Annotated in this window: 224 protein-coding genes and 2 pseudogenes (2 of these 226 cut by a window edge); 141 read left to right on the top strand and 85 right to left on the bottom strand. The window is 71.5% G+C overall.

Annotated features, from left to right (window positions below):
- Positions 1 to 195: the 3' end of an ABC transporter ATP-binding protein gene (locus ACR3IO_RS06940; protein ID WP_434070441.1), read on the top strand. Its footprint begins 501 nt before the window's first position; 195 of the gene's 696 nt are visible here — the last part of the coding sequence; its start codon lies off the left edge, out of view; it ends in the stop codon at positions 193 to 195.
- 81 nt (positions 196 to 276) lie between these two features.
- On the opposite strand, the gene ACR3IO_RS06935 is transcribed toward ACR3IO_RS06940, so the two are convergent.
- Positions 277 to 963, bottom strand: a complete 687-nt coding sequence (locus ACR3IO_RS06935) for a DNA alkylation repair protein (protein WP_434070440.1) — start codon at positions 961 to 963, stop codon at positions 277 to 279.
- 148 nt (positions 964 to 1111) lie between these two features.
- Between ACR3IO_RS06935 and ACR3IO_RS06930 the strand changes: the two genes are divergently transcribed.
- From ACR3IO_RS06930 to ACR3IO_RS06905, 6 genes and pseudogenes are all read left to right on the top strand, one after another.
- Positions 1112 to 2398, top strand: a complete 1287-nt coding sequence (locus ACR3IO_RS06930; RefSeq protein ID WP_434070439.1) for an MFS transporter — start codon at positions 1112 to 1114, stop codon at positions 2396 to 2398.
- Positions 2399 to 3032: 634 nt separating this feature from the next.
- Complete coding sequence (locus ACR3IO_RS06925) at positions 3033 to 3677, top strand: LacI family DNA-binding transcriptional regulator (protein ID WP_434070438.1); 645 nt, start codon at positions 3033 to 3035, stop codon at positions 3675 to 3677.
- A gap of 900 nt (positions 3678 to 4577) precedes the next feature.
- Positions 4578 to 5151: pseudogene (locus ACR3IO_RS06920) on the top strand (class II aldolase/adducin family protein); the annotation flags it as partial.
- Positions 5148 to 6758, top strand: coding sequence for a xylulokinase (locus ACR3IO_RS06915; protein WP_434070437.1), 1611 nt, complete (start codon positions 5148 to 5150; stop codon positions 6756 to 6758). The pseudogene ACR3IO_RS06920 and the gene ACR3IO_RS06915, both read left to right, overlap by 4 nt.
- Positions 6759 to 6853: 95 nt before the next feature.
- The gene (araA, locus tag ACR3IO_RS06910; protein WP_434070436.1) at positions 6854 to 8377 is read left to right on the top strand and encodes an L-arabinose isomerase; all 1524 of its coding nucleotides are present in this window, start codon (positions 6854 to 6856) and stop codon (positions 8375 to 8377) included.
- Positions 8378 to 9292, top strand: a complete 915-nt coding sequence (locus ACR3IO_RS06905) for an aldose 1-epimerase family protein (protein ID WP_434070435.1) — start codon at positions 8378 to 8380, stop codon at positions 9290 to 9292.
- A gap of 84 nt (positions 9293 to 9376) precedes the next feature.
- On the opposite strand, the gene ACR3IO_RS06900 is transcribed toward ACR3IO_RS06905, so the two are convergent.
- Complete coding sequence (locus tag ACR3IO_RS06900; protein ID WP_434070434.1) at positions 9377 to 10369, bottom strand: LLM class flavin-dependent oxidoreductase; 993 nt, start codon at positions 10367 to 10369, stop codon at positions 9377 to 9379.
- A gap of 109 nt (positions 10370 to 10478) precedes the next feature.
- Between ACR3IO_RS06900 and ACR3IO_RS06895 the strand changes: the two genes are divergently transcribed.
- Together ACR3IO_RS06895 and prpB are read left to right on the top strand one after the other, a co-directional pair.
- Entirely contained in the window at positions 10479 to 11138 is a 660-nt protein-coding gene (locus ACR3IO_RS06895; RefSeq protein WP_434070433.1) for a pentapeptide repeat-containing protein, read from the top strand.
- A gap of 118 nt (positions 11139 to 11256) precedes the next feature.
- Positions 11257 to 12156 carry a methylisocitrate lyase gene (gene prpB / locus ACR3IO_RS06890; protein ID WP_434070432.1) on the top strand — a complete coding sequence of 300 codons (900 nt, stop codon included), beginning with the start codon at positions 11257 to 11259 and terminating at the stop codon, positions 12154 to 12156.
- Positions 12157 to 12166: 10 nt separating this feature from the next.
- Here the strand turns inward: prpB and ACR3IO_RS06885 are convergent, their stop codons facing one another.
- Positions 12167 to 12565, bottom strand: a complete 399-nt coding sequence (locus tag ACR3IO_RS06885; RefSeq protein ID WP_434070431.1) for a hypothetical protein — start codon at positions 12563 to 12565, stop codon at positions 12167 to 12169.
- A 135-nt stretch (positions 12566 to 12700) separates the two neighbouring features.
- Between ACR3IO_RS06885 and ACR3IO_RS06880 the strand changes: the two genes are divergently transcribed.
- Positions 12701 to 12910: a three-helix bundle dimerization domain-containing protein gene (locus ACR3IO_RS06880; protein ID WP_434070430.1), complete on the top strand. Its 210-nt coding sequence runs from the start codon at positions 12701 to 12703 to the stop codon at positions 12908 to 12910.
- A gap of 54 nt (positions 12911 to 12964) precedes the next feature.
- Here ACR3IO_RS06880 and ACR3IO_RS06875 read toward each other — a convergent pair whose 3' ends face one another.
- The 3 genes from ACR3IO_RS06875 to ACR3IO_RS06865 all read right to left on the bottom strand — a co-directional run bounded on the left by ACR3IO_RS06875 (position 12965) and on the right by ACR3IO_RS06865 (position 15574).
- Positions 12965 to 13633, bottom strand: coding sequence for a GAP family protein (locus ACR3IO_RS06875; protein WP_434070429.1), 669 nt, complete (start codon positions 13631 to 13633; stop codon positions 12965 to 12967).
- Between the two features lie 18 nt (positions 13634 to 13651).
- Positions 13652 to 14896 carry an AI-2E family transporter gene (locus ACR3IO_RS06870; protein WP_434070428.1) on the bottom strand — a complete coding sequence of 415 codons (1245 nt, stop codon included), beginning with the start codon at positions 14894 to 14896 and terminating at the stop codon, positions 13652 to 13654.
- Between the two features lie 108 nt (positions 14897 to 15004).
- Positions 15005 to 15574, bottom strand: coding sequence for an NADPH-dependent F420 reductase (locus tag ACR3IO_RS06865; protein ID WP_434070427.1), 570 nt, complete (start codon positions 15572 to 15574; stop codon positions 15005 to 15007).
- Positions 15575 to 15688: 114 nt separating this feature from the next.
- Here ACR3IO_RS06865 and ACR3IO_RS06860 point away from each other — a divergent pair, with 114 nt between their 5' ends.
- Positions 15689 to 16210 carry a MarR family winged helix-turn-helix transcriptional regulator gene (locus tag ACR3IO_RS06860; RefSeq protein WP_434070426.1) on the top strand — a complete coding sequence of 174 codons (522 nt, stop codon included), beginning with the start codon at positions 15689 to 15691 and terminating at the stop codon, positions 16208 to 16210.
- 45 nt (positions 16211 to 16255) lie between these two features.
- Here the strand turns inward: ACR3IO_RS06860 and ACR3IO_RS06855 are convergent, their stop codons facing one another.
- The gene (locus ACR3IO_RS06855) at positions 16256 to 16717 is read right to left on the bottom strand and encodes a hypothetical protein (RefSeq protein WP_434070425.1); all 462 of its coding nucleotides are present in this window, start codon (positions 16715 to 16717) and stop codon (positions 16256 to 16258) included.
- 94 nt (positions 16718 to 16811) lie between these two features.
- On the opposite strand from ACR3IO_RS06855, the gene ACR3IO_RS06850 reads away from it, so the two are divergent.
- From ACR3IO_RS06850 to ACR3IO_RS06830, 5 genes are all read left to right on the top strand, one after another.
- Positions 16812 to 18038, top strand: a complete 1227-nt coding sequence (locus ACR3IO_RS06850) for a glycosyltransferase (RefSeq protein ID WP_434070424.1) — start codon at positions 16812 to 16814, stop codon at positions 18036 to 18038.
- Positions 18039 to 18148: 110 nt separating this feature from the next.
- Positions 18149 to 19426 (top strand): flavin-dependent oxidoreductase, encoded by a 1278-nt coding sequence (locus tag ACR3IO_RS06845; protein ID WP_434070423.1) that lies wholly within the window; start codon positions 18149 to 18151, stop codon positions 19424 to 19426.
- A complete protein-coding gene (locus tag ACR3IO_RS06840) occupies positions 19423 to 20022 on the top strand; it encodes a MarR family winged helix-turn-helix transcriptional regulator (RefSeq protein WP_434070422.1) in 600 nt (199 codons plus the stop codon). Before ACR3IO_RS06845 ends, ACR3IO_RS06840 begins: the two co-directional genes overlap by 4 nt.
- Positions 20019 to 21713 carry a CocE/NonD family hydrolase gene (locus tag ACR3IO_RS06835; RefSeq protein ID WP_434070421.1) on the top strand — a complete coding sequence of 565 codons (1695 nt, stop codon included), beginning with the start codon at positions 20019 to 20021 and terminating at the stop codon, positions 21711 to 21713. Before ACR3IO_RS06840 ends, ACR3IO_RS06835 begins: the two co-directional genes overlap by 4 nt.
- Positions 21710 to 22258: a DUF3237 domain-containing protein gene (locus ACR3IO_RS06830; protein WP_434070420.1), complete on the top strand. Its 549-nt coding sequence runs from the start codon at positions 21710 to 21712 to the stop codon at positions 22256 to 22258. Before ACR3IO_RS06835 ends, ACR3IO_RS06830 begins: the two co-directional genes overlap by 4 nt.
- On the opposite strand, the gene rox is transcribed toward ACR3IO_RS06830, so the two are convergent.
- Together rox and ACR3IO_RS06820 are read right to left on the bottom strand one after the other, a co-directional pair.
- Positions 22243 to 23679 carry a rifampin monooxygenase gene (gene rox / locus ACR3IO_RS06825; protein ID WP_434070419.1) on the bottom strand — a complete coding sequence of 479 codons (1437 nt, stop codon included), beginning with the start codon at positions 23677 to 23679 and terminating at the stop codon, positions 22243 to 22245. The genes ACR3IO_RS06830 and rox overlap by 16 nt on opposite strands.
- A gap of 25 nt (positions 23680 to 23704) precedes the next feature.
- Entirely contained in the window at positions 23705 to 24310 is a 606-nt protein-coding gene (locus ACR3IO_RS06820; protein WP_434070418.1) for a TetR/AcrR family transcriptional regulator, read from the bottom strand.
- A gap of 209 nt (positions 24311 to 24519) precedes the next feature.
- On the opposite strand from ACR3IO_RS06820, the gene ACR3IO_RS06815 reads away from it, so the two are divergent.
- From ACR3IO_RS06815 to ACR3IO_RS06805, 3 genes are all read left to right on the top strand, one after another.
- Positions 24520 to 25521: an SDR family NAD(P)-dependent oxidoreductase gene (locus ACR3IO_RS06815; RefSeq protein ID WP_434070417.1), complete on the top strand. Its 1002-nt coding sequence runs from the start codon at positions 24520 to 24522 to the stop codon at positions 25519 to 25521.
- Between the two features lie 86 nt (positions 25522 to 25607).
- Entirely contained in the window at positions 25608 to 26111 is a 504-nt protein-coding gene (locus ACR3IO_RS06810; RefSeq protein WP_434070416.1) for a MarR family winged helix-turn-helix transcriptional regulator, read from the top strand.
- 122 nt (positions 26112 to 26233) lie between these two features.
- The gene (locus ACR3IO_RS06805) at positions 26234 to 26707 is read left to right on the top strand and encodes a dehydrogenase (protein WP_434070415.1); all 474 of its coding nucleotides are present in this window, start codon (positions 26234 to 26236) and stop codon (positions 26705 to 26707) included.
- A gap of 135 nt (positions 26708 to 26842) precedes the next feature.
- Here the strand turns inward: ACR3IO_RS06805 and ectB are convergent, their stop codons facing one another.
- The 5 genes from ectB to ACR3IO_RS06780 form a co-directional block, all read right to left on the bottom strand.
- Positions 26843 to 28120 carry a diaminobutyrate--2-oxoglutarate transaminase gene (ectB, locus tag ACR3IO_RS06800; protein ID WP_434070414.1) on the bottom strand — a complete coding sequence of 426 codons (1278 nt, stop codon included), beginning with the start codon at positions 28118 to 28120 and terminating at the stop codon, positions 26843 to 26845.
- Between the two features lie 85 nt (positions 28121 to 28205).
- Positions 28206 to 28667 carry a Fe-S cluster assembly sulfur transfer protein SufU gene (gene sufU / locus ACR3IO_RS06795; RefSeq protein ID WP_434070413.1) on the bottom strand — a complete coding sequence of 154 codons (462 nt, stop codon included), beginning with the start codon at positions 28665 to 28667 and terminating at the stop codon, positions 28206 to 28208.
- Positions 28664 to 29944 carry a SufS family cysteine desulfurase gene (locus tag ACR3IO_RS06790; RefSeq protein ID WP_434070576.1) on the bottom strand — a complete coding sequence of 427 codons (1281 nt, stop codon included), beginning with the start codon at positions 29942 to 29944 and terminating at the stop codon, positions 28664 to 28666. Before ACR3IO_RS06790 ends, sufU begins: the two co-directional genes overlap by 4 nt.
- 127 nt (positions 29945 to 30071) lie before the next feature.
- Positions 30072 to 30890: an SGNH/GDSL hydrolase family protein gene (locus tag ACR3IO_RS06785; RefSeq protein WP_434070412.1), complete on the bottom strand. Its 819-nt coding sequence runs from the start codon at positions 30888 to 30890 to the stop codon at positions 30072 to 30074.
- Positions 30891 to 30901: 11 nt separating this feature from the next.
- Positions 30902 to 31855: a hypothetical protein gene (locus ACR3IO_RS06780; protein ID WP_434070411.1), complete on the bottom strand. Its 954-nt coding sequence runs from the start codon at positions 31853 to 31855 to the stop codon at positions 30902 to 30904.
- Between the two features lie 62 nt (positions 31856 to 31917).
- Between ACR3IO_RS06780 and ACR3IO_RS06775 the strand changes: the two genes are divergently transcribed.
- Positions 31918 to 32436: a GNAT family N-acetyltransferase gene (locus ACR3IO_RS06775; protein ID WP_434070410.1), complete on the top strand. Its 519-nt coding sequence runs from the start codon at positions 31918 to 31920 to the stop codon at positions 32434 to 32436.
- Here the strand turns inward: ACR3IO_RS06775 and ACR3IO_RS06770 are convergent.
- Genes ACR3IO_RS06770 through ACR3IO_RS06760 form a run of 3 tightly spaced genes read right to left on the bottom strand, consistent with a single transcriptional unit; the run spans position 32411 to position 33765 of the window.
- Positions 32411 to 32986: a GNAT family N-acetyltransferase gene (locus ACR3IO_RS06770; RefSeq protein WP_434070409.1), complete on the bottom strand. Its 576-nt coding sequence runs from the start codon at positions 32984 to 32986 to the stop codon at positions 32411 to 32413. The genes ACR3IO_RS06775 and ACR3IO_RS06770 overlap by 26 nt on opposite strands.
- Positions 32987 to 33032: 46 nt before the next feature.
- Positions 33033 to 33323: a DUF4287 domain-containing protein gene (locus ACR3IO_RS06765; protein ID WP_434070408.1), complete on the bottom strand. Its 291-nt coding sequence runs from the start codon at positions 33321 to 33323 to the stop codon at positions 33033 to 33035.
- 40 nt (positions 33324 to 33363) lie between these two features.
- On the bottom strand, positions 33364 to 33765 hold the full coding sequence (locus ACR3IO_RS06760; protein ID WP_434070407.1) for a cupin domain-containing protein: 402 nt from the start codon (positions 33763 to 33765) through the stop codon (positions 33364 to 33366).
- A gap of 77 nt (positions 33766 to 33842) precedes the next feature.
- On the opposite strand from ACR3IO_RS06760, the gene ACR3IO_RS06755 reads away from it, so the two are divergent.
- Together ACR3IO_RS06755 and ACR3IO_RS06750 are read left to right on the top strand one after the other, a co-directional pair.
- Positions 33843 to 34832 carry a DUF5937 family protein gene (locus ACR3IO_RS06755; protein ID WP_434070406.1) on the top strand — a complete coding sequence of 330 codons (990 nt, stop codon included), beginning with the start codon at positions 33843 to 33845 and terminating at the stop codon, positions 34830 to 34832.
- 227 nt (positions 34833 to 35059) lie between these two features.
- A complete protein-coding gene (locus ACR3IO_RS06750; RefSeq protein WP_434070405.1) occupies positions 35060 to 37108 on the top strand; it encodes a right-handed parallel beta-helix repeat-containing protein in 2049 nt (682 codons plus the stop codon).
- A gap of 68 nt (positions 37109 to 37176) precedes the next feature.
- Here the strand turns inward: ACR3IO_RS06750 and ACR3IO_RS06745 are convergent, their stop codons facing one another.
- The gene (locus ACR3IO_RS06745; RefSeq protein WP_434070404.1) at positions 37177 to 37929 is read right to left on the bottom strand and encodes a FadR/GntR family transcriptional regulator; all 753 of its coding nucleotides are present in this window, start codon (positions 37927 to 37929) and stop codon (positions 37177 to 37179) included.
- Between the two features lie 137 nt (positions 37930 to 38066).
- On the opposite strand from ACR3IO_RS06745, the gene ACR3IO_RS06740 reads away from it, so the two are divergent.
- From ACR3IO_RS06740 to ACR3IO_RS06690, 11 genes are all read left to right on the top strand, one after another.
- Positions 38067 to 39437 (top strand): ABC transporter substrate-binding protein, encoded by a 1371-nt coding sequence (locus ACR3IO_RS06740; protein WP_434070403.1) that lies wholly within the window; start codon positions 38067 to 38069, stop codon positions 39435 to 39437.
- A gap of 1 nt (position 39438) precedes the next feature.
- A complete protein-coding gene (locus tag ACR3IO_RS06735) occupies positions 39439 to 40383 on the top strand; it encodes a carbohydrate ABC transporter permease (RefSeq protein WP_434070402.1) in 945 nt (314 codons plus the stop codon).
- A 1-nt stretch (position 40384) separates the two neighbouring features.
- Complete coding sequence (locus ACR3IO_RS06730) at positions 40385 to 41311, top strand: carbohydrate ABC transporter permease (protein WP_434070401.1); 927 nt, start codon at positions 40385 to 40387, stop codon at positions 41309 to 41311.
- Between the two features lie 13 nt (positions 41312 to 41324).
- Positions 41325 to 42476 (top strand): mandelate racemase/muconate lactonizing enzyme family protein, encoded by a 1152-nt coding sequence (locus ACR3IO_RS06725; protein WP_434070400.1) that lies wholly within the window; start codon positions 41325 to 41327, stop codon positions 42474 to 42476.
- A 17-nt stretch (positions 42477 to 42493) separates the two neighbouring features.
- Positions 42494 to 43456: an MBL fold metallo-hydrolase gene (locus ACR3IO_RS06720; protein WP_434070399.1), complete on the top strand. Its 963-nt coding sequence runs from the start codon at positions 42494 to 42496 to the stop codon at positions 43454 to 43456.
- Positions 43453 to 44526 carry a Gfo/Idh/MocA family protein gene (locus ACR3IO_RS06715; RefSeq protein ID WP_434070398.1) on the top strand — a complete coding sequence of 358 codons (1074 nt, stop codon included), beginning with the start codon at positions 43453 to 43455 and terminating at the stop codon, positions 44524 to 44526. The genes ACR3IO_RS06720 and ACR3IO_RS06715 overlap by 4 nt, the downstream gene beginning before the upstream one ends.
- Positions 44523 to 45746, top strand: a complete 1224-nt coding sequence (locus ACR3IO_RS06710) for a CaiB/BaiF CoA transferase family protein (protein WP_434070397.1) — start codon at positions 44523 to 44525, stop codon at positions 45744 to 45746. The genes ACR3IO_RS06715 and ACR3IO_RS06710 overlap by 4 nt, the downstream gene beginning before the upstream one ends.
- On the top strand, positions 45746 to 46903 hold the full coding sequence (locus ACR3IO_RS06705; protein ID WP_434070396.1) for a hypothetical protein: 1158 nt from the start codon (positions 45746 to 45748) through the stop codon (positions 46901 to 46903). Before ACR3IO_RS06710 ends, ACR3IO_RS06705 begins: the two co-directional genes overlap by 1 nt.
- A complete protein-coding gene (locus tag ACR3IO_RS06700) occupies positions 46900 to 47694 on the top strand; it encodes an enoyl-CoA hydratase/isomerase family protein (RefSeq protein ID WP_434070395.1) in 795 nt (264 codons plus the stop codon). Before ACR3IO_RS06705 ends, ACR3IO_RS06700 begins: the two co-directional genes overlap by 4 nt.
- An 85-nt stretch (positions 47695 to 47779) precedes the next feature.
- Positions 47780 to 48988 carry a fumarylacetoacetate hydrolase family protein gene (locus ACR3IO_RS06695; RefSeq protein ID WP_434070394.1) on the top strand — a complete coding sequence of 403 codons (1209 nt, stop codon included), beginning with the start codon at positions 47780 to 47782 and terminating at the stop codon, positions 48986 to 48988.
- A 14-nt stretch (positions 48989 to 49002) separates the two neighbouring features.
- A complete protein-coding gene (locus ACR3IO_RS06690) occupies positions 49003 to 50505 on the top strand; it encodes an aldehyde dehydrogenase (NADP(+)) (protein WP_434070393.1) in 1503 nt (500 codons plus the stop codon).
- A gap of 388 nt (positions 50506 to 50893) precedes the next feature.
- Here ACR3IO_RS06690 and ACR3IO_RS06685 read toward each other — a convergent pair whose 3' ends face one another.
- Together ACR3IO_RS06685 and ACR3IO_RS06680 are read right to left on the bottom strand one after the other, a co-directional pair.
- Complete coding sequence (locus ACR3IO_RS06685) at positions 50894 to 51652, bottom strand: SDR family oxidoreductase (protein WP_434070392.1); 759 nt, start codon at positions 51650 to 51652, stop codon at positions 50894 to 50896.
- Positions 51649 to 52701 carry a zinc-dependent alcohol dehydrogenase gene (locus ACR3IO_RS06680; protein ID WP_434070391.1) on the bottom strand — a complete coding sequence of 351 codons (1053 nt, stop codon included), beginning with the start codon at positions 52699 to 52701 and terminating at the stop codon, positions 51649 to 51651. The genes ACR3IO_RS06685 and ACR3IO_RS06680 overlap by 4 nt, the downstream gene beginning before the upstream one ends.
- Positions 52702 to 52838: 137 nt before the next feature.
- On the opposite strand from ACR3IO_RS06680, the gene ACR3IO_RS06675 reads away from it, so the two are divergent.
- On the top strand, positions 52839 to 53813 hold the full coding sequence (locus ACR3IO_RS06675) for an aldo/keto reductase (protein ID WP_434070390.1): 975 nt from the start codon (positions 52839 to 52841) through the stop codon (positions 53811 to 53813).
- Between the two features lie 4 nt (positions 53814 to 53817).
- Here the strand turns inward: ACR3IO_RS06675 and ACR3IO_RS06670 are convergent, their stop codons facing one another.
- The gene (locus tag ACR3IO_RS06670; protein WP_434070389.1) at positions 53818 to 54594 is read right to left on the bottom strand and encodes a FadR/GntR family transcriptional regulator; all 777 of its coding nucleotides are present in this window, start codon (positions 54592 to 54594) and stop codon (positions 53818 to 53820) included.
- Between the two features lie 65 nt (positions 54595 to 54659).
- Here ACR3IO_RS06670 and ACR3IO_RS06665 point away from each other — a divergent pair, with 65 nt between their 5' ends.
- Genes ACR3IO_RS06665 through ACR3IO_RS06645 form a run of 5 tightly spaced genes read left to right on the top strand, consistent with a single transcriptional unit; the run spans position 54660 to position 58300 of the window.
- Positions 54660 to 55526, top strand: a complete 867-nt coding sequence (locus ACR3IO_RS06665; RefSeq protein ID WP_434070388.1) for an amidohydrolase family protein — start codon at positions 54660 to 54662, stop codon at positions 55524 to 55526.
- The gene (locus tag ACR3IO_RS06660) at positions 55519 to 56373 is read left to right on the top strand and encodes a fumarylacetoacetate hydrolase family protein (RefSeq protein ID WP_434070387.1); all 855 of its coding nucleotides are present in this window, start codon (positions 55519 to 55521) and stop codon (positions 56371 to 56373) included. Before ACR3IO_RS06665 ends, ACR3IO_RS06660 begins: the two co-directional genes overlap by 8 nt.
- A complete protein-coding gene (locus tag ACR3IO_RS06655) occupies positions 56370 to 57134 on the top strand; it encodes an SDR family NAD(P)-dependent oxidoreductase (RefSeq protein WP_434070386.1) in 765 nt (254 codons plus the stop codon). Before ACR3IO_RS06660 ends, ACR3IO_RS06655 begins: the two co-directional genes overlap by 4 nt.
- The gene (locus tag ACR3IO_RS06650; protein WP_434070385.1) at positions 57131 to 57454 is read left to right on the top strand and encodes an L-rhamnose mutarotase; all 324 of its coding nucleotides are present in this window, start codon (positions 57131 to 57133) and stop codon (positions 57452 to 57454) included. The genes ACR3IO_RS06655 and ACR3IO_RS06650 overlap by 4 nt, the downstream gene beginning before the upstream one ends.
- 48 nt (positions 57455 to 57502) lie before the next feature.
- Positions 57503 to 58300: an alpha/beta fold hydrolase gene (locus tag ACR3IO_RS06645; RefSeq protein ID WP_434070384.1), complete on the top strand. Its 798-nt coding sequence runs from the start codon at positions 57503 to 57505 to the stop codon at positions 58298 to 58300.
- Between the two features lie 12 nt (positions 58301 to 58312).
- Here the strand turns inward: ACR3IO_RS06645 and ACR3IO_RS06640 are convergent, their stop codons facing one another.
- From ACR3IO_RS06640 to ACR3IO_RS06625, 4 genes and pseudogenes are all read right to left on the bottom strand, one after another.
- Positions 58313 to 59422 (bottom strand): DNA glycosylase AlkZ-like family protein, encoded by a 1110-nt coding sequence (locus tag ACR3IO_RS06640; RefSeq protein ID WP_434070383.1) that lies wholly within the window; start codon positions 59420 to 59422, stop codon positions 58313 to 58315.
- Positions 59423 to 59459: 37 nt separating this feature from the next.
- Positions 59460 to 60824 carry an FAD-binding oxidoreductase gene (locus ACR3IO_RS06635; protein ID WP_434070382.1) on the bottom strand — a complete coding sequence of 455 codons (1365 nt, stop codon included), beginning with the start codon at positions 60822 to 60824 and terminating at the stop codon, positions 59460 to 59462.
- A gap of 145 nt (positions 60825 to 60969) precedes the next feature.
- On the bottom strand, positions 60970 to 63534 hold the full coding sequence (locus tag ACR3IO_RS06630; RefSeq protein ID WP_434070381.1) for a glycosyl hydrolase family 95 catalytic domain-containing protein: 2565 nt from the start codon (positions 63532 to 63534) through the stop codon (positions 60970 to 60972).
- Positions 63535 to 63542: 8 nt separating this feature from the next.
- Positions 63543 to 64166, bottom strand: a pseudogene (locus ACR3IO_RS06625) (glycoside hydrolase N-terminal domain-containing protein); the annotation flags it as partial.
- 117 nt (positions 64167 to 64283) lie between these two features.
- On the opposite strand from ACR3IO_RS06625, the gene ACR3IO_RS06620 reads away from it, so the two are divergent.
- The 13 genes from ACR3IO_RS06620 to ACR3IO_RS06560 all read left to right on the top strand — a co-directional run bounded on the left by ACR3IO_RS06620 (position 64284) and on the right by ACR3IO_RS06560 (position 80213).
- Positions 64284 to 66038, top strand: a complete 1755-nt coding sequence (locus ACR3IO_RS06620; protein ID WP_434070380.1) for an ABC-F family ATP-binding cassette domain-containing protein — start codon at positions 64284 to 64286, stop codon at positions 66036 to 66038.
- Between the two features lie 118 nt (positions 66039 to 66156).
- Positions 66157 to 66864 (top strand): 4a-hydroxytetrahydrobiopterin dehydratase, encoded by a 708-nt coding sequence (locus ACR3IO_RS06615; RefSeq protein ID WP_434070379.1) that lies wholly within the window; start codon positions 66157 to 66159, stop codon positions 66862 to 66864.
- A 149-nt stretch (positions 66865 to 67013) separates the two neighbouring features.
- A complete protein-coding gene (locus ACR3IO_RS06610; protein ID WP_434070378.1) occupies positions 67014 to 70748 on the top strand; it encodes a hypothetical protein in 3735 nt (1244 codons plus the stop codon).
- A gap of 43 nt (positions 70749 to 70791) precedes the next feature.
- Positions 70792 to 71004 carry a hypothetical protein gene (locus tag ACR3IO_RS06605; RefSeq protein WP_434070377.1) on the top strand — a complete coding sequence of 71 codons (213 nt, stop codon included), beginning with the start codon at positions 70792 to 70794 and terminating at the stop codon, positions 71002 to 71004.
- 49 nt (positions 71005 to 71053) lie between these two features.
- Positions 71054 to 73810, top strand: a complete 2757-nt coding sequence (locus tag ACR3IO_RS06600; RefSeq protein WP_434070575.1) for an AAA family ATPase — start codon at positions 71054 to 71056, stop codon at positions 73808 to 73810.
- Positions 73811 to 73923: 113 nt separating this feature from the next.
- On the top strand, positions 73924 to 74748 hold the full coding sequence (locus ACR3IO_RS06595) for an alpha/beta fold hydrolase (protein WP_434070376.1): 825 nt from the start codon (positions 73924 to 73926) through the stop codon (positions 74746 to 74748).
- A 65-nt stretch (positions 74749 to 74813) separates the two neighbouring features.
- A complete protein-coding gene (locus ACR3IO_RS06590; protein WP_434070375.1) occupies positions 74814 to 75653 on the top strand; it encodes an alpha/beta hydrolase in 840 nt (279 codons plus the stop codon).
- Between the two features lie 49 nt (positions 75654 to 75702).
- Complete coding sequence (locus ACR3IO_RS06585) at positions 75703 to 76500, top strand: MBL fold metallo-hydrolase (protein WP_434070374.1); 798 nt, start codon at positions 75703 to 75705, stop codon at positions 76498 to 76500.
- A gap of 94 nt (positions 76501 to 76594) precedes the next feature.
- On the top strand, positions 76595 to 77071 hold the full coding sequence (locus ACR3IO_RS06580; protein WP_434070373.1) for a GNAT family N-acetyltransferase: 477 nt from the start codon (positions 76595 to 76597) through the stop codon (positions 77069 to 77071).
- Positions 77072 to 77235: 164 nt separating this feature from the next.
- Positions 77236 to 78129 (top strand): hypothetical protein, encoded by an 894-nt coding sequence (locus tag ACR3IO_RS06575; RefSeq protein ID WP_434070372.1) that lies wholly within the window; start codon positions 77236 to 77238, stop codon positions 78127 to 78129.
- Between the two features lie 106 nt (positions 78130 to 78235).
- Positions 78236 to 78784, top strand: coding sequence for a dihydrofolate reductase family protein (locus tag ACR3IO_RS06570; protein ID WP_434070371.1), 549 nt, complete (start codon positions 78236 to 78238; stop codon positions 78782 to 78784).
- 29 nt (positions 78785 to 78813) lie between these two features.
- On the top strand, positions 78814 to 79479 hold the full coding sequence (locus tag ACR3IO_RS06565) for a helix-turn-helix domain-containing protein (protein WP_434070574.1): 666 nt from the start codon (positions 78814 to 78816) through the stop codon (positions 79477 to 79479).
- Positions 79480 to 79481: 2 nt separating this feature from the next.
- Positions 79482 to 80213, top strand: coding sequence for an SRPBCC family protein (locus ACR3IO_RS06560; RefSeq protein ID WP_434070370.1), 732 nt, complete (start codon positions 79482 to 79484; stop codon positions 80211 to 80213).
- Positions 80214 to 80403: 190 nt separating this feature from the next.
- On the opposite strand, the gene ACR3IO_RS06555 is transcribed toward ACR3IO_RS06560, so the two are convergent.
- Positions 80404 to 81546, bottom strand: coding sequence for an epoxide hydrolase family protein (locus tag ACR3IO_RS06555; RefSeq protein ID WP_434070369.1), 1143 nt, complete (start codon positions 81544 to 81546; stop codon positions 80404 to 80406).
- Between the two features lie 67 nt (positions 81547 to 81613).
- On the opposite strand from ACR3IO_RS06555, the gene ACR3IO_RS06550 reads away from it, so the two are divergent.
- A complete protein-coding gene (locus ACR3IO_RS06550) occupies positions 81614 to 82567 on the top strand; it encodes a helix-turn-helix transcriptional regulator (RefSeq protein ID WP_434070368.1) in 954 nt (317 codons plus the stop codon).
- A 161-nt stretch (positions 82568 to 82728) separates the two neighbouring features.
- On the opposite strand, the gene ACR3IO_RS06545 is transcribed toward ACR3IO_RS06550, so the two are convergent.
- Positions 82729 to 83301, bottom strand: coding sequence for a TetR/AcrR family transcriptional regulator (locus tag ACR3IO_RS06545; protein ID WP_434070367.1), 573 nt, complete (start codon positions 83299 to 83301; stop codon positions 82729 to 82731).
- Positions 83302 to 83567: 266 nt separating this feature from the next.
- Between ACR3IO_RS06545 and ACR3IO_RS06540 the strand changes: the two genes are divergently transcribed.
- The 7 genes from ACR3IO_RS06540 (at position 83568) to ACR3IO_RS06510 (ending at position 92416) form a co-directional block, all read left to right on the top strand.
- Positions 83568 to 85259, top strand: a complete 1692-nt coding sequence (locus ACR3IO_RS06540; protein WP_434070366.1) for a CocE/NonD family hydrolase — start codon at positions 83568 to 83570, stop codon at positions 85257 to 85259.
- Positions 85252 to 85707 carry a DUF3237 domain-containing protein gene (locus ACR3IO_RS06535; protein ID WP_434070365.1) on the top strand — a complete coding sequence of 152 codons (456 nt, stop codon included), beginning with the start codon at positions 85252 to 85254 and terminating at the stop codon, positions 85705 to 85707. Before ACR3IO_RS06540 ends, ACR3IO_RS06535 begins: the two co-directional genes overlap by 8 nt.
- Positions 85708 to 85803: 96 nt before the next feature.
- Positions 85804 to 87441 (top strand): ABC transporter substrate-binding protein, encoded by a 1638-nt coding sequence (locus ACR3IO_RS06530; RefSeq protein WP_434070364.1) that lies wholly within the window; start codon positions 85804 to 85806, stop codon positions 87439 to 87441.
- Between the two features lie 34 nt (positions 87442 to 87475).
- Positions 87476 to 88435, top strand: a complete 960-nt coding sequence (locus ACR3IO_RS06525) for an ABC transporter permease (RefSeq protein WP_434070363.1) — start codon at positions 87476 to 87478, stop codon at positions 88433 to 88435.
- Positions 88432 to 89295 carry an ABC transporter permease gene (locus ACR3IO_RS06520; protein WP_434070362.1) on the top strand — a complete coding sequence of 288 codons (864 nt, stop codon included), beginning with the start codon at positions 88432 to 88434 and terminating at the stop codon, positions 89293 to 89295. Before ACR3IO_RS06525 ends, ACR3IO_RS06520 begins: the two co-directional genes overlap by 4 nt.
- The gene (nikE, locus tag ACR3IO_RS06515) at positions 89292 to 90992 is read left to right on the top strand and encodes a nickel ABC transporter ATP-binding protein NikE (protein ID WP_434070361.1); all 1701 of its coding nucleotides are present in this window, start codon (positions 89292 to 89294) and stop codon (positions 90990 to 90992) included. The genes ACR3IO_RS06520 and nikE overlap by 4 nt, the downstream gene beginning before the upstream one ends.
- Positions 90989 to 92416 (top strand): amidase, encoded by a 1428-nt coding sequence (locus tag ACR3IO_RS06510; RefSeq protein ID WP_434070360.1) that lies wholly within the window; start codon positions 90989 to 90991, stop codon positions 92414 to 92416. The genes nikE and ACR3IO_RS06510 overlap by 4 nt, the downstream gene beginning before the upstream one ends.
- Positions 92417 to 92553: 137 nt before the next feature.
- Here the strand turns inward: ACR3IO_RS06510 and ACR3IO_RS06505 are convergent, their stop codons facing one another.
- Positions 92554 to 93591, bottom strand: a complete 1038-nt coding sequence (locus ACR3IO_RS06505; RefSeq protein ID WP_434070359.1) for a LacI family DNA-binding transcriptional regulator — start codon at positions 93589 to 93591, stop codon at positions 92554 to 92556.
- 111 nt (positions 93592 to 93702) lie between these two features.
- Here ACR3IO_RS06505 and ACR3IO_RS06500 point away from each other — a divergent pair, with 111 nt between their 5' ends.
- From ACR3IO_RS06500 to ACR3IO_RS06480, 5 genes are all read left to right on the top strand, one after another.
- Positions 93703 to 94668, top strand: a complete 966-nt coding sequence (locus ACR3IO_RS06500; protein WP_434070358.1) for a carbohydrate ABC transporter permease — start codon at positions 93703 to 93705, stop codon at positions 94666 to 94668.
- A 137-nt stretch (positions 94669 to 94805) separates the two neighbouring features.
- Positions 94806 to 95615 carry a carbohydrate ABC transporter permease gene (locus tag ACR3IO_RS06495; protein WP_434070573.1) on the top strand — a complete coding sequence of 270 codons (810 nt, stop codon included), beginning with the start codon at positions 94806 to 94808 and terminating at the stop codon, positions 95613 to 95615.
- Between the two features lie 121 nt (positions 95616 to 95736).
- Positions 95737 to 97080: an ABC transporter substrate-binding protein gene (locus ACR3IO_RS06490; protein WP_434070357.1), complete on the top strand. Its 1344-nt coding sequence runs from the start codon at positions 95737 to 95739 to the stop codon at positions 97078 to 97080.
- 133 nt (positions 97081 to 97213) lie between these two features.
- On the top strand, positions 97214 to 99013 hold the full coding sequence (locus tag ACR3IO_RS06485) for a glycoside hydrolase family 35 protein (protein ID WP_434070356.1): 1800 nt from the start codon (positions 97214 to 97216) through the stop codon (positions 99011 to 99013).
- 215 nt (positions 99014 to 99228) lie between these two features.
- Positions 99229 to 99627: a PPOX class F420-dependent oxidoreductase gene (locus ACR3IO_RS06480; RefSeq protein WP_434070355.1), complete on the top strand. Its 399-nt coding sequence runs from the start codon at positions 99229 to 99231 to the stop codon at positions 99625 to 99627.
- 175 nt (positions 99628 to 99802) lie between these two features.
- Here the strand turns inward: ACR3IO_RS06480 and ACR3IO_RS06475 are convergent, their stop codons facing one another.
- Positions 99803 to 100270 carry a VOC family protein gene (locus ACR3IO_RS06475; RefSeq protein ID WP_434070354.1) on the bottom strand — a complete coding sequence of 156 codons (468 nt, stop codon included), beginning with the start codon at positions 100268 to 100270 and terminating at the stop codon, positions 99803 to 99805.
- A gap of 131 nt (positions 100271 to 100401) precedes the next feature.
- Here ACR3IO_RS06475 and ACR3IO_RS06470 point away from each other — a divergent pair, with 131 nt between their 5' ends.
- The 5 genes from ACR3IO_RS06470 to ACR3IO_RS06450 all read left to right on the top strand — a co-directional run bounded on the left by ACR3IO_RS06470 (position 100402) and on the right by ACR3IO_RS06450 (position 105519).
- Positions 100402 to 101043 (top strand): GyrI-like domain-containing protein, encoded by a 642-nt coding sequence (locus ACR3IO_RS06470; RefSeq protein WP_434070353.1) that lies wholly within the window; start codon positions 100402 to 100404, stop codon positions 101041 to 101043.
- Positions 101044 to 101160: 117 nt separating this feature from the next.
- Positions 101161 to 101631: an SRPBCC domain-containing protein gene (locus ACR3IO_RS06465; protein WP_434070352.1), complete on the top strand. Its 471-nt coding sequence runs from the start codon at positions 101161 to 101163 to the stop codon at positions 101629 to 101631.
- Entirely contained in the window at positions 101628 to 101945 is a 318-nt protein-coding gene (locus ACR3IO_RS06460) for an ArsR/SmtB family transcription factor (protein ID WP_434070351.1), read from the top strand. Before ACR3IO_RS06465 ends, ACR3IO_RS06460 begins: the two co-directional genes overlap by 4 nt.
- A gap of 81 nt (positions 101946 to 102026) precedes the next feature.
- Positions 102027 to 102482 carry a hypothetical protein gene (locus tag ACR3IO_RS06455; protein WP_434070350.1) on the top strand — a complete coding sequence of 152 codons (456 nt, stop codon included), beginning with the start codon at positions 102027 to 102029 and terminating at the stop codon, positions 102480 to 102482.
- Between the two features lie 187 nt (positions 102483 to 102669).
- The gene (locus ACR3IO_RS06450; protein ID WP_434070349.1) at positions 102670 to 105519 is read left to right on the top strand and encodes a lamin tail domain-containing protein; all 2850 of its coding nucleotides are present in this window, start codon (positions 102670 to 102672) and stop codon (positions 105517 to 105519) included.
- An 82-nt stretch (positions 105520 to 105601) separates the two neighbouring features.
- Here the strand turns inward: ACR3IO_RS06450 and ACR3IO_RS06445 are convergent, their stop codons facing one another.
- Positions 105602 to 106189, bottom strand: a complete 588-nt coding sequence (locus ACR3IO_RS06445) for a hypothetical protein (protein WP_434070348.1) — start codon at positions 106187 to 106189, stop codon at positions 105602 to 105604.
- A 141-nt stretch (positions 106190 to 106330) separates the two neighbouring features.
- Here ACR3IO_RS06445 and ACR3IO_RS06440 point away from each other — a divergent pair, with 141 nt between their 5' ends.
- From ACR3IO_RS06440 to ACR3IO_RS06410, 7 genes are all read left to right on the top strand, one after another.
- A complete protein-coding gene (locus ACR3IO_RS06440) occupies positions 106331 to 106927 on the top strand; it encodes a TetR/AcrR family transcriptional regulator (protein WP_434070347.1) in 597 nt (198 codons plus the stop codon).
- Positions 106924 to 108255, top strand: a complete 1332-nt coding sequence (locus ACR3IO_RS06435; RefSeq protein ID WP_434070346.1) for a cytosine permease — start codon at positions 106924 to 106926, stop codon at positions 108253 to 108255. Before ACR3IO_RS06440 ends, ACR3IO_RS06435 begins: the two co-directional genes overlap by 4 nt.
- Positions 108252 to 109424 carry a DUF917 domain-containing protein gene (locus ACR3IO_RS06430; RefSeq protein ID WP_434070345.1) on the top strand — a complete coding sequence of 391 codons (1173 nt, stop codon included), beginning with the start codon at positions 108252 to 108254 and terminating at the stop codon, positions 109422 to 109424. The genes ACR3IO_RS06435 and ACR3IO_RS06430 overlap by 4 nt, the downstream gene beginning before the upstream one ends.
- The gene (locus ACR3IO_RS06425) at positions 109424 to 110980 is read left to right on the top strand and encodes a hydantoinase/oxoprolinase N-terminal domain-containing protein (RefSeq protein ID WP_434070344.1); all 1557 of its coding nucleotides are present in this window, start codon (positions 109424 to 109426) and stop codon (positions 110978 to 110980) included. Before ACR3IO_RS06430 ends, ACR3IO_RS06425 begins: the two co-directional genes overlap by 1 nt.
- A gap of 145 nt (positions 110981 to 111125) precedes the next feature.
- Positions 111126 to 111638 (top strand): NUDIX hydrolase, encoded by a 513-nt coding sequence (locus tag ACR3IO_RS06420; RefSeq protein WP_434070343.1) that lies wholly within the window; start codon positions 111126 to 111128, stop codon positions 111636 to 111638.
- On the top strand, positions 111635 to 112606 hold the full coding sequence (locus tag ACR3IO_RS06415; RefSeq protein ID WP_434070342.1) for an ABC transporter ATP-binding protein: 972 nt from the start codon (positions 111635 to 111637) through the stop codon (positions 112604 to 112606). The genes ACR3IO_RS06420 and ACR3IO_RS06415 overlap by 4 nt, the downstream gene beginning before the upstream one ends.
- Positions 112603 to 113385: a hypothetical protein gene (locus tag ACR3IO_RS06410; protein WP_434070341.1), complete on the top strand. Its 783-nt coding sequence runs from the start codon at positions 112603 to 112605 to the stop codon at positions 113383 to 113385. Before ACR3IO_RS06415 ends, ACR3IO_RS06410 begins: the two co-directional genes overlap by 4 nt.
- A gap of 47 nt (positions 113386 to 113432) precedes the next feature.
- Here ACR3IO_RS06410 and ACR3IO_RS06405 read toward each other — a convergent pair whose 3' ends face one another.
- On the bottom strand, positions 113433 to 113816 hold the full coding sequence (locus tag ACR3IO_RS06405; RefSeq protein WP_434070340.1) for a YciI family protein: 384 nt from the start codon (positions 113814 to 113816) through the stop codon (positions 113433 to 113435).
- A gap of 79 nt (positions 113817 to 113895) precedes the next feature.
- On the bottom strand, positions 113896 to 114348 hold the full coding sequence (locus tag ACR3IO_RS06400; RefSeq protein WP_434070339.1) for an Lrp/AsnC family transcriptional regulator: 453 nt from the start codon (positions 114346 to 114348) through the stop codon (positions 113896 to 113898).
- 98 nt (positions 114349 to 114446) lie between these two features.
- Here ACR3IO_RS06400 and ACR3IO_RS06395 point away from each other — a divergent pair, with 98 nt between their 5' ends.
- Positions 114447 to 115121, top strand: a complete 675-nt coding sequence (locus ACR3IO_RS06395; RefSeq protein WP_434070338.1) for a LysE family translocator — start codon at positions 114447 to 114449, stop codon at positions 115119 to 115121.
- An 83-nt stretch (positions 115122 to 115204) separates the two neighbouring features.
- Here ACR3IO_RS06395 and ACR3IO_RS06390 read toward each other — a convergent pair whose 3' ends face one another.
- Positions 115205 to 116239, bottom strand: a complete 1035-nt coding sequence (locus tag ACR3IO_RS06390; RefSeq protein WP_434070337.1) for an NADPH:quinone reductase — start codon at positions 116237 to 116239, stop codon at positions 115205 to 115207.
- A 144-nt stretch (positions 116240 to 116383) separates the two neighbouring features.
- On the opposite strand from ACR3IO_RS06390, the gene ACR3IO_RS06385 reads away from it, so the two are divergent.
- Both ACR3IO_RS06385 and ACR3IO_RS06380 read left to right on the top strand, forming a co-directional pair.
- On the top strand, positions 116384 to 116980 hold the full coding sequence (locus tag ACR3IO_RS06385; RefSeq protein ID WP_434070336.1) for a carboxymuconolactone decarboxylase family protein: 597 nt from the start codon (positions 116384 to 116386) through the stop codon (positions 116978 to 116980).
- A complete protein-coding gene (locus ACR3IO_RS06380; RefSeq protein ID WP_434070335.1) occupies positions 116977 to 117852 on the top strand; it encodes an RNA polymerase sigma-70 factor in 876 nt (291 codons plus the stop codon). The genes ACR3IO_RS06385 and ACR3IO_RS06380 overlap by 4 nt, the downstream gene beginning before the upstream one ends.
- Positions 117853 to 117862: 10 nt before the next feature.
- Here the strand turns inward: ACR3IO_RS06380 and ACR3IO_RS06375 are convergent, their stop codons facing one another.
- Positions 117863 to 118834 carry a GNAT family N-acetyltransferase gene (locus ACR3IO_RS06375; RefSeq protein ID WP_434070334.1) on the bottom strand — a complete coding sequence of 324 codons (972 nt, stop codon included), beginning with the start codon at positions 118832 to 118834 and terminating at the stop codon, positions 117863 to 117865.
- A gap of 226 nt (positions 118835 to 119060) precedes the next feature.
- On the opposite strand from ACR3IO_RS06375, the gene ACR3IO_RS06370 reads away from it, so the two are divergent.
- From ACR3IO_RS06370 to ACR3IO_RS06360, 3 genes are read left to right on the top strand one after another with little or no spacing between them, the layout of a single operon-like run.
- Positions 119061 to 119357 (top strand): BatC protein, encoded by a 297-nt coding sequence (locus ACR3IO_RS06370; RefSeq protein WP_434070333.1) that lies wholly within the window; start codon positions 119061 to 119063, stop codon positions 119355 to 119357.
- Positions 119357 to 120595, top strand: coding sequence for a cupin domain-containing protein (locus tag ACR3IO_RS06365; protein ID WP_434070332.1), 1239 nt, complete (start codon positions 119357 to 119359; stop codon positions 120593 to 120595). The genes ACR3IO_RS06370 and ACR3IO_RS06365 overlap by 1 nt, the downstream gene beginning before the upstream one ends.
- Positions 120592 to 121536: a sucrase ferredoxin gene (locus ACR3IO_RS06360; RefSeq protein ID WP_434070331.1), complete on the top strand. Its 945-nt coding sequence runs from the start codon at positions 120592 to 120594 to the stop codon at positions 121534 to 121536. Before ACR3IO_RS06365 ends, ACR3IO_RS06360 begins: the two co-directional genes overlap by 4 nt.
- Before the next feature lie 53 nt (positions 121537 to 121589).
- On the opposite strand, the gene ACR3IO_RS06355 is transcribed toward ACR3IO_RS06360, so the two are convergent.
- Positions 121590 to 122201, bottom strand: a complete 612-nt coding sequence (locus ACR3IO_RS06355; protein ID WP_434070330.1) for a hypothetical protein — start codon at positions 122199 to 122201, stop codon at positions 121590 to 121592.
- Positions 122202 to 122345: 144 nt separating this feature from the next.
- On the opposite strand from ACR3IO_RS06355, the gene ACR3IO_RS06350 reads away from it, so the two are divergent.
- Together ACR3IO_RS06350 and ACR3IO_RS06345 are read left to right on the top strand one after the other, a co-directional pair.
- Complete coding sequence (locus tag ACR3IO_RS06350; RefSeq protein ID WP_434070329.1) at positions 122346 to 123716, top strand: NAD(P)/FAD-dependent oxidoreductase; 1371 nt, start codon at positions 122346 to 122348, stop codon at positions 123714 to 123716.
- A gap of 64 nt (positions 123717 to 123780) precedes the next feature.
- The gene (locus ACR3IO_RS06345) at positions 123781 to 126201 is read left to right on the top strand and encodes an HAD-IC family P-type ATPase (protein ID WP_434070328.1); all 2421 of its coding nucleotides are present in this window, start codon (positions 123781 to 123783) and stop codon (positions 126199 to 126201) included.
- On the opposite strand, the gene ACR3IO_RS06340 is transcribed toward ACR3IO_RS06345, so the two are convergent.
- Positions 126134 to 126607: a DUF7144 family membrane protein gene (locus tag ACR3IO_RS06340; RefSeq protein ID WP_434070327.1), complete on the bottom strand. Its 474-nt coding sequence runs from the start codon at positions 126605 to 126607 to the stop codon at positions 126134 to 126136. The genes ACR3IO_RS06345 and ACR3IO_RS06340 overlap by 68 nt on opposite strands.
- Positions 126608 to 126713: 106 nt before the next feature.
- Between ACR3IO_RS06340 and ACR3IO_RS06335 the strand changes: the two genes are divergently transcribed.
- A complete protein-coding gene (locus ACR3IO_RS06335) occupies positions 126714 to 127187 on the top strand; it encodes a cupin domain-containing protein (RefSeq protein WP_434070326.1) in 474 nt (157 codons plus the stop codon).
- An 8-nt stretch (positions 127188 to 127195) separates the two neighbouring features.
- On the opposite strand, the gene ACR3IO_RS06330 is transcribed toward ACR3IO_RS06335, so the two are convergent.
- The 6 genes from ACR3IO_RS06330 to ACR3IO_RS06305 form a co-directional block, all read right to left on the bottom strand.
- A complete protein-coding gene (locus ACR3IO_RS06330; protein WP_434070325.1) occupies positions 127196 to 127681 on the bottom strand; it encodes a nitroreductase family deazaflavin-dependent oxidoreductase in 486 nt (161 codons plus the stop codon).
- Between the two features lie 150 nt (positions 127682 to 127831).
- Positions 127832 to 128566, bottom strand: a complete 735-nt coding sequence (locus ACR3IO_RS06325) for a hypothetical protein (RefSeq protein ID WP_434070324.1) — start codon at positions 128564 to 128566, stop codon at positions 127832 to 127834.
- A gap of 145 nt (positions 128567 to 128711) precedes the next feature.
- The gene (locus ACR3IO_RS06320; protein WP_434070323.1) at positions 128712 to 129233 is read right to left on the bottom strand and encodes an ASCH domain-containing protein; all 522 of its coding nucleotides are present in this window, start codon (positions 129231 to 129233) and stop codon (positions 128712 to 128714) included.
- 69 nt (positions 129234 to 129302) lie between these two features.
- The gene (locus tag ACR3IO_RS06315; protein ID WP_434070322.1) at positions 129303 to 129809 is read right to left on the bottom strand and encodes a hypothetical protein; all 507 of its coding nucleotides are present in this window, start codon (positions 129807 to 129809) and stop codon (positions 129303 to 129305) included.
- Between the two features lie 79 nt (positions 129810 to 129888).
- Positions 129889 to 130200, bottom strand: a complete 312-nt coding sequence (locus ACR3IO_RS06310) for a hypothetical protein (RefSeq protein WP_434070321.1) — start codon at positions 130198 to 130200, stop codon at positions 129889 to 129891.
- Positions 130201 to 130329: 129 nt separating this feature from the next.
- Positions 130330 to 130752, bottom strand: coding sequence for an acyl-CoA thioesterase (locus tag ACR3IO_RS06305; protein ID WP_434070320.1), 423 nt, complete (start codon positions 130750 to 130752; stop codon positions 130330 to 130332).
- A 108-nt stretch (positions 130753 to 130860) separates the two neighbouring features.
- On the opposite strand from ACR3IO_RS06305, the gene ACR3IO_RS06300 reads away from it, so the two are divergent.
- The 5 genes from ACR3IO_RS06300 to budA all read left to right on the top strand — a co-directional run bounded on the left by ACR3IO_RS06300 (position 130861) and on the right by budA (position 135287).
- The gene (locus ACR3IO_RS06300; protein ID WP_434070319.1) at positions 130861 to 131928 is read left to right on the top strand and encodes a winged helix DNA-binding domain-containing protein; all 1068 of its coding nucleotides are present in this window, start codon (positions 130861 to 130863) and stop codon (positions 131926 to 131928) included.
- A gap of 114 nt (positions 131929 to 132042) precedes the next feature.
- Positions 132043 to 132585 (top strand): dihydrofolate reductase family protein, encoded by a 543-nt coding sequence (locus ACR3IO_RS06295; RefSeq protein WP_434070318.1) that lies wholly within the window; start codon positions 132043 to 132045, stop codon positions 132583 to 132585.
- Positions 132586 to 132852: 267 nt separating this feature from the next.
- Complete coding sequence (locus ACR3IO_RS06290) at positions 132853 to 133506, top strand: DUF6357 family protein (protein WP_434070317.1); 654 nt, start codon at positions 132853 to 132855, stop codon at positions 133504 to 133506.
- Between the two features lie 95 nt (positions 133507 to 133601).
- Positions 133602 to 134495 (top strand): TerC family protein, encoded by an 894-nt coding sequence (locus tag ACR3IO_RS06285; RefSeq protein ID WP_434070316.1) that lies wholly within the window; start codon positions 133602 to 133604, stop codon positions 134493 to 134495.
- 54 nt (positions 134496 to 134549) lie between these two features.
- Positions 134550 to 135287: an acetolactate decarboxylase gene (gene budA, locus ACR3IO_RS06280; RefSeq protein ID WP_434070572.1), complete on the top strand. Its 738-nt coding sequence runs from the start codon at positions 134550 to 134552 to the stop codon at positions 135285 to 135287.
- Positions 135288 to 135407: 120 nt separating this feature from the next.
- Here the strand turns inward: budA and ACR3IO_RS06275 are convergent, their stop codons facing one another.
- Complete coding sequence (locus ACR3IO_RS06275; protein ID WP_434070315.1) at positions 135408 to 136064, bottom strand: CatA-like O-acetyltransferase; 657 nt, start codon at positions 136062 to 136064, stop codon at positions 135408 to 135410.
- Between the two features lie 159 nt (positions 136065 to 136223).
- Here ACR3IO_RS06275 and ACR3IO_RS06270 point away from each other — a divergent pair, with 159 nt between their 5' ends.
- Positions 136224 to 136703 carry a hypothetical protein gene (locus ACR3IO_RS06270; protein WP_434070314.1) on the top strand — a complete coding sequence of 160 codons (480 nt, stop codon included), beginning with the start codon at positions 136224 to 136226 and terminating at the stop codon, positions 136701 to 136703.
- 25 nt (positions 136704 to 136728) lie between these two features.
- Here the strand turns inward: ACR3IO_RS06270 and ACR3IO_RS06265 are convergent, their stop codons facing one another.
- From ACR3IO_RS06265 to ACR3IO_RS06255, 3 genes are all read right to left on the bottom strand, one after another.
- Positions 136729 to 137100 (bottom strand): hypothetical protein, encoded by a 372-nt coding sequence (locus tag ACR3IO_RS06265; protein WP_434070313.1) that lies wholly within the window; start codon positions 137098 to 137100, stop codon positions 136729 to 136731.
- Positions 137101 to 137158: 58 nt separating this feature from the next.
- Complete coding sequence (locus ACR3IO_RS06260; protein ID WP_434070312.1) at positions 137159 to 137734, bottom strand: dienelactone hydrolase family protein; 576 nt, start codon at positions 137732 to 137734, stop codon at positions 137159 to 137161.
- An 86-nt stretch (positions 137735 to 137820) separates the two neighbouring features.
- Positions 137821 to 138585 carry a MarR family transcriptional regulator gene (locus ACR3IO_RS06255; protein ID WP_434070311.1) on the bottom strand — a complete coding sequence of 255 codons (765 nt, stop codon included), beginning with the start codon at positions 138583 to 138585 and terminating at the stop codon, positions 137821 to 137823.
- A gap of 230 nt (positions 138586 to 138815) precedes the next feature.
- Here ACR3IO_RS06255 and ACR3IO_RS06250 point away from each other — a divergent pair, with 230 nt between their 5' ends.
- Positions 138816 to 139487: a DUF4097 family beta strand repeat-containing protein gene (locus tag ACR3IO_RS06250; RefSeq protein WP_434070310.1), complete on the top strand. Its 672-nt coding sequence runs from the start codon at positions 138816 to 138818 to the stop codon at positions 139485 to 139487.
- Positions 139488 to 139573: 86 nt separating this feature from the next.
- Here the strand turns inward: ACR3IO_RS06250 and ACR3IO_RS06245 are convergent, their stop codons facing one another.
- The 4 genes from ACR3IO_RS06245 to ACR3IO_RS06230 form a co-directional block, all read right to left on the bottom strand.
- Entirely contained in the window at positions 139574 to 140386 is an 813-nt protein-coding gene (locus tag ACR3IO_RS06245) for a PepSY domain-containing protein (protein WP_434070309.1), read from the bottom strand.
- 89 nt (positions 140387 to 140475) lie between these two features.
- Positions 140476 to 141801 (bottom strand): sensor histidine kinase, encoded by a 1326-nt coding sequence (locus tag ACR3IO_RS06240; protein WP_434070308.1) that lies wholly within the window; start codon positions 141799 to 141801, stop codon positions 140476 to 140478.
- On the bottom strand, positions 141794 to 142471 hold the full coding sequence (locus ACR3IO_RS06235; RefSeq protein ID WP_434070307.1) for a response regulator transcription factor: 678 nt from the start codon (positions 142469 to 142471) through the stop codon (positions 141794 to 141796). The genes ACR3IO_RS06240 and ACR3IO_RS06235 overlap by 8 nt, the downstream gene beginning before the upstream one ends.
- Positions 142472 to 142584: 113 nt before the next feature.
- A complete protein-coding gene (locus tag ACR3IO_RS06230) occupies positions 142585 to 143532 on the bottom strand; it encodes an aldo/keto reductase (protein ID WP_434070306.1) in 948 nt (315 codons plus the stop codon).
- A 54-nt stretch (positions 143533 to 143586) separates the two neighbouring features.
- Here ACR3IO_RS06230 and ACR3IO_RS06225 point away from each other — a divergent pair, with 54 nt between their 5' ends.
- Entirely contained in the window at positions 143587 to 143997 is a 411-nt protein-coding gene (locus ACR3IO_RS06225; protein WP_434070305.1) for a MerR family transcriptional regulator, read from the top strand.
- Positions 143998 to 144006: 9 nt separating this feature from the next.
- Complete coding sequence (locus tag ACR3IO_RS06220; RefSeq protein WP_434070304.1) at positions 144007 to 144693, top strand: SGNH/GDSL hydrolase family protein; 687 nt, start codon at positions 144007 to 144009, stop codon at positions 144691 to 144693.
- Positions 144694 to 144707: 14 nt separating this feature from the next.
- Here the strand turns inward: ACR3IO_RS06220 and ACR3IO_RS06215 are convergent, their stop codons facing one another.
- Positions 144708 to 145148: a VOC family protein gene (locus ACR3IO_RS06215; RefSeq protein WP_434070303.1), complete on the bottom strand. Its 441-nt coding sequence runs from the start codon at positions 145146 to 145148 to the stop codon at positions 144708 to 144710.
- An 83-nt stretch (positions 145149 to 145231) separates the two neighbouring features.
- Positions 145232 to 145636, bottom strand: coding sequence for a hypothetical protein (locus ACR3IO_RS06210; RefSeq protein ID WP_434070302.1), 405 nt, complete (start codon positions 145634 to 145636; stop codon positions 145232 to 145234).
- A gap of 185 nt (positions 145637 to 145821) precedes the next feature.
- Here ACR3IO_RS06210 and ACR3IO_RS06205 point away from each other — a divergent pair, with 185 nt between their 5' ends.
- Positions 145822 to 146172 (top strand): metallopeptidase family protein, encoded by a 351-nt coding sequence (locus ACR3IO_RS06205; protein ID WP_434070301.1) that lies wholly within the window; start codon positions 145822 to 145824, stop codon positions 146170 to 146172.
- Positions 146173 to 146230: 58 nt separating this feature from the next.
- On the opposite strand, the gene ACR3IO_RS06200 is transcribed toward ACR3IO_RS06205, so the two are convergent.
- Both ACR3IO_RS06200 and ACR3IO_RS06195 read right to left on the bottom strand, forming a co-directional pair.
- On the bottom strand, positions 146231 to 147439 hold the full coding sequence (locus tag ACR3IO_RS06200) for a serine hydrolase domain-containing protein (RefSeq protein ID WP_434070300.1): 1209 nt from the start codon (positions 147437 to 147439) through the stop codon (positions 146231 to 146233).
- A 219-nt stretch (positions 147440 to 147658) separates the two neighbouring features.
- Positions 147659 to 148255, bottom strand: a complete 597-nt coding sequence (locus ACR3IO_RS06195; RefSeq protein ID WP_434070299.1) for a TetR/AcrR family transcriptional regulator — start codon at positions 148253 to 148255, stop codon at positions 147659 to 147661.
- A gap of 141 nt (positions 148256 to 148396) precedes the next feature.
- On the opposite strand from ACR3IO_RS06195, the gene ACR3IO_RS06190 reads away from it, so the two are divergent.
- Positions 148397 to 148774 (top strand): DUF1048 domain-containing protein, encoded by a 378-nt coding sequence (locus ACR3IO_RS06190; protein ID WP_434070298.1) that lies wholly within the window; start codon positions 148397 to 148399, stop codon positions 148772 to 148774.
- Here the strand turns inward: ACR3IO_RS06190 and ACR3IO_RS06185 are convergent.
- Entirely contained in the window at positions 148771 to 149703 is a 933-nt protein-coding gene (locus tag ACR3IO_RS06185) for an EamA family transporter (RefSeq protein WP_434070297.1), read from the bottom strand. The genes ACR3IO_RS06190 and ACR3IO_RS06185 overlap by 4 nt on opposite strands.
- A gap of 73 nt (positions 149704 to 149776) precedes the next feature.
- Between ACR3IO_RS06185 and ACR3IO_RS06180 the strand changes: the two genes are divergently transcribed.
- From ACR3IO_RS06180 to ACR3IO_RS06170, 3 genes are all read left to right on the top strand, one after another.
- Complete coding sequence (locus tag ACR3IO_RS06180; protein ID WP_434070296.1) at positions 149777 to 150715, top strand: LysR family transcriptional regulator; 939 nt, start codon at positions 149777 to 149779, stop codon at positions 150713 to 150715.
- Positions 150716 to 150799: 84 nt separating this feature from the next.
- Entirely contained in the window at positions 150800 to 151162 is a 363-nt protein-coding gene (locus tag ACR3IO_RS06175; protein ID WP_434070295.1) for a hypothetical protein, read from the top strand.
- A gap of 319 nt (positions 151163 to 151481) precedes the next feature.
- Positions 151482 to 153209 carry a beta-N-acetylhexosaminidase gene (locus ACR3IO_RS06170; protein ID WP_434070294.1) on the top strand — a complete coding sequence of 576 codons (1728 nt, stop codon included), beginning with the start codon at positions 151482 to 151484 and terminating at the stop codon, positions 153207 to 153209.
- A 117-nt stretch (positions 153210 to 153326) separates the two neighbouring features.
- On the opposite strand, the gene ACR3IO_RS06165 is transcribed toward ACR3IO_RS06170, so the two are convergent.
- Complete coding sequence (locus ACR3IO_RS06165) at positions 153327 to 153893, bottom strand: XRE family transcriptional regulator (protein ID WP_434070293.1); 567 nt, start codon at positions 153891 to 153893, stop codon at positions 153327 to 153329.
- A 69-nt stretch (positions 153894 to 153962) separates the two neighbouring features.
- Here ACR3IO_RS06165 and ACR3IO_RS06160 point away from each other — a divergent pair, with 69 nt between their 5' ends.
- A complete protein-coding gene (locus ACR3IO_RS06160) occupies positions 153963 to 154928 on the top strand; it encodes an NAD(P)/FAD-dependent oxidoreductase (RefSeq protein WP_434070292.1) in 966 nt (321 codons plus the stop codon).
- A gap of 39 nt (positions 154929 to 154967) precedes the next feature.
- On the opposite strand, the gene ACR3IO_RS06155 is transcribed toward ACR3IO_RS06160, so the two are convergent.
- The 5 genes from ACR3IO_RS06155 to ACR3IO_RS06135 all read right to left on the bottom strand — a co-directional run bounded on the left by ACR3IO_RS06155 (position 154968) and on the right by ACR3IO_RS06135 (position 159041).
- Complete coding sequence (locus ACR3IO_RS06155; protein ID WP_434070291.1) at positions 154968 to 155363, bottom strand: hypothetical protein; 396 nt, start codon at positions 155361 to 155363, stop codon at positions 154968 to 154970.
- Between the two features lie 174 nt (positions 155364 to 155537).
- Positions 155538 to 156131, bottom strand: a complete 594-nt coding sequence (locus ACR3IO_RS06150) for an HAD family hydrolase (protein WP_434070290.1) — start codon at positions 156129 to 156131, stop codon at positions 155538 to 155540.
- Complete coding sequence (locus tag ACR3IO_RS06145; RefSeq protein ID WP_434070289.1) at positions 156131 to 156721, bottom strand: hypothetical protein; 591 nt, start codon at positions 156719 to 156721, stop codon at positions 156131 to 156133. The genes ACR3IO_RS06150 and ACR3IO_RS06145 overlap by 1 nt, the downstream gene beginning before the upstream one ends.
- A gap of 61 nt (positions 156722 to 156782) precedes the next feature.
- Positions 156783 to 157991 (bottom strand): serine hydrolase domain-containing protein, encoded by a 1209-nt coding sequence (locus ACR3IO_RS06140; protein WP_434070288.1) that lies wholly within the window; start codon positions 157989 to 157991, stop codon positions 156783 to 156785.
- 186 nt (positions 157992 to 158177) lie between these two features.
- Positions 158178 to 159041 (bottom strand): sigma-70 family RNA polymerase sigma factor, encoded by an 864-nt coding sequence (locus tag ACR3IO_RS06135; protein ID WP_434070287.1) that lies wholly within the window; start codon positions 159039 to 159041, stop codon positions 158178 to 158180.
- Between the two features lie 94 nt (positions 159042 to 159135).
- Here ACR3IO_RS06135 and ACR3IO_RS06130 point away from each other — a divergent pair, with 94 nt between their 5' ends.
- Positions 159136 to 159558 carry a nitroreductase family deazaflavin-dependent oxidoreductase gene (locus tag ACR3IO_RS06130; RefSeq protein WP_434070286.1) on the top strand — a complete coding sequence of 141 codons (423 nt, stop codon included), beginning with the start codon at positions 159136 to 159138 and terminating at the stop codon, positions 159556 to 159558.
- Positions 159559 to 159734: 176 nt separating this feature from the next.
- Positions 159735 to 160895, top strand: a complete 1161-nt coding sequence (locus ACR3IO_RS06125; RefSeq protein WP_434070285.1) for a N(5)-(carboxyethyl)ornithine synthase — start codon at positions 159735 to 159737, stop codon at positions 160893 to 160895.
- A 45-nt stretch (positions 160896 to 160940) separates the two neighbouring features.
- Here the strand turns inward: ACR3IO_RS06125 and ACR3IO_RS06120 are convergent, their stop codons facing one another.
- From ACR3IO_RS06120 to ACR3IO_RS06110, 3 genes are all read right to left on the bottom strand, one after another.
- Complete coding sequence (locus tag ACR3IO_RS06120; protein WP_434070284.1) at positions 160941 to 161123, bottom strand: hypothetical protein; 183 nt, start codon at positions 161121 to 161123, stop codon at positions 160941 to 160943.
- Between the two features lie 8 nt (positions 161124 to 161131).
- Positions 161132 to 162037 (bottom strand): ETEC_3214 domain-containing protein, encoded by a 906-nt coding sequence (locus ACR3IO_RS06115; RefSeq protein WP_434070283.1) that lies wholly within the window; start codon positions 162035 to 162037, stop codon positions 161132 to 161134.
- A gap of 211 nt (positions 162038 to 162248) precedes the next feature.
- On the bottom strand, positions 162249 to 163148 hold the full coding sequence (locus ACR3IO_RS06110; RefSeq protein ID WP_434070282.1) for an SDR family oxidoreductase: 900 nt from the start codon (positions 163146 to 163148) through the stop codon (positions 162249 to 162251).
- A 258-nt stretch (positions 163149 to 163406) separates the two neighbouring features.
- Here ACR3IO_RS06110 and ACR3IO_RS06105 point away from each other — a divergent pair, with 258 nt between their 5' ends.
- The 7 genes from ACR3IO_RS06105 (at position 163407) to ACR3IO_RS06075 (ending at position 171719) form a co-directional block, all read left to right on the top strand.
- Positions 163407 to 164945 carry a family 43 glycosylhydrolase gene (locus ACR3IO_RS06105; protein WP_434070281.1) on the top strand — a complete coding sequence of 513 codons (1539 nt, stop codon included), beginning with the start codon at positions 163407 to 163409 and terminating at the stop codon, positions 164943 to 164945.
- Positions 164946 to 164998: 53 nt separating this feature from the next.
- Positions 164999 to 166345 carry an ABC transporter substrate-binding protein gene (locus ACR3IO_RS06100; RefSeq protein ID WP_434070280.1) on the top strand — a complete coding sequence of 449 codons (1347 nt, stop codon included), beginning with the start codon at positions 164999 to 165001 and terminating at the stop codon, positions 166343 to 166345.
- A 70-nt stretch (positions 166346 to 166415) separates the two neighbouring features.
- Complete coding sequence (locus tag ACR3IO_RS06095) at positions 166416 to 167297, top strand: carbohydrate ABC transporter permease (protein ID WP_434070571.1); 882 nt, start codon at positions 166416 to 166418, stop codon at positions 167295 to 167297.
- Positions 167294 to 168235, top strand: a complete 942-nt coding sequence (locus tag ACR3IO_RS06090; protein ID WP_434070279.1) for a carbohydrate ABC transporter permease — start codon at positions 167294 to 167296, stop codon at positions 168233 to 168235. Before ACR3IO_RS06095 ends, ACR3IO_RS06090 begins: the two co-directional genes overlap by 4 nt.
- A complete protein-coding gene (locus ACR3IO_RS06085; RefSeq protein WP_434070278.1) occupies positions 168232 to 169251 on the top strand; it encodes a LacI family DNA-binding transcriptional regulator in 1020 nt (339 codons plus the stop codon). Before ACR3IO_RS06090 ends, ACR3IO_RS06085 begins: the two co-directional genes overlap by 4 nt.
- Positions 169252 to 169272: 21 nt before the next feature.
- Positions 169273 to 170784 carry a glycoside hydrolase family 32 protein gene (locus ACR3IO_RS06080; RefSeq protein ID WP_434070277.1) on the top strand — a complete coding sequence of 504 codons (1512 nt, stop codon included), beginning with the start codon at positions 169273 to 169275 and terminating at the stop codon, positions 170782 to 170784.
- Positions 170781 to 171719, top strand: a complete 939-nt coding sequence (locus ACR3IO_RS06075) for a carbohydrate kinase family protein (RefSeq protein ID WP_434070276.1) — start codon at positions 170781 to 170783, stop codon at positions 171717 to 171719. The genes ACR3IO_RS06080 and ACR3IO_RS06075 overlap by 4 nt, the downstream gene beginning before the upstream one ends.
- A gap of 61 nt (positions 171720 to 171780) precedes the next feature.
- On the opposite strand, the gene ACR3IO_RS06070 is transcribed toward ACR3IO_RS06075, so the two are convergent.
- Positions 171781 to 173133 (bottom strand): low temperature requirement protein A, encoded by a 1353-nt coding sequence (locus ACR3IO_RS06070; RefSeq protein WP_434070275.1) that lies wholly within the window; start codon positions 173131 to 173133, stop codon positions 171781 to 171783.
- A 175-nt stretch (positions 173134 to 173308) separates the two neighbouring features.
- On the opposite strand from ACR3IO_RS06070, the gene ACR3IO_RS06065 reads away from it, so the two are divergent.
- The 5 genes from ACR3IO_RS06065 to ACR3IO_RS06045 all read left to right on the top strand — a co-directional run bounded on the left by ACR3IO_RS06065 (position 173309) and on the right by ACR3IO_RS06045 (position 179087).
- Positions 173309 to 175912, top strand: coding sequence for an ATP-dependent Clp protease ATP-binding subunit (locus ACR3IO_RS06065; RefSeq protein ID WP_434070274.1), 2604 nt, complete (start codon positions 173309 to 173311; stop codon positions 175910 to 175912).
- 166 nt (positions 175913 to 176078) lie between these two features.
- Positions 176079 to 176891, top strand: coding sequence for a hypothetical protein (locus ACR3IO_RS06060; protein ID WP_434070273.1), 813 nt, complete (start codon positions 176079 to 176081; stop codon positions 176889 to 176891).
- Positions 176892 to 176993: 102 nt separating this feature from the next.
- A complete protein-coding gene (locus ACR3IO_RS06055) occupies positions 176994 to 177851 on the top strand; it encodes a hypothetical protein (RefSeq protein WP_434070272.1) in 858 nt (285 codons plus the stop codon).
- 68 nt (positions 177852 to 177919) lie between these two features.
- On the top strand, positions 177920 to 178711 hold the full coding sequence (locus tag ACR3IO_RS06050) for an MBL fold metallo-hydrolase (RefSeq protein ID WP_434070271.1): 792 nt from the start codon (positions 177920 to 177922) through the stop codon (positions 178709 to 178711).
- Between the two features lie 151 nt (positions 178712 to 178862).
- Positions 178863 to 179087 (top strand): hypothetical protein, encoded by a 225-nt coding sequence (locus tag ACR3IO_RS06045; protein WP_434070270.1) that lies wholly within the window; start codon positions 178863 to 178865, stop codon positions 179085 to 179087.
- Positions 179088 to 179254: 167 nt separating this feature from the next.
- Here the strand turns inward: ACR3IO_RS06045 and ACR3IO_RS06040 are convergent, their stop codons facing one another.
- The 4 genes from ACR3IO_RS06040 to ACR3IO_RS06025 all read right to left on the bottom strand — a co-directional run bounded on the left by ACR3IO_RS06040 (position 179255) and on the right by ACR3IO_RS06025 (position 181410).
- Positions 179255 to 179650 (bottom strand): YybH family protein, encoded by a 396-nt coding sequence (locus ACR3IO_RS06040; protein WP_434070269.1) that lies wholly within the window; start codon positions 179648 to 179650, stop codon positions 179255 to 179257.
- A gap of 166 nt (positions 179651 to 179816) precedes the next feature.
- Entirely contained in the window at positions 179817 to 180542 is a 726-nt protein-coding gene (locus ACR3IO_RS06035; protein WP_434070268.1) for a class I SAM-dependent methyltransferase, read from the bottom strand.
- A 155-nt stretch (positions 180543 to 180697) separates the two neighbouring features.
- Complete coding sequence (locus ACR3IO_RS06030) at positions 180698 to 181192, bottom strand: DUF427 domain-containing protein (RefSeq protein ID WP_434070267.1); 495 nt, start codon at positions 181190 to 181192, stop codon at positions 180698 to 180700.
- Positions 181192 to 181410, bottom strand: a complete 219-nt coding sequence (locus tag ACR3IO_RS06025) for a DUF2188 domain-containing protein (RefSeq protein WP_434070266.1) — start codon at positions 181408 to 181410, stop codon at positions 181192 to 181194. Before ACR3IO_RS06025 ends, ACR3IO_RS06030 begins: the two co-directional genes overlap by 1 nt.
- A gap of 285 nt (positions 181411 to 181695) precedes the next feature.
- On the opposite strand from ACR3IO_RS06025, the gene ACR3IO_RS06020 reads away from it, so the two are divergent.
- The 4 genes from ACR3IO_RS06020 (at position 181696) to ACR3IO_RS06005 (ending at position 187147) form a co-directional block, all read left to right on the top strand.
- Positions 181696 to 183264, top strand: coding sequence for a carboxylesterase/lipase family protein (locus ACR3IO_RS06020; protein ID WP_434070265.1), 1569 nt, complete (start codon positions 181696 to 181698; stop codon positions 183262 to 183264).
- A 78-nt stretch (positions 183265 to 183342) separates the two neighbouring features.
- Positions 183343 to 183972: a glyoxalase gene (locus tag ACR3IO_RS06015; protein WP_434070264.1), complete on the top strand. Its 630-nt coding sequence runs from the start codon at positions 183343 to 183345 to the stop codon at positions 183970 to 183972.
- A gap of 9 nt (positions 183973 to 183981) precedes the next feature.
- Entirely contained in the window at positions 183982 to 184401 is a 420-nt protein-coding gene (fosX, locus tag ACR3IO_RS06010) for a FosX/FosE/FosI family fosfomycin resistance hydrolase (RefSeq protein ID WP_434070263.1), read from the top strand.
- Positions 184402 to 184672: 271 nt separating this feature from the next.
- A complete protein-coding gene (locus tag ACR3IO_RS06005) occupies positions 184673 to 187147 on the top strand; it encodes a hypothetical protein (RefSeq protein WP_434070262.1) in 2475 nt (824 codons plus the stop codon).
- A 309-nt stretch (positions 187148 to 187456) separates the two neighbouring features.
- On the opposite strand, the gene ACR3IO_RS06000 is transcribed toward ACR3IO_RS06005, so the two are convergent.
- The 4 genes from ACR3IO_RS06000 to ACR3IO_RS05985 form a co-directional block, all read right to left on the bottom strand.
- A complete protein-coding gene (locus tag ACR3IO_RS06000) occupies positions 187457 to 188104 on the bottom strand; it encodes a response regulator (protein WP_434070261.1) in 648 nt (215 codons plus the stop codon).
- The gene (locus ACR3IO_RS05995; RefSeq protein WP_434070260.1) at positions 188101 to 189255 is read right to left on the bottom strand and encodes a sensor histidine kinase; all 1155 of its coding nucleotides are present in this window, start codon (positions 189253 to 189255) and stop codon (positions 188101 to 188103) included. Before ACR3IO_RS05995 ends, ACR3IO_RS06000 begins: the two co-directional genes overlap by 4 nt.
- Positions 189256 to 189259: 4 nt before the next feature.
- Positions 189260 to 190027 (bottom strand): DUF2306 domain-containing protein, encoded by a 768-nt coding sequence (locus tag ACR3IO_RS05990; protein WP_434070259.1) that lies wholly within the window; start codon positions 190025 to 190027, stop codon positions 189260 to 189262.
- Between the two features lie 94 nt (positions 190028 to 190121).
- Positions 190122 to 190721: a TetR/AcrR family transcriptional regulator gene (locus ACR3IO_RS05985; RefSeq protein WP_434070258.1), complete on the bottom strand. Its 600-nt coding sequence runs from the start codon at positions 190719 to 190721 to the stop codon at positions 190122 to 190124.
- Positions 190722 to 190800: 79 nt separating this feature from the next.
- Between ACR3IO_RS05985 and ACR3IO_RS05980 the strand changes: the two genes are divergently transcribed.
- Together ACR3IO_RS05980 and ACR3IO_RS05975 are read left to right on the top strand one after the other, a co-directional pair.
- Complete coding sequence (locus ACR3IO_RS05980; protein WP_434070257.1) at positions 190801 to 191385, top strand: hypothetical protein; 585 nt, start codon at positions 190801 to 190803, stop codon at positions 191383 to 191385.
- Between the two features lie 166 nt (positions 191386 to 191551).
- Positions 191552 to 194215 (top strand): fibronectin type III domain-containing protein, encoded by a 2664-nt coding sequence (locus ACR3IO_RS05975; protein WP_434070256.1) that lies wholly within the window; start codon positions 191552 to 191554, stop codon positions 194213 to 194215.
- Between the two features lie 112 nt (positions 194216 to 194327).
- Here the strand turns inward: ACR3IO_RS05975 and ACR3IO_RS05970 are convergent, their stop codons facing one another.
- Together ACR3IO_RS05970 and ACR3IO_RS05965 are read right to left on the bottom strand one after the other, a co-directional pair.
- On the bottom strand, positions 194328 to 194696 hold the full coding sequence (locus tag ACR3IO_RS05970; protein ID WP_434070255.1) for an iron chaperone: 369 nt from the start codon (positions 194694 to 194696) through the stop codon (positions 194328 to 194330).
- A gap of 29 nt (positions 194697 to 194725) precedes the next feature.
- A complete protein-coding gene (locus tag ACR3IO_RS05965) occupies positions 194726 to 196096 on the bottom strand; it encodes a carboxylesterase family protein (RefSeq protein WP_434070254.1) in 1371 nt (456 codons plus the stop codon).
- Positions 196097 to 196226: 130 nt separating this feature from the next.
- Here ACR3IO_RS05965 and ACR3IO_RS05960 point away from each other — a divergent pair, with 130 nt between their 5' ends.
- A complete protein-coding gene (locus tag ACR3IO_RS05960; protein ID WP_434070253.1) occupies positions 196227 to 197042 on the top strand; it encodes a siderophore-interacting protein in 816 nt (271 codons plus the stop codon).
- Between the two features lie 65 nt (positions 197043 to 197107).
- Here ACR3IO_RS05960 and ACR3IO_RS05955 read toward each other — a convergent pair whose 3' ends face one another.
- Positions 197108 to 197839 (bottom strand): endonuclease/exonuclease/phosphatase family protein, encoded by a 732-nt coding sequence (locus tag ACR3IO_RS05955; protein ID WP_434070252.1) that lies wholly within the window; start codon positions 197837 to 197839, stop codon positions 197108 to 197110.
- 159 nt (positions 197840 to 197998) lie between these two features.
- On the opposite strand from ACR3IO_RS05955, the gene ACR3IO_RS05950 reads away from it, so the two are divergent.
- On the top strand, positions 197999 to 198715 hold the full coding sequence (locus ACR3IO_RS05950; protein WP_434070251.1) for an NUDIX hydrolase: 717 nt from the start codon (positions 197999 to 198001) through the stop codon (positions 198713 to 198715).
- Between the two features lie 26 nt (positions 198716 to 198741).
- Positions 198742 to 199521 (top strand): SDR family oxidoreductase, encoded by a 780-nt coding sequence (locus ACR3IO_RS05945; protein ID WP_434070250.1) that lies wholly within the window; start codon positions 198742 to 198744, stop codon positions 199519 to 199521.
- On the opposite strand, the gene ACR3IO_RS05940 is transcribed toward ACR3IO_RS05945, so the two are convergent.
- Together ACR3IO_RS05940 and ACR3IO_RS05935 are read right to left on the bottom strand one after the other, a co-directional pair.
- Positions 199468 to 199977 (bottom strand): GNAT family N-acetyltransferase, encoded by a 510-nt coding sequence (locus tag ACR3IO_RS05940; RefSeq protein ID WP_434070249.1) that lies wholly within the window; start codon positions 199975 to 199977, stop codon positions 199468 to 199470. The two genes, ACR3IO_RS05945 and ACR3IO_RS05940, sit on opposite strands and share 54 nt — an antisense overlap.
- A 127-nt stretch (positions 199978 to 200104) precedes the next feature.
- Positions 200105 to 200713 (bottom strand): dihydrofolate reductase family protein, encoded by a 609-nt coding sequence (locus ACR3IO_RS05935; RefSeq protein ID WP_434070248.1) that lies wholly within the window; start codon positions 200711 to 200713, stop codon positions 200105 to 200107.
- A 140-nt stretch (positions 200714 to 200853) separates the two neighbouring features.
- On the opposite strand from ACR3IO_RS05935, the gene ACR3IO_RS05930 reads away from it, so the two are divergent.
- Positions 200854 to 201744: an intradiol ring-cleavage dioxygenase gene (locus ACR3IO_RS05930; protein ID WP_434070247.1), complete on the top strand. Its 891-nt coding sequence runs from the start codon at positions 200854 to 200856 to the stop codon at positions 201742 to 201744.
- A 52-nt stretch (positions 201745 to 201796) separates the two neighbouring features.
- Here the strand turns inward: ACR3IO_RS05930 and ACR3IO_RS05925 are convergent, their stop codons facing one another.
- The gene (locus ACR3IO_RS05925; protein ID WP_434070246.1) at positions 201797 to 202264 is read right to left on the bottom strand and encodes a heme-degrading domain-containing protein; all 468 of its coding nucleotides are present in this window, start codon (positions 202262 to 202264) and stop codon (positions 201797 to 201799) included.
- Positions 202265 to 202372: 108 nt separating this feature from the next.
- Here ACR3IO_RS05925 and ACR3IO_RS05920 point away from each other — a divergent pair, with 108 nt between their 5' ends.
- The 7 genes from ACR3IO_RS05920 to ACR3IO_RS05890 all read left to right on the top strand — a co-directional run bounded on the left by ACR3IO_RS05920 (position 202373) and on the right by ACR3IO_RS05890 (position 208023).
- On the top strand, positions 202373 to 203902 hold the full coding sequence (locus tag ACR3IO_RS05920; protein ID WP_434070245.1) for an ATP-dependent DNA ligase: 1530 nt from the start codon (positions 202373 to 202375) through the stop codon (positions 203900 to 203902).
- 13 nt (positions 203903 to 203915) lie between these two features.
- A complete protein-coding gene (locus ACR3IO_RS05915; RefSeq protein WP_434070244.1) occupies positions 203916 to 204356 on the top strand; it encodes a VOC family protein in 441 nt (146 codons plus the stop codon).
- Positions 204357 to 204489: 133 nt separating this feature from the next.
- A complete protein-coding gene (locus tag ACR3IO_RS05910) occupies positions 204490 to 204930 on the top strand; it encodes a VOC family protein (RefSeq protein ID WP_434070243.1) in 441 nt (146 codons plus the stop codon).
- A gap of 84 nt (positions 204931 to 205014) precedes the next feature.
- The gene (locus tag ACR3IO_RS05905) at positions 205015 to 205626 is read left to right on the top strand and encodes a histidine phosphatase family protein (protein WP_434070242.1); all 612 of its coding nucleotides are present in this window, start codon (positions 205015 to 205017) and stop codon (positions 205624 to 205626) included.
- An 84-nt stretch (positions 205627 to 205710) separates the two neighbouring features.
- A complete protein-coding gene (locus ACR3IO_RS05900) occupies positions 205711 to 206250 on the top strand; it encodes a hypothetical protein (protein WP_434070241.1) in 540 nt (179 codons plus the stop codon).
- Positions 206251 to 206257: 7 nt separating this feature from the next.
- Positions 206258 to 207295 carry an arginase family protein gene (locus ACR3IO_RS05895; RefSeq protein WP_434070240.1) on the top strand — a complete coding sequence of 346 codons (1038 nt, stop codon included), beginning with the start codon at positions 206258 to 206260 and terminating at the stop codon, positions 207293 to 207295.
- Positions 207268 to 208023: a ScbR family autoregulator-binding transcription factor gene (locus ACR3IO_RS05890; RefSeq protein WP_434070239.1), complete on the top strand. Its 756-nt coding sequence runs from the start codon at positions 207268 to 207270 to the stop codon at positions 208021 to 208023. The genes ACR3IO_RS05895 and ACR3IO_RS05890 overlap by 28 nt, the downstream gene beginning before the upstream one ends.
- A 250-nt stretch (positions 208024 to 208273) precedes the next feature.
- On the opposite strand, the gene ACR3IO_RS05885 is transcribed toward ACR3IO_RS05890, so the two are convergent.
- On the bottom strand, positions 208274 to 209125 hold the full coding sequence (locus tag ACR3IO_RS05885) for an alpha/beta hydrolase (RefSeq protein ID WP_434070238.1): 852 nt from the start codon (positions 209123 to 209125) through the stop codon (positions 208274 to 208276).
- Between the two features lie 160 nt (positions 209126 to 209285).
- Here ACR3IO_RS05885 and ACR3IO_RS05880 point away from each other — a divergent pair, with 160 nt between their 5' ends.
- The 3 genes from ACR3IO_RS05880 (at position 209286) to ACR3IO_RS05870 (ending at position 211746) form a co-directional block, all read left to right on the top strand.
- Positions 209286 to 209867: a TetR/AcrR family transcriptional regulator gene (locus ACR3IO_RS05880; RefSeq protein ID WP_434070237.1), complete on the top strand. Its 582-nt coding sequence runs from the start codon at positions 209286 to 209288 to the stop codon at positions 209865 to 209867.
- Positions 209868 to 210138: 271 nt separating this feature from the next.
- Entirely contained in the window at positions 210139 to 211080 is a 942-nt protein-coding gene (locus ACR3IO_RS05875; RefSeq protein ID WP_434070236.1) for a cytochrome b/b6 domain-containing protein, read from the top strand.
- A 75-nt stretch (positions 211081 to 211155) separates the two neighbouring features.
- Positions 211156 to 211746 carry a class I SAM-dependent methyltransferase gene (locus ACR3IO_RS05870; RefSeq protein WP_434070235.1) on the top strand — a complete coding sequence of 197 codons (591 nt, stop codon included), beginning with the start codon at positions 211156 to 211158 and terminating at the stop codon, positions 211744 to 211746.
- A gap of 30 nt (positions 211747 to 211776) precedes the next feature.
- Here the strand turns inward: ACR3IO_RS05870 and ACR3IO_RS05865 are convergent, their stop codons facing one another.
- Positions 211777 to 212538: an EI24 domain-containing protein gene (locus ACR3IO_RS05865; RefSeq protein ID WP_434070234.1), complete on the bottom strand. Its 762-nt coding sequence runs from the start codon at positions 212536 to 212538 to the stop codon at positions 211777 to 211779.
- Positions 212539 to 212613: 75 nt separating this feature from the next.
- Between ACR3IO_RS05865 and ACR3IO_RS05860 the strand changes: the two genes are divergently transcribed.
- The gene (locus ACR3IO_RS05860) at positions 212614 to 213456 is read left to right on the top strand and encodes an alpha/beta fold hydrolase (RefSeq protein ID WP_434070233.1); all 843 of its coding nucleotides are present in this window, start codon (positions 212614 to 212616) and stop codon (positions 213454 to 213456) included.
- Positions 213457 to 213986: 530 nt separating this feature from the next.
- Here the strand turns inward: ACR3IO_RS05860 and ACR3IO_RS05855 are convergent.
- On the bottom strand, positions 213987 to 214325 hold the full coding sequence (locus tag ACR3IO_RS05855; protein WP_434070232.1) for a YybH family protein: 339 nt from the start codon (positions 214323 to 214325) through the stop codon (positions 213987 to 213989).
- Between the two features lie 132 nt (positions 214326 to 214457).
- A complete protein-coding gene (locus ACR3IO_RS05850; protein ID WP_434070231.1) occupies positions 214458 to 215516 on the bottom strand; it encodes a trans-sulfuration enzyme family protein in 1059 nt (352 codons plus the stop codon).
- 201 nt (positions 215517 to 215717) lie between these two features.
- Here ACR3IO_RS05850 and ACR3IO_RS05845 point away from each other — a divergent pair, with 201 nt between their 5' ends.
- Both ACR3IO_RS05845 and ACR3IO_RS05840 read left to right on the top strand, forming a co-directional pair.
- On the top strand, positions 215718 to 216161 hold the full coding sequence (locus ACR3IO_RS05845) for a DoxX family protein (RefSeq protein ID WP_434070230.1): 444 nt from the start codon (positions 215718 to 215720) through the stop codon (positions 216159 to 216161).
- Positions 216162 to 216538: 377 nt separating this feature from the next.
- Positions 216539 to 216841, top strand: a complete 303-nt coding sequence (locus ACR3IO_RS05840) for a DUF1540 domain-containing protein (protein WP_434070229.1) — start codon at positions 216539 to 216541, stop codon at positions 216839 to 216841.
- Positions 216842 to 217025: 184 nt separating this feature from the next.
- Here ACR3IO_RS05840 and ACR3IO_RS05835 read toward each other — a convergent pair whose 3' ends face one another.
- Positions 217026 to 217859 carry an MBL fold metallo-hydrolase gene (locus tag ACR3IO_RS05835; protein ID WP_434070228.1) on the bottom strand — a complete coding sequence of 278 codons (834 nt, stop codon included), beginning with the start codon at positions 217857 to 217859 and terminating at the stop codon, positions 217026 to 217028.
- Positions 217860 to 217936: 77 nt separating this feature from the next.
- On the opposite strand from ACR3IO_RS05835, the gene ACR3IO_RS05830 reads away from it, so the two are divergent.
- Genes ACR3IO_RS05830 through ACR3IO_RS05820 form a run of 3 tightly spaced genes read left to right on the top strand, consistent with a single transcriptional unit; the run spans position 217937 to position 221657 of the window.
- Positions 217937 to 218680, top strand: coding sequence for an NUDIX hydrolase (locus tag ACR3IO_RS05830; RefSeq protein ID WP_434070227.1), 744 nt, complete (start codon positions 217937 to 217939; stop codon positions 218678 to 218680).
- Between the two features lie 54 nt (positions 218681 to 218734).
- A complete protein-coding gene (locus tag ACR3IO_RS05825) occupies positions 218735 to 220180 on the top strand; it encodes a phytoene desaturase family protein (RefSeq protein WP_434070226.1) in 1446 nt (481 codons plus the stop codon).
- Between the two features lie 7 nt (positions 220181 to 220187).
- The gene (locus ACR3IO_RS05820; RefSeq protein ID WP_434070225.1) at positions 220188 to 221657 is read left to right on the top strand and encodes a lipase maturation factor family protein; all 1470 of its coding nucleotides are present in this window, start codon (positions 220188 to 220190) and stop codon (positions 221655 to 221657) included.
- 96 nt (positions 221658 to 221753) lie between these two features.
- On the opposite strand, the gene ACR3IO_RS05815 is transcribed toward ACR3IO_RS05820, so the two are convergent.
- A protein-coding gene (locus ACR3IO_RS05815) for an MDR family MFS transporter (protein WP_434070224.1) crosses the window boundary here: on the bottom strand, positions 221754 to 221781 show its end. It continues 1418 nt past the right edge of the window; 28 of the gene's 1446 nt are visible here — the last part of the coding sequence; the start codon falls outside the window, past its right edge; it ends in the stop codon at positions 221754 to 221756.

Here is a 221781-nt window from a genome sequence, read left to right as displayed (position 1 = left end):
CTCGTCGACGAACCCACGAGCGCCCTCGACCAGGAGCGCGGTGCGAGCATCATCGAGCTGATCCTGCGGCTCACCGACGAACGCAACACCTCGACCCTGCTCGTCACCCACGACCTCGTGCACCTGCCGCGCATGCACGGCGTCGTGCACCTGGTCGACGGGCGGATCACCGAGGTCGCACGCGCCGCGGCCTGACCTCACCGAGCGGACGCCGCGGGGGCCGAGGTCGACGTCCGCGTCATCGAGACCGACCATGTCGCGATCGGTGCGGCGCCGCTAACCCGCTGCCTGGCGGCGCACCATCTCACCGATCCAGAGCGGCGCGAACGGCGAGGTGCAGCCGGGCGGAGTCGGGTAGTCCTTCAACACCTCGAGCCGTTCGCCGATGTCGAGGGCGCGCGCTCGATACTCGGGGTGGTGGATGCCGATGTAGGCGAGGCAGTCGTTCATGGACCATTGCAGTCGCGGCGGGGCGTCCTTCATGTTCGCCTCGATGAGGTCGAGGAGCCCGGGCAGGTCGAGCCCTTCGGGGTTCTTCGCGATGCGGGTGGCGGTGAGCGACCAGCCTGCGCTCGCGACGACATCGTCGGGGTCGTCGAACCAGGCGACCCGAAGGTCTTCGACGTGCGGGCTCTTCTTCACGAGGTAGTTGACGAGCCAGTCGTGCACCTTGGGGATGCGCGCCTCCCGGAGCATGTCGTCGAGCTCGGCCGCGGTGTAGTCCTTCGGACGACTGATGAGGATCGCGACGAGCCGCGCCGGCGTCTCGCCGGTGGCCCAGAGCTGGCGGGCCAGCGGCTGCTGAACCCCGAGGCGCTTCGCGACACCGCGCAGTTGGGTGAGGTTGACGCCGTGATCGTCGCCGTGGCGTTCGTTGACCGCCCGCACCTTCGGATCTTCGAGCGCGGCCAGCTCGTCGAGCACCTCGCCGACGCCGACCTCGGGTGCCGTGACTGCCGCCATGACCTGTCCTCCCGTTCTTCGCGGATACCGCCTCCAGCCTACGTCGCACGCTCGCGGCGCGGCAGGGCGCGGCAGGGCGCGACGAGCGGATGCGGCGACATCCGACCCCCGTCATCGTCACGTCGGGGGCTGTCGGTACCCTGACGGGATGACCGGTGCCCCCGACGTGCAGGCCTGGCAGCCCGGAACCGTCCGCGAGGCGGCGGGCGGCATCGCGGCGCTCACGATCGCGACGTTCCTGGCGCTCACGACCGAGATGCTGCCCGTCGGCGTCCTGCCGGCGATGGGCCACGAGCTGGGCGTCTCGGAGTCGATCGCCGGGCTGCTCGTCACGGTCTACGCGTTCATGGTCGCGGCCCTCGCCATCCCGCTGACGCTGTGGACGCGCCGACTGCCGCGCAAGGGCCTCCTCCTCGGCACCCTCGCGGCGTACACCGCCGCCAACCTCGTCGTCGCGCTCGCGCCGACGTTCGCCGTGGTCGCGGCCGGCCGCGCGATCGGGGGCGTCGCGCACGCCCTCTTCTTCTCGTTGAGCATCGCCTACGGGTCGCGACTCGTGGCGCCGGCCTTCACCGGTCGTGCCCTCGCGATCGTCACCGCGGGCGCGTCGGCGGGCTTCGTGTTGGGCGTTCCACTGTCGACCGTGCTCGGCACCGCGGTCGGATGGCGCGTCGCGTTCGGGGTCCTCGCCGCGGGGTGCGCGCTCACGCTCCTGCTCGTCGCGTTCCTGCTGCCGGCCGTGTCGGTCGAGCCCGCGGGCGACGGCGCCCACCCCGAGCGGCGCGCGCGGCGTGGGCGCTTGGCGGCCGTCTCGGTCACGAACGCCCTCGTGTACCTCGGGCAGTACACGGTCTACACCTACGTCGCAGTGATCCTGCTCGCTGCGGGCCTCTCCGCGGCCGGCGTCGGCCCGGTGCTGCTCGGCATCGGCGCGGTGAGCCTCGTGGGCACCTGGTACGCCGGCGTCACCCTCGATCGGCGTCCTCGCTCGAGCCTCGTGCTCGTGCTGGTGCTCATGGTCGTCGGACTCGTGGCCATCGGCCTCGCGTTCCCGAACCTGTTCGGCGTGCTCGCGGCATCCGCCGTCTGGGGCATCGGGTTCGGAGCGGTCGCGTCGAGCTTCCAGACCGCGGCGATCCGCACCCGCGGCGCCACGCCCGACCTCATCGGCGCCCTCGTGAACGCCACGGCGAACATCGGCATCGGCGGGGGAGCGGGCCCCCGCGGGGCGGGGGTCGCCGGCGCCGGCCCCCGGCGGGGGGCGGGGGGCGGCGGGGGCCCCCGGCCCGCGGGCGTCGTCGCCGGCATCTGCCGTCGCCAGGTCGGCGCGGCGGTCTTCCCGGCGACGCCGGGCAGCGGGACGCCGCGGCCCGAGCCACGACCGCCGCGAGCCAGATGTCGGCAGGTCGCCAGCAGCACGACGTTCAGTCGATAGAGCCCGCCTCGCCGCGTTGAGGTGGAGATGATCGCCTCGACCTGCAGGGCCGTCGCCTGATCGCCGCGACCAGGGCGAGCCACGGGGCGATGCCGGTGAACGGCGGGATGATCAGGTCGAGCGCGCGCGATATCTTCGCGGGCCCACCGCGTGGACACGCCGAGCGGCGTCGCACCGACCAGTCGCAAGATACACTGCACGATCATCACCCAGCGCGGCACCGACTGCAACATCTTGATACAACCGTCGAATACAGTAGAAGAATGCCGCCCATGCCTGATGATCCAGTACGCGATGTCACGGAGTCTCCACGAGCTGATTTGTGTGCGTTCATCGTCGGTCGGAATCGAGGCGCGCAAGGTGCGTTGCTGGCGCAACTGATCCGGAGGAGTCCACGCTTGTCCTGCTACGAGAAGGTCTGCTCGATCAGGGGCGACCGCGCCGTCTGATCCAGCGTCTGATCGCATCGCCTGACAGCGCGGAACTTCTGCTGGATCGTCGCAATGCTCGACGACGGGGCGCTGAGGTTCACCGAGCAGGCGCTGCGTCCGGGCATCTCGCAGCGGATAAGTCACCCTGACCTTGAAGCACCCGAACCACGCCGTCACCGCACCGCCGCACCGCGAGGCGCGCCATGGCTGAAATATTCACCCCGTCACCACTCCCTGATCCTCACGCGATCGCGCCGATCAGCCACAGCGTCCCACCACCGATCATCGATGAGGCTCGCCGCGCCGACGACCGCACGATAGGGCCGTGCCCGCAGCGAGTCGAGACCGCGCAGGACCGCCCGTCGCCCCGACACCCCGCAGCATCCGTTCGTGCTCTTCGATCCGTTGCCCGCTGGCGAGGCGTACGGTTCCATGCAGGCATCCGCTCGAACCGCGCGGCGGGCGTGCGCGACGTCGCCGCGCTCGCCGGGGTGTCGCGGCAGACCGTCTCGCGCGTGCTGAACGAGCACCCGCAGATCAAGGAGTCCACGCGGCGCCGGGTGATGGACGCCATCGCCGAGCTGGAGTACACGCCGAACTTCGCCGGTCACGTCCCAGAACAGCGGCCCACGCCAACCACGCCTGCGCCTCCGACTCGCGGCACTACGGGCCCTCGACGAGCATCGCGGCGCTCGAGGGCAGGCGCGCGCGGTCGGGCACTGCGAGCACGGCCTACGTCGACTCCGAGGACCTCGGCTCGCGGGTCGGCGGGCATCGCCCACCTCCGCGGCCAGGCGGTCACGCGATCGGTCAGGTCGTCGCACCCGCACGCGTGCTCGAGGCGCTGACGGCTCAGCGAGCCCGATCGCCATCGCCACCCGGCTGGCGGCCGCGACGGTCGCAGCCCGGCCGTCGACCAGGTCGAGGGCGCGCATCGCGACGCGGCACCTCATCGACCTCGGGCACGCGCGTCGCGCACCTCGCCGACCCTCCGACTGGCTCGAGGCGAGCCGCGCGAGCACGGGTTCGCGCCTGAGCTCGAGTCGCACGGGCCTCGAGGCGGTCGCCGTGGTCCGTGGCGACTGGTCGGCCTGCTCCGCACGACGCGGCGCCGGCTGATGGCGGATGCCCCGTCCGCCGTCGTCGCCGCGAACGACCAGGATGCTTCTCCTGGCCTCATCCGGTGGTCCAGCGACAGGCGCGGCGAAAGCCCGAGACCGTGAGCAGGCCGACGACATCCTCGAGGCGGAGTTCTGGCCGCCGCTCACGACGTGCGCCAGGACTTCGACGAGCTCGTCGCGCGGCCGCCGCGCTGGTCGACGGTGATGCCGGCGGCGATGCCCGCGACACGCTTCTTCCGACGCCACGACGCTGGTCGGCCAGGCGAGACGACGAACCGCCGTCGCCGGTTCATCGCGACCTGGACGCCCGCGCTGAGTGGCCTGCAATTGACAGTCGCGCCCGCTCGAGTCACGACCGGTCACAGGGCGACACCGGCCGCAGCTGGAGGACGAACCCCCGTGAGTGCAGCACCCAGCATCGATGCTCGACCGAATCGCAGATCCCGACCGCTATCGGCCCGCCACGGATCGCAGTACCGTTTTGCGCGTGGTGACGGCATGAGCGGCACGACCGTGGCTCGAGCAGGTCGCCCCCAGGCTGAGCTACGATCAGCAGGCATGCCCGAGCGGCGAAGCCTGAGCGCGAGCGATTTCACGGCCCGGCGACCGGCCACAAACGGCCTGTCCGGGGCGGATCTGTTCGTGATCAAGCCGTCGGGGTCCCACGACGATCTGGTCGAACGACATCCCGCGCGATCGGAGCATGTCGGTGATCCGGCACGCCGGGTTCTGATCGGGCTCCGTCGCTCGATACGGCGGCGCATGCATGTACCGGAACATGCCCGAGGTCGGGGCGCTACCAACGACCCGACGCACGCGGCGTGGGTGGCGCGGGGTGAGGAGATCCTGTGCGCGATCACGGCGATGGCCGATGAGTTCGGGGCGGGTCCGGATTCCGGTGGGTCCGTTCGCGATCATCGGGGATGACTCGATCGGTCGGGGCATCGTGGAGACGTTGCGCGGGCATCGCAGCCGTGCGGTGTTGATGGCCAATCATGGGCCGTTCACGATCGGTGCGTCGGCGAAGGATGCGGTCAAGGCTGCGGTCATGGTCGAGGATGTCGCGCGGACGGTGCATCTGGCGCGTGAGGCGGGTCCTCTGGTCCCGATCCCGCAGGACTCGATCGACCGGTTGTACGACCGGTACCAGAACGTCTACGGACAGAGCAGCGACGCTCGTCGGAAGGAAGCCAACGCATGACCGATTCCACGAACACGCAGGCGGATGCCGCGCGCGCGGCCATCCTCGAGGGGCGCACCTCGCTCGGCATCGAGTTCGGCTCGACGCGCATCAAGGCCTGCCTCGTCGGCGAGGACCCGACCGACGTGCTCGCCGTCGGCAGCCACGAGTGGGAGAACCGCTTCGAGGACCGCGTCTGGACCTACTCGCTGGAGGACGTCTGGTCGGGCCTGCAGGCGGCCTACGCCGACCTCGTCGCCGACGTGCGCAGCCGCTACGACGCGACGCCTGAGACCTTCGGCGCGATCGGCGTCTCGGCGATGATGCACGGCTACCTCGCGTTCGACGGGGCCGACCAGCTGCTCGTGCCGTTCCGCACGTGGCGCAACACCTCAACGGGCCCGGCCTCCGCCGAGCTCAGCGAGCGCTTCGGCGTCAACATCCCGCTGCGCTGGTCGATCGCGCACCTGCACCAGGCGATCCTCGACGAGGAGGCGCACGTGCCCGACATCCGCTTCGTGACGACCCTCGCCGGCTACGTGCACTGGCGCCTGACCGACCGCAAGGTGCTGGGCGTCGGCGACGCCTCGGGCATGTTCCCGATCGACGCCGCCACGCACGGCTACGACGCGGGCCTGGTCGAGTCCTACGACGCGCTCGTCGACGGGCGGGCGCCCGCGCGGCTGCTCGACCTGCTGCCCGAGGTGCTCGACGCGGGCGTGCCCGCCGGCATCCTCACGGCCGACGGGGCGGCACTGCTCGACCCGACCGGCGGCCTGAAGCCGGGCGCCCTGCTCTGCCCGCCCGAGGGCGACGCCGGCACGGGCATGGTCGCGACGAACTCGGTCGCCCCGCGCACCGGCAACGTCAGCGCCGGCACGAGCATCTTCGCGATGGTCGTGCTCGAGCGCGCGCTCGAGCACGCGCACCACGAGCTCGACCTCGTGACCACCCCGGCCGGCGATCCGGTCGCGATGGTGCACTGCAACAACGGCGCGAGCGAGCTCGCCGCCTGGGCGGGCGTGTTCGCGCAGTTCGCGGCGGCATCCGGTGCGCAGGTCGACTCCGACGCGGTGTTCGAGTTGCTCTTCCGGGCCGCGCTCGAGGGCGAGGCCGACGCCGGCGGACTGCTGGCCTACAACCACCTCGCCGGCGAGCCGATCGCCGGCCTCACCGAGGGCCGCCCGCTCGTCGTGCGCACGCCCGACAGCCGGCTGAACCTCCCCAACTTCATGCGCGCCCAGCTCTACGGCGTGTTCGGCACGCTCGCCCTCGGCATGCGCGTGCTGGCGGGCGAGGGCGTCGAGCTCGACCGCATGTTCGCGCACGGCGGCATGTTCCGCACGGCCGGGGTCGCGCAGCGCTTCCTCGCCGGAGCGCTCGACGCGCCCGTCGCGGTCGGCGAGACCGCGTCCGAGGGCGGGGCGTGGGGCATCGCCGTGCTCGCGTCCTACCTCTCGGCGCCCGCGGGCACCGACCTCGACACGTACCTGAGCGACCACGTGTTCGCGAACGCCGAGGTCGACACCGTCACCCCCGACCAGGCGGATGTCGCCGGCTTCGCCGCCTACCTCGACCGCTACAAGGCCGGCCTCGCCGCCGAGGCCGCGGCCGTCGAGGCGCTCTGACGGGCGCAGCCGCCCGCAGGCCGCCTCTGCACCACGCGCTCCGGCGCACACCGAATCCCACGAACTCAGCACGACCCGCACCGAAGGAGACCCGCATGACCCGCACGCCGCTCACGACCTCGCTCGACCACTACGAGGTCTGGTTCCTCACCGGAAGCCAGCACCTCTACGGCCCCGAGACGCTCGCGCAGGTCGCGCAGCAGTCCGAGCAGATCGCGGCCACCCTCGACGCGGCATCCGACGTGCCCGTGAAGATCGTCTGGCTGCCCGTGCTCACCGACTCGGCCGCCATCAAGAAGGTCGTGCTCGAGGCCAACGCCGCCCCGAACGTCATCGGCGTCGTCGCGTGGATGCACACGTTCAGCCCCGCGAAGATGTGGATCGCGGGCCTCGACGCCCTGCGCAAGCCGCTCGCGCACCTGCACACGCAGGCCAACGTCGAGCTGCCCTGGGCCGACATCGACTTCGACTTCATGAACCTGAACCAGGCCGCGCACGGCGACCGCGAGTTCGGCTACATCCAGACCCGCCTCGGCGTGCCGCGCAAGACGATCGTCGGCCACGCGTCCGACCCCGTCGTGCAGCAGCAGCTCGGCACCTGGCAGCGCGCCGCGGCCGGCCTCGCGGCATCCCGCGACCTCAAGCTCGCCCGCTTCGGCGACAACATGCGCTACGTCGCCGTCACCGAGGGCGACAAGACCGAGGCCGAGCTGCGACTCGGCGTGCAGGTCAACACGTGGGGCGTCAACGAGCTCGCCGAGGCGGTCGCCGCGGCATCCGAGGCCGAGATCGACGAGCTCGTCGCGGTCTACGAGAACGAGTACGACGTCGTGCCCGAGCTGCGCAAGGGTGGCGAGCGCCACCAGTCGCTGCGCGACGGCGCCGCGATCGAGATCGGCCTGCGCTCGTTCCTCGAGGAGGGCGGCTTCGGCGCGTTCACCACGTCGTTCGAGGATCTGGGCGAGCTGAAGCAGCTCCCGGGCCTCGCCGTGCAGCGCCTCATGGCCGAGGGCTACGGCTTCGGCGCCGAGGGCGACTGGAAGACGGCCGTGCTCGTGCGCATCGCGAACGTCATGGGCGCGGGCCTGCCCGGCGGCGCGAGCCTCATGGAGGACTACACGTACGACATGACCCCGGGCGACGAGCTGATCCTCGGCGCGCACATGCTCGAGGTCTCGCCGTCGCTCACGAGCGCGATGCCCACGCTCGAGGTGCACCCGCTCGGCATCGGCGGCAAGGACGACCCCGTGCGCCTGGTCTTCACCGCCGACCCCGGCCCCGCCGTCGTCGTCGCGATGAGCGACATGCGCGACCGCTTCCGCCTCACGGCGAACGTCGTCGAGAACGTCGCACCGCGCGAGTCGCTGCCGAACCTGCCCGTCGGCCGTGCCGTCTGGAAGCCGGCCCCCGACTTCCGCACGAGCGCCGCGGCCTGGCTCACGGCCGGCGCCGCGCACCACACGGTCATGTCGACCGCGGTGGGCGTCGACGTGTTCCGCGACTTCGCCGAGATGGCCGAGGTCGAGCTGCTCGTCATCGACGAGGAGACCACGCTGCCGGGCTTCAAGCACGAGGTGCGCTGGAACCAGGCGTACTACCGCCTCGCGCAGGGCCTCTAAGTGGGCAACGCGCTCTCGGGGTACCAGCACGAGATCGGCGCGCACGGCTACGTCGCCGTCATCGCGAGCGTCGGGGCGTCCCTGCGGTCGCTGACGTACGAGGGCCGCGACCTCGTCGTGCCCTTCGAGGCCGACGAGGTGCGCCCCGCCTACCGCGGGGTGACGCTCGTTCCGTGGCCGAACCGGGTCGTCGACGGCCGCTACCGCTTCAGCGGGATCGACCAGCAGCTCCCGCTCACCGAGCCCGACCGCGGCCACGCCCTGCACGGCCTCGCGGCCTGGCTGGACTTCGAGCCCGTGCACCGCGAAAGCGCGCGGGTCGTGCTCGCCGCCACGATCGAGGCGCAGGCGGGCTACCCCCACCGGCTCGCGATCGAGGTCGAGTTCCGCATCGACGAGGCCGGCCTGCACACCCTCGTCACGGCCACGAACACCGGACCGGACGCCGCGCCCTTCGGCACCGGCCCCCACCCGTACCTCGTGGCGGGCGAGGGCTCGGTCGACGACTGGACGCTCGAGCTGCCCGCCGAGGTCGTGCTCGAGGTGACGCCCGACCGGCTCATCCCGACCGTCGAGGCGTCGGTCGCCGATGCACGCGACGGCGACTCCTTCGACTACCGGATGCCGCGTCGCATCGCCTCGACCGAGATCGACCACGCCTTCACCGGGCTCGCGTTCGACGCCGAGGGCCTCGTCCATGCACGGCTGACGGACGCCGACGGCCGAGGCGTGGGCATGGCGTGGGGTGCCGACTGCCCGTGGGTGCAGATCCACACCGCCGACGGCAGCGGGCGCACCGGCCTCGCGGTCGAGCCGATGACCTGCCCACCCGATGCGTTCAACTCGGGTACGGACCTCGTCGTGCTGGAGCCCGGCGCCGCGGCATCCGCGGGGTGGACCATCTTCGCGATCTGACGCCGATCCGCACGGATCACGGCCCGGCTCCGCTGGGGTCCGGCCGGTCACCGCTCTTCGACGAGAGCGGTGGTCGACCGGGTCTCAGCGGGGCAGCACCTCGGCGAGCCGGTCGAGCTCGCCGAGGCGATCCTCGCCCACGGGCGTGAGCACCACGGAGGTCGAGCCCGCCTCGTGTCGGCGCGCGATGCCCTCGCGCACCTGTGAGGCGGTGCCGGCGAGCGAGAGCTCGGCGATCCACTCGTCGGGCAGGCGGCGGGCGAACTCGTCAGGTCCGGCGCACTCCCGCCGCAGCCCTGCAAGGTCTTCGGCGAACGGCAGTCCGATCAGGTGCGGCGCCCAGTCGGGTTCGCCGTACCAGGCGAGACCGGGTCGCACCCGGGCGATGGCGGCCTGCGCATCGTCGTCGACCGCGGCGACGTCGTAGCTCGTGATCTCGAACCGGGTGTCCGCGGGGAGGCCCGCGGCGGCCGCGCCGGATCGCACCTGGGCGAGGGATGCCGCGATGTACGCCGGTGTCGCGGGCTCGGCGAGCACGACGCCGTCGGCGACCGCCCCCGCGACCGCGAGCGACTTGGGTCCGCGCACGCCGAGCAGCACGGGAGGTGCGGTCTCGGGGAGCTCGACGAGCTCGACGCCCTCGACGTTCACGTACCGACCCGCGGCGGGGCCGGGCTCGCCGCGCATCAGCGTGCGCACCGCGGTCGCGTACTCGCCGAGCAGCGTGAGCGGGCTCGCGGGCCAGGCGCCGACCTGGCGCATCCACACGGGCATGCCGTGTCCGATGCCGGCGATGAAGCGGCCGGGGAAGAGCTGGGCGAGGGTGGCGAGCTCCATCGCCGAGAACGCCGCGTTGCGTGCGCCGGCGGGGAGGATGCCGACGCCCACCGCGATGCGCTCGGTCGCCGCGAGCACGGCGCCCGTCTGCGCGATGCCGCCGCGGAAGCCGAGGTCCTCGACGAGCCAGATCTCGTCGAAGCCGAGCGCGTCGGCGCGGCGGGCGTACGGCAGCACCTGGTCGATGGGCAGGTCGCGGGGGAGGAGCACGCCGATGCGCGCGCGAGTCGAGGTTGGCACGCAGGCATCCTCCCAGAACCGCGGCCCGATGCGGGCCTAGGATCGACCGGTGTCGCCCATCGGCCCTCGGCCGGCCCGGTGCGCGACGCGTCGAATCCACGGAGGAACCATGGCGAAGCCGACCCGCACCAGCGCACCGCGGATCGACGTGATCCGCCTCTCCGACCTCGATGACGCCGATGCCGCGTCGCTGGTCGCCGGCTCCGACCACGAGGGCGTGCGCGTCGCCGGAGGCGACCTCTCGGGGCTCGACCTGACCGGCATCCGCTTGCGGGAGACCGAGATCGCCGGCGTCTCCGCGCACGACCTGCACCTGCGGGGCGCCGACATCGCGGAGTCGGTGTTCGACCGGTGGGATGCCCCGGTCCTGCGTTCGCCCAGGGCGAGCCTGCGCGACGTGGTCGTGTCGAACTCGCGCATCGGCTCGGTCGAGTTCTCCGAGAACACCTGGCAGTCGGTGCACCTCGTCGGGTGCAAGCTCGGGTTCGTGAACCTCCGCGGCTCGAGCCTGCGCGACGTGCAGTTCACCGACTGCACGATCGAGGAGCTCGACCTCGGCGGCGCGCGCGTCGAGCGGATGGCGTTCGCGGCATCCGACGTGCGCTCGCTCGACGTGACCGGCGCTCGGCTCGCCGACGTCGACCTGCGCGGGCTCGATCTGGACGTCTCGGGGGTGGAGGGCCTTCGCGGCGCGACGATGGACGAGCTGCAGGTCGCCCTCATCGCGACCCGGCTGGCCGAGCACCTCGGCATCCGCATCGTCGGCTGAGTCGCGCCCCTGCCTCGCGGAGCCGGACCGGCGGTGGGAGCCCGTCGGGCGGGTAGCCTGAGATGCGTACCCGCCGGCTCGACGAACGGTGCCGGGTGCGGTCCCGAAAGGACACCACATGCTCTACTCCCAGACCCCTGCGGCCGAGAAGCGCCGGCTGTTCCGCGAGCGCCTCGCCTCGGGCGAGCTGCTCCGTTTCCCCGGGGCGTTCAACCCGCTCTCGGCGCGACTCATCGAGCGCAAGGGATTCGAGGGCGTCTACATCTCGGGCGCCGTGCTCGCAGCCGATCTCGGCCTGCCCGACATCGGCCTGACCACCCTCACCGAGGTCGCGGGGCGCGGGCAGCAGATCGCGCGCATGACGGAGCTGCCGGCCATCATCGACGCCGACACCGGCTTCGGCGAGCCGATGAACGTCGCCCGCACCATCCAGACGCTCGAGGACGCCGGCATCGCCGGGGCCCACATCGAGGACCAGGTCAACCCGAAGCGCTGCGGGCACCTCGACGGCAAGCAGGTCGTCGACGAGAACACCGCGATCAAGCGCATCCGGGCCGCGGCCGACGCCCGCCGCGACGACAACTTCCTCATCATGGCGCGCACCGACATCCGGGCCGTCGAGGGGCTGGATGCCGCGATCGACCGCGCCAAGGCGCTCGTCGACGCGGGTGCCGACGCGATCTTCCCCGAGGCGATGCGCGACCTCGGCGAGTTCGAGGCCATGCGCACCGCGCTCGACGTGCCGATCCTCGCGAACATGACCGAGTTCGGCAAGAGCGACCTGTTCTCGGTCGACCAGTTGCGCGACGCGGGCGTCAACATCGTGATCTGGCCGGTCTCGCTGCTGCGCATCGCGATGGGCGCCGCCGGCCGGGGGCTCGACACCATCATCGACGAGGGGCACCTCACGTCGAAGCTCGGCGAGATGCAGCACCGCGCCGACCTCTACGACCTCGTCGACTACGAGGCCTACAACCACTTCGACCAGGACGTCTTCAACTTCGAGATCGCGCGCTGAGGCCTCGCGCTCAGCCGTACAGCTCGGCGACCTCGGCGACCGGCACGATGCCGTGCGCGGCCGCGCGCAACCGCGGGTCGTCGGTGACGAGCACGTCGGCCTGGAGCACCGCGACCGCGAGGTACTCGGCCGGCGTCACGTCGTCCCAGTCGAGCTGCGCGGCCAGCTTCCACGCGGTCGACCTCGACACCCGATCGCCCAGCAACCGGATCTTCAGCTCGGCGAGTCCCTCGAGCTCCGCGCGCGCCGTCCGCCCGTCGAGGCGGCCCGTGCGGGCATCGTCGTAGAGCTGCGAGAGCACGTGCGAGCGCAGTACCGACGGCGCCACGAGCCGTCGATGCTCGCTCGCCGGCGGCGGGTCGCGGATGAGTCGCAGGGCGACGGCGGCGTCGATCGCGAAGCGGGTCATGCCCCGATGGTCGCAGGTGCCGCCGACCTCCGAAAGGCCCCGCCCGATCACCCCGGCGCGGCCCCGGCTGTGCACCGGCTGGGACTGGGGCGGGCGGCGTTGACGCGGCGCGGCCGCGGGGCGGAGACTCGCCGTATGGAAGAACGCGAAGCCGCCGAACTGCGCAGCGTCGAAGAGGTCGTCGACCGACTGGCCGTGAAGTACCCCGACGTCGACCGAGCGGTGATCGCGGAGATCGTCGCCGAGGAGCACCACGAGTACGAGGGGCGTCGTGTGCGCGACTTCGTTCCGGTGCTCGTCGAGAAGAGCGCGAAGAAGCGGGTCAAGGCGATCCAGCCCGCCTGAGCGGGCGCCGGATGTCGCGTGGTCGACGTGGCCGCCGTCGCCGGCGGTGTCGGGTCAGAACCGGCTGAGCCCGCTGCCGAGCACGATGACGCCGACCAGCAGCACGATGAGCGACGTGACGAGGCCGCTGTTGCGAATCAGCCAGTCCTGCGTCGTGACGAGTCGCGGCTCCATCCGCGCCGGGTCTGCGAGCGTGACGATGATGGGCACCGCGACCGTCGAGGCGGCGATCACCACGTAGACGCCGATCGAGATCGCGGAGGCGGTGAGGTCGAGGTTCTCGCCGCGAATGGCCAGGCCCGCCGCGATCGCGAGCAGGATCGCCTTGGGGCGCACGTTGAGCAGCAGGGCGAGGCCGAATGCCGGCCACCGGCCGAACTTGTCGATCGAGCGGAGCCAGGCCGGCATCTCCGTGTGGGTGGTGCGCCGGGAACGCACCCACGACACGACGGCCAGCACGATGAGCGCCGAGCCGATGACCGTCTCCCAGATGCCGATGGCCGTGTTGGGCCGGAGGCCGAACTTCGGCGTGGGGATCAGCTGTGCGCCGAGCACGCAGAGCGAGACGACGACCAGGAGCCCGAGCACCCAGCCGATCAGGAACGGGAGCGCCGTGCGATCGCGGTTCGGCGAGAGCAGCAGCACGATCGTGGCCATGATGGGCACGGTGCTGAACGCCATCGCGATCGCGATCGGGAGCACGTGGCCGATGGCGGCGAGCATCGTCGTCGTCCCGCCGACTCAGGCGTGCTTCACGTCGTCGCCGGGCTCGGCGCTTGCCGCATCGCCGGTCGCGGCGTCGGTCGACTTCTCCGCCCGGCGAGCGGCCTTGCGCGCGGCATCCGATGCGCTGAGGGTGGCCCTCGTCTCGACGAAGTCGCCGAGCAGGGGACGCACCCAGGGCATGCGCGGGTTGGTGTCGATGAGCATGACGCGGACGAGGAGCGTGAGCGGGATCGCGAGGATCGCACCGGTCGGTCCGAGCACGATCGCCCAGAAGAGCACTGAGAAGAAGGTGATCGACTGGCTGAGGGCGACGGCGTTGCCGACGACGCGCGGCTGCACGACCGACTGCACGCCCGCGTTCACGATGCCGTAGAGCACGATGACGGCGATCACGGTCGGCCATCCGCCGACGAGCGCGCCGAAGACGATCGGCGGGATGATCGCGATGAAGTAGCCGACGTTGGGGATGAAGCTGCAGATGAACGACAGGAGTCCCCAGATGAAGGCTCCGGGGACGCCGAGGAACTCGAGGACCACCCAGTTGATGACGCCCTGGGCGACGCCGAGGGCGGTCGTGACCACCATGTAGCGGCGGACGTTCGACGCGTAGTCGCGGAGCGACTGCACGAAGAGGGGGCGGTGCGGCTCGATCTTTCGCAGCACGGCGGGCAGCAGTGAGGCGTCCATCGGCATGAGGAGCAGCATCGTGAAGATGATGACGAGGGTCGTGGTCACGCCGACGGCTCCGCCGACCACCCCCCAGACCACCTGCGCGACCTGTCCGACGTCGAAGCTGCCGAGCGCCGCGGTGATCTCGGAGGAGTCGACGCCGATCGACGAGAGCCAGGTGCCGAGGCCCGCGATCCAGGCGTGGATCTCGGGGGCGAACTGGGGGAGCAGCGCGGCGAACTGGCTGAGCGCGACGAGCACGGCGTAGCCGAAGACCACGACGAGGGCGATGAGCGCGACGATCACGGCCCCCGTGGCGATGCCGCGGGGCACGCCGCGTCGCTCGAGGATGACCCGGATCGGTTGCGCGCAGATCGTCAGGATGAGGGCGAGGAAGACGGGCGCGACGATCGAGGCGATCTGCGCGAGGCCGATGACGGCCAGGGTTCCGCCCCCGAGGGCCATGAGGAGGTACGCGTTGCGATTCAGCGGCGTGGCGGCGGCGGCAGCTTCGGTCGCGGCGGTCGCGGCGGCCGCCGCATCGGCGTCGGGCGCCGGTGCGGGAGTCTTGTGCTTCCGATTCCACCACATCGAGGTCAGGCTAGTGCCCGACGGGGTTCAGGTGTGGGATTGCGGCGGATGCGTCGTGAACGAGCGGAATCCCGCGGATGCTCCGCCCGTTCACGCGCCGGGGCGGGACTACGCCGTGAGGGAGAATCCGCCGGCCCAGGAGGTCTTCTCCTGCACGGCGAGGGTGAGCTGCAGGAAGCCGAGCGCCTCGAGCTCGCGGGCCCGCTTGAGGGCGCCCGCGTCGACGACCTTCACGCCGCCGGCCGTGAACACGTCGGTGACGAGTCGCTTGGCGTCGGCGTCGTCTCCGGAGACGAGCACGGTGGTCTGGGCGTCGCCGACGCGCTTCGCGGCGAGGGTGGCGGCGAAGTTGGTGTTGAAGCCCTTGAGCACGCGCGACTCGGGGAGCGCGGTGGCGAGGTCGGCCGCGGCGGAGCCGTCGGCGTCGACCACGAGCGAGTCGAAGGTGGCGAAGTCGAGGGGGTTCGTGATGTCGACGACGATCTTGCCGGCCAGTGCCGGGCCGTGCACGGCGACGATGTCGGCCAGCGCGGGGTGCGGGACGGCGAGCACGACGATCTCGCCGGCGATGGGGGCGGCCTCGCGGCCGATGAACTCGACGGCGTTGCCGCCGTCGGTGACGAGGGTGCCGATGGCGGTGCCCATGTTGCCGTTGCCGATGATGCTGACCGTGGTCATAGTGCGACTCCTTCTCGTGCCGATCGGGAGGCCCGTCGGCAATTACTTGTTGGAACAACTAAACCGTAGCACGACTTTAGTTGTCATGACAACCAATGCGCTAGACTGGCCGACATGACGTCGACCCCGCCCTTCTCCCCGGCCGAGGCCACGGCATGGGCCAGGCTCGTCGCCGTGAGCGAGCTCCTGCCGACGATGCTCGACGCGCAACTGCTGCGCGACGTCGAGCTCACCCACTTCGAGTACCTCGTGCTGTCGGTGCTGGCGGCCTCGCCCGACCAGACGAGCCGCATGACCCGGGTCGCGTCGCAGACGAACGCCACCCTCCCGCGGCTCTCGCACGTCGCGCGTCGCCTCGAGGAGAAGGGCCTGCTCGAGCGGTTCCCATGCCCCCAGGACAAGCGCGCGACGAACGCGCGCATCACGTCCGAGGGGCTCGCCGTGCTCGATCGCGCGGCGCCCGGCCACGTGGCCACGGTGCGCTCCAACGTGCTCGACGCCCTCGAGCCCGGCGAGCTCGATCAGCTCGCCGCGATCACCGCGAGCATCCTCGCGCGGCTCGACCCCGAGGGGCGGCTGTCGGCGACGCAGTGCGACTCGGCCACGACCGAGCCGGCGGCATCCGCTCGCTCATAGTGCGACCCGGCGCCCGACCGGGTGCGCGCAGCACGGTGCGTGCCGTCAGGCGAGGCCGAGCGCCTCGTGCACCCAGGCCAGCGCGGCGCGCTCGTCGTCGTTGACCTTCTCGCCCCCGATGCTGAGGAAGCCGTCGCCCGAGGTCCGCGCGGCCACCTCGGCGACGCGGTACGCCGCGGTCTTGTAGCCCGGGCCGTCGGCGCCCGCCTTCGCATCGACGAGCGCGACGGCCGACGTGATGGCGGCGCGCAGGCGCTCGAGGTTCTCGTCGGAGTGCTTCGTCGGGCCGGGGTCGCCGCTCGCGGGGGTGTCGGATGCCGCGTCGGAGACGAGGAGGTTGCCGGATTCGCCGCCGTGGCGATTGACGAGCTCCGCGGCGGCGGCCAGCATGTCGCGCGCGGTGCCGATGCCGCTGTGGGGCGCGGATGCCACGACGAACGCGGCCGCGTGCAGCGGCAGCTTGGCGACGACGGGCCATTCCTCTGCGCTGAAGTTCGCCTTGCCCATGTGATGCCCCCCGATGCCGATGCCGATGCCGATGCCGATGCTCGTGCCGTCCCGTACAGGCTAGGCGACGAACCCGGCATGCGAGGATCGAGCCGTGGCGACCGTCGTGTTCTGTCCGGTGACGTTCAACCTCGCTGAGACCACCCGCATGATCGAGGTGGCTCGGGCACTCGACGGTGCGCACCGGCCGGTGTTCATGGGGTACGAGCACGACTACGTGCGCCTCATCGCAGACGCGGGATTCGAGTACCGGGCCTGCGAGCCGGGCTGGACCGCCGCGCAACGCCGGCAGGCCATCGACTTCGACCAGGGTCGGGCGCTGCGGAGCCCGTTCACGCGCGATCTCGTGCGCGCGCGGGTCGAGGTCGAGCGCCGGCTCATCCGGGAGACGGATGCCGCGGCCGTCGTCATCGGGTCGAACATCACGTCGCTCATCTCCGCCCGCGCCGAGGGCGTTCCGCTGTTCTACCCGGTGCCGTTCGCGCTCACGGGGCCGCAGGTCGAGCAGACCCGGCGGATGCACTTCGTGCAGGGCTCCGGTGCGATCGCGCGCGCCGCCGACCGCATCGCGACGGCAGCGTTCCGCTGGCTGTACACGAGCGCACCGGTCGCGCCGCGGGCGTTCTCGACGGTTGCGAAGGAGAACGGGGTCCCGCCGTTGCGAACGGTCGCGTCGATGCTCGAGGCCGACGTGAACCTGCTGACGGTGATGCCCTGGGAGCTCGACGGCTACGACCTGCCGGGCGACTACCAGCGGGTCGGGCCGATCTTCGCGCGCCTCGACGCCCCGATGCCGGCGATCGTCCACGGGCTGGCCTCCGCGCCTGAACCGCTCGTCTACCTGGGTCTCGGCTCCTCGGCCGATCGACGGCTCGCGCTCGCCGCGGCGGCGCAACTCGGTGCGCTGCCCGTGAACGTCGTGGCGCCGATCGGGCACTACCTCGAGCCGGGCGACGAGGTGCCGGCGAACGTGCACGTGACCGACCTGCTGCCCGCGCACCTGCTCGGGGGGCTCGTCGACGCCGCGGTGCTCCATGGCGGCCAGGGCACCGTGCAGACCGCGTGCGCGACCGGCATCCCGTTCGTCGGCCTCGGCCTCCAGCCCGAGCAGGTGTGGAACGTCGAGGTCTGCGTGAGCCGGGGCAACGCCCTCCGGGTTCCGCCGAAGCGCGTCGGGCGGCCCGAGTTCCTCGACGCCGTTCGCCGCGTGATCTCCGATGCGAGCCTGCGCGAGGCCGCCGCCGAGGTGCAGCGAGCGTTCACGGGGGAGGACGGCGCGATCGCGGCCGCGCGTGCCATCGAGGCGACGATCGGCGGGTGAGCACGGCATCCGGCGTCGGATGCCGGCTCCGCGACGGAATGGGCGACATCACCCCTTGACAAGGAATTGTGTTTGTTCCAAACTCAATTCACCACTTGCAAGGAGGCAGCGTGAAGATCGTCATCGTCGGAGCCGGAATCGGCGGACTGGCCACGGCCCTGAGTCTCGGGGCGGCGGGGTTCGACGACGTGACCGTCGTCGAACGCTCCCGGCAGCTGCGCCCCCTCGGCGTCGGCATCAACCTGCTGCCGCACGCCGTGCGCGAGCTCACCGAACTCGGCCTCGCCGACGCCATCTCCTCGATCGGCACGGCCCCTGGCCGGCTCTCGTACTTCAACCGCTTCGGGCAGCCCGTCTGGAGCGAGCCCCGCGGCCTCGAGGCCGGGTACCACTGGCCGCAGCTCTCGGTGCACCGCGGCGAGTTCCAACTGCTGCTCGCCGACGAGGTGCGCCGCCGCTTCGGCGCCGACGCGATCCGGCTGGGCTGGCGAGCCACCGGCGTCGAGCACGGCGTCGCGACATCCGACGGCGTCCGCGAGCGCGCCAGGTTCGCGGATGCCGCGGGCGACGAGCTCGTGCTCGACGCCGACGTCGTGGTGGGTGCCGACGGCATCCACTCGGCGCTGCGGGCGCAGGCCCACCCCGGCGAGGGCGCGCCGCCGTGGAACCGGCTGGTGCTCTGGCGGGGCACCGCCCTCGCCCCGACGTACCTCGACGGCCGGACGATGATCATGGCCGGCGACGCCGAGCAGAAGTTCGTCGCCTACCCGCTGGTTGCGCCGGGAGCCCACGACGGCCTCACGCGGGTCAACTTCATCGCCGAGCGTCGGGCGCCCGAGGGCATGGCGGAGACGGCCGACTGGAACCACGCGGTCGACCCCGCGCCGATCGTCGAGCTCTTCGCCGACTGGACCTTCGACTGGCTCGACGTGCCGGCCGTCATCGCCGCCGCCGACGAGATCCTCGAGTACCCGATGGTCGACCGGGAGCCGCTCGAGCGGTGGACGGTCGGACGCACCACGCTCCTCGGCGATGCCGCGCACGCGCTCTATCCGAACGGCTCGAACGGCGCCTCGCAGGCGATCCTCGATGCTCGCTCGCTCGCCTTCCACCTGGCGACGGCCGCCGACGTCGATGCCGCGCTCGCCGCGTACGAGGACGACCGCCGCCCGGTCACGACCCGCCTCAGCGGGATGACGCGGCAGCTCGGCCCCGAGCGCGTGATGCAGCTCGCCTACGAGCGCGCACCGCAGGGGTTCGCTGACGTCCACGACGTCATCCCGGAGACCGAGCTGCGGGAGATCGCCGACGCGTACAAGGTGGCCGCGGGGTTCCACCCCGACCTGCTCAACGAGCGCTCGTCGCTGACCCCGCCGGTGCGGGCGTGAGCGACGCCGACCCCGGCACCGGCGCTGTCGTCGATCCCGGCGCCGAGCCCGACCCCGACGGGGTCGACGTGGCCCGGCTGAGCGGCGTCATCTCGCCGTTGCGCCGCAGCCTGCTGCGCGCCGCGCGCGAGTCCGAGCACCTGCCAGACATCCCCGACGCGCAGATCGAGGTGCTCCGGGCGCTGCCCGTGGGCACCACGCGCAGTCCGGTCGAGCTCGCCGACGACCTCAGCCTGAACCGCACCACGGTGAGCAACCTGCTGAAGGCCATGGAGGGCGCCGGGCTCGTCACACGCGAGGCGGATCCCGCCGACCGTCGACGCGTCGGCGTTCGCGCCTCCGCGAAGGCCGAGCATCTGCTCGGCCGCTTCGACGAGGCCAGCACCGCCCTGCTCGCCGAGGCCCTCGCCGACGTCGCCGACGCCGACATCCGGGCGCTCGCCGCCGCCCTGCCCACGCTCGAACGACTGCGCGACGCGTTGCAGGCGCGCTCGAGGGCGGCCCGCGACATCCGCTCGACACCCGAATCACCCGAATCACCCGAACCCGGCTCGCGCCGCCCCAGCGCGACCCCCGACGTCAAGGACGACGAATGACCCGACGCTCGCTCTCCGACCGCATCGGCGCCGCCATGATGCGCCGCACCCTCACGGGATTCGAGCCGGGCGACCGGCACGTCGAGATCACCCGCGTCGAGACGCCGATGTCCGACGGCACGGTACTGCTCGGCGACCTGCTCATGCCCGACCGCGTCGAGCCGGGCACGCCCACGGTCGTGATGCGCACGCCGTACGGCCGAAGCGCGTCGTTCCGTGTCCGGTTGCCGCTGCCCCTCGCGAGTCGCGGATATCCGGTGCTGCTGCAGAGCGTGCGCGGCACGTTCGGATCCGGCGGCGAGTTCACGCCGCAGGTGCATGAGGCGTCGGACGGCCTCGACACCCTGCGCTGGGTTCGCCGGCAGCCGTGGTTCACGGGGCACCTGGTGTCCGCCGGAAGCAGCTACCTCGGGTTCACGCAGTGGTCGGCGACCGCCGCCGCGAACCGGGCGGGCGAGCCCGAGACCGCGGCCGAGTCGATGTCGCTGGCGGTGACCATGCCCGACTTCGGCGCGATCACGTGGGACCACGGTGCGTTCGCGCTGCTGAACTCGCTCACGTGGAGCCGCATGATGACGCTCATCGAGAGCCCGAAGTTCATCCTCACGATGATCGGGCCCGACCGGCGGTTCAAGGCCGCTCTCGGCCACACGCCGCTCGGTGGCAGCGACCGCGCCGCCACCGGTGCGGCGATCCCGTGGTGGGACGACTGGCTGCGAAACGAGGACCTTCGCGAGCCCTACTGGGCGCAGCAGTCGTACCGGGCGGATGTCGCGGACGTGACGGCGACGATCAGCATGACGACCGGCTGGTACGACATCTTCCTGCCGTGGCAGATCGGCACCTACGAGGACCTCGTGGCGCAGGGGCGGCAGCCGCAGCTCACGATCGGGCCGTGGGGGCACGACACGGCCGAGGGCTCCGTCGCCCAGCTCGAGGGGGCCATGGCGATGTGGGACGAGCAGTTCCGCGGCATCCCGAACCCCCGCCCGGCACCCGTGCGGTTCTTCCTCGGGGGCGCCGGCGAATGGCACGACGACGCGGCCTGGCCGCCCGTCGGCACGCGGCCGGCCGAGTGGTTCCTCGGCGCGGGCGGCACCGTCGGACCCGACGCGCCGACGGCGCCCGGCGATCCCACCCGGTTCCGCTACGACCCGAGCGGCGATCCGACGCCGTCCACCGGCGGCCCGGTGCTGCGCGGCGACGGCGGCGCGGTCGACGACCGCGAGCACGAGCAGCGGTCCGACGTCGTCACGTTCACGAGCGCGCCGCTCACGGCCGACCTCGACGTCACCGGAACCCCCGTCGCGAAGATCTGGCTGCGCAGCGATCGCTCGAGCGTCGACGTCTTCGTGCGCCTCACCGAGGTGCACCCCGACGGACGCTCGATGAGCGTGACCGACGCGATCCGGCGGGTCGGCGCCCCCGGCACCCTGCACAGCGACCCGCCGCGCACCACTGACGGCGCGTGGGAGGTGGAGGTGCCGCTCTGGCCGACGGCGCACCGCTTCGCTGCCGGCAACCGCCTGCGCGTGCAGGTGAGTTCGGGCGCGTTCCCGCGCTACGCCCGCAACGGCGGCACGGGGGAGCCCGCCGCGACTGAGACCGAGTTGCTGCCCGCGAACCAGGACGTCTTCCACGAGCCGGCCCGGCCCTCGTCGGTGACGCTCCCGGTCTGGAGCCGCGCATGACCGGGCGAGCGGATGCCGCGGGTCGGGCGGATGCCGCGGGCTCGGCGGATGCCGCGGCGCCGGCGCCCGTCGAGTCGCGGTCCGTCGAGCCGCCCGCGACCCGCCTCGTGAAGCTCTTCCGCGCCGAGGTGCTCGTCGACGGCATCGAGGACCACGGCGTGACGAGCGCGGGGCATCGCCGCGTCGTGCCGATCCTCGGCGGTCGCCTGAGCGACGGCCTCGACGCCGAGGTGCTGCCGGGCGGGGCCGATTGGCAGGTCGTGCGACCCGACGGGACGATCGAGATCGACACCCGGTACACGGCGCGCACGGCGGGCGGCGACCTGCTGCACCTGCGCACGCACGGCATCCGCTCCGGCAGCCCCGAGGTGCTCGCGGCGCTCGGGCGAGGCGAGGTCGTGCCGCCCGACCAGTACACGTTCCGGCTGCACGTCGAGGTCGAGACATCCGCCCCCGCACTCGCGCACCTGCAGCGGTCGCTCATCGTCGGCGTCGCCGCCCGCGGCCCGCGGCAGGTCGTCTACGACGCCTACGCGGTCGACTGAGGGGCGCCGAACCAGGTCGGCAGGCGGCGCTCGAGGTCGGCCTGGTCGTCGCCGATCCAGGCGACGTGGCCGTCGGGTCGCAGGAGCACGGCGGGCGCGTCCAGCTCGGCGCCGGCATCGGCCACGAGGTCGACCCGGTCGGTCCATCCGGTCGCCGCGAGGCCGCCCGTGCGGTCGAGCAGGAGTCCGCGGCCGTCGTGCATGCGGTCGTAGAGGCGGCCCTGCGAGAGCGGGAGGTCGCGCAGCCGGCGACCGAGCAGGTCGTGCCCGTCGCCGACGTCGTAGCGGATGCCGATCGACGCGACCTTCTCGGCGAGGAACCGGCTGACGTCCGCGAAGCCCATCAGCTCGGTCAGCAGCCGCCGCACGGCCTGCGGGCCGGGGTCGGGCAGGAGCAGCTCGCTCTGGGCGCGCGTGATGGTCAGCACGTCCTCGGCGACCGGATGCCGCTCGGTCGAGTAGCTGTCGAGGAGACCCGCCGGCGCCCACCCATCGATCTCGGCGGCGAGCTTCCAGCCGAGGTTGAAGGCGTCCTGGATGCCGAGGTTCAGTCCCTGCCCGCCGAGCGGCGGGTGCACGTGGGCCGCGTCGCCGGCGAGCAGCACCCGGCCTGCCCGGTACCGTTCGGCGAGCCGGGTGGCGTCGCTGAACCGGGTCAGGGAGCGCGGCGAGTGCACGCCGAAGTCGGTGCCGGCGTAGGCCCGCAGCTGCGTGCGGAACTCCTCGAGGGTCGGCGGCACCGTGCGATCCTCGGCGACGGATGCCGCGGGCACGACCGCCCGGTGCAGGCCGTCGCCCGCGGGGCCGATGCCGAATCCGCGGTGGGTCCTGCGCACCTCCGCCGAGATCGCGGCCACCTCGTCGGGCGATGCCGTCACCGCGACCTCGCCGAGGAGCCACTCGGTCGTGGCGGGTTCGCCCGGGAAGCCGATGCCGAGGCGCCGGCGCACCAGGCTGCGACCGCCGTCGCAGCCGACGAGCCAAAGGGAGCGCAGGCGGCCGCCGTCCGCGATCTCGACGTCGACCCCGTCGTCGTCCTGCGCGAACCCCGTCACCTCGACGCCCCGGCGGATCTCGGCGCCGAGTTCGGCGGCGCGTTCGGCCAGCAGGCGATCGGTCACCGGTTGGGGGATGCCGAGGATGTAGCCGTGCGCGGTGTCCAGGTCAGTGGGCGCCGGCGCCTCGATACCGGCGAAGCGCCCGACGCCGCCGGGGTACCGCGTCCCGTGCGCGAGGAATCGGTCGAGGAGGCCGCGCTGGTCGAGGATCTCGATGCTGCGCGGATGCAGGCCGAGGGAGCGGACGGCCGGGTTCGGCTGGGCGTCCCGCTCGAGCACGAGCACGTCGACGTCGTGGAGCCGCAGTTCGGCGGCCAGCATCATGCCGGTCGGCCCGCCGCCGCTGATGATCACGTCGTACATGCGAACCTCCCTGCGAGACCTGCCTCTACGGTTGCCGATCGCGCCGTTCCGACGAGAGCGGCACGCCGGGACCGACGAGCACGCGCCACACCCACTCCGCCGCCGTCTCGACGCTCGGGCGCGGGTCGAGCTCGAGCCACGCCTGGATGACGGCCATGCACGATCCCGCGATGCCGGCCGCGACGATGTCGATCGGCAGCCCCTCGAAGGCCGTCGTGCCCGACGAGATCACGCCCGCCCGGGCCTGCGCCTCGAACCGGGCGCGGATGCGTGCCACGACGATGGGGGAGCCGCGCTCGCCGAGCAGGCGTCGGTAGAGCTCGGCATCCGTCTCGAAGTGCTGGAGGAAGGCGACCATCGACGGCGGCAGCTGCGACGGGATGTCGGTTGGCGTGCCGAGGTCGGCGACGGCCTCGATCTCGGCGGCCTCGATGGCATCGGCGAGCAGGTGCTGGCGGTCGTCGTAGTGCTGGTAGAAGCTCGACCGGTTGACGCCGGCCTCGTCGGTGATCTCGGCCACGGTGGCGTCGTCGAAGCGGCCCTCCCGCGCGAGCGTGAGCGCGGCGTGCTGGAGCACGCGCCTCGTGCGTTCGACGCGCGCATCGACGCGGTCGTCGCTCGATTCGCTCACGTCGGCATTCTCGCAGGCATCCGGCGGCGAAACCGTGATTTCGCCGACAATTGTCGGATATCCGACAGATGTTGTTTAGGCTGGAGGTGTCCCGTCCGGAGTCGCACGGTGTGGTGCAGCATCCCGACGGACCGACGGATGCCGCAGCCCCGAGACATCCGGCGCACCCCGCTTCGACCGATCCGGCCGGACAGAAAGAAGGAAGCATCATGGCGCTGACCGCCAACTCCACCATCGCCGAATGGCTCGCCGACCCCGCAGGCAAGGCCGCGCTCCAGGGTCTCGTCAGCCAGGGCGGCGGTTCGACCGACCAGCTCGCGCCGATCGCCAGCCTTCCCCTCCAGCAGCTCGTCGTCATGAGCCAGGGCCAGATGCCCCAGGCTGCCGTCGACGAGCTCGTCAAGGCCGTGAACGGCGGCGTCATCCCCGAAGACGCCGAGTCCACCGCCTGGAAGGAGCAGGTCACGCAGGGCCGCTTCGCCGGTAAGACGGTCATCGTCACCGGCGCGGCATCCGGCATCGGTCGCGCCACCGCGAGCCGCGTCGCCCGCGAGGGCGGCCGCGTCGTCGCCGTCGACATCTCGGCCGAGAAGCTCGACGAGTTCGCGGCATCCGTGCCCGGCGCCGAGATCGTGACCGTCGCCGGCGATATCACCAAGCAGGAGTCGATCGACGCGATCGTCGCCGCCGCCGGCGACAAGATCTGGGGCCTCGCGAACGTCGCCGGCATCAACGACGACTTCTCGCCGATCCACGAGACGCCCGACGCCATCTGGGACAAGGTCATGGCGGTCAACGTGACCGGCACGTTCAAGCTCACGCGCGCCGTCGTGCCGTTCATGCTCGAGGCCGGCAAGGGCTCGATCGTCAACGTCGCGAGCGAGGCGGGCCTGCGCGGCAACGCGTCGGGCAACGCCTACACGGCGTCCAAGCACGCCGTCGTCGGCCTCACCAAGTCGGCCGCCTTCATGTACGCGCTGCAGGGCGTGCGCGTGAACGCCGTCGCTCCCGGCGGCGTCGCGACCGGCATCCCGTTCCCCCCGCACGTGTCCGAGGTCGGCTCGGCCCGCCTCGCGCCGTTCCAGGGCGCCATCCCCTCGGTCGCGACGGCCGAGGCGCTCGCCGCCTCGATCACCTTCCTGCTGAGCGAGGATGCCGTCAACATCAACGGCGCGATCCTCGCCTCCGACGGCGGCTGGTCGGTGCAGTAGTCGCGCCTTCCGCGTGAACGACGGGCGGGTCGGATGCTGCGGCATCCGGCCCGCCCGTTCGCGTACGCGTTCGCTACTGTCGAGGTGTGAACCCCAGACCGAGCGAACGCGACGACGAGGTCGATCTGCTGATCGACGCGTGGTCGCGGCGACTCCCCGACACCGACCTGTCGCCGCTCGACGTGATGTCACGACTGCGGCGGGCAGCCAATCGGCTCGCGAAGCTCCGCGCCGCTGCGTTCAAGGACGCCGGACTCGCGTCGTGGGAGTTCGACGTGCTCGCCGCCCTGCGGCGGCAGGAGGAGCCGCACGAGCTCAGTCCCGCCCAGCTCATCTCGGCGACCATGATCGGCAGCGCCGCGATGACGAACCGGCTGGAGAACCTCGTCGCCCGCGGGCTCGTCGAGCGCCGCCCGAACCCGCGCGACGGTCGGAGCGTGCTCGTGCGACTTCGCCCCGAGGGCATCGAGCGGGTCGACGAGGCGATGCGCGGGCTGGTCGAGCGCGAGGCCGTCGAGCTCGGTGCGCTCAGTCGCGACGACCAGGCCGCGCTGGCCCGGCTGCTGCGCCTGCTCTCGCAGGACCAGTAGCCGCCCGCCGCGGCGATCCACCCGGTTGGATCCACCCGTGGAGGGCGAAACGGTGCGAGTCGCGGATGTCTCCCCGATGTCGGTCGGAACTGGGACAATGGTGCAAACCAGAAGGGCAGACCATGAGTGATGTGACGAGTGCGGCGTCGAGCGGGCACGCGGATTCCGCGGGGCTCGGAACGGCGACGCACGTGCACGTCGCCAACGACTGTCCCGAGTGCTTCGTCGAGCTGCAGCGCGACTCCGACTGGTGGAAGGCGAAGCCCGAGGGCTCCCGACTGGTCGGCCTCGTCGTCGCGCGCGACGACATGCCGCCGATCGTCGAGCAGCGGCGCGACCTCACCCAGTTCGGCGTGGCGATCCCCGACTTCCGGTTCCCGGCACCCGAGAACGACGACTCGTGGGAGGAGCGACTCGAGCGCTTCTTCGGCACGCTGCGATCGGGCGACGTGCTCGTCGTGGCCAACCGGCACGCCATGGGCCGCACCGTCGACGAGGAGTCGCGCACCATCGCGGCGCTCCGCCGTCGCGGCATCGTCGTCAAGGTGCTGAGCCACGGCGCCCGGCACCTCGCCGACGCCGAGTCGGTCGAGTAGCTCGACCGGCGGTGGCGCCGATGCGCCGCCCGATGGCTGAACGGCCGTCGCGACCGCAAACGAAGCGTGGTGCGACGAGAACGACGAAGGGCGGATGCCGCAGCATCCGCCCTTCGTCGATCTCGTGTCGTGCGCCTACTCGGTCGGCGCCGCCAGCGCCGCCGCGAGGCTCTCGCGCACGATCTCGAGCCCGCGCAGCAGCTCGTCTTCGGTGATCGTGAGCGCGGGCAGGAACTTCAGCACCTCGTCGTGGGCGCCCGAGGTCTCGATGACGAGTCCGCGCGTGAACGCCTGCTTCGAGATGCGTCCGGCGAGGCCGCGGTCGGCGTCGCACGCGAGCCCGTACATGAGGCCGCGGCCGCGCACGACGAACCCGAGGTCGGGGTACTCGGCGGCGATCTTCTCGAGCTCCGACGCGAGCAGCGCCGACTTCGAGGCGACGCCGTCGACGAAGGCGGTGTCGGCCCAGTAGTTCTCGAGGGCCGCGCGCGCGGAGACGAACGCGAGGTTGTTGCCGCGGAACGTGCCGGTGTGGGCGCCCGGCTTCCAGACGTCGACCTCGGGGCGCAGGAGCACGAGCGACATCGGCAGGCCCGAGCCCGAGATGGACTTGGACACCGTCACGATGTCGGGGACGATGCCCGACTGCTCGAACGCGAAGAACGCGCCCGTGCGGCCGATACCGGCCTGGATCTCGTCGAGGATGAGGAGGATGCCGCGCTCGGCGGTCAGGGCCCGCAGGCGCTGGAGCCACGGGACGCCGGCGACGTTGATGCCGCCCTCGCCCTGCACGGCCTCGACGATGACCGCGGCGGGCAGGTCGACGCCCGAACCCGGGTCGTCGAGCATCTTCTCGAGCAGGTCGAGGGTGTCGACCTCGGCTCCGAGGTAGCCGTCGTACGGCAGGCGCGTGATGTTGTCGAGCGTGATGCCCGCGGCGCCGCGGTAGTGGCTGTTGCCGGTCGCCGCGAGGGCGCCGATGCTCAGGCCGTGGAACGCGTTCGTGAATGCGATCACGTTGGTGCGTCCGGTCGCCTGGCGGGCGACCTTGAGCGCGGCCTCGACGGCGTTGGCGCCGGTGGGGCCGGTGAACTGCAGCTTGTGGTCGAGCCCGCGGGGCTCGAGCACGAGGCGCTCGAAGGCCTCGATGAAGGCCTTCTTGGCCGAGGTCGCCATGTCGAGCCCGTGGATGATGCCGTCGTGCTCGAGGTACTCGATGAGCGCGCGTGTGAAGAGCGGGTTGTTGTGCCCGTAGTTCAGCACGCCGGCGCCGGCGAAGAAGTCGAGGTACTCGCGGCCGTCTTCGCCGATGAGGGTCGAACCCACCGCCCGGTCGAACACGGTCGGGAAGGCGCGCACGTAGCCGCGCACCTCAGACTCACGGCGGTCGAAGACGTCCAAGGCGTCGCTCATGGCAGGCGGTTCCTCTTTCTGTGGGCAGCGGCGGTGGTACGAGCCTAAGCCTCTTGGCTGGGCGTCAGCGCCGAGGCATCCGTCGTCAGGCCTCGGCCGGCGACGTGGCGACGGCCGCGTTCAGGCACGCCTCGAGCGCGACCCACGAGAGCATCGCGCACTTGACGCGCATGACGTACTTCGAGACGCCGTGGAAGGCGATCGCGTCGCCGAGCAGGTCTTCGTCGGGTTCGCCGGCGCCCTGCGAGCGGAGCATCGCCCGGAACCCGTCGATGAGCTCGCGCACGTGCGCGACGTCGGAGCCGACCACGAGTTCGGTCAGGGCCGACGCGGACGCCATCGAGATGCTGCATCCGTCGCCCGTCCATCCGACCGCCTCGACCGAGGTGCCGGATGCGTCGAGGCGGATGCCGAGGGTGATCTCGTCGCCGCACGTGGGGTTCAGCTCGTGATGCGAGGCGTGCGGGTCGACGAGCGCGCCGTCGCCGATGCGCCGCTTCGAGTGGTCGAGGATGAGCTCCTGGTAGAGGCCCGAGAGGTCGCTCATGCGCTCACCCCGAAGAAGCCGCGCACCTCGGCGAGGGCGGCCGTGAAGCGGCGCACCTCGTCGGCGGTCGTGTAGACGTAGGCGCTCGCTCGGGTGGTCGCCCGTAGCCCGAGTCGGCGGTGCAGCGGCTGCGCGCAGTGGTGCCCGACGCGCACGGCGATGCCGCGCGAGTCGAGGAACTGGCCCACGTCGTGCGCATGCACACCGGGCACGTCGACGCTCGCGAGGGCGCCGCGCTCGACGCCGGGACCGCTGCCGACCAGGCGGATGCCCGGGATTCGTGAGACCTCGTCGACGAGGAGCGCTGCGAGCTCGACCTCGTGCTCGTGCACGCGATGCATGTCGAGCCGCTCGAGGTAGCGCACGGCCTCGGCGAGGGCGACCGCTTGCGACACGGGCTGGGTGCCCGCCTCGAACCGCTGCGGCGACGGCAGGAACTCGGCCGACTCCATGGTCACGGTCGTGATGGTCGAGCCGCCCGTGCGGGCCGGCGGCAGCGCGTCGAGCAGGTGCTCGCGGCCGTAGAGCACGCCGATGCCGTTGGGGCCGAGCATCTTGTGCGCCGAGAACGCGGCGAAGTCCACGCCGAGCGTGCCGAAGTCGGTGGGCCGGTGCGGCACCGACTGGCACGCGTCGAGCAGCACGAGCGCGCCTTGGCGGTGCGCGAGCTCGACCACGTCGGTCACGGGTGCGATGTGGCCCGTCACGTTCGAGACGTGCGCGAACGCCACGAGCTTCGTCTTCGGGCCGATGACGGATGCCGCGTCGTCGATGCCCCACGTGCCGTCGTCGCGCACGGGGATCCACCGCAGCGTCGCACCCGTCTTCGCGGCGAGGCGCTGCCACGGGATGAGGTCGGCGTGGTGCTCGGCCTCGGTCACGACGATCTCATCTCCCGGCCCGAGCCGGAACACGTCGGCCTCGGCGCCACCGAGGCCGGCTGCGGCATCCGCCATGCCGAGCGCGACGATGTTGATCGCGTCGGTCGCGTTCTCGGCCCAGACGATCTCGCGTTCGCCCGCGCCGACGAAGGCCGCCACGGTCGCCCGCGCGCCCTCGAACGCCATCGTCGAGGTGCCGACGAGCGTCGAGGCGCCGCGGTGCACGGCCGCGTTCGCGTGCTCGAGGAACGCGCGTTCGGCGTCGAGCACCTGCACGGGCCGTTGCGCGGTGGCGCCCGAGTCGAGGTAGGCCAGCGGGAAGCCGTTCAGCTCCTGCGCGAGGTACGGGAAGTCCTGGCGGATGCTCGCGAGGTCGAGCGGCTCGGATGTCGTCATGGATTCGAAGGTCACGTGTTCTCCTGCACCCGATCGGACGCGACGGACGGCGCCGGTGGTGCCCTTCAAGTGTCTCGCACTTCGGCCGAGTGCCGGCCGGTCGGGCGCAGATCGTCCGGGGGAGGCGTCAGCCCTGACGTCCGTCGGCCCCGCCCGACTGCGCCAGGCGCGCCTCGACGGCCTGGCGGAACGCCGCCGCCCAGATGCGGTATCCGCGGTCGTTCGGGTGGAACAGGTCGCCCGCGAACTGGGTCGAGACGCCCCACAGCCCCTGCCGGTCGGTGCGGGCGAAGAGCGGCACGACCACGAGGCCGCGCTCGGCCGCGGCGGCGCGCAGCAGGCGGTTCGCGGTGCGCACCCTGCCCTGCGCCGGCGGGAAGTAGAAGCTCGGCAGGTCGGCGACGATCGCATGGTCGGGCAGGCGCGCGAACAGCTCCCGGATCTCGCGGTCGAATCGCGCGGCGTCGAAGTCCGCGATGTCGTTCGCGCCGATGCACACCGTGAGCACGTCGGGCGCGAGCTCCTCGAGCACGGGCAGTTCGTCGTCGATCGCGATGCGCAGCGTCGCGCCCGAGATCCCGAGGTTCACCGTGCGGACGGGCCGAGCGGATGCCGCCGCCAGCGACTGCGCGATGAAGCCGACGTAGCTGTGGCCGGGCCGGCTCGCGCCGATGCCCTGGGCTGCGGAGTCGCCGATCGCGACGTAGAGGAGCTCGCCGGGGCCCGCCCGCTGCTCGCGCCAGTACGCGGAATTCACGGGGATCGCCTCGGAGAGGGCCGTTCGCCAGTGGTGCTGGCGGCGGGCGAGCCACCGCCACCAGAGGGCGACGGCCGCGGCGGTCGCCGCCAGGGCGATCGACGTGACGATGGGCCGGCGGGTCGTCGAACGGCGGGTCGTCGACCGGTTCGTCGCCGCGCGGCGGGCCGTCGTGGTGCTCCCGGGCATGCGCGTCGCGGTCAGGCCCGGCCGGCCCAGTCGAGCACCCGGAGCGCCCGGAGCGTGTTCCACGGGCTCGGCTCGCCGGGTGCCGAGTCGAGTGCGAGGAACACCCGGCCGTTCCAGGGGTCGCCCGCCGCCCAGCGCCCGTCGTCGAGGCGGTGGGACTCGAGCAGGTCGAGCGCGGGCGCGATGCGCTCGTCGGGTTCGGTGCCCTCCACGAGCCCCGCATCGCGGAAGTGATCGAGGGAGCGGAGCACGTCGTACACCCAGTACGGCGGGAAGATGAAGTTCTCGTACCGCTCGCGCACGATGCCGCCGGTCGACTTGCGGCGGTAGAGGTTGCGCTCGAGCAGGTACTCCTCGCCGCGGTGGCGGGCCTCGATCACCTCGGCCGGTGTCGCATCGCCGACCGCCCGCTGGTAGGCGAGCAGCCCCTCGAGCACGCAGAGGGTCGAGTCGAACGACGAGCGATCGGACTCCTCGCGCGGCTCGCAGTTCCAGCCGCCGTCGTCGAGCTGCCCGTCGAGCAGCAGCCCGATCATGCGGTCGGCGCCGTCGCCGAGCACGCCGAAGTAGGCGGATGCCGCGAGCACGCCGCCGTTGATGCACGCCTCGACCTCGCCGGAGAAGAACGGGAAGGCCTCCTCGAAGTCGCGGAACCGCACGTTCGAACGGACGCGTTCGATCGCGGTGCGCACGGGCGCGGCATCCGGATCGATGCCGAGTCGCCGCAGCGACTGGAGCGTCCACATGACGCTGCGCCGGTCGCCGTCGACGCCGTACTCCTCGCCGTTCCAGTAGCCGTCGTCGGTCTGCAGGTCGAGCAGGCTCGCCCCGAAGCCCTCGGTCGCGACGCGAGCCCGTTCGGTCGCGACGACGTCGTCGGGCTGGTCGGTCAGGTCGCGCATCACCTGCCAGCGCACGGAGGGATCGGATTCGAGCAGCCATTCGGTGACATCCACGCGGTCCATGGGTTCCATGCTGTCGGCTGCGGGTGTCCGTGCCAAGGGGGTTGCCGCGCCAGACTGGACCCATGCTGCGTTCGCTCGACCTGCCCGTTCCCCTCGACACGCGCGCCGGCACCGTGCGCCTCCGGCGCGCGAGCTCCGCCGACCTCGACGGGCTCATGACGCTGCTCTCGGACGACCCGATCAGCGCGTCGCGGGGCGACGTGGCCTCGGCCGAGGACGCACCCGAGTACCGCCGAGCCCTCGAGGAGATCCTCGACGACGCGGGCAACGACCTGCTCGTGGCCGAGAGCGCCGAGGGGCGGCTCGTCGGCACGATGCAGCTCACGCGCATCCCGGGCATGGCGCGGCGCGGCTCGACGCGGCTGCTCGTCGAGGCCGTGCGGGTGCGCAGCGACCTGCGCTCGGCGGGCATCGGCGGCGCGATGATGCGGTGGGTGACCGAGGTCGCCGCACCCGAGCTCGGATCGAGCCTCGTGCAGCTGACGTCGGATGCCGCGCGCGCCGACGCGCACCGCTTCTACGAGCGGCTCGGCTTCGCAGCCTCGCACGTGGGGTTCAAGTATCGAGTGCCAGGCGCATGAGCACGCGGGGGAACCCGTTGAGCACCGACGTGGTGTCGGCGGCCTTGCGGAAGCCGGCCTTCTGGAACAGCGAGCGGGTGCCGACGTAGGCCATGGTCAGGTCGACCTTCTCGCCCTGGTTGTCGACGGGGTAGCCCTCGACGGCGGGGGCGCCGTGCTCGCGCGCGAAGTCGACCGCACCGGCGAGCAGGGCGTGCGAGATGCCCTCGCCTCGATGGCCGGGGCGCACGCGGATGCACCACACCGACCACACGTCGAGGTCGTCGACGTGCGGGATCTTCCGGTTGCGGGCGAAGCTCGTGTCGGCCCGCGGGTGCACGGCCGCCCACCCCACGACCTCGTCGCCGTCGTAGGCGAGCACGCCCGGCGGCGGGTCTTCGGCGCAGAGTTCGCGCACGCGATCGCCGCGTGCGGTGCCCGTGAGGGCCAGGTTCTCCTTGGACGGCACGCGATAGCTCAGGCAGAAGCACACGTTCGCATCAGGCCGCTTGGGCCCGACCATCGTGGCGACGTCGTCGAACACGGACGCCGGTCGCACCTCGATCCCCATGGGGCCACGATGCCACCGGCGTCCGACATCCGGAAGGCTGCCGTGGCTAGCCGTTCGGGTTCGTCGCCGCCCCGTCGAGCCAGAGCATGTTGCTCGGGTCGCTGTGCGCGGTGCCGGTGCCCACGTGCTTGTCGCTGATCTGCGGGCCCTTCGTGATCACGTGCACGAGCGCCATCGCGTGCCCCTGGCCGAGCCCGTAGTCGGCCTTCAGCCACGCGACGATGGGCGCCGACTTCGTGGTCTCGTCGAAGCCCTGCTCGTGCGCGAGCTCGATGAACTGCCGGGGCGTGAGGCCCGTCTTGGCCTCGATGTTGTCGAGGTACGCCTGGAACGTCATGGTCTTCCTTCGCTGGTCTGGGTGGGTGCGGGAGCGGTGCTCAGTCGGCCCACGTCTGGATGATGACGGGGGAGGCGTGGATGCACAAGACCTTGAGCCGCGCCTCGCCCGCGTTGGTGAACCTGTGCCACACCCCGGTGGGCACGGTCGCCGTGTCGCCGACGCCCGCCGTGACCTGCCGGTCGCCGATCGTGAGCGTCGCCTCGCCCTCGAGCACGACCCAGGTCTCGGGATACGGGTGCCAGTGCAGGTCGGTGCCCTGCCCGGTCTCGTAGTCGACGAAGAAGTACGAGACGCCCGATCCGTGCTCGGCGCCGACGAACCGGCGGGTGCGGCTCGTCGCGCTGATGAGCAGGTCGCTCGCGTGCACGAGCTCCGGCGCGGCGGACGAGTCCGTCGTCGGCGCGAGCGTGAGCTCGGCCGGCGTCGATGACGTGATCATGGATGCCTCCTGGTCGGTGACGGCGGGTGATGTGAACAGGCTCCTCCCGCGGCATCCGCTCGCGTTAGTGTTTCGATGTGGATCGAAACTTCGTCGACTTCCGTCTCGTGCCGGGCGACATCTCGGCGATCCGGTTCGGCGTCTCGCCGGGCCACGAGCTCTGCAACGCGATGCGCGTGCTGCAGCGACCCGAGGAGCATCCGCTGCAGTGGGGGTGGCTCCGCAGCGTGCGATCCCGGATGCCGCGGCAGCCGTTCGACCTGCTCGCGACCGTCATCGGGGCAGAGGGGTACTTCCCCGACTTCTTCACGGCGACGCCGACGTGGAACATGCAGCCCGAGGACGAGTTCGCGCGGTTGCGGCAGGTCTCGCCCGACCTCATGCGGGTCGACCTGGCGAAGATGGTGCTGCGGTCGACGGGCGCCAGGCAGCGGGCCATCCAGCAGATGCTCGACGACCCGCTGCGCGCCCGGGCGACGCTCGCCGACGCGTTCGAGGCGATGTGGGAGGCCGTGCTGGCGCCGGTCTGGGTGCAGCTCGAACGCATCCTGCGCGCCGACATCGCGGTGCGGGCCCGGCGCATCACGACCGAGGGGCTCGCGGGCATGGTCGGCTCGCTGCACCGCACCGTGGGCTGGAGCGACGACGTCGTGCGCGTCGAACTCCGCCTGCACCGCGAGGCGCTCGACTGCCGCGGCAGCGGACTCGTGCTGGTGCCGTCGGTGATGACCGCACACGGCTGCTCGGTGCTCACCGAGCCGCCCGCCCAGCCCACGATCTTCTACCCCGCGCAGGGCGTGACCGAGACGTGGGCGCGCGACCCCGGCTCGGCCGCCGAGGCCCTCGGCGCGCTGCTCGGTCCCGCGCGCGCCGGCATCCTGCTCGCCGCGCATGCCGAGCGCACGACATCGCAGGTGGCATCCGACGCGGGGCTCGCGATCTCGACGGCCTCGCATCACCTCGGCGTGCTCCGTGAGAGCGGGCTCGTCGCGAGCCGACGCGACGGCGCGCGGATGCTGCACCTGCGCACGCCGCTCGGCGAGGCGGTGGTCGGGGCGGCGCTGTAGCGGCAAGGACCGAACGGCCCGGGCGGATGCATCGTCGGGGCCGTTCTGCGCCGTCGCGCCGCGATTCGGCGTGTCGCCCGCGATGCCGCGGATGGTCGCGCTCCCACGCGGTCATCTGACGACTCTCGTGTTGCGCATGCTGCACACGCGCTTGACGCCCCCCGAATGGGGCTCGTAGTCTTCCAATTCGTATGATGTCATTCGACACACGATTCGAGGAGAAATCAATGAGGATACTCACTCAGCGACGCCTGACGGCGGTCACCGCAGCCGCGGTCGCGGTCGTCGGCCTGGTCGCCGTGGCCCAGCCGGCGTACGCCGGGAACGGTGGAAACGGGGGCAACGGCAGCGGCAAGGACGGCGCGCTCACCGTCGTCGTCGCCCCGAACGGCAAGCACGGCGCACCGAAGGGCGACATCGTCGTGACGTCCATCGACGCCGCCCAGAGCGTGGTGAAGAACAAGGGCAAGAAGCAGGACGTCACGGTGCTGCTCGACGGCGGCGTGTACGAACTGCAGCGGCCGCTCGAGTTCGGGCCGCAGGATGCCGGCGCGAACGGGCACACCGTGACCTGGGCGAGCGCGCCGGGCGAGCAGGCCGTGCTCTCGGGCGGCAGCGCGGTCACGGGGTGGACCCTCCACGACGCCGAGCAGAACATCTGGGTCGCCGACGTCGCACCCGGCACCGAGTCACGGCAGCTCTACGTCGACGGCACGCCCGCCAAGCGCACGCAGCTGCAGCTCGGCGCCGACAAGAAGGACCGCGCCCACCTGACCTGGACCGAGCAGGGGCTGACCCTGAACGACGACCGGTTCGGCGACCTCAGCACGCTCGGCAACCAGTCCGACCTCGAGATCGTCAGCATGGGCTCGTTCACCGACCGCATCTCGCCCGTCGAGTCCATCGTCGGCAACGACATCAACATGGTCCAGCCGGCCTGGCAGAACAACAACTTCGGCTACGACACCCTGAAGTCGCCGTACAACCGCGGCGCGATCTACATCGCGAACGCCTACGAGTTCTTCCAGAACCCGGGCGAGTGGTACCTCGACTCCCCGGGCGGCAAGGTCTACTACGAGGCCGAGCCCGGCGCGACGATGGACGGCCTCGACGTGCGCCTGCCGCGCCTCGAGACGCTCGTCGAGATCGGCGGCACCTACGACCGCCCCGTCACCGGCCTCGACTTCACCGGCATCCGCTTCGCCGACACGACGTGGCTGCGACCCAGCAGCGAGCAGGGCTACGCCGACCAGCAGAGCGGTGCCCACATGGTCGGCCAGTACGCGCCGCCCGCCGACTACCTCGACACCTGCCAGGACGGATGCCCCGAGTTCGAGGCCTCCCGCAACGAGTGGTGGCAGATCCCGGCGGCCGTGCAGGTCTCCGCGGCATCCGACGTCGCCTTCGAGGGCAACGAGTTCGAGCAGCTCGGCTCGGTCGGCCTCGGCATCGGCATGGACCCGAACGCGCACGCCACGGGCGTCGGCTACGGGGCATCCGACATCGACGTGCTCGGCAACACGTTCAGCGACCTCGCCGGATCCGGCGTCGTCGTCGGCGGCATCCAGCCGGATGCGCACCACCCGAGCGACCCGCGCATGACCGTGCAGGACATCACGATCGAGGACAACACGATCACCCGCATCGGCCAGGGGTACCGCGACAGCGCCGGCATCCTCTCGACCTACGTCACGCGCGCCGAGATCTCGCACAACACCCTCACCGACCTGCCGTACGACGGCATCGACATCGGGTGGGGCTGGGGCATCAACGACCCGGGCGGCAACCAGTACTACAAGGACGCGGGCCTCTTCGAGTACCAGCCCGTGTACGACACGCCCACCACGTTCCGCGACAACCACGTGGCGTACAACCGCATCTACGACACGAAGAACGAGATGCACGACGGCGGCAGCATCTACACGCTGTCGGCGAGCCCGGGCACGGTCATCGAGCGCAACTACATCTCCGACAGCCGCGAGACGTTCGGCATGCTCATCGACCAGGGGTCGCGCTACATCGAGGTGCGCGAGAACGTGATCCTCGACTCGAGCCGCTACATCTACGTGAACGCCGACACGAACGGGCCCGAGATCTTCAACACCCTCGACCTGACGTTCACGGGCAACTGGTGGACCGGCGGACGCGAGCGCTACGTGCGGTTCCCCGAGTACTTCACGACGTGGACCGACAACGTCGAGCTGAACGGCGTGCCGCAGGAGCAGTGGCCGGATGCCGCGCACCAGGTGATGGCCGAGGCGGGCGCCCGCGGCTGACGCCACCTGGCGAGTGACCGACGGCGAACGGCCCGGGAGGAGAACTCCCGGGCCGTTCGTCATGCCGGTCAGCGGCGCGGGCTCGGCGGCCGGCGTCGCTCCCACGCGTCTATGATGTGGGCCCGCATGGCGGCCTCGGCGGCCTCGGGGTCGCCGGCCTCGATCGCGGCGAACACGAGCTCGTGCTCCTGGAGCGTGAGGTCGAGCTGGCTGTGCAGGTGGAACCGGGCGCTCTCACGGGCCTGCGCGAACAGGGTGCGCACCAGGCTGTCGGCAAGGCGGTTCGACGTGATCTCGCCGACGACGGCGTGGAACACGACATCCGCCTCGTTGAAGCGGGGCTCGTCGCTGATCGTCTCGCGCATGAGGACGAGGGCGTCGCGGAGGCGCTCGAGCTGCTCGTCGGTGCGACGCACGGCGGCGTCGCGGGCGATGACCGCCTCGAGGGCGGCGCGCACGACGCTGAGTTCGTCGAGGATGCCGAGGGTCGCGTCGTTCGCGACGAGGGCCGAGAGCACGGTGGCGTCGATCATGCTCCACGAGGTGGGCGGCAGCACCTGCGTGCCACGGCCCTGGGCGACGGTGACGAGGCCCTTCTCCTCGAGGCGCTTGACCGATTCGCGGATGACGGTGCGGCTCACGCCGAACTGCTCGCAGAGCACGGCCTCGGGCGGAAGCGACGAGCCCGAGGGCAGGTCGCCGCGGACGATCGCATCGACGAGGGCGCCGACGACCGTCACGCCGAGGCGTGGTGCGCGGGCGCGCGCGGCGATCGTGGGGTACTCGGCTGCCACGGTCGGTGCGGCGATCGGTTCGGACATGCGTCACAGCATACCGATCAAAATAGGTAATACCTATGATGTCCCTTGCGAACTTGATAAGACGTATGATGTAATCACTTCTGCCCCCGCCCCTGGGTGCATTGTCGTCAGAGACGCCGACCAGAACAGGATGCGAAATGTCACAGCACTCGTCCTCCCGCCGCCGCGCGGCCCGGTTCCTCACGGTGGCCGCCGCGGCCACCGCGGGGCTCCTCGCGCTCAGCGGTTGCTCCACCGACGCGTCGGGCGGAGGTGACACCTCGTTGGGCTTCACCCAGGCCGAGCAGGTCGCCGACAGCCCGATCACCGTGTGGGTCGACGCCTCGCGCGAGCCCGCCGTCACCGCCTTCGAGGCGGCCTACCCCGACATCGACATCACGTTCGAGACCTACGACGGCTCCGCCGGCGGCAGCGGCTCGTTCCAGAGCAAGATCGCCCTCATGGACCAGGCCGGCGAGGGCTGGCCCGACGTCGTCTTCTCGACCCAGCAGAACGACGCGATCTGGGCCTCGAAGGAGACCACGAACGGCGAGCAGGGCTTCGCCGCCCCGCTCAACAAGGGCTACCTCGAGCAGGACTTCCTCGACGGCTTCGCCACGGGCTCGCTCGACTACACGACCATCGACGGCACCGTCTACGGCCTGCGCAACGACCTCGCCCAGACGGTCTTCTTCTCCAACCAGAAGCTGCTCGACGAGTTCGGCTACGACGTGCCCACCACGTGGGAGGAGTACGCCGAGCTCGGCGACAAGCTCGCCGCGGAGCACCCCGGCTACATCCTCGGCAGCCTCGGCGACAGCTTCATGACGTACGTCTACTACGGCGGCTCAGAGTCGCCCGTGTTCCAGTCGCCCGAGCAGGGCGTGTTCCACTCCGACACGGCCGACGCCAACTCCGAGAAGATCTCGAAGATCCTCGACGGCATGCTCGCCAACGGCACGCTCGTGCAGGACAGCTTCTTCAGCGCCGACTTCGCGTCGAAGTACGCCGACAAGCTCGTCGGCGTTCCGGGCCCGGTCTGGTACACCGGAGCGATCTTCCAGGGCGGGCTCGCGGTCCCGGCCGGCGAGATCAGCGTCAGCGCTCCCCTCAAGTGGGAGGGCGGCGACGTCGCGGCCGGCAACGTCGGCGGCGGTGTCTGGTACGCCTCGAGCCACTCGAAGAACCTCGACGCGGTCAAGACCTTCCTCGAGTTCGTCACCAGCGCCGACGAGTTCCAGGTCGACGCGTCCTCGGGCTACCCGGCGTACACGACGGCGGCCGAGGGCTGGCTCGACAAGCAGGCCGAGGCGAAGTACTTCGTGAACGACGACTTCGAGACCGTGATGTCGGATGCCGCAGGCCAGGTCTGGTCGGGCTGGAACGTCACCTCGTGGAGCCCCGAGTCCGCTTGGGCGAAGGTCGTCATCCCCGGCATCGCCGAGGGTGAGACCATCGAGTCGCTGCTGCCCGCATGGCAGACGGAGCTCGAGAACGAGGCCACCGTCAACGGGTACTCGGTCGAGTAACGTGACCGTCACCGCACCTCCGGTTCCGCTCGACGTCGTCCCCTCCGGGCGACGTCGGGCGGGGCGCCGGCGCCCCTCCCGAATGAACGCGGGGCAGTCGCGGTACGGCTACGTCTTCGTCAGCGGGTACACCCTGCTGCTGCTGGCCTTCGGACTGCTCCCCACGCTCTACGCCGTCTACCTGTCGTTCACGCGCAACGGCGAATTCGTCGGCATCGACAACTTCGCCCGCGTCATGGCCGACTACCGGTTCCTCCCGGCCGTCCTGCACGTCGCGCTGTACGTGCTGTTCTGGCTCGTGAGCCTCATCGTCTTCGTGGTCCTGCTCGCGATCGTCGTGCACGGCATCCGCGTCCGCTGGCTCGGCAACACGGCCCGCTTCCTCTTCTACGTGCCGGGCGCCATCGCCGGCGCCTCGAGCGTGCTGCTCTGGCTCTTCGTGCTCGACCCGTCGGTCAGCCCGGTCTCGGGACTGCTGCACGCCATGGGCTACGAGTCGCTCGTCAACGTGGTCGCCGTCGGCAACCTGCCGGTCGTCTTCACCGTCATCGCGTTCTGGGCGGGAGCGGGCTCCTGGATCGTGATCATGTACGGGGCGCTCAACAACATCCCGGTCGAGGTCATGGAGGCCGCCCGCATCGACGGCGCCGGTCCCGTGCAGACGGCGTGGCACATCCAGCTCCCGATGCTGAAGAAGTGGATCAGCTACATGGGCGTCATGTCGCTGGCCGCCGGCACCCAGCTCTTCGTGGAGCCGAAGATCCTCGCGCAGGCGACCAAGAACGTCGTCCCCGAGGACTACTCCCTCAACCAGCTCGCCTACCTCTACGCCTTCCGGCAGAACGACTTCTCGGGATCCGCCGCGATCTCGGTCATGCTGCTCGTGGTCGCGCTGGGGCTCTCGGCGATCTTCATCTTCCGAGGAAAGTTGTTCGAACGTGACTGACGTGACCACCCGAGCCCTCGTGACCAACGGGGCCCCGCGGCGCCGGGAGCGCCACGCACTCACGCCGGGTCAGTGGATCGGCCGCGCCGTGGTCGTGCTCGTGCTGCTCGTGTTCGCCGCCTTCTTCGTGCTCCCGATCATCTGGATGGTGCTCGCGCCGACCAAGACGAACACCCAGCTCCTGCTCGACGGGCCGTTCTCGTTCGGCTCGTTCGACCAGCTCGCCGCGAACTGGAACGAGCTGTTCGCCTTCGGCAGCGGCATCTTCGCCACCTGGATCGGCAACTCGGCGTACTACTCGTTCGCCGCGCTCGCCATCACGCTGATCGTGAGCATCCCGGCGGGGTACGCCCTCGCGCTCATCGAGTTCAAGGGCCGTCGCCTGCTGCTCGTGACCACCCTCATCGTGATGCTCATCCCGAACACGGCGCTCGTGCTCCCGATCTTCCTCGAGCTCAGCGCCGCGAGGCTCATCGGAAGCCCGCTCGCGGTCATCCTGCCGTTCTCGTTCTTCCCGTTCGGGGTGTACCTGACCTACATCTACTTCTCGACCGCGGTCTCCCGAGACCTGCTGAACGCCGCCCGCATCGACGGCGCCGGGGAGGTGCGCGTGTTCGCGCAGGTGGCCATGCCGCTCGCGACGCCGGTCATCGCACTGGTCGGGTTCTTCAGCTTCGTCGCCAACTGGAACAACTACTTCCTGCCCTTCCTCGTGGTCGGCGGAACCAAGATCCCCGTCCAGGTGGGACTGGCCAACATGCTGGCCAACGTGCCCGCCTTCAACCCGACGACCGCCTCGAGCATCGTGATCCAGCTCCCGACGCTGGCCCTCGCGACGCTGCTGTCGGTCGCCCCCATCCTGTTGATCTTCCTGTTCGCGCAGCGGTTCCTCGTCGAGGGCATGACGGCCGGCGGAACCAAGGAATGAGCGCGAGGCTGTCATGAAGATCACCGGATACCGCACCCTGACCGCCCAGCACCACTGGAAGCGATCGATCGGCGACGCGAACGGGCACATCCCCGAGGCCGTCACCGAGGTGCCCATCGTCATCCTCGAGACCGACACCGGCCTCGAGGGCGTCGGGATCGGCTCGCACGCCGATCTCGAGCGGCTGTTCCCCGCGATCGAGGGGGAAGATCCGCGGGGAGCAGCCGCCCTCTTCGACCGCATGCTCGCCCAGGTGTTCAAGAGCGGGCACGCCGGAGCGACCTACGGTGGGGTCGCCACGTTCGACGCCGCCATCTGGGACCTCAAGGCGAAGGCGGCGGATGAACCGCTCTGGCGCCTGCTCGGCGGTCGCGACCGCTTCGTGCCCGGGTACGCCTCGGGGCTGGACATCGCCCTCGACGACGACGAGCTCGTCGCCTTCTACGCCGAGTTCGCCGAGCGCGGGTTCGTCGCCGGCAAGCTCAAGGGCGGCATCGACTTCGACGCCGACCTCCGCCGTCTCGGCATCCTCGCCGACGCCCTGCGGGTGAACACCAGCAGGCCCGGCCTCATGCTCGACGCGAACGAGTCCTGGCAGGTCAAGCAGGCCGTGCGCTACGTGACGGCGCTCGAGGAGCACGTCGACCTGCTCTGGGTCGAGGAGCCGCTTCGCCGATGGGATGCCACCGGGCACGCCCGGCTCAGCAACGGCATCCGTGCGGCCGTCGCGACGGGGGAGAACCTCACGGGCGTCGACCAGTTCCGGCCGTTGTTCGATGCCGGCGCACCCGACGTGGTGCAGGCCGGCGCGATCTGGGGCGTGTCCCACATCCACCGGCTCGCGCTCGCCGCGGCCGCCCGCGACATCCCGATCAGCCCGGTCGGCTACAACGCCAACCCGGCCGTCGCGCACGTGATGACGGCCGTGCCGAACCACCTCACGACCGAGGTGCAGGACGTGCGATTCGCCGACGGCGTGCTCGTCGACCACGAGTTCTCCGACGGCGGCATCGTGCTGAGCGATGAGCCCGGCTCCGGCATCCGCATCGACGAGGCCCTCATCACCGAGCAGCGCGACGGCGGCGGCTGGGCCGACCCCGCCGGGCCGCACATGCGCCCCATGCGGGCGGGCCTGCGCGTCGTGCTCGACGGCGTCGAGCGCTGAGAAGGAAGAACCGACACATGGAACTCCGACCCGGCCTGCACCGGATCCAGGCCCCGCTCGGCGAGCGCTTCGTCGCGCTCTACCTGCTCGTGGGCGAGAACGCCGCGCTCCTCGTCGACACGGGCGTGCGCGAGAGCGTCACCGAGACCCTCCTGCCGTACCTCGACGCCGCCGGCATCCCGCGCGAGAAGCTGCGGTGGGCCGTCAACACGCACTGCGACTACGACCACACGGGCGGCAACGGCGCGCTGAAGGCGGCCGTCCCCGGCGTGCAGATCGTCGCGCACGACCTCGACGCGCCACTCGTCGAGGACGTGCAGCGGCTCATCGACGAGCGCTACGGCGAGTTCCGCGACACCGACGGATTCGACGACCCTCCCGAGACGACCGCGTACCTGCGGAGCGTCTCCGACCTCGTGCCGGTCGACCTGCGGGTCACGGGCGGCGAGGGCTTCGACCTCGGCGGCAGGCACGTGAGGGTGCTGCACGTGCCCGGCCACAGCCCGGGCCACGTCGCGATCCACGACGAGGGCAATCGCGCCCTGCTCATCGGGGACGCCACGCTCGGCACGACCGTGCTGTTCGCCGACGGGCGCGCCGCGTTCCCGCCGACGTACCGCGACGTCGACCCGTACGTCGAGAGCCTGCGGGCATTCCGGGCCCTCGATGCCGACCTCCTGCTCACCGCGCACTACCCGGTCTACGAGGGCGAGGGCGTCGCCGCGTTCCTCGACGAGAGCGAGGCCTACACCGAGCGCATCGACGAGGTCGTGTCGGCGATCCTCGCCGCGCGCACCGAGCCCGCGACGACGCTCGAGCTGGTCCGCGCCGCGGGTGCCGAGCTCGGCCCCTGGGGCGCCGACGCGCTCGACTACGCCGTGTTCCCGGTGACGGGCAACCTCGAGCGGCTCGAGCGACGCGGGCTCGCGGCATCCGCCGTCGACGCCGACGGTCGACGCACGTGGCGGTGGGTGCGATGAGCGCCCGCGTGCGCCTCGGCGCGGTCGGCGCCGGCTGGTGGGCGACGAGCAACCACTTCCCGATCTTCGCCGCACGCGAGGACGTCGAGCTCGTCGGCGTCTGCGGCATCGGCCCCGAGCTCGAGACCGTCCGCGAGCAGTTCGGGTTCGGCATGGCGACGACCGACTACGGCGAGCTGCTCGACCAGGAGCTCGACGCGATGGTCGTCTCGACGCCGCACGACCTGCACCACCCGCAAGCCGTCGCCGCGATCGAGCGGGGCCTGCACGTGCTCGTCGAGAAGCCCGTCACGCTGCGCGCGGCGCAGGGCTGGGACCTCGCGGCCAAGGTGCGCGAGCACGGCGTGCACTTCCTCGCGCCCTACGGATGGAACTACAAGCCGTTCATCGTCGAGGCCAAGCGCCTCGTCGACGCCGGCCACCTCGGCGAGATCCAGCACGTGACCTGCAACATGGCCTCGCCCACTCGCGGCCTCTTCGCCGGCGACACGAACCACATCCGCGCGCTCTGGGACTCCGAGACGAGCGGCCCCGAGCCGAGCACGTGGCAGTCGCCCGCGCGGGGCGGCGGCTACGCCCACGGGCAGGTCACGCACTCGAGCGCCCTGCTCTTCTGGCTGAGCGACCTGCGCGCGGCATCCGTCATGGCGAAGGTCTCGAACGGCGGTGCCGCCGTCGACCTCTTCAACGCGGCCGTCATCACGTTCGACGGCGGTGCGCTCGGCTCGCTCTCGGGCGCCGCGACCGTGCCCGACGGCGACCCGTACCAGGTCGACATCCGCATCTTCGGCACCGAGGGGGTGCTGATGCTCGACACCGAGCGCGAGCGCGCCTGGGTGCACCGCTACGACGGGTCGCGCTGGGACATCCCCGTCGCGCCGGGCGAGGGGGCCTACGAGTGCATCGTGCCGCCGAACCGGTTCATCGACCTCGTCACGGGCGCCAGCACCGAGAACAACTCCGACGTCGAGGTGGCGGCCCGCTCGGTGGAACTGATCGACGCCATGCTGCGCAGCGCTGCTGCGGGAGGGACCGACGTGAACGTGCACGACGAGGAGCAGGCCGCATGACCGGGCAGGGCGTGCTCGCCGGATACCGGGTCATCGACTGCTCCATCGCCATGGCGGGGCCGTTCGCGGCGCAGCGCCTCGGCGACCTCGGGGCCGATGTCATCAAGGTCGAGCCGACCACCGGCGAGTGGCAGCGTCACGCCGCCGCGGGCGGGGCCGCGGGCAACGAGATCAACGTCTCGTTCCTCTCGCTGAACCGCAACAAGCGCTCCGTCGCCCTCGACCTGAAGGCCGAGGAGGGCAAGGCGGCGCTGCGCGAGCTCGTCGCGGGCGCCGACGTCTTCCTGCAGAACTACCGTCCGGGCGTGGCCGCCAGGCTCGGCGTCGACTACGAGTCGCTGCGGGCGATCAACCCGTCGATCGTCTACGTCTCCATCTCGGGGTACGGCGAGGACGGCCCCTACCGCGACCGCCCCGGCCAGGACCTGCTCCTGCAGGCGATGTCGGGCGCGATGTACTCGGCCGGCCGTGACGGCGACGAGCCCTCGCCCGCCGGACAGTACCTCGCCGACGCGATCACCGCCTCGACCGCGTTCGAGGGCGTGCTCGCCGCGCTCCTGCACCGGGAGCGCACGGGCGAGGGACAGCTCGTGACGGTCAACATGCTCGACGCGCTCACGACGCTGCAGATGCAGGAGCTCTCGGTCTTCACGGTCGGCCGCAAGGCCCAGCAGCGCTCGGCCGAGCCGCACGCGCACGTCTACATCCGCGCCCCGTACGGCGTCTTCGAGACGAGCGACGGGTACGTCGCGCTCGCCTTCGCCGACCTGCACGAGCTCGGCCGCCTCATCGGCGAGCCCGCGTTCGAGGGTTGGTCGAGCGAGGTCGAGGGGTGGACCCGTCGCGACGAGATCCACTCGCGCACGGCCGCGAAGCTGCGTGAGAACACGGCCGAGCACTGGATCACGACGCTCGGCGCCGCCGGCATGTGGATCGGCCCGGTGAACGACTACGCGCAGCTCGTCGAGGACCCGCAGATCCTGCACAACGGCACGTTCATCGAGTACGAGCACCCGACCGAGGGGCGCGTGAAGACCCCCGGGTTCCCGTACCGCTTCTCGGCCACGCCGCCGCAGCTCTACCGCGGCGCCCCGCTCGTCGGCGAGCACACGCGCGAGGTGCTGGCCGAGGCCGGGTACGACGCCGACCGCATCGACGCGATCCTCGCCTCGGGGGCGGCCAGGGCGACGGATGCCGCGCCCGCCGTCGCCGGCGCCTGATGGCCGGCTACCGGGGCCTCACGTGGGACCACCCGCGGGGCCGTCATGCACTCGAGGCCGCTGCGGCCGCGACGACGGATGCCACGGGCCGGCCGCTCATCGAATGGGACGTGCACTCCCTCGAGGGGTTCGAGTCCGCGCCGATCGGCGAGCTGGCCCAGCGGTACGACGTGATCGTGCTCGACCACCCGCACCTCGGCGACGCGCTCGCCGCCGGAGCCCTGCGCCCGGTCGACGAGCTCTTCACGCCTGAGCTCGTCCGACGCCTGCGCGCCGACGCCGTCGGCCCCAGCGCCGCGTCGTACACGGTCGACGGGTCGCTCTGGGCGCTGCCCCTCGACGCCGCGACGCAGGTGTCGGTGCGGGTGCCGGAGCGGCTCGACGCGGCGCCCGCGACCTGGCACGACGTCGCGGCCCTCGCCGAGTCCGGGGTCGCGCCCGTCGCCCTGAGCCTCGCCGGGCCGCACGCCCTGCTCAGCCTCATGTCGGCGTGCACGGCGTTCGGCCACGAGCCCGCGACCGAGCCCGGCGCGGGCCTCCTCGACGCCGACGCGGGCGCGGCGGCGTTCGAACTGCTCGCCGGCATCGCCCGGCGCGCGCCCGCCGGTTCCGCCGAGCTCAACCCGATCGGCCTGCTCGAGCGCATGCGCAGCCGACGGGACATCGCCTACGTGCCGCTCGTCTACGGCTACGTGAACTACGCCTCGGGCCCGGGCGCGCTCGCCTTCGACGACGCACCGGCCGCGACCGCGGGCGGACGCCCCGGTTCGACGATCGGCGGCACGGGCATCGCGATCACCGCGCGGAGCGCGCCCGACCGCGCCCTGCTCGACCACCTCGCGGGCCTCTTCGACCCCGCCGTGCAGGCGGGGTTCATCCCCGAGCACGACGGGCAGCCGAGCCTCCGCAGCGCCTGGGCCGACGACGCCGTGAACGCGGCATCCGGCGACTTCTACCGTCGCACGCTCGCGACGATCGAGCAGTCGTGGGTGCGCCCGCGCGTCGCGGGGTACACCGCGTTCCAGTCCGAGGCCTCCGCGGTGCTCCGCGACGCCCTGCTCGGCGATGCCTCGCCGCGCGCGGCCGTCGCCGCCGTGGCCGCCGTCAACGCCCGCTTCGACGCGCTCGCGTCCCGCACCGAACGGAGTCACGCATGACCGACCTCCAGTACCCGCACGACCACGAGAACCTCCGCGTCGGGGTCGACGGCGCCGTCGTGACCATCACGCTCGCCAGGCCCGAGAAGCTGAACTCGGTCACGCAGGAGATGTCCAAGGCGCTCGTGCACGTCATCGAATGGGCGGATGCCGCCCACGAGATACGCGCGATCGTGCTCACGGGCGACGGCGAGCGGGCCTTCTGCGCGGGCTCCGACATCCGCACGCTCGACGCGTACGCGACCCCGTGGGAGTTCCGCAACCGCGCGGACTACTGCGACGCGATCCGCGCCGCCCGCAAGCCCGTGATCGCCGCCGTCAACGGCTACGCGTTCGGCGGCGGACTCGAGACGGCGTTGAGCTGCGACATCCGCCTCGCCTCGACGACCGCGAGCTTCGCGGCGCCCGAGATCAAGCTCGGCTGGATCGGCGGCGGCGGTATGAGTACCTTCCTCGCGCACTCGGTCGGCCCGTCGAACGCCGCCGTCATGCTCATGACCGGCGATCCGATCGACGCCGACACCGCCCTGCGCTGGGGCCTCGTGACCGAACTCGTCGAACCCGCGCGCCTCGTCGCGCGGGCGCAGGAGCTCGCCGCGGTCATCGCGACGCGGCCGCCGATCGCCGCCGAGACCGCCAAGGCGAACCTGCGCGCGGCGTTCAACATGACGCAGGATGAGTCCATCCGCTACGAACGCGACCTGCAGACGATCACCTTCGCAACCGCCGACGCCGACGAGGGACGCGCCGCGTTCGCCGAGAAGCGCCAGGCGACCTTCCACCGCCGATGACCCTTCCACTGCCGATGAACCTGCTGACGCCGATGACCCGGCCCGCCGCCCCGGCCCCGGCCGACGACCACGAGGAGCCCCACCGATGACCTGGCCCGCCGCACGAGACCTGCTGCCCGTCGACGCCGACCGCGCGACCCTGGTCGGGCGCGCCTGGCTGCCCGCGGCCGAGGGCGCCGACGAGGCGACCGCGGGCCCCGCGGTGGTCGCCCTCCGCGGCGACGACCTGCTCGACGTGTCGACCGCGTTCCCCACGGTGCGCGCCCTGACCGAGACGCCCGAGCCCGCCGCCGCACTGGTCGCGGCGCTCGCGGCCGGCGCCGGGCGGGGCATCGGGAGCCTCGACGAGGTCGTCGCGAACACCCCGCCCGAGACGAGGGATGCCGCGAGGCCGTGGCTGCTCTCGCCGATCGACCTGCACGTGGTCAAGGCCGCGGGCGTGACGTTCCCGGTCTCGATGCTCGAGCGCGTCATCGAGGAGCGGGCGCGCGGCGACCAGGACGCCGCCGCCGTGATCCGCCGCGACATCCTGGGCACCATCGGCGGCAGCCTCGACGACCTGAAGCCCGGCTCCGACGAGGCCGCGGCGCTCAAGGCCCTGCTCCTCGAGCGCGGCTGGTGGAGCCAGTACCTCGAGGTCGGCATCGGGCCCGACGCGGAGGTGTTCACCAAGGCGCCCGTGCTCGCGACCGTCGGCACGAACGTCGACGTGGGCGTGCACCCGGCGTCGCAGTGGAACAACCCGGAGCCCGAGGTCGTGCTCGTCGTCGCATCCGACGGCCGCATCGTGGGCGCGAGCCTCGGCAACGACGTGAACCTGCGCGACGTCGAAGGCCGCAGCGCGCTGCTGCTCGGCAAGGCGAAGGACAACAACGCCTCGGCGTCTGTCGGGCCGTTCATCCGCCTGTTCGACGACGGCTACTCGCTCGACGACCTGCGCGGGGCGGTCGTGTCGCTCACCATCGACGGTGCCGACGGATACCTCCTCGAGGGCACGAGCGAGCTCGCGCGCATCAGCCGCGATCCCGCCGACCTCGTGGGCCAGGTCGTCGGCGAGCACCACCGGTACCCCGACGGGTTCGTGCTGTACCTCGGCACGATGTTCGCCCCCGTCGACGACCGCGACCTGCCCGGTCGCGGCTTCACGCATCACGACGACGACCTCGTGCGCATCGCCGAGCCGCGCCTCGGCGCGCTCGTCAACCGCGTGCGCTCGACCGCCGACGCCGAGCCCTGGACGTTCGGCATCGACGCCCTCTACCGATCCCTCGCCGCGCGCGGCCTGCTGCGCTGACCCCGGAGACCCGCATGCTCACCACCACCGACCCCCGCACCGGAGCCCGCACCCCGACCGAGCTCGAGGTGACCGCGCCCGAGCAGGCAGACGCGATCGTGCACGCCGCCCAGGCCGCGTTCACCGTGGTCGCCGTCCGCGACCGCGCCTGGCGCGCCGGCCTGCTCGACGCCCTCGCCGACGCGCTCGAGGCGGACCGGGCCGAGCTCGTCGCCGTCGCCGACCGCGAGACCGGCCTCGGCACGGTCCGCCTCGACGGCGAGGTCTCGCGGAGCGCGTTCCAGTTCCGGCTCTTCGCCGAGGCCGTGCGCGAGGGCGGCTACCTCGAGGCCGCGATCGACCACGCCGGACAGACCGCACTCGGCCTGGCGCCGGAGCTGCGTCGCATGCTGATCCCCATCGGACCGGTCGCGGTGTTCGGCTCCAGCAACTTCCCGTTCGCGTTCTCGGTGGCGGGCGGCGACACCGCCTCGGCCCTCGCTGGCGGCAACGCCGTCGTGCTGAAGGCGCACTCGTCGCACCTCGAGACGTCGGCGCGGTCGTTCGCCGTGCTGTCCGCGGCCGCCCGCGCGTACGGAGCGCCCGAGGGCCTCCTCGGCATCGTCTACGGCACCGCGGCCGGGGCCGCGCTCGTGGCGCACCCGCTCGTGCGCGCCGTCGGCTTCACCGGCTCGCTGCACGGCGGGCAGGCGCTCATGGACATCATCGCGGGCCGCGACGAGCCGATCCCGTTCTACGGCGAGCTCTCGAGCCTCAACCCGCTCGTGATCACGCCCGGCGCCGCGGCGGCCCGTGCGAGCGAGATCGCCGACGGCCTGTACGGCTCCTTCACCCTCGGCTCCGGCCAGTTCTGCACGAAGCCCGGCGTCGCGTTCGTCCCCGTCGGCGCCGACGGCGACGCGCTCGTCGCGCGCCTGGTCGAGCGGGCGACGGATGCCGCGGCATCCGTACTGCTCAACGAGCGCATCACGACCTCGTTCGACGAGATCCGCGGGCGGCTCGTCGCCGAGGGCGCCGTCGAGGTGCTCGCCCGCGGCACCGACGGGGGAGCGGGCTTCACCGCCGCGCCCACCGTGCTCGGCGTCGAGGCGACCTCGCTCACCGCCGACATCGCCGAGGAGGCGTTCGGCCCGCTCATCGTGGTCGCGCGCTACGCCGACGACCGCGACATCCTCACGGCGCTCGACGCGGTGCCCGACTCGCTCACGGCGACCGTGCACAGCGAGCCCGCCGAGGTCGAGGCCGTCACGACCCTCGTCGCCTCGCTCGCGCCGCGCGTCGGTCGCATCGTGTTCGACGGCTACCCCACGGGCGTGCGCGTGTCGTGGGCGCAGCACCACGGCGGACCGTGGCCCGCGACGAACTCGCAGCACACCTCGGTGGGCGTGAGCGCCATCCGCCGGTTCCTGCGTCCGCTCGCCTACCAGGATGCGCCCGAGGCCGTGCTGCCCGCCGAGCTGCGCGACGGGTACCGCGGCATCCCGCGCCGTATCGACGGGCGGCTGCTGCTCGACTGACCCGGGCCTGCGCCTGCGCCGCGCCGCGCCGCTCGCGCGCCGCGCCGCTCGCGCGCTGCGCCGCTCGCGCGCTGCGCCGCTCGCGCGCTGCGCCGCTCGCGCGCTGCGCCGCTCGCGCGCTGCGCCGCTCGCGCGCTGCGCCGCTCGCGCGCTGCGCCGCTCGCGCGCTGCGCCGCTCGCGCGCTGCGCCGCTCGCGCGCTGCGCCGCTCGCGCGCTACGCCGCGCGCGCGCTGCGCCGCCACGCGCGCGAGTGGTCACGTTGTGCTGCAATTCCGGGCGGGGAAGCAGCAGAACGTGACCGGTCGCGGATGCTCAACGGCGCGCCGGGGTGACCGGGCCGGTGCCGCACCGCACCGCGCCACATCGCGCGGCGCGGCGCGCTGGGGCTCAGCGCCCGAGCCACCCGCCGTCGACGGGCAGGATGACGCCCGAGACGTAGTCGGAGGCGGGCGAGGCGAGGAACACCGTCGCGCCCGCGATGTCGTCGGCACGACCCCACCGGCCGGCCGGGATGCGGTCGAGGATCGCCTTCGAACGCTCGGGGTCGTCGCGCAGGTTCTGCGTGTTGTCGGTCGCGATGTAGCCGGGGGCGATGCCGTTCACGGTCACGCCGCGCGCGGTCCACTCGTTGGCGAGGGCCTTCACGAGGCCCGAGATGCCGGACTTCGCGGCCGCGTAGCCGGGCACGTTGATGCCGCCCTGGAAGCTCAGCAGGCTCGCCGTGAAGATCACCTTGCCGTGGCCCCGTTCGAGCATTCCGGCGCCCACGGCCTGCGTGAGCACGAACTGGCTCGACAGGTTCACCTCGACGACGCGGTCCCACCACTCGAGCGGATGCTCCGCGGCGGGCGCCCGCTCGATCGTGCCCGCGTTGTTCACGAGGATGTCGATCTCGCGCTCGCGGAGCTCGGCCCCGAGGGCCACGACGGCCTCGCGGTCGGCGAAATCGACCGCGCGTGCCTCGAAACGGCGACCGTGGGCCTCGACCGCGGCGGCGATCGCGCTGCCCTCGGCCTCGATCGTGGCGCTCACGCCGATGATGTCGGCGCCGGCTTCGGCGAGGGCCTCGGCCATCGCGAAGCCGATGCCGCGCTTGGCGCCCGTGACGACGGCGGTCGTGCCGGTGAGGTCGAACGAGACGCTCATGCGCCGGCCTCCTGCCCTGGCTGGACCGGCTGCCCCTGCTGCACGTCGACCAGCACCTTCATGGCGCGGCCCGCCTCGAGGTCCTCGAACGCGGCCTGCGTCTCGGCGAGCGGCACGACCTTCGTGATGAGCACGTCGGTCGGGATGGTGCCGTCGGCGATGAGCTCGACCGCGCGCTCGAAGTCGGTGCGCTGGTAGACGCGCGCGCCGAGGATGCGCAGCTCCCGCCAGAACACGCGCTGCAGGTCGATCTCGCGCGGGGTCGGGTGGATCGCCACCACGACGAGCGTGCCGCGCACCTTCGCGAGGGCGGTCGCGCCGAGCACGGCCTGGGCCGCTCCGGAGACCTCGAAGACGACGTCGGCTCCGGCGCCGCCCGTCCACTCCTCGACCCAGGCGACCTGGTCGACCTCGCGCGGGTCGAGCGTCTCGAAGCCGAGGCCGGCGACCTGCGCACGGCGGTTCGCGTCGAGCTCGATCACGGCGACCTCGGCGCCGAACGCCCGGGCGACCGTGGCGATGAGCACGCCGATGGGGCCGCCGCCGATGACGACGGCGCGCTCGCCGCCCGTGATCTCGGCCCGGCGCACGTCGTGCACGGCGACCGCGACGGGCTCGACGAGCGCGGCGGCGTCGAGGGCGATGCCGTCGGGCAGGGCCACGAGCACCTCGGCCGGCACGTTCCACGTCGCCTGCAGGGCGCCGGGGGAGTCGATGCCGATGAAGTCGAGGTTCTGGCAGATGTGCCCGTTGCCGGCGAGGCAGGCCGGGCAGGTGCCGTCCCACGCGAGCGGCATCACGGTCACCTGCTGGCCCTCGCGCCAGCCGTCGACGCCCTCGCCGACGGCGTCGATCGTGCCGCTCATCTCGTGTCCGAAGACCAGGGGCGTCTGCACGCGGTCGTCCATGTTGCCGTGCAGGATGTGCAGGTCGGTGCCGCAGAGGCCGACGTAGGCCACGCGAAGGCGCACCTGGCCCGGGGCCGGCGGCTGCGTGTGCGCCTCCGCGATGGTGATGGTCCGGTCGCCGGTGTAGGTGGCGGTCAGCATTGATCCTCCAGATCGGTTTCGGGCGGATTGAGGAGACCAATCGGCCCGCATGGGTCACGATTATGCCAGAGGAATGGCGTCGCGGTTCGAAATCATCTAACCTTTAGGAACCCCGTTCTCACGCCTGGAGGAACTCGATGAAGAGTCGCACACTGCGATCCGGCCTGTCGCTGACCGAGCTCGGCTTCGGCGCCGCGCAACTCGGCAACCTCGCCAGGGCCACCACCGACGACGAGGCCGCCGGCGCCGTCGCGGCGGCGTACGAGCGCGGCATCCGACTCTTCGACACGGCGCCGCACTACGGCCTCGGGCTCTCCGAGCGGCGTCTGGGCGCGGCCCTGGCCGCCCACCCCCGCGACGAGTACGTGCTCTCGACGAAGGTCGGCCGCCTCATCGTGCCGAACGAGTCCTACGACGGCACCGCCCGCGACGACGAGGGCTTCGACGTGCCCGCGAACGTGCGCCGGCAGTACGACCTCAGTCGCGACGGCATCCGCCGGTCGATCGACGAGAGCCTCGAGCGCCTCGGCCTCGACCGCATCGACATCGCCTACCTGCACGACCCCGACGCGTACGGTCCAGAGGCGCACGCCGAGGCCATCCCCGCACTCATCGAGCTGCGCGACGAGGGCCTCGTGCGCGCCGTCGGCGCCGGCATGAACCAGTCGGCGATGCCGACCGAGTTCGTGCTGCGGCACGACATCGACCTCATCATGCTCGCCGGGCGCTACACGCTGCTCGAGCAGGGCGCGCTCGACGACCTGCTGCCCGCGGCCGCCGAGCGCGGCGTCGGCATCGTCGCGGCCGGCGTCTACAACTCAGGCCTGCTCTCGCGCCCCCGGCCTCCGGCCGACGCCCGCTACGACTACGCGCAGGCGCCCGCCGAGATCATCGCCAGGGCGAACGCGATCGCCGACGTGTGCGAGTCGTTCGGCGTCACGCTGCCCGAGGCCGCGCTCGCGTTCGCGCTGCGGCATCCGACCGTGGTCTCGGTCGTGGTGGGCATGCGCACCGCCGAGCAGGTCGAGCAGACCATCGAGCGGTACGCGGCCGGCGTGCCCGACGAGCTCTGGTCGACCCTGGCCGATCGCGGACTCCTCCGCGATGCGTGAGGGCTCAGCCCTCGGCGGCTCCGGGCGCGCCGCCCTCGACGATCTCGGGCGCCGACTCGTCGAGGTGGGCGGCGGTGTACTCCTCGACGCCGAGCACGTGCACCATCATGCGGATGCGGGCCCGGTCGGGGTCGTGCGCCGCGAGCGCGGTGAGGATCGCGCGGTGCTCCTGCTGGGTCGAGTGCACGGCGTCATGCTGATGGATCGCGCGCCACAGACGAGCGCGCGCCGTGCGGCTCACGAGCGCGTCGATGATGGCGGCGAACGCCGGGTTGCCGCTCGCGTTCGCGATGAGCCGGTGGAAGTCGGTGTCGACGTCGATCGTCGCCTCGAGGTCGATGCGCTCGTCGGTGAGCAGCGCCTCGCCCCGATCGAGGATGCGGCCGGCCTCGGCGAGGTCCTCGTCGCTGATGCGCAGGGCCGCGTGCGCGGCGGCCTCGGGCTCGAGCACGCGGCGCACGCCGAGCAGGTGCACGTTGTTCTCGGGGCTCTGCAGCTCGGCGAGCATGCCGAGCGGTTCGAAGAGCCGGCCCGGTTCGAGCGAGGTCACGTAGGTGCCGTCGCCCTGCCGGGTCTCGAGGATGCCGAGGATCACGAGCGCGCGAACGCCCTCGCGGAGCGGACCGCGCGAGACGCCGAGCCTCGCCCCGAGCTCGCGCTCGACGGGCAGTCGCGAGCCGGCCACGAGTTCGCCGCTCGTGATCATCTGGCGGATGCCGTCGATCACGACCTGGGCGCGCGACCGCGCCTGACCGCCCTCGGGGGTGTGCTCGCTCGTCATGGGCACAGCCTAGGTCACCACCGAGCCACCACCCGTGAATTCATCAGATCTTTGAAGGAGGCCGCATGACCGGGGTCATCGACGCCCACCAGCACGTCTGGGACCTCGAGCGGGCCGACTACGCCTGGCTCACCCCCGAGGCCGGCGTGCTGCATCGCACGATCGAGATGGCCGAGGTGCTGCCCGAGTTCGAGGCCGCGGGCGTCACCGGCACCGTGCTCGTGCAGTCGGCCGACAACGACGAGGACACCGACCACATGTTCGAGGTCGCCGACCGCGAGCCCGTCGTGCTCGGCGTCGTCGGCTACGTCCCGCTGCACGAGCCGACTCGCGCGGCCGAGCGCCTCGCCGAGCTGCGGCGGCGCCCGCGCTTCTGCGGCGTGCGCAACCTCATCCACGACCGGGCCGACCCGCACTGGCTGCGCCGGCCCGACGTCGACGAGAGCCTCGGCCTGCTGGCCGCCGCCGGCGTCCCCTTCGACGTCGTCGGCGTGCTGCCCGAGCACCTCGAGGCCGTGCTCGCGATCTCGGAGCGGCATCCCGACCTCGACCTCGTGATCGACCACCTGAACAAGCCGCCGGTCGGCGGCGATGCGTGGGAGCCGTGGGCCTCGCTCATCGCCAGGGTCGCGGAGAACCCGCGGGTGCACGGCAAGGTCTCGGGCCTCTACGCCGCGACGGGCGACCCCGCCGACTGGACCGTCGACTCGGTGCGCCCCGTCTTCGACCACGCGCTCGAGGTCTTCGGACCCGACCGGCTCATGTACGGCGGCGACTGGCCCGTCTCGCTCATCGCGGGCGGGTACACCCGGGTCTGGCAGGGGCTCTCCGAGCTCTTCGCCGAACTCACCGACGCCGAGCGCGCCGGCATCCTCGCGGGAACGGCCCGCAGGTTCTACACCCTCCCTGGATCGGAGTCCCTCGATGACTGAACAGTTCACCCTGGCCCGACTCGGCGACGCGGGCCGCGAGGTTCCCGTCGTCCGGGTCGGCGCGCGCACGCTCGATGCGAGCTCGCTCACGGCCGACTTCGACGGCGCCTTCCTCGCCGCCGACGGCATCGCCCGCATCGCCGCCGCGCTCGACACGCTGCCCGCCATCGACCCGACCGGCCTCCGCGTGGGCGCGCCCATCGCGGCGCCGGGCAAGGTCGTCTGCATCGGCCTGAACTACCGCGACCACGCGGAGGAGACGGGCGCCGCGCTGCCCGCCGAACCGGTCGTCTTCATGAAGGACCCCTCGACCGTCGTCGGCCCGTTCGACGACGTGCTCATCCCGCGCAACTCGACGAAGACCGACTGGGAGGTCGAGCTCGGCGTCGTCATCGGCACGACCGCGCGCTACCTCGCCTCGCCCGAGGAGGCGCTCGCCCACGTCGCCGGCTACGCGGTCTCGCACGACGTGTCGGAGCGGGAGTTCCAGCTCGAGCGCGGCGGCCAGTGGGACAAAGGCAAGAGCTGCGAGACGTTCAACCCGCTCGGGCCCGTGCTGGTGCCCGCGGCCGACGTCGCCGACCCCCAGTCGCTCGGCCTGCGACTCTGGGTCAACGGCGAGATCCGCCAGAACGGCACGAGCGCCGACATGCTCTTCTCCGTCGCGCACGTGATCTGGTACCTCAGCCAGTTCATGGTGCTCCGCCCCGGCGACCTCATCAACACCGGCACCCCCGCGGGCGTCGCGCTCGGCATCGAGGGCAACCCGTACCTGCGCGCCGGCGACACGGTCGAGCTCGAGATCGACGGCCTCGGCCGTGCGAGCCAGAACCTGGTGCAGGCATGAGCGCCGAGTTCGAGGGCCTCGTCGCGATCGTCACGGGCGGGGCGTCCGGCATCGGCCTGGCCACCGCGAAGGTGCTCGCGGAGCGCGGCGCCACCGTGGCGGTGCTCGACCGCGCCCTCGACGGGCTCCCCGACCCGCTCGTCGGGTTCACGGCGGATGTCACGGACCGGGCCTCGATCGAGGCGGCCGTCGCCGAGGTCGCCGAGCGGTTCGGCGGCATCGACGTCGTCGTGAACAACGCGGGCATCAGCGCCGTCGGCACCGTCGCCGAGAACGACGACGCCGAGTGGACGCGCGTGCTCGACGTCAATGTCATCGGCATGGCCAGGGTCACCGCCGCGGCGCTGCCGTGGCTGCGGCGCTCGGACGCGGCATCCGTCGTGAACGTCAGCTCGATCGCGGCGCTGAACGGCCTGCCGCAGCGCGCCCTCTACTCCGCCTCGAAGGGCGCGGTGCTCGCCCTCACCTACGCGATGGCCACCGACCACGTCGCCGAGGGCATCCGCGTCAACTGCGTCTGCCCGGGCACCGTGCACACCCCGTTCGTCGATCGGATGCTGCAGGGCTTCGCCGACCCCGTCGCCGAACGAGCGGCGCTCGACGCCCGACAGGCCACCGGCAAGATGGTGGCTCCCGAGGAGGTCGCCGCCGCGATCGCGTACCTCGCGAGCCCCCGCTCGGTGTCGACGACGGGCACCGCGCTCGACGTCGACGGCGGCGTCTCGCACCTGCGCGTGCGCCCGGCGGGAGCCCGCTCGTGAAGCGCCTCGCCTCGGTCATCGGCATGCCCGCCGAGAACCGCGAGGAGTACGAGCGGCTGCACGCCGAGGTCTGGCCTGCGGTGCTCGAGCGACTCACCGCGAGCAACATCCGCAACTACTCGATCTACCGCCACGGCGAGGTGCTCTTCGCCTACATGGAGTACGTCGGCGACGACCTCGAGGCCGACATGGCCGCGATCGCCGCCGACCCCGAGACGCAGCGCTGGTGGTCGGTGTGCGAGCCGCTGCAGCGCCCGTTCGCCGAGCGGGCCGAGGGCGAGTGGTGGATGGAGATCCCCGAGATCTTCCACCTCGACTGAGCGCGCCCGAGTGCCCGAATGGCGCCGGCGAGCAGGCATGATGAGGGTATGGCCCCCGAGATCCCCGGCATGATCGTGATGCCCGCCCCGCAGTTCGTGATGAGCACCAACGGGCGGCGCATCGCGACGTACACGTGGGGCCACGAGGATGCGACCCCCGTGCTGCTCGTGCACGGCTTCGCGTCGAGCGCCCGCGACAACTGGGTGAACACCGGCTGGGTCCGCGACCTCTCGCGTGCGGGGTACCGGGTGCTCGCGATCGACCAGCGCGGACACGGCGCGAGCGACAAGCCGTACCTCGATCGCGCCTACGTCATGGACCTGTTCGTCGAGGACATCGTCACCGTGCTCGACACCTACCTGCTCGACAGCGCCCACTACGTCGGGTACTCCCTCGGTGCCCGCGTCGGGTGGCAGGTCGCCGTCGCGCACCCCGAGCGCGTGCAGCGGGCGGTGCTCGGCGGGATCCCCGACGGTCGGCCCCTCGCTCGCCTGCAGATCGACCAGGCCCGCGCCTACCTCGAGCACGGCACGCCCGTCGAAGACCAGGTCACGCGCAACTACGTCACGCTCACCGAACGCGTGCCGGGCAACGACCTGGGGGCGCTCATCGCGCTCGCCGAGGGCATGCGCCTGGGGGATGCCGACCCGGATGTCTCGAACCCGCCGACGCAGCCCGTGCTGTTCGCCACGGGCAGCGAGGACGCGATCCTCGAGAGGTCACGACTGCTCGCCGCGGCCACGCCCGGCAGCCGGTTCATCGAACTGCCCGGCCGCCACCACTTCAACGCACCGGTCTCGCGGGAGTTCCGGCAGGGCGCGATCGAGTTCCTCGGCGAGGCCTGAGCGGCGCGAGCGTCAGCGCTCGGGACCCGGACGCTCGACGTCGAGTCCGAGCCACTCGGCGAGGCAGCCGATCTCGGCATCGACCGCCGCCCTCGTCGCGCGGTCGAAGGCCGCATCCTCGTGGATCGCGTTGACCACGAGCACGCCGCGCTTGCGGTCGGCCACGGCGTCGAGCTTGCCGACGAGCCGGTCGCCGTGCAGGATCGGCAGCGCGAAGTAGCCCCAGCGCCGCTTCGCGGCGGGCTTGTACATCTCGAGCGTGTACTCGAAGTCGAACAGCTGCTGCGCGCGCAGCCGGTCGTAGACCAGGCGGTCGAACGGGGAGAGCAGCGCCGTGCGCCCCGCGAAGCCCGAGCGCACCTCGTCGAGCACGACCGGGTCGACGCGCCATCCGCCCGGCACCCCCTCGACCACGGCCGGCTCGCCGGCTTCGCCGACATCGACGGGTTCGAGCGGCATCTTCGTCGACTTGGCTCGCGCGATGCCGAGCGCGGCGAGGCGGCGTTCGTTGCGCGCACCGGTCGCCTGCTCGAACGTGAGCGATGCGGTGTCGGCCGGGTAGACGCGGTCGGCGATCGTGAAGAGCCGTTCACGGCCGCGGCGGCCGGCGATCGCGATCTCGCCCTGGAGCGCGAGGTACTCGAGCATCCGGCCGACGTTGCGGTTGTGGGTCCACCCGGTCGACTGCCAGGGCACGACGCTCGTGTCCTCGATCTCGCGCGACGGCAGGGGTTCGGTCGAGGCCTCGAGCCGGCGCAGGACATCGCGCCGGAACGCGGCGTTCTGCTCCAGCCAGTCCTGCGCGCGGTCCCACGACGGCCACGCCGCCATCTCTGCCCTGAAGAGCGGCAGGTCGCCGATCGGCCGGATCAGGGCGTCGAGCTCGAACAGCGCACGGTCGTGCTCGAGCGCTCGCACCAGGTCGGCCGGGCTGTACGACGCGCCGAGCCGGGTGAAGGCGACGAGGTCGGCGTTGGGCGCGATGGCCGCGGTGGGGTCGACCTGCAGCAGCGTGAGCTGCTCGACCATCGCCAGCAGCTCGGTCGGGCGCTCCGCGTCGAGCATCTGCGCGCGCACGGCGACGCGACGCGCCGTCGCCGCGTCGAGTTCGTGCACGGTCATGACGTGAACGCCCGCCCGCGCCCGCTCGCTCGCGCCGTCATTGCGCGTGGATCGCCCGGTTGCTGCGGATGAGACCGCCCGGGTCGACCCGCTGCTTGACGGCCGCGAGCCGGTCGAGCACGGCCGGTTCGTAGACATCGGCGAGCGTGCCGGCGCCGAGCATCGACGGGACGCCGCCGAGGACCCCGTGCCGCTCGGCGAGGTCGTGGAGCGGCTGGAGCGCCGCGACCGGGTCGATCGACGGGTCGAGCAGTAGCACGCCGGCGCTCAGCAGCAGGGGCGCGCGGATCGCACCGACGGCGGAGAGGTCGGCGCCGAGCACCTCGGCGGTCGCGCCGCCCATGGCGCGCAGCCCGCAGCGCATGAGCCCGAGCTCGGCGCCCGCGAGGAACGCCTCGACCAGCTCGGCGGCGAAGGCGTCGTCGTCGCTGCCGATGGCCGCGCCGAAGTCGGCCGTGGGCATCGGGTCGACCGGTTCGGCGGCGACGGCCGCGAGCTGGCCGATCGTGAACGGCGTGAGCGCGTTCGCGATGGGCTCGGCGACGCCGAGCAGCCGCTCGGCGTACCCACGCCCGGTCGCCTCGTCGCCGACGTGCACGAGCGAGACCGAGGCCACGATGCGCCCGCGGAGGTGGGGCGGCATCACGGGCAGGTCGGGGAAGCGCATCATGCCGATGTCGAGGCCGAGCTCTGGCACCTCGCGGGCCAGCGCGAACGCGGCGGAGATCACCGGCACCGCGGCCTCGACCGGGAACAGCAGGCCGCCGCCGAACAAAGCGTCGCCCTCGTGGAGCGCGAGCTCGATCGCGGTGACGACCCCGAAGTGCCCGCCGCCGCCCCGCAGCGCCCAGATCAGCTCGGCGTCGTCGGCGTCGGTGACCCGGCGCACCTCGCCCGAGGCGTCGACGAGCTCGACGGCGACGATCGATCGCGCGGTGAGGCCGTTGCGGCGGCTGAACATGGAGTGCCCGCCGTTGAGCGCGAGCCCCACGACGTCGACCTCGGGGTTCGACCCGGCGAGGCCGATGAGCCCGGTGCCATCGAGCGCCTGCAGCGCCGGGCCCCAGTTGACCCCGGCGCCGACGCGCAGCACGCGCCCCGGCACGTCGACCGCGATCTCGTCGAAGGACGAGGGGCGGATGAGGATGACGCCGTCGAGGCCGTCGGCGGCGCCGTGGCCGTTGGGCTGCGTCGTGACGCCGAGCCCGGCGGAGGTTGCCGCCGCGAGGATCGCCTGCACGTCGGCCACGTCGGCCGGGGTCGCCACGGCGGCCGGCCGCTGGTCGACGCTGAGGTTCCACGGCGATCTGGCCGCGTCGTAGTCGGCGTCGCCTGGCAGCACGAGCGTGCCGGCGAGCTTCGATCGGAGGTCTTCGAGCGCGGTCGCGCGGGCGTCGGTCATCGGTGGAGCCCCTCTCATCCGCCGCACACGTTACTCCCGGCATCCGACACCGTCACGGGGCCGGGTCGCGGATCCGGCCGGCCCCGGAACGAGCGGATGCCCCGAGCCGGCGCCCGGGGCATCCGCGTCGATCACGGCCGGTGCATCATCCGGCCGCGCCGAGCTCGCGCATCGGCTGACCGCTCTTCGGGTTCGCAGGCTTCACCTTGCGGCGTGCGCCGCCCACGACGACCGTGACGTTGCGCATGTTCGGCGCACGGTCGGCGACCACGTCGTACGAGACGACCTCGCCGTCCTTCCACTCGCAGCTCACCGCGTAGCCGCCCCGGGCCCGCAGGCCGGCGAAGGAGCCGCTCGCGGCCCAGCCGGCGGGGAGCGCGGGCAGCAGCCGGATGACCCCGTCGTGGCTCTGCAGCAGCATCTCGGTGACCGCGCCGGTGATGCCGAAGTTGCCGTCGAGCTGGAACGGCGGGTGGTTGCACCAGAGGTTCGAGAGCGTGTTGTAGGTGAGCAGCCCGCGCAGCATGATGCCGGCCCGCTCGGCATCGCCCAGGCGGGCGAAGAGGGCCGTGCGCCACGGCCAGGTCCACGAGCGGCGGCTGTCGCCGGAGACCGTGGCCGCGGTGAACGGCACGCCCTCCTGCTCGCCGCAGCGCGCCTTCAGCGACACCAGTGCCGCGGCGGCGAACTCGGGCGTCGCGGGCGTGATCTGTCGGCCCGGGTACACGGCGAACAGGTGCGAGGTGTGCCGATGGATGTCCGTCGGGCTGTCGCGGTCGGCCTGCCACTCCTGCAGCTGCCCCCAGCTGCCGATCCGGTTCGGCGCGAGCCTCGCCTGCAGGTCGGCGATCGTCGCCCGGTACTCGTCGTCGACGCCGAGCGCGTCGGCGCAGTCGAGGTAGTTCTGGAAGAGGTCCCAGATGATCTGCTGGTCGTGCATCACGCCGTCCTCGCGGGGGCCGTGCTCGGGGGACCATCCGTTCGGGGAGACGAGCGTGCCGTCGGGCAGCTCCTTCAGCCGGTCCTGCCAGAACTCGCAGATCTCCTTGATCATCGGGTACGCGACGTCGCGGAGGTACCGCTTGTCCTGGGTGAAGGCCCAGTGCTCGTAGAAGTGCTGCGCGTACCAGGCGCTCGAGACCGTGTTCCACTCCCAGGCGTTGCCGCCGAAGATGCTCTGCGAGGTGCGGGCCGTCCAGCCCCGCGTGTTCGCGCCGAACGCGTTGCGGGTCGCGACCCGGCTCGGCACCGCGACCTGCTGCACGAACGCGATCAGCGCCTCGTGCGACTCGGGGAGGTCGGTCGTCTCGGCGCCCCAGTAGTTCATCTGCACGTTGATGTTCGTGTGGTAATCGCTCGCCCAGGCCGGCTGGTTGCTGTTGTTCCAGAGCCCCTGGAGGTTGGCGGGCAGGCCGCCCGGCCGCGACGAGCTGAGCAGCAGGTAGCGCCCGAAGTCGTAGAGCGCCTGCTCGAGGGTGGGGTCGGACTCGCCGCTGCCGTACCGCGCGAGGCGGGTCTGCGTGGGCAGTGCGAGCACCGCGGCGTCGGTCGTGCCCCAGTCGACAGTGGTCCGCGTCATGAGCGCGCGCACCTCGTCGACGTGCGCGTCGCGCAACGCGTCGTACCCCCGCGCGGCCGCGGCGTCGAGGGCGGCGTCGATGCCGAGCTCGGGCGCGTCACCGCGCCAGCCGTCGGCGGCGCTGAGCCGGTAGTCGGTGCGCGCGTCGAGCAGCAGCGTCAGCGTCGATGCGCCGGACACCTGCAGGCCCGCGCCGGCACCGGTCACCGCGCCGTCGGTGTCGATGATGCGCACGGTCGCCGCGTGCCGGAGGCCGTTGCCCATGGTGCCCGCGAAGCCGATGCGTCGGGCACCGGCGTCGGCCGAGGTCGGCGCGTCGTCCTGGCCCGAGGCGAGCGTGATCGTCCCGGTGAGCGAACCCGGGGTGTCGCTCGTGTAGCGCAGGGCGATGACGTCGGCCTCACGGCTGGCGAAGGCCTCGCGCAGCACGGTTCCCGCGACGGTCGCGAAATGGGTGGTGTGCAGCCCCGTGGCGGTGTCGAGCGCCCTCCGGTAGGCCACGACGGCACGCTGCCCGCGGGTGTCGTATCCGCTTCCGGTGAACGCCACGCCCGCGAGGCGGATGGCCGCCGGGGCGGCGAAGGTCAGCCGGTAGCGGCTGTACGCGGTCGCGTTGGCGAAGCTGAACAGGCTCGCCACTCCGCGGCCCGCGAAGGCGGCCCCGGTGCGCGTGTCGAGCCGCTGCCAGGTGAACCCGTCGTTCGACGCGTCGAGCACCCAGTCGCGCGGATCGCGCTCGGGCGCGTCCGGCGCGCTCGTCAGCACGTACCCGGTGAGCACGCGCTTCGCGCCCAGCTCGAGTTGCCACGCGGCCCCGGCGCCGACGTCGTCGACCTGCCAGACGGTCGTGGCCGCGCCGTCGACGCTGCCCACGAGCGAGTCGGCATGGCCGCTCGGCGAGGAGACGTGGATCGCATCGCCCTGCGCGAGGTCGACGCCGCCGAGTCCGATCTCGCCGACCTGGAAGTGGCTGACGCCGGCCTTCGGCACGATGTCGATGCGGTAGAAGCGGTAGGCGGTCGTGTTGGCGAACTGGTACGTCTTGGTCTGGAACCGCTGCTCGAAGGGCGCCCCGTGCGCGAGTCGAGCGTCGTCCAGGCTGTGCCGTCGTTCGAGCCGAGCACCCGCCACTCCTGCGGGTCGCGCGCAGGCACGTCGTTCGCGCTCGTGAAGCTCGTCGAGTCCACGACCGTCGCGGTCGGGAGCTCGACCTGCCAGAGCACGTGCGCGGGCGGCGCGATGATGCACCACTTCGTGCTCGACGTGCCGTCGTACGAGTTCTCCACCCGTTCGGAGCCGGAGATCTGGTACGGGCCGCCGGGCGAGGTCACCTTCGCGCGTGCGCCGAACTCGATCGTCAGGTCGCCGAAGTCGCGATACGACCCGAACCCGGTCATGCTCGTGTCGAACGCGCCGTCGCCCTGGCCGGCGAGGGCGTTGTCGTAGTCGTTGACGCCGCCCCAGAGGCTCTGCTCGTTGAACTGCACGGCCTCCTGGTCTGGATTGCCGAAGAGCATGGCACCGAGTCGGCCGTTTCCGATCGGCAGGGCCTGCGACTCCCAGTCGGTGGCCGGGGTGCCGTACCAGAGGGCCTTGGGGGAGAGGGGTGGGAGCGGGATCGCACCCGCCGCGCTGCCGGCGAATCGTGCGCCGGCGAGGGCCGTCGCGGGTTGCGCGGTCAAGAACTGGGGCAGGAGCGGGGCGAGGGCGACGAGGCCGCCGAGTTGCAGTACGCGGCGTCGGTCGAGTTCACGGTTGAGCATCTGAGAAGGTCCTCCAGGACGTCTTTGGTCTGGTGTCTTGCGCGTCGCGATGGTATCTGCGACGGTATTTCTCGATTCCATGCCATCCTTTCGCATCAGACATCGGATGTATAGACCATGGTTGTGCTCGGCGCTCCGACGCCCGTCATCCCGGCCCGCGACCGCCCGATGCGCCCGGCGGATGCCGCGTGGCGGGCGCCCAGCCCGCGCCACGTACGCTGGGGGCGCCAGAACTCCGACGCGCGGCATCCGCTCGTCGTGCCCATCGAGAGGACCCCCGTGAGCCTGATCCGCCTGAACGACGTGAGCATCGAGTTCGACGGGCGTCCGGTGCTCAAGGAGGCGTTCCTCAAGCTCAAGCAGGGCGACCGGGTCGGGCTCATCGGCAAGAACGGCACGGGCAAGACGAGCCTGCTCGAGGTCGTGCTGGGGCGTCGCGACCCGACCGGCGGCACCCGCGACGTCACGCTCGGCACGACCATCGGGTACTTCTCGCAGTTCTCCGAGCTCGACGGCGAGCAGAGCATCCAGCAGACCCTGAGCGCGCACTTCACGGCCGTGCACGAGACGCAGGCACGCCTCGACGAGATCGGGCTGGCGCTCGCCGAGCCCATGTCCGACGACGAGATGACGCGCCTGCTGACCGAGCAGGGCGAGCTCTTCGAGCGCATGGACCACGTCGGCGGCTGGACCTACGAGACCACCATCGACACCGTGCTCACCCGGCTCGGCTTCGACGAGGAGCGCCGGGCGCTGCCGGTGGGCCGGCTTTCGGGCGGATGGCGCAACCGCGCCGCCCTGGCCCAGATCCTCGTGCAGTCGCCCGACGTGCTGCTGCTCGACGAGCCGACGAACTTCCTCGACCTCGACGGCGTGAAGTGGATCGAGAACTGGCTCTCGGGTTTCGCGGGCGCCGTGCTCGTGGTCTCGCACGACCGCCAGTTCCTCGACGGGGTCGTGACCCGCATCATCGAGCTCGAGAACTACCGCCTGCAGGAGTACGAGGGCGACTACTCGGCCTACGTGCACGCGAAGCAGTCGCGACTGAAGATGCTCGAGAAGCAGTTCGCGCATGAGGAGGAGTTGCTGGCGTACGAGCAGGCCGCGTCGGCCGCACGCCGGGAGGCCGCCCGCAACCCGTCGAACGCGGTCGCGCGCCGGCTCGCCGACATCAAGAAGCGCCAGGCGCCGCGTCCCATCGACCAGATCATCACGGGCATCTACGAGGGCCTGCGCGTCAGCAACGACCTGCTCACGGTGACGGGGCTGGGCAAGGGCTTCGGCGGCGCCCCGCTGTTCGATGGCCTCTCCTTCGACGTGCACCGTGGCGACCGGATCGCAGTGCTCGGCTCGAACGGATCGGGCAAGTCGACGCTGCTCGACGTGCTCACCGAGGAGACCGAGGCGGATGCCGGGAGCGTGCGGTGGGCGAAGGGCGTGCGGTACGTCTCGTACAACCGGGTCTACGCGGAGCTCGACCTCGCGGACTCGGTCGGGCACGCGGTGAACGCCTACCCCGAATCGCTCGCGTTCACGGCGACGAAGAAGAGCGTGAACCGGTTCCTCGCGATGCTCCAGTTCTCCGAGGCCGACCTTCAGCAGAAGATCGGCACGCTCTCGGGCGGCCAGCGGGCCCGGGTCGCGATCGCGCAGTGCCTGCTGTCCGGGGCCGCGGTGATCGTGCTCGACGAGCCGACCAACCACCTCGACATCACCTCGACGCAGGTCATGGAGCGGGCCCTCACGCACTTCCCGGGCGCCGTGATCGTGGTCAGCCACGACCGGTTCTTCGTCGACAAGCTCGCCGACCGCCTGCTCGTCTTCGAGGGCGGCGGACGCGTGCGCGAGACGCCCGCGACCGGCGCGCTCTGACCGACCGCGGCGGGCAGGTCCGGGTCCCGCTCGGTCCGAGGGTCGAGGTCCGAGGTGGAGCGCGCCTGCGGGTCTTCCCTGTGGCCGCCGCGCTGAACCGGGGATAAGCTCCGCGTCCATGGACATGCTGAGGGGCGAGCAGATCGCCGAAGCCGGCCTGACCGACTGGCGCAAGCTGGCGCAGGGACTGCACGCACGCTACGTGGCCGTCGACTTCGCCGCCGCCGCGCAGTTCGTCGTCGCGGTGGGCGAGGCGGGCGACGCGCTCGGCCACCATCCGCGCGCGACGATCGGGAAGGGCCACGTCGATCTGGAGCTCGTCAGCGTCGACGCCGTCTACCGCGACGACGAGGGCGCCGACCACGTCGTCGAATGGGTGACCCAGCAGGACGTCGAACTCGCACGGCGGATCACCGAGATCGCCGTCGACCACGGGGTCGCGGCCGACCCGGCCTCGGTCGTCGAGGTCGAGCTCGGCCTCGACACGGCCCGCTCCGCCACGATCGCCCCGGTGTGGGCGGCCCTCCTGACCGGGAGCGCCGATTCCCAGGGCCGCGGGTCGCTCAGCGACGAGATCCGGGATGCCGCGGCGCGGGTGCCGAACCTGTGGTTCGGGGAGGACGACGAGCACGAGGCCTCGCGTCAACGCTTCCACCTCGAGGTCTACGTGGCGCCCGAGGCGGCGGAGCAGCGGATCGCCGCCGCCGTCGCCGCGGGAGGGACGATCATCGATGCCGGTGACGCGCCGTCGCTCACGGTGATCGCCGACCAGGACGGCAACCGGGGCGTCGTCTGCGTCGACACGTCCGCCGTGAAGACGGCGTGACGCGCTCACTCGGCTGATCGGATCCCTCCGGATCCGATCCAACGGTTGACGCCATCGCGGAAAGCGATTACCTTGCCAATCGAGCACCCGCGAGAAAGCGCTTTCTGGGCCATTCGACGCGGAACGACACGATCTCGACGAGGAGACCCATGCCCCAGATGTCGCGCGCCCTCCGAACCTCCCTGGCGGCCCTGACCGTCGCGGGCCTCACCCTGACCGGAGCCGTCGGCGCGATCGCGCTCGGTCCCTCCACCGCCCTGAACGCCGGGAACCTCGCCGTCGCCGATCACGTGGCGATCACCCCGACCGGCAGCGACTTCACGATCTACGCCGCACCCGGCAAGAACGTGACGGTCGACGCCCACAGTCGCATCTCCGACCGCGGCGAGGCGTTCACGAAGCGCATCAAGTTGAACGGGTCGGGTGCCGAGGCCGCCCGATCGCTGCACTTCGCGGTATCCGAGTCGGACGTGCCCACCGAGGTCTTCGTCGCCGCCCGCAGCGGCAGCGCGACGGCCGACCGCGCTGTCGCCCTCTACAACGCGACCGGCGAGGTCGGCCGTGCGCCGGCGCTCGCCGACGTCGACTCGCTGGCGGTGACCACCGAACGCATCGCGATCACCTCGCCCGGCGAGTACTGGCTGGCGTCGCCGAGCTCGGGCGTCAACGTCTACTTCGCGCAGCTCGGCGCGTTCGATCCGCAGACGCGTGCGGCCTGGGGCGACGTCGCGACGCCGGTCGTCACCTCGGTCGCGCCCGACCCCGCGAACCCCGCGAACCTGCTCGTCGCCTACGAGGGCCTGCTCGGGACCGACGGCGGCGACGTGGTCTACGCCAGCCTCCTCGCTGCGGACGGCGGCGTCGTCGACCAGACGCTCGCGGCGACGGACGGCACCGCGGGGACCCTCTCGCTGACGCCGCCGGCATCGGGTGCGTACGAGGTCGAGGTTCGGCTCACCCGTGCGGGCGAGGCATCCGCCCTCACCTCCGCTCGTGCCGCGGTCGAGGACTTCTCGCTCCCGCTCGTCGGCCCGACCGTGACCGGCGCCCTGACGAGCGGCATCGTCGGCGGCTCGGCCACCGTGACGCTCTCGTGGTCGGCGACCGCCGAGGCCGACTCGTACTCGGTCGAGGCGAGCTCCGGCGGTGCGCCGTTCACCGCCCTCGCCCAGGGCGTGACCGGCACCACGGCCGACGTTCCCGGCTTCACGCCGGGCGCGAGCCACCAGGTGCGCATCGTCGCCCACCGCGGTGCCGAGTCGGCGACCGGAGCCGAGTCCACGGTCGACGTGGCCGCCGAGGTCGAACGCTGGCAGATCGCCGACGTCGGCTCGAACGCGGGATCCGGCGGCTCGGTGCTCGAGCACGACGACGGCTCGATCACGTTCGACGCGAAGGCCAGCTCGACCAAGCTCGCCAACAGCGAGGACGGGTTCCAGTACTTCTACACGCAGGTCGACCCCGCGACCGAGAACTTCACGCTGACGGCGACCTTCCGGGTCGACGACGCGACCGCGAAGGACGCGCAGTCCGGGTTCGGCGTGCTCGCCGTCGACGACCTCGTGCCGGGTGTCTCGGCCGCGAGGTACTTCAACTCCGCCGGAGCGCTGCTCACGCGCTACCCCTTCGGCACCGGCGCCGGCGAGTGGCAGGACGGCACGCCCGGTGCGCGCTTCGTGCACGGCTACACGGGCGCGACCACCGACAACACGGCCGGCACCCGCGACATGAGCGACTCCGAGGCGTTCGACTGGGAGTACCGCCCCGACGCGGTCGGCCCGAAGTTCGCCGCGGGAGACGAGTACGAGCTCACGCTGCGCAAGTCCAACACGGGATACCACGCCGTCTGGCACCGCGGCGGACAGGACCTCGAGGTCATCCAGTACGACCCCGACATGCTCGACGTGCAGAACGCGGATGCGTCGTTCGTCGGACTCGCGGTGGCCCGCAAGATCCAGGTGACCGTCACCGACTGGGAGTTCACGACCATCCTGCCCGCCGACGACGAGCCGAGGCAGGACCCGCCGACCGAGTACATCCCGGCGACGCTCTCGGCCGACGTGACGCGCACCACCCCGGAGTCGAGCCTCGACGTGCCGCTCGTCGCGAACATGTACGGCACGGGCCGGATCGTCGACGCCTCGGGCGAGGTCGTCGCCGGCGACGTGCCGCTCACGCCCGGCGAGCGCGTGCTCGTGCCCGTCGAGCTGGAGCCCGGCGTCAACGAGCTCACGGCACGGTTCCTGCCCGCGGCCGAGCAGCCGCACCTCGGCGAGTACGAGCAGGTCGAGTCGACCGACCCGGTCGACGTGCCGCTCGCGGTCACGGTCGACTCGTTCGGCGAGCCGGGCCAGTCGATCCGCGTCGCACCCGACGGCACTCCCGACGGCGACGGCACGACCGCATCGCCGCTCGACCTGCACACCGCCGTCGCCTTCGCGCAGGCCGGGCAGCAGATCGTGCTCGAGGGCGGCACCTATGCGCTGCCGCGCAGGGTCGTCGCCGAGCGCGGACGCGACGGCACCGCCGAGGCTCCGATCACCCTCATGTCGGAGCCCGGCGCGCGAGCCGTGCTCGACCTCTCGGGTTCGCCCGACGGCGGCCTCGTGCTCCGCGGCGACTGGTGGCACGTGTACGACCTGGAGATCACCGGGTCCGCCGACAAGAAGAAGCCGATGCTCATCCAGGGCCACCACAACGTCGTCGAGCGGGTCGAGTCGCACCACAACATGGACACCGGCATCCAGATCTCCGGATCCGAGGCCGAGCCGCCCGCACTGTGGCCGACCGACAACCTCGTCGTCTCGTCGGTGTCGCACGACAACGCCGACCTCGGCGGCAACGACGCCGACGGCTTCGCCGCGAAACTCAGCGTGGGCGAGGGCAACGTGTTCCGCTCGAACATCGCGTACAACAACATCGACGACGGCTGGGACCTCTACGCCAAGTCCACGACCGGCCCGATCGGCACGGTCATCGTCGAGGACTCCGTCGCCTACGACAACGGATGGCTGCAGGCCGACCCGAGCCGCATCGGCGAGGGCAACGGCTTCAAGCTCGGCGGCGAGTCCATGCCCGGCGACCACCTGCTGCGCAACTCGGTCAGCTTCGGCAACCTCGCGACCGGCGTCACCTCGAACTCGGGACCCGACATCCGCCTCGACCGGGTCACCTCGGTCGGCAACGACCGCGGCGTCCGGCTCGAGACGAACGCCGCGGCGACCGACTATCGCGCCGCCGGCGTGCTCTCCTGGCAGTCGCCCCAGTCCGATGTGCTCGCGTTGAAGCAGGCCGACACCTCGCTGCTCGCCGATCCGACGAACCTCTGGAACACGGGAGCCGCGTCGCCGGTCGCGGCCGACTGGTTCGAGTCCGTCGACCTCGACGGCGTGCGCCCCGAGATCGCGGCCGACGGCTCGATCGATATGCACGGCCTGCTCGAGTTGACGGATGCCGCGCCCGCCGCCACGGGCGCCCGGCTGGGGCCGATCGCCGAACCGACCGAGATCACGGTGCTCCCCGAGGTCACGGTGCCGTTGGCCAACCTCACCGCACCGTCGATCGCCGGGAACCCGGTGAAGGGCTCGAGACTCACCGCCGACCCCGGAACCTGGTCCCATGGGGACGCGGCCATCGCCTACCAGTGGCTGAGCGACGGCGAGCCGATCCCGGGCCGCAAGGGCACCGAGGCGACCTACGCGGTTCGCGGCGGCGACGTCGGCCACGACCTGTCGGTCGCCGTCACCGCGACCGTCGACGGGCAGGCACCGGTGACGGCGACCGCGCCCGCGGTGATCGTGGTCGACGAGCGCCCTGGACCGGCGCAGGTGATCGCGCAGGCCGTGCAGGCGCTTCTCGACTGGCTGCGGAGGCTGTTCGGCTGACCGAACCGTTGGCACTCGTCTCCCGGAACGCGAGAATGGCGGGATGGGCGACGACATCGCGGCATCCGAGTTCCCGCGCAGCATCGGCAGGGTCGCGACGCGTGAGCTCGCGATCAACGGTTTCACGACCTTCGCGCAGCTCGCCGAGGTGCGCGACCGTGATCTCCTCGCGATCCACGGCGTCGGCCCGAAGGCGGTGCGCCTGCTCGCCGCCGAGCTCGCCGCGCGCCGTCTCGGATTCCGCTCCGACGCCTGAGCCGAATCGCCCATGGCGCCGGGTGAGAGCGCTCCACTAACGTGGTCGCATCGACACGACATCGACTGAGCTCCTCGGCCGTGCCGGCGAACTGGAGCGCCTCGCCGAGCTGGTCGGCTCGGCGCGCAACGGTCGGGGCGCCGCACTGATCCTGCGCGGCGAGCCCGGCATCGGCAAGACCAGCCTGCTCAGCCATGCCACGAACGATCTCGTCGGCGTCCGGGTCGTGCGCGCCGACGGCTTCGAGGCCGAGACGGCGATGCCGTACGCGACGCTGCAGCGGCTCGGCAGCCCCTTCACCGACCTCGTCCCGGCTCTGCCGGGGCCCCAGGCCTCCGCCCTGCGCATCGCCGCCGGCCTCGAAGACGGCCCGCCGCCCGACCGCTATCTCGTGGGCCTCGGCATGCTGTCGCTGCTCGCGTCTGCCGCCGAGCGCGAACCGATCGTGTGCGTGGTCGACGACGCGCACCTCGTCGATCCCGAATCGCTCGACGTGCTGGCCTTCGTCGCCCGGCGCCTCGAGGCCGAGTCGGTCGCGCTGCTGCTCGGCACCCGGCCCGACGCACGCGTCGACGTGCGAGCGGCGGGCATCGACGTGCTCGACCTCGCCGGCCTCGAGGCCACGGCCGCGGTGCAACTGCTGATCCGCTCGGCCGCCCACCACGTCGACCCGTACCTCGCCGTGCGGTTCGCCGAGGAGACCGGCGGCAACCCGCTCGCCCTCGTCGACCTCGCACGCGAGTTCACCGCGCAGCAGCTCGCCGACTCGTCGATCGCGGTCGGACCGGTGCCGATCGGCCAGCGTCTCGAGTCCACCTACCTGCGGGCGGTCGACGCGCTGCCCGAGGGCACCCGGCGGTGGCTCGGCATCGTCGCGGCCGAGTCCACGGGGCGCACCACGATCATCGACGAGGCGGCACTCCGTCTCGGGGTGGCGACGGATGCCGGGGCGCCGGCCGAGCGGGCGGGACTCGCGTCGGTGCGCGAACGCGTGCGGTTCCGGCATCCGCTCGTGCGCGCCGCGGTCTACAACGCGATGTCCGCGGGAGAGCGACGCGAGGTGCACGCGGTGCTGCGCGAGGTCGCCGACGGGCAGGGGCGACCCGACCTCGCGGTCTGGCATGCGGCCGCTGCGGCATCCGGTGTCGACGACGCGGTCGCCGACCGCATGGAACGAGCGGCGGACGCCGCAGGGGGCCGGGGCGGCACCGCCTCGCGGGCCAGGCTGCTCTCCGGGGCGGCCGACCTCACGACGTCGGGGCCGTTACGCGACGCCCGCCTCATGGCGGCGGCGGAAGCCGCGGCGGCGGCCGGCGCGGCCCAGCACGCGCTCGACCTGCTCGACCGCATCGAACACGACCGAGTCGGCCCGGCGGACCTCGATCCCGTGACCGAGGGGCGACTGCTCATGCTGCGGGCGACGCTCGCCCTCTTCGTCGCCGACCCCGACGGCGTGCGAGGCGGAACCGAGCGGTTGCTGAGGGCGGCCGGGCTGTTCCACGGCCGGGCGCCCGAGCTCGAGCAGCGAGCCCTGCTCGGCGCCTTCAACGCGGAGCTCACCTCGGAGTCGGCCGTGCGCAGCGGGACCCTGCCGGAGCTCGGGCGACGGCTCGCCACCGGCGCCGATGTTACCGACGGGCGCTCGTCGCTCACGCTGCGAGCCCTCGGGGCGCACATCCTGCAGCCGTATCCCGAGGCGGTGTCGATCATGCGCGAGGCGGTGGCGATGCTCCAGGACTCGAGCGATGCGCAGCTGCTCGAGCTCGGCTCCGAGGCGGTCGCCCTGACGATGGCGCTGTGGGACGAGCGCACGTGCGTCGAACTGCTCGAACGCACGATGCGCGCCGCCACCGAGGCGGGCAACCTGCGCGTGCTCGACACCACCCTGTGGGTGCTCGGGCTCGTCGAGCTCGTGCGCGGCGACCCGGCGGCATCCGGCCGATACGTGGCGCAGGTGCGCGAGCTGCGACGGGCCATCGGCTACGACGCGGAGCAGGTCGTGAACGCCTCCTACCTCGCGTGGTCCGGGGCGCCGACGGAGCAGGTCGAGCAGATCGCCGAGGCCACGCTCCCGACCGGGTTCGCCGGCGTTTGGACGATCGCGATGACCGGTCTCGGCATCCGCGAGATCGCCGACGGCCACTACCGCGACGCCTACGAGCGGCTGCGGCCCCTGGTCGAACTCGACTTCATCCAGGTGACGTACCAGCAGCTGCCCGACCTGGTCGAGGCGGGCGTGCGCAGCGGCAAGGTCCAGGAGGCGCGGGCGGCGGCCGATCGACTCGCCGAGTTCGCGGCGGCGAGCGGCACGCCGTGGATCCTCGGCATCTCGGCACGGGCCGAGGCCCTGCTCGCCGAGCCGGAGGAGGCGGAGGCGCTATACCTCGCGGCGATCGAGCACCTCGACCGGGCCACGGCACCGGGCGAGCTCGGGCGCGCGCACCTGCTCTACGGCGAGTGGCTGCGGCGCATGAAGCGGCGCCGCGAGGCCCGCGACGAGCTTCGCGCCGCGCTCGCGATCTTCGAGCGCGTCGGTGCGCCGGCCTTCGCGGCGCGGGCGAGCCGCGAGATCGAGGCGACCGGTGAGCACATCGCCGCCCACGAACCGGGCGACGACGGCGCCCCACGGCTCACACCCCAGGAGGAGACGGTCGCGCACCTCGCCGCCGCCGGGCGCACCAACGCCGAGATCGGGGCGGAACTGTTCATCAGCGCGAACACGGTCGACTACCACCTCCGAAAGGTGTTCCGGAAGCTCGGCATCACCTCGCGCCGCCAGCTCATCGAACGCCGTCCGGCGCGCTGAGGCCCGGCTCGCGACTACGCACCCCACGTGGTGCGCCGCGGCGGCCGCGCGCGCCAGCATCGAGGCATCCGCGAATCGCGAGCCGCGCGACTCGCCCGAACCGGGAGGCGCCCATGCCCTACGTCACCGCCGATGACGGCGCGCAGATCTTCTACAAGGACTGGGGTTCGGAGGGCACGCCCGTGCTCCTGAGCCACGGTTGGCCGTTGAACGCCGACGCGTGGGAGGCCGCCGCGCTCTTCCTCGCCGAGCACGGGCACCGCGCGATCGCGCACGACCGGCGCGGCCACGGCCGGTCGAGCCAGACCTGGAACGGCAACGAGATGGACACCTACGCCGACGACCTGGCCTGTCTCATCGAGCACCTCGACCTGACCGAGCTCACCCTCGTCGGCCACTCGACCGGCGGCGGCGAGATCGCGCACTACGTCGGACGGCACGGCTCCGCGCGGGTCGCGAAGCTCGTCCTCGTCTCGGCCGTGCCGCCGCTCATGCTCGCCACGGACGACAACCCCGGCGGGCTGCCGATCGCCGTGTTCGACGGCATCCGCGCGGGCGAGGCATCCGATCGCTCGCAGCTGTACCGCGACCTCGCCGACGGGCCGTTCTTCGGCCACAACCGCAACACCGACATCTCGCAGGGCGTGCGCGACGCCTTCTGGCTGCAGAGCATGGCCTGCGGGCACCGTGCGGCCTACGAGTGCATCGCAGCCTTCTCGGCGACCGACTTCCGGCCCGACCTGGCGAAGATCGACGTGCCCACCCTCGTGATCCACGGCGACGACGACCAGATCGTCCCGTTCGAGGTGGGCGGGCGGCGCTCGGCCGAGCTCATCGACGGGGCCACGCTCCTCGTCTACGAGAACGGCGCCCACGGGCTGCCCGACACCGATCGCGAGCGGCTGCACGCCGACCTGCTCGCCTTCATCGATTCCTGAAGCGGATGCCGCGGGCCGGCCCCGCGGCATCCGACCTCCCCTCACCGCCGAAAGGACCCCCCGCCATGACCGAACAGATCGACCCCGCATCCCCCGACACCATCGTGCTCGTGCACGGCCTCTGGATGACCCCGCGCAGCTGGCGGGGCTGGAAGGAGCGCTTCGAGGCCGAGGGCTTCACCGTGCTGACGCCCGCCTATCCCGGCTTCGAGATCGAGGTCGAGGCGCTGCGCGAGAGCCCCGACGTCATCGCGAACCTCACGGTGCCCGAGACCGTCGACCACCTCGCCGCCCAGATCGAGGCGCTGCCGAAACCGCCCATCATCATGGGGCACTCGTTCGGCGGCACGCTCACGCAGCTGCTGCTCGCGCGGGGCCTCGGCGCCGCCGGAGTGGTGGTCGACTCGGCGCCGACCGAGGGCGTGCGCGTGAACCCCCTCTCGCAGGCGAAATCGCTCTTCCCCGCACTCAGGAGCCCCGCGAACCGTCGCAAGGCGGTCGCGTTCACGCCGGAGGAGTTCCACTACGCGTTCGCGAACACCCTCTCGCGCGAGGACTCCGACGCGGCCTGGCAGGAGTTCGCGATCGCGGCGCCCGGCAACTGGATCTGGGCGTACGGCCTCATCGCGAACTTCAAGCCCGGGCACCAGGAGACGTGGGTCGACTACGCGAAGGACCGGGCCCCGCTGCTGTTCATCGGCGGCGAGAAGGACCACATCATGCCGCCCTCGGTGAACAAGTCCAACGCGAAGCACTACGCCAAGTCGCCCGCGCTCACCGAGTACGTCGAGTTCCCCGGCCGCTCGCACTGGATCTGCGCCGAGCCCGGCTGGGAGGAGGTCGCCGACCACGCCCTCGACTGGGCCCTCGCGCACGCGCGATCGTCGGTGGCGGCCGGGGCGTGACCCGAACAGGTCCTCGACGTGCGGCCGCGGCTGCCCTAGTGTCACGGGCATGAAGCTGACGCGCATCGGCGGCCCGACCGTGCTCGTCGAGCTCGACGGATGGCGCATCCTCGTCGACCCGACGTTCGATCCGGCAGGCCGTCACTACGAGTTCGGGTGGGGCACCGGATCCACCAAGACGCTCGATCCCGCACTCACGGCCGCGGAGCTCGGCCCGATCGACCTCGCCCTCGTCAGCCACGATCATCACGCCGACAACCTCGACGACGCCGGCCGCGCGATGCTGCCGTCGGCCGGCGCGGTCCTCACGACGGCGAGTGGAGCCGGTCGGATGGCCGAGGACCTGGGCGCCGGGCGGCTGCACGGCCTCCGGGCCGGGGAGTCCATCACCCTGCCGGGCACGCGCCCCGGACTGCCGACCCTCGTCGTCACGGCGACGCCCTGCCGGCACGGACCGCCGTTCACGCGTCCGATCGTGGGCGACGTCGTCGGCTTCGCCGTCCGACGCCAGGGCGAGGAGCGGGTCGCGATCTGGATCACCGGCGACACCGTGCTCTTCGGTGCGCTCCGCCGCGCCGCCGCCGAACTCGACGTCGACGTGATGCTCGCGAACGTCGGCGGCGTGCGCTTCGGCATCTCCGGGCCGGTGCGCTTCACGATGACCGGACGCGAGGCGGTCGAGCTCGTGGGCATCGCGGCACCCCGCATCGCGACGTTCGCCCACTACGACGGCTGGTCGCACTTCGTCGACGGCGAGCGGGGCCTGCGCGACGCGATCGACGGCTCCGAGGCATCCGTCCACGACCGCGCCCTGTGGCTGGTCGACGGCATCGCCGTCGAGGTCTGAGCGCGGCCCGGCTCCGGTCGGCGTGGTGTGCGTGCGTGCGTGCTCCTCAGGCTCGCGAAACGTCGCCGACGCATTCGGCTGTGAGAATCGTCGAGTGCCTGAACTGCTGATCGACCGCGGCGACCTCGCCGACCCCCGTGTGCTGCGCCTGCTCGAGGACCACCTCGCCGACATGCACGCCACCTCGCCCGCCGAGAGCGTGCACGCGCTCGACGTCTCGGGCCTGTCCGACCCGGCGGTCACGTTCTGGGCGATCTCCGACGGCGACGACGTGCTCGGCTGCGTTGCGCTGAAGCAGCTCGCGCCCGATCACGGCGAGCTCAAGTCGATGCGAGCGGATGCCGCGGCGCGAGGTCGCGGCCTCGGCCGACGCCTGCTCGAGCACGTCCTCGACGAGGCACGTGCTCGCGGCTACGCGCGCGTCAGCCTCGAAACGGGCACCGAGCCCTTCTTCGCCCCCGCCCGCTCGCTGTACGAGAAGGCCGGATTCGTGGAGTGCCCGCCGTTCGGCTCGTACGTGCCCGACCCGAACAGCGTCTTCTACGCGCTGGAGCTCGGCCCGCGCGACTGAGCCGTCGCGCGCCCGGGTCGTCGCGCGATGTTGGGTCGCGCCGGAGTCCCGTTGCGGCGCTGGAATCCCGTGCGATCGGGACTCCGGCGCGACAACGGGACTCCGCCGCGAGGAAGGGGCGGATGCCGCGTGCGCGGCGCCGAGGCGCGCGGCATGATGGGGCGATGGACGACGAGCGTTCCGCGGCATCCGCTCCTCCACCCGTGCACGACCGGCGCGGGGTGCTCCTCGCCAACGCGCGGGATGCCGCGGCCCGGCGCCGTCCTTCCCAGCTGCTCGACCAGTGGGCCGACGACTCGCCCGTCGCCACGTCGGCGGTCGACCTCCGCACGAGCGTGGCGCTCGATGCGCTCGCGCTCGCCGCGGCATCCGAGTACGAGGCGCTGCTGCTCTCACCGGTCGCACCGATCGGCGTGACCTCGGTGCTCGCGCCGACCTCGCAGGACCGCGTGCTGTCGACGATCCGCCCCGTCGAGGTCGTCTCCGACCCCACGAACGTGCTCGCCCTCGAGGCCGCACGGCGGCTGCGCGGCGAGCCGGCCGCATCCGTGCGACTCTGCACCGTGCACCAGACGCTGCGGATGCAGCCGGCACCGGCCGGTCGTGGTCGCACGCGGCACTTCCGCATGTCCGCCCTCGCCGACGCGGGGCGTGCCCGGGGTGACGACGCCTTCGAGGTCGACGCCGTCCTCGCGCAGCTCGGCGCGTACCGGCGCCTGCTCGAGGCGGCCGCCGCGGCCGGAATCGGAGGCGGCGACCGGCCGCGGGCGATCGTGCGCGTCGACGGCGAGCACGCCGTGCTCGGTGATCGGGTCGCCGCCGCCATCCTCGAGCGGTGGCCCGAGGTGGAGGTCGTGCGCGAGCCCCTCGCGAACGCCGCCTACTACGACGGGTTGCGCGTCGGGTACGGCCTGCACGCGCCCGGCGGCGACGTCGTCGAACTCGTCGACGTCGGCCGCTTCGACTGGGTCGCGCAGCTCACGAGCGATCGCCGCTCCCGATTCGTGGCGAGCGCCATCGGGATCCAGCTGCTGCCGCTGCTCTTCGCCGGAACCTGACCGAAACTCAGAATTGTCTTGACAAATTATCTTGTCGGTATGAGACTGGATGCATGAGGACGACCCGGGGAGGGTCCCCGGACCGAATCGACTGAGGAGTCCGATCATGCGCAGTGTCGCACTCGGTATGAACGTGTCGCTCGACGGCTATGTCGCGACCACCGACGGAGGGCTCGACTGGGCCTTCCCGAACTTCAGCCCCGAGCTCATGGCCGCCACGCAGGCCACGCTCGACGGGCTGGACACCATCCTCATGGGGCGCAAGAACTACGTCGGCCAGGCCGAGAGCTGGGTCGGGGCCGAGGGCCCCATCGCCGAGGTCATGAACTCCGTGCAGAAGGTGGTCTTCTCGACCACGCTGGCCTCGGCCGACTGGAGCAACTCGACGTTGGCCTCCGGCACCCCCGAAGAGGAGATCGCCCGCCTGAAGGACGTGCCCGGCGGCCCCATCGGGGTCTCGGGCGGCGCCACGCTCGCCCAGTACGTTTCGTCGCACGGCCTCGTCGACGAGTACCGGCTCACGGTGCATCCGGTGGTGCTCGGCAGCGGGCTGCCGCTGTTCACGACGCGCATCGCGTTCGACACCGTCGACTCGGCCGACTTCCCGAACGGCGTCCGCGTACTGAAGCTGCGACCGCGCCCGGTCTCGGCGTGATGACGACCATGACCCCGGCGCCGACGCCGCTGCTGGACGTCGCCGCCATCGAGGACGCGGATGCCGCGATCGCCTCCCTCGACCCGATCCGGTCGCGACTGCTCGCCGAGCTCGCCGTGCCGAACTCGGCGACGGGCCTCGGCGTCATCGTCGGGCTCCCGCGCCAGAAGGTCAACTACCACCTGCGCACGCTCGAGGAACGCGGGCTCATCGAGCTCGTCGAGGAGCGCCGCAAGGGCAATGTGGTCGAGCGCGTGATGCGCGCCACCGCGTCCTCGTACGTGATCACGCCGTCGGCGCTGGCATCCGTGCAGCCCGATCCGTCGCGCGCACCCGACCGCCTCTCGGCCCGCTGGCTGCTCGCCCTCGCCGGGCGACTCGTGCAGGACGTCGGACGCCTCCTCGCCGGCGCAGATCGCGAGGCCAAGCGGCTCGCCACCTTCGGCCTCGACGGGGAGATCCGCTTCGCCTCGGCGGCCGACCGGGCGGCGTTCGCCGACGAGCTCGGCGCGGCCGTGCTCGGGCTCGTCAGCCGGTACCACGACGAGGCCGCGCCACGAGGCCGCGACTACCGTCTCGTGCTGGCGCTGCATCCGAGCGCGAACCCGCCCACGGGGTCGACGGCCGGGGCGACGGCCGCCGCGGCGCCGACCGAACCCGATCCGTCGAACGCGCGCCGGGCAGGGGGCGAGTGATCATGCCGCACCGATTCGAACAGCCCGCCGAGTTCGAGTTCGACGCCGACCCCGAGCTCGTGTGGGACGCGATCTCCACCGGTCCAGGTCTCAGCTCGTGGTTCATGGGCGCGACCGACGTCGATCTCGACGCCCGCACCGTGCGCACCACGATGGGCGACGTCGCGCTGGAGTCCGCGATTGAGGCCTACGAGCCGGGCCGCCGGTTCTCGTTCCGCGGGGCCGAGAGTCCCGACGGCCGGTTCTTCGCGATGGAGTTCCTCGTCGAGGCGCGGGCGAGCGGCAGCACGGTCCTCCGCATGGTGTCGAGCGGGTTCCTCCCCGGTGACGACTGGGAGGACGAGTACGAGGCCATGCTCGCGGGCGGGCGCATCCACCGGCAGACGCTCGTGGAGTACCTCACGCATTTCGCGGGGCGACCGGGCGTGGCCGTCGCGGCCTTCGCGCCGGTCGGCGACCTCGATCGGCGCTGGGCGGCGATGCTGGTCGACCTCGGCGTGAGCGGTCGCGAAGCAGCGGGGCGGCGGGTCGTGCTCTCGCCCGCCGGCCTACCGGCCGTCGACGGCGTCGTCGACCTCGCCGATGCCGCGAACCTCGGCGTGCGCACCGACGACGCCATGTACCGCTTCACGCGCGGATTCTTTGCCGCGGGCGTCGGCCACCACCTCTTCGGTGCGGATGCCGCGACCGAGGCCGAGGCCTGGCGGACGTGGGTGGGAGCGGTCGCCCGCTGACCTGTGCCGTGCGGCTCACCTCCCGCCCCGTCGCGGTGCCTGCGCCCGACGCGGCGTGGCGCGCGACGAGCGACGCGCCGCGGCGCGCGACTGAGCGGTCACGTTCTGCGGCATCAAGAGGGGCGGATGCCGCAGAACGTGACCGCTCGCGATGCGGGGGTCGGCGTGGCGCCTCGGCCCGCCCCGCGCGTCAGCGCTGCGAGGCGAAGAACGCCGCGATGTCGCCCGCGAGCACGTCGGGCACCTCGAGCGAGGCGAAGTGGCCGCCCTCGGGGAACCGGCTCCAGTGCACGATCGCGTCGTTGTCGCGCTCGGCGAACACCTTGATCGTCTGGAAATCGTCGGCGAAGACGGCGACCCCCGTCGGCGCGTGGTTCACGCGCGGCTCCTCCTCGACCTGGGCGTTCTCGTAGTACGCACGGCTCATGCCGGCGGCCGAGTTCGTGAACCAGGTGATGCTCACCGCGGCGAGGATCGACTCGAGCGGCACCCTCGACGTGCCGTTGCCGAACGACTCGAACAGCTCGCTGTAGGCCAACAGGCCGACGGGGGAGTCGCTGAGGCCGGCGGCGATCGTCTGCGGCCGCGACGCGTTCATCGTGTTGTAGCCGCCGACCTTCTGGAACCACTGCATGTGCTCGAGGCCCGCGTAGTCGGCCGGCTCGAGGCGTTCGAACTCGCTCGGGTCGCCCGACGGGAACGAGAACAGCTGCAGCACGTGCAGCCCGAGGAAGCCCTCGGGCTCGAGCAGGCCGAGTTCGCGGGCGACCATCGCGCCGTTGTCGGAGCCGTGCACGCCGTAGCGCTCGTAGCCGAGGCGCCGCATGAGCGTGTCGTACGCGCGGGCGACCCGGGCGATGGTCCAGCCCGACTCGCGCACCGGGTTGGAGAATCCGAAGCCCGGGGCATCCGGGATCACGACCGTGAACGCGTCTTCAGCGCGGCCGCCGTGCGCCACCGGGTCGACGAGGCGGTCGATGAGGTCGAGGTAGTCGGCGGACGAGCCAGGGTAGGTGTGCGCGAGGAGCAGCGGCGTCGCCTCGGCGTGCGGCGAGACCACGTGGATGAAGTGGATCGGCTGTCCGTCGACCTCGGTGATGAAGTTCGGCACGGCGTTGATCCGGGCCTCGACGGCGCGCCAGTCGAACGACTTCCACTGCTCGACCGCGTCGCGCAGGTAGTGGTTCGGGGTGCCGGTGGTCCAGTCGTCGGCGGGCGCGGCCTGGGGCAGGCGCGTGCGGGCGAGCCGCTCGGCCAGGTCGTCGAGGTCGGCCTGCGGCACGGCCACGGTGAAGGGGCGGATGTCGGTCTGGGCTGCGGTGGCGATGTTCATGTCTTCGACGGTACGGTCGATAGCGGAAAGGATTGTTCCTGATGGCCGAAGTTCGTCGGAGAATGTCGTGACCGAGACCGCGGGCCGACTGCTCGCCCTGCTCGGGCTGCTCCAGGCGCGCCCGACCTGGTCGGGGCCGGAGCTCGCCGAGCGGCTCGGGGTCACCACGCGCACCATTCGCAACGACGTCGAGCGGCTCCGGGCGCTCGACTATCCCGTCGAGGCGACCCGCGGCTCGATCGGCGGCTACCGGCTCGGCGCGGGCGGCCGACTGCCGCCGCTGCTCCTCGACGACGAGGAGGCCGTCGCCGTGGCCATCGGCCTGCGCGCGGCCACCGGCGTCGCGGGGGTCGGCGAGTCGAGCCGTCGCGCGCTGGCCAAGCTCGAGCAGGTGCTGCCGCCGCGGCTCCGCCCCATGGTCGAGGCCGTGACGAGCGTCATCGACCGGGCTCCCGAGAACAACGGCACGGATGCCCCCGACCCCGAGGTCGACCCGGAGGTGCTGCGGGCGATCGCGACCGCCATCCGCTCGGTCGAGTGGCTGCGCTTCGACTACGACGACGTGCCGCGCCTCGTCGAGCCCTACCGCCTGCTCGCGTGGCTGCGCCGGTGGTACCTCGTCGCGCGCGATCCCGAGACGGGGGAGTGGGACGTCTATCGCGCCGACCGGGTGCGTCCGCGCATGCCGACCCGCAGGCCGTTCACGCCGCGGCTCGTGCCGGGCGGCGACTACACGGCGTTCACGATGCGGCAGGTCGCGGTCAGCGGCTGGAACGTGCACGCGCGCCTCCGCGTGCACGCCGCGGCATCCGCCGTGCTCGATCGCATCCACCCGGCCGTCGGCATCGTCGAGGAGGTCTCGGCGCACGAATCGGTGCTGCTCACCGGTGCCGACAGCCTCGACACGGTCGCCGCGTACATCGGCATGCTCGGCATGGACTTCACGGTCGAGTCGCCGCCCGAGCTGCGCGACCTGCTGCGGGTCTATTCCGACCGCTACCGCCGGGCGGCCGACGGCTGACGCGCCGCGGGCGGGTCGAACGTCGTGCACGCGCACGGTCCGCCGGCACTCGCCGCGGACGCGAATGGTCGCCTGCGGGGCTGTGAAGCGACCATTCGCGTCCGCGCGAGGCGGGTGCACGGAGATCGCGGCGGATGCCGCGGTCATGCATCGCAGGCGTCTCAGGGCAGCGCGGCGAGCAGCCGTTCCGCGGTCGCGCGAGCACCCGCGGTGCCCGTGGCCACGGATGCGATGTCGCTGAGGAACACGTTGTGCAGCGCGATCGCCACGATGCCGTAGGCCGTGCTCTCGCAGGCGACCGGGTCGGCGGCGGGATGCTCGGCCGCGATCAGTCGGGCGAGGAGCTCGTGCGTGCCCTGGTAGGCGGCCACGATGAGCTCGGCGAGGGCGGGGTCGGTGCGCGCGGCCTCGACGAACCCGAGCACGACCGCGTTCTCGCGGCCGGGGGCGGCGAACTCCTCGCCGAAGAGGTAGTCGAGGGCGGATGCCACGGAGTCGGTGCCGGCCGGCAGGATCGACGTCCCCTCGGCGCCGTCGTAGTAGAACCGGCGGGCGCTCACGCGGAGGAGCTCCTCGCGGTTGCCGACGAAGTGCCGCACGTGCCCGCGGGACATGCCGGCCTCCTCGGCGATGCGATCGAGGCTGGCGCCCGTGATGCCGTGCGTGCCGATCGCGCGGATCGTCGCCTCGACGATCTGCTTCGTCCGCTCGTCGGCCACTGATGGTCTCGCCATGTGTCTCCTCCCACTCGCACGATAGCGGCCGGGCCGCGATCTTCGAGGTTTATTTTCTAGTCGGACTTGACTAATAACCCTACCGAACCTTACCGTTGCATCCACCCGAGGCGGAACCGCAACGGAACCGCGGCGGATCAGGCTCCGCCGCAGACCTGCCGCAGGCTCCGCCGCAGACCCGCCGCAGGACCCGCACAGACCCACCGCGGCCCCGCACCCGCATCCGCCGCAGTACCGCACCCGCAGCACCCACCAGAGAGGCACCCATGCAGGAGATCGTGCACGTCGGCCCCGAGCCCGTGAGCCCGCTCGCCCGTGAGGAGATGGTGCGCATGCGCGACGGCGTGCGCCTCGCCACCGACGTGTACCTGCCCGGCATGCCCGAGGAGCCGGACGCCTCGCCGGGCGACACCGTGCTCATCCGCCTGCCGTACGACAAGAGCGGCACGTACACCTACATCCCGCTCATCGCCGAGTACTTCGCGGCGCGCGGCTACCGCGTGGTCGCACAGGACGTGCGCGGCAAGTTCCGCTCGGAGGGCGACGCGCTCCTCTTCGTGAACGAGGCCGACGACGGGTACGACACGATCGAGTGGATCGTCAACCAGCCGTGGTCGAACGGCCGCGTCGCGATGTGGGGCGACAGCTACTACGGCTTCACCCAGTGGGCGGCGGCGTCCTCGCAGCATCCGGCCCTGAAGGCGATCGCGCCGCGCGTGACCGGGACGCAACTCGGCGAGCCGGTGCGGGCCGTGCCCGGCGAACGCACGCGCGGCGTCGAGTGGGGCATCACCTACCTGTACCCGCTCACGTACTTCCACTCGCAGGACGCGTACTTCTGGGAGCTCGACTCCGAGCGACGGCCGTACAGCGCGCAGGTCGAGTCGGTGCTCGATCGCCTCGGCTCGCGCTCGATCTCGTACGACCAGTGGTACCCCCGACCGGTGCACCTGCCCCGGTTCCCGACGGGCGACCCCTTCGAGGCGCGACCGGTCCCGACGCTGCACACGATCGGCTGGTGGGACAACTGCGCCCCGCTCTCCTGGGCGGATGTCGCGGCGATCGAGGCGCGACCGGCCTGGGCGCTCAACCACTTCCTCCGCATCGAGTCGATGGACCACGAGTCGTACTACCTCGATGACGCCGAGGAGGATCGGGTCGAGGAGCGCACGCACGAGCAGCTGATCGCCGGGCTGCCCCGCATGCTCGAGCCGGCGCTCGCGTTCTTCGAGGTGTTCGTGCGCGGCAACGGCTCGCCGACCGACATCCCGCGCGTCGCGTGGAACCTCGCGGGAACCCCCGGCATGCGGGCGAGCGACGCCTGGCCGCCCGCGGACGCCGCGCCGCTCGAGCTCTTCGCCGCGCCAGCCGGCACGCTCTCGCCGACGCCGCCCGCGACGACGTCGACCGTCGAGTGGGTACACGACCCGACCGACCCGGTGCCGTCGAGCGTGCCGAACGCCTTCGCGTTCCTGCTGTCCGCTCCCGACGAGGCCGCACTCGCCGACCGCGACGACGTGGTGTCGTTCACCACCGACGCGCTCGACGCCGACCTCGACCTGACCGGCCCGGTGCGCGCCGACGCGCTGATCTCCTCCGACGGCCCCGTCATGGACCTCTTCGTGCGCCTGCTCGACGTCGACGAGCGGGGCCGCGCGTTCCGCATCGCCCGCGGCCAGGTCAGCCTTCGCGACGCGGAGGACCCGGGTCGCGTCGAGGTCGACCTCGGCCACGTCGGCTACCGGATGCCGGCCGGACACCGCCTGCGCGTGCACGTCTCGAGCAGCGACGCCCCGGAGTTCCTCCCGCAGCCGGGAACCGGGGAGGACCCCTGGGGGGCCGAACTCACCACGACCAATCGGCAGCGCCTGCGCCTCGGCGGCGCCGAGCCGTTCCGACTCACCCTCACCGTCGGCCCGAGCGCCGACACCGCGATGGAAGGAAACCGCCATGCATGAGCCCGTCCTCGAGTTCGCCTTCGAACTCCGCGTCGACTGCGACCCGCACCTCCGCATCGGCCGCAGCGCCGACGAGGAGCTCACCTTCACCCCGATCACCGGCGGCACCGTGGCCGGTCCGCTCCTGAACGGCGAGGTGCTCGCGGGCGGCGGCGACTGGGCCGTCGAACGCAGCGGCACCTCGCAGCTCGAGGCGCGCTACCTCCTGCGCGCCGACGACGGCGCCGTCATCGACATCCTGAACCGCGGCTACTTCCGTGCCACGGCCGAGGCCATCGCCCGGCACGAGGCCGGCGAGCACGTCGACGACAGCGAGGTGTACTTCCGCACCGCGCCGGTCTTCCAGACGGATGCCCCGCAGCACCGCTGGCTCGCCGAGCACCAGTTCCTCGGGCTCGCCCGCGACGAGGACGGCCAGGTCTGCGTGCGCGTCTTCGTCGTCCGCTGACCGGTCGGCCCGAGACCCGTTCCGCGCCTTCCACCCGCTCCACCGCACATCGCTCCACCGCACTGCACCACCCCACAGCAGCACGAAAGGACCGTCATGAGAACCACACGCATCACCGCGGCCGTCGCCGGCGCCGTCGCAGCCCTGGTGCTCCTCAGCGGATGCACGGGCCGGGACGACACGTCGTCCGAGACCTCGGACCCCGTCGACTCGTCGAAGCTCGTCTCCTCGCTGCCTGCGGCGAGCGGCGAGGTCGACGAGGTGACCTGGGCGCTCGTCGAGGGTGAGCCGTCGACGCTCGACCCCGCGGGCGACTACAGCCTCATCATCCCGAACCTCTGCGAGAACCTGCTGCAGCTGAGCCCGGACTTCACCGTCGAACCGGGCGTCGCCACGAGCGCCGAGTGGGCCGACCCGGTGACCTTCGTCATCGACCTGCGCGAGGACGTGACGTTCTGGGACGGCACGCCGCTCACGGCCGACGACGTCGCGTACAGCCTCGAGCGCAACCGCGTGGAGACCTCCGCGTGGTTCCCGGCCTTCGTGCTCGTCGACTCGATCGAGGTCACGGGCGACCTGCAGGTGACGGTGCACTTCACCGCCCCCGACTCGACCTTCCGCGACGCGATCTCCGGTGCCGCGGGCGCCGTGCTCAGCAAGGCGTACGCCGAGCAGGCCGGTGACGCGTTCGGCACGGCGGAGGGCGGCGTCATGTGCACCGGGCCGTATCGGTTCGACGCCTGGACGCCGGGCACCGAGATCACGACCTCGGCCTACGCCGACTACTGGGGCGGCACGCCGCTCGTCGACTCGCTGACGTTCGTCTTCATCACCGACGGCTCGACGCTCGCGAACGCCCTGCTGGCCGGCGACGTGGACGGCGCGTTCAACGTGCCGCCCGCGAGCCGCGACAACTTCGCGAGCTCCGACACCGGACGCCTCGCGCTCGGCCCGTCGACGGCCTCGTACTCCTTCGGCCCGACGCGGTCGACCGGTGCCGGCGCCGATCCGCGCATCCGCCAGGCGCTCAGCCTCGCGATCGATCGCGAGCAGTTCATCGAGACCGTGCTGCACGGACTCGGGGAACTGCAGTCGACGTTCACCCCGCCGTTCGCGTGGGCGGGCATGGAGGCCGCCGCGCAGTACACCGAGGCGTACGACGCGCTCGCCGCGCCGGAGGTCGACCTCGAGCAGGCGAAGCAGCTGGTGGCGGAGTCGGGCGTCGACACGTCGATCCCGCTCGTCGTCGCGATCCCCGCCGGTGCCAAGGAGCTCTCGCAGACCGCGGCGATCATCCAGAGCGCCGCGCAGCAGATCGGCCTGACCGTCGAGATCGACGAGCGGCAGCCGACCGACTTCTCGCAGATCTTCTTCGACCCGGCCGCCCGCGAGTCCATCGACTTCGTCGCGACCGTCGGCTACCTCGACGCCCCGGGCGTGCTCGGCTACGCGCAGCAGTTCCTGCTCCCGGCGGAGCTCGGCGGCTTCTTCAACTGGAGCGGCTACGCGAACGACGAGGTCACGGCCGACCTCCAGGCCGCGCGCACGACGCTCGACCCCGCGGCATCCGCCGACGCGTTCATCGCCGCGCAGGAGATCTTCGCGCCCGACCAGCTGCAGGTGACGCTGGCCTCGGCGTACCAGACGACGTTCCTGAAGAACGGGCTCACCGGCGTCACGACCTCCGTCGCCGCCTACAGCAGCCCCTGGGCGCTGCACCTCGGCAGCGAATGACGACGGCGACGCAGGCCGGGACGGAAGGGATCGGATGAACGCGCGAATGGTGCGACAGCTGGCCGGCAAGCTCGGCGAGCTCCTGCTCACCCTGTTCCTGGCCAGCGTCGTCATCTTCTCGGCGGTGCTGCTCACCCCCGGCGACCCGGTCTCGGCCCTCGCCGGCGGCATCCGCCCCACGCCCGAGCTCATCGAGGCGATCCGCGCCCAGCACCACCTCGACGACCCCGTGTGGCAGCAGTACCTGCACTGGGTCGGCGGGGTGCTCACGGGCGACCTCGGCACGTCGTTCGTCTACAAGACGGATGTCGCCGCGCTCATCGAACCGCGCATCGGCGTGACCGTGCTGCTCGTCGTGTACACGGCGGTGCTCATCGCGGTGTTCGGCATCGGCTCCGGCATCCTCGCGGCGACGCGCGGACCGAGGGCGGACCGCGCCGTGCTCATCGGCACGTCGATCGGCATGGCGATGCCCACGTTCGTCGTCTCGATCCTGCTGATCTGGGTCTTCGCCCGGGTGCTCGGCTGGTTCCCCGTCTACGGGGCGGGCGAGGGCCTCCTCGACAGCCTGTACCACCTCACGCTGCCGGCCATCTCGCTCGCGGTGCTGTACATCGCGTTCTTCAGTCGCATCACGCGGGGTGCGGTCGTGGCCCAATCGCACGCCGAGCACGTCGACACCGCCAGGGTGCGCGGCATCCCGCGTGCGCAGATCTTCCGCCGGCATGTGTTCCTGAACGCGTCGCCGCAGATCCTCGCGGTGTCGGGCGTGACGGTCGCCGGGCTGTTCGCCACCTCGGCGATCGCCGAGCAGGCGTTCGGCATCGGCGGCCTCGGGTCGCTGCTCACCGAGGCCGCGGCCCGCAAGGACCTCCCGGTCGTGCAGGTCATCTCGCTGCTGCTCGTGGTCGTGTTCGTGGTGCTGAACGCGGTCGCCGACATCGCGATCGCCGTGATCGATCCCGACAGCGCCAAGCCGAGGAGGAACGCATGAGCGTCGCACAGCTCGCCGGCGGCCGCGTCGCGTCCGTCGTCAGACGGGCGGCCACGCACGACCCGCTCGTCATCGCCGCGACGGTCGTGATGCTGGGCGTCGCCGTCATGGCCGTGTTCGGCCCGGCGCTCGCGCCCTACGACCCGAACGCGATCTACGTCGGGCCGCCGTCGGGCGCGCCGAGCCTGCAGCACCCGTTCGGCACCGACGACCTCGGTCGCGACATCCTCTCGCGCGTGCTCGTCGGCACCGCCCCGAGCGTGGTCGGGCCGGTGATCGTCGTCATCGCCTCGAGCCTCACCGGGGCCGCGCTCGGCATCGCCGCGGCCTGGTTCGGCGGCGTGGTCGACGGCATCGCGTCGCGCGTCATCGAGCTGATCTTCGCCATCCCGGGCCTCGTGCTCGCCGTGCTCGCGGTCGCGATGTTCGGCAAGGGACTGCTGGCGCCGACGCTCGCGCTCGCCATCGCCTACATCCCCATCGTCGCGCGGCTCGTGCGTGCGGGCGCCCGGCAGGAACTCGGCAAGCCGTACATGGCGGCCCTGCGCATCCAGGGGGTCGGGTCGGCGGCGATCTGCTTCCGGCACCTCGTGCCCGCTCTCCTGCCCGCGCTCTTCGCGCAGACGACGATCGGATTCGGCTACGCGATGCTCGACCTCGCCGCGATCTCGTTCCTCGGGCTCGGCGCCCAGCCGCCGTCATCCGACTGGGGCGTGATGATCGCGGGCGGCCAGCCGGCGCTCATCGCGGGAGCCCCCGAGCAGTCGATGTTCCCGGCGCTGTTCGTCGTGCTGACCGTGCTCGCCGTGAACGTGCTCGGCGCGAGGGTGACCGCCTGGTCAGAGGGAGGCGAACGATGAGCGAGGTCGTGCTGGAACTGCAGGGCGTGTCGATCGCCACGTCGGCCGCGACGGGATCGCGCACGCTCGTGCACGACGCCACCCTGTCGGTGCACGCCGGCGAGGCGGTCGGCCTGGTGGGGGAGTCGGGCTCGGGCAAGACCCTCTCGACCCGTGCCGTGGCCGGGCTCCTGCCCGACGGCTTCAGCGTCGGCGGCACCATTCGCATCGACGGCGAGGACGTCTCGCTCATGCCCGCCGCACGCCTTCGGGAGGTGCGCGCCCGTCGCATCGGCATGGTCTTCCAGACCCCGCGCGCCCACCTCAACCCGTTCCGCACGATCGGCGACTTCATGACCGAGGCGCTGGTGTCGGTCGCGGGCGAGCGAGCGGATGCCGCGGCCCGGCGCGCGATCGACCTCCTCGACGAGGTCGGCGTGCCCGACCCCTCTCGGCGCATGCGGCAGCGACCGGGCGACCTGTCGGGCGGCCTCCTCCAGCGCGTCATGATCGCCGCGACGCTCGCGATGGATCCGCGCATCCTGCTGGCCGACGAGATCACGACGGCGCTCGACGTGACCACGCAGGAGGAGGTCATGGCCGTCATCGCGGACCTCCGACGGCACCGCGACCTGGCCATGCTGTTCATCACCCACGACCTCCCGTTGGCCGGCGCCGTGTGCGACCGCGTCGTCGTCATGAACGGCGGGCGCACGCTCGAGACGCTGCCCGCGGCGACGATGCGGCGCGATGCGCGCGATCCGTACACGATCCGGCTCCTCTCGGCGTCGCTGCCCGGCGACGGCGTTCGTCCGCCGGAGGAGCAGGCCGAGCCGATCCTGCGCGTCGAAGGACTGCGCAAGGCCTTCCAGGTGCGTGCCGCGACGGGGTTCGGACACGACGAGTTCGTCGCCGTCGACGGGGTCGGATTCGCCCTCGCGCCCGGCGGCTCGCTCGGCATCGTCGGCGAGAGCGGATCGGGCAAGTCGACGACCGCGCGCATCATCTGCGGCCTCGAGACCCCGGATGCCGGATCGGTCGTCGTGAAGGGCGAGGACTGGACCCGTCCAGCCCGCGGCGCACGCGGTCGTCGTCGCCGCGCGCGCATCGCCCAGATGGTCTTCCAGGATCCGTACCAGTCGCTCGACCCCCGGCAGACGGTACGTCAGTGCCTCACCGAGGCCGTCGCCCTGCACCGGCCGAAGGCCGCTCGCGCCGAGCTCGCCGAGCGCGTCGGGGAGCTGCTCGCGAACGTCGCGCTCGACCCCGAACTGGCCGATCGGTACCCGCGCGCCCTCTCGGGCGGACAGCGCCAGCGGGTCACGATCGCGCGGTCGCTCGCCGCCGATCCCGAGATCCTCGTGCTCGACGAGGCGGTGTCGGCGCTCGACGTGACGACGCAGGTCGAGGTGCTGACGCTGCTCGACGGCATCCGCCGATCCACCGGCGTCGCGCTGCTGATGATCTCGCACGACCTGAACACCGTGCGACGCTTGTGCGACGAGGTGGTCGTCATGCGGTCGGGAGTCGTCGTCGAGCAGGGCCCGATCGCCGACGTGCTCGAGCATCCGACCGAGGAGTACACCGTGATGCTGCTCGACTCGATCCCCCGCGAGGGCTGGGTGCCGCGACGCCGGCGCCCCGCCCGAACCGGTGCACTGCCCAGCGTCGCGACCTCGACGACGCGAATCGTCCGCCAGGAAGGAACCACCCCATGACCGACACGTCCCTTTGGCAGCTCAGCGCCCGCGAGATCGCGCGCCGCGTGCGTGCCGGCGAGACCACCGCGCTCGCCGTGATCGAGGCGCATCTCGCGCGAATCGACGCCGTGAACCCCGCCGTCGGCGCCGCGACCGTCGTGTTCGCCGACCGTGCACGCGACCTCGCCGCATCGATCGACGCCCGCGTCGCCGCCGGCGAGGAGGTCGGACCGCTCGCAGGCGTGCCCTTCAGCGTGAAGGAGAACATCGACCTCACGTGGTCGGCGTCGACGCAGGGCTGGACCTTCCTCGCTGAGGCGGTCCCGGCCGAGAACGCCACGATGGTCGAGCGCCTGCTCGCGGCCGGCGCGATCCCGATCGCCCGCGGCAACATGCCCGACTTCGGCCTGCGCTGGGACACCGTGAACGACCTGTTCGGCCGCACGACCAACCCGTGGGACCCCGAGCGCGTGCCCGGCGGGTCCAGCGGCGGCGACGCCGTGATCGTCGCGACCGGCATGGCGCCCCTCGGACTCGGCAACGACTACGGCGGCTCGCTGCGACTGCCCGCGTACGCCGCCGGCGTGTGCGCGCTCCGCCCGTCGGCCGGGCGCGTGCCCGCTCCCACCGCGGTGGTCGAGCCGTTGCCGCTCTCGCTGCAGCTGTTCGCCGTGAACGGCCCGATCGCGCGGCACGTCGACGACCTCGACCTGGCGTTCTCACTCGTGCACGGCGCCGACGGACGGGACCCGCTCGCCGTGACGGTGCCGCATCCGTCGACCTACGAGGGCGTGCGCCGCGTCGCCGTGGTGCGCGATCCGCTCGGGTGGGGCGTCGAGCCGCAGGTCGCCGAGGCGATCGAGCGCGCCGCGACTGCGCTCGCCGCCGCCGGCTGGGAGGTCGTCGACGCCGAGCCACCCATGCTCGAGGACGCCGCCGTCATGTGGCGTCAGCTCTCGGTGACCGAGATGGTCGGCGCCTTCCAGCCCGGCGGACTGCCCGCGCCGCTCAGCGACGGCGCCACCCGCTACTTCCTCGACAACGCCTCCGAGACGCGCGTGCTCGAGGGCGACGAGTACGGCGGCGCGTGGGCCCGCCGGGTGGTGGTCGCGGCCGCGTGGGCGCGATTCCAGGCGGAGCACCCGATCGTGCTCGGGCCGGTCTCCACGAGGCGGATGCCGCACATCGGCGTCGACCTCTCCGGTCCGGCCGCGACCACCGAACTCTGGAGCGATCACCGGCTGCTCGTCGCCGTGAACTTCCTCGGGCTGCCCTCGGTCGCGCTGCCCACCGGGCTCGACGACGAGGGGATCCCGACGGGCGTGCAGCTCATCGGCCCGATGCACGGCGACCACATCGCGCTCGCGGCGGCCCGCGACGTCGAGGCCGCCCTCGGCGTGCTCACCCCGGTCGAGCCGGCCCGCGCGGCGGCATCCGCCTGACCCGCGGCGACGCCGTCGTCCGCGGCCGCGGACGCAAATGGTCGCTTGCGGGCGCCTGAAGCGACCATTCGCGTCCGCGCGACGGGCACGCGAAGGCGGCGGGCGGATGCCGCGTGGTGGGCGAGCGGGCGCCCCGCTCAGCGGCGCGGCGGCGCGGTGCTCTGCCGCACGACGAGTTGGACGTCGACGAGCGAGTTGGCGCGGCGCTCGCCGACCTCGACCTCGTGCAGGAGCGCCTCGACCGATCGTCGTCCGACCTCGCCGAAGTACTGGTGCACGGTGGTGAGCGGCGGCCAGAAGCTGCTCGACTCCGACATGTCGTCGAAGCCGACGACGCTCACGTCGCCCGGCACCTGCCGCCCGGACTCGTGCATGGCACGCAGCACGCCGAGCGCCATCTGGTCGTTCGCGGCGAAGATCGCGGTCACGGTGGGATTCGCCGCGAGCTCGAGGCCGAGCTCGTAGCCCGACTCGGTCGACCAGTCGCCCTCGAGCACGGGCGGCACCTCGGCGCCGCGCTCGGCGAGCGTGGCGGCCCACGTCTCGCGGCGTCGTGCGGCGGAGTACGAGCGGTCGGGGCCGGCGATGTGCCAGACGGTCTCGTGCCCGAGGTCGAGCAGGTGCTGCACGGCGAGGCGGGCGCCGTGCGCCTGGTCGGTGTCGATGGCGGGGAAGCGCTCGTTGCCCGAGGAGTCGACGATGACGACCGGGAGCCCGTCGGGCAGTTCGACGTCGGACTCGTCGAGCAGGTGAGCCTCGACGATGAGGATGACGCCGTCGACCGCGGCATCCGCGAGCCGGTCGAACGCGACCGACAGCTCGCCCTTGGTCGGGTGGGGCACGGGGATGAGGGTGAGCGAGTAGCCGGCGTCGGTGGCGGCCGTGGTGATGGCGTCGAGGGTGCGCATGTTGCCGAAGCTCGAGAGCGTGAACATGATGACGCCGATGCTGCGGAAGCGCCCGGTGCGCAGGGCGCGGGCGGCGCTGTTGGGGCGGTAGCCGAGCTTGGCCATCGCGGCGAGCACGCGGTCGCGGGTGGCGGCGTCGACGTTGTCGCGCTCGTTGGAGACGCGCGACACGGTCTGGCCGGAGACGTTCGCCTCGCGGGCGACATCGGCCATGGACGGCCCTCGGCGGCGCCCGGGCGCCGGCGTCCGGCCGGTGGTGGTCGTCATGTCGGTCTCCTTCGTGCGCCTCATCTTGGAGAGTGGCGCATGTTCACGTCAACATGCTACGGTGTCCTCGCGAGATGTTGACGTCAACATCTCCCTGATTGGAAAGATCCGATGACAACGACGTCCCCAGCAGTGGTTCCGGCCCCCGGCCCCGCCGCGACATCCGACCCCCGTCGACGCGACACGGGCCGCCGCGGCGCGCGCGGCCGCACCCGCAGCGAATGGAAGGGCCTCGCGTTCGTCGCGCCCTTCCTCGTCGTGTTCCTGCTCGTCTTCATCGCGCCGGTCGCGTACTCGATCTACCTCAGCCTCTACCGCGAGCAGCTCGTCGGCGGCAACGCGTTCGTGGGCTTCGAGAACTACCTCGAGCTGTTCGTCGACCCGCAGTTCTGGGAGGGCTTCGGCCGCGTCACCCTGTTCCTGCTCATCCAGGTGCCGGTCATGCTCGGGCTCGCGCTCGTCGCGGCCCTCGCCATCGACAGCGCGCGACTGCACGCGTCGGGCTTCTTCCGCATCGCGATCTTCCTGCCCTACGCGGTGCCCGCGGTCGTGGCCGTGCTCATGTGGGGCTTCATCTACGGCGACAACTTCGGCCTCGCGGCGAACATCAACGACTGGCTCGGCTCGACCGTGCTGACGCCCTTCGCCCGCGAGTGGATCCTCGTCTCCATCGGCAACATCGTCACCTGGGAGTTCGTGGGCTACAACATGCTCATCTTCTACTCGGCGCTGAAGGTCATCCCGACCGACCTCTACGAGGCGGCCGAGCTCGACGGCGCGGGCCCCATGCGCGTCGTCACGGGCATCAAGCTGCCGGCCCTCCGCGGCGCCATCGTCATCGCCACGATCTTCTCGATCATCGGCAGCTTCCAGCTGTTCAACGAGCCGAACATCCTGCGCACGCTCGCCCCGAACATCATCACCACCTACTTCACGCCCAACATGTACGCCTACAACCTCTCGTTCGCAGGCCAGCAGTACAACGCGTCGGCCACGGTCGCGATCGTCATGGGCGTGTTCACTGCGGTGATCGCCTACGTCGTGCAACTTCGCGGCTCGAGGAAGGAAGAGCGATGAGCACCATGACCGAGGCCATGACCACGGCGGATGCCGCGGCCGGCCGCAGCGGCTCCGGCGCCCGCTCCCGGCGCTCGTATCGCCCGAAGTACTCCTCGCCCCTGCGCCCTCGCAAGTCGGTCGCGTTCACGCTGCTGATGGGCATCTTCGTGGTCTACAGCCTCGTGCCGCTGGTGTGGCTCGTGATCAACTCGACCAAGACCCAGGCGGGCCTCTTCTCGAGCTTCGGGCTCTGGTTCGACGACGACTTCGTGCTGTTCCAGAACATCTACGAGACGCTGACCTACAAGGACGGCATCTTCCTCCGCTGGTTCGGCAACACGCTGCTCTACGTCATCGTCGGCGCGGGCGGCGCGACCCTGCTGGCCACGCTCGCGGGCTACGGCCTGGCGAAGTTCCGCTTCACGGGGCGCAAGGCCGTGTTCGCGGTCGTGCTCGGCGCGATCGCCGTGCCCGGCACCGCGCTCGCGGTGCCGACGTTCCTCATGTTCAGCCAGCTGGGCCTCACGAACACGCCGTGGGCGATCATCATCCCGTCGCTCATCAGCCCGTTCGGGCTGTATCTGATCTGGGTCTACGCGGTCGACTCGGTGCCGACCGAACTGCTCGAGGCCGCCCGCATGGACGGCGCGGGGGAGTTCCGCACGTTCTTCACGATCTCGATCCGCCTGCTGGCCCCCGGCATCGTCACGGTGCTGCTGTTCACGGTCGTCGCGACCTGGAACAACTACTTCCTGCCGCTGATCATGCTGAGCGACCCCACCTGGTACCCGCTCACCGTGGGCCTGAACCAGTGGAGCGCGCAGGCGACCGGCGTCAGCGCCCAGCCCATCTACAACCTGGTGATCACGGGCTCGCTCCTGACCATCGTCCCCATCGTCGTCGCGTTCCTCGGCCTGCAGCGGTTCTGGCAGTCGGGGCTCAGCGCCGGAAGCGTCAAGCAGTGACCGAGCGGCACTGCGCGGCGTCGCACGACCCAACCACGCACCATCCGCTCACCCGGAGCGTCCTGCCCCGGAACCACATGGCACACAACGAAGACACAACGAAGTGAAGGGAACAACCACCATGAGCATCGCTCGCTCCGCCGTCAGGCGGACCCTCTCGGTCGTCGCAGCTGCGGCCCTCATCGGCACGCTCGCCGCCTGCTCCTCGGGCGGCGACGGCGGATCGACCGCGTCCGACTCGGCATCCGACCTCGATGCCGCGCTCGAGAAGGGCGGCAAGCTGACGTACTGGAGCTGGACCCCCAGCGCCGAGGCGCAGGTCGCCGCGTTCGAGGAGGCGTACCCGAACGTCGACGTCGAGCTCGTGAACGCCGGCACCAACACCGAGGAGTACACGAAGCTGCAGAACGCCATCAAGGCGGGCTCGGGCGCGCCCGACGTCGTGCAGATCGAGTACTACGCGATCCCGCAGTTCGCGCTCTCCGACTCGCTCGTCGACCTCAGCGGCTACGGCCTCGGCGACCTCGAGGACCAGTTCAGCGCGTCCACCTGGGGCGCCGTGAACGTCGACGGCAAGCTCGTCGGCCTGCCGCAGGACTCGGGCCCCATGGCCATGTTCTACAACGCGAGCGTCTTCGACCAGTACGGCATCGAGGTGCCGACCACGTGGGACGAGTACGTGCAGGCCGCCAAGGACCTGAACGCCGCCGACCCGACGAAGTTCATCACCGCCGACACCGGCGACGCCGGCTTCACGACCAGCATGATCTGGCAGGCCGGCGGCCGCCCGTTCGGCATCGACGGCACCGACATCACCGTCGACCTGACCGACGAGGGCACCCAGAAGTGGACCGGCGTCTGGAACGAGCTCGTCGAGGGCAAGCTGCTCTCGACCACGCCCGGATGGACCGACGAGTGGTACCAGGGCCTCGGCGACGGCTCGATCGCGACCCTCGTGACCGGCGCGTGGATGCCCGGCGTGCTCGAGTCGAGCGTTCCGGATGCCGCGGGCGACTGGCGCGTGGCCCCGATCCCGACGTACGACGGCACGCCCGTCACCGCCGAGAACGGCGGCGGCGGCCAGTCGGTCACCACGCAGTCGGAGAACCCGGCGCTCGCCGCGGCGTTCCTCCGCTGGCTGAACTCCGACCCGGCGTCGATCGAGGTCTTCCTCTCGAGCGGCGGCTTCCCGGCGACCACGGCCGACCTGGACGACCCCGACTTCGTGAACCTCGAGTCCGAGTACTTCGGCGGCCAGAAGATCAACGAGGTGCTCACGCAGGCCTCGAAGGACGTCTCGACCGGCTGGTCCTACCTGCCCTACCAGGTGTACGCGAACAGCATCTTCGGTGACACCGTCGGTCAGTCCTACGCCAACAACGCCGACCTGAACGACGGCCTCGCCGCCTGGCAGGACCAGCTCGTCGACTACGGCAACGAGCAGGGCTTCAGCGTCAACAAGTAGCCCGATCGGGCGGGGTCGGTCGGCTCGCCGGCCGGCCCCGCCCATCTCTCCATCTCTCCACCGCACCACTGCTCCACTGCTCCACTGCTCCACCGCCGCCGGCCCCGCCGGCCAGATCCAGAACGGATGCCCCGTGAACCCTCAGAGCCGCTTCGCGATCGGCGAGACCGATTTCGAGCTCGACGGCGCGCCCCACCGCGTGCTCTCGGGGGCGCTGCACTACTTCCGCGTGCACCCCGACCTCTGGGCCGACCGCATCCGCAAGGCGCGCCTCATGGGCCTGAACACCATCGAGACCTACGTCGCATGGAACCGGCACGCCCCGCACCAGGGGGAGTGGGAGGCCTCCGGCGGGCTCGACCTCGGTCGCTTCCTCGACCTCGTGGCCGCCGAGGGCATGCACGCGATCGTGCGCCCGGGCCCGTACATCTGCGCCGAATGGGACAACGGCGGACTGCCGGCGTGGCTCTTCCGCGACCGCGAGGTCGGCATCCGACGATCCGAGCCGCGCTACCTCGCCGCCGTCACCGAGTACCTGCGGAACGTGTACGAGATCGTCGCACCTCGGCAGATCGACGTCGGCGGCCCGGTCGTCTTCGTGCAGATCGAGAACGAGTACGGCGCCTACGGTTCCGACACGTCGTACCTCGCCGAACTCGTGCGCGTCACGCGCGAGGCGGGCATCACGGTGCCGCTCACCACCATCGACCAGCCGACGCCGCAGATGCTCGCCGCCGGCAGCCTCCCCGGCCTGCACATGACGGGCTCGTTCGGTTCGCGCACGCTCGAGCGCCTCGAGACCCTCCGCGAGTTCCAGCCGACCGGCCCCCTCGTCTGCATGGAGTTCTGGTGCGGCTGGTTCGACGACTGGGGCTCGCACCACCACACGACGGATGCCGCGGCATCCGCCCATGAACTCGACCTCCTGCTCGCCGCCGGCGGCTCGGTGAACATCTACATGTTCCACGGCGGCACGAACTTCGGGCTGACGAACGGCGCCAACGACAAGGGTCGCTACGCGCCGATCACGACGAGCTACGACTACGACGCGCCGCTCGACGAGGCGGGGCATCCGACCGAGAAGTACTGGGCGTTCCGCGAGGTGATCTCGCGGTACGCGCCCGTGCCCGACGAGGTGCCCGCCCCCGCCGCCCCCGCGCCCGTGCTGGAGGCGCCGCTCGCGGTCGGTCCGTCGCTGCTCTCGGCCGCGGCCGACGGTGCGCTCGGCGAGGCGTCCCGCCACGAGCGGGTGCCGACGTTCGACGAGCTCGGGCACGACCGGGGCGTCGCCGTCTACACGACGCGCCTCGACCGCGGCGGCCCTGGCGTGCTGACCGTCGGCGAGGAGGTGCGCGACCGGGCGTGGGTGCTGCTCGACGGCGTGCCCGTCGGCGTCATGGCCCGCGACGCGCACGAGCGCTCCATCGCCCTGCCCGACACCCGCGGCGAGCTCGCGCTCGTCGTCGAGGACCAGGGGCGCGTCGACTACGGCACGCGCCTCGGCGAGCACAAGGGCATCATCGGCGGCGTCGCCCTCGACGGCGAGCCGCTCGCGGGCTGGGGCGTGCGTCCGATCGACCTCGATCTCGTGCCGGGGCTCGCCGCATCCGCCGCCGCATCCGCCGCCTCGTCCACGGTGTCGGCGCCGGATGCCGCGACCCCGGCCGGGCCCGTGCTCGCGCGCGGCGTGCTCGAGCTCGACGAACCGGCCGACCTGTTCCTCGACACGCTGCACTGGGGCAAGGGCCTCGTGTGGGTCAACGGATTCCTGCTCGGGCGGTACTGGCGGCGCGGTCCGCAGCGCACGCTCATCGTGCCGGCGCCGGTGACGCGCGTCGGGGCGAACGAGGTCGTCGTGCTCGAGTTCGAGACGTTCACGGATGCCGCGGTGCGCACGCTCGCGGCCCCCGAGCTGGGCCACACCGAGGTCTGAGCGCGCCCCGGCCGGTGCGTCGTCCTGCGCGAGCGGGAACACGGCTCGGGCGCGGGAGCACCGTGAGAACCGTGCGCCGGGGCGAGAGGCGTGTTCCCGCGTGGCGATGCGCATCCGCCGGTGCCGCGACGTGGCGGATGCGCGTCCGGTGACCCCGCGACGCGGCGTATGCGCCGACCGGAATACGGGCGGCGTCCGCGAGGTTGTCTGCTCGTATGACGATCGAACTCGACGAGCACGCCGACCGCATCCTGACCGCCCCCGTCTTCGGACATCTCGCCACAGTGCGCCCCGACGGCAGCGTGCAGGTGAACCCGATGTGGTTCGAGCTCGACGCCGAGGCGGGCGTCATCCGCTTCACGCACACGACGAAGCGCGCGAAGTTCCGCAACCTGCAGCGGAACCCGCACATGACGCTCGAGGCGCTCGACCCCGAGAACCCGCTGCGCTACGTCGAGGTGCGCGGCCAGTTGGCCGAGGTGATCCCCGACCCCGAGGGCGCGTTCTACGTGCGCCTCGGCAAGCGCTACGGCAATGCCGCCCAGCAGGCGCCGGCCGACAAGGCCGACCGCGTGATCCTCGAGATGCGCATCGACCGCGTGAACGGCCGCTGACGCAGTCGCGGTACGACGTCCGCCCGTAGGAACACGGTTCGCGCGCAGGAACACCGCCAGGGGCGTGCGCCCGCGCGCGAACCGTGTTCCGGTCGCGAGCCGATCGCGCGGGCGGCATTCGTCACGCGACGCGAACCGTGTTCCGGTCGCGAGCCGATCGCGCCCGCGGCATCCGTCACGCGTTCTCGAGCTCGGCGATGACGACCTTCTTCTGACCCATCATCACCTGGATCTGCTCGGGCCTGCGGGTCAGCTCGCCCATGTTCGCCGGGATGACCTGCCAGCTGACGCCGAAGCGGTCCTTGCACCACCCGCACTGCTCGGACTCGGGCACGTGCGAGAGCTTCGACCAGTAGTGGTCGATCTCGGCCTGGTCGGCGCACGAGATGACGAACGAGATCGACTCGTTGAAGGTGAAGAGCGGCCCGCCGTCGAGGCAGACGAAGTCGACGCCGTTCAGGGTGAACTGCCCGTTCAGCACCTTGCTCGACATGCCCTCGAAGTGCTCGTCGAGCGACTCGTCGGGATACGGCTCGATCGACCTGATGCGCGAGTTCGGGAAGACCTCGACGTAGTACTCCATGGCTTCGCGCGCCTGGCTGTCGAACCACAGGCACGGTTGGATGGGCGAGAGCTCGGCCATCGGTGACCCCTTTGTTCGGCCGGCGAGGCCCGCCGGCATCCGACCCGCCCACGATACGCCGGTGCGGCGCCGATGTCAGCCGTGCGGAATCCGGACGGAATCCGTCCGAGGCCGGGCGTACGCTCGGCGGCATGACCGAGCCGCTGCAGGAGAAGTACGACGTCAAGCGCGCCCGCTGCGAGCTCTACGCGCCATCGGCGAAGGAGTTCTCGATCGTCGACGTGCCCCCGATGCGCTACCTGGCGGTCGATGGGCACGGCGATCCGAACACGGCGCCGGCCTACGTCCAGGCGGTCGAGGCCCTGTTCGGGGTGGCGTACACCGTGAAGTTCGCGAGCAAGAAGGGGCTGGGCCGCGACTTCGCGGTCGCTCCGCTCGAGGGTCTCTGGACGGCCGACGACCCGACGGCCTTCGTCGCGCGCGACAAGTCGGCGTGGAGCTGGACCATGCTCGTCAACCAGCCCGATTGGATCGATGAGGCCGCCGTCGCCTCGGCCGTCGACGCGGTTCGCGCGAAGGCGAAGGACGCGCCGAATCCGGCCCTCGACCTGCTGCGACTGGAGCAGCTCGACGAGGGGCGCTCGGTGCAGATCCTGCACATCGGGTCGTACGACGACGAGGCGCCGACGCTCGCGCGCCTGCACGACGAGTGGATGCCGCAGCACGGCCTGACCTTCAACGGACCGCACCACGAGGTGTACCTCAGCGATGCGCGCCGTACGTCGCCTGAGAAGCTGCGCACCGTGCTGCGGCAGCCGGTGCGCGCGGCCTGAGCATGTACATGCAACCTAGGGGTTGCATCTGGGTTCAGCTTGTGCAACTCTGAGGTTGCAGTAATTGACGCAACCGAAGAGTTGCATGACCCAGCGAAAGGAACGATCATCGTGAGCATGACCGACAACGAGGCATCCGTCATCGACGAGGCCGCCTACTCGGTGCGACGCACCATCCGCATCGCGGCGCCCGTCGACAAGGTGTGGCGGGCCGTCACCGAGCCCGAGCAGATCAGCCGCTGGTTCGGGCGCACCGAACTCGACGGCGCCGGACCCGGCGCCCGGGGGAGCATCACGTTCGAGGGCTACGGGCGGGTTCCGCTCGCGATCGAGTCCGTCGACGCGCCGAGGCTCATCACCTACCGGTGGGGCAACGACGATGCGGCCGGGCACCTGCCCGAGGAGCTCGACGACCACTCCACCGTCTTCACGTTCACGCTCGAGGCGGTGGCCGACGGCACCGAGCTCACGGTCGTGGAGACCGGGTTCGACCGCACGTCCGACCCGCGCGCGAACATGGCCGACCACGCCGAGGGGTGGGTCTCCGAACTCGACAAGCTCGTCGCCCTGTTCGAGGGCGACGCGTGACGAGCGAGACGCTGGTTCCGGTGTTCGCCGCCCTCGGTGACGAGACCCGGTGGTCCATCCTGGCCGCACTCGGCGAGGGGGATGCCTCGGCGTCCGCCCTCGCCGGGCGCCTGCCCGTGACCCGGCAGGCGATCGCCAAGCACCTCGCCGTACTGCAGCAGGTCGGACTGGTCGAGCCCGTGCGGGTCGGCCGGGAGGTGCGCTATCGGGTGATCGGCGCCCAACTGGGCGACGCCGCACGCCGCCTCGAGACCATCGGTGCGCAGTGGGACCGCCGCCTCGCCGCGATCAAGGAGATCGCCGAGGGGCTCTAGGTCCCGGATGCCGCGACGGCGCGTTCGCGTGGGCGCCGCGCTGCGGCATCCGCTCGCTGTCCCGTCGGTACGCTGAGTGGCATGGACGCCTGCGCCGCCCTCGCCGAATCGGTCTCGAGCCTCGCCGCGCGAGGGCACTCGGATCGGGTCTTCCTGAAGGAACTCGGTCGCATCGGCGGCGTGCGCCGCGGAGTGTTCTGGATCACGGATGCCGCGTCGGGCGGCAGCAACCACCTGAAGGGTCGCGGCTTCCGTGCCCGGGTCGACGACGACACCGACGGGCAGGCGCGGCACTTCGCCGGCACCGTCGCCGTGACGGTACGCATCGGCGCCCGCATCTCGTGGTGGCTGACGGTGCACGTGATGCGCGACGCGCCCGACACCGCCGACGGGCGCCTGAGCGCCGACGCCATCGAGTTCGTGCGCCTCGTCAGGACGGGCGAGCTCGCGCAGGCGGATGCCGCGGGGTGGGTGCGACGCAACCTCTGCGGGGCGAGCGCGAATCCGTTCTCGGAGGCCGTCGCCACCGACGGCTGACCCCGCCGTTCCCGGCTGAGCGGCCGTCCGAGGGCTGACGGCGCCCGGGCTGCGTGCCTCGCCGGCGCTGATGCACCCGCTTCGACACGGCGGCGACGTCGGCGGTTCACCGTCGCGACACCCTCCGTTCAGCGCCGGGCGGTCGAGTGGGCGGCGACCCCTCGATTCCCGTCAGGAGCCCCTCCCCATGCCCTTCTCCCCACCCATCCGTCGCGCGGCCGCGATGGTCGCGACCGTGGCCGTGACCTCGGGCGCCGCGCTGCTCGCGCTTCCCGGCGCCGCGCTCGCCGCGGACGCCGGCGTGCTCGTCAACGAGATCGTGTACGACACCGCGTCGCACGGCACGGTCGACTCGATCGAGCTCTTCAATGCGTCATCCGCCCCGGTCGACGTCTCGGGCTGGGCCGTCATGGACGACAAGCGCTCGGAGCGCGGCACCATCCCCGCGGGCACGACGCTCGCCGCAGGCGGATACCTCGTGCTCGCCAAGGATGCCGCACCGCTCGGCTTCCCGTTCGGCCTCGGCAAGGGCGACGAGGTCGTGCTCGTCGATGCCGCCGACGCGGTCGTCGACTCCTACGCCTACACCGCGACGGCGCCGCTGGCCGACTGGTCGCGGTGCGCCGACGGGGGTGAGTGGGCGCCCGCCACGGCCGTCACGCTCGGCGCGGCGAACGTCTGCGACGAGCCCGAGGAGCCGGTGACGCCCGGCTCGGTCCTGCTGAACGAGATCGACTCCGGCCCGGCCGACTGGCTCGAGCTGATCAACGCGGGCGACACCGCTGTGGACCTCTCCGGCTCCGAGTTGCGCGACAACTCCGACGACCACCGCTGGTTCTTCGCACCCGGCACCTCGATCGGCGCGGGCGAGCGACTCGTGGTCGACGCCAAGACGCCCGGCCTCGACGCCGCGGGTGCCGCGCAGACGTTCGAGACGGCCATCGGCATCGGCGGCGCCGACGCGATCCGCCTGTACGGCGCCGACGGCACGAAGCTCGACGAGTACTCGTGGACCGCGCACCCGAACATCGCGGGTGACGAGGCGGCCGCCAGCTGGGCTCGCTGCCCCGATGCGACCGGCTCGTGGAGCCTCGCCCGTATCACGGCCGGTGCGGCCAACGACTGCGTGCCGCCCTCGATCGCGATCAACGAGGTCGAGTCCAACGGCGACGCGACCGACTGGGTCGAGGTCGTGAACACGGGCACCACGCCGGTCGACCTCTCGGGCTGGACCCTCATGGATTCCGACCCCGTCGGCCACGCCGCGGATGTCACGCCCGTCGCCGCGGGCACGACCCTCGCGCCCGGCGCGTTCTTCGTGTTCGACCAGAACGCGCACTTCGGCTTCGGCCTCGGCAACGACGACCGGGCGACCGTCCGCAACGCCGCCGGCACCACCGTGGCCGAGTACGCCTGGGGCCCGCACGCCGCCGTCACGTACGCCCGCTGCCCTGACGGCACCGGCGCGTTCGGCGACGCGACGGCCTCGACGAAGGCCGCCGCGAACGCGTGCGGCACCGACCCGGGCGAGCCCGGTGAACCCGGCGACCCCGAGGTGACGGCGTGGCCCGGCTCGGCCGACGTGCGCGTCGTCGACGAGACGACCATGTTCCTCGAGGACTCGTCGGGCCTGGACACGCAGCAGACCGCGGACGGCGTCGTGCTCTGGGCGGTCGACAACGGCACGGGCACGTTCTGGAAGCTCGACGCGAAGGCCGATGGCGGCGTCGCGTTCGCCGACGGCTGGAGCGAGGGCAAGCGCGTGCGCTTCCAGCGCGATGCCGCCGACCCGGCCAAGGCCGGACCCGACACCGAGGGCATCACCGCCGCCGGCGACGGCCGCCTCTACATCGCCTCCGAGCGTGACAACGCGAACAAGGGCGTCAACAGCAACGTCGTGCTCGCGGTCGATCCCGAGGCGCTCGGCCCCGACGTCGTCGCCGCGCAGGAGTGGGACCTCACGGCCTCGCTGCCGCAGGTCGCCGCGAACACCGGCCTCGAGGCCGTCGAGTGGGTGTCGGATGCCGACCTCGCGGGTCTCGTCGACCAGAACACGGGCGCGGTCTACGACCCGGCCGACTACCCGGGCCACGGCGATGGGCTCTTCTTCGTCGCGGTCGAGGACAACGGCGTGGTCTACGCCTACGCGCTGAACGCCGACGGCTCGTTCGCGCAGGTCGCCGCGATCGATCCGGGACTCGGCGGCGTGATGGCGCTCGACTACGACACCGTGCTCGACCAGCTCTGGGCGGTCTGCGACGACGGCTGCGAGGGCGAGGGCGCGCGCATCGCGTTCACGGGTGCCGAGCCGACCGTGGTGCACGTCGCGCGCCCCGCGGGCATGCCGAACCTCAACAACGAGGGCTTCGCGACGGCTCCGGCCTCGCTGAGCTCGGCGGACCCGGCTCCGTCGCTCGTCACGACCCGCCCGGTCTGGTGGTTCGCCGACGGCGAGCAGCCCGCCGCACTGCGCACCGGCAGCCTGCCGGGCCTCACGATCACGGACCCGACCGACCCGACGGATCCGACCGACCCGACGGACCCCGGCGCGGCGCCCGCTCCGGTCGACGAGTCGCTGCTCACCGAGGACACCCGCGGCGGGGTGACCGCGCCCGCGACGGCAGTGCCCGGCCAGACCCTGGCGATCTCCGTCGGCGCGGAGCACGCCGGCGAGTCGGTCTGGGCCTGGGTGTACTCGACGCCGACCTCGCTCGGTTCCGTCGTGGTCGCGGCGGACGGCACGGTGACCGTGACGCTGCCCGCGACGCTCGCACCCGGTGAGCACAAGCTCGTGATCCAGGCGGCCGACGGCACGCTCATCGGCTGGGCTCCCATCACGGTGACGGCCGCGAGCGGCGGCACGGGCGACGGCTCGGGCGACGGTTCGGAGCCCGCGACATCCGGTTCGGGCTCCGGCCTCGCGCACACGGGCGCCGACGTCTCGGGCGCGCTATGGGCGGCCGGCGTGCTGCTCCTGCTCGGCCTCGGCACGGGTGCGGTGGCGCTGCGCCGCCGACGCGCGCAGGCCGTCGGCTAGGCGCCCACCACCCGACAGGCGGATGCCGCGGCAGCACGTGCTGCCGCGGCATCCGCCGTTTCGGTGCCCGTCTGCGGCGTCGTCATGCCGACGTCTCGCGAACCCAGAGGTACGGGGTGAGTGCCGCCTGCTCGGAGGGCATGCCGGCGACCTCGCTCGTCGGGACGCGCACGAAGGCCGCTCCGACCTCCTCGGTCGCGCCGACGTCCGCCGCGCGGGCCGCGGCCACGGCCATGCGACGGAGCTTGCGCCAGTCCGCCTCGCTCGCCGGCACGCCGCCGATCTCAGCCGCGCGGACCAGGCTCAGGCGGGAGCCGTCGGGGTCGGCCTCGAGGCGGGCGAGCGTCGAGGGGACGACTTCACCCGGGGCGAACCGGATCGTCCATTCGAGCGGGTCGTCGTGCGCCCAGAATCGGGGGAGCCTCGCGCCGCCGAGCACCGAGGAGGCGGCGTCGACGTCGATCGGGAACCGCACGACGGTCGCGAGCGAGGCGAGCGTCTTCTGCACGGCCGCATCCGGGCCGTCCTGCCAGGTACGGCCGGCCGCGGCCCCGTCGGCCGCACGATCCTCGCGGTCACGCCGCCGGCGTCGGGCGAATCCTGCCACGACGACGAGGACGGCGATCACGCCGATCACCAGGAATCCCTGGTTCTCCTGCAACCACGACATGCCGACCCCGTCCTCCGCTCGCTGCTCGGGCAAATGTACGGCACGACGTCGGGTGCGAGCCGGGCATCGGATCGGGCGACCCTTGCGGAGCGGGGACGAGCCGTCTACAGTCTCCCTAACTAATGATCGTTAGGCAGGCATATGACCAGAGCTGGCATCCTCTCCGAGGCGAGAACCGTCTTCGCGAGAAAGGGGTACGCCGAGGCCAGCCTGCGCGAGATCGCCGGGGCCGTCGGAATCAAGACGCCCTCCCTGTACGCGCACTTCCCCAGCAAGGAGGCGCTGTACGAGGCGGTCTACGCCGAGGTGTCCGTCGAGCACACCGCGTACTTCGACGAGCTCGCTCGTTCGAGTGGCGCGATGGCCCCGCTCGAACGGCTCCGACACCTGCTCGGCGGCATCGAGGCGTACTACCGTGACCGCCCCGACCTCGCCGAGTTCAGCCTGCGCGCCGCCATCGCCGAATCCGGTGCGAGCGGCGCGAGCCTTCGCGAGATCTTCCTCGACTCCGAATCGACCCTCGCGAGTGCGGTCAGGCGCGCCTACGAAGAGGGGGTCGCCTCCGGCGTGTTCGCCGTCGACGACCCGGAGGGGTTCACCGCCCTCTTCCTCGTGCTCATGGACGGGCTGTTCCTCCAGCTCACGCACTACTCACCCGACGTCTACCGCGAGCGCTTCGACCTGGCCTGGCGCCACCTCGCTTCGCTGCTCGCGACCTCCCCCGAAGGATCCGCATGAACACCACCGACTACGAACACGGCGTCGTCCCGGCCGACCAGCGCAAGGGCTGGTGGTCGATCGCCGCCGTCTGGATCGCGATCGGCATCGACCTCTCGGGGGCCTTCCTCGGCATCGAGCTCGCCGCCGGCATGGACTTCGGGCCGGCCCTGCTCGCGACCCTGGTCGGCTCGACCCTGCTCGGCCTCATGGCCATGGCGTGCGCCTACGTCGGCGCCGTCTCCGGACTCTCGACCGCGATGGTCTCGCGCGTGGTCTTCGGCCGCATCGGCGGCGCCGTGCTCGCGATCGCGTTGACGCTCAGCCTGCTCGGCTGGTTCGCCGTGCAGGCCGGGTTCTTCGGCTCGAACGCCCAGATCGCGTTCGCAGAGCTCACCGGGCTCGACGCACCCGTCTGGATCTTCACGCTGGTCGGCGGCATCCTGATGGCGCTCACCGCGCTCTGGGGATACCGCTCGATCTCGAAGCTCAGCTCGCTCGCGGTGCCCGCACTGCTCGTGCTGCTGCTGCTCGGCGTCATCGTCGGCTTCGCCACGCAGGGCGCCGAGGGCCTGTCGAGCCCCGTCGACGCGACCTTCACCTTCGGCGGTGCGGTCTCGCTCGTCATGGCGATCTTCATCCTCGGCGTCGTGACGGCGCCCGACATGGCGCGCTGGGCGAAAACGCCTCGGCAGGCGATGGCCGCCGGCTTCGTCGGCTTCTTCTTCGGCAACTCGATCATCGTCGTGGTCGCCCTCGTGCTCGCCCGCATCATGGGCGAGACCGAGCTCATGACGATCTTCTTCGTGCTCGGGCTCGGCGGTGCCGCCGTCATCGTGCTGATCCTCGCGCAGTGGACGACGAACACCTCGAACCTCTACTCCGCTGCGCTCAGCTTCGCGTCGATCAACGGGCGCCTGAACCGCCGCGTGCTCACCGTGATCGGCGGCGTCATCGGCATCCTCGTCGCCGTGCTCGGCGCGGCCGACGGGTTCATCCCGTTCATCTCCGCCATCGGCATCGTGATCGCGCCGTTCGGCGGCGTGTACGTGGCCGCCTTCGTGGTCGACCACCGGGCCGGCCGGTTCAAGCTCGCCGAGTCCGAGCGCTCGGTGCATCCGCTCGCGATCATCGCCTGGGTCGCCGGCATCATCGTGGCGCTCGCCGCGACCCACCCTGCCGACGGACTCGGCTTCGGCCTGTTCGACCTCACGACCATCCCTGCGCTCGACGGCCTGCTGGTCGGGTTCGCCGTCTACCTCGTGCTCGGGCTCATCGCCCGCCGCACCCGAGCGGATGCCGCCGCGCCGACCGAGCGCGAGCTGCACGCCGACGAGGTCGCATCGTGACCGAGGGCCTGCGGCTCATCACCGAGGCGGATGTCGACGAGATCGCCCTCGGCGCGGCGGTGCTCGGCACCGGGGGCGGCGGCGACCCGCACGTCGGCTCGCTCATCGCCAAGCGGCTGATCCGCCTGCACGGACCGGTGCGGGTGATCGGGGCCGACGACCTCACCGAGCGGGATCTCGTCGTGCCGATCGGCGGCATCGGCGCGCCCTCGGTCGACGTGGAGCGCATCATGGCCGAGGCCGAGCTCGGCCACGCGCTCGAGGCCATCGAGCGGGCGACCCGCCGGGTTCCCACCGCGGTCATGCCCATCGAGATCGGCGGCGGCAACTCGATGATCCCGATCGCCGCCGCGGCGGTGAGCGGCCTGCCGATCGTCGACGCGGACGCCATGGGCCGGGCGTTCCCCGAAGCGCAGATGGTCACGTTCCACCTGGCCGGATACGGCCCCGGCACCACGGTCCTCGTCGACCACCACGGCAACGAGGTGGTGAGCCGGCCCGTCGACGGCGTCTGGTCGGAGCGGCTCGCCCGCGCCGTCACCATCGAGATGGGCGGCGCCGCCACGATGATCGACTACGTCTACGGCGGCGACGTCGTTCGGGAGTGCGCGATCCCCGGCACGCTCACCCTGGCGCGTCGCATCGGGCAGGTCCTGCTGGGTCGAGGCGAGGAGCAGTTGCGCGACGACGAGCGCATCGCGGCGCTCTGCCTCGAGCTCGACGCCGTGCGGCTCTTCGACGGCAAGGTCGTCGACCTGCGGCGCCAGTTCGAGGGCGGCTTCACCAAGGGCGCCGCCGACCTCGAGGGCACCGGCGACGATCGCGGCCACGCCTTCCGGCTCGACTTCCAGAACGAGATGCTGCTCGCCAGGCGCGACGGCGAGTTGGCCGCCGTGACGCCCGACCTCATCGCCGTGCTCGACCAGGCCACCGGCCACCCCATCACCACCGAGGCGCTCCGCTACGGGGCGCGCGTGACCGTGATCGGCATGCCCTGCAACGCGAAGTGGCGCACCGACGTCGGCCTCGAGAACGCCGGACCCGCGCACTTCGGCTACGACGTCGCCTGGGCGCCCGTCGAGGAGATCGCCGCCCGTGCCCCCCGCGTCTCCGGATCCGCCGATCCACGATCCGACCGACCGACCGAACGACGAGAGGACGCAGCCTGATGGGACACCGCATCGGCATCGACGTCGGCGGCACGAACACCGACGCCGTCATCCTCGACGAGCAGCTCCGCGTCGTGGCATCCGTCAAGTCGCCGACGACCGAGGACACGGGCGACGGCGTCGCCGCGGCGATCGACGCCGTGCTCGCGGCATCCGGCGTCGACGTCTCGACGATCACGCACGCCATGCTCGGCACCACGCACTGCACCAACGCGATCGTGGAGCGACGCGGCCTCGGGCGCGTGGGCGTGCTGCGCCTCGGCGCGCCGGCCACCACGGCGGTGCCGCCGCTCGAGGGATGGCCCGACGACCTGCGCGCGGCGATCGGCGAGCACGCGTACCTCGTCTCGGGCGGATACGAGGTCGACGGCCGCGTGCTGGCCCCGATCGACGACGACGAGGTGCGCGCGGCCTGCGAGCGCATGCGCGGCGAGGTCGACGCGGTCGCCGTCGTCGGCGTCTTCTCGCCCATCGACGAGCACCAGGAGGAGCGCGTCGCCGAGCTCGTGGCCGAGGTGCTCGACGTGCCCGTGTCGCGCTCGGCGCGCATCGGCTCGCTCGGCCTGCTCGAGCGCGAGAACGCGACGGTGCTGAACGCCGCGCTCATGCGCACGCTCCGCTCGATGGCCGACGGGTTCGTGGCGGCGCTCGCCGGCCGCGGCATCCCCGCCGAGCCGTTCTTCGGGCAGAACGACGGCACCCTCATGCGGCTCGAGTACGCGCTCGAGTTCCCGGTGCTCACCATCGGGTGCGGCCCCACGAACTCGATCCGCGGCGCGGCCCACCTCTCGGGCGCGACCGACGCGCTCGTCGTCGACATCGGCGGCACCACGACCGACATCGGCGTGCTCGTGGGCGGGTTCCCGCGGCAGTCGTCGCACGCGGTCGACATCGGCGGCATCCGCACGAACTTCCGCATGCCCGACGTGCTCTCGGTCGGGCTCGGCGGCGGCACGGTCGTGCGAGCGGATGCCGCGGCATCCGAGGCTGCGACCGTCGCGCTCGGACCCGACAGCGTCGGCTACCGGCTGCCGCAGGAGGGCCTCGCGTTCGGCGGATCGACCCTCACGGCGACCGATGTCGCGCTCGCCGTCGGCGGCGCCGGCATCGAGGGCGTCGAGGCGCCGTCGATCGACGGGCGGGTCGGGGCATCCGCCTGGCAGGCGATCCGCGAGCTGCTCGAGGACTCCATCGACCGCATGAAGCCGAGCGCGGCACCCGTGCCCGTGATCCTCGTGGGCGGCGGCAGCATCATCGCGCCCGACGAGCTCGACGGGGTGGGCGAGCTCATCCGCCCCGAGCACTTCGGCGCGGCGAACGCGGTCGGCGCCGCCCTCGGCGAGATCGCCGGTCAGGTGGAGCGGGTCTACCGGACCGACGGCGACCGACGCGACTCCGTGGCGGATGCCGGCCGCGAGGCGGCCGATCGTGCGCGCCTCGCCGGCGCCGACCCCGACACCATCGAGGTCGTCGCGATCGAGGAACTGCCGGTGTCGTACATCGACGGGCAGGCGGTGCTCATCCGGGCCCGCGCGGTCGGGCGGCTCGCGGCCTGATCGGTCGGCCGCGAGCCCGCCGCCCGCCGCCCGGCGCCGCCCGCCGGAGTCCCGGTGTCGCGCTGGAGTCCCCGTCGTCCGGGATTCCGCCGCAACACCGGGACTCCGGCGCGGATGCCGCATCCGCTCGCGTAGCGTGATCTGCATGGCCACCCCCGACTTCGTGCTCGAACTGCGCCGCCACGTCGGCACCGCTCCGCTCCCGCTCGTCGGCGTGACCGCGATCATCGTGCGCGGCGACGAGATCCTGCTCGGTCGCCGCTCCGACAACGGCGCGCTCACGCCCATCACCGGCATCGTCGACCCCGGCGAGGAACCGGCGGATGCCGCGGCGCGCGAGGCGCTCGAGGAGGCCGGCGTGCGCATCCGCGTCGACCGGCTGGCCTGGGTGCACCAGATGCCGCGTCTCACGTACGGGAACGGCGACGTGGTCGACTACCTCGACCTCGTGTTCCGCTGCTCGTGGATCGAGGGCGAGCCGTACCCGGCCGACGGCGAGATGACGGAGGTCGCGTGGCATCCGCTCGACGACCTCGGCGGCGTGCAGGGGCAGCACCTGCGACGCATCGAGGCCGCGCTCGAGGACGTCGACGGCGGCGGCACCGCGCCGGCGCGGTTCGAGGGCGGCACCGTCGACGACCTGGAGGCGGCACGATGATCGAGGTCGAGGGTCTCACGCAGGTCTTCGGGCACAAGACCGCGGTCGACGACGTGAGCTTCACGGTCCGGCCCGGCGCCGTCACCGGACTCCTCGGCCCGAACGGTGCGGGCAAGTCGACCACGATGCGCATGATCGTCGGGCTGGACCGCCCGGTCGCGGGCACCGTCCGAGTCAACGGGCGCGACTTCCGCCGTTCCGAACGCCCGCTGCACGAGCTCGGCGCACTGCTCGATCCGGCCGCCGTGCACCCCGGCCGTGCCGGCCGCGTGCACCTTCGGGCGCTCGCGATGACGAACGGCATCCCTCGCACTCGCGTGGACGAGGTGCTGCGGCTGACGGGCATGACCGAGGCGGCGTCCGGGCGGGTCGGCACCTATTCGCTCGGCATGCGCCAGCGCCTCGGCATCGCGGCGGCCCTGCTCGGCGATCCGCAGGTGCTCGTGCTCGACGAGCCCGTCAACGGACTCGACCCCGACGGCGTGCACTGGGTTCGCGAGCTGATGAAGGCCCTCGCCGCCGCCGGCCGCACCGTGCTCGTCTCCAGTCACCTGATGAGCGAGATGGCGCTCACCGCCGACCACCTCGTGGTGATGGGCCGCGGGCGCCTCATCACGCAGGGTCCGGTCTCGGACGTGATCGCCGAGGCCACGCAGTCCGACGTGCTCGTGCGCACCCCGCAGGCCGACGAGCTGGCGTCGGCGCTCGCCGAGGCCGGGGCCGCGACGCGCCGTGCACCCGACGGCGCCCTGATCGTCGCGAACGCGACCGCCAGGCGCGTGGGGGAGCTCGCGGCATCCCACGCGATCGTGCTCTACGAGCTCACGCCGCAGCAGGGTTCGCTCGAGGACGCCTTCCTCGCGCTCACGAAGGACGACCAGGAGTACGCCTCCGGACCGACCGATCCGGCCGGAGGTACGGCCGTCGATCCCGCGGCGGGCCGGGCGCAGGACGGAGCAGGACGATGACCGCCACCACCGCCGACGCCGCGGACCTCGAGCGCACCCGGGTGAGGTTCGGCGGCGTGTTCGCCTCCGAATGCCTGAAGTTCGCGTCGCTGCGATCCTCGTGGTGGCTCATGGGCTCGGCGATCGTCGGCATGCTGCTCATCGTCGCCTTCTGGACCGTCGCGTTCCCCGATCCCAGCCAGGCGAACGTGCTCGACGCCGTCGCGAAGGGATTCGTCGTCTGCGCGCTCTTCGTGCTGCTCGTGGGCGCCACGATCGCCACCTCCGACCACGAGAACCACGCGATCTCGGTGTACCTCGCCGCCGTGCCCGCCCGCACGCCGCTCGTGCTGGCCAAGGTGCTGCTCTCGACGCTCGCCGGAGCCGTGGTCGGCGGCGTCGCGGCGGTCGCGGGCCTCGCGCTGTCGATCGCCCTGCACGGGGGCGGAGCCGAGCTCGGCGACCCCGCGGTGCTCCGGGTGCTCGGCGACACGACCCTGTTCGCGGCGGTCGTGTCGGTCTCGGCCACCGCCCTCGGACTCGTCTTCCGCTCGACCATCGCCACGCTCGGCGCGACCATCGGCTACCTCTACGTCGTGCCGGTCGTCATCAGCCTCGTGCCGCTCGACGCCTTCGCGATCATCAGCGAGAGCATGCCGGGCAAGGCGGCGAGCAACTTCTTCAGCATCACCACGGACCCGACCGAGCTCGACCCGGTCGCCGGGGCGATCGCCTCGGTCATCTGGACGATCGCGCTGGTCGTCTTCGCCGCCGTCTGGGTGAAGCGCCGCAACGCCTGAGTACGAGGCGGCCGCGGCGGCATTCCGCCGCGGCAGCACTCTCCGCGTCAGTCCTCCGGCAGCGAGCGGATGTCGCCCACCGGCCCTGCGGCGAGTGGGAACGCGATCGACCCGGCGCGCGTGCACCACTCCATGACGTCGTACGCGAGCCGGCCGGCCACGACCGACGGGTCGGCGTCGGACAGCCGCGCCGCCTCGGCCGGGTCGCACGCGAAGACGGACATGCCCCGGTACGACGGGTCGCTCTGGTCGAGGAAGGGCCCGTTCGCGACGATGAGGCCGCGTCGGCCGAGCTCCGCCCGGTAGGCGAGGTGCTCCGCCTGCAGGGCGTCGAGGGCGGCCTCCGACATCTCGGGGGCGTCGGCCGGCCGCCGCAGCACGACGACCGTCACGACGGTGAACGCGTCGGGGATGTCGGGGTCGTGCGGCATGCGACGAGTGTAGGCACTCGGCCGCGTCGCGGCATCCGCTCGCTCGGACCGCTCGAACCGCCCTGATCGCTCGGATGGCTCAGATGGGCAGCGACCGGTCGTCGACGATGGTCTTCATGACGAGGGTCGACTCCACGCGGCGCACGCCGGGCAGGGCTGAGAGTCGCTCGTCCCAGAGCCGCTGGTAGGCGGGCAGGTCGGGCACGGCGACGCGCAGCAGGTAGTCGGGGTCGCCGAAGAGGCGCAGCGCCTGGATCACCTCGGGGATCTCGGCCACGGCCTCGTCGAAGGCCGGGATGGTGGCCCGGTTCGCCTGCTCCATCGTGACGAACACGAGCGCGCCGAACCCGAGCCCGACGACCTCGGGGTCGATCACGGCGCGGTAGCCGGTGATGGCGCCGGATGCCTCGAGCGCGCGGAGCCGGCGGTGGGTCGGCGACATGCTGAGCTGCACCCGGTCGGCCAGCTCGGTGAGGCTCAGGCGCCCGTCCTGCTGCAGCTCGGCAAGGATTCGTCGATCGATGGCATCCATGGGGTGAATTCTTCCACTGTGCGGCTCAGCGCGGGTGATATTCGGAAGCCTCTTTCGGGCGATTCTGCCTAGGTTCGTCGTATCGAACGAGAAGGGCGATGCCGATGAATCCCGAGCTGCTGCTCGCCTGCTGGGGCATGATGACGCTGATGGTCGTGCTGCCCGGCCCAGACTGGGCGTACATCATCTCGGCCGGCCTGCGCGATCGCTCGATCGTGCCCTCGCTCGCCGGGATCCTCGTCGGCTACCTCGCCGCGGTGACGGCCGTGGCGGTCGGCGTCGGCGCCGCGGTCGCGGCGCTGCCGCTGGTGCTCGTCGGGCTGACGTTCGCGGCGGCGGCCTACCTCGCGTGGCTCGGCGTGCGGGTGCTGCTCGCGCCGCCCGCGGTCGCCGGGGTCGCGGCGGCCGTCGCCGCGGGCGCTCCCGACGAGGCCGCGCCGGTCGCGGCATCCGGCGACCGCCCGTGGCTGCGCCTCGCGCAGGGCGCCGGCGTCAGCGGGCTGAACCCGAAGGGCCTGCTCGTGCTCGTGGTGCTGCTGCCGCAGTTCACGGATGCCGCGGGCGCGTGGCCCATCCCTGCGCAGCTCGCGGTGCTCGGCCTCATCTTCGTGGGCAGCTGCGCGCTCGTCTACTCGGTCGTGGGGGTGAGCGCCAGGGCCGTGCTGCGCGCGCGGCCGACGGCGTTGAACGTGGTCTCGCGGGTGTCGGGGGCCGCGATGGTCGTGCTCGCGGTCGTGCTCGTCGTGGAGCAGGTGTCTCACCTGCTCGGCTGAGCGGCTCGGCTGAGCGGCGAACCCGAGCAAGCTCGACCGGGCTCGGCCGAGCGCCGAGGCCGGAGCGCCGAGCCCGCTCGGGGTCAGGCCAGGTCGGGGTCGACGTCGATGAGCACCTTGCCGACGGTGCCCGCCTCGACGGCGTCGTGCGCGTCGGCCGTGCGCTCGAGCGGGAAGCGGGCGATCGGCAGGCCGGCGTCCTCGCCGACGGGCAGCGCGCCGTCGACGAGGGCGCGGCCGATGTCCTCGGCGGCGGCCGAGAGGGCGTCCTGGCCGACCGTGTAGAGCAGCAGGAACTGGTACCGCACGTTGAGCGCGAAGTGCCGTCGCACGTCGACGGTCATCTCGGCGCCGCCGTCGGTCGCGTACACGGCGATCGTGCCGTGGTTCGCGATGACGCTCGCGTTGAGCCCGGCATTGCGCGCGGGGGAGACCTCGACGACCTGGTCGACGCCGTGCGGGGCGATGGCGCGGATCGCGGCCGCGGCATCGTCGGTGCGGTAGTTCACGACGTGGTGGGCTCCAGCCGCCGTCGCGAGGGCGGCCTTCTCGGGCGAGCTCACGGTGGTGATGACGGTCGCTCCCGACCAGCGGGCGAGCTGGATGGCGGCGTGCCCGACCGCGCCCGCACCGCCGGCGACGAGCACCGTGCGGCCGTCGAGCGCGCCGGGGCCGAGGCGGGACGGCCCCGCCTCGGGGACGGTGAGCGCGCGGTGCGCGGTCATGGCGGGCACGCCGAGGGAGGCGCCGAGGTCGAAGCTCGCGGCATCCGGCAGGGGCACCACGTGCTCGGACGAGAGCACCGCGAACTCCTGCGCGGTGCCGGTCGGTCGTTCGTGCGCGGCGAGGTAGGCCCAGACCCGGTCGCCGACCGCGAACCCGGTCACGCCGGGGCCGACGGCGTCGACGATGCCGGCGCCGTCCTGGTTCGGCACGACCTCCGCGAACGGCGTCGCCGCGCCCGGCCGTGAACCGGCCCTCGCCTTCCAGTCGGTCGGGTTGATGCCCGACACGGCGATGCGCACGCGCACCTCGCCGGCGCCCGGATCGGCCGCCTCCCGGTCGACGAGGTGCAGCACGGACGAATCCCCGGTCTTCGCGTATGCGATCGCTCTCATGCAGTGGCCAACGCGGCGGGCGCCCGGAACCTTCCGATCCCGTCGCATGATCGCGATTCGGTCGGATGTCACATCCGGCGCCCGGGCGGTGTCTCCATGTCGACGGGGTGAATTCCTCTCCCGTCGACGAACCCAGGAGGAGACATGACCAGCGACACCCGCATCCCGCCCGCCGAGATCACCGGCATCCGAGGCACGCTGCTGAAGACGATGGCCCGCAGGATGACCGGACGCGTGCCCGACTCGCTCGGCGTGCTGTGGCATCATCGTGGGCTCATGATGGACACGATGGGCATCGGCCGTAAGGTCGAGGGGTGGAAGGAACTCGATCCGACCCTCGCGTCGTACGCGGCCATGGCCGCCGCGGCGACGATCGGCTGCAGCTTCTGCCTCGACTACAACTACTTCATGGCGCACAACCACGGCCTCGACGAGGCGAAGGTGCGCGAGGTGCCGCGCTGGCGCGAGGCATCCGTGTTCTCGCCCCTCGAGCGCCGGGTCATGGAGTACGCCGAAGCCGCCAGCCAGACGCCGCCCGCCGTGACCGACGAGCTCTCCGATGAGCTGCTCGCCGACCTCGGCCCCGCGGCCCTCGTCGAACTCGCGGGGCGGGTCGCGTTCATGAACATGAGCGCGCGCATGAACGTGGCACTCGGCATCCACTCCGAGGAGTTCGCCGACGCCTGCGGGCTGGCGCCCCTCGCCACGCGCTCGCCCGTCGAGATCGCGTCCCCGGCATGACCGACGATCCGTTCGTCACCCATCGCAACCTGCTCTTCACGGTCGCGTACGAGATGCTCGGCTCCGCCGCCGATGCCGAGGACGTGCTCCAGGAGTCCTGGCTGCGGTGGGCGGAGGTCGACCAGGCCACCGTGCGCGAGCCGCGTGCCTACCTCGTGCGCATCGTGACAAGGCAGGCGCTGAACCAGATCCGCACGCAGGCGAGGCGCCGCGAGGAGTACGTCGGCGAGTGGCTGCCCGAGCCACTGCTGACGAGCCCGGATGTCGCCGACGACGTCGAACTGGCCGACAACCTGTCGATCGCGATGCTCACCGTGCTCGAGACGCTCGGGCCGACCGAGCGCGCGGTGTTCGTGCTGCGCGAGGTCTTCGACCTGTCGTACGACGAGATCGCGGATGCCGTGGGCAAGGCGCCGGCCGCCGTGCGCCAGGTCGCGCATCGGGCGAAGTCGCACGTGGCCGCACGACGTCCGCGGGTCGAGGTCGCGCGGTCGGAGCACGAGGAGGTGGTGGGGCGGCTGCTCGCCGCCCTCACGAGCGGCGACGTGCAGGGCCTCATGGACGTCATGGCGCCCGACATCGTGTCGGTCGCCGACGGCGGCGGCAAGGTGCACGGCGCGGCCCGCCGCCCGATCGTGGGATCCGAGCGGCTGGCGCGGTACCTCGTGGGCGGCTTCTCGAAGGCGCCGGGCGAGGTCGTCATGTCGATCGTGCAGGTGAACGGGCAGTCCGGCGTCCGCATCGAGACCGACGGACAGCTCGTGGGCATCGTGAGCTTCGAGGTCGAGCACGGCCTCGTCACCCGGATCTACTCGATCGCGAACCCCGACAAGCTCGGCTCGGTCGACGAGGAGACCTCGCTGGCCCACTAGACCCAGGCGGTCAGCTCCACGCCATGTTGACCAGGCGCTCGAACGTGGCGTAGCCGCCGCGGGCGAACGCCTTCGCCATGGGCACGTTGCCGACGTCGGTCGAGGCGCGGATGTGGGGTGCGCCCGCCTCGGCGAGGATGCGGGTGCCCTCGGCGAGGATGCCGTCGATGTAGCCGTTGCCGCGGTGCTCGGGCAGCACCGCGAGGTACGCGACGATGTGGTGGTACGTGTTGCGCGCCGGCATCACGAACCCGACGACCTCGCCCGAGGCGTCGAGCGCGACCCGCCACCACTCGCGCGGCGTCGTGTACTGCACGAACTCCTCGTCGTACTGGGCCCGCGCGACCTCGTTCGGCGCGGCATGCTCGAGCTCGGCGCGGCTGTGGGCGTCGAGCGTGCCGGGCAGCACCCGGGTCGTGAGGTCGAGCAGCTCGTCGTCGTCGTCGAACCCGCGGAAGGTCAGCCGTTCGTCGGGCGCGGGCACGCCCGCCTCGGGCGTCCACTCGAGGCGCAGCCGCTCGACGAGGAAGCGGGCACCGGATGCCTCGAGCAGCGCCATGACCGTCTCGGTGGCGCGTCGCTCGGCGGGCTGCTCGCGCCAGTCGGCCGGCAGGTAGCGGGCGAATTCCGGCGGTGTCTGCAGTGCGGCGATGACCTCGGCGCGAGCCGCGTCGAGCAGCGCCGACCCGACGTCGTGCTGCTCGTCGTCGGAGAGGGCGTCGTCGAGGTCGAAGACGTCGAGCTGGGCGGGTTCGGTCGCCCCGGCCGGGCTCCACAGTGCGAGCCGCCCGAGCAGCCGGTCGCCGCGCACCGCGAGCCAGGTCCACTCCAGACGCCGTCGGCCCTGTGCGAGGTCGTCGGCGATCTCATGGTTCAGCGTGTACGGCAGGCGGTTGAAGAACGCCACCTCGCGGGGGTCGCGGAGGTGGCGGATCTCGACGCCGTCGATCGAACGGGGAGCGGTGTTCGTGAGGTCTCGCATGTGTCCTTCAGGTCGGCACCACGACCGGACGCCGCGGTGATGCCCTTCGAACGTATCGCGAGCCGGCGACGAACGGACCGGACGGATTCAGGCCACGGCGCGCAGCACCGGTCGGCCGGAGTTTCGGATGCCTCGTGTCAACCCATCGCCGCCGGACGGCGCGCTCGGTACGCTGACCCGCAGACGCGCCGCGGCGCAGGGTCGCGACGATGAGAAGGGGGATGGCATGTCCATCGGAGACGAAGACATCACGCTCGAACCGAAGGACGGTCGCGAGGGCCTCGCCGAGCCGAACTCGACCGACCGGGGCGGCGAGGGGGCTGCCGATGGCGGCGCCAACCCGCACGGTCACGACGGCGGTGCCGATGGGTCGGCCGATGCGGGCGAGGGCACGGCCGACGGCGGCGCCAACCCGCACGGTCACGACGGCGGTGCCGACGGGTCGGCCGATGCGGGCGAGGGCACGGCCGACGGCGGCGCCAACCCGGGCGGCCACGACGGCGGCGCCGACGGATCGGCGTAATGGCGGCAGCGGAGCGCGGGCCGGCTTCCCGGCCCGCGCTGTCGCGCTGCATCGCGGTGCCGGCGCAGCGGTTCGCCGACGAGGTCTGGGCGCGCACCGCGCTCCTCTCGCGCGCCGACGAACTGCCGTCGGGCTTCGACGACCTCTTCAGCGCCGACGCGGTCGATGAGCTGATCACGCGCCGCGGCGTGCGCACGCCGTTCATCCGGATGGCCCGCGACGGCACGGTGCTCCCCGCCTCGGCGTACACCGCGTCCGGCGGCTACGGCGCGGAGGTCGGCGACCAGGTCTCGAGCGAGCGGGTGTTCGAGCGCTTCGCCGACGGCGCGACGATCGTGCTGCAAGGGCTGCACCGCCTCTGGCCGCCGATCATCGACTTCACGCGCGAGCTCGCCGACGAGCTGCGGCATCCGGTGCAGGTCAACGCCTACGTGACGCCGCCGTCGGCCCAGGGCTTCGACCCGCACTACGACACGCACGACGTGTTCGTGCTGCAGGTCTCGGGCGAGAAGCACTGGCGCATCCACGCACCGGTGCACGTCGACCCGCTCAGCTCGCAGCCGTGGAGCGGGCATCGCGACGAGGTCGCCGCCGCCGCGCTCGAGGAGCCCGTGATCGACGCCGTGCTGCGGCCGGGCGACGCGCTCTACCTTCCCCGCGGCTGGATCCACTCGGCGACGGCCGGCGGCGACGCCACCTCGGTGCACCTGACCATCGGCATGTCGACGTACACGCACGCCGATGTCGTGTCCGCGCTCGTCGCCCGGGTGGGCGACAGCGAGCGCCTACGGGCGTCGTTGCCCCTCGGCGTCGACTTCGACGATGCGGAGCAGGTCGCGGCGATCCTCCGCGAGACCGCAGACGCCCTGTCCGAGTTCGTCGGGCGGGCGGATGCCGCGGGCACGGCCGAGGCCCTCGCGCGGCGCTTCGAGCGCGACATCCGCCCCGAGCCGTTGGCGCCGCTGGCCACGCTGGACGCCCTCGCGGAGCTGGATGCCTCGGCGACCGTGCGATGGCGCGGATCGCTCCGGGTGCGCGTCGAGGCCGACGGCGATCGCGTGCGCATCGTGTCGAGCGCGAAGACGCTCTCGCTGCCGATCGAGGCCGAGGCCGCCGTGCGCCGCCTCGTCGAGGGCGACCCGATCGCGGTCGGCGACCTGCCCGGCCTCGATGCCGCGAGCGCGGTCGTGGTGGCTCGGCGACTGGCGCGCGAGGGGTTCGCGGTGACGCCCGCGTGACGCACGCCGCCGTGCCCTGGGCGCCGTGCAGCGACCGCGCCCGCGAGCGGAGGGATCCCCTCGCGGGCACGGCACCGCGCGGCATCCGCTGGCTGCTGCTCGAGGTGGCGACGGGCTGGGGCCCGAACGCACTGCTCGACGCGCCGTTCGACCGGGAGCTCGGCCGGCGCCTCGTGCGCCGCGCGGAGGCCGCCGACCTGCGCATACTCGCGATCCGCCGGCCGGGGCGTCGCACACCGCCGCCCGTGCAGCGTTGGGCGATCCTCGACTCCCGGCCGGGCCTGGAGTCGATCGCGTGGGGTGAGGCGACGGATGCGGCCGACCTGCTCGAGCTCCCGCTCGACGGGTCGGCGGGCACGCCCTCGACCGAGCCGATCTACGCGGTGTGCGCCCATGGCCGGCACGACCGCTGCTGCGCGGTGCGCGGCCGCGAGGTCGCCGCCGAGCTCGCCGACGCACGGCCCGAGCAGACCTGGGAGTGCTCGCACGTGGGCGGCGACCGGTTCGCGGGAACCATGGTCGTGTTTCCGCACGGGCTGTACTACGGGTACGCCGATGACGGCGACCCGGTGTGCATCGCCGACGCGTTCGACGATGGACGTGTGGTGCCCGATCGGCTGCGCGGCCGCAGCTCCCTCAGCCACCCCGTGCAGGCGGCGCAGCACTACGCGAGGCAGGATCTCGGCGACGATCGCATCGTCGCGTACCCGCCGCTCGAGGAGGTCGCGACGGACGGCGGATGGCGCGTGCGACTCGGGCTCGGTGCCGGTGCCGGTGCCGGTGCCGGTGCCGGTGTCGATGACGGCATCGGCTCGGACGCCGACGACGCCGGCTCGATCGTCGTCGACCTCGTCGAGGAGGCCTCGCCGCCGCTGCTCTCGACGTGCGCGGCGACCCGACTCGTGCAAGTGCGGCAGTACGGCCTGCGCGGCATCACCTGACGGCGCCGGATCGAACCGACGAGCCCTCGCCGGTCACGTGGGACGCGTTCGGGTCACCCCGCGCGCGGCCCGTCGAACACCAGCGTTCGGAGCAGCACCTCGAGCGAGGCCTGCACGCGCGCGTCGGTCCAGGACTCGGGGTCTTCGACGGCCTTCACCTCGTAGCCGCGGCAGGTGAGGTAGAGGATGTCGGCGATGTGTGCAGCGGTCTCGTGGTCGACCCGCACGCCGTCGACCTCGACGTGCCCGGCGCCGTCGAGGAACTTGTCGTACGTGGCATCCGTCACGCCGCGCACCAGCTCGTAGGCTCGGCGGTTCGCCCCGCGCACGTCGGCGATGACCTCGATCCAGAGGCTGCGCAGCACGTTCTCTTCGGGGTCGGACGTGCACATCCACCGCGTGAGGGCCGCGAGGCGCTCGACCCCGACGAGGTCGCCGAGGTGCTCGAGGCGCTCGGCGTCCCACTGCGTGCGGGCGTGGTCGAGGGCGTTCGCCATGAGGTGCGCGCGGGAGGGCACGAAGTTCGTGATGTACGCGGTGGAGCGGCCGAGCCGGTCGGCGACCGCGCGCAGCGTGACGGCGCGGGTGCCGCGCTCGCGGGCGACCTCGACGGTCGCGCGGGCGATGTCGGCGAGTCGCTCGTCGGTATCGACGTCGATCGGCACGGGTTCCTCCCTCTCTCGGTTGACAGCATGTCACCTGTCGCCTAGGTTTCAAAACACTGTTGTAAAACAGGTAGATATCTCAGCGGATGCCGCGGGCCGACGCCCGATCGCGCCGCATCGCATTCGTCACCCCGAGGAGCACGCATGACGGAGAACGGCGGAGTCTCGTTCTGGCTGCAGCAGGTCGGCATCCCGGCGCCCCGCCCCGCGCTGCCGGGGGACCTGCACGCGGATGTCGCGATCGTCGGCGCCGGCTACACCGGCCTCTGGGCGGCGTACTACCTCAAGCGCGACCAGCCCGACCTCCGCATCGCCGTGCTCGAACGGCGCTTCGCCGGGTACGGCGCCTCGGGCCGCAACGGCGGCTGGCTCACCAACTCGGTCACCGGGGGCCGCGAGCAGTACGCGAAGAGCCACGGGCGCGACGCCGCCATCGCCCAGCAGGTCGCCCTGAACGAGTCGGTCGACGAGGTCATCCGGGTCGCCGCGGCCGAGGGCATCGACGCCGACATCTGCAAGGGCGGCGAGCTCACCATCGCGAACACGCCCGCCCAGTTCGCCCGGCTGCGGGCGTTCGCCGCCTCCGAGCAGGCCTGGCCGGCGACCGACCTCGAGCTGCTCGACGCCGCGCAGGCCTCCGCACGCGTGAACGTCGCGGGCACGCTCGGCGGGGTCTGGCACCCCCACTGCGCCCGCGTCCATCCGGCGAAGCTCGTGCTCGGCCTGGCCCGAGCGGTCGAGCGGCTCGGCGTCACCATCTACGAGAACACGACGGTCACCGAGATCCGCGAGGGCGAGGCGCGCACCGACCACGGCACCGTGCATGCCGCGCACGTCCTGCGCGCGACCGAGGGCTTCACGCCCGACCTGCAGGGCGAGCACCGCACGTGGTTGCCCATGAACTCCTCGCTCATCGTGACCGAGCCGCTCGCGGCATCCGTCTGGCAGCAGACCGGGTGGGAGGATCGCGAGACGCTCGGCGACATGGCCCACGTCTACATGTACGCCCAGCGCACCGCCGACGACCGCATTGCGTTCGGCGGTCGCGGCGTGCCCTACCGCTACGGCTCGCACGTCGACCAGGACGGCCGCACGCAGCAGCGCACCATCGAGAGCCTCACGGCCTTGCTCACCCGCTTCTTCCCGGCCGCGGCGGATGCCGCGATCGACCACGCCTGGTCGGGCGTGCTCGGCGTGCCTCGCGACTGGGCGGCGACCGTCGGCCACGATCGCGCGACCGGACTCGGCTGGGCCGGCGGCTACGTCGGCACGGGCGTCACCACGACGAACCTCGCCGGCCGCACCCTGCGCGACCTCGTGCTCGGCCGCGACACCGAACTCACCCGGCTGCCGTGGGTCGGCCACCGCGCCCGCAAGTGGGAGGTCGAGCCGCTGCGCTGGCTCGCGGTGCAGGCGATCTACGGCGCCTACCACGCCGCCGACCGCGCCGAACTGCGCGGCCGCGCCACGACCTCGCCCATCGCCCACGTCGCCGACCTCGTCGCCGGGCGCTGAGCGGCGCGCCCGACCCGGCGTCGTGACCGGGGCCCCGGACGCTCTGGCGCGATAGTCTCCGGACATGAGCGCGACGGATGTCGAGACACCCACGGGCCTCACCACCGCCGAGGTGGCCGAACGCATCGCCGACGGGCGGTCGAACGCGTTCACGCAGCAGTCGAGCCGCAGCGTCGCGAGCATCATCCGCGCGAACGTGCTCACGCTGTTCAACGGCATCATCGCCGCGTGCTTCCTCGTGCTGCTGCTGCTCGGCCGCTGGCAGGACGCTTTGTTCGGCATCAGCGCCGTCGCGAACACGGTCATCGGCTCGGTGCAGGAGTTCCGCGCGAAGGCCGCGCTCGACAAGCTCGCGCTGCTGCACGCGCCCCGGGCGAGGGTGCGCCGCGACGGCGAGGTGACCGAGGTCGCCGTCGCCGAGGTCGTGCTCGACGACGTGCTCGTGCTGCGCGCCGGCGACCAGGTTCCGGCCGACGCCCGCGTCGCGGCATCCGCCCACCTGCAGCTCGACGAGTCGATGCTCACCGGCGAGTCCGACGCGGTCGACAAGGTGCCGGGCGACGAGGTGCTCTCGGGGTCGGTCGTCATGGCCGGCGAGGGCGAGGCCGTCGTGGTGCGCGCGGGCGCCGACTCGTTCGCCAACAAGCTCGCCTCCGAGGCGAAGAAGTTCTCGCTCGTCGCGAGCGAGCTGCGCTCCTCGATCGACAAGGTGCTGCGCGTCGTGGCGTGGATCGTCGGCCCGATCGCACTGCTCGTGTTCAACGCCCAGATGTTCGTGTTCGGCGGCTGGGAGCAGGCGATCGAGTCGGGCGACTGGCGCCAGGCGGCCGTCAACACCATCGCCGCGCTCGTCGCGATGATCCCGCTCGGACTGGTGCTCATGACGAGCATCGCGTTCGCGGTGGGAGCCGTGAAGCTCGCGCGGCAGCAGGTGCTCGTGCAGGAGCTCGCCGCGGTCGAGGGGCTCGCGCGCGTCGACCTCATCTGCCTCGACAAGACGGGCACGCTCACCGAGGGCAGCATCGTCTTCGACGCCGAGCACCCGGTCGGTGCTGCGGCCGCGGGCGCCGACGGCGGGCCGGAGGGCTGGCGTCGCGTGCTCGCCTGGTACGGCAGCGAGCCCGACGCGAACGCCACCGCCCGCTGCCTCGCGGAGCCGTACGACCAGGCGCCGGCGGCGGCGCCGGTCGCGCGCATCCCGTTCTCGTCGGCTCGCAAGTGGAGCGCCGTCGCCTTCGCGGAGGGCACGGATGCCGCGGGCAGCTGGGTGCTCGGCGGACCCGAGATGGTCTTCCCCGACGACCGGCTCGCCGGGGACTCGCGCGAGCTCGCGGCATCCGGCCTGCGCACCCTCGTGCTCGCGCACGGCCGCGAGCCGCTCGACGAGGACGCCGAGTCGCTGCCGGGCGACCTCGAGCCGGTCGCGCTCGTGACGTTCCGCGAGCGCATCCGGTCGGATGCCGCGGAGACGCTCGCGTACTTCGCCGAGCAGGGCGTCGCGGTGCGCATCATCTCGGGCGACAATCCCGACACGGTCGCCGCGATCGCGCGGAGCGTCGGCCTCGATGCGCCGACGGGGTTCGACGCGCGCCGGCTGCCCGAGGACCCGGCCGAGCTCGCCGAGGTGCTCGAGCACCATCTCGTCTTCGGACGCGTCACGCCGCAGCAGAAGAAGGCGATCGTCATCGCCCTGAAGCAGGCGGGGCGCACGGTCGCGATGACCGGCGACGGCGTCAACGACGCGCTCGCGATCAAGGAGGCCGACATCGGCATCGCCATGGAGTCGGGGGCGTCGGCGACGAAGGCGGTCGCGCGCATCGTGCTGCTCGACGGCCGGTTCTCGCACCTGCCGAGCGTGGTCGCCGAGGGGCGGCAGGTCATCGCGAACATCGAGCGCGTCTCGATGCTGTTCCTCACGAAGACCGTCTGGGCGACCGGGCTCGCGGTGCTGTTCGGTGCGTTCATCCTCGAGTTCCCGTTCCTGCCGCGCCAGCTGTCGGTCGTCGACGGCCTCACGATCGGCCTGCCCGCGTTCTTCCTCGCGCTCATGCCGAACGCCCGGCGCTACGTGCCGGGATTCCTGCGGCGTTCGCTGAGCTTCGCGATCCCGGCGGGCATCGTCGTCGCGCTCGCGGTGTTCGTCTACAGCTGGGCGGCGACTGAGGCGGGCATCGGCCAGGACGAGCTGCGCACCGGCTCGACCCTGCTGCTGACGATCATCGGCCTCTGGATCCTCACGGTGCTCTCACGGCCGATCGACGGCTGGAAGATCCTCATCATCGGATCGATGATGCTCGGCCTGATCCTCGTGTACTCGGTGCCGCTCGTCACGGAGTTCCTCGTGTTCGTCGACCCCTCGATCGTCACGGCCGCCCTCGTGCTCGTGGTGGCGGTCGCGAGCATCGGGCTGATCGAGGTCATCCGGTTCGTGCACCTGCGCTACGTGCGAAGAACCGCGCGGTTCGACCCGTCCACAACACCGTGACGGCGGCTGCCGCGAGCACGAGCTCGGCGATGACGAACCACTGGTCGGGCGAGGCGATGAGGCTCACGACGTCGAGCGCGAGCGCGATGGCGAGCAGCACCGTCACGAGCACGCGGGCGTCGCGCCGGCCCCGCGTGAGACCGGAGGCGATCGTGATCATGAACAGCCCGAGCAGCACCGTGCAGGCTCCCACGACGGTGATGACGAGGCGCTCGGCCTCCGACGTGTCGGGCAGGTAGCGGCTGAACATCAGGGCGATGCCCGAGATGATCTGCGTGACGCCGTTGAGGTAGCCGAGCACGACCGCGGCGAGGAGCTCCGCGGGCGGCCGATGCGATGCCGGCCGCGAGGGTTCCGGCGCTTGCGACGGTTCCGTCGTCGTCGTGCCGTCGGACTGCTCGGTCATACGGGCGACCCTAGCGGACCACGTGGCCGTCTGGCCCGGGCATGCACGGGTGACGTCATCGGCGCAAGGGCTGGCCGCCGCGCGCGTCCGGGCATAGCGTCGAGGCATGACGATCGACAACGGACCAAAGCCGAACGTGTTCGACCTCGAGACGGCGACGAAGCAGAACGAGAACTACCGAACCGTCGCCTGGAGCGGCAAGTACCTGCAGGTCACGCTCATGTCGATCCCGGTGGGGGCGTCGATCGGCCTCGAGGCGCACCCCGAGACCGACCAGTTCCTGCGCCTCGACGCCGGTCGCGGGCTCGTCAAGATGGGCCCGTCGGAGCACGACCTCCCCATCCAGGAGGAGGTCGCCGACGGCTGGAGCATCCAGGTGCCCGCCGGCACGTGGCACGACGTCGAGAACATCGGCGACGAGCCCATGCGCCTCTATGTCGTCTACGCGCCCGTGCACCACGCGGCGGGGATCGTGCAGGAGACCAAGGGCGACGCCGACCGCGACGAGGAGTCGGGCGTCGACGAGCCGCCGGCCTGGGCCGTCGAACCCGAGGAGGGCCAGCCCGACGAGCACGCCTGAGCAGGCGCTCAGGCCTCGTCGAGCATCGCGAGCTCGAACACGGGATGCCGGTCGGCCTCGGCGGCGAAGGCCTCGACCGGGTCGTCGGGCTTCGCCGTGAAGTACGGGAGCACGAGCGGGGCGACCGCGACGTAGCGCTTCAGCACGGGGCCGGCCTCGACCGCATCCGCCTCGCGAGTGGCGAACCGCCGGGTCGTCCGCCCCCGCGCGAGGGTGACCTCGCCTGCCGCGCGCACGTTGTGCACCCACGCGACCGTGCCGTACGGGGAGACGAGCCAGACCGACCCGCCGACCTCGATCGGCGTGACCGGCATCGAGCGCAGCTCGCCGCTCTTGCGTCCGCGCACCGACAGCACCGACGTCTTCGGGATGAGCCCCGCGCGGGCGAGCACGCGCATCACCGAGTTCGCGGCCTTCATCGCCCGGCCGGGCTCGTACTTCTTCGGCAGGTCGTTCTTCGGCGCATCCTGATTCGCTGCATCCTGCTCGCTCATCGCGTCCTCCGATCGGCGGTCCTCGGTTCGCGGATGCCTGCAGTCTCGCGGGTGGACCGAGCGGAGTTCAAGGGGTTGCGAGCGGATGCCCCGACTCGACGTTGCCCGGTCGTGCGACGGCGACTCGCCTCACGACGGCACCGCGGCGGGTCAGACGTGGCCGATGCCGAAGTTCCACGGGGCGAACACCGTGTTCGACACCCCGTCGTGCTCCCACGTGTTCACGGCGACGGAGTAGGCGTTCTCGTACTCGATGCCCGGGGTCGGCTCGCCGATCGGTGCGCCGGTCTCGACGCGGACCTGGTCGTAGCCGTTGTCGTACCAGGGCTCGCCCAGCTCGGCGGCGAGCGCCTCCGCGTCGCCACCGGGTTGGAACCCGTTCACGGTGCGCACCGCCACGCCGTCGCCGACGGTCGGCGTGGCGAAGTTCACGCTCACGTTCATGTCGATCCCGTCGTAGGTGCCCTCGCCCTCGGTGGCGACATCCGCTTCGTGATCGTCACGGACCGAGAGGCCGTCCCAGTCGTAGGCCGTGCTCGGCGGCGACTCGAGGCCGCCCTCCGACTCGGATTGCGCGGGTGCCGCACCGAGCACCGTCGTCAGGGCGCCGATGAACTCCGCCGCCTCGTCGTCGTACGACAGGGTCGTGATGACCGCGTCGCTCGCGTCGAGGAGTTCCAGCTGCTCGGGCCGCACCACGATGGTGGCGACGGTGGTGAGCGGGTCCACGGGTTCGGGCTCGACCGTCGGGGTGGGGCTCGCCTCGGGCTGCTCTGCCGCATCCGGCGTCGTGGTCGGCGTCGGTGCAGCTGCAGAGCAGCCGGCGAGCAGCAGGACGGCGGCGACCGCGACGATGATCGGCGTGCGGCGGGTGGCGAGCTTCATTGATCTCCGATCGTGCGGGTGTGCGGTGTGCGGTGTGCGGTGTGCGGGCTGCACTGCGCGGGCTGCGCTCAGGGTAGCGGTACGACGGGACCCGTGACTCGGGGCCCTCCCTGATGCGGCACCGCGGCCGTGGTGCGTGGGTGCCTCAGTCCGCCGCCTGCGCGAGCGGCCACACGACGTCGAAGCGCTCCAGGACGATCTCGAGGTCGGGGGTCCACTCGAAGCCGAGGCGTGCGGTCGACCGCCGCCAGTATCGGACGTGGTCGTCGCGCCACGACGCGAGCGTGCGATCACCCTCACCCTCGTCGTAGGCGAACGACTCGTCGACGTCGTCGAGCACCGCGATGCGGAGTTCCGTGCTGCGCAGGATGACCCGGGGCCGACCGGTCGAGTCGCACGCGATCCAGTGGCTGCCGACCCGGGGCAGCGGCTGGTCCTCGGCCTCGAACTCGGCCACGAGCGTCGCGGTCGCTCGCTTGGGACCCGCGAGCACCAGGTCGAGGAGCTCATCGGTGAGCTCGGGGTGGTCGCCGAACCGCTCCACGGAGGGCGGCTCGACGTCGGTCGCCACTTTCGGGCGAGCGGTCCGGTAGGCCTCCCACAGCTCGGTGGCGGCGGCCCGGTCGACCGGTGCGTTCTCGGCGGTGGCGTTGGCGGAGTTCTCCATGCACGTCAGTCTCGCAGCAGAGCGAACCTGCAGGCGAGTGGGAGGGCGTCGCGACGACGACGCCGCTGCCTACGGCTGCATGGGAGTCCGAACGATCTCGACGCTGCCGAAGATGAAGCCGGAGCTGAAGGGTTCGCTGCCGTCCCACTGGTCGATCGGGGCCGACAGGAACGACACGAATGCGAGCACCGTCCATGCGGCGGCGATCACGACGACGGCGATCGTCGCACGGTCGAGGATCCGGATCGCATCGGCGGTGCCGGACGCCCGCCGCAGGACCCGCGTGAGCGCCCAGATCACGATGACCCCGATGATGAGGAAGACGACCCCGGACGGCCGCATGGTCATGGACACGCACTGCGGCACGACGTCGGTCGCCCGGCCGTTCGCATCGAGGTATCCGCCGTCAGCGGCGATGCCACCCGGGCATCCGCCCTTGGAGGCCACCGATACCGTGCCGTAGACGATCGCGGTGCCGATCGCCCAGGTGACCAGGCGACGGATGCGCCGGATCACCGCCGCGCCGGGCAGCGTGGCCAGTGCGGCGCTCGGAGCGTGGTCGAGGGTCTCGGGCATGCGGCCTCCAGGGCGTAGGGATGCCGTCATGGTGCCAGCGGCGGATGCCCCGGCACAAGGGCCGCGCGCCCCGCTCGACCTACGGGCGACCGCCTTCCCGCAGGCGTCCGCGGAGGAACGGCAGCGCCGGTGCCCGGTACGTGAGCGCCGGGGACTGCTGCGGTTCGAGCGCGAACTCGGCCTGTCCGAAGCGCCACACCCGATTGAACAGGAACACCCCGACGATCACCGTCTCCTCGGACGGCACCTGCCACGTTCCCACACCCCACTGCGCGGGCTGACCGCGGCCGGCGATGACGAGGGTCGGCTTGACGCCCCAGTGCAGGGCGAACCACGGCCGATGCAGGGTCAGCTCGATGCGGCGGGTCGGCGTCGCCTCGAATCCCGTCACCGATCGGCCGGTGCGTGCGCGCGCCCGCCGTGCCGCCCAGACTGCCCGTGCATGTCGCTCCCGTTCGCGTTCCGCCCCGGCCAAGGCTAGCCGTCAGGCCGAGCGCCGCGGAACGGCGATGCCGGAGGTTCAGTCGCCGGGTTCGAAGAACAGCGCCTGGAGGTCGTCCGGCCAGTCCGTCGCGCGACGGGTGCGTGCGTCGACGTGGGCCACGATCATGAGGCACGTCGAGACCGTCGTGCCCGCGGCATCCGTCATCGTGCACTCGATCATCGCGTCGGGGCCTCGGAACTCGCGCACGAACGAGGTGATCGAGACCTCCTGGTCCGCGGTCGCCGGCCTGATGAAGTCGATCTCCATGCGCCGCACCCAGGTCATGAATCCGAGCGTGCCGAGCGTCGGCAGGTCCCAGCCGGCGTAGCGTGCCAGGCCCTCCATGCGGTGGTCGGTGAAGTACCTGGCGTAGTTGCCGGTGCTCACGTGCTGGAACGGATCGAGCTCCGAGAAGGCGATGCGATGCGTGGTCTCGTAGACGATCGGGGTTCTCGCCATCGGACCTCCTCGTCGCGGCGGGCGCGTCGCGGCACAGGCTACGCCGCCGGGGCGGACGCGGCCAGCCCATGCTGGCCGTGCGCGTGCACCGCGCCATACGCTGCAGGGATGATCACCGACCGAGACCTCGCGCGCTGGCGACTGCGGTCGCAGCTCCTCGCCGCCCCGGCTTCCACGGCCGAGGAGGTCGTGCGCTCACTCACGGCGGTGCAGGCCGAGAACCCGTCGCAGTCGGCGTGGGCGGTCGCGACGCGCACGGCCTCGCCGCGGCCGGAAGACCTCGCCGGCGCGCTCGCCGACGGGCGGGTGCTGCGCATCCACGTGCTGCGCTCGACCTGGCACTACGTGCACGCCGATGACGCGCGCTGGCTGCAGGACCTCACGTCGCCGCGGGTGATGCCCGTCTTCGAGCAGCAGCTGCAGCCGATCGCCGACCGGCTGGGCGCGCTCGACGACGCGGTCGAGGCGATGCTCGCCGAGTCGCCCGACCGCACCCGCAGCGACCTCGCCGACGGGCTGGCCGAGCGGGGCGAGCCCCTCACGGGTCACCAGCTCATGCTGCTGCTCGGACGCCTCGAGGTGCTGAGTCGGGTGTGCAGCGGCGTGCCGCGCGACGGCGAGCACACGTACGCCCTCTTCGCCGATCGGGTGCCCTCACCGCGCCGCCTCGAGCGCGACGAGGCCCTCGCCGAGCTCGCCCTCCGGTACTTCACGTCGCACGGGCCGGCCACCGAGCGCGACCTCGCGTACTGGGCCACGCTCACCGTGACCGATGCGCGCCGCGGCATCGCCGCCGCCGGCGACCGGCTCGACGCGTTCGAGCATGACGGGCGCACGTTCCTGCACGCCCCCGGAGAGCCTCCGGCTTCCGCCGCACCGGCGGCGCACCTGCTGCAGGTGCTCGACGAGATGTACCGCGGTTACCAGGACTCGCGCTGGATGATCGACGCCGACGGCGTCGTGCCGAAGGTCCGCGAGTCGGCGATCGGCATGGCCCTGCTCGATGCACAGCTCGTCGCCGCGATGAAGCGCACCGTGACGGCGAAGGCGGTCACCTTCGCGGTGCATCCGCATCGCACGCTGTCGAAGCGCGAGATGGAGGCGATCCGGGATGCCGCGTCGCGGTACGGCGACTTCCTCGGGCTCGAGGCGAGGGTCCAGTTCGACGGCGACTGAGCCCCGTGCCGTGGTGGCGTGGTGCCGTCGGCCGGTGGCGGACTGCATGGCTCCCGACCTCGCCGACCCGTGACATCCGCCGCCCGTCGGAGCATGCTGGAAGGCATGGGAACCGTGACGATCTCATTCGAAATGACGCTCGACGGCGTGTTCGACCAGATGGAGCAGTGGTTCGACGAGCACGATCCGGGGCTGGAACGGGCCTCCGATGCGCTCGTCTTCGGCGCCGACGCGGTGCTGCTCGGCCGCGAGAGCTACGAGTTCTTCCGCGAGTACTGGCCGAAGCAGACCGACGACCGAGGCTTCGCGGACCACTACAACACCCTGCCGAAGTACGTCGCCTCGACGACGCTGAAGGGCCCGCTCGACTGGAACGCGACGCTCATCGAGGGCGACGTGGCCGAGACGGTGCGCGGCCTGCGCGAGCGGTACGGCTCGCTCATCTCGCACGGCTACGGGCAGCTCGCCGCGACGCTGGTCGACGCCGGGCTCGTCGACGAGGTGCACGTCGGCATCCACCCGTTCCTCGTCGGTGGCGACGGGAGCGAGATCAGGCTGCGCACGCCGCATCCGGTCGGGTTGAAGCTGCTCGGCGTGGAGACCTACGAGTCGGGCATCATCGCCGCGAGGTACGCACCGGCACCGCCGGCCGAGTAGCTCGGCGGTTCGACGCGGCCCCGCCTGTCGACCATCGACCGCGTCGGTTCACCCTGCCCGGCGACGTGCGCAACCGCCGCGCGACGATGCTCGTCGAGCCCTGAGAGGCCGTGTTCGTCGAACTCCCAATCGGCGAGCAGGACGTCGAAATCCGAGGTGGCCACACGGACATCCTCCCGCCACCCACCGACACTGCAGGTGGTGCGCGGGGAGGAGCCCGCGCTCCACTACCTTGGTGCAGACGACTGGCTCGAGCGGAGGACACCCATGGCCCGCCCCTATAAGCCCGGACCGAAGGACTTCGTCTTCGGGGTCGGCGATGGCGACGATCAGCGCGTCTCCCTGGCCGACCCGCAGGAGGCGTACCTGGCATTCGCCGCGTTCTTCGGGGAACGGGAGGCCGACACGTACTCCATCGTGGATGAGCGGGCAGGCCAGAGCCTGGTGCTCCTGCTCGCCCACGGCGCGATCGCCAGGGTCGAGGTCGCCGACCGGTCTCGGACCGACTACCTGAAGATCGACCGGCCCAATCGCTACATGCCGAGCGTGATGCGGTTCTTCGAGAACGGACATGCCGGTCTCGACCACTTCGGACAGTGGTTCACGGATCTCGCCGACCTCGACGCGTCGCCCGAGGTCCGCGGTGCCGCCCGCGCCGCCACGATCACGACCGAGGCCGCAGCGATCGAGGAGGTCGCTCGCATCTGGGCCGATTCGGGCATCGTGGATCCGACCGACCAGTACTACGTCTTCTTCGACTCGCACGGGCTCGATGACGACCGGGCCGACCGAGCCGAGCTGATCGAGCTGATCGGGTTCCTCGGCCTCGAGCGACTGGACAACCCGGCGGACTCGCCCGATGGCGAAGTCCGGGTTCGCGCCGACCCGCGTCTCGACGTCGAGTTCGAGCGGTGGTCATGAGGCTGGGGCCGGAGCACGCTGACCCGCCGTCGCCGGACGGGCGTCGCGGACACCGCACCCCCTAGCCGCTCGCCCCGCCCTCTACGATTGGGCGCGTGGACTTCTCCTTCGCCTTCACGCCCGACCTGATCGCCGTGTTCGTGACGCTCTTCGTGCTCGAGATCGTGCTCGGCGTCGACAACGTCATCTTCATCTCGATCCTCGCGTCGAAGCTGCCGAAGGAGCAGCAGGCCCGCGCGCGCAACCTCGGCCTCACCCTGGCCATGGTGATCCGCGTGATCCTGGTCTTCTTCGCCGGGTGGATCATCACCCTGAAGGAAGACGTCGTCGTCTGGTTCGGCATGGGCTTCTCGGTCAAGGACTTCATCCTGATCGCGGGCGGGCTCTTCCTCGTCTATAAGGCCGTCACCGAGATCCACCACAAGCTCGAGGGTGCCGAAGAGGAGCACGGTGCCGCGCCCAAGCGCATCACGTTCGGGTCGGTCCTCATCCAGATCCTGCTCCTCGACATCGTCTTCTCGCTCGACTCGGTGATCACGGCCGTCGGCATGACCGAGAACCTCCTCGTCATCGTCACCGTCGTCGTGCTCTCGTTCGGCATCATGCTGTTCGCATCGCGGTTCATCTTCACGTTCGTGAACCGCCACCCGACCGTGAAGATGCTCGCGCTGTCGTTCCTCCTGCTCATCGGCGTGTTCCTCATCGCCGAGGGCTTCGGCGTGCACATCGACAAGGCGCTCATCTACGCGCCGATGGCGTTCGCGATCCTCGTCGAGGCGCTGAACCTCGTCGCCTCAGGGCGCAAGGCCAAGCGCGAGCAGAAGCGCCAGGAGGCCGTGCACCTGCGACCGCAGTACCCCGACGTCGACGAGTCGATCGCGGTGGCGGCCGCGCTCTCGAAGGGCGCGGGGGCGGGTTCGGTCGGCCTGTCGAGCCGTCCGGTCGAAGGCGAAGCGGATGCCGCGGAGGAGCGCGCCGGGCTCGGTTGACCGTTCGCGCGGGAGCCGCGTGGCGCACGACCCCGGGAGTACGCTCCAACCGTGATGACTCCGTCGGTCGTGCCAGGTTCAGCCGTGACGCAGTTCGCGGTGCTCGACGCGTTGCTGGCGGGTGCGTACGAATCGGGTCTCACGGTCTCCGAGGCGCGCACGCTCGGCGACTTCGGGCTCGGCTGCGTCGACCACCTCGGCGGTGAGGTCGTCATCCTCGACGGCGACGTGATCGAGTGCACGACCTCGAACCCGCCCGTCCCGATGCTCGACGACGAGGTGCTGCCGTTCGCGATCGTGTGCCGGTTCCCGGTGCTCGCCGGGGTCGGCGTTCGAGACCGGGACCTCGCCGGCTTCACGGCATCCGTCGAGGCGAAGCTCGTGAGTCGGAACCTGTTCCACGCCGTGCGGTTCGACGGCGTGCTCGCGCACGTGCGCGTGCGGGTGACGCCGCGCCAGCACCATCCGCTTCCGCCGCTCAGCGTCGTCACCGACCACCAGGTCGAGACGGAGGTGCGCGACATCCGCGGCACGCTCGTCGGATTCTGGACCCCGGCGATCTACCAGGGCATCGCCGTCGCGGGGCTGCACCTGCACTTCCTGAGCGAGGACCGCAGCGTCGGCGGGCACGTGCTCGACCTCGCCGTCGATCACGGCGACCTGCGCGTCGCGCCGTACGCCCGCTTCGAGCTGCGGCTGCCGACCGACGACCTGTTCCTGCGCACCGAGCTCACGCACGCCGACGATCACCGCATCGTCGCCGTCGAGGGCGGCGGGGCCGACGCGGCCTGACGTCGCGCTGCCGCGCGGCGGCCTGAGACCGCGCCGCGGACGCGAATGGTCGCCATGCACGCGCCGAAGCGACCATTCGCGTCCGCGGCGGTCGGTGACCGGCGCCGAGCGAGGCTCGGGTCAGGCGTCCACCCAGCTCGGATCGGCGAGCAGCCGCTCGAGCTCGCGAACGAGCCGCGACGTGTGGAACCCGTCGGCGGCCGCGTGGTGGATCTGCACGGCGAGCGGCAGCAGCGTGCGGCCGTCGCGCTCGAGGTAGCGCCCGAGCGTGAAGATCGGGAGCAGGTGGCCTGTGCCGCCGTCGATCTGCAGCGTGAACCCGGTGAAGCTCGTCCACGGCAGGCTCGACACGTCGAAGGCGTTCGGCGGCAGCTCGCCCTGCGGGAACATCGTGGTCGCGCTCGCGGCTGCGGCGAGCTGCTCCGCAGCCCGGTCGTGGAAGCGGCCGAAGTCCTCGTCGTACGGCGTCCACACGGCCGCGAACGTCTCGCGCTCGGGATTGAATACCGTGAACGCGGGGTGCACGACGGGCCACGACGCGGGCTCACCGGCATCCGTCTCTGCCATGCGGAACTCGCGGGCGCGGTTCACGACCGTCGCGATCGCCCAGATCTGCGCCGGGTAGGTCTTGCGCGACGAATGCCGAAGCGCCTCGGCGAACGCGGTCACGTCGAGCTCGACCGTGATCGCGTAGGTGCACGGCACCCGGTGGCGGTAGTACTCGAACGTCTCCCGCCGGTTCCAGCCGGTCACGTCGATGGGTTCGGGACGGGTCATCCGCTCATCGTGGCACGTGCCGCCGACGTGTGCGTCCCGCGGCGACGCACCGCTCAGCCTGCCCGAGCGAGGACCTCGAGCACGGGATCCGTGAGCCGTGCGGCGCGTCCGAACCTCGGCCGCTACGCTGGCCGGATGTCAGCGGGCCGCCGATCTGCCTTGCGCCGAACGTACCTCGGCCTCGGCATCGGGGAGCTCGCGGCGGCGCTGGTCTTCACGATCATCGCGTCCGTGCTCGTCGCCCCCCGGCTCGAGTCGGCCTCGGATGTCGCGGCGCTCTGGTCCGCGCTCCTCCCGCTGCTCGTGATCCTGATCCAGGCCGGCACGTACTGGCTGGCAGCCCGCCGCTGGGTGCACCTGCGGCCGATGCCGAGCGCGTGGGCGACCGCGTACCGGGTGTTCAGGATCACGGATGTCGCGGTGCTGGCGATCGGCCTGGTCGGCGTGTTCGTGTGGTGGCCCGACGGGCTCGGCACGACGTTGCTGGTTCTCGCCGTGTGGCTGTTCGGCGTGATCGAGTACGTCAACTACTTCGTGGTGCGCCTGTCGTACCCGGTCGGCCGATGGTTCACCGAGGTCTGGCAGTGGCGGACGCCGAGGCTCGTGCAAGACCTCAGGCACGCCGCCCGCGAGCGCTGATTCGCGCCCCGGCCGACCGTTCCTGTCAGCCGAGCGCGACGATGAGGCTCAGCGCCGCCAGCACCGCGACGATCGGGGTCATCGTGTACCGCTCGGGCTTGCTGCGTGAGATCGCGTTCATCGCGATGCCGAGCACGAAGTAGCCGAACACCACCCACATGCCCACGGTCGAGACGACGTCGGGCACCACGTCGATGACGGCGGCCCGGTCGAGCGCGAGCACGGCGATGAGCGCGTAGATCACGATGGAGACGAGGCTGCCGATGCGCAGCTTGGCGGGCAGTACCCGATGAGACCCGCCCCAGGCGAAGTGCCCGAGCGGGGCGCCGAGCGCCAGCGCGAGCTGGAACACCGCAAGTACTCCGAGGATGACGGTCAGGGCGATGGCGGCGATCACCGCGCCAGACTATCGGCCGGCGAACGGCGCGAAGGCAGGCGCCACAGCCGCCGCGACCTCAGCCGACGCGGGAGAGGAATGCGAGGACCCGTTCGATGAGGATCCGGCCCGCATCGGCGTCGTAGCCCGGCAGGCTGGAGTCCGCGAAGTAGTGCTGGTTGCCGGGGTAGAGGAAGAGCTGGGCATCGTCGGCGATCTCGACGAGTTCGCGGGCGGCATCGACGTCGCCCTCGTCCATGAAGATCGGGTCGGCATCCGCACCGTGGATCTGCACCGGTACCCCCGCGGGCCACTCGCCGAACTCCTCCGCCGGGAGGCAGGAGGAGAAGAACAGCGCGCCGGCGGCACCGGGGCGGGTCTGGGCGAGCATCTGGGCGGGCACGACGCCGAGCGAGAACCCCGCGTAGACGAGCTCGTTCGGCAGCGCGTCGGCTGCGCGCTCGCCGCGGGCCATGATCTCGTCCCAGCCGACCTCTCGGGCGTAGGCGACGCCCTCGTCGATCGTGCCGAAGGTGCGCCCGTCGAAGAGATCTGGCGTGTGCACGGTGTGCCCGGCCTGCCGCAGTTCGTCCGCGAAGGTGTGCAGGCCCTCGTTCGGTCCGAGCGCGTGGTGGAAGAGCAGGATGTCTGACATGCGTTCCCCGTTCGTCGAGCATCGCCGATTCCGATCGCACCGGACGATACCCGCTGGGGGCGATCATGTCGACCGCGAGCGACGCGTTAGACGTGGTCTGCCGGGGGATCGGCCGTGGCACCGGCCGCCGCGGAGCCGGCCGCCGTGGAGCCCTCGGACAGGATGTCGCGGGCCTGCTCGGCGGCGCGGATGATGCTCTCGCCGACGAAGTCGAGGAAGCGCGCCATGTTCTGCAGCCGGGCCGCGGCCTGGGTGTCGCGCCCGAGCACGCCGACGCCCTGGCGGGCCGTCTCGGCGAGTGCGGCGTTCGATCGCGCCGCGGCGATCATCGACTGGTACCAGGCATCCGTGTCGGCGACGTAGCGTTCGCGGCGCCCGTCGTCGCGTTGCCGGCGCACGAGCCCGAGGTTCTCGAGGAGCGTGATCGCCTTCGAGACGGATGCCGCGCTCACCTGCAGGTGCCGCACGAGCTGGGCCGCGGTCAGGCTGCCGTCGTCGGAGATGTAGAGGCAGGTGAGCACCGAGGCCGCCATGCGGGGCAGGCCCGACTGCATGAGCAGGGTCGTGAAGGCCTCCTCGTACTCCTGCACGGCTCGGGCGTCGCGGCCGAGGGGCTGCGGTTCCTGCGATGAAGCGGATGCCGCGCTCTTGCGTTGGTGGCTTCGGCGCTCGGTCGCGCGGTGGGCGAGGTCGGCTCGGTACGCCGCGGGGCCGCCGTTGCGCATCACCTCGCGCGTGACCGTCGAGGTGGGGCGGTCGAGGCGCCGGGCGATCTCGGCGTAGGCGAGGTCGTCGGCGAGGCCGAGCGCGATCTGCTGGCGTTCGTGCTGCGTGAGCCGGCCTCCTGGCATGGCGTCTCCTTCGTGCTCGAGTCGTGGGTCCAGTATTGCGTTCATTCTCAACCATTGCAACGGATCTCGGCGTTGCCATTGCGTTGATTTCTCAGCCATTGCAATGATTGTTGCCGTCTGATCAGGTCTTTTACCTTGACAACGCAATTCTTCTGTTGTGCGATCCGTGAACGCAACGTAGCGTTTCCGATATCAGAAACCAACCGATCCACTCGAGAAGGAAGCACGCCATGCTGCAGAAGTTCACCACCACCGCCCCGATCACCGCCGTGCTGAACATCTCGGCCGGCCGCGTGCAGGTCATCGCCGCGGATCGCACCGACACCACGGTCGAGGTGCGCCCCGCGAACGCCTCGAAGGGCCGCGACGTCAAGGCCGCCGAGCGCACGACGGTCGAGTTCCACGACGGCGTCGTGCGCGTCGTGACCCCGGCCGGCAACCAGCTCGTCGGCCCCTCGGGCATGATCGAGGTCACGGTGCAGGTCCCCACGGGCTCGCGCGTCGAGGGCACGGCGGCCGCCGCCGAGTTCCGCGGAGTCGGACGCCTCGGCGACGTCGCGTTCGACGGCGCCTACGGCACGATCAAGATCGACGAGGCCGACAGCGTGCGGCTCACCGCCCTCGCCGGCGACGTCTCGGTCGGCCGTCTCAACGGCGCCGCCCAGATCACCACGTCGAAGGGCGACATCTCGATCGCCGAGGCCGTGCAGGGCACGGTCGTGCTGCGCACCCAGGCCGGTGACGTGTCGATCGGCGCGGTCGCCGAGGCATCCGCCACCCTCGATGCCGGCACCAGCTTCGGCCGCATCCAGAACGCCCTGAAGAACGCGAAGGGCGCCGGCGCCGAGCTCAGCATCGAGGCGACCACCTTGTACGGCGACATCGACGCGCGCAGCCTCTAGGCCGAACGCACGACGACGCAGAAACGCGCCGCCCGAACCGATGGGTTCGGGCGGCGCGTCGCGTATCGGCCACGCGCTCGTGGCGGTCAGTCGTCGGCGCCGGTGGCGACCACCGTGAAGTCGGCGTCGAGCGAGACGTCGACGGTGCGTCCGTCGCCCGTGAGCACCGACACGTCGTAGGGCGAGGTCGTGTCGTCGTTCACGTCGAGGTCGACGATCCGGCCGTCGACCTCGCCGAGCGCGGCGGTCACCAGCGCGCGCACGGTCGCCGAGTCGAGCGCGCCCTGCGGCGCGGCGTCGTCGGCGTCATCCGCGTCTGCGGCCTCGGTCGAGATGAGCTTCGCGGTGCCGTCGGAGGCCACTCGCACCTCGGTCTCGTCACCGGCCTCGGTGCGGAACTCGACGTCCCAGCTGCCGTCGGCGTTCGCATCGACGCCGACCGCCGTGCCGTCCGCCTCGGATGCCGCGGTCTCGACGATCTCGTTCAGTTCGTCGGCCGAGGTGGTGCCGCGGTCGGCGGCGATCGCACTGCCCGCGTTGACGTCGTCTTCGTCGCGGTCGTCCGCTTCGTCAGCGTCGTCCTGATCGGAGACGGAGGTGGCCGACGCCTCGTCGCGGTCGTCGTCGTTCTCGTCGGCGACCGCGGCGCCGACGGCGATGCCGCCACCGGCGAGGAGCAGCGCGGCGAGCACGGAGCCGCCGGCGATGAGGGCCTTGCGCTTGCGCGAGGTCGGCTTGGCCGGGGTCGAGGTCGAAGGGGCCGGGGAAGTCGAGGCCGATGCTGCGGGCGCCGACGTGGCCGGCGTCGTCGAGAGGTTCTCGGTGGTCGAGTGGTCGGGCGTCGCGGCATCCGCCCTCTTCGGGTCGGGCAGGTTCGGGGTGTTCGTCGTTTCGCTCATGCCCCGATGGTGCCGAAGGGGCGCTGAAGCGACCCTGAAGCTTCCTGAAGTGCCGTTCAGGAAGGGTCGCCAGACGCCGGGATTCCGGTTCAGGATGCCGCGGGCAGGCGCACGGTGAAGCGCGCGCCGCCGAGCGGGGCGTCCTCGATCGTGACGTCGCCGTGCGCGGCGCGAGCGACGGCCCGCACGATGGCGAGGCCCAGGCCGCTGCCGCCGGCGTCGCGATCGCGCGCGTCGTCGAGGCGCACGAAGCGGTCGAACACGCGCTCGCGCTCGGCTGCGGGGATGCCGTCGCCGTCGTCGTCGACGACGAGCACCGCCCGCCCGTCGCGTTCCGTGAGGCCGAGGGCGACGCGGCCGCGCGCGTGACGGGCGGCGTTGTCGGCGAGGTTTCGCAGCAACTGGCCGAGCAACTGCGGATTGCCGTGCACGCGCGCCGCGCCCACCCCGGACTCGTCCACCGCGACCCCGGCCGCCCGCAACCGCGCAGCCTCGGCGAACACGAGATCGTCGAGGTCGACGGCTTCGTCGGCGCTCGGGGCGCCCTCGTCGAGGCGTGCGAGCAGCAGCAGGGCGTCGACGAGACCCTGCAGGCGCAGTCCCTCGTCGTGCGCGACATCCGCCAGTTCCCGCAATGACGTGACTTCGGGATGCGCCTGCGCGAGTTCGGCATGCTGGCGGATCGTCGCCAACGGAGATCTCAGCTCGTGCGACGCGTCCGACACGAAGCGTCGCTGCGCGCTCGCCGAGGCGTCGAGCCGGCCGAGCATCGCGTTCATGGTCTCGGCGAGGGCGGCGATCTCGTCGCCGGATGCCGGCACGGGCACGCGACGGTCGAGGCGGTCGGCGGTGATGTCCTCGACTTCGGCGGTGATGCGGGCGACCGGCCGCAGCGCGCGCCCCATCACGACCCAGGTGATGCCCGCGACGAGCAGCACGACCAGCGGCACGGACACGGCGAGCAGCAGCGTCACGGTGCCCAGCGTCTCGAGGTCGTCCTCGACCGGAACCCCGAGCACGAGGGTCGAGCCGTCGTCGAGTTCCTCGGCGAGCACGAGCACGGGTTCGTCGTCGACGGAGAAGACCTGCGGATCGTCGCCGAACGGCAGTGCGGCATCCGGAGCCTCCTCGGATGCCGCGACGACGTCGCCGTTCGACGACAGCAGTTGCACGAGGTCGTCATCGAGCGCCTCGATCGCGGTCGGCCCCTGCGCCTCGACCTGGGTGGCGAGTGCCTCGACGCGCGACTCGCCGGCTCGCGTCGAGGCGCCGAGCATGCTGCCGCGCAGGATCTCGAGGAATGCGAAGGCGCCGACGACCAGCACGACCGCGATGACGAGTGTCGCCCCGATGGTCGCCCGGGCCCGAACCGACCGCACCGACCACGTCGGCCGCACCGATCGCCGCTCAGCCACCGTCGGCCGCCAACCGGTACCCGGAGCCGCGCACGGTCTCGATGGCCTCGCGCCCGAAGGGGCGGTCGAGCTTGCGGCGCAGGTGCCCGACGTACACCTCGACGATGTTCGGGTCGCCTTCGAAGTCGTCGTTCCAGACGCCCGCGATGAGGTCTCGCTTCGAGACGACCTGCCCTCGGTGGCGCATGAGGTGCTCGAGCACGGCGAACTCGCGCGCCGTCACCGTGACCTGCTCGTCGCCTCGCCAGACGCGCCTGCTGGCGGGGTCGAGCCGCAGGTCGCCGGCCTCGAGCACCACCGGCCGCTCGACGCCGCCGCGCCGGATGAGCGCGCGCAGTCGGGCCACGAGCACCGCGAACGAGAACGGCTTCGTCACGTAGTCGTCGGCGCCCGTCTCGAGGGCCTCGACCTGGTCCCACTCACCGTCCTTGGCGGTGAGCATGAGCACAGGCGTCCAGTTCTCCTCGGCGCGCAGGGCCTCGCAGACCTTCCAGCCGCTCATGCCGGGCATCATCAGGTCGAGCACGATGGCGTCGTACCGCGTCTCGCGGGCCCGCCAGAGCCCGTCGACGCCGTTGTGCGCGACATCGACGGCGAAGCCCTCGGCCTCGAGTCCGCGGCGCACGCCGTCGGCGAGGCGCACCTCGTCGTCGACCACCAGGATTCGCATCCACGCCATTCTCGTCGCGGTTGCTGAAGCAGGGCTGAAGCGCGCCCGGCCGGGCGGCACGAGGGCGAGCGAGCGGATGCCGCGGCGGGCGGCATCCGCTCAGCCGACCTGGATCACGGGGTGGCAGCGTCCAAGCGCGCCCGCAGCTCGGGCGGAAGCTCGAGCGCGACGCCCTGCAGGGCGCTCTCGAGCTGGTGCAGCTTGCTGCCGCCGAGGATCGGCGTGATCGACGGCGTGCCGCCGACCAGCCAGGCGAGCACGACCTGGCCACGCGGAACCCCGAGCTCGGCCGCCACCGCGTCGAGGGCGGCGAGGCGTCGCTCGGTGCCGGGGTGCTCGTGGGCGGTCGGGATCGACTTGGCCGGGTTGTCGTAGGCGCCGCTCAGCAGCGGCGTGTACGCCCAGAGCTCGAGCCCGTTCTCGTGGGCGAAGTCGACCTGCTCGTCGCTCATCATGCCGAAGCGATGGTTCTGCCCCTCGGGCTGTGCGCCCGGCCGGGGTGCGAGGTAGCTGCGGCTCAGCTGCAGGGCGTCGACCGGATGCCCGCCGGTGGCGATCGCCCGGGCGCGTGCTCGCTCGACGCGCCAGGCGGGATGGTTCGACATGCCGACGCGCGCGGTGGCGCCGCTGTGCACGAGCTCGGAGAACGCATCCGCCGTCTCCTCGACGGGCACGCTCCGGTCCTCCATGTGCGCCCAGAGCAGGTCGACGTGGTCGGTGCCGAGGCGCTGCAGGCTGCCCTCGAAGGCGGTGCGGATGCTGCGTGCCGAGAGACCCTCGCGCGAGGCCGGCCAGTCCGCGGCATCCGTCGGCTCGGCCCCGACCTTGGTCGAGAGGCGCACGCGGTCGCGCATGCCGGGGCGCGCGGCGAGCCAACGGCCGAGCAGGAGTTCGCTCTGCCCGCCGTAGCCCGACTCGCTCGCCCAGAAGGAGTAGCAGTCGGCGGTGTCGATCCACACGCCGCCGGCATCCACGAAGCGGTCGAGCAGTGCGAAGGAGGTCGACTCGTCGATCGTGGTGCCGAACATCATCGCGCCGAGGACAAGTGCTGGATTCGTCATGCTTCCACGGTGCATGCTGGAGTGCGCTCCAGCTCAAGCCGATCGGAGAAGATCATGACCACCTTCACGCCGTCGCAGGTCGTCGAACGCACCGGATTCAGCCTCGACACCCTGCGCTACTACGAGCGCGAGGGCCTCATCGGGCCGATCGAACGCACCGCCGGCGGTCGCCGAACGTATCGTCAGGAGCACCTGGACTGGCTCGGACTCGTGAAGTGCCTGCGCGATACGGGCATGCCGATCGCCGACCTCAAGCTCTACACGGCGCTCGCCGACGACGCGTCGACGCTCGAGCAGCGGATCGACCTGCTCGAGCGGCACGACCGCGAGGTGCAGGCGTCGATCGACCAGCTCCTCGAGCAGCAGAACCACCTGCGCGAGAAGATCGCCTGGTATCGCGGGCAGGCGCGCGGGGTCGTCGCGGATGACCGAGGCGACGTGCGCGCCGCCTCGACCGAGTCCTAGACGGCCGCCATGCTCGGGCTAGGGGCAGCGGGCGCGGTCTCGCGTCGCGTCTGCGCCGCGCTCGCCGTCGCGGCGGGCGCGAGCCTGATCGTCGGATGCTCTGCACGAGGGCCCGCGGACGGTCCCGGTTCGCCCGGGGCATCCGCTGTCGCCGCGGCGGGCAGGTTCGCCGCCGTCGGCGACTCGATCACCGACGCCGACAGCCCCGACTTCGCCGCGGGCGACCTCGGCGCCGCGTCGTGGGCGACGTACGTCGTCGACGACGGCTTCGCATTCGCGGGCGGCTGGGCGGAGTGGGGTGCGACGACGGCGATGATGGCCGACGCAGTCGGGCCGATCCAGGCAGACGTCCTCGTGGTGCTCGCCGGCACCAACGACGTCGCCTTCGGCATCCCGTTCGATGACTCGGCGGCGAACCTCGACCGGATCATCGACACCGTCGCCATCGAGGACGTCGTCGTCGTGTCGATACCGCCGATGGATGCGTTGCCCGACGGCGCGGAGGACTACAACGAACGCCTCCATGATCTGGCGGACGACCGGGGTTGGCGCTTCGTCGACGCATCCGCGGGCCTGCGTACCGCCGACGGGAGGTACGGCGAAGGGATGAGTTCCGATGGGCTGCATCCGTCGGTGGACGGCGCGAAGGTGCTCGGCGAGGCGATCGCGTCGGAGTTGCGGCGAGAACCCGAGTGACGGGTGGGCAGCCCTCAGCCGACCTCTTCGGCCAGCGCGACGATGATGCCGGCAGGCCCCCGCAGGTAGCAGAGCCGGTACTGGTTCTCGTAGTCGGCGACCTCCCGCAGCGGCGCACCGCCGAGAGGGCGCAGCCTGGCGAGGGTGTCGTCGAGGTCGTCGACGGCGAACATCACCCGGTGCAGCCCCAGCGTGTTGGGCGGCGGGATCGCGGGCGTCGGAGCGGATGCCTCGGGCGCGAGGTACGTCGTCAGCTCGAGCCGGCCGTGGCCATCGGGCGTGCGCATCATGGCGATCTCGCTCCGGATGCCGTCGAGTCCGACCGTCTGATCGGCGAAGTCGCCCTCGATCAGCGCGCGCCCCTCGAGGGCCAGGCCGAGCTCGGTGAAGAACTCGATGGCCCCGTCGAGGTCGTCGACGACGATGGCGACGTTGTCCATGCGTTGAATGGTCATGGGGCCGAGCCTAGGACGGGCGCGGCATCCGGGGGCAGGGGCTGATCGGATGCGCTGACCGCACGGCCGGAGGAGCGGCCTGGTCAGGGCCCCGCGTTGAGTTCGGCCTCATACTCTGCCGCGGACTCCATGATCTCGGATTCGGTCACGAAGTCGTCCCACTCCCGCAGGTACGGGCGGATGGCCTCCGCGCCGCGACTGCAGAGCACGTCGTCGTGCCAATCATCGTTGAGCGTCACGTCGGAGAAGCACGTCCAAGCAGGTTCCGGCTCTGGTTCCGGCTCTGGCTCGGCGACTGCCTGCGTGGCTGCCTCGATCTCCTCGTCGGACGGCTCCTGCTCGACGGGTTCGACCGTGGGCGGTTCGTCGGCCGTCATCTGCCGGTCTTCCTCCCAAGACGAAAACGGCGAACAGCCCGTGAGGCCGAGCGCGGCAAGAAGGACGATCGCCGCGATGGTGGCCGGGCGAAGGGGTTTCGGGAGAGTCACCCGCTCACGCTAGCCAACCACGCCGACGCGGCATGGGCGATGGACTGCCCCAATTCGAGGGGAATCGGCATGCGAATCCTCGGGCCGCCGCGACGTCCGGTCGCCTCATGCGGCTCTCTGTCGCGAGCATCGCGCCCACGGCGAACACGTCCCTTCACGCCGTGCGCCGAGCGCAGAATGGGCTCATGGTCGAGATCTCGGATGACGAGTTCGAGCGCATGGTCGCCGACGCGTTCGACGCGCTGCCCGAGGAGATGGTCAGGGGGCTCGAGAACGTCGCGATCCTCACCGCGAACCAGCCGGTCAACGAGCGTCCGCGGCTCTACGGCCTGTACAGCGGCCGCCCGCTGAAGACCCGCGGGGTCTACGGCTACGGCGAGCTGCCCGACCGCATCACGCTGTTCAAGAACACCATGCAGGAGCACAGCGCCGACCTCGATGCGCTGCGCGCCCGCGTGCGCATCACGCTCGTGCACGAGATCGGCCACTACTTCGGGCTCGATGACGCGAAGCTCGGGGAGCTCGGCTGGGCCTAGGCGGCGTCGGCGCCGCATCAGGCCCACGGGCACGGATGCCGCCGCAGCGCGGCATCCGCTATTCGACGCAGTCGGCGCCCGACGTGGCGGCCACCGAAGCCGGAAGCACCGGGAGGATCGCCTTGACGACGTCGAAGAACGCCTCGCCCGTGCCGCCGTCGCCGTTGCCGATGAGGGCGAACACCGCGCCGGAGCCGGCGAAGTACTGCACGTGCGCGCCATAGCCGGGCTCGGCGCCGCTGTGGTTGAGGTCGAGGAGGCACCCGGTCTCGGGGTCGACGTGCACGCTCACACCGAGACCGTACCCGTAACCCTGGTCGGTGGTGCCGGGTGCTCGGTCGTCGATGCGCGCGGCCTGCATCTCGGGGGTGAGCCCGTATCCCTCGCCGAGTGCGAGGCCCCACGTGTGGAGGTCGTCGATCGTCGAGAGCATGGCGCCGGCCGCCCACCCCTCGTGGTTGGTCCAGTCGGTGGTGTCGGTGGGCTGCGGCATCCCGCCGCAGAACCCCGAATAGCCGCGGTTGAACGGTTCCGCGAGCACGGCATCGGGTGCGAAGCGGCTCCGCTCCATCCCGAGCGGCTTCATGAGGCGGTCATCGATGAGCGTGGCGAGATCGGTGCCGGTCGCGCGTTCGAGGATGCGCCCCAGGATGAAGGTGTTGTAGCCCGAGTAGGTGTTGCCCTCGCCCGGTGAATAGGCCTCGCGCGGAGTGGCCGCGCCGATGGCGATGACCTCGTCGGGCGTGATCTCGGAGTGCGGATCGGCGCAGATCCGGTCGAGCTGAGCTTGGCCCGGAGGGGCGATCCCGCTCGACATGTTCATGAGCATGCGCACGGTGATCTCGTTCGCGAGGGGAACCTCGGGGTACCAGCGGACGATCGTGTCGTCGAGGGTGACGCCGGACTGCCCGTCGCCCATGACCTGCAGCGCGACCGTGCCGACGACGGTCTTGGTGATGCTCCCGATCTTGGACTGGTTGGCGCGGTCCATCGGCTGCTCCGAGCCGAGATCCGAGACGCCGCGCGTGGCGACCCATTCCTCCTGGCCCGGGATCCACAGCCCGACGACCACCCCAGGCATTCCGGATGCCGCGAAGCCCTCGTCGAGCGCCGCGTCGAGCTGTGCGCGCACGGCGGGGTCGAGGGGCACGGTGGCCGCGGTCGGCGGGGCCGAGACGACGGTCGTCGACGTCGAGGCGGCGCATCCGCTCAGCACGGAGACGGTGATCGCTACGACCGCGACGACTCCCCATTTCGAGTTCCGCATGACCAGGCCCCTCTGCGTCGCGCGGGACGCAGCTCGGATCGCGCGCGGCACGGACATGAGACGTCGTGACCATGCCGTCGCCCCTCGCTGAGGCTCGGGTATCCGGATCGCGGGGCGGGAGCAGCTGCCCCCACTCGCGACACTACGCCGCGGGCGCGCGCAGAAACCGGACGGGCCCGCCCCACTTCAGGGGTCGAGGGGGAGCGCGGCGCGTTGCGCTCAGCCCTGATTCGAGCCGACCGCGCGCAGTCCGGCGATCACGTGGTCGACCCGCACGCGCATCTCCTCGTCGTCGGGCAGGCCGAGGTGGAACACCAGGCGGTGGTAGATGGGGCCGTAGAAGAGATCGAGCGCGACGCCGAGGTCAGCATCTTCGGGGATCTCGCCGGCCCGCTGCGCCGAACGCATGCGCTCCTCGAAGTGCTCGATGTTCGGGCGGATCACCTGTTCGCGCAGCGCGTCGGCGATCGCGGGGTCGCGCTGGGCCTCCGCGATGATTGCCGCGACGGGCGACGTGTCCTGCGGCGTCAGGAGCGCGACGACCCCCATCATCTGTGCGCTCATGTCGCGGGCGAGGTCGCCGGTGTCACCGTGCGGTGCGACGGATGCCGCAGCGTCGAAGACCGCCTCGAGGAGGACCGCGCCCTTCGACGGCCACCATCGGTAGATCGTCTTCTTGCTGACGCCCGCCCGCTCGGCGATCGCCTCGATGGTGAGTCGGGCGAAGCCGGTCTCGCGGCACAGGGCCATCGCGGACTCGAGGACAGCCACCCGGGCGCGTTCGCTGCGGCGGCTGGGATCGGGCGCGGCGTTCATCACCTCAGAGTACACGCTACGTGTCGTGTTGCGGGGGAGTCACCGCCGGTGCTAGTTTGCCGAGCAACACGACACGTAGCGTGTCGTTTGGATGGACCGCCTGGATTCTCGCGAGCCGGCGGCACGAGCAGGAGGAGCACCATGACCGTCGTCGCGACGTGGATCGACGTGATCGCCGCATCATCGGATGAGAAGCAGCGATACCAGCAGTACAAGCTGCGGAAGCAGCAACTTCCCTCGGGCCACCGTGCAGCCGTCGACGCCATCGAGCGGTATCTCGTGTACCGGGGCGTGATCACGAGTGGGGCCACCTTGCTCACGCTGCTCGACGACCTGGTCACGCTCTTCGATGAGTGCGCCGTCGACGACGTACCCGTCCGGGCGATCGTCGGCGAAGAGCCGGTGGCGTTCGCCGAGTCGCTGCTCGACAACTACGCCGAAGGGCAGTGGATCGCGAAGGAGCGGCGTCGACTGACGCAGGCGATCGCGGGCATCGTCACCGGAGTGCCGCAGACCTAGCTCTGTCGGGCGCTGCGCGCTGAGAACGGTTCGGGCGCGGATGCCGCGGGGCGGGCGCGGCGCCGCACGGGGGCGTTCGCGACGAACACGCCGGCGACGAGCACGAGTCCGCCGATCGTCTCCCAGACGTTCGGCACCTGCCCGAGCAGCAGGGCCGCGGAGGCCATCGCCACGACGGGCGCGAGCAGTACCCACGGCACCACCGACGCGGAGCGGTTGCGCGCGAGCAGTGCGTTGAAGATCGCGTAGCCGACGAGGGTGCAGAGACCCGCCGTGTACAGCGTCGAGAGGATCGGACGCCAGCCGAACGCCTCGATGCCTGCGGCGATCGCATCCGGTCCCTCGATGAGGATCGACAGGCCGAGAGCCGGCAGCGGCACGACGAGCGAAGACCAGACCGTCAGTGACAGTGCGCCGAGTCGCTTCGCCGGCGCGACCACGCCGGCCTGGCGCGAGATGACGTTGCCGATCGCCCAGGAGAGGGCGGCGAGCAGGCACAGCACGACGGCGAGTGCAGGTGCGTCGCCGCTGCGACCGAGGGCCACGACGCCGAGCCCGACGGTGCCGACCAGCACGCCGATCGTCTGCATGCGGCTTGGGCGCTCGCGGAGGGCGAGCGCCGCGACCACGATCGTCAGCACGACCTGCGCCTGCAGCAGCAGCGCCGCGATGCCGGGCTGCAGCCCGAGCGCGATCGAGGTGTAGAGCAGGGCGAACTGGCCGAGGCTCATGAACAGCCCGACGCCCACGACGGTCTTCCAGCTCGCGAGCGGGCGGGGCACGACGATCGCCGCGAGCGCGACGACGGCGAAGCGCACGGTGAGGAAGAACAGCGGCGGGATGCCCTCCATGCCCCAGTCGATCACGACGAAGTTGAATCCCCACAGGGTGGCCACGGCGGCGGCCAGCAGCATGTCGCGTCTCGTCATGCTCACCATCTCACTCCGCGGCATCCGGAAACACCAGCGATCATTTCGCAGCCTGATTCGGTAGCATTGCTGCATGATCGATCTCGAAGCCGTGGTCGCGCTGCGGGCGGTGGCCACGAACGGCAGCGTCGCATCGGCGGCCGACGCGCTCGGCTTCACGCCGTCGGCGGTATCGCAGCAGATCAAGCGCCTCGAACGCGGCACCCGCATCGCGCTGCTCGAACGGGTCGGCCGGGGCGTCGTGCTGACGGATGCCGGGCGGCAACTCGTGACGTCGTCGGCGACCGTGCTCGCCGACCTCGAACGCATCGAGGCCGACCTCCATCTCTCCGGCGGTATGGGCGCCGGTGCGGGCAGCGCCGTGCGCCGGGTCACCGGGGAGGTGCGCATCGGCGCCTTCTCGACGGCGGTGCGCGGCCTCCTCATCGACGTGCTCCCGCGCCTGCGGGCCGAGCATCCGGAGCTGCGGGTGCCGCTGCGCGAGAGCGAGCCGTGGGAGACCGTCGCGCTCGTGGCATCCGGTCAGCGCGACCTCGGCATCGTGCACCGCTGGGGCGGGCTCGCCCTCGCGATGCCCGAGCACCTCGTCGAGACGCCCCTGTTCACGGATGTCGCCGACGTGATCCTTCGGCGCGAGCACCCGCTGGCGGGCCGCACCGAGCTGACTCCGACCGACCTCGCCGGCGAGGAGTGGATCGCGACCTTCGACTCGACGATCTGCCGGCAGTGGCTGCGACGCCTGTTCGACGGCGTCTCGAACGCGCCCCGCATCGTGCACGAGTCGATGGAGTTCGAGAACCACCTCGAGCTCGTGCGCGCGGGCCTCGGCGTCGCGCTCGTGCCGCGTATGGGTCGGCCGCCGCTGCATCCGGATCTCGTGGCTGTGCCGACCGTGCGGCCCGCGTCGACGCGGGACATCGCGGCGGTGCACCGCCGAAGCCAGGCAGACTCGCCCGCGCTGCAGGCCGTGCTCGATGCGGTGCGGGCGGCCACGCTGGGGCGCGCCGGCTGACGTCCGCCTGGACGTTCGAAGACCCACGGTCGCCGATCGGGCCTCGCTCTGGACCCGGCCGCCGGCCGACGTGACAATGGCCGTATGCACGAAGACGTGCTCGTGAGAAAGATCGCCAACGCGCTGGTCGAAGACGTGACGGTCCACATCACCATGCCGTCGACGCCGATCCTCCGCGGGGCCCTCGGGGGATTGTGGGTGGGCGGCTGGGTCACCCTCACCACGAAGGCCGTGACCTTCTCGCCGAACGGGCTCAACCGCTTCATGCAATCGGGAGCACTCGACGTCAGCGTTCCCCTCGCGCAGATCACCGACGTGACGGTGCTCTGGGGACTCTTCACGAAGATCGTGGCGATCACGACACCCGAGGCGATGCTGAAGGTGCGCTGCTATGGCGCAGCGCGCTTCGCCGAAGCGATCCTGGCTGCTCGCGACCGCGTCGCGTGATCGATGCCCGGCTTCGACGCCGTGCTGCCGTCGCGGCGGGGCAGCGGACCTCCTGCGGTCGCTGAGGGCGGCTCTGCGAGCACCTCCGAGCATGGCGCACCGTCTGCCGTCATGGCGCTGCGATGCGCGTCGGAGTCGCACGAGCGCGGTGGTCGTGACTTCAGGCTGGTACGCCAAATGCTCACCCCAAGTGATCATTCGATCATCCGAAATGATCACTTTTGACTGGAAGTGCTTTGCTATTGACATGATCGATCAGGACTGGCACATTCTCAGTGAACCCGGACCACTTGACCGCAGATGCTCGAGGAGAATGCCGATGTCCAGATCACCCCGCGCCGCGCTCGTCGCCACCATGACGGTGTGCACGCTCGCGTTCGTCGCAACGCCCCTGTCGGCAAACGCCGCCGACGGCTCGGCGGGCGACGATCCACTCGCCGACCTCGCACTCATCCCGCAGCCGTCGCACGTCGCCGCGACGGGCGCGGCGCCCATCGAGCTCGGTGCCGGCACCGTCATCAAGGTGCACCCTGGTGACGACGGCTCCGCCGCCGTCGGCGAGGGCCTGGCGGAATTGCTGAGGGATGCCACGGGCTACCCGATCCCCGTCGGTCAGCGGGCCGCCGGGGCGTCCAAGGGGGCGACCATCGAACTGTCGACCCGCGGCGACGCGGCCCTCGGCGACGAGGGCTACACGCTCGAGACCGAGGGCACGCGCATCTCGCTCGAAGCGCACAGCGCCGAGGGGCTGTTCCGCGGCGTGATGACCCTGCGACAGCTCCTGCCGCCCGAGATCGAATCGGCCGGGGCATCCGACGTGGCCTGGGCGATCCCGGCGGTCGACATCAGCGACGCGCCGCGCTACGACTACCGGGGCGCGATGCTCGACGTCGGCCGGCGCTTCTATCCGGTCGACGACGTCAAGCGCTTCATCGATCAGATGGCGCTGTACAAGTACAACGCACTCCACATGCACCTCACCGACGATCAGGGCTGGCGGCTCACGGTCGATGCGCGACCTGAACTCACGCAGGTCGGTGCATCGACGCAGAGCGGCTGGAAGCCGGGCACCGGCGGCCCCTGGTTCTATACGAAGGCCGATTACCAGGAGATCGTCTCGTACGCCGCCGAGCACTTCATCGAGGTCGTGCCCGAGATCGACGGACCGAGCCACGCGATGGCTGCCAAGGCGTCGATTCCCGAGATCAACTGCGACGGAAAGGCCGTCGCGCCGTACTCCGGGTTCGACGTCGGCCTGCCGACCATCTGCCTCACACCCGAACGCCGGGAGGAGGTGCGCGCCTACCTGCAGGACGTGTTCACCGAAGCCGCGCAGCAGAGCTCGTCGGACATCGTGCACATCGGCGGCGACGAGGTGCCGTCGACCACCCAGGAGCAGATGGACTGGTATGTGAAGACCTCGTCCGAGATCCTCGCCGAGCAGGGCAAGCGCGTCATGGGCTGGCACCAGATCGGCGCCTCGCCGTTGCCCGCCGGATCGATCATGCAGTGGTGGGCCGACGCCGGCGACCAAGCCTCGATCGGCACGGCGAACGAGCGCCCCGACGTGCGGGAGCTCCGCAACGCGCTCGCGCAGGGAGCGACCGTGGTGGCTTCACCGGCCGACCGCTCGTACCTCGACATGAAGTACGACTCGACTGTTCCCTATGGCCTCAGCTGGGCCGGACTCGTCGACCTCGAGCGCGCCTACGACTGGGACCCGATCTCGGTGACCTCGAGCCCCGACGGCCGCGTCTCTCTTGCGACCGAGGAGCAGATCGAGGGCGTCGAGGCGGCGCTCTGGGCCGACCGCGCCTACTCCGGCTCGACGAAGCTGCCGACGTCGCTCGACCAGTTCATCCCGGTCTCGCAGTACGCCGACTTCGTGAGCTTCCCGCGCATGCCGGCGATCGCCGAGGTCGGCTGGTCGGCGCCCGAGGTGCGCTCGTTCGACGACTTCGAACGCCGCATCGTCGCCCAGGCCGACCGGTGGGACGAGATGGGCATCGGCTTCTACCGCGCGCCCGACGTGCCCTGGGAGGGGTAGGGCTTCACCTGCACGAGGCGTCACCGGCTCTCCGGTGGCGCCTCGTCGCGTTTGTGCCAGTTTGCGAAACCCTGGCGCCGGGGTGGACCTTCCGGTTCCTGCACCCGGGGCTCACCGTCAGACGGAGGCGCGGGTGTGCACCCGGGCGCCCTGCGCGTTGAAGAGGCAGAGCACCTCGAGCACGTCGGGGCCGGGGTTGCCGAACCCGTGCGGCACGCGGGTGTCGAACTCGGCGGCCTCGCCGGCCTCGATGATGAGGTCGTCGTCGGCGAGGAGCAGCCGCATCCGTCCGGAGATCACGTAGATCCAGTCCCAGCCGGGATGCACGAACTGGGTGATCGGCTTCTCGGGCGCCGGTGGATGCACCTGCTTGAACGCCTCCCACGCACCGGAACCGCCCGAGAGCGGCACCGTCACGACGCCGTTCCTCAGCCGCGGCCGCGGGTGGATGCGCGGATCACCGAGCGGCGGCGCGCCGACGAGGTCGTCGAGTGGCAGACGGTACAGCCGCGCGAGCGGCATGAGCAGGTCGAGCTGCGCGCGCCGGGAACCCGATTCGAGACGCGACAGCGTGCTCGTCGAGATGCCGCTGGCCTCGCTGACGGCCCGAAGCGTCATGCCCCGCGACTCGCGGATCGCCCGCAGCCGCTCGCCGATGCCGGCCAATTCATCGCGCTGTTCCATACGCTGTCCTCGTTGCTGATGCGGCAACAAGTATTGCCGTTCGTGACGCCGGGCGCCAGCATGAATCACATGAACAGTGCACAGGAACGAACGGACGTCGCGGCTTACACGGATGACGCGGCGCTCACGGATGTCGTGATCGTCGGCGGTGGCCCGGCCGGCCTCAGCGCTGCGCTCTCACTCGGCCGAGCCCGCCGCCGGGTCACCGTCATCGACTCGGGTGCACCCCGCAACCGGACGGCTGCGCACATGCACGGGGTGCTCGGCCATGACGGCCTGTCGCCGCTCGTGCTGCTCGAACGCGGGCGCGCCGAGGCGGCCGGGTACGGCGTGCGATTCGTCCAGGGCGAGGTCGATGCTGCGCGTGTCGACGGGTCGGTCATCGAGGTCGACACGGCCCACGGCACCCTCCGAACGCGTCGGATCCTGGTCGCGACCGGACTCGAAGACGTCTTGCCGGACATCCCCGGATTCCGGGAGCAGTGGGGGCGAGGCGTCGTCGTCTGCCCGTACTGCGACGGATGGGAGCACCGCAACGACGTCATCGGCGTCGTGGCGACCTCGCCGCGAAGCGTCGAGCAGGCGCAGTTGCTGCGGCAGTGGTCGGACCGCGTCGTCTACTTCGAGAGCGCCGTTGGCGAGGCATCCGCCATCGAACTCGACCGGCTCGCGCGCCGGGGCATCCGGGTCGAATCCGGGGCCGTCACCGGACTGCGCATCGAGGGCGAGCGGGTCACCGGTGTCGAGGTCGACGGGCGCTCGGTCGACGTTGGAGTGGTCTTCACGGGCCCGACGCTTCGCCCGCGCGATGCCCTGCTGCGCTCGCTCGGGGCGTCGACGTCCGAGGGCGAGCTCGGCTCGTGGGTCGACATCGACGATGACGGGCGCACCTCGGTGCCCGGGGTGTGGGCGGTCGGCAACGTCGTGAACATGCGCGCCAACGTCTCGGTCTCGCTCGGCCTCGGGTCGCTCGTGGCGGGCGCGCTGAACGCCGACCTCGTCGCCGCCGACATCGCTGCGCTGGTCGACGCCTGACGCGTCCGTCGCGCTGATCCGGTGCGACGCGTCGGGTCGCTACATCATCGTCTGCAGCAGTTGCGTGGCCCGCTGGTTGTCGCTCGTCGCGAGCACAACGCGGTTTCTGGAAACCACATAGACGAGCGAGATGTTGATCCCGGCGTCGGCCAGCGCGCGTGCCATCCCGCCGAACACGCCTGGCGTGTCCAGGTCGGGATCGGGGAGTGCCGGACTCACGATGACGTCGGTCTCGGCGTCGACCGTGATGCCGGCGCCCTCGAGCGCCGCCCTCGCTCCTGCGGGGTCGTCGACGAGCACGTGCACGGAGCCCGTTCCGCCCTCCATGAACGCGCAGAGGCCCTCGATGTTGACGCCCGCCGTGCCGAGCGCCTCGCCGAGTCGTGCCCCCTCACCGGGCTGATCCTCGAGCGTGACCAAGAGATCCTTCGCCATGACGGCACCTCCTTCTCGGATGCCTCGGGTCTACGCCCGCGACGGGGGCGCGTCAAGCAGAGAGGTGAATCGACCCGACGGTCGCGGTCGCGGTGGCTGCAGGCTGGCCGTCACCACGTCGCCGAAGTCGCACGGTTCGGCGCGGCATCCGCGTGGTGCAGGGATTCTCGTCGGTTACCGAACCCCGACGCCCGCCGCTCTGAGCTGGTCGCGAAGGCCGTCGACACTGTCGAACACGTGAGTGCGCATCGAGAGGCGGTCGGCGCCGGCGAGCTTCGAGGCCGTGTCGTCGGTGAAGAACACCTCTGAGCCGATCACCCCGAGGGCATCGAGCACGTGTTCGAACGCGCGCACATCGGGCTTGACGAACCCGATGTCGGCGGAGTTGAAGATCGCATCGAACCGGTCGGCGATGCCCAGCGCGGCAATCTCGGCCGGGATGGTGTCGGTGCCGTTGGTGAGCACCGCCGTCGTCAGGCCCAGGCCGCGGATCTCGTCGGACAGTTCCAGGAGTGCGTCATCCACGACCGCGGGCTGGACGCCCCACTCCTCGGCGGCCGGCGCACTGCCGGCCGATTCGCTGACCCGGCGCACCCACTCGGCTCGGGTGATCCGCCCGGTCGTGACCTCGTCGATCAACGGCTTCGCGAAGGCGATGCCGGCGATCGTGCCGGAAGTGAGCCCATGCCTGCGTTCGATGCCGGCCAGGTGGTCGGGGTCGAAGTGCCGGATGACACCGTCGAGGTCGAAGAGCACGACCCGGATCATCAGGCGGGGTCGATCCGCAGTACCGGCGCCGACTCTCCGACGGTGAGGTCGTCGATGACGCGGATGCCGCGCGCGAGGTCGTCGACGGCTCCGATGACCGTGCCGAATCGCTCGCGATCGCTGCACACGGCCGTCACGCTCACGAAGTGCTCGCCGAGATCCCATGTGAAGGTGGCGAACGGCGGCCGACCGCCCGGGGGCAGCGGCATCGCGAGCTTCTCGCCGACGCCGAGGTAGGTGCCGCGGAACTCCTCGGTGTCGTCGTACTCGATCGGCAGCGACGCCCGCGCGATGCGCACCTCGGGCGTCGCCGCCTGCACCTGGGCCATCACGACGAGCAGGTCGGGCTCGGCCTTCCAGACCCACACGAGCACCCGCCCGGCCGCCTTGCGCATCAGGAACGGAACGGCCTGACTCATCGCCCAGGCGCTGAAGCCGCCGCCGGGCTTCGAGGGCGCTGCATCCGGGCCCTTCGCCTGCGACAGCAGCATCCCGATCGCCGCCTTGCGGTGGCGGCGGCCGCGGAATCCGAGGGAATCCGTGATCGGCACCCACTTGGAGAGATCGGGCTCAGCGTGAAGTCGGGGCACGCGTCCAGCCTACGAGGCGCAGGCGTCGCCCGCCGGTGCGGCCACCGGTGTCAGATCGCCGTCATCCCCACGGCGCGGCGCACGGTTCGGTCGTCGACCCGAGGACCGCCGAACGCAGCACCGGCCCCAGCGCATTCAGGACCTCCGTCGTCGCATCGCCCGTTCCACCGTCGCCGTTGCCGAGGATCGCGAAGACCGCCCCGGTCGCCGGGTAGTACGCGAGGTTCGAACCGTACCCGGGTTCGGCGCCGGCGTGGGTGACGCTGATGACGCATCCGGTCTCGACGTCGAGCTCGAGACCCGTGCCGAGGCCGTACGCGGCGCCGTCACCGATCGCTGCGACATCCGCATACCGTGCGACCTGCAGCTCGGGAGTCACGCCCGCGCCCTCGCCGAGGGCCTCGCCCCACGCGTGCAGGTCGTCTAGGGTCGACACCATGGCGCCGCCAGCCCAGCTCTCGCCGTTCGACCAGTCGAGGGTGTCGGCCGGGTCGCCGAGGTCGGGGCAGAAGCCGGAGTAGCCATGGGTCAGTGGGGCGGCGACCTTGCCGTCGGGCGCGAATCGGCTGCGTTCCATGCCGAACGGCTCGGTGATGCGGTCGTGGATGAGGGTCGCGAGGTCCTCGCCCGTGACCTGCTCGAGGATGCCGCCGAGGAGGAAGTAGTTCGTGTTGGCGTATTCGAATCCCTCACCCGGAGCGAAGTCGGCGCGGGGCGTCGCCGCGCTGACCGCGATGAGCTCATCGGACGTCGGGATGGCGTACGGCGCGCTGCAGATGCGGTCGACCTGCGCCCGGCCGGCCTCGCCGGTGCCGCTCGAGTGGTTCAGCAGCATTCGCACCGTGATGGCGGATGCCTCGGGGAAGTCCGGATACCAGCGGTCGAGGGTGTCGTCGAGACTGACATCGAATTCGGGCTCGCCGATCACCTGCAGCATGACCGTCGAGACGATCGTCTTGGTGATGCTGCCGATCTTCTGCTGGTTCTCGCGGCTCATCGGGTCGCCGCTCTCGACATCGGCCACGCCCCGCGCCGAGACCCATTCCTCTTCGCCGGGGATCCACACCCCGACGATGACCCCCGGCATCCCGGATGCCGCGAATCCCTCGTCGAGCGCCGCCTCGAGGTCAGTCCGCAGCGCCGAATCCAGGGACGGGGCGGATGTCGCCGACGGGGTGGAGGCGGCGTCCGACGCCGTGGCGACGCATCCGCTGAGCAGGAGGACCGTGGCGGCCGCGACGGCGGCGACCGCCAACGTGGAGTTCTGCATGATCAGGCCCCTCAGCGTCGTGCAAGGCGCAGTTCGAGAGCCCGTGCCCCCACTCGCGACCCTACGCCGGGCATTCGGTTCGAGGCGGGACGGGACCTGCCCCACTTCAGGGGGCGGGGCGAGCGCGCGCTGTCGTGGGGCCTGCCCGGCCGCTTCATCACCGGTGTCTCGGGGGCGCTCGCGAACTCAGCGCAGGTGGGTGAGCTTCGCCGGGTTGCCGATGCCGTGGATGACCGAGATCCGGTCGCCGGCGAACTCGAGGGCGAGCACCGAGATGATCCGGCCGCGGCGGCGCGCGATGATGCCGGGCTCGGCGTTCACCTCGGCGACCTCGAACTGGAGGCCCTGCCCGCCGACGTTCGCGAGCAGCTGTCGGGCGATCCGCTCCGCGCCGTGCACGACTTCGGTCGGGGCATCCGGGAAGATGCCGCCGGAGTCGAAGTGGCCGCGGGCATCTGCGGCGAGGGCCGTGACGAGTCCGTCGAGGTCGCCGTCGGTCGCGGCCGCTGCGAACTGCTCCGACAGGCGGCGGGCGGCCGCAGGATCGACGGTGTACCGGGCCTCGCCCTGCGCCGTGATTCGCCTGCGTGCGCGCGACGCGGACTGCCTCGCACTCGCCGGGCTCACGCCGAGGATCTCCGCAACGCGGCCGAAGTCGAGGTCGAAGACGTCGTGCAGCAGGAACGCCGTGCGCTCGGCGGGCGACAGCTGCTCGAGCACCACGAGCAGCGCCATCCGTACGGAGTCGTCGAGCGTGACGCGATCCTCGGGGAGGGTCCGCTCGTCGGTGACGATCGGTTCCGGGAGCCACGGTCCGACGTAGGCGCGGCGGGAGCGCTCGTGCGCGCGCAGCCGATCGATCGAGAGCCGGGACGCAACCGTGATGAGCCATGCGCGCGGGTCGTCGAGCGGTTCGTCGCCGCGGGCGAGCAGCCGCACGTACGTCTCCTGCGTCACGTCCTCGGCGTCGGCGACGGAGCCGAGCACCCGGTACGCGACGTCGCGGACGACGTACCGGTGGGCGGTCCAGAGCTCGGCGAAATCGGTCATGTCAAGAGAGACGATCCACCCGGGCCGACTGTGACGGCAAGTCCGGATGTCGTTCCGATGGTCACAATCGCGATCGCTCAGTCGTCCCCTTGGTATGAACGAGAACACGACGACCTCAGCACGCAGCAGCGCGGATGCCGCCGGCGGGCCGCCCCGCCGGCTCGTGAACGCCACCGCGCCCGTCGCCCGAGCACTCGCGGGGCGGAGGTGGATGCCGGTCTGGGGCGTCATCCGTCATCGCGGGCGCAAGAGCGGCACGGCGTACGAGACGCCGATCGCGGTGGTACCCACCAGGGACGCCGCCATCGTGATGATCGGCCTGCCGTGGGGTGCGAAGACCAACTGGGCGCGCAACGTCATCGCGGCCGACGGCGCCTCGCTGCGCTGGAAGGGGCGCGACGTCGAGCTGGTGCAGCCGCGAATCGTCGATGCGGCCGCGGCGGAACGTCTCACGAAGGGGCCGTTCCGGCCGGTGCTCAAGCGGTTCCCGGCTGCAATCGTGTTCGTCCGCGCCTGATCGGCATCCTCCGAGCGGACTCGCCGCGATCGGCGATCGCGCGAACATCCGTGACGTACCCTCAGGGAAGGACGCCGGTTCGACGGACGGCGGTTCACCCGTGGTCTACACCTGCCATGACGGATGCTGGTGAGCGAGCTCGAGCCGACACCGGCAGCCGCACAACTGGAGTCCACATGAACACGCCGACGCCCGCTCTCCTCAAACTCGGGGTGTTGGTCACCTCGCGCAAGACCGACGAGCGGCGACTGCCGATCCATCCCTCCCACCTCGAGCGGATCGACGCCGACCTGCGCGCGAACATGATCCTCGAGCACGGCTACGGCGAGCGTTTCGGCTTCTCGGACGAACAGCTCGCTCCGCTGGTGGGCGCGATGGCCAGCCGCGAGGCCATCATCGCCGAGGCCGACGTCATCGCCCTGCCGAAGCCGCTCGCATCCGACCTCGCCGAATTCCGCGATGGACAGGTGCTGTGGGGCTGGCCGCACTGCGTCCAGGACCGGGACATGACCCAATACGCCATCGACAAGGGCCTCACGCTCATCGCGTGGGAGGCCATGAACCACTGGAAGGCCGACGGCGGGTTCGGGCTGCACGTGTTCCACAAGAACAACGAGATCGCGGGGTACTGCTCCGTGCTGCACGCCCTGCAACTGTGCGGCTCGACGGGCGACTACGGGCGGCGGCTCAACGCGGTGGTGATCGGCTTCGGCGCGACTGCGCGCGGCGCCGTCACCGTGCTGAACGCGCACGGCATCCACGACGTGCGCGTGCTGACCAACCGCGACACGGCTGCCGTCGGCTCCCCGATCCCGTCCGTCGACATCATCCAGTTCGAACACGACCCGGAGGCGCCGTTCGCGAGCACCGTGAACACGGAGGACGGCCCGGTCGCACTCGCCCCGTTCCTCGCCGCGCACGACATCGTCGTCAACTGCACCCTGCAGGATCCGAACGCACCGCTCACCTACCTGCGCACCGAGGACCTCGGTGCCTTCCGCCCCGGCAGCCTCATCGTCGACGTCTCGATCGACGAGGGCATGGGATTCGAGTGGGCGCGGCCCACCTCGTTCGCCGACCCGATGTTCACGGTCGGTGATTCGACCAACTACTACGCGGTCGACCACAGCCCGTCGTTCCTGTGGAACTCGGCCACGTGGGAGATCAGCGAAGCCCTGATGCCGTTCCTCCGCACCGTGATGGAAGGCCCCGGGGCGTGGGCCGAGTCGGACACCATCAGCCGTGCGATCGAGATCGAGGGCGGTCGCGTCCGCAACGAGGCGATCCTGCAGTTCCAGGGGCGCTCGGCCGAATACCCGTATCCCGCGCTCGGGTGAGCGTCACCGGGTGACGGCGGCAACCACCGCGGTCGGGTGACAGGATCAGCGGCTGACCCGGAGGTCCTTCCATCCGAACCCGCCGGGCTCTGGCAGGCTCTCGCGGATCTGCTCGGCCGTGAACATTCGCCGGGGGAGCAGGTCGTCGGGCACGGATGCCGCGCGCCGTACGGCCTTCGACAGCAGCAGTTGCTCGGCGCCGACGACGGCGACGGTCTCACGCGGCATCGGCTCCGTCAGAAGCTCAAGCCGTTCACGCATCCGGGGGTCTCTTGTTCGCATCCACCGACGCCTTGCTCCTCAAGAAACCACGCGGGGAGGTCGTCCCGGCTCGGGCTGATCGAGAAGATGTTGGAGTCGACGAGCGCGTAGCCGTTGCTGGTCTCCGCGTAGAAGTTCGGCATCACGGAGTTGCGGAAGTCGACGATCTCACTGGGCGCGTCCGCGGCGCTGCCCACGTAGGGCTGAAGTGGATTCCCGGATGCATCGGTGAGACGGTTCGCCGGATCGCAGACTCCGTTCACTCCCCACGCGTACGCGTGGAAGCGTGTGCTGTGATCCGCCTGTTCGCCTATGACCTCGGCATAGATCACCGGGCCGCTGCCTGAACCTTCACCCGCGTAGTTGATGACGACGGAGTCTGGTCGAGTGCTGTTGATCGCAGCGAGCTGCTTGCTGTTGAGCGCGGCGGTGGTGAAGCCGGGCGTCGTGAACGACGGGTGGAACCCGGCGTCGCAGCTCAGCACTCCCAGCATCACGACCTCATCCGCATCGTCGACGAGAGCGGAAACGACGAAGTGTTGCTGAATGTACAGGCGGTAGCTGACGACAGCGGAGTCGGCACCATAGTCGACGCTGCCCTCCCGTACTGTCGATGGCTCACCGAGCACTTGAGACAGTCGATCTCCGCTCATCCCAGCGGCCAACGGTGCGAGCATCTCGTAATCCTCGTAGTTCGTCCACGTCGCCCGCAGGTAGGTCGCCGCTGCGAAAATGACCAAGACAGCTGAGATGAGTCCCGCCATACCGAGGACCGATTTCGAGATCCGCTTGATGGCGAACCAGGCGGGCCACGCTGATCGCCACATCCACGGACGCTCGTAGCGTGGAATCTTGTCGTAGTCGTTCGGTTCGTCCGACACGCAGCCCCCAATGAGCGCCTCGATGAGCCAAGCATCCTCCCAACGAAGCCGACGCGAGCTGTTATCGGTGGCGCGTCGCGAGTCGACGCTTCACCTCGCGGCCCGTCGGCCTCAACGTGAGACCGTCCAAGCTGGTGCAGTGGGGCAGCGCTTCGTCTCCGTGTTTCGTCGGCGGAGCAACGCGACATCTCACGCACGTGCGGTGCTTACCTCAGCGGCTGACCCGTAGGTCCTTCCATCCGAACCCGCCGGGCTCGGGCAGGCTCGCGCGGATCTGCTCGGCCGTGAACATTCGCCGGGGGAGCAGGTCGTCGGGCACGGATGCCGCGGGCGGCGCGACATCCGTCACGCCCTCGGCGAGCATGCGCACCTGCGCCTTCGCAACGAGCGGCACCTTCATGGTCCACTCGGTCACCTGCGCGAGCGCGAACTGCGCCCACACCGGCCACGGCACGACGACCACGCGACGACCGACGACGGATGCCACGCGACGCACGGCCTTCGACAGCAGCAGTTGCTCGGCGCCGACGACGGCGACGGTCTCACGCGGCATCCGTCCGTCGACCGCGGCGACGAGGATGTCGGTGAGGTCGTCGATCGGGATGGGTCGGATGGGCTTCTCTCGGAAGCCGACGGTCGCGAACACCGGCAGGGTCTGCACGGTGTGGCTGAGGTGGTCGATGAGGTGGTCGCCGCGGCCGTAGATCATGCCGGCCTTGAGGATCGTGTAATCGAGGCCCGAGTCGCGGATCAGCTCCTCGGCCGCCCACTTCGACTCGTGATACGCCGACCCGCAATCGGGGCGCGCCCGGAGGAAGCTCAGCATGATGACCTTGCGCACGCCGGCGCGCTTTGCGGCCTCGATCACGTTCGCGGTGCCCTCGACGTGCACCCGCTGGTAGGTCTGGTCGCCGATCTCGCGGTTGATGCCGGCGCAGTGCGCGATGACCTCGCACCCCTCGAAGGCTCGCGTGAGGGCGTCGATGTCACTGGTGTCGACGCCGGTGCGCCTGGAGATGATGACGGATGCCTCGGGCCCGAGCCGTTCGGCCAGGTGGCGTCCGACGAAGCCGGTGCCACCGGTGATCGCGGTGCGGGGGTGGGTGGTCACGTGGCGAGCATAAGTGATGTCAGGGCCGTGCTGGCCGCGTCCTTCAGCGTGCGGGCGCTTCAAGATCACGATGCCAGTTCCCCCTCATCGTGAGGCGGAACTGGCATTGCGAGATCGGAAGGCCTGTCGGCCAGCCGCCGATGGCCGTCGCATGGCTGCGCCCTCGACCGTCTTCGAATCCGCGGTGATTAACCGCTTGACCAACTTGATTCGGCCGGTTATGGTTCTGGATAACCGCTTAACCAACTGAGAGTGACGATGAACCAACGAGGGTTTTACCAGCCGAACGGCGCGTGGATCGGCGACGTCATCCCGTGGCAGGAAGACGGGGTGTTCCACCTCTTCTACCTGCACGAGACGCGTCGCTCCCCGAAGGACGGCATGCCGTGGCGCCGAGTCGTGACCGAGAACCTGGTCGACTTCACCGAGGCGGGCGAGGCCATCTCGTCGGGCGGCCCCTCGGCCGATGACTTCAACGTCTACACCGGCAGCATCGTGCTCACGGGCGACGGCACGCACCACGCCTTCTACACCGGACAGAACCCGGCGAAGACCGGCGCCGACGGGCTCGCGCTGCAGGTCGTCATGCACGCGACGAGCGTCGACGGCATGGCGTCGTGGCAGCGGCATCCGTCGGACACCTTCGGTGCGACCGCGGGGTACGAGACCGCCGACTGGCGCGACCCGTTCGTCTTCTGGGACGACGAGGCGCAGCTCTGGCGCATGCTCATCACCGCGCGTCACGCCGACGGTCCCGCGCGACGTAGGGGAGTGATCGCGCAGTGCACATCGCGCGACCTCGCGACGTGGGAGCCCGCTGAGCCGTTCTGGGACCCGCGTCGCTACATCGCGCACGAATGCCCCGAGGTCTTCAAGATCGGCGACTGGTGGTACCTCGTCTCGTCCGAGTTCAGCGACGCCTTCACGACCAGGTACCGGATGTCGCGCAGCCTGCACGGCCCCTGGCTCACGCCCGAGCACGACACGATCGACGGCCGCGCGTTCTACGCGGCGAAGTCGGCCGAGCGCGACGGGCGGCGGCTGTTCTTCGGCTGGATCGCCTCGCGTGAGGGAGCAACGGATGCCGGTGCCTGGCAGTGGGCCGGCACGATGTCGGTGCTCGAGGCCGAGCAGCGCGACGACGGCACGCTCGCCTTCCACCCGGCCGACGAACTCCGCGAGACCTTCTCGCGGCCGGCCTTCTCGCAGCCCGGCTTCTCGCAGTCGGGCGAGGCGATCGCGAGCGGAACCGTGCTCGCCGTACCAGACGGATACCGCGACATCCTGACGTCTGAAGACGCCCCGTCGTCCTTCCGGCTCCGCGCCCGGCTCGACATCGCCGAGGGCACGACCGAGGTCGGCGTGCTTCTGCGGGCGAGCGCCGACGGCGACGAGGGATACGTGCTCCGGCTCGAGCCCAAGCGCGGGCGGTTCGTCTTCGATCGCTGGCCGCGCCAGTCGACCGGCACCGAGCAGTGGCAGATCTCGGGCGACGTGCCCTTCGCCGTCGAACTCGAGCGACCCTGCCGACTCGACGCCGGCGAGCACGAGATCGAGGTGATCGTCGACGGCGATCTCTGCGTCGCCACCGTCGACAACGCGACCGTGCTCAGCACGCGGCTCTACGATCGCCCGAGCGGTCGGCTCGGCGTGTTCGTCGGCGAAGGCGCCGCCACGGTCACCGAGTTTTCGGTGTTCGCCCGCGACGAGCGCGCCGACGAGCGCGAGCCCGCGGCATCCGCCCCCGAGGCGACCGCCCTCGACGACGCGGACGACCTCGTCGCCGCCACGACCTGACCTTTCACACCCGCACCCCACCCCCTGCAGATCGATCAAAGGAGATTCCGACCATGACCACCACGAAGCGCAGACGAGCGTTCCTCGCCACTGCCGCGACCGCAGCCGCCGCAGCCCTCGTGTTGACGGGCTGCGCGGGCGGAGCGAGCAGTGCCGACCCCACCGATGTCGACCCGAAGGGCGAGATCGTGCCCCGCGAGATCTCGTGGCTGCTCTCGCGACCGGCCGACGGCGGCGTGATCACGGCGATGGAGCAGATCGCCGACGAGTACGCCGAGGAGCACCCCGGCTTCTCGCTCAACCTCATCACGACGCCCGACCGCCCCTCCTACGTCCAGAAGTACGAGACGCTCGCGGCCGCGAAGAAGCTGCCCGAGCTCTTCGATACGGATGCCACGCCCTTCGCGCAGAAGCTCGCGGGTCAGGGGCAGATGGTCGACGTCGACCTGCTGCTCGACGACCTGGGGCTCTCCGAGGAGTACCGCGAGGCCGCGCTGAACTACCAGCGCTTCGACGACGGATCGCTCTACATGGTGCCGTTCGAGTTCCAGCTGGAGTTCTTCTGGTACAACAAGGCGCTGCTCGAAGACGCGGGCGTCGACGTGCCGGCGACCCTCGATGACTTCCCGGCCATGTGCGAGGCGCTCCGCGAGAAGGGCATCACGCCCATCGCCCTCGACGGGCAGGACCAGTGGCCGCTCGAGCGGTACATGGCCTACTACCCGTTCCGGTTGGCCGGCCCCGAGTACGTGCAGGACCTGAAGAACGGCGACGCCTCGTTCGCCGACCCCGCAGGCAAGGCTGCCGCCGAGTGGCTGTACGAGCTCGGACAGGCCGGATGCTTCCAGGAGGGCTTCTCGTCGACGGGCTACGCCGACGCCCAGGCGCTCTTCACCTCGGGCAAGGCCGCCGTCTACAACATCGGCACGTGGGAGCTCGGCAACCTCGCGACCGATGCGCTCGACCCGGCCGTGCGCGACGACGTCGACTACTTCACGCTGCCGACGATCGACGGCGCGGTCACGAACGACAATGAGTACGTGACGCCGTCGGGCATCGGCATGGCCGTGAACGCGCAGACCTACGACCCGCTCGTGCGCGACTTCCTCGCGTTCGCGCTCGATCGCTACCCCGAGGTCTACGCGGCCACCGGCGCGCTCTCGCCGACGACGAACGTCGAGACCACGATCCCCGACAACGCGACCGACCTGTACTCCCGCGCCGTCGAGCAGGCGAACGATGTCGGCCCGAAGATCGCGATGCCGTGGGACACGCAGCTCGACCCGGCGACGAACACACGCCTCCAGCAGGAGCTCACCCTCCTGGTGCAGGGCGACATCACGCCCGACGAGTTCATCGAGACGATGGATGCCACCCTCGCGGAGAACGTCAATGGCTGAGACTGCAACAGTCGGGGTGGGTGCGGCGAAGCCGCGCCCGCCCCGGCGGCGCCGCCCGATGTCGACGTCGATGCTGCCGCGTCGCTCGAAGCTGTCGGTGCTGGTGTTCCTCGTTCCGCCGCTGGTGCTCTACGGCGTGGCCGTGCTGCTGCCCATCGTGCAGTCGCTGTTCCTCAGCGTGTTCCGCTGGGATGGCATCACCGACATGGTCTTCGTCGGCTTCGACAACTACGCGAAGATGCTCACCCGGGACGACGTCTTCTGGACCGCGTTCGGCAACGCGCTCGGCTATCTCGCGATCTGCCTCGTGCTCCAGCTCGGCGGTGCGCTGATCGTCGCCGGCCTGCTCACGGCCCTCCCGCGGGCACGCGAGCTCGTGAAGACGGTCTACCTGCTGCCGGCGATCATCTCGACGGTCGCGATCGCGTTCCTGTTCCAGCGCATCTACTCGCTCGAGCCGGTCGGCCTGCTGAACCAGATCCTCGCGTGGGTCGGGTTGGAGAACCTGCAGAACGCGTGGCTCTCCGACGTGGACACCGTGCTCGCCGCCGTGTCCATCCCCGAAGGCTGGCGCTTCACCGGCCTCTACATGCTCATCATCTACGCGGCCCTCATCGCCGTTCCCAAGGAGCTCGAGGAGGCTGCTCGACTCGACGGCGCGTCGTGGTGGCAGGTGTTCTGGCGCATCCGCTTCCCGTACATCCGCCCGGTGTGGATCACGACCACGATCATGGCGACGACGTTCGCCCTGCGCGGCTTCGACATCCCGTACCTGCTCACCAACGGCGGGCCGGGTCAGTCCTCCGAGCTGCTCACGACCTACATGTACAAGACCGCGTTCGTGCACACCGACTACGGCTACGCCAGCGCGATCTCCGTCTTCATCGTGGTCGAGTGCCTCATCGCCGTCGGCCTCATCTTCCTGCTCCTTCGCCGAAGGGATGACTCATGACCGCCCCCGTGCTCACGCCGGCCGCGTCGCCCACCCAGTCCGAACCGCGGCAGCCGCAACCGCCGCGCCCGGCCAGGCCTGCAGGGCGCCGCATCCGCTCGATCTCGCCCAGGCTGCGAGTGCAGCGCACCATCTTGACGGTGACGATCGTGCTCATCGTGCTCGTGCAGGTGTACCCGCTCGTGTGGCTGTTCCTCACGAGCTTCCGCACGGCCGCGGACTTCGCCGGCGGCAACGCGTTCGCCCTGCCATCGGAGTGGACGCTCGACAACTACACCCGGGCGTTCGCGACGGGCAACCTCTGGCTGAACATCCTCAACAGCCTCATCGTCACGCTCGGCGCGAGCGTGTTCATCGTCATCGCGGGCATGATGGCCGCGTACGCGCTGGAGGTGTTGGGCTTCCGGTTCAGCGGGCTGGTGAAGGCGCTCTTCCTGCTCGGCATCATCGTGCCGGTGCAGATCGCGCTCGTGCCGCTGTTCATCGACTACTCGCAGATCGGGCTGCTCGACACGCACATGTCGATGATCATCCCGCTCGCGGCGTTCGCGCTGCCGATGTCGATCTACCTGTTCTCGTCGTTCTACGAGTACATCCCGCGCGAGATGTACGAGGCGGCGTCGATCGACGGCGCGGGCCCGTACCGCATCTTCGGCCAGATCACGTTCCCGCTGTCGGCCAATACGATCATCACGGTGGTGCTCGTGAACAGCATCTTCATCTGGAACGACTTCATCTTCGCGAACACCTTCGTGCTGTCCGACGGGCTCAAGACGATCCCGCTCGGCCTGCAGAACTACATCGGAGCGATGGGCAACACCGACTGGACAGCGACGTTCGCCGCCGTCTGCGTGACGGTGACGCCGCTGCTCCTGGTCTTCCTCGTCTTGAACAAGGCGATGATCAACGGTCTCGAGAGTGGAGCAACCAAGGGATGAGCACCTCGGAACACGGCAGGAACGGGTCATCCGTCACGATGCGGGATGTCGCGAAGGTCGCGGGCGTCTCGGTGGCGACGGTCTCGCACGTCGTGAACGACAAGGCGGGCGTGCGCATCGGTGAAGATGCCCGGCGCCGGGTGCACGAGGCCGTCATCGAGCTCGGCTACCGGCCGAACGCGCTCGCGAAGACGCTCTCGCAGGGCACCTCGCGCTTCATCGGCCTCGTCGCCGATGCGATCGCCACGACCCCGTTCGCCGGCCAGATCATCCACGGTGCGCAAGACGAAGCGTGGAAGCACGGCTACGTGCTGCTCGTCGCCAACACCGACGGCAATGAGGCGGCCGAGAACGAGGCCATCGCGATGATGCTCGAGCACCAGGTGCACGGCATCCTCTACTCGACCTGGTTCCACCGCGAGATCCAGGTGCCCGAGGCGCTGCACCAGACCGACACCGTGCTCGTCGACTGCTTCGCCGCGGGCAACGTGCTGCCCGCCGTCGTGCCCGATGAGGAGCAGGGCGGTCGCACCGCGACCGAGGAGCTGCTCGCCGCCGGCCATCGCCGCATCGCGTTCATCAACACGACCACGCCGTCGCCCGCCCAGACCGGGCGTCTCGCGGGCTACCGCTCGGCGCTCGAGGCGGCCGGGGTCGACTTCGACGAGTCGCTCGTGTTCCCCGCGGCACCCGAGCAGGAGGGCGGCTACGCCGCGACATCCGCGATTCTCGAATCGAAGGCGACGGCCGTGTTCTGCCACAACGACCGCGTGGCGATGGGCCTCTACGACGGGCTGCGCGAGCACGGCCTGCGCATTCCCGAGGATGTCGCGGTCATGGGCTTCGACAACCAAGACGTCATCGCGGCGCACCTGCGCCCGACGCTCTCGACGGTCGCGCTGCCGCACTACGAGCTCGGCGCCGCGGGTGTGCGGCTGCTGCTCGGCCTCGAGCCCGCCCCCGAATCCGGCCCGCAGCTGATCGCCTGCCCGCCGATTCGCCGGCACTCGATCTGACGGTTTTCCAGGAGAGATGACGTGCGAGCCACGAACGGCCACGTGCCGCGACCCCGATTCCACTTCACGCCGCAGCGCAACTGGATGAACGACCCCAACGGGCTGGTCTACGACCGCGGCCTCTGGCACCTCTATTTCCAGTACAACCCCGAGGGCGCCGACTGGGGCAACATGAGCTGGGGCCACGCCACGAGTGCCGACCTGCGGCACTGGACCGAGCACGAGGTGGCGCTGCGGTATCGCGACGGGGAGCAGATCTTCTCGGGGTCGGTTGTTGCGACGCCGGTGGCCTCCGCCGCCGGCTCTGCCTCGGCCGGTGCTGACTCGGCCGACGACGAGACCCTGCTCACCGCGTTCTACACGAGCGCCTACGACGACGACCACCAGGCGCAGTCGCGGGCGATTAGCCGCGATGGCGGCTACACGTGGGAGCCCGACTCGCAGAACCCGGTGCTCGACCGCGGCACGAGCGCGTTCCGCGACCCGAAGGTCATCCGCTTCACCGACGACGACGGCACGACCCGCTACGTCATGCTCACCGTCGAGGCGGACGACCGCCAGGTGCTGTTCTACTCGTCGAGCGACCTGCGCTCGTGGCAGTTCCTGAGCTCGTTCGGCCCGCTCGGCGACACGGGCGTCGTCTGGGAGTGCCCCGACCTCGTGCCCCTCGCGGTCGACGGCGACCCCGATGACACCCGCTGGGTGTTGCTGCTCAGCACGAACCCCGTCGGCGACGACCCTGACGCCGCTGGCTCGTCGATGAGCTACATCATCGGGGCCTTCGACGGGGTGAGCTTCACTCCGGATGCCTCCGAGCTCACGCGTCTCGACCACGGCCGCGACTTCTACGCGGGCGTCACCTTCGACAGCGCGCCCGACGGCGAGGCCGTCATGCTCGGCTGGATGAGCAACTGGCGCTACGCCGGCGCCTTCCCGTCGTCGCCCTGGCGAGGAGCGATGTCACTGCCACGGCGGATGTCGCTGCGCACGGTTGCGGGAACGGTTCGCCTCGTGCAGCAGCCGGTGGGGTTCGTGGGGGAGTTGCTTGCGGGTGCTGTGCCTTCGACCGTCTCCGGCGCGAGCCGGCTGGCCGACTTCACGTTGAGCGGGCACTCGCTGGTCGAGCTGGAGTGGGATCCCGCGTCGACGGGAACGCTGCGGCTGCAGTTGCGCGGCGACGCCGATGCGCTCGTCGAGCTGTCGCACGAACCGTCGTCGAACGAGCTCAGCGTCACGCGGAGCGGCGCAGCGATGGAGGCCGTGCATCCCGACTTCCCGTCGACGAGTACCGTCGCGCTGCCGGGCGAGGGCGACCGTCCGCTGCGCCTGCTCGTGAGCCTTGACGGCCCGCTGCTGGAGGTCTTCGCCAACGACGGCGAGGCGACAGTCTCGAACCTCGTCGTGCTCGGCGTGGGCCCCGTCTCGTCGACGCTCACCATCGAGCGGCCCGGCCCGGTTGCTGTGACTGTGGCCGACGTACACTCGCCCGAAGTCGGCCGTCGAGCGCTCGAGTTGGATGGTGCGAACCGATGACCGCGCCCGCATCGAAGCCCGACGTGCTCGTCGTCGGCGAAGCCCTCATCGACATCGTGCACCGCGCCGACGGATCGATCGACGAGTCGCCTGGCGGTAGCCCGGCCAATGTCGCCTTGGCGCTCGGCCGCTTGGGCTGCAGCCCACGCTTGCGGACCTCGGTAGGTGACGACCCTCACGGCCAAGCAGTACGCGAATGGCTGGCGGCTTCGGACGTCACGGTGCAGGGTGAGTCCGCTGTCCGAACCTCGACGGCGCTGGCCCGCCTCGACGCCCAAGGCGCAGCAACCTACGAGTTCGCCCTCGACTGGCAGATCACGGCCGATGGCATCGAACTGGCGGATGCGCTGCACATCGGATCGATCGCCGCGACCCTCGAACCGGGTGCGACCGCCGTCGCCGAACTCCTCGACCGGCACTGTGGTCGAGCACTCATCACCTACGATCCGAACATCCGGCCGAGCCTCATCGGCGACCGCGACTCCGTGCGAGGTCAGGTGCTGTCGCTCATCGAGCGAGCCGACGTGATCAAGGCAAGCGACGAGGACGTCGCGTGGCTCCACCCTGGGGAAGAGATCGCTGACGTCGCGCGACGCTGGTCGCGCTCGGGCCCGGTGCTCGTGGTGGTAACCGTTGGCTCGGGAGGCTGCCTCGCCGTCACGCCGAGCCTCGAGGCCCGGGTGCCTGCGGTGAAAGTTGACGTGGTCGATACCGTCGGCGCTGGTGACACCTTCATGGCCGGTCTCATCGATGGACTTCTCGGTGAGGGCGCGTTCGGCGCCGACTCCAGGACCGCACTCAAGTCGATGGGGTCGGAACGTCTGACCGCGCTCCTCCGCCGGAGCGCGCTCGCCGCTGCGGTTACCGTGTCCCGGCCAGGCGCCGACCCGCCGACGCTCGAGGAACTGATGATGGACAACGACGCCCGCTGCTGACCGGGGTGCAGCGAGGCTCCTCGTCCGATCGCCCACCGGTCTCGGAACGGCTCGTTGGAGATCAGGGGTCGAACGAGCTCCCGTGCGCCCGCCTCTCGTCGATCTCGGGCTCGAGCAGGTGCCGTTTCGCGGCGCGAAGCGTGTGCGAGTAACCGACCAGCTCGTGGCCGACGACCTCGATGACGCAGGAGAGCGAGACCAGCCCGATCACCGTGACGAGGGCGGTGAGGTCGCCACCTGGCTCGAGGTCGATCGGCGCCTCCGCATCCACGACGGCGGCGATGATGATCGCGGCGACGAGCGGCACGAGGTTGCAGAGGAAGAGCGGCACGTGGGTGAAGTCCATTGAGCGCATGAGCACGCTCCAGATCAGGAATACGAGGATGATCACGCAGGCCACTGGCACCGCGAGAGCGAGCGTGATCTGCAGCAGGCTGAGCTCCTGGTGCTCGACGCCCTCGGCGGCGACGTGCAGGCCGGCGCCGACTGCGGCGATGGCTCCAAACAAGGGGAGGTGCACGTAGCGCCAACCCCAGGTTCGTTCCGGCCATCGCAGGAGGATGGTCCTCGACGGGATGAGGTAGTACGCCCACCAAAGCCCAGCGGCGATCACGAGTCCCGCCGCGACGATCGCGGCGGCCGCGACCGACCATCCCTGTTCACCGACCAGGGCGCCGACCGCCGCGACCGTACCTGCGATGACCTCGCCGAGGGTGATCAGCGTGAGCAGGCCGAACCGCTCGGCGATGTGGCCGGCGTTCCAGGGCGAGCGCCCGTATCGGCGCTCGATGACCACCGGTGCGATGAGTTCGGCGGTGGCCAGTGCGACGAGGGCCGTGATGACGGCACCCGTCGGAATCCCCGGGATGGTCGTGAGCAGCCAGCCGATCTGCGCGGTCGCGATCACGATTGCATAGGCAATGGATGTCCGGCGACGTGCCGGATCCTCGTGTGCTGCGCGCAACCACAGCGCGATCAGCGGCACCCGCATGACGATGTAGCCCGCGACGAGCAGCATGTTGTTCGGACTCGCTCCATGCGCGGCATCCTCGAAGCTGACCGGCAGGCCGAAGATGAAGATCACGACCCCGACCATCTGCACGACGACCGCCACACGCACCAGCGCATCGTCGTTGTCGTAGGCCGACGAGAACCACGTGAAGTTCAGCCACGCCCACGACACCCCGAAGATGGCGAAGAGGTACGCGCCTACGCCGGCTCCGACCTCGCCGATGAAGAGCGCATGGGCGAGCTCGTCTGCTGCGGCGGCGAAGGCGATGACGTACGTGAGGTCGTAGAGCAGCTCGAGCGGGGTGACGGTGCGATGAGGGTCGTCCGGGTTGCGGCCCGACATCGGCCGCAACCTATGTCTGAGGTCGAGCTTGAGCCGGTCCGAGAGGCTGAGCGTCGTCATGCTGGCAATGATGCGCCTGGGCGCGGTGCGAGGTCGAGAGCGGATCCGGATTCCGGCCCGCCTTGTCGCAACGGCCACACCGACACCGGCCCGGACGGGCTCAGACGCGTCGGGAATACCCGCGCCCCCTCCGCGTTGAACTTGAGCGTACGCCACTCAAGTTCCAGGAGGATTGGTGCCCGAAGACTTCAACCCCGAAGCCGGTGCGAGCTCGTTCGACGAGTTTCTGAGCCGGTATCTCGCGGGTGAGCAGGCTCGCCAGGCTCGGTCGATCGACCTCAGCCGGTTCCTGACCGCCCGCACGCAAGGCATCCTGCAGAAGGCAGGACGCTTCGCGCTCGAGCGCGGCCAGACCGAGCTCGACGCCCTGCACATCCTGCGCGTGATCGTCGAGGACGACAGCGTGAAGCAGGCCGTCGCCCGTATCGGCGTCGCCCCCGAGCGGCTCATCACCGCGACCGAGGCGCGCCTGCCCGCGGCATCCGACGTCGCCGACATCAACGCGGCCACGATCACGCCGAGCGCTTCCCGGGCGCTGTTCCACAGCTACCAGGTGGCGCGCTCGGCCGGCTCGACCTACATCGACCCCGAGCACCTCTTCTTCGCGCTCGTGCTGGGGCAGGACGCTCCCGCCGGCCAGGTGCTGGCGCGCGCCGGCGTCACCGCCGAGGCGCTGACGCAGGGCATGCGCGAGACGGTCGAGGCCGGGTTCGAGGGCGACGACGAGCAGTACGGTGCGAACGGCGCCGGCTCCGAGGCATCCGCGACCCCGATGCTCGACAAGTTCGGCACCGACCTCACGGCCCTCGCCGAGAACGGCGAGCTCGACCCCGTGATCGGGCGGGTCGACGAGATCGAGCAGACCATCGAGATCCTCAGCCGCCGCACGAAGAACAACCCCGTGCTGATCGGCGAGGCCGGCGTCGGCAAGACGGCGATCGTCGAGGGCCTGGCCCGCGCGATCGTCGAGGAGTCGGTGCCCGAGGCCCTGCTCGAGAAGCGAGTGATCTCGCTCGACCTGCCCGGCATGCTCGCCGGCACCCGCTACCGGGGCGACTTCGAGGAGCGCCTCACCAAGACCATGGAGGAGATCGCCGCGCACAAGGGCGAGCTCATCATCTTCATCGATGAGATCCACACGGTCGTCGGTGCGGGCGGCTCGGGCGACGGCGGTACCGACGCCGGCAACATCCTGAAGCCCCGCCTCGCGCGCGGCGACCTGCACCTCGTGGGCGCGACCACGCTCAAGGAGTACCGCACCATCGAGAAGGACCCCGCCCTCGAGCGCCGGTTCCAGCCGGTTCGCGTCGGCGAGCCCTCCATCGAAGACGCGGTGCTCATCTTGCAGGGCCTGCGCTCGGCATACGAGGAGCACCACGGCGTCGAGTACACGGATGCCGCGCTGCGGGCGTCCGTCGAGCTCTCGGCCAGGTACCTCACCGATCGCGTGCTGCCCGACAAGGCCATCGACCTCATCGACCAGGCCGGGGCGCGGCTGCGCCTCAAGCTCGGCATGAAGACGGATGTCTCCGCGCTCATCGCGCGCCTCGCCGACCTCGAGGCCGACAAGAACGCCGCCGTGAGCGCCGAGCACTACGAGGAGGCCTCGCGCATCCGCGACGAGATCTCGAAGGTGCAGGCCAAGCTCGACGAGGCGACCGAGAAGGGCCGCGTCACGGCATCCGCTGGCCTCAGCTCCGACGGCGCCGACCGCTCGACGATCATCGACGAGCCCGAGATCGCCGCGGTGATCTCGCGGGCCACCGGCATTCCGGTGAACCGCCTCACCGAGACCGAGCGCGAGCGCCTCGGTGACCTCGAGGGCGAGCTGCACGCGCGCGTCATCGGCCAGGACGACGCGGTCACCGCGGTCGCGAAGGCCGTGCGTCGCAGCCGCACCGGCATGGGCGACTCGCGTCGACCGGTCGGATCGTTCCTGTTCCTCGGCCCGACGGGCGTCGGCAAGACGGAGCTGGCGCGTGCGCTGGCCGACCGTTTGTTCGACGATGAGGGTGCGATCATCCGCTTCGACATGAGCGAGTTCGGCGAGCGGCACACGGTGTCGCGCCTCGTCGGTGCCCCTCCCGGATACGTCGGCTACGACGAGGCCGGGCAGCTCACCGAGCGCGTACGGCGCAACCCGTACTCGATCGTGCTGTTCGACGAGATCGAGAAGGCGCACCCCGACGTGTTCAACCTGCTGCTGCAGGTGCTCGACGACGGACGCCTGACCGACGGCCAGGGCCGCACGGTCGACTTCCGCAACACGGTGATCGTGATGACCTCGAACCTCGGTTCGGAGTTCCTCGCGTCGCGCTCGGGTGCGCTCGGGTTCGTCGCCGGCTCCGATGCATCCGGATTCTCGTCGGCTGCCGACGTGCGCGCCCGGGTGATGGGCAAGGTGCGCGAGGCCATGCGCCCCGAGTTCCTGAACCGCATCGACGAGATCGTGCTGTTCCAGAAGCTCGGCGCTGACGAGCTGTCGCAGATCGTGCGGCTCATGCTCGGTGCGACCTCCGCTCGCCTCGCGGCCCGCGAGGTCGAGTTCGAGGTGACGGATGCCGCGGTCGCGCTGCTCGCCGAGCGCGGGTACGAGCCCGAGTACGGTGCCCGTCCGCTGCGTCGGGTGATCCAGCGCGAGGTCGACGACCGCATCGCGGACCTCTTCGTCTCGGGCGCGCTCGGCGACGGCGAGGGCGTGCGGGTGGATGCCGCGGACGGCGAGTTCGTGATCGTGCCCGTTCCCCGGGCGACCGTGACGGTGCCACTGGCGGCCTAGCCGCGGCATCCGCCGGCGGAGGTGCGCAGCGCCCCGACATAAGGCTCGGTCCTCTCAAGAGGGCCGGGCCTTCGGCACGTCGCGAGATCGCACCCGGGCCGGGATGGCCGCTCTTCCCGCTCCTCGGTACGCTGTTGCCACCTTCGTTCGAGGTCGTGGGGGCGCGATGGGAACTGACGAGGATCCGGCACCGGTCACGGTGGAGTCGACACCGACGTCCAGCACGAAGAAGCGATGGTGGGTCGTCGGCGGTGGCATCGTCGTGGCGGCATTTCTCGGTGCGCTCGGCACGTGGCTCTTCGCACGCGTGGCGCCGATCCTCGACGGCCCGTTCGAGTCGGCACCAGTCGAGGTCTACGTCGACGATTCTGAGGCGGGCTGCGACAAGTACGCCATTCCAAGGTCGATCTTGGAGGACGTTCCCGTCGTCCCCATCGAAGACCGCGCTCCACAGCTCGCCGAGATCGACGGTGAATGGGTCGTTCAACACGGCGGGCTTCCGACCGAGACCCGGCTGATCTCGCTCACGCTCCATGGGACCGGAGACGAAGCTGTCGTCATCCACTCGATCGACCTGGTCGATTTCGAACGCGTCACTCCAGGCGAGGACCTCATCGTCATCTACGAGTGCCTCCCGGTCGGCGGCGAGATGGATGTCACGTCGCTCACCACCGATTTCGGGAGCGACCCACCGACGCTCGAACCGACCGACCCCGAACTCCGGCTTCCGTACCAGATCTCGAGCGATGACCCGGAGGCCTTCGAGCTGCGGGTCAGCAAGGCCGGTGACGGCGACGAGCAGGCGTGCTTCTGCCGTTGGAACATCGGAATCATGTGGAGCGCGGGCAGCGAATCCGGCGACCTCGTCGTCGAGGGAGACACGATCGGGGTCGCCACCGCGATCACGTCGAGCGAGTGGCAGTCGCATTGGTTCATCGACGGCGGGTGGACGACGGAACTGGTCGTTCCCGAAGAGTGATCTCCCGTCGGTGCGGCGGGCGCCACGTCGAGACCGGCGCCGCGCAGGCGGTTCCGGGGCACCACTGAGGCGCGGATGCCGCGGCCGGGGGAGGCTGGGCGGATGAGCGGAGCCCTTTCCGACGCCCATGACGACACCGGTGCGAGCACCGGGGCCGCCACCGACCGGCCGACGTTCGAGCTGCGAGCGCGCGTCGTCGAGACGGTCGTGCTCGTGGCATCCGTCGTCGTGCTGCGCATGCTGGGCGTGCTGCTGATGGTGGCGTCGTCGAACACGCCGGGCTCGCTCGAGATGGTGATTCCGCTCATCGCCATGAGCCTCGACCCGAACGTGCTCGTGTGGATCGCACTCGTCTGCGCCGTGCAGTTCGGGTTGCGGTCGATGGGCCGGCCGGGGCGATGGGCCCTGATCGTGCTCGCCGCTCCCGTCGCTGCTGTGGTCGTGAACGCCGTGCGGGGCATTCCAAGCCTCGCCGATCAGGGTCTCGGCGCGCTGTTCGGCAGCGTGGTCGCCTGGATCGACGCCGGAGTCCTCACCCTCGTCGTCGCGTTCACCGCGGCGGTACTCGGCCGGGAACGGCGTACGTCCTCGAGGATCGCCGGCGTGCTGCTCGCCCTGGGCGGCCTGCTCACGATGCTGCTCGTCTGGCAGTGGATCGCGGCCAACCTCTCCATCTGGGCCACCCGACCGCCCCCGACGCCGGAGCAGGAGAACCTCTACGTCGTCACGGCGACGCTCACGCTCGGCGCACTCGTCGGCGCCATCGTGTTCGCCGCGATCAGCCGCCGGCGCGGGCTCATCATCTCGTCGTGCATCGTCGGATGCCTCGGCCTGGTCATCACGTTCGCCGTGCCGGTTCCGGCCGACCGGTTCGCCCCCGAGCCGGCGCCCGCGCCCACCGAGCGCGGCGGCGGCCACTCCTGCATGAGCCCCGGCGACCCGAACTGCGTCGGCGGCTGAGCGCCCACCGGGCCATCTCGCCGGTCCGTCCCTCGCATGGGGGGCGTACCGTGGACGTGGGAGGGCGCATGGTCGGCACGGCTGGCGGGAACCGGGCTCGCGAGAGCCTGCGAGTCGACCGCCTGAGCGAGCGCATCCACTTCGCGCACACGGAGCACGTGAACTGGGTGATCTACTCGGGCCCCGATGGGGTCACGCTCATCGACTCGGGCTATTACGGCCAGCGCGCGCTGCTCGAGGCATCCCTCGACGCGATCGGGGTCGGGCCCGCGGATGTCGCGGCGGTGCTCGTCACCCACGGTCACGCCGACCACCTCGGTGGTGCCGCGTGGCTCTCCGGGCAGTTCTGTACCCCCGTATACGCCCACCCGCTCGAACTCGCGAACCTGCGCCGCGACATCCTGGAGCAGGCGGGCACCGGCCGGGTGCTGCGCAACGCGTGGCGACCGGGCGTCGTGCCGTGGGCGGCCGCGATCGTGCCGCTCCTCGACGGCAAGGCGGGACTCGGGGTGCCGAGTGCGACCGCGGCGCCCATACGGGGCGGGCGCGTCGACGCGCCGGGGCATCCGCGCATGCGACTCATCGAGGGGCACACGAGCGGTCACGCCGTGTTCGAGTTCGACGACGAGAGCGTGCTCGTCGTCGGCGACGCCCTGGTCACCCGCCACCGCACCTCGCCGATGCAGGGGCCGCAGCTGCTCCCATCGATGTTCCATCGCGACGCCGAGCGCGCGCGGGCATCGGTGGGCTCCATCGGGTGGTCGACCGCCCACATCGTGCTGCCCGGGCACGGCGAGGCCTGGATCGGGCCGGCACGCGCCGCCGCCGATGCGGCGCTCAGCGCGGGCGCGCCCTGGTGAGCTGAGCCGCGTCGCTGTTGCGGGCTCCGGACAACTTTAGGTGCGAGTTCAGGGTGGATCCGGATGCCGCGCGTCATGATCCGGGGCATTCTGCATCTCTCTGGATGAGGGGCGAATGTCCCCAGCCCGCGACGCAGGAAGGACCCGCGCCATGTCGACCCACTTCGAATACGTGACCGGGACGCTCGGTGAGCGCAGCGCGCTTCCGTGCGCGTGCGGGCGAGTCGCGGACCACCAGCGCCTGGGATCGACCGGGCTCGCCGCGGCATCCGCTGACCTGCCCCTCGGTACCGGGCATGCGACCGGGCACCGCCGCCGCGCCGTCTCGCTGCGGCCGCTGACGATGCGCGCCGGACGCGGTCGGCACGCCGCCTGAGCCGAGCGTTCGGCTCGCCGCGGCCGGGCGGGAGGCATCCGTTCGGAATCGCGGTGCCGGAGTGCCGGAGTGCCGGAGTGCCCGAGTGCCGGAGTGCCGGAGTGCCGGGCGTTTTCAGAGCGACGGCTCCCGGGGCTCAGAGGGCGCGGGAACGCCTCCTCGAACGGTTACCCGACGTCGTCGGCGTGCCGGTGCACGATGCGCCATCCGCCGGGCTCGCGCCGGTACACCTGCGTGGCGCGCAGCGTGAACGTGCGCGGCTTGCCGTCGATCGACGCCGTGACGCGCTCGTAGCCGACGGTGTACGCGAGATCGCCACGCAGGTCGAAGCTGATCAGGTCGTACGAGTAGTCGGTGCAGTTCGAGAAGCTCGACGAGAGCGCCTCGAACGCCTCGACCAGTTCGGCGCGATTCGATGCGTTGCGCCAGGCGCCGAGCACGCTCACCGGCTCCTCGCTCGACCAGATCGCGCGTCGCGGGCCGTCGTCACCGTTGAACATGGCCCGCTCCGCCCGCACGAACTCGCTCTGCACCCAGATCAGGAACTCTTCACGCTCGTTCATGGATCTCAGGATCCTCCGGTCGGCGGCCGGGCACAATGACCGCGCTGGAGTCCCGTTGTCGCGCTGGAGTCCCGTTGTCGCGGCGGAATCCCGGTCGGCGAGGACTCACGCGCAACAACGGGACTCCGCCGGTCGACCAGCTGCGCGTAGCGGCGGCCGGTCAGCGTCAAGCGCGGCGACGGGCGAGCAGGGTCGAGTCGTGCACGTCCATCGTGACGCCGTCGCGCACCATCGTTCGCGGCCGCTGCTCGACCACGCGGGCCTCGAAGTCATCGGGCAGGCCGGGCAGCAGGTCCTCGGCCAGGAACATCGCCGCGCGGTGACCGGCGTTCAGGTGGGTGAACTCCGGCGAGGGCGCATGCCCGACGACGAGGAGGTGGCCTCCGGGCGCGACGGCCTCGGCCAGGCGGCGGGTCACCTGGACCATGCCTCCATCCGGCGGATGCAGGAAATGCGTGGTCACGAGGTCGTACGATCGCCCCTCGGCGGCGAATTCGCGGGCATCGACCTGCCACCAGTCGGTGCGGTCGGCGACGCCGGCCTCCTCCGCATGAAGTGCGGCTCGGGCGAGGCCATTGGCGGAGAAGTCGGCCCCGGTGACGCGCCAGCCCTGCCGGGCCAGCCAGATCACGTCGCCGCCCTCGCCGCAGCCGACGTCGAGCGCCGTACCGGGGGTCAGCTTCGAGGCCTCGGCGACCAGCTGCGCATTGGGGTTGCCGCTCCAAACGGTCTGCTCGCCGGAGTAGCGCTCCTCCCAGCTCGGCGCCTCGAACATCGACGCGGCGTCATCCGCATGGTCCTCGTGCTCGTCCTCGTGCCGGCGCTCGTGGTCGTGCCCGTGCTCGTCCTCGTGTTCGGGCCCGTGGACGTGCTCGCCTCGGGGTTGATGCATCGTGGTCTCCTCCCGCTGTTCCCCGAGCGTAGGGTTCGGGCTTGGCAATAGCACGCTCGCTTGCCGTTTCAGCAAGGGCGAGGCGTTGCGAGGGCGATTCCGGGGGAGGAGGTATCCGTTCGGAGATGCTGTGGCGAAGTGGCGAAGTGGTGCCGCTACCAGCCCGACGAGCCCGGCCCGCCTTTGAACGGGCCGACGATGTTCGAGGTGATCCATCCGCCGTAGAAGCCGCCGGGTTGCGGTACGACGAGTTCGCCGTCGACCGTGCAGGCGTCGACCCGGCCCGCATAGACCGCGATGCGGCCGGTGAGCACCTCGAATCCGGGCGCGGGCGACGGGTACTCCCAGCCGGCGCGCTCGGCGATGGTCGCGCCCGAGAGCAGGTCGTAGTACCGGGCGGTGCCCTTGAACTCGCAGAACGATGAGCCGAGCGCCGGCACGACCGTGCCCGGCGCGAACTCCTCGATCGGAATGTAGTAGACGGGCGGATGACTCGTCTCGAGCACGCGCAGCACGTCGCGCGTGCTCGCGATGGTCGTGCCGCCGAGGGTCACCGTGACCCGCACGTCGACGGGTTCGACGCGCGGCGGACGCGGGTAGTCCCACACGGACTCCTGGCCCGGCGCGGTCGGTGCAGCGGCGGGACGCATCAGGACGGCTCGTCCGTCGGCGGATCCTCGTCGGTGATCACGCCGGACGGTTCGCTGTCGACGACGGTGTGCGCGGTGCGATGCTCCTCCGCGTAGAGTCGGCCGGCCTCGATCGCCTCGTCGCGCTCGGCGTAGCTCTGCGAATCCTCCGGATGCCCCTCGACGCGGTTCTCCCACTGCCCGCGATTCGAATGGGTCTCGACGTCGCCCTCGGCCATGTGCCGCCCCCTCAGGTGGTGTCGCGGACCGTGCGACCGCGTGGAGGACACGGTACGCCGATGCGGGGCCGGCGTCACCGGGTTGACGCGATCGTTCACCATCCGGATGCCGCGGCGAGGAGTGGGTGCGCGGGTCTCGATACGGCGCCGGGGCGCCGACCCGACCGGCGGTGGGCCGCGGCGGCCGGAGCCGGGCGCGGTCGAGGAGCGGCCCGCCCATCCCGCGCAAGCACTGGCAGTGCGCGGGCGGCAGGGATTGAATGGTCGGGTGAGTCGCGTGACGGCATGACCGACATCCGAACCGGCGACGACGGGCTCGAGGTCCGCGTCACCGGGGGCGTCGTGCGCGGGGTGCACGAGGGCGCGACGCTCGCGTGGCGGGGCATGCCGTACGCCGCGGCGCCGACCGGCGCCCGGAGGTTCCGCGCGCCTGCGCCCGTGAGCCCGTGGGCCGGTATCCGCGAGGCATCAGAGTTCGGGGCGATGGCCCCGCAGGCCCGAGGCGTGCGCCTCGTGCGGCCCGGGGCGGCGCTCGCGCCGGCCGACGAGGACTGCCTGAGCGTGAACGTCGTCGGCCCCGAGCGTGAAGTGGGCGCACCGCCCCTGCCGGTCATGGTGTTCGTGCACGGCGGCGGCTACAGCGTCGGGTCGTCGCGCGACTTCTCGGGGCACGGCGAGGGTTTCGTGCGCAGCGGGCGCGTCGTGTACGTGAGCTTCAACTACCGGCTCGGCGCGCTCGGCTACCTCGACTTCACGCGGTACGGCAGCGATCGTCGTCCGTTCGAGTCCAATCTCGGGCTGCGCGACCAGGTGGCGGCGCTGCGCTGGGTGCGCGCGAACATCGCCGCGTTCGGCGGGGACCCCTCGCGGGTCACGATCTTCGGCGAGTCGGCCGGCGGCAACGCGATCACGACGCTCATGACCGTGCCGTCGGCGCGGGGGCTCTTCGCCGGGGCCATCGCGCAGTCTCCGCCCCCCGACGCGGTCTACCCGCGCGAACTCGCGGCACGCTGGGCGGCGGAGTACCTCGCGCTGCTGCTCGAGATCGTCCGCGCGGCCGCACCCGATCGCGTCGCGGCATCCGAACCGCCCGACCGGCTGCTGGCGGATGCCGCGACCGACGACCTCGTCGCGGCAGCCGTCGCCCTGCAGGTGCGCACGCCCGAGGTGTATCCGGGCGCGTTCTGCTTCGCTCCCGTCGTCGACGGCGAGGTCGTGCCCGAGCGCCCCTTCGTCGCCTTCCGCGAGGGACGCGCGCACCGGGTGCCGCTCATCATCGGCACGAACGACCGCGAGGGATCGATCTTCCGGGGGCGCGTCGACATCCTGCCGCGCACGCCGAGCCGCATCGCCGATCTGTTCGCGCGGGCCCCCGGTCATGCCAGGCAGCCGATGCGCGACGCGTATCCCGACCTGCCGGCTCGCCGTTCGGCAGCGGACTTCGGCGGCGACTACGGGTTCTGGTTCCCGAGCACGCGGGTCGCCGACGCAGGATCGCGGTGGGCGCCGGTGTGGTCGTACCGCTTCGACTTCGCGCCTCGCCTGTTGAAGCTCGTCGGCCTCGACGCGACCCACGGCGTCGAGATGTTCGCCCTGTTCGACCGCACCGACGTGCCGATGGCGCGGGTCATCACGTCGCTCGGCGGCTACGAGGAGTACGCCGCGGCGGGCGAGCGGATGCGGCTGCTGTGGCTGCACTTCGCCGAGCACAGCGACCCCGGTCCGGCGTGGCCCCGCTACGACGAGCGCACCCGGTCGACGCTCGTGATCGATGCCGCGGACCGCATCGAGTCGGATCCGCGTCGCGCCCGCCGGCGTGCGTGGGATGCGTTCTCGCCCGCGCTCGCCGGGTGAAGCGGGGCGGACCGAGGGCGCGCCGATCGATCAGAAATCGAGAAGCCCACGGTGGGCGTCGGGCGTAGCTTCGGAGTCATGGACACCACAGACACCACCATCACGACCATCGACTCGATCATCATCGAAGCGGCCGATCCCGATGCGGCCGCCCGGTTCTACGCCGAGGCGTTCGAGCTCGGCCCCCAGGTGCGCACCGTGGCATCGGATGCCGCGACGAGCGGGTTCCGAGGGTTCACCCTCTCGCTCGTCGTGTCGCAGCCCGCGAACGTGCAGGCCCTGTTCTCGGCCGCGATCGCCGCTGGCGCGACGCAGCTGAAGCCCATGGAGAAGTCCCTCTGGGGCTTCGGCGGCGTGGTGCAGGCGCCCGACGGCGCCATCTGGACCCTCGCCACCTCGTCGAAGAAGGACACCGGCCCCGCCACGAAGGAGTTCGAGAACCTCGTGCTGCTGATCGGCTCCGACGACGTGTCGGCGAGCAAGAAGTTCTACACCGCCCGCGGCCTCGAGGTCGGCAAGAGCTTCGGCAGCTACGTCGACTTCTCGACCGGGCAGAGCCCCGTCGGCCTCGGCCTCTACAAGCGCCGGGCCCTGGCCAAGCAGGCGGGAGTGGATGCCGAGGGCACCGGCTCGCACCGCATCCGCATCGCCTCCGACGGCGGCGCGTTCACCGACCCCGACGGGTTCGTATGGGAGCCCGTCGCGTAGCCTGTCGCGGTGACCAGCAGCGGACTCAGCCATGTGACCTTCATCGTGCGAGACCTCGACCGCATGGAACGGATGCTGACGAGCGTGCTCGGCGCCGTCCGCGTCTACGACAGCGGTCGCGACACGTTCTCGCTCTCGGAGGAGCGCTTCTTCCTCGTCGGCGACGGGCCGACGGCGACCTGGATCGCGACCATGCTCGGCGACGGCGGACTGCCGCGCACGTACAACCACGTCGCGTTCCAGGTCGAACGCGCCGACCTGCCGCGGCTTCGAGCCGCCGTCGACGCGCTCGGCCTCGACATCCGGCCGCCGAGGTCGCGTGTCGATGGCGAAGGCGACTCGCTGTACTTCCACGACGACGACGGGCACCTGTTCGAGCTGCACGCGGGCTCGCTGCGCGAGCGGCTCACGGCGTACGCGGCCGACTGACCTCGTGGCGAACCGGCACCCGGCGGAGAAGCCCCGGGGAGCTGATGCCTCACCCGATGGGTGCCCGTCTCGAAAGCGGGTGCCGGAGTGCCGGAGTGCCGGAGTGCCGGAGCTCGGAAGATCGAGCTCCCGGCAGGGCGCCAGGCGTCCAGGCCGGGACCGCAACCGCGACTGGCCGCGCACGATCAGGGTCAGCCGCGCCCGGTTCAGGGGTCTCCCTGAACCGGGCGGGGCTCGATGCGACGAGGGTTCCGGGTGAACGGACCCCATCATGCACGCGCATCCCATCGCCACAGCTCGGAGTCGACGGTCGAGGACGACCATCGCCCTCGTCGGCGCGCTCGGGTCGTTCGCCCTCCTCGCGCTGAGCGGCTGCACCGCGGCATCCGGTCGACAGTCGCAGGCGAGCGACTGGACCTCCGCCGTCGGCGCCCGATGGGACCGTTTCGTCGACGGCACCATGGCGCCGCTGACCGATACCGGGCTCGCGATCCTCCTCTCGTGGCTCGGCCTCGCCGTCGCGGCGCGCGTGATGACCCTCCTCCCGCCGGTGCGCAACCTGCGGATGTCCCGTGCCGCGGGACGACGCCTGCGCATCGCCGGCTGGGGGCTCGTGGTGCTCACGCCGATCGTCACGGTGCTGGTCACCGCGACCGCCCGCGACGCCCTGCTCGCGTGGCTGCTCACAGCCGGCATCCTCGGCGTGACCGCGGTGTGCACGCTCGCGCCCGGCCTGGCCACCCGCTCCCGGCTCGACGCGCACGTCTTCGCCCCCGACGGCTCGATGAACGGGGCGTGGTCGATCGACGCGCTCCTGCAGGTGCGCGACGTCAACGCCGACGACCCGAGGCAGCGCGTCGAGCGCCAGAACTCGCCCGACTTCGGCGAGTTCATCACGATCGCCGACCGCAGCGGCAACGGCCTCGCGTCGGCGATCGCCTGGCTCGTGCAGGTGCTGTTCAACTCCTCGCCGTGGCTGCTGCAGGTCACCATGATCGATCAGCACGCCGCGATCGCGACACTGCGGCGCAACGGGCTCCCGCTCGACGAGGTGCAGCTCGAACTGGACCTGCCGTCGGTCGAGACCGACCAGCATCGAAAGCTCCTGGCACTCGCCGCCGCGTTCACGGCGATGACGATGGCCGAGCGGTACCCCGACGTGCTGGGCTTCTACGGCGCGAGGAACTGGCAGTCGGTCGGATACCTCGGCATCGCGCAGATGGCCGCCGACGCGCACGAGCGCGACCACTACCTCGATCGCGCCGTCGAGCTCGAGCCTCGGAGCCTGCTCGTCGAGTACTACCGGGTGCACCTCGACTTCGAGGAGGCGCACGACCGCCGTTCGCTCGAACGCCTCATGGACCGCCTCGAACCCGTCGTGAACCAGGCGGCGTGGGTCTGCCACGAGGAGCTCGTGTTCGACGTCGCGCCGCTCGACTGGCACGAGTACGAGCTGCCGAAGGCGACCGCCACGCCCGTCAGCGAGGACCCCGAGCAGCCGCGCACCATGCTCCTGCGCACCCTCATGCTGTACTCGTTCGCGGCGCGCAACTGGGTCGCCCAGGTCGAGCTCGACCACGCCGCCGACGAGAAGACCGCGATGCGGCGCGCCCGCATCCTCGCGACCATCGAGCGGCTCGTGACGACGCTCGACGCCGAGACCGCGGCGCGCATGGCGCTCACCCTGCGCCAGTCCATGGCACGTGCCGTGCGCACCTCGCTCAGCCGGGACTCCGAACGGGCGACGCGGCTCTGGAACGCCGACGAGCGGCGGCGACGCGATCCGGTCGGCATCCTGATGCGCATGCGAGCCCGTGCCGCACTCTGCTACGTGATCTTCGGCGTCGACACCCCGGCTTCCACGGTCGTCGCGGCCGCCGACCCGGTTCCGATGCCCCGAGCGGATGCCGTGGGTCCGACGTTGGCGCGTCCCGCCCGTCGCACCGTGAAGACGCGCCCCCCGGGCTCGGCGCCCGCGCGGCAGCCCGTCGAGATCGTCGTGCCCTGGCTCGAGGAGACGAAGTCCTCGCCCGAGATCGAGATCCGCTACTCGTACGCCTGCTACCTCGCGCGGCGGGCGGGGACGGCCGAGGTCGGCGAGCCGCGAGAGGCGATCGTCAAGGAGACGATCCGGCGCGTCGAGGCCGCCCGGCTCGTCGAGCAGTACCGCGGCATGGCCGGCTGGGACCCGGAGCTCAAGCTCATCGGCGCCGAGCCGCGGATGCGAGAGCTCGTGCTGCGGCCGATCTCCTCGCCGTGGGAGATCACGCGATTCACGGACGTGCGGCAGGCGCTCGCCGCGCAGGGGATCCTCGAGCCGGACGGGCTGACCGCGGCATCCGCCCTCGAAGCCCTGCTCGAGGCCACCGAGATGCGCGGCGACGACTTCGGGCTGCTCATGGACGCCGCGTCGATCCTGCGCGCGATCGAGGCGACGGATGCCGGGAGCCTCGACGACGCGCAGCGGCTGCGGGCCGCCAGGTACCTCATCGACGACGCGGCGTATTCGGTGCGCTGCCTGCTGGTGCGGGCCGAGAAGCAGCCGCGGGAGGTCGCGGCGGCGCTCGCCGAGGCCGTGTTCTGGGTGCCCACGGCACCGGAGTCGGAGCAGGTGACGCAGTTCCTCGACGGACTCGTGGAGCGGCTCGCGGAGGAGCGGGCGGCATCCGACCGGGAGCAGGGCGCCGGGCGTCCCGTCGACGCGCGCCGCCGACCGCAGGTCGCCCGCACGAGCGTGCGTCGCTGACCGCGCACGCGCCGCTCATCGGCCGCTCGTCGGGCACTCGGCGAGCATGCGGACAGCGAGTCCGACAGCCCGCTGGGACTTCGCTCCCAGTGCGCCGAGTACCCCTCGCGGATGCGCGCGCGGCGGCGTAGCGTCAGCCTCACGCGGCGGCCGATCCCCCCTCGGCCGCGTGTGCGGCCGGGGATACCGGCTGAACAGGGCGCCCGGCTCCACTCGCTCCCCCAGCGAGGAGTCGGGCGCTCCTGCGCGACCGGCCGCACGCGGCTTCCTCGGCTGAAGCGCCCGTCGGCGGAGTGCTCGGCCCGGCGCTCACCGCGCGCGCGACTCGACGGCCCAGATGGCCAGCTCCACCCGATTGCGGGCGCCGACCTTCGCCATGACGCTCGCGATGTGCGTCTTCACCGTGCTGAGCGAGATGTGCAGCTCGCGGCCGATCTCGGCATTGCCGAGGCCGCGCGCGAGCGCGCCGAGCACCTCCTCCTCGCGGTCGGTGAGCGGCGATGACGGCGCCGATCGCCGGGCGGGCGCCGAGCCCGCGAACGCCTCGATGAGCCGAACCGTCACGTTCGGATCGATGAGCGCGTCGCCCCGGGCGGCGGCGTGCACCGCCTCGCGCAGCAGCGCCGGTCCGGCGTTCTTCAGCAGGAACCCGCGCGCGCCCGACCGCAGGGCCTCGTACACGTACTCGTCGAGGTCGAACGTCGTGATCACGACCACGGGCATCGGGTCGGCGACGCCCGGTCCGGCGAGCTCGCGGGTGGCCGCGAGGCCGTCGGCCACCGGCATCCGGATGTCGAAGAGGCACACGTCGGGCCGCAGCGCGCGGGCCATCGTCACCGCCTCGGCGCCGTCGGCGGCCTCGCCGACCACCTCGATGTCGGGCTGGGCGTCGAGGATCATCCGCAGGCCGGCGCGCACGAGCTCCTGGTCGTCGGCGATCAGCACGCGCACGCTCATGCCGCCCCCGTCCAGCCGGTGCGAGGCAGCACGGCGGTCACGGCCCATCCGGTGCCGGCGCCTTCGTCGGGCGCCGGACCGGCCTCGCACGTACCGCCCAGCAGCGTCGCACGCTCGATCATGCCCGTGATGCCGTACCCCTGTCGAGTGGATGCCGCGGGCGCGCCGTCGTCGCGCACCTCCAGCCGCACGCCGGCATCGCCGACCCGCACGCGCACGTCGATGCGGGTCGCGCCGCGCGCGTGCCGCCATGCATTGGTCACGGCCTCCTGCGCGATGCGGAACACGGCCGCGCCGACGGCGGGCGGCAGCGCCTGCAGGTCGCCGACGACGTCGAGCGCGACGACCGGACCCGCGCTGCCGTCGGATGCCGCGAGCCGTCGCAGGTCTGCGGCCGTCGGTGCCGGAGCCCGCTCCGCCGGGTCGTCGTCGCGCCGGAGCACGCGCACCATCGCGCGCATCTCGTCGAGCGTCTGCGACGCCTCGACCTCGATGGTGCGGAGCACGGCGGCCGCGGCATCCGGATCGGACCCGATGACCTCGGCGCCCGCCTGGGCCTGGATCGCGATCGCCGAGACGTGATGGGCGACGGTGTCGTGCAGGTCGCGCGCGAACTGCTCGCGCTCGACGAGCCGGAGGCGCTCGACCTCTCGCGCCCGGGCGCCCGCACGCCAGCGGAACGCGAGCCCGAGCGTGCTCGTCGTGACGACCACCGCGATGCCGCCGATCAGGTCGCCGGCCGTCGGCACCTCCGTCGTGAACGGGAGCAGCGTGCCCGCGGCGACGAGCGCGAGACCGCCGAGCATCGCGCGCCCCGATCCCCAGCGCATCACCGCGTAGACGAGCACGAGGAAGTACGCGGTCGTGAACGACTGGGGCTCGCCCCCGATCGCGAGTCCCACGAGCGTTCCGACCGAGAACGCGACGGCGAGCATCGTGAACGGCCGCACCCGGCGCCAGAGCAGGGTCGGGGTCAGCAGGGCGAGCACGATCGCCCAGAGCCATCCCCAGGCCAGGTCGGGTCGCAGTGCGGCCTCGAGCAGCGCGAGGGGGACGAGCACGCCCACGAGCGCCCAGTCCCGCCAGACCCGACGCGGCGGCGCCGGCGTTGCGGCCGGCGCGTTCCACAGCGACCGCACGGGGCTCGTCATGCCCTCATGATAGGCGCGCGGCATCAGTCGGCCGATGGTCGGGAGAGGCGGTTGCATCCGCACGTCCGCTCGGCCGCGGGCCGAACATGCCGCGTCGTTCGCGACGGCGGATGACCACCTCGGCCACGGCGAGGTTGATCGCCCAGCCCAGGGCCATGAGCAGGGTGTACTCGAGCTCGCCGGGCTCGCCCACGACGAGCGCCCACGGCAGGATCGTGAGGACCTGCGTGCCGGCGCCGAGGCCGATCGCGTAGGCGCGGGTCATCCACGCGCTGTGCGTGCGGATGTCGCCGCGGCGGATCGCGAGGAACGCGATGACGATCGCGGCGGCCATCGCCGAGCCGAGCACGATGCGGATGAGCATGAGCGAGAGCCCGCTGTTCGCCGGCAGGTCGTAGGCGATCGCCATCCACAGGCCGGATGCCGCGGAGACGAGCCCAGCGGGAGCGACGACGCGCCCCGACCAGCGGTGCCAGCGGCGCCGCCGCAGTGCGGGGGCGAACTGGAGCGCCCCGAGCAGCAGGAACACCGTCGACCCGACGATGTGCGCGATCACCGGCACGGGCGAGTCGAAGAAGCGGGCGTTCTCGGCCGTGACCTCGGCGCCCGTGCCGAGTTGCGCGAGCCGGCTCGAGCCCGCGGCCATGGGCACGAGTGTGAGGGCGATGAGTCCGGCCGGCGCGAGCCACTCGGGTCGCCGCGGTCGTCGCGGGTCGTGGCGGCGCGGATCTCCGTCGGCGAGGGGCGGGGCGGTACTCCGGAATCCGGTCATGCCCCGATGCTCGCGGGCTGAACGCGCGACCGTATCCTCCGCCCGGCCAGAATCGGCTCAGCCGATCGGCCGAGTGCGTCGTGGCACGGTCGGCTCAGGTGGAGGGGCGGACCAACGGGAGGAAGACCTCGTCGACGATGGACACGAGGTCCTCGTCGGGGATCGGCTCGAACGTCAGGAACAGCTGCATGCGGAACAGGTCGAACGGCACCGCGGCGATCCGCGGCGTCATCCGCTCTGCGTCGATCTCACCACGGGAGACGGCGCGGTCGAGGATCGCTCGCAGGACGCTCGGCTGGCCGCCGAGGAACTGGTCGCGCAGTGCACCCGGCGTGAGTCCTCCCACGTCGGAGACGCCGCCGACCTGGGCACTGAGCATCGCGAAGTAGCGCTCGGGTCGGCGATTGGCCGATCGGAGCAGGTCGAGCAGGTCCTCTCGGAGCGTGCCGGTGTCGGGCATGGGCAGTCGGTCGCGCACGCCCCGATGACGAAGGGTCGCCGACAGCAGTGCCTCGCGAGTCGGCCATCGTCGGTAGAGCACCGGCTTGCTCGTCTGCGCTCGCCTGGCGATGCCGTCGTACGTGAAGTTCGGGTAGCCGGTCAGGAGTTGCTCCCATGCGGCGTCGAGGATGGCGCCCTCGAGTTCGTCGCCCCGGCGTCGGGTTGCCGGCTCATGCCGCTTCTCAAGATCCACTTGCGTATCTTATCAGTTCGACCTAGCGTAGATACGCTCCCGTATCTAATGAAGCGGGAGTCGACACGAAAGGGATCCCATGCAACCCATCGAGCTCATCCTCCTGCTCGTCATGGTCGTCTACGCCGTCTTCCGGCAGACGCGCGCCGGCGTCGCCGGCGGCCCCCGGCGCTTCAGGCTCGCGTTCATCTACGCGGGGCTCGGCCTCGCCTCCCTCCTGGTCGGCGGCTGGGACCCGCCGGAGGGGATCGGCTGGGCGTTCCTCATCGGGGGTGTCGTGCTGAGCGTCGTGGTCGGCGTGCTGCGCGGTCGTCACACCAGGGTCTGGATCGCCGCCGACGGCACGCGGATGCGCCGGGGCACGTGGCTCACGGTGACGCTGTTCGTCACCGTCATCGCCGTCAAGGTCGCGCTCGGTGCGATCGCCGGACTCGCGGGCATCGCCGACGGAGCGAGCTTCGCCGAGGTGCTCCTGATCGTGGCGATCATGATCGCGGTGCAGGCCGAGATCGTGCACCGTCGCGCGCTGGTGCTCGCCGGTCGAGACCCGGATCGGCCGGTCGGCGCAGACCGCGGGCCGACGGCGGGACCGCAACCGCACCTCGAGGCCGAGCGCCGCGAGACCCGACACCGAGAGGACCCGGAGGCTAGCAGGCCGACCTGACGCACAGGGCCACCACGGGTTCACGTCGGGTCCACCGTGGGGCAAGGGGCGGGACATCCGTGACGGATTCGATGGAGCACGGCATTCGGGCGGCAGTCGGTGCACCTCCGAGCGACGCGAGGGGCACCGCGCATGCGCGCCCCTCCGGAGCGACGAAGGAATGACGATGACGATGACGAAGACGACACCGGCGCGACGGGGGAGGCGAGCCGCGGCATCCGCCCTCATGCTCGCCCTCGTCGGCGGAGCGATCGCGGCGCCCGCCGCGGCGGTCGCGGCCGATGAGGCCACCCCCGACGTGCCCACCGCGCCGGTCGTGACGGGCGAGAGCACGTGGCGCTACCTCGACGACGGCACCGACCCCGTGAAGGGCGACGCGAACCTGCGCGCCTGGACCGCCGGCGCGTTCGACGACTCGGGCTGGAAGTCGGCCGTCGGCAGCTTCGGCGCCAAGGGCGGCAAGCTCGCCGCCGTCGGCCCGCGCATGCCGAAGACCCTGCTGAACCAGTACCTCGACGGCGTGGCGGCACCCGACGTGCCGACGTTCTTCTTCCGCACGAGCTTCACGCTCGAGGCCGGCGTCGCCGACCAGGTCGACCAGGTGCTCGGCGATGTCGTCTACGACGACGGCGCCATCGTGTGGATCAACGGCGAGAAGGTCGCCGGACTCAGCGACGAGCGCGTCACCGGCACGACGAACCAGGAGTACGCCGGCGCCGGCATGTCCGACCCGCTCAGCGCCACGTTCGAGGCCGCCGGCGACGTGCTCGTCGACGGCGTCAACACCGTCGCCGTCGCGCTCTACCAGGATCGCGCCACCAGCAGCGACATCTACCTCGACGTGCCCTCCATCCGACTCGTGGAGGCGACCGACCCGCAGCCCGTGGACGCGCCGCCGTCGCGCGTGATCCTCACCCCGACCGCCACCCCCGAGACGTCGCAGTCGTTCTCGTGGCTCGCGGGCGACGCATCGCAGACCAGCGGACGCGTCGAGATCCGACCGACGTCGGGCGGCGACATCCGCTCGATCGAGGCGTACGCCGCCGGCGCCGTGAACGGCAACCCGCTGCAGCACTTCTCCGCCACGGTCGACGGCCTGACCGCCGGCACCGACTACGCCTACCGCGTCGGTACCGACACGGGCTGGAGCCCGTGGACCGAGTTCACGACCGCCGACCCGAAGGACGACGAGTTCCAGTTCGTCTACTACGGCGATGCCCAGATCGGCCTCGACACCACGTGGCCGAAGGTCGTGGCCATGGCCGAGGCATCCGCCCCCGACTCGATCGGCTCGGTGCACGCCGGCGACCTCATCGACAGCGCCAGCAACGAGACCCAGTGGGTCAACTGGTTCAAGGGCATGCAGACCTCGGCGGCCACGACGAACGTCATGGCGGCGCCCGGCAACCACGAGTACTCGGGCGACAAGCTCCTGAAGTCGTGGAAGGCGAACTTCGAGTACCCGCACAACAACCCGAGGACCGAGACCGTGGGCGCCCTCGCCGACCTCGCCGACGGCGACACCGACGTCGCGAAGCAGTACGCCGCGTACTTCGCCCACTGGACGCAGTTCGCCGCCGAGACGGTGTACTTCACCGACTACCAGGGCGTGCGCTTCATCACGCTGAACGCGACCCGCGACGCGACGTTCCTGACGCCCGACACCCTCCCGTCGTGCGCCGGCGTCGACTGCCCGTCGACGCGCATCGCCTCGCTCTGGCCCGAGTTCCAGGCCGCCTGGCTCGACCACGTGCTCGAGCAGAGCCCGTCGAAGTGGAACGTCGTGACCTTCCACCAGCCCGTCTACTCGGCTTCCGAGGGGCGCAACGAGCCCGAGCTCCGCAAGTACTGGGTGCCCGTGTTCCAGAAGCACGACATCGACCTCGTCATGATGGGCCACGACCACACCTACGCCCGCGGCTACAACAACGAGGACGTCACCGAGACGGCGGGCATCACCGACGGCCCGGTCTACGTCGTCTCCAACTCGGGCGCCAAGCACTACGAGCTCGAGACCGACGCGAAGAACGTCTGGACCAACAACAACGCCACGCAGGTGCTGCGCGGCGCCGGCGTCACGACCTACCAGGTCATCGACGTCTCGAACGACCAGCTGCACTACCGCTCCTACCTCGCGGAGAAGACGGCGGATGCCACGACCGACCTCCCCGTCGGCGCGGTGTACGACGAGTTCACCGTGACCAAGACGGATGCCGGGAAGAAGTGGGTCACCGAGGCCGGCGTCGAGCCGCCGGTCGAGGAGCCCGACACCACGCGCCCCGCGGTAACGCTCGTCTCGCCCGTGGCATCCGGCCCGTTCCGCGAGCTCTCGGTGCAGGTCGACGCGACCGACGAGCGCGGGCTGGCGCGCATCGTCGCGAACATCTACCAGGACGGCAAGCTCGTCAAGAGCACGCAGTCCAAGGTCGACGGCGGCGCGACGGCCGGTTCGCACACGGCCACGGTCGCCCTGGCCTCCGGCGAGTACACGGTCAAGTACAACGCGCAGGACCTCGCCGGCAACATCTCCAGGACGAGCACCTTCGCGTTCACGATCGACGCCACCAAGCCGACGGTCACCGTGAAGGACGGCGCCTCGTACACGGTCGCGAAGGGCGAGGCGTACTCGCTCGTGAGCTTCAAGCTGTACGACGCCGGCAAGATCGACCGCGTCGAGCTGAACGGCAAGGTCAAGGACCTCTCGAACAACGCCTGGTCCGACGTGAACTACGTCAAGCCCGGCGTGTTCGGGGCGGTCGCGGGGCTGAACACCCTCGTCGTCTTCGACGTCGCGGGCAACACCACGACGCAGACCTTCACGCTCGGCTAGGTCGGCTCACCCGCCCCGAGCAACGCGGATGCCGCGGCAGCACGAGCTGTCGCGGCATCCGCCGTCAGAACGTGCACGAGGTGGCGCCGTGGAAGCGGCGATCTCTCGAACGTCAGGCGTCGTCGCCGCCGTGCAGCTCGAGCACGAGCCGGGTGATGTCGCGCACGAGATCGAGCGGTAACGGCTTGGAGTACGGCAGGTTCACCGTGTCCTTCGCGGCGCGCCACGGCGCGATGCGCGCCTCGAGCTCCTCGTCGTCGGCGCGTGGCACGGGGTAGAGGCCGATGTGCTTCTTCCAGCCGGCGAAGTGCAGCCAATAGCGCCCGCGGATCGCGACGCCGGGGATGTCGTAGCGGAGCTTCTCCTCGGCGCCCGGCAGCACCTCGTGGATCGCCGCGCGCACCGCCGCGAGGCGCTCCGCGGGTTCGCCCTCGAACGTGGCGAGGTACTCGTCGACGGTGGTGGGCTTGTCGGCCGGCATGGGTTCTCCTTCGGTCGTGGGCGGTCTCGTCAGTCGATCGTCTCGACGCGCAGCCCGCCGCGCCAGCCGCCGCCGAGCTCGATGCGCGACTCGCGCAGGCGCCCGGTGCGGACGAACTCGGCCCAGGCGGCGCGCATGGGGGCTCCGGAGACGAGGAGGCTGCTCGCGCCGTCGGGGTCGACGAGCGCGGCGCGGGCCCAGGCCGCCTCGTTCGGGAAGAGCAGCGGCAGTTCGATCGCGTGCGCGGCGCCGAGCGGACTGCCGTGCGGATGGCCGTCGAAGACGCCGACCTGCACGGACGCGCCGGCCGAGGCCAGCAGCTTCGCGAACCGGCGTCCCTCGCGGGCGTAGACCGCTCGCGAGGTGATGGCCACGGCGAGCCATCGCACGAGCGCCCCGATCACCGGCACGCGGAACAGCGCGGCGAGGCGTGGCGCGGTGCCGAGGTAGAACATCGTCTCCTCGGTGGTCCAGGTGATGAGCACCTCGAGGCCGGGTGCGCGGCGGCGCCACGCGTCGACGACGTCGACCTCGGCGGGCAGCGGCGCGCGGCCGTACTCCGTGGCGAAGCTCATGCCCGAGCGCAGGCCGAAGCCCGAGCCGGCCTCCTTGGCGCGCGCCTGCGCGGCGAACACGTCGTCGAGCGAGGCATCCGGCGCCAGTTCGCCGATGACGGCGCGCATCTTCTCGTGCATCGCGTCGCGTTCGGTGCGGATGCCGAAGGGCGCGCTCTGGATGACGGCGCGCGTGATCAGCCCGTCGACGCCGTCGGACGCGAGCGCGTGCACGATCGCGTCGGCGCCCGAGGACTGGCCGACGACCGTCACCTGCTCGGGGTCGCCGCCGAAGCCCGCGACGTGCTCGCGCACCCAGCGGAGCGCGGTGATCACGTCGAGGAGGCCGAGGTTCGCCGGGCGCAGCGAGTCGTCGCCGGGGGCATCGCCGATGAACCCGAGCAGTCCGAGCCGGTACGTGACGGCCACGACGAGCACGCCCTGCTCGCGTGCGAGCGCCGACGCGTCGAATCCGGGCAGGTCGCCGGCGTTCGAGACGTAGGCGCCGCCGTGGATCCACACCATCACGGGCAGCGGCGCCGCGGCATCCGTCGGTCGGGTGATGCTCACGCGCAGGCAGTCCTCGTCGAGGACGGCTCCTTCGAGGGGGTGGCCCAGCATGACGGCGCTCTGGCTCGGCGGCTGGGGGCACACGATCGTCGTGATCTGCAGGTCGGCGGATGACGCGGGGTCGGGCGCGACCGCGCGCGATGGTGCGAACCGGTCGGCCGTGGCGTAGCGGATGTTGCGGATGCGGGTGACGCCGTCGTCCTCGACGGCGATGAACTCGCCCCATGGCGTCGGGACGGACGCGAGATCGGGGAGCCGTTCCGAGAGATCGGTCATCGGACGATTCTGCTCCAGACGGGCGTGCATGGCCATCCCCGAACCGAGGGATGCCGGAGCCGGGCATGTCCACGCCGCGGGATTCGGGTAAGGTGAGGCTTCCCTTATCTCGCCGAAATCGGAGCACCCCGTGGCCATCAGCAACCTCGAGATCACCCACGCCGACACCGGCGTCGTCACCGCCGAGGTGGTGCGCGCCGAGCGCCTCTCGCCGCATTTCGTGCGCATCACCCTGAGCGGTCCCGAGCTCGCCGACTGGCGGCACATCGGCTTCGACCAGTGGTTCCGCCTCGCCGTGCCGACGTCCGATCACACGCGGTTCGACAACCTCTCCGACAAGTACGACATGGGCGGCTACCTCAAGTACCTCGTGCTGCCGAAGGCCACGCGGCCCGTGATCCGCAACTACACGGTGCGCGCGTTCCGCGCCGCGACGCTCGACGACGCGGCCGAGCTCGACATCGACTTCGTCGTGCACGGCAGCGACGGCGTCGCGGGGCCCTGGGCCGAGACGCTCCCGGTCGGCGCCGCCGTCGGCCTCATCGACCAGGGCTGCGGCTACAAGGCGATCGACGCCGACTGGAACCTGCTCATCGGCGACGAGAGCGCGTTGCCCGCGGTCGCCGGCATCCTGCGCGACCTCCCGCGCGAGGCGCGCGGCCACGCCGTCATCGAGATCCCGGATACCGCGGACGTGCAGGACTGCGGCGAGCCCGACGGCGTCACCGTGCACTGGATCGTGCGCGACCACGACGAGCCCGCGGGCGTGCGCGCCCTCGAGTTCGTGAAGGGCCTCGAGTTCCCGTCGGGCACGGTCACGGCGTTCGCCGCGGGGGAGTCGGCGCTCGCGACCGGCGCCCGTCGACACCTCGTGAACGAGCGCGGCGTGCCCAAGGCGAACGTCGTCTTCTGCGGGTACTGGAAGGCCGCGAAGCACGCGAGCTGACGCTCGTGCCGGCTCTGCCGGTTGCGGCAGCCTGCCGTCGTATCGAGACCGGCACGCTCGTCGGGTCAGGCGACGATCGGGGTGCCGTCGAGGGGCTCGTCGTGCGACGCCGCGTGCGATGCCGCGGCATCCGAGTACACCGCGTCGACCATGATCGGCAGGTGGTCGCTCGACCCGCGCGGCAGCGTCTCGACCTTGCGGATGTCGAAGCCCGCCGAGGTCGCGAGGTCGAAGTGCCCGCGGAAGAACTTGTAGCGCGTATAGGTGCGACTGTCGCTGAGCGTGAGGTCGTAGCCCGCCTCGCGCACCTTCTCGGCCAGGTTGTCCTTGAAGATCGGGTAGTTGTAGTCGCCGACCATGAGCGTCGGGAGGTTGGGCCCGAGCAGCTGGAGCTCGCCGAGTGCGGCCTTGATCTGGTGGCGTCGCAGCGAGTTCAGGGCCGTGAGCGGCGCCGCGTGGAACGAGGCGACGATCGCGTCGCGGCCGTGCTCGAGGTCGTGCACGCGCGCGCCGAGCAGTCGCTCGTGCGCCGGTCGCAGCACACGGTCGTGCATCGACTTCTTGAGCGCGACGGTGCGGAGGCTTCGGACCTGGATCCGATCGGGGCGGTAGTAGACGGCGAGGCCGAGCCGGCTGCCCACGGTCGAGTGCGCGAGTCGCAGGCGGCCCTCGTGCTCGGCGAGGTCGAGCGTGTCGCACTCCTGCAGGCACACGACGTCGGGCGAATAGCGCTCGTCGAGGGCCGCGAGCTCGGAGATCGCGCGGTGTTTGCGGAGGTTGTAGCTGATGACCAGCATTCGTTCAGAATATGACCTCGGCGTGTGATTCGGCTGGGGGTTGCCGTGCGTTTCACTGCATGTTCACGGCTGCGCCGGGTTCACGAGGCCCCTGGCGACGGACGCCGACGGGAGTGGCAGGATGGCAGGCATGCAGTGTCGCGAGGTCGGGAGCCGGTCATGACCGACGTCGCCGATGCCCGCGCCGAACTCGTCGCCCTCTGCGACCGGGGCATCACCTGGCACACCGACCTGCCCCGCTGGGCGACGGATGCCGCGGCCCGGCGCCCGGCCGCCGTGCTCGTGCTCTTCGGGGTGCTCGACGACCTGCCGGCGCGCGCGGGCGGGCCGGCCGACCGCGACACGACGGCGCCCGCCGCGCGGGTCGCCCGCGACCTCGACGTGCTCCTGCTGCGCCGTGCGTCCACGCTCGGCAGCCACCCCGGCCAGATCGCGTTCCCGGGCGGGCGCATCGAGGAGGCCGATGACGGCCCGATCGCGGGCGCGCTGCGCGAGGCGGCCGAGGAGACCGGCGTCGATCCGGCCGACGTCGAGCCGCTCGGCACGCTCGCGCCCCTGCCGGTGCCCGTGAGCAACCACCTCGTGACGCCCGTTCCGGCGTGGTGGACGAGGCCGTCGGCGGTCGCCGCGGTCGACCACGACGAATCCGTCGAGGTCTTCCGGGTGCCGGTGGCCGACCTCCTCGACCCCGACAATCGCGGCAACACCGAGATGACGTTCGGCGGCACCGTGTACCGCGGCCCCGCGTTCACGGTCGGAGGGCGCGTCGTCTGGGGGTTCACGGCGCTCGTGCTCGCGCGCATGTTCGACGAGCTCGGCTGGGCCGAGCCGTGGAACGCCGACCGCATCGTGGAGCGCGACGACCTGTCGCAGTGACTGCGCGAACGAGAGGACGAAATCGCATGAGAGTCGCCGTCGCCGGGGGAACCGGGACCGTCGGACGCCACGTCGTGGCATCCGCTCGCGAACGCGGGCACGAGGTGGTCGTGCTGACCCGGTCGAACGGCGTCGACCTCATCGGCGGTGCCGGAGTCCGGGCGGCGCTCGAGGGCGTCGACGCCGTCATCGACACGGCGAACACCAACTCCATGTCGGCCGGCGCCGCGACCGCGTTCTTCAGGTTCGTGACGAAGACGTTGCTCGACGCCGAGCAGGCGGCCGGGGTCGGGCATCACGTCGTGCTCTCGATCGTGGGCGTCGACCGGGGGTCGTACGGCTACTACGCCGGCAAGGTCGCCCAGGAGCGCGCGGTCGAGGCGGGCGCCGTGCCGTTCACGATCATGCGGGCGTCGCAGTTCCACGAGTTCGCCGGGCAGATGCTGAAGGCGTTCTCGTTCGCCGGGGTGCACCTCGCCCCGAGGTTCCCGTCGCAGCCGGTCGCCGCGCGAGAGGTGGGGGAGCGGCTCGTCACGCTCGCCGAGCACGGCGCGGCGGGTCGCAGCGCGGACTTCGCCGGTCCGCAGCGCGAGGACATCGGCGACATGGTGGTCCGCCTCGCCCGGGCTCGCGGGCTTCGCGGCCGCGTCGTGCCGGTGACCCTGCCCGGCCCCCAGTTCGCCGCCATGCGCCGGGGCGAGACGCTGCCCGGCCCCGACGCGGTGCTCGGCACGCGGACGTTCGAGGCCTGGCTACGACCCCCCGACGCCGCCGCTGCCGACGCCGACGACGCCGCCCGCCCCTGAGGCCGGCGCGAGCCTGACCATCCATCGCGCGGGCTCGGCGAGCGGCTCGAAGCCGAACTTCGCGTAGAGCCCGTGCGCGTCGGCGGTCGCGAGCATCGCGCGACGAAGGCCGAGCGGCTCGAGGTCGGCGACGACGCCCTCGATGAGGCCGACGCCCACGCCGTTGCCGCGCACCGACGGGTCCACGTAGACGTCGCAGAGCCACGCGAACGTCACCCCGTCGGTCACGACCCTCGCGTACGCGACCTGGTCGCCGGATGCCTCGTCGAAGACGCCGTAGTTGCGGGAGGCGTCGATCGCGGCATCCTGTCGCTCGCGCGGCCGGCCGAGCGCCCAGTACGCGTCGGTCGAGAGCCAGCGGTGCACGCGTTCGCGGTCGAGGTCGGCGGGGTCGGTGGAGAGGCGGTATCCGGGCTGCATCCCACCATCATCGGGCACGTCGACGAGTCCGGGCATCCGGCGGGATCTCGTCGTCGCGCTGGAGTCCCGTTCTCGCGCTGGAGTCCCGACGCCGAGGGACTCCACCGCGACAATGGGACTCCGCTGCGCGGCGGCCGCGCACCTGCTGCGAGGCGGCCGCGCCCTACTTCGACATGTCGAAGCCCGTGACCGCCTCGCCCGCGGGCTCGTACACGAGCAGCATCGCCCCGCTCGGGAACGCCCGCGGGGGCTCCGCCAGCGCGAACGCCGTCGGAACGCCGAAGTCGCCGCCGAAGAGCCGCTTGCCCGAGCCGAGCGCGACCGGGTACACGTACAGGTTCAGCCGGTCGACGAGGCCCGCCTCGAGGAGCGAGCGGGCGAGGTCGCCGCTGCCGACGACGTGGATGTCGTCGAAGCGATCCTTGAGCGCGCGCACCTCCGCGACATCCGACAGCGCGGTCGTGCCCGCCCATCCGGGGTCCGTGAGCGAGCGCGAGACGACGAACTTCGGCATCGCGTTGAACTTCACCGCGATCGGCTCGTCGCCCCGGTACGGCCAGAAGGAGGCGAAGATGTCGTACGTCCGGCGGCCGAGGAGCAGTGCGTCCATGTGCTCGATGCCCTCGCCGATCGCGGCGCCGTTCTCGTCGTCGAGGTAGTTGCCCTGCCATCCGCCGAGCGCGAAGCCGCCCGACTCGTCTTCGTCGGGCCCGCCCGGGCCCTGGTAGACCCCGTCGAGCGTGATGAACAGGTCGACCGAAATGGTTCCCATGGGCGTGCTCCCTCGCAGTCCGGTGATGACGGACGCCCGGCGGGGCTCCGGCGCGTCCATCATAGGAAATGCATCGTCGATCCACAGCGGCCTGCTCGACGCACGGGCCACGCTGGCCTTCCGCACGAGAGGAGCACGACATGGCGACCGACCAGAGATGGATCGACGAGCACGGCGACGAGATCGACGAGGACCACCGCGGCCTCGTCTACGACATCCGCACCCTCGTCGACCGCCGTCGTGCGCTGGGCATCTTCGGCGGCGTCGGGCTCACCGCGCTGCTGGCCGCGTGCTCGGCCGACGAGCCGGGGGCGAGTGCGAGCGCCCCGGCCACCGCGTCGCCGAGCACCTCGGCCACGGCCTCCGCGACACCCACGCCGTCGGCATCGGCCGCGGCATCCGGCCCGCTCGACGCGGTGCCCGACGAGACGGGCGGCCCGTACCCGGGCGACGGCTCGAACGGCGTCAACGTGCTCGACGACTCGGGCATCGTGCGCAGCGACATCCGCTCGTCCTTCGGTTCGTCGACCACGGTCGCGCAGGGCGTGCCCCTCACGATCGCCCTCACGGTGCGGGATGCCGCGACGGGCAGCGCGCTCGCCGGCGCCGGCGTCTATCTCTGGCACTGCGATCGCGACGGCGGCTACTCGCTGTACTCGAACGGCCTCGAGAATGAGAACTACCTGCGCGGGGTTCAGGAGACCGATGTCAACGGCACCGTGACCTTCACCTCGATCTACCCCGCCTGCTACACGGGTCGCTGGCCGCACATCCACTTCGAGGTCTACTCGGATGTCGCGACGGCCGTCGCGAGCGGGCCGATCGTGAAGACCTCGCAGATCGCGCTGCCCGAGGAGGTGAACACGGTCGTCTACGCGACGAGCGGCTACGAGCAGAGCGTGCGCAACGCGTCGCAGGTGCGCCTCGCGAGCGACAACGTGTTCAGCGACGACGGCGGCATCCACCAGATCGCGAACATGTCGGGCTCGGTCGCGGGCGGCTACACGGCGGCGCTGACCATCGGCGTCTGACGCGAGCGGATGCCGCGCCGCGGAGTCGGGGGTCGGATGCCGTGCGGCGGCGTCAGCGCATCAGGAAGCGCCGCACGGCCTCGCTCGCGACCTCGTGGTCGATGACGTCGGGCTCGCCCGACACCGTGATCGTGCCGACGAGTTCGCCGTCGACGCGGATGGGCAGCGAACCGCCGTGCGCGCGGTACACGTCGTGGTCGACGTCGTCGCGCTCGCCGAAGGGCGTGCCCGCCTCCTCGTGGCGGCGACGCACGAGCAACGACGGCTCGCCGAACCGCTCGACCACCGCCGCCTTGCCGGCGAGCCACTCGTCGTTGTCGGGGCCGGTGTCGCGCAGCTTCGCGAGGAAGACGACGTCGCCGCGCAGCACGACGCGCACGGCGAGGTTCAGCCGCCGGGTGCGGATCACCTCGATCGCGGTGACGCCGAGGTCGACGGCGTCGTCGTTGACGAACGACGCGACGTCCAGCGTCGGCTGGGACTCGAGATCTGCGACGGTGTAGACGGGAAGGTCTGACATCAGGGCTCCTCACGTGCGGTCCGCCCAAGAGTAGCCGGGCCGCCTGACGGGCTGCGAAACGACGGTCGAGGCGGTCCGTGCGTCGGTGGTCGGTGCCAGACTTGCCACGTGCTGCTCGACGAGCTCGTCACCACCACCGACGCCGTCACCGCGACCCGCTCGCGGCTGGCGAAGATCGAGGCGCTCGCCGACCTGCTCGTGCGGCTCGAGGCCGACGAGATCGAGCCTGCGATCGGCCTGCTCGTCGGCAAGCCGCGCCAGGGGCGGCTCGGGGTCGGCTGGCGGGGCATGCAGTCCGTGCTCGCGACCGCCGAGCCCGCACCGGCCGCGACGCTCACCATCGATGGCGTCGACGCCGTGCTCGACCGGCTCGCCGCGGCATCCGGTGCCGGGTCGAGCCTCGATCGCGGCCGCGAACTGCACGACCTCATCGCCTCGGCCACCGCGCGCGAGCAGGAGTTCGTCGCCCGGGCGCTGCTCGGCGAGATGCGCACGGGCGCGCTCGAGGGCGTGCTCACCGACGCCATCGCGAAGGCCGCCGACCGTCCCGTCGCGAGCGTGCGTCGTGCCGCCATGCTGCGCGGCGACCTCGGCGCCACGGCGCGGCTCGCGCTCACGGGCACCGCCGACGAGCTCGAAGCCGTGGGGCTCGAGGTCGGGCGGCCGGTGCAGCCCATGCTCGCGGCCACCGCGGCCGGCGCCGCCGCCGCGCTCGAGACCACCGGCGAGGCCTCGGTCGAGTACAAGCTCGACGGCGCGCGCATCCAGGTGCACCGCAGCGGCGACGACGTGCGCGTGTTCACGCGCACCCTCGCCGACGTCACCCACCGTCTTCCCGAGGTCGTCGACATCGTGCGCGCGCTGCCCGTGCACGACGTGATCCTCGACGGCGAGACGCTGGCGCTCGACGACGACGGCGCGCCGCGCCCGTTCCAAGAGACGATGTCGCGCTTCGGAGCCGATGCCGCACGCGAGACGCTGCTGCATCCGTGGTTCTTCGACGTGCTGCACGTCGACGGCCGAGACCTGCTCGACGAACCGCTCCGGGCGCGCATCGCCGAGCTCGAGCGCATCGCGTCGGCGCACCGCATCCCCGGCGAGATCACCGCCGACCCCGAGGCCGCCGAGCGCATCTCCCGCGAGGCGCTCGCCGCGGGCCAGGAGGGCGTGGTCGTCAAGGCGATCGACGCGCCCTATGCGGCCGGCCGGCGCGGCGCGAGCTGGATCAAGGTGAAGCCCGTGCACACCTACGACCTCGTGGTGCTCGCGTGCGAGTGGGGGTCGGGCCGGCGCACAGGCCTCCTCTCGAACCTGCACCTCGGCGCGCTCGACCCCGAGGGCGAGTTCGGGCCCGCGGGCGCGTTCGTGATGGTCGGCAAGACGTTCAAGGGCCTCACCGACGAGCTGCTGCGGTGGCAGACCGAGCGCTTCCCCGAGATCGAGACGCGCAGCACCGCCAGCACGGTGTTCGTCGAGCCGATCACCGTGGTCGAGATCGCCATCGACGGCGTGCAGCGATCGAGCCGGTATCCGGGTGGCATCGCGCTGCGCTTCGCGCGCGTGAAGCGCTATCGAGACGACAAGACGGCCGCCGAGACCGACACGATCCAGACGCTGCGCGGACTGCTGCGCGAATGAGGAAGGTGCACCCATGACCGAAGGACCCGAGCCGGCCGAGTCGGATGCCGCCGCGCAGCCGGTCCGCGTGCGGCAGCTGCGACTCGTGGTCGAGGCGGCGGACTTCGACGCGGCCCTGGCGTTCTATCGCGACGTGCTCGGCATGCCGCAGCAGGAGGCGTACAGCGGCGACGACGGCGCCGAGGTCGTCATCCTCGATGCCGGGCGCGCGACGCTCGAACTGTCGAATCCGGCGCAGGTGCGCTTCATCGACCGGGTCGAGGCCGAGGGGCGGCCGAGCGACCACCTGCGCGTCGCGCTCGAGGTCGACGACACGGTCGCGGTGACCGCGCGCCTCGTCGAAGCCGGTGCCGAGCTCATCGCCGAACCCCGCGAGACGCCGTGGCGGTCGGTGAACTCGCGGCTCCGCGGTCCTGCGGCGCTGCAGCTCACGCTCTTCGAGGAGCTCGACTGACCCGCGAGGGTGCGCGCGAACGACCGGTCCGCGGGGTGGTGGCGCCCGGCCGCCGCAGGTAACCTGTGCCGCGTCGGGCACCGGCGCCCGCGGTCGCGGTCCGCCCGCGGCATCCGATATCCAGGGGGAGATCATGGCCAACCTCGTCGTGCACTTCGAGATCCACGCGTCCGAGCCCCAGAAGCTCATCGACTTCTACTCGCAACTGCTGGGCTGGAGCTTCACGCGCTACGGCGACACGCCCTATTGGGTGATCGAGACCGGCGAGGGAGCGATCGGCAACGTCTCGGGCCAACCGGGGCACGGCATCAACGGGGGACTGACGCAGCGGCAGGGACCGGGCCCCGAGATCGGCGCCCCGGTCATGGGAGCGAACTTCGTGGTCGGCGTCGACGACGTCGAGACGATCTTCGCGAAGGCCCTCGAGCTCGGCGCCGTCGAGGCGTCGCCGCTCGAGGACATGGAGGGCATCGGTCGCGGCGGCTACCTGCTCGATCCAGACCACAACGTCTTCGGGGTGCTCTCGCCCGTGCTCTCCGACGGCACGACCGCGATGGGTCCCGACGCCGACTGATCGCGGTGCCGAGGCGCCGCGGCACGTCTCGACACGCGTGTCCGCGCAGCACTCGTCCAGCCGGGCCTGCCTAGGCTGGAGGTCATGCTCGCGCTCATCCGACACGGTCAGACCGACTGGAACTTCGCCGGCCGCCTCCAGGGTCGCACCGACATCCCGCTGAACGCGGTGGGGCGAGCGCAGGCCCGCGCGGCGGCATCCGCGTTCTCCGGCGGCATGTGGCAGGCCGTCGTGAGCTCGCCGCTCGGGCGCGCCCGCGAGACCGCCGAGATCCTGGCCGACGCGCTCGCCCTGCCCCTCGGCGGCACGTACGACGAGCTCCTCGAGCAGGAGTACGGCGAGGGCGAGGGCGAGACGCTCACCGACCTCGCGGTGCGCTGGCCCGACCGGGCGATCCCGGGCAAGGAGCCCGACCACGAGGTCGGTCCGCGCGGACTTCGGGGCCTCGAGCGCATCACGCGCGACCACGGGGGCGCTCCCGTGCTCGCGGTCGCGCACGGCGCCCTCATCCGTTACACGCTCTCCAGCATCTCGGGCCACGACCCCCGTCACTTCCCGCGCCTCGACAACCTCTCGAGCTCGCACGTCCGGTTCGAGGATGCCGCGTGGCGCGTGCACTCCGTCGGCGGCATCGACTTCGCCGAGGTCGCCCTCGACCTCGAGGCTCGTGCGGCCCAGGACGAGCGCGCGGCATAGCCCCTCGTGTCTCCCGTGTTTCGGTTCGGAGTCGGAACGCGCGCCGACGGACACCGGGGCGCACGACCGACGTAGACTCCGAAAATGGAGCCACCGGTCAGCACGACTCTGGTCGTGGTCGGCGACGAGGCGTCGCAGGCCATCCGCTCGCTCGAGCGCTTTCCGAACGTGCAGGCCGCGAGCCTGGTCGACGCCACCGATGACGACGTCATCCGCTGGTCGGCCGGCACGAGTGCGCCGTACGTCGTGCACGACCACGATCCGCTCGGCCACGTCGCGGCGGCGTGGGTGGAGTTCTTCGACGACCAGGCCACGTTCGGCGTGCTCGAACTCGAGATCGAACGGGCACTCGACGCCGCGGTGCGGCGCGAGATGAGCGTGCCCGACTACTACGTGGTGCTCCATCCCGAGGACCTGCCGGTTACGTGGAAGCACTGGTGGCTCGGCGTGCTCGCCGTCGAATCGCCCACCCGCGTCATCCCGTGGCCTTCGGCGGATGCCTCGCTCGCGGCGCTGCTGCGGCGGCTGCCGACCGGCCGCCCCTGGCCCGAGGTGCAGACCTGGCTGCCGCGCGTGCGGATGTCGGTGCCCGACCGGGTCGGGCTCGGCGGTTCCGCGGCATAGTGGCTGTATGCCGATCTCACTCACCCACTTCGCCGCGCGTGCCGGCGACCACAATGACCGCGCCATGGTCGCATCGGGGCATCTCGCGGCGGTCCTCGGCGAGCGGCTCTCCGCGGCGACGACCGTGATCGGCGAGCCGCAGCCGGCCGAACCCGCGAACTGGGACCTGGAACTGGATGCGGCCATGCCGGCCCTCCGCGCGATGGCCTCTCGTTTTGAGCTTGTCTTCGGCGCCGGGGACGTGCCCGTCACGGCACTCAGCCGGTGCGCCGTCGCCCTGGCGACCCTGCCGGTCGTCGCGTCGCACCGCCCCGATGCGATCGTGGTCTGGTTCGACGCGCATGCGGATCTGAACACGCCCGAGAACACGAGCAGCGGCTTCCTCGGAGGACTGGCGCTGTCCGGACCGCTCGGACTCTGGAATTCGGGCCTCGGAGGCGGACTCGCCCCAGCGAACGCGATCCTCGTCGGAACGCGGGACCTCGATCCGGCCGAACAGGAGCTCGTCGACGACGGGACGATCCGACTCGTACCCGGCGGTCCGGAGATGGCGGCGGAGCTTCAGCGCGCCGTGGCCGGGCGGCCCGTCTACGTCCACATCGACTGCGACGTCCTCGAACCGGGCCTCGTTCCGACCGACTACCGGGTTCCGCACGGGATGTCGCTCGGGCAGCTGGACGAATGCGCCGAGGTGCTCGCGCAGGCGAGGTCGTCGGCATCGAGGTCGGCGAGCTCGAGACATCCGATGGCGATGCCGATCCGCTCGGCCCCGCTCGCGCGATCGTCGCGGCGCTCGAGCCGCTCCTGCGGAACGTCGAGCGCTCGTCGTAGCCGCGAGGACCTGCAGCCGGTCGCCGTGGCCGCCGTTGACGGCATCGTAGATGTCGAGGCCGCGGATGAAGACGGGGTCGGTGATCCGAAGCCGGCCGCTCTCGAGGGTCTCGAAAAAAACCGGGCGAACGGTATGATTTCTGGTGACATCGCGTCGCGGCGTTGTTGGGGGGCGCCGCGGCGTCGATGTCCCGCCGTTCCCGAGATGAGATGAGCGACCACGTGAAGCAGGCGCGTGCACGGGCCACCCGCGAGCGCATCGTCGCGGGCGCCTCCGAGGTCTTCGAACGAGTGGGCTACGGCAACTCGACGCTGGGTGACATCACTGCCGAGGCCGGGGTCACCAAGGGCGCCCTCTACTTCCACTTCCAGTCGAAGGAGGACGTCGCCCGTGCGGTGGTCGAGGCCCAGCATTCGATCGCACGGGCCGCGGCGGAGGAGATCATCGAGGCAGGCCTGCCGCCCGTCGAGACGATGATGCGGCTGTGCGCCGACCTGGCCGTCCGCATCCGCGATGACCGCATCGTGCGGGCCGGCATCCGGCTCACGACGGATTCCTCCACCTTCGAAACTCCGTTGCAGTCGCCGTACAAGGACTGGATGGCGACCTTCGAGGCGCTCGCACGGCGTGCACGCGACCTCGGTGAGATGACCTCGGCGATCGACGCCGAGACCTTGGCGCGATTCGTCATCCCGGCGTTCACCGGCGTGCAACTCGTCTCCGATACGTTCACCGGACGGGCCGACATCGTCGATCGGGTACACGACATGTGGCGTGTGCTGATCTGCGCCACGGTGCCGTCTGCGGCACATCCCAGCATGCTCGCACTTGCCGAGGCCGTTTTCACGGACGCACCACGGCAGGAGCGCATCGAAGCCGCTCAGCGGCTCAGCGGCTCAGCGGCTGATCACTCCCATCCATCTGAGAGGAACTCATCATGACCGCAGCACCGATCGACCCGGCCGCCATCTCGTTGCCGCCGACCAACGCGATCGACGTCAGCGACTACCTGCCGGATCCGATGGACGAGCCCACAGCATAGGCGCGAGACCCAGCCGGTGGGATCGGAACGTCCGTGTTCCTCCCGCTCGCCTGCGGCCGCGACTCGCCGCGTGAGACGAGCCGACGCCCGCCCCGGTTCGACCGGTGCGGGCGTCGTGTGGTGCGTCGCGCGTCAGCTGCGGCATCCGCTCACGCGTCGGCGGGGGTGGGGGCGTCGGTGGCGGCCTTCACCTCGTGCTCGAGCGCCCAGGTGAGGACGTAGTCGGCGACCTCTTCCCAGCCGTCCTGCGAGACGATGCGGTGCGTGCGGCCGGCGAACTCCTTGTACTCGACGACCGAGGGGCTGCCGGTGGCGTGGTACTTCTTCACGATGGCCTTGCCGATGGCCGGCGGCACGACGTGGTCGATCTCGCCGGTGACGATGAGCAGCGGGGCTCGGTCGGCCCTGGCGTAGTCGACGTGGCTCACGCCGCCCTTCTCGTTGAAGGCGCCCGCGACGCCCTCGAAGAACACCTTGTTGTACGAGTTCACCGCGAAGTCCTCCCAGATGGCGTCGGACTCGGCGCGCGAGAGGTCGTTGCCGAAGGTGAAGTGGAAGTGGCCCTTCGAGATCGGCTTGGCGCCGTTCTTGTCGAACGGGTTGGCGAGGATCGGGAATCCCGTGCGCAGCGTCGACGGCGGAAGCGTCGTGATGCCGGCGGGCTGTCCGGGGGTGACGCCCACGTAGGCGACGCCGAGGTCGCGGTCGGCGAGCATCTGGGTGAGGAGGCCGCCGAACGAGTGGCCCATGATGATCGGCTTCTGCGGCAGGGCGCGGATGATGCGCTCGTAGTGGTCGGCGATCTGCTTCAGGCCGATGCCCTTCAGAGCCTCGGGGTTCGAGCGGATGTCGGCGACCTCGCGGTCGTCGATGCCGGGCCATCCCGGGCGGATCACCTGGTGGCCACGGGCCTCGAAGTACTCGGCCCAGGTGTTCCAGCTCTTGGGGGTCATCCAGAGGCCGTGGACGAGGACGATGGGGGTCTTGTCGGTGGTGGTCATGATGCCGTCTCCTTGTAGTCGATCTGCGTTGGGTCTGTCTTGTGAGCTGCGGTCCGATCTAAGTAGAACGATCGGTCTTGTTTTGCTGTTGAGTTCAAGGTAGACCCCCGGTTCTCCGTTTGTCAAGCAAAAAGAGAAAGATCGTTCTATCATTTACTTCATGGCAACACGAACCACATCCGCAGGGACCTCCGTGGCACGGGAGAAGCTCGTCGCCGCGGCATCCGACCTCTTCTACCGCGAGGGCATCCACGCCGTCGGCGTCGACCGCATCATCGGCGAGGCCGGCGTCACGCGCGCCACGTTCTACCGGCACTTCCCGGGCAAGGAGGACCTCGTCGAGGCGTACCTCGACGTCGAGGACGCGAACATCCGCGGTGCGTTCGAGCGCGCGGGCGAGGCGAGCGATGATCCCGAGCAGCTCCTCGAGCTCGTGATCGAGGGCCTGGCCGACGATGTGGCACGGCTCCACACGCGCGGCTGCCCGTTCATCAACGCGGCGGCCGAGTACCCCGAGGCGAACAGCGGCGTGCGCGTCGCTGTGGGGGAGCACCGCGACTGGTTCCGCGGCACCCTGGAGGCGCTGCTCGCCGCGGCGGGAAGGCCCGCCCCCGACATCGCGGCCGGCCAGCTCGTGCTGCTGCGCGACGCCGCGATGGTCGGCGGATACCTCGACGGATGGGAGCGCGTACGCCCGGCGTTCGTCGACGCGGCCCGCCGTGCGGCGGGTCTCGCGGCCTGAGCCGAGCGGATGCCGCGGCCGACCCTCCCGCATTGGAGTCCCGTTCGCGCGGTGGAGTCCCGTTCGAGCGGGACTCCTGCGCGCGAACGGGACTCCGCGGCGTCGGTCTGTGGCGACCTGTTGCGCGCTCGACTCGCACCGCACAGGTCGCGGCGCTATCGTCGAGGCATCCGTCGTCGTCGCCTCGTCGCGATGCGATCGTGATCGCCCCCGTACCGATCGGCCCGCACGGGCCGGTCGTGCCTGCCCTCCGGAAGGACCCCACCGCGCGATGACCGAGACCGCCTCGAAGACCTCGCGCGCCGTCGAGTGGGTGAAGGCGCGTCGCCGTCTCGTCGGCTGGACCACGCTCATCTCCATCGTGGTCGTCGTCGCGGTCGTGCTGCTCGCCCGGTGGCTCAGGCAGAGCCCCGCCGGCGAGGAGTTCATCACGACCTATCCGGGCATCGTGCCGCCCCCCGAGGGCACGCCCGTCGGCATCCCGGCCTGGCTCGGCTGGCAGCACTTCCTGAACACGTTCTTCCTCGTGCTCATCGTGCGCACCGGGTACCAGCTGCGATCCAAGCAGCGCCCGCCGGGCTTCTTCACGCGCGACAACATGCGGTGGCCGCGCACGAAGCGCGCACCCCGCCGGCTCGGCATCTTCCTCTGGCTGCACCTCTGGCTCGACGCGTTCTGGGTGCTGAACGGCGTGCTCTACATCGTGCTGCTCTTCGCGACCGGCCAGTGGCTGCGCATCGTCCCGACCGACTGGGCGGTGGTGCCGAACGCGATCTCGGCCGCACTGCAGTACGCGTCGCTCGAGTGGCCGACCGAGAACTCGTGGGTCGTCTACAACTCGCTCCAGCAGCTCGCCTACTTCGCCATCGTGTTCATCGCGGCGCCGCTCGCGATCCTCACGGGCCTCCGCCTCTCGTCGGTCTGGCCGCCCGAGGGGCGTCTCGCCCGTGCCGTGCCCGAGCGCCTCGCGCGCGCCGTGCACTACCCGGTGATGCTGTTCTTCATCGGGTTCACGTTCGTGCACGTCGTGCTCGTGCTCACCACGGGGGCGCTCCGCAAGCTCAACCAGATGTACGCCGCGCGCGACGCCGACGACTGGGTCGGGTTCGTCGTGTTCGCGGCATCCGTCGTCGTCATCGCCGTGGCGTGGGTGCTCGCGAAGCCGCCGCTGCTGAAGCGCATCGCGGCCAAGGGCGGCACGGTCCGGGGCTGACGCGGGCAGACGTCCTCTGCGGCTGACGGCCGTCTGCGGCTGACGCCGTCGGTGCCGCCGAGTATCGTGCCCCGGGTGGAGCTGATCACGAACGACGACCTCGACGACCTCGAGCGCGAGCTCATCGGCCGGGTGCGCGGGCGCGTGCTCGAGATCGGCGCCGGCGACGGCGAGAACTTCGGGGCCTTCCATCCCGATGTCGCGTGGACGGGCCTCGAACCCGACGCCGGCCGCCGCGCCGAACTGGCCACGCGCGCACGCGAGTGGCGGCACGCGTCGGTGCCCCTCGACGCCACGGCCGAGCACATCCCGCTGCCGGATGCCTCGGTCGACGCGGTCGTCGGCACGTACGTGCTCTGCTCGGTGACGGATGTCGCGGCGACCCTCGCCGAGGTGCGGCGCGTGCTCGTGCCCGGCGGCCGGGTGGTCTTCGTCGACCACGTCGCCGCGCCGCGCGGCACGGTCAAGCGCGTGATCCAGGATGTCGCGACGCCGCTGTCGACCTGGCTCGACCACGGCTGCCACTGGAACCGCGACCCCGAGCCGGTGCTCGAGGACGCGGGGTTCACCGGCGGCGAGGTGCGGCGACTGCGGGTGCGGTCGATGCCGTTCGGGCCCGTGCCGGTGCTGCTCTACGACGGCGTCGCGCCCTCGGCGGCCGGGTAGCGGCGAGGCGTTCGCCGGGCGCTCGCGCGCCTACTCGACCCGCCGGGCGGCGCGCGCCGCGACGTCGTCGAGCACCGTGCGCGCGAGCATCGTGGCGCCGGCGACCGCAGCCGGCATCGTGAACACCGCGCCGAGCGGCACCATGAAGCAGAGCTGCGTCGCGATGCCGAAGCCGAGCAGGCGCGCGCGATGACCGCGCAGCAGGGTGCGGCGCACGTCGGCCGGGATGCCGCGCGACTCGAACGCACGCCCGGTGAGCTCCCACGCGAGCAGCCGGCCCGAGAGCACGACGCCCAGCACGGGCGCGAGGAAGCCGCCGATGACGGGCACGAGTCCGCTGAGCGCGACCCCGAGCGAGACGAGGATGCCGAGTCCGATGAAGCCCACCGCATCGCCTGCCGAGCGCCAGAACCCGATGCCGTCGCCGGTCGGCTCGCCGCCGAGGTCGGCCTCGACGGCGTGCCAGATGCGCTCGTAGAACGGGTCTCCGACCATGAGCGTGAGCCCCGTGAACGTGACCGCGGCGAGCACGATGGCCCCGCCGAGCACGATGGCGCCGACGGTCGTGCGCATGATCGTCGCCCACGGCTCGATCCAGCCCGCGGCGAACGGCGTGGCCCACACCGTGAGGCCGGGCAGGCTGAAGCCGAGCGCCACCAGCCCCACGAGCACGACCACCCACACGATCGCCGCGGGCACGAGTCCGAGCAGCATCGCGCCGGGCTGCCGACGCCAGAACCCGAAGCCGCGCAGCAGCATCCGCACTCCGAGGAGGAACCGTTGGGCCACCATCGTCTCAGCCTAGGCTGGTGGCCGGCCCCGGCGAGGACGTGCCGGCGCCGCATCGCGACCTGCCAGAGGAGATCCGTGCTCACTTCGCTCGACGTGCGCCTGCCCGACGGGCGGACGCTTCGCGCCCACGACACCGGCGCGGTCGGGCCGGCGGATGCCGCGACCGGGCCGGTGCTCATGTGGCACCACGGCTCGCCGCAGACGGGCGCCCCGCTCGAGCCCGTCGTGGCGGCGGCGGCGGAGCGCGGCATCCGCGTCATCTCCTACGCCCGTCCGTCGTACGGCGGATCGACGCCGCATCCGGACCGCGACGTGGCCTCGGCGGGCGATGATGCCGCGGCGGTCGCCGACGCGTTCGGCGTCGAGCGGTTCGCGAGCATGGGAGCCTCGGGCGGAGGTCCGCACGCACTGGCGGTCGCGGCGCGGCATCCGCTTCGCGTCACCGGGGTGGTGACGCTCGCGGGCATCGCCCCGTTCACCGAGCGCTTCGACTGGTTCGCGGGCATGCGCGCCCCCGGCGGATTGCAGGCCGCGCGTGAGGGCGGCCGCGCCGCGCGAGCACGGTTCGCCGAGACCGACGAGTTCGACGCAGAGCAGTTCCTCCCGGCCGATCACGCGGCGCTCGACGGACGCTGGTCCGACCTGGGGGCGGATGTCGCGCGCTCGGCGGAGTTCGGCGACGACGGCCTCATCGACGACGACGTCGCCTTCGTCTCCCCATGGGGATTCGACCTGGCGGAGGTCGCCGCGCCCGTGCTGGTCGTGCAGGGCGAGGGCGACCGCGTGGTGCCGCGCACGCACGCCTCGTGGATGCTCGCCCACCTGCCCGACGCCACGCTCTGGATGCGGCTCGACGACGGGCACGTCTCGGTGCTCGACGTCGTGCCCGACGCGATGGACTGGCTGCTCGCGCGCTGAATGCCTCGGTGCGGGTTCGCGCTGACGCTCGCGCCTGTGATGTTGGCTGACGCCTGGTGCACTCATGCAGGTGCCGGGCGGGCAGGGCCGGGCAGGGCCGGGCAGGCAGGGCAGGGCAAGGCAGGGCAAGGCGGGGGCAGGGCCGTCTCTTATACACAACTGGCGCCGCCCGCGCCGGAGGGAGCGGAGGACTCGGGGGGCGTCGGCGGCCCTAAACCAAAACAGACCGACCGCTAGTGTGGTGGCAGACGTGCCGTGGCTGGGTGTTCCGCCGGAGAATCTCCGCCACTTCGCTACATCGCTACTTGACCACTTCGCTACTTCGCTACTTCGCCACTTCGCCACTTCGCCACTTCGCCACTTGGCTACTTCGCCACTTCGCCACCGCGATTTGAAAGGGACACCCTCCCAGACCATCGCCGAGCTCGGCACGCGCAGCGAGGAGGGGCGCGGCGCCACGCGCCCGCCTCCGGCGGTCCCGGCGGTCCCGGCGGTCCCGGCGGTCCCGGCGCGCCCGCAGGTGCCGCGCGTCAGGCCGTCGGTGCGATCACGACCCGGCGGAGCCGGTCGCCGGTCGAAGTGAAGGTGATCGGACCGGTGCCGTTGTAGCCGCCGCCGGTGACCGTGAGGGTCGCGATCACGGTGTCGGGGTCGTCGGTCGCCTCGATTCCGACGAGCTCGAAGTGCGCGCGCTTGCCGATGTTGTCGGTCTCGTTCCACGACGCGATGCCGTCTGGTCCGTGGAACACCCTGCCCCAGTCGTCGAGCGTCGCATCGTCGGTGAAACCGGCGAGGAAGGCGGCGGTGTCGCCGCGGTTGGTGGAATCGATGAACGCGCGCAGCGCTGCCGGTACCTGGTCGTCGGTCATGGCCGTCCCCTTCGTTGCTCGAATCCAGTCTGGGGGTGCGTGCCGGTCGCCACCAGCGCGGCGGGGCCGAAGCGGCGAGGCAGGGCCGGCGAGGCAGGGCCGGCGAGGCAGGGTAGGCGAGGGCCCGACGTCCTACGCGCCGAGCGAGTCGAGCGCCGTGACGAGGTCGCGGTACAGGTCGTCGACGTGCTCGAGTCCGACCGAGAGGCGCACGAGGCCGTCGGGGATGGTCGGCTGCTCGAGCTGCCAGCGACGACGGCGCTCGAACGTGGACTCCACGCCGCCGAGGCTCGTGGCGTGCACCCAGAGCGCGGTGCGCTGCACGAGCTGGTCGGCGGGCTCCTTGCCGCCCCGCACCACGATCGAGATGATCGCGCCGAAGCCCGGGTAGCGCACCTCGTCGAGCGCGCGGTGTCCGGCAAGCCGCGCGGCGAGCTCCTTCGCCGTGGCCTGGGCGCGCTCGAGCCGAACGGGCAGGGTGCGAAGGCCTCGCAGCGCGAGGTAGGTCTCGAACGGGCCAGGGATCGCACCGAACAGCGACCGGTGCGCGAGGATCTTCTCCGAGAGCTCGTCGGTCGCCGAGACGACCGCGCCCATGAGCACGTCGCTGTGGCCCGAGATGTACTTGGTCGCCGAGTGCACGACGAGATCGGCGCCCGATTCGAGCGGGCGCTGGAGCAGCGGCGTCGCGAACGTGTTGTCGACGGCCACGAGGGCGCCGTGCTCATGCGCGGCCGCGACGATCGCCGGGATCTCGGCGAGCTCGAGCGCGGGGTTCGTGGGCGACTCGATCCAGACGAGTGCCGCGCCGTCGAGCGATGCGGCGACGGCCGCGGTATCGCTGATGTCGACGTAGGCGACGTGCAGGCGGCCCTTCGCGGCGAGCTGGTCGAGCTGGGCGACCGTTCCCGTGTACGAGTGGCGGGGTGCGACGACCGTGCCGCCCTCGGGCACGAGGTCGAGCACCGCGGTGATGGCGGCCATGCCCGACGCGAACGAGGTGCACCGACCTCCCTCGAGCCCGCCGAGCGCGTCTTCGAACGCCGACCACGACGGGTTGCCGTAGCGGGCGTACTCGAGGTCGCCGCCGGCGACGTAGGTCGACGTGAGGTGCACCGGCACGTTCATGGGCTGGTCGGGCACGTGCGGCGGCCTGCCCGCGATGATGAGGCGCGTCTCGGGATGGAGCACCGGCCCAGCCGTCGTCGAATCGGGCACGAGGAACCTCCAGGGGGCGAGCGGATGCCGCGTGCCGCACGCACGGGCCAAGCCAGCGTAACCCGCACGACGAGGCCCCTCCGACCCGGTGACCGGCCGTGACGACGCCCGCGCGCGGTGAACCGGAGCCGTCGAGGGGGTGACAGCCGCGACCGCGTCGCCTACCGTCGGAGCATGAGCGACGACGCACGCACGTCCACCGTCCCACGCACGTCCACCGTCCCACGCACGTCCACCGTCCCACGTGCCCTCGGTCGCTGGTTCCTGGCGTTCGCGCTCGTGTTCGCGGGAGTCAGCCACCTCACGTTCGCGCGCAAGGAGTTCCGTGCGCAGGTTCCCACGTGGGTGCCGATGGATGCCGACGGGGTGGTCGTCGCATCCGGTGTCGTGGAGGTCGCCCTCGGCAAGGCGCTCGTCGTGCTGCCCAAGGAACGTCGTCGCATCGGCTGGATCATCGCGTTGTTCTTCGTCGCCGTCTTCCCGGGCAACGTCGCGCAGTGGCGCGAGGGTCGCGACGCGTTCGGACTCACGACCGACCGGGCACGATTCGTGAGGCTGTTCTTCCAGCCGCTGCTCGTCGCGTTGGCCCTCTGGTCGACGTCACCCCGCAAGCGCTGACGCGACCTCGTTCACGTCCGGCTCGCGACCGGCCGTCGGGCTTCAGCCCTTGGGCGCCTTCACGAGCGACCACAACGCCGCGAGCAGGCCGACGCCGCCGACCAGCGCGAGGATTCCGAGGACCGACCAGATCACGCTTTCGATCGACATGCTGCACCCCTTCGAAGTTGTGATGCCCATTCTGGTCCTGCGGCCGCGGGGTGCCAACCGCAACGCTCGAACCATCCGGGAATCCGTTCGGGGCGTGCCGGTCAGGTGAGGCTCTCCTAAGAAGAAAATCACCATTGATCTGGGGAAAAGCGTCGCGAGTGCGTGGCGGATGTCACGGGCTCGGGCGTACCATCGCGGTACGCAGCCGATCCGACGTGGAGGTCCCCATGAGCATGACCCTCGATGAACTGCCCGCCGTCGCCGAGTGTTCGGTGAGCGGCTGTTCCTACAACGACCACTCGCACTGCCACGCCGCGGCCGTCACCATCGCCGGTGTCGTCGGCGATGCCGAGTGCGCGACGTTCATCCCGCTCGGCACGCGCGGCGGCCTCGACAAGGTCGTCACCCACGTGGGCGCCTGCCAGCGCTCGGAGTGCGTGCACAACGAATCGCTCGAGTGCACCGCGGCATCCGTTCGCATCGGGGCCGGTGCCGACAGCGCCGACTGCCTCACGTACGAGTCCGCCTGACCGGCTGAGCCCTGATCTCGACGAGCCCGGTGCGCCCCTCGCGTGCCGGGCTTCGTCGTGCGCGCGGGTGCGATGCCCATGACGAGGCGGAAGGCATGGCGGCGACCGCACCGCGGACGGCGCGCGCAGAGCACGGCGACCGCATCGTGCACGGCTGCCGGAACCCTGATGCAGGGCGCCGACGTCAGTTGCGCTCGAGCAGGTACGCCAACTGCGCCCTGACGGATGCCTCGGCCGCGGGCCGCACCGCGGCATCGGTGTCGGCGTACACCGTGTCGACCACGCGGCCGACGGTGGCGGGGTCGGACGGGTCGGCGCCGAGCCCGCGCAGTGCGACCCGGACCTGGTCGAGGCGCTCGGCGCGGTGCGCGAGGTACTCGTCGCAGATGTCGCCGAGGTCCTGCAGCACGGGGCCGTGACCGGGCAGCACGGCGACATGCCCGTCGATCGCGCGCGCGAGCGAGCGGAGCCGTTCGAGCGAGTCGAGGTACGGCCCGAGCGCGCCGTCGGGGTCGGCGATGATCGTGGTGCCGCGGCCGAGGATGGTGTCGCCCGTGAGCAGCGAGCCGTGAGGGCTGTCGTCGGGCAGCCAGAAGCTCACCGAGTCGGCGGTGTGCCCGGGGGTGTGCAGCACGTCGATCGTGAGGCCGGCGGCCCGGATGGACTCGCCGTCGCCGAGCGGGGGCGCCCCGATGGAGTACATGGGGTCGATGGCGCGGGTCGGCGCGCCGACCAGTTCGGCGAAGCGCTCGAGGCCGTCGCGGTGGTCGCCGTGGTGGTGCGTGAGCAGCACGAGCTCGACCGGGCCGAAGCCCGCCAGCCGCTCGAGGTGCGCCTCGTCGGCGGGGCCCGGATCGACGACGACGACGCCGGCGGAACCCGGCGCGCGCAGCACGTACGAGTTCGTGCCGTCGAGGGTCATCGGCCCCGGGTTCGGCGCGAGCACGCACGTCGCGAGCCTCGAGACCGCTGCCGGGGGAGTCGGAACGCGCACGTGGTGCCGATGCCGATCGCTCATGCTCCGAAGCATACGGCTCCGGTCGCGGCGCGACCATGCGGGTGCGCTTTGGCGGCGACCGTTCTACTGTGGAGGACATGACCGGCGACCTCGATGCCCTCGTGGCCGACACGGTCGACGGGTTCGCCGCGACCGTCGTGCTGCTCCGCGACGGTGAGCTCGGCGTCGAGGTGCTGCTCGCCGAACGTCCGCATCGCGGGTCCTTCGCCGACGCATGGGTGTTCCCCGGCGGGGCGGTCGACCGGGCGGATGCCGCGGGCGGCGCGATCGACGACGAGGCCGCCGCACGACGGGCCGCCGTCCGCGAGACGCGCGAGGAGGTCGGCCTCGAGCTCGACGCCGACGAACTCGTGCCGTTCTCGCACTGGACGCCGCCGCCCGGGTCGCCGAAGCGACTGCGCACGTGGTTCTTCGCCGCGCGCGTCCCCGACGGCGAGCTGGTCCTCGCGCCCGACGAGGTCGTCGCGGTGCAGTGGATCCGCCCGGTCGACGTGCTCGCCCGGCACGCGGAGGGACGCATCAGGCTGTGGCCGCCGACGTGGGTGACGGTGCACGGGCTCTCGCACGCGGCATCCGTCGACGAGGCGCTCGCCGAGCTCGCGTCCGGCGAGATCCGGCCGTACGTGTCGCGGTACAACAAGGACCGCACGGCGGTGATCTGGCAGGAGGACGACGAGTTCGCCGCGGATGCCGATGCGGATGCCGGGCGCGAGGGCGCCCGCGTCTCGTCCGGGGATGCGCCCGACGCATCCGACGCTCCCCGCAACCGGCATCGACTGACGATGGACCGGCTGCCGTGGGTCTACCTGAACACGTTCTGACGTGATCGGCGTGCGGCGATGCCGGCGCGGGTCGGTGGAGGAGGCGGTGGCCACGTGACCGACGTCACCGTCGTGGGCAGCGGTCCGAACGGCCTCGTCGCGGCCGTGGTCGCCGCGCGCGCGGGCCTCTCGGTGCGCGTGCTCGAGGCCGCGTCCACGCTCGGCGGGGGCGTGCGCACGGCCGAGCTCACGCTGCCGGGGTTCCGGCACGACGTCGGGTCGGCGGTGCATCCGGCGGGCCTCGCGTCACCGGTGTTCCGCCGGTTGGGGCTGCTCGACCGAGTCGACTGGATCGTGCCGGAGGCCTCGTACGCGCATCCGCTCGACGGGGCGCGGGCGGGCATCGCCTGGCGCGACCTCGAGCGCACGGTCGAGGGACTCGGCGTCGACGGACCGGCCTGGCGCCGGCTCATCGCACCGCTGCTCGCACACGAACGGGGCGTCGTGCAGTTCACGGGCTCGCAGCTGCTGCGGGTGCCACGCGACCCCGTGGCGGCCGTGCTGTTCGGCGTGCGCGCGCTCGAACAGGGAACGCGGCCGCTCTGGAGCGGCCGGTTCGATCGCGTCCGCGGCGGGGAGGTCGCCGAGGCGCTGCTCACCGGCGTGGTCGCGCACGCCGCGGGGCCGATGCCGTCGCTCGCCTCGGCCGGAGCCGGACTGCTGCTCGCCATGCACGGCCACGGCGTCGGCTGGGGGTTCCCGCGCGGGGGATCGCAGGCCATCGCCGACGCCCTGCTCGACGAGCTCCGCGAGCGCGGCGCCGAGATCGTGGCGGATGCCCCGGTCGGGCGTCTCGCCGAGGTGCGGGACTCCCGCGTCGTGCTCCTCGACACCACGCCCGAGCTCCTGCTCGGCGAGGACCTCCCGCCGGCCTACCGCCGGGCCCTGCAGCGGTACCGCTACGGCTCGGGCGTGGCCAAGGTCGACTTCGCGCTCGACGGGCCCGTGCCATGGGCGGACCCGCTCGTGGGCGAGGCGCCGACCGTGCACCTCGGGGGCACGCGCGCCGAGATCGCGGCGGCCGAGAACGCCGTGCACCGCGGCTTCCAACCTGGCGTCGGCGCCGCGCCGCGGCATCCGTACGTGCTCGTGACCCAGCCGAGCGTGCTCGACCCGACCCGCGCGCCCGAGGGCAAGCACGTGCTGTGGGCGTACACGCACGTTCCGGCGGGGTCGACGTTCGATGCGACCGAGCTCATCACGGCCGAGGTCGAGCGGTTCGCTCCGGGGTTCCGCGACCTGGTGCTGGCCTCGGCGTCGAGCTCGGCCGCACAGATGGCGGCGCGCAACGCGAACCACGTGGGCGGCGACATCTCGGCCGGCGCGCTCACGCTGGCCCAGCTCGTGAAGCGGCCCGTCGTCTCGCCCGCACCGTGGCGCACCCCGTTGCCCGGGGTCTACCTCTGCTCGAGCGCGACGCCGCCCGGGCCCGCCGTGCACGGCATGAACGGCTGGTGGGCCGCCACCCTCGCCCTGCGGGAGCGGTTCGGGGTGGGGTGAGCGGGCCGTGCAGTGGCAGGACTGGCTCGCCCGGCTCGACGCCCACGACTACGAGATCGCGCGCGAGGTGCTGCAGCGCGGGGTCGCCGCGCTCGCGTTCGTCGCGTTCGTCTCGACGCTGAACCAGTTCCGGCCGCTGCTCGGGGAGCACGGCCTGCTGCCCGTGCCCGAGCTGCTGCGCCGCGCGTCGCGCCTGCGCGGCCCGAGCGTGTTCCGCTGGGGCTACACCGATCGGCTCCTCGTCGAGGTCGGCGTCGCGGGCGCCGTGCTCGCGGCATCCGTCGTCCTGGGCGTGCCGCAGCTCGGCCCGCCGTGGGTGCCGCTCGTCGTGCTGCTCGCGACCTGGGGCCTGTACCTGTCGATCGTGAACGTCGGACAGACCTTCTACGGCTTCGGCTGGGAGATGCTGCTCTGCGAGGCGCTCTTCACGGTCGCGTTCCTCGGCTCGCAGGAGGTGCCGCCGCCGATCACGATCATCGTCGCCGTGTGGTGGCTCGTGTTCCGACTGGAGTTCGGCGCGGGGATGATCAAGATCCGCGGCGGGCGCGAGTGGCGCGACCTCACCGCGCTCATGTACCACCACGAGACGCAGCCGATGCCGGGGCCGCTCAGCCGTCAGGCGCACCTGCTGCCGGCGTGGTTCCATCGCGGCGAGGTGCTCGGCAACCATTTCGCCCAGCTCGTGGTGCCGTTCCTGCTCTTCGTGCCGTGGATCGGATCCGTTCCGGTCGGTGCGATCGCGGCCGCCGTCGTGATCCTCACGCAACTCTGGCTCATCGTCACGGGCAACTTCGCGTGGCTGAACGCGATCACGGTCGTGCTCGCGGCATCCGCGATCCCCGACTCGGTGTGGCACCGGCTGCTCCCCGCGATCCCGGTCGACCTGGGCGCGGATGCCGCGTCGAGCCCCCTGTGGTGGGTCGCCGTCGTGCTCGCGGCATCCGCCCTGCTCCTGGTGCTCAGCTGGTGGCCGCTGCGCAACCTCGTCTCACGGCGCCAGCTCATGAACGCGAGCTTCAATCGGTGGATGCTCGGGAACGCGTACGGCGCGTTCGGCACGGTCACCAAGCGCCGCATCGAGATCGTCGTCGAGGGCACCCTCGACGCCACCCCCGACGACGGCGCCGACTGGCGGGAGTACGCGTTCAAGGGCAAGCCGGGTGACGTGCATCGGGTGCCGCGGCAGTGGGCGCCCTACCACCTGCGACTCGACTGGCTCATGTGGTTCCTGCCGCTCGGGCGCATGTGGGAACCCTGGTTCGAGGTGTTCCTGCTGCGCCTCCTGCAGGCGGATGCCCCGACCCTGCGCCTGCTCGCCCGGGACCCGTTCGACGGGGTCGCGCCGCGCTGGGTGCGGGTCCGCGCGTACCACTACCGGTTCGCGACCCGGGCGGAGTTCCGGTCGGAGCACGCCAGGTGGGTGCGCACGCTCGAGGGCGAGGTGCTGTCGCCCGCCTCGTTGTCGTCGGTCGAGTAGGGAGCGCAGCGAGGCGTATCGGGACCTCGGCCGGGGCTGGTCTCGAGACGCGTCCTCTCTCGTCGGGCGCTCCTCGAGGGCGTTCCTCGACCGGCGCTATTCGACCGGCGCGGCCTCGTCGACC

The sequence above is a fragment of the Agromyces sp. Marseille-Q5079 genome, from assembly GCF_051016555.1.
GTDB lineage: Bacteria > Actinomycetota > Actinomycetes > Actinomycetales > Microbacteriaceae > Agromyces.
The sequence above is the reverse complement of the archived record's forward strand: the minus strand, read 5'-3'. Positions and strand labels throughout refer to the sequence as shown.

Bases quoted from the DNA above. Each gene is read 5' to 3' on its own strand.
- ACR3IO_RS06305 (WP_434070320.1), bottom strand. From the start codon at position 130,752: ATGGCGAGAACCCCGATCGTCTACGAGACCACGCATCGCATCGCCTTC.
- ACR3IO_RS05930 (WP_434070247.1), top strand. From the start codon at position 200,854: ATGGCGACCGACCAGAGATGGATCGACGAGCACGGCGACGAGATCGAC.
- rox (WP_434070419.1), bottom strand. From the start codon at position 23,679: ATGTACGACGTGATCATCAGCGGCGGCGGGCCGACCGGCATGATGCTG.
- ACR3IO_RS06015 (WP_434070264.1), top strand. From the start codon at position 183,343: ATGGACACCACAGACACCACCATCACGACCATCGACTCGATCATCATC.
- ACR3IO_RS06705 (WP_434070396.1), top strand. From the start codon at position 45,746: ATGGCCGGCTACCGGGGCCTCACGTGGGACCACCCGCGGGGCCGTCAT.
- ACR3IO_RS05875 (WP_434070236.1), top strand. From the start codon at position 210,139: ATGACCGAGACCGCCTCGAAGACCTCGCGCGCCGTCGAGTGGGTGAAG.
- ACR3IO_RS06235 (WP_434070307.1), bottom strand. From the start codon at position 142,471: ATGCGAATCCTGGTGGTCGACGACGAGGTGCGCCTCGCCGACGGCGTG.
- ACR3IO_RS06205 (WP_434070301.1), top strand. From the start codon at position 145,822: ATGGTCGAGATCTCGGATGACGAGTTCGAGCGCATGGTCGCCGACGCG.
- ACR3IO_RS06425 (WP_434070344.1), top strand. From the start codon at position 109,424: ATGGGACACCGCATCGGCATCGACGTCGGCGGCACGAACACCGACGCC.
- ACR3IO_RS06060 (WP_434070273.1), top strand. From the start codon at position 176,079: ATGGGAACTGACGAGGATCCGGCACCGGTCACGGTGGAGTCGACACCG.
- ACR3IO_RS06700 (WP_434070395.1), top strand. From the start codon at position 46,900: ATGACCGACCTCCAGTACCCGCACGACCACGAGAACCTCCGCGTCGGG.
- ACR3IO_RS06780 (WP_434070411.1), bottom strand. From the start codon at position 31,855: ATGGACCGCGTGGATGTCACCGAATGGCTGCTCGAATCCGATCCCTCC.
- ACR3IO_RS06495 (WP_434070573.1), top strand. From the start codon at position 94,806: ATGGGCATCTTCGTGGTCTACAGCCTCGTGCCGCTGGTGTGGCTCGTG.
- ACR3IO_RS06040 (WP_434070269.1), bottom strand. From the start codon at position 179,650: ATGAACGAGCGTGAAGAGTTCCTGATCTGGGTGCAGAGCGAGTTCGTG.
- ACR3IO_RS06490 (WP_434070357.1), top strand. From the start codon at position 95,737: ATGAGCATCGCTCGCTCCGCCGTCAGGCGGACCCTCTCGGTCGTCGCA.
- ACR3IO_RS06665 (WP_434070388.1), top strand. From the start codon at position 54,660: ATGACCGGGGTCATCGACGCCCACCAGCACGTCTGGGACCTCGAGCGG.
- ACR3IO_RS06415 (WP_434070342.1), top strand. From the start codon at position 111,635: ATGATCGAGGTCGAGGGTCTCACGCAGGTCTTCGGGCACAAGACCGCG.
- nikE (WP_434070361.1), top strand. From the start codon at position 89,292: ATGAGCGAGGTCGTGCTGGAACTGCAGGGCGTGTCGATCGCCACGTCG.
- ACR3IO_RS06785 (WP_434070412.1), bottom strand. From the start codon at position 30,890: ATGCCCGGGAGCACCACGACGGCCCGCCGCGCGGCGACGAACCGGTCG.
- ACR3IO_RS05895 (WP_434070240.1), top strand. From the start codon at position 206,258: ATGCCGATCTCACTCACCCACTTCGCCGCGCGTGCCGGCGACCACAAT.
- ACR3IO_RS06330 (WP_434070325.1), bottom strand. From the start codon at position 127,681: ATGAGCGAGCAGGATGCAGCGAATCAGGATGCGCCGAAGAACGACCTG.
- ACR3IO_RS06930 (WP_434070439.1), top strand. From the start codon at position 1,112: ATGACCGGTGCCCCCGACGTGCAGGCCTGGCAGCCCGGAACCGTCCGC.
- ACR3IO_RS05900 (WP_434070241.1), top strand. From the start codon at position 205,711: ATGGAGCCACCGGTCAGCACGACTCTGGTCGTGGTCGGCGACGAGGCG.
- ACR3IO_RS06915 (WP_434070437.1), top strand. From the start codon at position 5,148: ATGACCGATTCCACGAACACGCAGGCGGATGCCGCGCGCGCGGCCATC.
- ACR3IO_RS06870 (WP_434070428.1), bottom strand. From the start codon at position 14,896: ATGTGGTGGAATCGGAAGCACAAGACTCCCGCACCGGCGCCCGACGCC.
- ACR3IO_RS05925 (WP_434070246.1), bottom strand. From the start codon at position 202,264: ATGTCAGACCTTCCCGTCTACACCGTCGCAGATCTCGAGTCCCAGCCG.
- ACR3IO_RS06085 (WP_434070278.1), top strand. From the start codon at position 168,232: ATGAGCACCTCGGAACACGGCAGGAACGGGTCATCCGTCACGATGCGG.
- ACR3IO_RS06275 (WP_434070315.1), bottom strand. From the start codon at position 136,064: ATGACCCGTCCCGAACCCATCGACGTGACCGGCTGGAACCGGCGGGAG.
- ACR3IO_RS06695 (WP_434070394.1), top strand. From the start codon at position 47,780: ATGACCTGGCCCGCCGCACGAGACCTGCTGCCCGTCGACGCCGACCGC.
- ACR3IO_RS06290 (WP_434070317.1), top strand. From the start codon at position 132,853: ATGGCCCGCCCCTATAAGCCCGGACCGAAGGACTTCGTCTTCGGGGTC.
- ACR3IO_RS06130 (WP_434070286.1), top strand. From the start codon at position 159,136: ATGAACGAGAACACGACGACCTCAGCACGCAGCAGCGCGGATGCCGCC.
- ACR3IO_RS06595 (WP_434070376.1), top strand. From the start codon at position 73,924: ATGCCCTACGTCACCGCCGATGACGGCGCGCAGATCTTCTACAAGGAC.
- ACR3IO_RS06125 (WP_434070285.1), top strand. From the start codon at position 159,735: ATGAACACGCCGACGCCCGCTCTCCTCAAACTCGGGGTGTTGGTCACC.
- ACR3IO_RS06340 (WP_434070327.1), bottom strand. From the start codon at position 126,607: ATGACCGAGCAGTCCGACGGCACGACGACGACGGAACCGTCGCAAGCG.
- ACR3IO_RS06135 (WP_434070287.1), bottom strand. From the start codon at position 159,041: ATGACCGATTTCGCCGAGCTCTGGACCGCCCACCGGTACGTCGTCCGC.
- ACR3IO_RS06750 (WP_434070405.1), top strand. From the start codon at position 35,060: ATGAGGATACTCACTCAGCGACGCCTGACGGCGGTCACCGCAGCCGCG.
- ACR3IO_RS06480 (WP_434070355.1), top strand. From the start codon at position 99,229: ATGACGATCGAACTCGACGAGCACGCCGACCGCATCCTGACCGCCCCC.
- ACR3IO_RS06775 (WP_434070410.1), top strand. From the start codon at position 31,918: ATGCTGCGTTCGCTCGACCTGCCCGTTCCCCTCGACACGCGCGCCGGC.
- ACR3IO_RS06770 (WP_434070409.1), bottom strand. From the start codon at position 32,986: ATGGGGATCGAGGTGCGACCGGCGTCCGTGTTCGACGACGTCGCCACG.
- ACR3IO_RS06445 (WP_434070348.1), bottom strand. From the start codon at position 106,189: ATGTCGTGGTTGCAGGAGAACCAGGGATTCCTGGTGATCGGCGTGATC.
- ACR3IO_RS06005 (WP_434070262.1), top strand. From the start codon at position 184,673: ATGCACGCGCATCCCATCGCCACAGCTCGGAGTCGACGGTCGAGGACG.
- ACR3IO_RS05880 (WP_434070237.1), top strand. From the start codon at position 209,286: ATGGCAACACGAACCACATCCGCAGGGACCTCCGTGGCACGGGAGAAG.
- ACR3IO_RS06455 (WP_434070350.1), top strand. From the start codon at position 102,027: ATGGACGCCTGCGCCGCCCTCGCCGAATCGGTCTCGAGCCTCGCCGCG.
- ACR3IO_RS06880 (WP_434070430.1), top strand. From the start codon at position 12,701: ATGGAAGAACGCGAAGCCGCCGAACTGCGCAGCGTCGAAGAGGTCGTC.
- ACR3IO_RS06420 (WP_434070343.1), top strand. From the start codon at position 111,126: ATGGCCACCCCCGACTTCGTGCTCGAACTGCGCCGCCACGTCGGCACC.
- prpB (WP_434070432.1), top strand. From the start codon at position 11,257: ATGCTCTACTCCCAGACCCCTGCGGCCGAGAAGCGCCGGCTGTTCCGC.
- ACR3IO_RS06075 (WP_434070276.1), top strand. From the start codon at position 170,781: ATGACCGCGCCCGCATCGAAGCCCGACGTGCTCGTCGTCGGCGAAGCC.
- ACR3IO_RS06325 (WP_434070324.1), bottom strand. From the start codon at position 128,566: ATGAAGCTCGCCACCCGCCGCACGCCGATCATCGTCGCGGTCGCCGCC.
- ACR3IO_RS06120 (WP_434070284.1), bottom strand. From the start codon at position 161,123: ATGCCGCGTGAGACCGTCGCCGTCGTCGGCGCCGAGCAACTGCTGCTG.
- ACR3IO_RS06660 (WP_434070387.1), top strand. From the start codon at position 55,519: ATGACTGAACAGTTCACCCTGGCCCGACTCGGCGACGCGGGCCGCGAG.
- ACR3IO_RS06155 (WP_434070291.1), bottom strand. From the start codon at position 155,363: ATGGCGAAGGATCTCTTGGTCACGCTCGAGGATCAGCCCGGTGAGGGG.
- ACR3IO_RS06475 (WP_434070354.1), bottom strand. From the start codon at position 100,270: ATGGCCGAGCTCTCGCCCATCCAACCGTGCCTGTGGTTCGACAGCCAG.
- ACR3IO_RS06620 (WP_434070380.1), top strand. From the start codon at position 64,284: ATGGTTGTGCTCGGCGCTCCGACGCCCGTCATCCCGGCCCGCGACCGC.
- ACR3IO_RS05940 (WP_434070249.1), bottom strand. From the start codon at position 199,977: ATGCCCGGACTCGTCGACGTGCCCGATGATGGTGGGATGCAGCCCGGA.
- ACR3IO_RS06575 (WP_434070372.1), top strand. From the start codon at position 77,236: ATGGACGACGAGCGTTCCGCGGCATCCGCTCCTCCACCCGTGCACGAC.
- ACR3IO_RS06545 (WP_434070367.1), bottom strand. From the start codon at position 83,301: ATGGCGAGACCATCAGTGGCCGACGAGCGGACGAAGCAGATCGTCGAG.
- ACR3IO_RS06855 (WP_434070425.1), bottom strand. From the start codon at position 16,717: ATGGGCAAGGCGAACTTCAGCGCAGAGGAATGGCCCGTCGTCGCCAAG.
- ACR3IO_RS06390 (WP_434070337.1), bottom strand. From the start codon at position 116,239: ATGAGAGCGATCGCATACGCGAAGACCGGGGATTCGTCCGTGCTGCAC.
- ACR3IO_RS06715 (WP_434070398.1), top strand. From the start codon at position 43,453: ATGAGCGCCCGCGTGCGCCTCGGCGCGGTCGGCGCCGGCTGGTGGGCG.
- ACR3IO_RS06555 (WP_434070369.1), bottom strand. From the start codon at position 81,546: ATGAACATCGCCACCGCAGCCCAGACCGACATCCGCCCCTTCACCGTG.
- ACR3IO_RS06560 (WP_434070370.1), top strand. From the start codon at position 79,482: ATGCCGCACCGATTCGAACAGCCCGCCGAGTTCGAGTTCGACGCCGAC.
- budA (WP_434070572.1), top strand. From the start codon at position 134,550: ATGACTCCGTCGGTCGTGCCAGGTTCAGCCGTGACGCAGTTCGCGGTG.
- ACR3IO_RS06035 (WP_434070268.1), bottom strand. From the start codon at position 180,542: ATGCATCAACCCCGAGGCGAGCACGTCCACGGGCCCGAACACGAGGAC.
- ACR3IO_RS05915 (WP_434070244.1), top strand. From the start codon at position 203,916: ATGACCGAAGGACCCGAGCCGGCCGAGTCGGATGCCGCCGCGCAGCCG.
- ACR3IO_RS06505 (WP_434070359.1), bottom strand. From the start codon at position 93,591: ATGACGACCACCACCGGCCGGACGCCGGCGCCCGGGCGCCGCCGAGGG.
- ACR3IO_RS06860 (WP_434070426.1), top strand. From the start codon at position 15,689: ATGACGTCGACCCCGCCCTTCTCCCCGGCCGAGGCCACGGCATGGGCC.
- ACR3IO_RS06410 (WP_434070341.1), top strand. From the start codon at position 112,603: ATGACCGCCACCACCGCCGACGCCGCGGACCTCGAGCGCACCCGGGTG.
- ACR3IO_RS06245 (WP_434070309.1), bottom strand. From the start codon at position 140,386: ATGAGCGAAACGACGAACACCCCGAACCTGCCCGACCCGAAGAGGGCG.
- ACR3IO_RS06055 (WP_434070272.1), top strand. From the start codon at position 176,994: ATGAGCGGAGCCCTTTCCGACGCCCATGACGACACCGGTGCGAGCACC.
- ACR3IO_RS06105 (WP_434070281.1), top strand. From the start codon at position 163,407: ATGAACCAACGAGGGTTTTACCAGCCGAACGGCGCGTGGATCGGCGAC.
- ACR3IO_RS06520 (WP_434070362.1), top strand. From the start codon at position 88,432: ATGAGCGTCGCACAGCTCGCCGGCGGCCGCGTCGCGTCCGTCGTCAGA.
- ACR3IO_RS06335 (WP_434070326.1), top strand. From the start codon at position 126,714: ATGACGATCGACAACGGACCAAAGCCGAACGTGTTCGACCTCGAGACG.
- ACR3IO_RS06725 (WP_434070400.1), top strand. From the start codon at position 41,325: ATGAAGATCACCGGATACCGCACCCTGACCGCCCAGCACCACTGGAAG.
- ACR3IO_RS06045 (WP_434070270.1), top strand. From the start codon at position 178,863: ATGTCGACCCACTTCGAATACGTGACCGGGACGCTCGGTGAGCGCAGC.
- ACR3IO_RS06345 (WP_434070328.1), top strand. From the start codon at position 123,781: ATGAGCGCGACGGATGTCGAGACACCCACGGGCCTCACCACCGCCGAG.
- ACR3IO_RS06400 (WP_434070339.1), bottom strand. From the start codon at position 114,348: ATGGATGCCATCGATCGACGAATCCTTGCCGAGCTGCAGCAGGACGGG.
- ACR3IO_RS06175 (WP_434070295.1), top strand. From the start codon at position 150,800: ATGCACGAAGACGTGCTCGTGAGAAAGATCGCCAACGCGCTGGTCGAA.
- ACR3IO_RS06760 (WP_434070407.1), bottom strand. From the start codon at position 33,765: ATGATCACGTCATCGACGCCGGCCGAGCTCACGCTCGCGCCGACGACG.
- ACR3IO_RS05935 (WP_434070248.1), bottom strand. From the start codon at position 200,713: ATGGGAACCATTTCGGTCGACCTGTTCATCACGCTCGACGGGGTCTAC.
- ACR3IO_RS06440 (WP_434070347.1), top strand. From the start codon at position 106,331: ATGACCAGAGCTGGCATCCTCTCCGAGGCGAGAACCGTCTTCGCGAGA.
- ACR3IO_RS06185 (WP_434070297.1), bottom strand. From the start codon at position 149,703: ATGACGAGACGCGACATGCTGCTGGCCGCCGCCGTGGCCACCCTGTGG.
- ACR3IO_RS05855 (WP_434070232.1), bottom strand. From the start codon at position 214,325: ATGACCGACGACCAGGTACCGGCAGCGCTGCGCGCGTTCATCGATTCC.
- ACR3IO_RS06255 (WP_434070311.1), bottom strand. From the start codon at position 138,585: ATGCCAGGAGGCCGGCTCACGCAGCACGAACGCCAGCAGATCGCGCTC.
- ACR3IO_RS06190 (WP_434070298.1), top strand. From the start codon at position 148,397: ATGACCGTCGTCGCGACGTGGATCGACGTGATCGCCGCATCATCGGAT.
- ACR3IO_RS06610 (WP_434070378.1), top strand. From the start codon at position 67,014: ATGCCCCAGATGTCGCGCGCCCTCCGAACCTCCCTGGCGGCCCTGACC.
- araA (WP_434070436.1), top strand. From the start codon at position 6,854: ATGACCCGCACGCCGCTCACGACCTCGCTCGACCACTACGAGGTCTGG.
- ACR3IO_RS06385 (WP_434070336.1), top strand. From the start codon at position 116,384: ATGACCAGCGACACCCGCATCCCGCCCGCCGAGATCACCGGCATCCGA.
- ACR3IO_RS05840 (WP_434070229.1), top strand. From the start codon at position 216,539: ATGAGCATGACCCTCGATGAACTGCCCGCCGTCGCCGAGTGTTCGGTG.
- ACR3IO_RS06380 (WP_434070335.1), top strand. From the start codon at position 116,977: ATGACCGACGATCCGTTCGTCACCCATCGCAACCTGCTCTTCACGGTC.
- ACR3IO_RS06765 (WP_434070408.1), bottom strand. From the start codon at position 33,323: ATGACGTTCCAGGCGTACCTCGACAACATCGAGGCCAAGACGGGCCTC.
- ACR3IO_RS06300 (WP_434070319.1), top strand. From the start codon at position 130,861: ATGATCACCGACCGAGACCTCGCGCGCTGGCGACTGCGGTCGCAGCTC.
- ACR3IO_RS06230 (WP_434070306.1), bottom strand. From the start codon at position 143,532: ATGACGAATCCAGCACTTGTCCTCGGCGCGATGATGTTCGGCACCACG.
- ACR3IO_RS06875 (WP_434070429.1), bottom strand. From the start codon at position 13,633: ATGCTCGCCGCCATCGGCCACGTGCTCCCGATCGCGATCGCGATGGCG.
- ACR3IO_RS06195 (WP_434070299.1), bottom strand. From the start codon at position 148,255: ATGAACGCCGCGCCCGATCCCAGCCGCCGCAGCGAACGCGCCCGGGTG.
- ACR3IO_RS06655 (WP_434070386.1), top strand. From the start codon at position 56,370: ATGAGCGCCGAGTTCGAGGGCCTCGTCGCGATCGTCACGGGCGGGGCG.
- ACR3IO_RS06925 (WP_434070438.1), top strand. From the start codon at position 3,033: ATGGCTGAAATATTCACCCCGTCACCACTCCCTGATCCTCACGCGATC.
- ACR3IO_RS06225 (WP_434070305.1), top strand. From the start codon at position 143,587: ATGACCACCTTCACGCCGTCGCAGGTCGTCGAACGCACCGGATTCAGC.
- ectB (WP_434070414.1), bottom strand. From the start codon at position 28,120: ATGAGCGACGCCTTGGACGTCTTCGACCGCCGTGAGTCTGAGGTGCGC.
- ACR3IO_RS06200 (WP_434070300.1), bottom strand. From the start codon at position 147,439: ATGCGGAACTCGAAATGGGGAGTCGTCGCGGTCGTAGCGATCACCGTC.
- ACR3IO_RS06150 (WP_434070290.1), bottom strand. From the start codon at position 156,131: ATGATCCGGGTCGTGCTCTTCGACCTCGACGGTGTCATCCGGCACTTC.
- ACR3IO_RS06885 (WP_434070431.1), bottom strand. From the start codon at position 12,565: ATGACCCGCTTCGCGATCGACGCCGCCGTCGCCCTGCGACTCATCCGC.
- ACR3IO_RS06260 (WP_434070312.1), bottom strand. From the start codon at position 137,734: ATGTCAGACATCCTGCTCTTCCACCACGCGCTCGGACCGAACGAGGGC.
- ACR3IO_RS06000 (WP_434070261.1), bottom strand. From the start codon at position 188,104: ATGAGCGTGCGCGTGCTGATCGCCGACGACCAGGAGCTCGTGCGCGCC.
- ACR3IO_RS06680 (WP_434070391.1), bottom strand. From the start codon at position 52,701: ATGCTGACCGCCACCTACACCGGCGACCGGACCATCACCATCGCGGAG.
- ACR3IO_RS06375 (WP_434070334.1), bottom strand. From the start codon at position 118,834: ATGCGAGACCTCACGAACACCGCTCCCCGTTCGATCGACGGCGTCGAG.
- ACR3IO_RS06395 (WP_434070338.1), top strand. From the start codon at position 114,447: ATGCCGATGAATCCCGAGCTGCTGCTCGCCTGCTGGGGCATGATGACG.
- ACR3IO_RS06615 (WP_434070379.1), top strand. From the start codon at position 66,157: ATGGACATGCTGAGGGGCGAGCAGATCGCCGAAGCCGGCCTGACCGAC.
- ACR3IO_RS06365 (WP_434070332.1), top strand. From the start codon at position 119,357: ATGGCGGCAGCGGAGCGCGGGCCGGCTTCCCGGCCCGCGCTGTCGCGC.
- ACR3IO_RS06670 (WP_434070389.1), bottom strand. From the start codon at position 54,594: ATGACGAGCGAGCACACCCCCGAGGGCGGTCAGGCGCGGTCGCGCGCC.
- ACR3IO_RS05975 (WP_434070256.1), top strand. From the start codon at position 191,552: ATGACGATGACGAAGACGACACCGGCGCGACGGGGGAGGCGAGCCGCG.
- ACR3IO_RS06570 (WP_434070371.1), top strand. From the start codon at position 78,236: ATGCGCAGTGTCGCACTCGGTATGAACGTGTCGCTCGACGGCTATGTC.
- ACR3IO_RS05890 (WP_434070239.1), top strand. From the start codon at position 207,268: ATGTCCCGCCGTTCCCGAGATGAGATGAGCGACCACGTGAAGCAGGCG.
- ACR3IO_RS05965 (WP_434070254.1), bottom strand. From the start codon at position 196,096: ATGACCGATCTCTCGGAACGGCTCCCCGATCTCGCGTCCGTCCCGACG.
- ACR3IO_RS06180 (WP_434070296.1), top strand. From the start codon at position 149,777: ATGATCGATCTCGAAGCCGTGGTCGCGCTGCGGGCGGTGGCCACGAAC.
- ACR3IO_RS06160 (WP_434070292.1), top strand. From the start codon at position 153,963: ATGAACAGTGCACAGGAACGAACGGACGTCGCGGCTTACACGGATGAC.
- ACR3IO_RS06470 (WP_434070353.1), top strand. From the start codon at position 100,402: ATGACCGAGCCGCTGCAGGAGAAGTACGACGTCAAGCGCGCCCGCTGC.
- ACR3IO_RS05845 (WP_434070230.1), top strand. From the start codon at position 215,718: ATGAGCGACGACGCACGCACGTCCACCGTCCCACGCACGTCCACCGTC.
- ACR3IO_RS06525 (WP_434070363.1), top strand. From the start codon at position 87,476: ATGAACGCGCGAATGGTGCGACAGCTGGCCGGCAAGCTCGGCGAGCTC.
- ACR3IO_RS06165 (WP_434070293.1), bottom strand. From the start codon at position 153,893: ATGGAACAGCGCGATGAATTGGCCGGCATCGGCGAGCGGCTGCGGGCG.
- ACR3IO_RS06935 (WP_434070440.1), bottom strand. From the start codon at position 963: ATGGCGGCAGTCACGGCACCCGAGGTCGGCGTCGGCGAGGTGCTCGAC.
- ACR3IO_RS06320 (WP_434070323.1), bottom strand. From the start codon at position 129,233: ATGGAGAACTCCGCCAACGCCACCGCCGAGAACGCACCGGTCGACCGG.
- ACR3IO_RS06170 (WP_434070294.1), top strand. From the start codon at position 151,482: ATGTCCAGATCACCCCGCGCCGCGCTCGTCGCCACCATGACGGTGTGC.
- ACR3IO_RS06315 (WP_434070322.1), bottom strand. From the start codon at position 129,809: ATGCCCGAGACCCTCGACCACGCTCCGAGCGCCGCACTGGCCACGCTG.
- ACR3IO_RS05835 (WP_434070228.1), bottom strand. From the start codon at position 217,859: ATGAGCGATCGGCATCGGCACCACGTGCGCGTTCCGACTCCCCCGGCA.
- ACR3IO_RS06640 (WP_434070383.1), bottom strand. From the start codon at position 59,422: ATGACCGTGCACGAACTCGACGCGGCGACGGCGCGTCGCGTCGCCGTG.
- ACR3IO_RS05990 (WP_434070259.1), bottom strand. From the start codon at position 190,027: ATGACCGGATTCCGGAGTACCGCCCCGCCCCTCGCCGACGGAGATCCG.
- ACR3IO_RS06645 (WP_434070384.1), top strand. From the start codon at position 57,503: ATGGCCCCCGAGATCCCCGGCATGATCGTGATGCCCGCCCCGCAGTTC.
- ACR3IO_RS06710 (WP_434070397.1), top strand. From the start codon at position 44,523: ATGACCGGGCAGGGCGTGCTCGCCGGATACCGGGTCATCGACTGCTCC.
- ACR3IO_RS06590 (WP_434070375.1), top strand. From the start codon at position 74,814: ATGACCGAACAGATCGACCCCGCATCCCCCGACACCATCGTGCTCGTG.
- ACR3IO_RS06465 (WP_434070352.1), top strand. From the start codon at position 101,161: ATGACCGACAACGAGGCATCCGTCATCGACGAGGCCGCCTACTCGGTG.
- ACR3IO_RS06540 (WP_434070366.1), top strand. From the start codon at position 83,568: ATGCAGGAGATCGTGCACGTCGGCCCCGAGCCCGTGAGCCCGCTCGCC.
- ACR3IO_RS05950 (WP_434070251.1), top strand. From the start codon at position 197,999: ATGACCGACGTCGCCGATGCCCGCGCCGAACTCGTCGCCCTCTGCGAC.
- ACR3IO_RS06835 (WP_434070421.1), top strand. From the start codon at position 20,019: ATGACCCGACGCTCGCTCTCCGACCGCATCGGCGCCGCCATGATGCGC.
- ACR3IO_RS06745 (WP_434070404.1), bottom strand. From the start codon at position 37,929: ATGTCCGAACCGATCGCCGCACCGACCGTGGCAGCCGAGTACCCCACG.
- ACR3IO_RS06250 (WP_434070310.1), top strand. From the start codon at position 138,816: ATGCTGCAGAAGTTCACCACCACCGCCCCGATCACCGCCGTGCTGAAC.
- ACR3IO_RS06500 (WP_434070358.1), top strand. From the start codon at position 93,703: ATGACAACGACGTCCCCAGCAGTGGTTCCGGCCCCCGGCCCCGCCGCG.
- ACR3IO_RS05905 (WP_434070242.1), top strand. From the start codon at position 205,015: ATGCTCGCGCTCATCCGACACGGTCAGACCGACTGGAACTTCGCCGGC.
- ACR3IO_RS06690 (WP_434070393.1), top strand. From the start codon at position 49,003: ATGCTCACCACCACCGACCCCCGCACCGGAGCCCGCACCCCGACCGAG.
- ACR3IO_RS05945 (WP_434070250.1), top strand. From the start codon at position 198,742: ATGAGAGTCGCCGTCGCCGGGGGAACCGGGACCGTCGGACGCCACGTC.
- ACR3IO_RS06510 (WP_434070360.1), top strand. From the start codon at position 90,989: ATGACCGACACGTCCCTTTGGCAGCTCAGCGCCCGCGAGATCGCGCGC.
- ACR3IO_RS06865 (WP_434070427.1), bottom strand. From the start codon at position 15,574: ATGACCACGGTCAGCATCATCGGCAACGGCAACATGGGCACCGCCATC.
- sufU (WP_434070413.1), bottom strand. From the start codon at position 28,667: ATGAGCGACCTCTCGGGCCTCTACCAGGAGCTCATCCTCGACCACTCG.
- ACR3IO_RS06215 (WP_434070303.1), bottom strand. From the start codon at position 145,148: ATGACCATTCAACGCATGGACAACGTCGCCATCGTCGTCGACGACCTC.
- ACR3IO_RS06790 (WP_434070576.1), bottom strand. From the start codon at position 29,944: ATGACGACATCCGAGCCGCTCGACCTCGCGAGCATCCGCCAGGACTTC.
- ACR3IO_RS06030 (WP_434070267.1), bottom strand. From the start codon at position 181,192: ATGCGTCCCGCCGCTGCACCGACCGCGCCGGGCCAGGAGTCCGTGTGG.
- ACR3IO_RS05885 (WP_434070238.1), bottom strand. From the start codon at position 209,125: ATGACCACCACCGACAAGACCCCCATCGTCCTCGTCCACGGCCTCTGG.
- ACR3IO_RS06830 (WP_434070420.1), top strand. From the start codon at position 21,710: ATGACCGGGCGAGCGGATGCCGCGGGTCGGGCGGATGCCGCGGGCTCG.
- ACR3IO_RS05830 (WP_434070227.1), top strand. From the start codon at position 217,937: ATGACCGGCGACCTCGATGCCCTCGTGGCCGACACGGTCGACGGGTTC.
- ACR3IO_RS06100 (WP_434070280.1), top strand. From the start codon at position 164,999: ATGACCACCACGAAGCGCAGACGAGCGTTCCTCGCCACTGCCGCGACC.
- ACR3IO_RS06025 (WP_434070266.1), bottom strand. From the start codon at position 181,410: ATGGCCGAGGGCGACGTCGAGACCCATTCGAATCGCGGGCAGTGGGAG.
- ACR3IO_RS06140 (WP_434070288.1), bottom strand. From the start codon at position 157,991: ATGCAGAACTCCACGTTGGCGGTCGCCGCCGTCGCGGCCGCCACGGTC.
- ACR3IO_RS06805 (WP_434070415.1), top strand. From the start codon at position 26,234: ATGAGTGATGTGACGAGTGCGGCGTCGAGCGGGCACGCGGATTCCGCG.
- ACR3IO_RS06070 (WP_434070275.1), bottom strand. From the start codon at position 173,133: ATGACGACGCTCAGCCTCTCGGACCGGCTCAAGCTCGACCTCAGACAT.
- ACR3IO_RS06605 (WP_434070377.1), top strand. From the start codon at position 70,792: ATGGGCGACGACATCGCGGCATCCGAGTTCCCGCGCAGCATCGGCAGG.
- ACR3IO_RS06050 (WP_434070271.1), top strand. From the start codon at position 177,920: ATGGTCGGCACGGCTGGCGGGAACCGGGCTCGCGAGAGCCTGCGAGTC.
- ACR3IO_RS05980 (WP_434070257.1), top strand. From the start codon at position 190,801: ATGCAACCCATCGAGCTCATCCTCCTGCTCGTCATGGTCGTCTACGCC.
- ACR3IO_RS06585 (WP_434070374.1), top strand. From the start codon at position 75,703: ATGAAGCTGACGCGCATCGGCGGCCCGACCGTGCTCGTCGAGCTCGAC.
- ACR3IO_RS05865 (WP_434070234.1), bottom strand. From the start codon at position 212,538: ATGGTGGCCCAACGGTTCCTCCTCGGAGTGCGGATGCTGCTGCGCGGC.
- ACR3IO_RS06090 (WP_434070279.1), top strand. From the start codon at position 167,294: ATGACCGCCCCCGTGCTCACGCCGGCCGCGTCGCCCACCCAGTCCGAA.
- ACR3IO_RS05995 (WP_434070260.1), bottom strand. From the start codon at position 189,255: ATGACGAGCCCCGTGCGGTCGCTGTGGAACGCGCCGGCCGCAACGCCG.
- ACR3IO_RS05955 (WP_434070252.1), bottom strand. From the start codon at position 197,839: ATGCTGGTCATCAGCTACAACCTCCGCAAACACCGCGCGATCTCCGAG.
- ACR3IO_RS06895 (WP_434070433.1), top strand. From the start codon at position 10,479: ATGGCGAAGCCGACCCGCACCAGCGCACCGCGGATCGACGTGATCCGC.
- ACR3IO_RS06685 (WP_434070392.1), bottom strand. From the start codon at position 51,652: ATGAGCGTCTCGTTCGACCTCACCGGCACGACCGCCGTCGTCACGGGC.
- ACR3IO_RS06675 (WP_434070390.1), top strand. From the start codon at position 52,839: ATGAAGAGTCGCACACTGCGATCCGGCCTGTCGCTGACCGAGCTCGGC.
- ACR3IO_RS06740 (WP_434070403.1), top strand. From the start codon at position 38,067: ATGTCACAGCACTCGTCCTCCCGCCGCCGCGCGGCCCGGTTCCTCACG.
- ACR3IO_RS06815 (WP_434070417.1), top strand. From the start codon at position 24,520: ATGGCGCTGACCGCCAACTCCACCATCGCCGAATGGCTCGCCGACCCC.
- ACR3IO_RS06220 (WP_434070304.1), top strand. From the start codon at position 144,007: ATGCTCGGGCTAGGGGCAGCGGGCGCGGTCTCGCGTCGCGTCTGCGCC.
- ACR3IO_RS06720 (WP_434070399.1), top strand. From the start codon at position 42,494: ATGGAACTCCGACCCGGCCTGCACCGGATCCAGGCCCCGCTCGGCGAG.
- ACR3IO_RS05910 (WP_434070243.1), top strand. From the start codon at position 204,490: ATGGCCAACCTCGTCGTGCACTTCGAGATCCACGCGTCCGAGCCCCAG.
- ACR3IO_RS06535 (WP_434070365.1), top strand. From the start codon at position 85,252: ATGCATGAGCCCGTCCTCGAGTTCGCCTTCGAACTCCGCGTCGACTGC.
- ACR3IO_RS06635 (WP_434070382.1), bottom strand. From the start codon at position 60,824: ATGACCGACGCCCGCGCGACCGCGCTCGAAGACCTCCGATCGAAGCTC.
- ACR3IO_RS06405 (WP_434070340.1), bottom strand. From the start codon at position 113,816: ATGCCGCACGACCCCGACATCCCCGACGCGTTCACCGTCGTGACGGTC.
- ACR3IO_RS06530 (WP_434070364.1), top strand. From the start codon at position 85,804: ATGAGAACCACACGCATCACCGCGGCCGTCGCCGGCGCCGTCGCAGCC.
- ACR3IO_RS06020 (WP_434070265.1), top strand. From the start codon at position 181,696: ATGACCGACATCCGAACCGGCGACGACGGGCTCGAGGTCCGCGTCACC.
- ACR3IO_RS06450 (WP_434070349.1), top strand. From the start codon at position 102,670: ATGCCCTTCTCCCCACCCATCCGTCGCGCGGCCGCGATGGTCGCGACC.
- ACR3IO_RS06370 (WP_434070333.1), top strand. From the start codon at position 119,061: ATGTCCATCGGAGACGAAGACATCACGCTCGAACCGAAGGACGGTCGC.
- ACR3IO_RS06350 (WP_434070329.1), top strand. From the start codon at position 122,346: ATGACGGAGAACGGCGGAGTCTCGTTCTGGCTGCAGCAGGTCGGCATC.
- ACR3IO_RS05970 (WP_434070255.1), bottom strand. From the start codon at position 194,696: ATGCCGGCCGACAAGCCCACCACCGTCGACGAGTACCTCGCCACGTTC.
- ACR3IO_RS06095 (WP_434070571.1), top strand. From the start codon at position 166,416: ATGCTGCCGCGTCGCTCGAAGCTGTCGGTGCTGGTGTTCCTCGTTCCG.
- ACR3IO_RS06435 (WP_434070346.1), top strand. From the start codon at position 106,924: ATGAACACCACCGACTACGAACACGGCGTCGTCCCGGCCGACCAGCGC.